Origin of the sequence: Leucobacter chromiireducens (assembly GCF_051993095.1) — a bacterium.
Lineage (GTDB): Bacteria > Actinomycetota > Actinomycetes > Actinomycetales > Microbacteriaceae > Leucobacter > Leucobacter chromiireducens.
Genome location: NZ_CP197024.1, coordinates 2,910,258 through 3,137,799, shown reverse-complemented (window position 1 = coordinate 3,137,799; position 227,542 = coordinate 2,910,258). Strand labels below are relative to the sequence as shown.

The window sequence follows — 227,542 nt, the reverse complement described above, 5'->3', positions numbered from 1 at the left end:
CCTCGTAGTGCTCGACGAGGCCTACCGTGAGTTCGTTACCGACCCGGAGGCCGTCCGCGGCGAGGACGTGCTCGCGCAGCACCCCAACCTCGTGGTGTTGCGCACGTTCTCGAAGGCCTACGGGCTTGCGGGGCTGCGCATCGGCTACGGCGTGGGCGATCCCGCCATCTTCCGTGCGGCAGCGAGCGTTGCGATCCCGCTCTCCGTGACCGGAATTGCGGAGAGCGCCGCACGCGCCTCCCTTACTCCCGAGGCCCGCGCTGAGCTCGCCGAGCGCGTCGCCGTGCTCGTGGAGCGTCGCGACCGGCTCGCGGCCGCGCTGCGCGAACTCGGCATCGCCGTGCCCGATGCGCAGGGCAACTACATCTGGATCCCGGAGACGAGTGCCGGCGGGGGAGTTCCCGACGCGCTCGCGCTCGCCGCAGACTTTGCGGAGGCCGGCACTCTCGTGCGCCCATTCGCGGGCCGCGGTGTGCGGATCTCCGTCGGCGAGGAGGAGAGCCTTCCCGTCGTTATCGACCTGGTGCGAGCACACCTCGCACGGCAAGGAGGAGACGCGTGACTGACACCGTACTCACCATGAATCACCAGGACCCGGAGCCCATTCGCTTCCTCGACGATGCGGGGAACTATGCCCCGTCGGCGACGGCCGCCGAGTACGCGGCGGAGCTCGAGGGTGTGGGCGTCGCAGAATTCCAGCAGTGGTACCGCGACATGGTCTCCACGCGCGCCTTCGATATCGAGTGCACGCACCTCCAGCGGCAGGGCCAGCTCGCACTGTGGGTGCCGAGCATTGGCCAGGAGGGCTGCCAGGCCGGGATCGGCCGCGCCGCCGAGCCGCAGGACCACATTTTCCCCGCATACCGCGAGCACACGATCGCGCACATCCGCGGGGTCTCTCGCGTGGATCTCGCCGCGCAGTTCCGCGGCCTCACGCACGGCGGCTGGGACGTGACCGACCCCGCGCACGGCAACTTCCACCTGTACAGCCTCGTGCTGGGCACCCAGACGCAGCACGCCACGGGCTACGCGCTCGGCCAGGTGCTCGACGCAAAGCGGGCCGCCGGCAACACCGCGCTCGACGCGGGCGAGGCGGGCACCGCGACCGGCGAAGCGACGCTCGTGTTCTACGGCGATGGCACCACGAGCCAGGGCGACGCGAACGAGTCGATGATCTTCGCCGCGAGCTACCAGACACCCGAGGTGTTTGTCGTGCAGAACAACCGCTGGGCCATTTCGGTGCCCGTGGCACGGCAGTCGCGCACGCCGCTCTACCGCCGCGCGCTCGGCTTCGGCATCCGCGCCGTGCAGATCGACGGCAACGACCCGCTCGCCGCGTATGCGGTGGCACGCCGCTTCCTGCGTCTGGCGCGCTCGGGCGAGGGCCCCGGCTACATCGAGGCACTGACCTACCGGATCGGCGCGCACACGACGAGCGACGATCCCACGCGCTACCGCGAGGAGGAAGAGCTCGCCCGGTGGGAGGAACGCGATCCCGTTGCGCGCCTCGAGACGCACCTGCGCGCGCTCGGCGTGGGAGACGACTTCTTCGCGGAGGTGCGCGAGACCGCGGACCGCGAGGCGAAGATCGCGCGCGACGCGATTCTGCAGCTGCCCACGCCGACCGCTGATTCGATGTTTGCGCACGTCTACTCGGAGGAGCACCCGCGCATCGAGGAGCAGCGGGCATGGCTTGCCCGCTACGAGGCCTCGTTCGAGAACCAGGAGGGGGTGGGCGCATGAGCACCGACACCACGAACACCGCGGCTGAGAGCCCCGTGCAGACGCTGAGCGAGCGGAGCACGCTGCCCATCGCCCGTGCCATCAACGAGGGCCTGCGCGCCGCGATGGCCGCAGACGAGAGCGTCATCCTGATGGGCGAGGATATCGGCCCGCTCGGCGGCGTCTTCCGCGTCACGGACAAGCTGCAGGCTGATTTCGGCTCCGCCCGCGTGCTCGACACCCCGCTCGCGGAGGCCGGCATCGTCGGCAGCGCGATCGGCCTCGCGATGCGTGGCTACCGCCCCGTCGTCGAGATCCAGTTTGACGGCTTCATCTTCCCCGCGTTCAACCAGATTGTCACGCAGCTCGCGAAGCTCACCAACCGCCACGACGGCGCGATCTCGATGCCCGTGGTGATCCGCGTGCCCTATGGCGGGCACATCGGCGCAGTCGAGCACCACCAGGAGAGCCCCGAGGCGTACTTCGCCCACACCCCCGGTCTTCGCGTGGTGGCGCCGTCCACCGCGAACGACGCGTACTGGATGATCCAGCAGGCGATCCAGTCTCCCGACCCTGTGCTCTTCTTCGAGCCGAAGGCGAAGTACTGGCAGAAGGGCGAGGTTGATCCCGTCGCGCCGGCCGCCGCACTGCACCAGAGCCGGGTGGCTCGCGCGGGCACCGACTGCACCGTTGTCGGGCACGGCGCGATGGTCACGACGCTGCTGCAGGCCGCCGAGATCGCCGATGCTGAGGGCACGAGCCTCGAGGTGATCGACCTGCGCAGCATCTCGCCCATCGACTACGCCCCGCTGGTCGCGTCCGTGCGCAAGACGGGTCGCCTTGTCGTCGCCCAGGAGGCGCAGGGCGGCGCGAGCGTGGGCAGCGAGATCGCCGCACACGTCTCAGAGCACGCGTTCACGGCGCTGCAGGCACCCGTTCTGCGTGTGTCTGGGTACGATGTTCCCTTCCCCCCGGCCCACCTTGAAGGCCTCTACCTCCCGGACGCGGATCGCGTGCTCGAGGCGGTCGACCGGGCCATGCACTACTAACCCCTCGGAGGATTCGCTATGAGTGAGATGTCCTTTCCCCTGCCGGACGTTGGCGAGGGGCTGACCGAGGCCGAGATCGTCACCTGGAAGGTGGCGCCCGGCGACTCGGTTGAGCTCAACCAGGTGATCTGCGAGATCGAGACCGCGAAGTCGATCGTCGAGCTGCCCTCGCCGTTCGTCGGCACGGTCACCGAGCTGCTCGCACAGCCGGGGCAGACGGTGCCGGTGGGCGACCCAATCATGCGCGTTTCGACCGGTGGCGACGCCGTAGATGACGCGGGATCGGGATCCGCGAACGCTGGCGCCACTTCGGCGAGCGCCGACGAGGCACGTGACATCGTCGCCGACGCCGCGGCAAGCGTGGAGCACGAGGACGCCGGCGGCGCGGTACTCGTCGGCTACGGCACCGCCGGGGCCGCGAAGTCCCGTCGTCGTCGTGGCGGTGAGCCGCTGCTCCCCACGCCCGGTGCCGTGCCCGCCGCGGTCGCCGCTGCTGGCACGGCGCCGGGCGCGGTGCTCGCGAAGCCGCCGATCAGGAAGCTCGCGAAGGATCTGGGTGTCACGCTCGCCGAGGTGAGCGGCACCGGCCCCGCCGGCGAGGTGCTGCGCTCGGACGTCGAGCGGCACGCGGGGCAGGCGCGCCTCTTCCGCAACCTCGAGACCCCCGAGCCGGCGGAGGAGCGCGAGGAGCGCATCCCGCTGAAGGGCATGCGCAAGCAGATCGCGAAGGCGATGGTGACGAGCGCGTTCGAGGCGCCGCACGTGAGCGTGTTCACCGACGTCGATGCAACGCGCACGATGGAGTTCGTGAAGCGCCTGAAGACCTCGTCTGGCTTCGCGGGCGTGAAGGTGTCGCCGCTGCTGATCTTCGCAAAGGCGATGCTGTGGGCGATCCGCCGGAACCCGGAGATCAACTCGACCTTCACGGAGACCGAGATCATCCGTCGCAACTTCGTGAACCTGGGCATTGCTGCAGCCACGCCGCGCGGCCTCGTCGTGCCGAACATCAAGGATGCGCAGGATCTCAGTCTGCTCGACCTCGCGAAGGCGATCGAGCAGCTGACTCTCACCGCGCGTGAGGGTCGCACGACACCCGCCGACATGGCCGAGGGCACGATTACCATCACGAACATTGGCGTGTTCGGCATGGACTTCGGCACCCCGATCCTGAACCCGGGTGAGTGCGCCATCCTCGCGATGGGCACGATCCGTGAGAAGCCGTGGGTGGTTGACGGCGAGGTGCGGCCCCGCATGGTCACCACCGTGGGCGGCTCGTTCGATCACCGCATCGTCGATGGCGATGTGATCTCGCGCTTTGTTGCCGATGTTGCGTCGGTGCTCGAGGAGCCCGCGCTGCTGCTCGACTAACGCAGGACGGCGACCCGCTCTCCGCGCAAGGCGACGACGGGGCGAGTGCGACCGAGTTCCACGAGGAACCTGATTGCACTCGCCCCGTCGCTGTCTGCGGGTGTCGCGCCGCTACGGGTGCTGGTCGTCCTCGCCGTGGGAGACCGGCTCGAGCTGCAGTGTGACGTGCTCCGTGTCGAAGTGCTCGTGGAGGCACGCCCGCAGCTCATCGAGGATGGCGTGGTAGCCGCGCTCGCTCCAGGCGGAGTCGGAGACGGTCACGTGCGCGGAGAACGCGGGCACGCCCGAGGTGATGGTCCACGCATGCACATCGTGTACCTCGGAGACGCCGGGCACGGCGAGCATGTGTTCGCGGGCCTCATCGACGTCGATGTTCTTCGGGGAAGCCTCGAGCAGCACGTTGACCACCTCGCGCAGCAGGCTGATCGCGCGCGGAATGATGAGCACTGCGATGAGAATCGAGGCGATCGGGTCGATCATCTCCCAACCGGTCAGCATGATCACAATCGCCGCGATCACCACGGCCACAGAGCCGAGCAGATCACCGAGCACCTCGAGGTACGCCCCGCGCACGTTGAGGCTCTCCTTCTGGCCCGACTGCAACACGAGCAGGGAGACGAGGTTGGCGACGCCACCGATCACGGCGGCGATCAGCATCGGGGTCGACTGAATCTCAACCTCGGAGCCGAAGCGGGAGATCGCCTGCACAAAGATGACCACCGCGATGACGCCGAGCACGATGCCGTTCACGAGGGCCGCGAGGACCTCGACGCGCAGATACCCGAAGGTGCGCTTTGAGGTGGCGGGGAGCGTGGCAATCAGGCTGGCAATCAGCGCGATCGCCACGCCGGTCGCATCGGTGAGCATGTGCCCGGCATCCGCGAGCAGCGCGAGCGAGTTCGAGATGAACGCGCCGATGAGCTGGATGAAGAACACGCTCAGCGTGATCGAGAGGGCGATGATGAGTCGCTTGCGGTGCTTTCCGGTGGCGGTTGTCGCGCCCTGCAGCCCGTGGTCGTGGCTGTGGCCGCCGCCCCCGCCCCCGTCTGCCTGTTCGGGGCGATCGGGATGCCCCGCGCTGAAGTCGGCGTCGCAGTCGGGAACGCGTGCCTGCTCATCGCTCATGGTGGTGACCATATCAATCTCTCCTCGCTCGTGCCCCTGCGGAGGGGCCTCTGTCCGGGTCTTGGGTGGTGCTGGGGGCGGGGCCGCGCGCGGGCGAGCCACCCCCAGCGCCGGGTCGGGCTCCTAGCGGGCCACGCTGCGGAAGCGGCGCAGGCGGAGGCTGTTGCCCACCACGAACACGCTCGAGAACGCCATCGCGGCGCCCGCAATCATCGGGTTCAGCAAGCCGAGGGCGGCGAGCGGGATCGCTGCCACGTTGTACGCGAACGCCCAGAACAGATTGCCCTTGATGGTGCTGAGCGTGCGACGCGAGAGCCGGATCGCGTCGGCCGCGCTGCGGAGGTCGCCGCGCACCAGGGTGATATCGGCAGCCTCAATCGCCGCATCGGTGCCGGTTCCCATGGCGAGGCCGAGATCGGCCTGCGCGAGTGCCGCCGCGTCGTTCACGCCGTCGCCCACCATGGCCACCACGCGGCCCGCTGCCTGGAGTCGCTGCACCACCTCGACCTTGTCGCCGGGCAGCACCTCGGCGTGCACTTCGGTGATGCCCACGCTCGCTGCCACCTGTTCGGCGACGGTGCGGTTGTCTCCGGTCAGGAGGATCGGCGTGAGGCCCAGCTTCGTGAGCTCGCGAATCGCCTCGGCGCTCGTGGGCTTCACGGTGTCGGCCACGGCGACCACGCCGCGTGCCGCGCCGTCCCAGGCGGCAAACACGACCGTGTGGCCGGTGCCCTCGAGGCGGTCGCGCTCGGCAAGCAGCTCGGGCCCGGGAGCTACGCCCCAGTCGGCGAGCAGGGCCGCACGGCCCACGATCACCGGGGTGTCGTCGACGGCGCCGGTGACGCCGTGGCCGGCGGTGTTGCGGAAGTCGCTCACCTCGGGAAGTTCACCCAGCTCGGCGGCTGCGCCCCGCGCAATGGCCTGCGCGATGGGGTGCTCGGAGGCCGCTTCGACGGCGCCCACTCGGCGCAGCAGATCGGCGCGCTCGGTGCCGGGGGCGGCCACGACCTCGGCGAGCGACATGCGCCCGCTCGTCACGGTGCCGGTCTTGTCGAGCAGGATCGTGTCGACGCGGCGGGTCGATTCGAGGATCTCCGGTCCCTTGATCAGGATCCCGAGCTGCGCGCCGCGGCCGGTCCCCACGAGCAGCGCGGTGGGGGTTGCGAGCCCGAGGGCGCAGGGGCAGGCGATGATGAGTACGGCGACGGCGGCGGTGAATGCGCTCGCCGCCCCGTGTCCGAGGGCCAGCCAGGTGATGAGTGTCGCGATCGCGATGACAATGACGATCGGCACGAAGATGCCGGAGACCCGGTCGGCGAGGCGCTGCACTTCTGCCTTGCCCGACTGCGCGTCCTCCACCATCTGCGCCATCTGTGCGAGCTGGGTATCGGCGCCCACGCGGGTGGCGCGCACCACGATGCGGCCGCTCGTGGAGACCGTGCCGCCGGTCACCGGGTCGCCCGAGGTGGCCTCCACGGGGACCGACTCGCCGGTGAGGAGGGAGGCGTCAATGGCGGTCGCGCCCTCGACGATCACGCCGTCGGTTGCGAGCTTCTCGCCCGGGCGCACAACGAAGTGGTCGCCCACGCGCAGTTCCTCGACTGGGATCCGGGTTTCGGCGCCATCGCGCAGCACGGCGACGTCCTTCGCGCCGAGCTCGAGCAGCGCACGCAGCGCTGATCCCGCCTGGCGCTTGGAGCGCTTCTCGAAGTACCGGCCCGCGAGCAGGAACATGGTGACGCCGGCGGCAACTTCGAGGTAGATGTTGTTCGCCCCATCGTGGGGGCTGATGGTCAGCTCGAAGGCGTGCGTCATCCCCTTCTCGCCCGCGGTGCCGAAGAAGAGCGCGTAGAGCGACCAGAAGAAGGCAGCGAGCGTGCCGACGGACACGAGCGTGTCCATGGTGGCGGCGCCGTGCTTCAGGTTGATCCAGGCCGCGCGGTGGAAGGGCCAGGCGGCCCACACGATCACGGGTGCGGTGAGGGTCAGCACGGCCCACTGCCAGTAGTCGAACTGGAGTGCCGGGATCATCGAGATGAGAATCACGGGGACCGAAAGCCAGATCGAGCCGATGAGGCGCTGGCGCAGGCTTGTCAGCTCGGGATCCTGGCTGTCTGCTCCCGCAGCGTTGTCCGGCTGTGCCGCGCCGGGGGCTGCGGGCGGCGGCGGAATCTCAGCGGCGTAGCCGGTCTTTTCGACCTCAGCGATGAGCAGCTGCGGGTCATACCCCTCGGGGGCATGCACGCGCGCTTTCTCGGTGGCGTAGTTGACCGTCGCCTCGATGCCGTCGAGGCGGTTGAGTTTGCGTTCGATACGGTTTGCGCATGAGGCGCAGGTCATGCCGCCGATTTCGAGTTCGTAGCTGGTCGTGCTCACTGCCGACAGCTCCTTCCGTGCTGTGTTGCTGATCCTGCTGCCCGCTGGTGCCCGTCCCGCGCCCCCTCCCGGATTCGGGTCACTTTGTGCGGGTGTTGCCCGGAACCCCACTGCGACACCCGCACCAAGTGACCCGAATCCGGGGAACGGTGGGGCTTGGGGGCGGGCTGTGGGGCGGTGGGCCGTGCGAGGGAGTGTGGTGGGCGGGAGGGCTAGGCGCGCGTAGCGGCGTAGCCGGCCTCGGTGACGGCGGCGGTGATCGCGTCGTCGCTCACGGTGCCGTCGGTCTCAACACTCAGTGCGCCAGTCTTCGAGCTGACCTCGACGCCGGTGACGCCGGAGATTGCTTCGACCTCTTCGCGCACGGACATCTCGCAGTGGCCGCAGGTCATGCCCGTGACGGTGAACTCGGCGGTGGTGCTGGTGCTCATGGGGAACTCCTTTTCGTTGGGGACACCCCGAGACTATACCCCCCTAGGGTATCCCGCAAGCGAGATTGTGGGCGAGTTCTCGCGCGGCGATCGCGCCGCTACCCGTGAGTCGCGGGCGCAGCTGGCGAGGCGGCGGTGAGCTGGGCGGCAAGCTGCAGCAGTACTTCCTCAGAGCCGGCGCGGCCGATCAGCTGCACGCCGAACGAGTGCCCCGCGGGTGTGGTGAGGATGGGGACCGCGATTGCCGGCAGCCCCGCCACATTGACCATCGAGGTGAAGGGGGCCCACTCGCACTGCAGGCGGTAGTCGTCGTCGGGGTGCAGCGCGGTGAACGCGCCGATCCTCGGGGGTGCCATGGCAAGCCCCGGCGTGAGCACAATGTCGTACGTCCCCCACTGCGCACGCGCATCGGCGGCGAACGCGCGGAGCCGGCTGCCTGCCGCGAGGTGATCCTCGCGCGGGCGGGCGAGTGCGCGTTCGCGGAAGAGTTTTGTGAGGGGCATCAGCCGCTCGTCGGCGCCGGGCGCGAGTTCAAGGAGCGAGAGGCCGGCCGTCCACCCCGCGCTGAACGCGTGCGGGTAGCGGGGGTCGTAGCGGATGTCTGCGTCCTCGACCCGATGGCCGAGCCCTACGAGCAGCCCCGCCGCGCGGGCGTGCGCTGCGCGCGCCTCCGGGGCAAGGGGCACGGCGTGCGCAGACTCGAACGGAGAATCACCCGAGAAGCCGATCCGCAGCCCGCGCAGCTCCTCCGACCGCGCGACTGCGGCGACCGCCGGTTCGCCGGGGGCGCCCCGCATGGCGTCGAACAGGAGGGCCGCGTCGCTCACGGTGCGGGCGAGTGGCCCGCTCACCGTTAGGCGTGGCGCGCCGAACTCGTCGAGCGGGCCCCGCAGGAGGTCGGTGGGGACGGCGCCCAGTCCGGGCTTCAGGCCGATGATCCCGCAGGCGAGCGCCGGGATCCGAATTGAGCCGCCGCCGTCGCTTCCTGGAGCTACAGGAAGGAGGCCTGCCGCGACCGCCGCCGCGCTGCCGCCTGACGAGCCGCCCGCGGTTCGCTCGCGGTCAAGCGGATTCCGGGCGGGAGGCGCGATCTGGTTCTCGGAGTAGCCCGTGAGGCCAAACTCGGGCACCTGCGTCTTTCCGAGCGCGAGGGCGCCCGCGCGGCGTAGCACCCCGACCCCGGGGCTATCTGCAGCCGCCTGCGCGTGCGGCACGGCCGCGCTGCCGTGTGTGGTGGGAAGGCCCGCCACATCGGTGAGGTCCTTGTGGGCGAGCGGGAGTCCGTGCAGGGCGGGAAGCGCGTGCCGCTCGTCTTGCGGGGTGTGCGCCCAGCGCTCGTCGGCGGCCGCGGCATCGTTGAGCGCGTGCTCCGCGGCGAGTGACACGAATGCGCCGAGCGCTGTGGCGCCCTCGATCCGTGCGAGTGCGGCGCTCGTGGCCTCGCGCGCTGAGATCTCTCCCGAGCGCACTGCCGCACGAAGCTCGAGTGCGGTGGCTGGCAGATCGGGTGCGGGGGTGCTCACTCCTCCACCCTACGCTCAGGGCTATTCCGTGGGCCCGGGCGCCTCGGTGTCGTCTTGAGGGAACATGGCCTCCCAGTAGGCATCGAATTCAGCTTCGGTTGCAAAGTAGCGAAGCTTGTGGCGGTAGCCGCCCGCGTCGGACGGGGAGCGCTGCGCCCAGAGAATGTAGTACCAGTCTTCGTCGGCGGCGTGGGTGCCGCAGCTGAAGCCTTCCTGGCGGTTTGGTTCGACGCCAGGCTCGGAGCCCGAGGTGCACATGACGCCCCCGCCGTCGATGTCGATGATGCCCGTCTGCAGCTCGCCCGCCTCTGTGTCGGCCGCGTAGAAGAAGCCGTCATCGGGAGTGCGCTCGAGCAGCATGAGTGACTCGGGTACCGCCGGGTCAGCATCGCCGAACTGGCGCTCGATGAGGTTCGTGCGCGCGGTCTCCCATTCGTCGGGCTGCACCGACCAGCTGCCGCTCGCGTTCAGCGGGAAGAGTGTGGCAAGTGTCACCGCGCCGGCGATCGCGGCGACCATAGCCAGGGTGGGGGCGACGCGGCGTTGGGTGCTCATGCACTCAGCCTAGGGGTTCGCGGGAGCGCGCTTCTTCCCTCGCGCGAGTGGCGCCGCTACGCCCCGGGAAGCGGCGCGATCACTGGCCTGGGGAGCCCGGGATGGCTGCCCAGGTAGGCGTCGAGCGCCTCCTCGCTGGGAAACGTGAGGAGCTCGTGCCGGAAGCCGTTCGCCGAGGTGGGGTCGGCGGCGGCCCACGTGTACAGGTGCGGCGCGGTGGGGCCGGCCCACGTGGCGCAGCCCACGCCGTGCGCGCTGGGCGTGGCGTCTGGTGCGGTGCACTGCACGCCCGTACCGTCGGCTGCCGTGATGCCGATCACCGTGCGGCCGGCCTGCGTCACCGCGGCGAAGAAGAAACCGTCCCCAGGGGTGCGCTCAAGCAGCGTGATCGACTCGGGGGTGACAGGATCGAACTCGGGCAGCGCGGCCCAGCCGGCCACGAGGGCACTCCGCGCAGGCTCCCACTCCGCGGCCGCGCGCGCAGAGGCTGAGAGGTTCGCCGGGAGGATGGTCGCGACAGCGACCACCGCCGCAATGCCCACGGTCGTGGCGAACGCGGTGGCGACGCGGCGTGGGGAGTAGGACGAAGCGGACATGTGCCCAGCTTAGGTGCGCCGTGGGTGGGTCGCCAGGCGCTGTTGCGAATGATTCTCATGAGGGGTTATAGTGATAGTCGTTCTCATTTAGAAAGATGCTCATGACGCTTCACTCCCGCGGCGCTCGCCGCGCACCCCAGCACCTCCTGCGCGCCGGCGCCGCGCTCGCCGCAGTCGCCGCGCTGACGCTTGCCGGTTGCTCCGCCGACCACGGTGGCGACGCGAGTGCGAACCCGGACGCGCTGCGTGTGGTGGCCACCACCACCCAGCTCACCGACTTTGCGCACGAGATCGGCGGGGAAGACATCGCGCTCACGGGTCTGCTCGCACCCGGCGGATCCGCGCATCACTTCGACCCGACGCCCGCAGACCTGCTCGCGCTCGGCCAGGCTGATGTGCTGATCGTCAACGGGGCCGGCCTCGAGACGTTCATCGACGACGCGATCGACGCCTCCGGCTTCTCAGGCGAGGTCGTCACCGCGAGCGACGGGATCGACATCGCGGAGGCCACGGCGATCACAGCGGAGGGCGAGGCCGAGGCCGCGGGCGCAGAGCCGACGGACCACGCTGACCACGACCATGCGACCGAAGATGCTGCCGCACACGACGAGCACGACGATCATGATCACGCCGATCACGATCACGCTGACGAGGCGCACGGCGATGATGAACATGACCACGATCACGGCGCCACGAACCCGCACCTGTGGACCTCGCCGCGCTACGCCGCACAGATGGCCGCGCACATCGGCACAGAGCTCGCGCGGATCGATCCCGAGCATGCAGCTGACTATCAGACCCGCAGCGCTGCGTATGGCGAACAGCTGAGCGCACTCGACGTGTGGGCCGCCGCCCAGTTCGCCGCCGTGCCCGCGCAGGATCGCGTGCTCGTCACCGGGCACGATTCGCTCCGCTACTACCTCCACGACTACAGCATCGCTTTCGCGGGCTCGATCCTGCCGAGCTTCGAGGACAATGCCGAGCCGAGCGCCGCTGATATCGACGCGCTTGTCGCTCGAATCACCGAACGCCACGTGCCGGCCATCTTCGTTGAGTCGTCAATGAGCCCGAAGCTGGCGCGCACGATTGCGAAGGAGGCGGGTGTCACCGTGGTCGACGCGGACTCCCTCTACGCCGACTCGCTCGGCGCGCCGGGGAGCGGCGCCGACACGTACGTCACCGCGACCATCCATAACACGCGCCTCATCCTGGAAGCGTGGGGAGCGAAGGTCGCCCCGCTTCCGAGTACGCTGCAGTGATGACCGCCGCGCTCACACTCGACCAGGCCGCGTTTGGGTACGCGGGCACCACCCGGGTAGAGGGACTCACGCTCGCGCTTCCCGAGGGCGCAGCCCTCGCGCTGATCGGGCCGAACGGCTCGGGGAAGTCGACGCTGCTCCGCGGCATTCTCGGGCTCGCTGAGCGCACCGCGGGCACCGTCCAGGTGCTCGGCACCGCGCCGGATCGCGCCCGCGCCCGCGTGGGTTCGCTGCCGCAGGCGGACACGCGAGACACCACGCTCCCCGTCACGCTTCGCCAGGTCGTCACGATGGGGCTGTACCGCTCGCGCGGGGCACTGCGCCCGATCGGCGCGACCGGCCGTGCGGCAGTGACCGCCGCGCTCACCCGCGTGGGGCTTGCAGAATTTGCCCACCGCCGCTTCGGTGAACTCTCCGGCGGACAGCAGCAGCGCGGCATCCTCGCGCGGGCGCTTGTCTCCGATCCGCAGCTCTTGCTGCTCGATGAGCCCTTCAACGGTCTCGACCGCGAAAACCGCGAGGTGTTGCTTGCGCTCGTGGCCGAGTTGCGCGCGGAGGGCCGCACCATCATCGTCTCGACGCATGACCTCGAGATCGCGCGCGAGGCCTGCTCGCACGTGTTGCTCCTCGCGAGCGGGCACGAGCCGAACCAGCCGGGTCACCCCGCGGGGTACGGGCCGCTCGCCGAGGCGCTCACGCTCGACGCGGTGCAGCACGCCTTCCACGACGCCACCGTTGAGCTCGATCACCACACGGTCACCACGACGCGGGAAACCGGGGAGTGATGGACGCTGTCCTGACCCAGGCCTTCCTCGCCCACAACCCCGTCGAGGTGTTCGCGCTGCCGTTCATGTGGCGCGCGCTCGTCACCGTGGTGATCCTCGCGGTCGCCGCGGGCATCGTGGGGCTCTTCATTAGCTTTCGCGAACTTGAGTTCGTGAGCGATGGGCTGGTGCACGCGGTCTTCCCGGGCCTCGTGATTGGCGCTGCGCTCGGCGGTACGGCGGGCGTGCTCCCGGGCGCCGTGGTGGCCGCGGTGCTCGCCGCTGTGCTGTTCACCGTGCTCGAGCACCGGGGCGGGGTGACCGCCGACGCTGCGATCGCAGTCGTGCTCACCGGCCTCTTCAGCCTCGGCATTGTGCTCGTCTCCCGGCAGGAGGGCTACGTCTCGCAGCTCCAGGAGCTGCTCTTTGGCCGACTCCTCACGGTGACCGAATCGCAGCTCTGGCAGATCCTGCTGGTCGCGCTCGCCGCGATCCTGGTGGTGCTGCTGACGTGGCGCGCACAGCTCTTCCGAGCGTTCGACGCAGCGGGCGCCGAGGCAGCTGGCTTCCGCCCGCTCGCCGCCGACATCGCGCTCGGCGTTGCCGTCGCACTGCTCGTGGTGGCGGGCGTGCAGGCGCTCGGCGTGCTCATGGTGCTCGCCCTCCTCATGATCCCAATGGCCACCGCCCGCCTCATCACACGCGGCTTCGCGCTGCTCATCCCGCTCGCGATCATCGTGCCGCTCGTCGCGGGCGTGGCTGGCCTGTGGCTGTCGTTCGAGTGGTCGGTCGGCGCGGGCGCGACGGTGTCGCCCGGCGCGCTCGTCGTGCTGCTGCTGGTCGCGGCCTACGGCGTCGCAGCGCTCGTGCGCTGGGCGCGGAGCCGGGCCGCAGCGGGCCGGATCCCGCTCGAGAAACAACAACCAGCAGATCGGGATCAGGGGGTGCGCGCATGAGCTACTTCGCCCTCGCCGCCCTTGAACTCACGCTCCTCGGCCTCCTCGCCGGCCTCGCCGGGTCGCTCATCGTGCTGCGCCGGCGCTCGTTCTTCGCGGTTGCGCTGAGCCACGCCACGTTCCCAGGCGGCGTCGTGTTCGCGATCGCGGGCTGGAACCTGCTGCTCGGGCAGGCGCTCTTCGCGCTCGTGCTCGTGCTGCTCATGACGCTGCTCGGCCGGCTGCCCGGACAGGGACGGCAGGTGACGAGCGGCGTGGTGCTGTCGTTCGGGTTCGCGCTCGGCACGCTGCTCACCAGCCTGAACCCCGGACTCGGCATTCCGGTTGAGGCGCTGCTGGTCGGCTCGCCGCTCAGTGTGTCGGTGGGCGACGTGATCGCCACCGCGGCCGTGCTCGTCGCGGTGGCCGCCGTGCTCGCGCTCACGGGCCGCCGGATTCTGTTCCACACCTTCGACCCCGTTGGCTTCACCGCGGCCGGGTTCCGCGCGTGGCCGATCGAGCTCGCCGTGACAGGCATCATCGCTGCGGCGGTTGTGGTGGCGATGCCCGCGGTGGGCGCCATTCTCGGTGTCGCCGTGCTCATCGGACCCGCCGCGGCAGCACGGGCGCTCACGGACCGGATTGGCTGGATCCCACCCCTCGCCGCACTCATCGGGGTTGCGGGCGGCTTGGCCGGCCTGTGGGTGTCCCGCGAGCTCGGCATTGCAGCGGGCGGTGCCGTGGGGCTCGCCATTACCGCGCTCTTCCTTGTCGCGGTGCTGGTGCGGAGCGTGCGCGCTGCGGCGGCCTCACGACGCGAGCGGGCCAAGCGAACCGACCACGCGGGCGAGAAGTTCGCTACGGTGGGGGCGTGACCGGAACGGAGGTGCGCGACATGCAGCCCAAGCGCAACACCTGGCAGCGCGAGGCGGTGCGGGCAACGCTCGCCGAAGCGCACGGTTTCGTGAGCGCGCAGCAGCTGCACCAGTCGCTGCGCGATTCGGGCTCGACGATCGGGCTCGCCACCGTCTACCGCAACCTCGCTGGGCTCGTGGAGACGGGCGAGGCCGACTCGCTGCAGTCGCCCGAGGGCGAGAACCTGTTCCGCTCCTGCGCCACGCAGGGGCACCACCACCACCTCATCTGCCGCAGCTGCGGTGACACCCGCGAGCTCTCGGCCACGGTGGTCGAGGAGTGGACGAAGCGGGTGGGCGCCGAGCACGGCTTCACCGAGATTGAGCACGTCGTCGACCTCTTTGGCCTCTGCGAGCGCTGCCGCGCCGCTGGGAAGTAGCGCGGAGACACCGCGGGGCGGGCAGGGAATCCCTGCCCGCCCCGCGGTCGTTCCCCCGGCGAGCGCCGGGGGCTGAGCCCTATTCGGTGGGTCCGGTGGGCTCGGTGAACTCCGTCGGCTCCTCCGGAGTGCGGCCTCGCTTCGCGGCGCGTTCGGCTCGGCGCGCGCTCTTCGCGTCACGCTTCGCCGCCTTTGCCTGGGCCCGCGCCTCGCGCTTGTCTGCGGCGAAGCTCTCCTGCGCCTCGCGCGCCTCGTCTGCCTCGCTCGCGATCGTTGCGGGGTCGATGCCCGCGAGCTTCGCCTCACGGCGGTCACGACGCACCTCACGCTTCGCGAGCTTCTTCTCGCGGCGGCGCTCCACCAGCGTGTAGAGGATCGGCACCAGGATCAGTGTGAGCAGCGTCGAGGAGACCAGTCCGCCGATCACCACAATGGCGAGCGGCTTCGAGATGAACACGCCGCCGCCCGTGAGGCCGAGCGACATCGGGATCAGCGCAAAGATCGTCGCCGCGGCCGTCATGAGGATCGGGCGCAGGCGGAGGCGCGTCCCGTGCTCCACGGCCTCGTCGAGGCTCGCGCCGGCCTCACGGAGTCGGTTCACGAGGTCCATGAGCACGATTGCGTTCGTCACCACGATGCCGATCAGCATCAGCAGACCGATGAGCGCGGGGAGGCCGAGCGGAGTGCCCGTGATGAGCAGCCCGAGGATCGCGCCGGTCGCCGCGAACGGGATCGACACGAGCAGCACGAACGGTCCGCGGAAGCTGCGGAACGTGGCCACCATGACGAGCAGCACGAGCATGATCGCGCCGAGCATCGCGGCACCCAGCTGCGTGAAGGCCTCATCCTGCTCGGCGCTCACGCCACCGAGTTCGAAGCTCACGCCCGCGGGCAGCTCAGTCTTCGCAATCGCGCGGTCGATCGCCGCGGTGGCCGCGTCGAGCTGCCCCTTCTTCGGGTCGACCGTCAGGGTGACCTGGCGCTCGCCGTCGGCACGGGTGATCACGGGTGCCGTGAGCTCCTCGGTCACCGTTGCGATCGCGCTGAGCGGCAGCGACGTGCCGGTGACCTCGGTCGCGGCCTTCTGTTCGGCCTCGGCGGCCTGCTGCTCGGCGAGCTGCGTGGCCGCCTGCTCGCGGGCCTCGCGAAGGCTGACGAGCTGCTGGTCCATGCCCTCGATGCCGCTCTGTGCACCGGCGATCGCGCCCTGGATGGCGGCCAGCTGCTCCGCGCGCTCCTGCTGGGCGCGCACGGCGGCGTCCTCTCCCGGGGTGCGGGGCTTCTCGGGCACGATGGGCGCGGCGGAGAGCTGCGCGAGCTGCGTGTTCAGCTCACCCAGCTGCGCAACGAGCTCGCCGCGCTGGGCTGCAGCCTCATTGATCTGGGTGGTGAGCTCGGCATCCGCCTTGAGTCGCGCATCCTCGGCCTCGGCCTCGGCCTTCTCCTGCAGCGCATCAGCCGCGGCCTTCTGCGCCTGCGCGGTCTGCTGGGGCGTGACGGGCAGCTTGATCTCGCCGACCTTCTCTGCAGTGCGCTCAGCCCCCGGGGTGCGCACGACGATGTCGCGCTCGCGCCCCTCGAGCATGATCTGGCCAACGCGCTGGCCCTCCAGCGCCTCCTGCACGGCACGTGCCACCGATGCGGGATCGAAGCCCAGCTGTGCGGCCTTCGCCTCGTCGAGCGCGACGCGCACGATTGGCTGCTCGCCCGCGAGCTCGCTGCGCACGGACTGCACGCCGCGCTCGCCCGAAAGCTGCTTCTCCAGCAGATCGCTGGCCGCGCGGAGCGCCGCCGGGTCGTTGCCGCGGATCTGCAGGGCAATGCCGGAGCCGCCGGAGCCACCCACGAACGCGTCCTGGGTGAGCACCTGCACCTCGCCCACGTCCGCGAGCTTCTCCATGGCCGCCTGCGCGGCGTCGCTCACCGCCTGTGCGTCTGCACCGTCCGCGAGCTGCACGTCGTAGGAGATCGTTGCGGGGCCATTCGCCTGGCCCACCGGGATCGACGTCATGACATCGCGCACACCGTCGAGCTTGCCGAGGGCCTGCTCGACGGGCTCGGCTGCGGCGACGAGATCGCCATCCTCCGAGGTTGGCGGGGTCTGGACGAGCTGGAGGCTCTCGTTGCCCGAGGAACCGAGGAAGTCGGTGGGGATCATCGTGCTCATCGCGAGCGTGCCCACCAGGATGAGGCTCGAGGCAACGAGCGTGATCGCCGGGTGGCGGCGGGTGGCGCCGAGCGCGGGCATGATCGCGCGCTGCAGCCGATCCGGCGCGGTGTGAATCTCGTCAAGATCGGAGGCGTGCCCGTCGACCGCGTCAGCGCGCACACCGGTCTGCCCCTGCGCCGCGTGCACGGTTGCGGGAAGCGCGGTGGTCGGGGCCTCGCTTGCCGGCAGCTCCGGGAGCTCTGGCAGCACGGCGGTGTCGTCGGCAGGCGTTCCAGCCACAGACTCGACCGACGCTGCTGCCTTCGCGGCCCGCCGCTCCTTGCCACGCATGAACCAGAAGGCGAGCACGGGCACGATGGTGAGCGCTACGAAGAGCGACGCGAGCAGTGCAATTGTCACCGTGATGGCGAAGGGGCGGAACAGCTGGCCCGCCATGCCCGAGACGAACGCGATGGGCAGGAAGACCGCCACTGTGGTGAGCGTCGACGCCGTGATGGCGCCCGCAACCTGCTTCACCGAGGCCACTACGCCCTCGATGGTCAGCTGGCCCGAGCCGCGCCGACGCGAAATGTTCTCGATCACCACGATCGAGTCGTCGACCACACGCCCGATCGCAATGGTGAGCGCACCCAGGGTGAGGATGTTCAGGGTGTTGCCGCTCCACCACAGCCCAATGAGGGTGATGAGCAGCGAGAGCGGGATCGAGACCGCGGCGATCAGCGTCGAGCGCCACGAGCCGAGGAACGCGAGGATGACGAGCACGGCGAAGAGCAGGCCGAGCCCACCCTCAACCGAAAGGTCGTGGATCGACTGCTCGATGAAGGGAGCCTGGTCGAAGATGGTCACGAACTCGGCGTGCAGGCCCGGGGCCAGCCGCTCGAGCTCAGCGTTCACGCCGTGCGAGATCTCCACAACGTTCGCGCCCTGACCCGGGGAGACCTGCAGGGTGAGCGCTGGCTTGCCGTTGACGCGCGAGATCGTATCTGCGGGCAGCGTCTCGGTCTTCACATCGGCGAAGTCGGAGATCTTCACCACGCGGTCCTCGGCCTGGATGGGGAGGGCTGCGATCTCGTCCACCGTCGTGAGCGCGGAGCCCACCGTCACCGAGAGCGGGCCCTCGGGGGACTCAGCCTGGCCGGCGGGCAGCGCGGCGCCGTGCGCCTCGAGCGTGGGGGCGATCGAGGCGGGGTCCACCTTCAGGCGCGCAACGTCGGCGGCGCGCAGATCGATCATGATCCGCTGCTCCTCGCGGCCGGAGAGCGTCACCTTCTGCACCCCGTCGACGCCCTGCAGCGCCGGCACCACGGTCTGCGCGAGCGCGTCGCCGAACTTCGCGGGATCCTGATCCGATCCTGCGCTCAGCATCATGGCCGGCATGTCATCGGCGCCCCCGGAGAACACGGTGACCTCGGTTCCCTGCGGGAACGCCGGCTTCATTGCGTCCGCTGCGGCGCGGATCTTCGCGAGAGTCTCGTCATCACTGCCAAACGGCCACTCGACCATGATGTCTGCGGAACCGCTCGACGTGGTTGAGGACACCTTCGTCACCCCGGGCACCGCACTCAGCGCCTGCTCGGTCGGTTCAGTGACCGTTCGCGACAGCTCCTCTGGCGCGAGGCCGGGGGACTGCACGGAGACGAACGCCATCGGCACCTGCATCGAGGGCATGAGCTCTTGTTTGAGCGCGCCCATCGAGAAGATGCCGAGCACCGCAACCGCGAGGGTCGCGAGGCCGACGATCAGCCGGTTTCTGAGGCTGGTGCGGGTGAGGAAGGACATGTGGCCTTTCGGGGTGCGGCCTCAGCGCGGCGGATACCGCACGCTTCGGCCGCACGTGGGGCCGAGCTCGGCCGCACGAGGCAGGACAGAACGGTCGAGAATTCCACTCTTTCGGAAGTGGTGTCCACCGCGCATCGTCCCCTGGTACGACACAGGTCATCCCTGGGGATGAGTTCGCGCCCGTCCCGGTGCTCCCATCGCGCCCGCTGGCGCGATCCCTACGCGGCGCGTGAGGTGTCGCTGCGCGGGTGCACCCACACCCAGTCGCCGTACTTCGCGAAGCGGCCATCGCCGCTCGAGCGCCCCGTGAGTCGGCGCTGAATCCAGGGCACCACGTGTTCACGGGTGTAGCGCAGCTGATCCCGCGTTGAGGGTGCGCCCACTGGGGCGGCGTCGATCACCCAGTCGGCCGGTGGCTGCGTGTCGAGCGCGCGCAGCACGTTGGCCGCGACCCGGTGGTGGCCCACCGGCGCGAGGTGCAGCCGGTCGTGCGACCAGTACTGGCGTCCCGTGAGTTCGGCGTCGTTCCAGTTGTCCGCAAAGCGGATCCCGAGCTGCTTCGCGATCGCGCCGGCGGCCGCGGTGAGTTCGTTCCCCTTCGTGCGGACGCGCCCGCCGCCGGGCAGGCCTCCCGTTGGGTTCGCCCCGGCCAGCAGGAGTGGCTCGATGCCCGCGTCTTGGATGCGGCGCAGCGCGGTCTCCGTCTCCTGCGCAATCCACGCGAGGTCCGTGCCGGGGCGCAGCATATCGTTGCCGCCGCCGTTGAAGCTCACGAGCGTGGGGCGCAGCGCGATCGCGGGATCGAGTTGCTCGGCGATGATGGGGCCGAGCAGGCGGCCGCGGATCGCAAGGTTCGCGTACTGCACCGGCTGCCCACTCGCGTCGGCGAGCCCCTGTGCCACGAGATCGGCCCAGCCTCGCACCGAACCGTCGGGCTGTTCGTCGCCGACGCCCTCGGTGAAGCTGTCGCCGATCGCGACGTAGCGGATCGCTGCCTGCTGCTCGTGCTCGTTCACGCTGTCAGCCTACGCCCGCGCGGAACCGGGTGGGGCCCTGTCGGGGCAGAACTGGTGGTGACGTGCAGCGGAAGCAGTGGTGCACACACCGGAACCCGGGGGAGGCGTGCGAGGATGGGGCGATGGAGTGGTCGGGGCAACGTGTGTTTGGGGCGGGCGCGGGAGCGCTGCTCGGCGTCATGCTGGGTCTCATCCTGCTCTCCGCCTCCCGCGGCACACCGCTCGCGATCATTATTGCGGGGCTCGTCCTCGTGGTGCTCGTGGTGAACCTGATCGTGTCCGAGCGCATGGTCAGCCGGGTCATCACGCTCGCAGCGCAGCGCACGCAGCTCATCGCAACGGGGTACGCCCCCGGCGAGCCCGCACCGGCACGCGTGCACCGCGTGTTTGGCCGCGCCGCGGGCGAGGTCGCAACGATGGTGTGGCCGGGTGCGCAAGAGCCCGCGCGTCTCGCGATTCTGCACGTGCTGCCACAGAACGCGCCGCCGCGGAGCGTGTACGCGCTCCTGCCGATGCGCTACGGCATCGAAAAGGGTGCCGCTGCCGCGGTGGTGCTTGATCCCGCGTACCCGGACATCGCGATCCTTGACGACCGCGTGCCCCTCGACACGCTGCGCGCGATCGCGGCTGATGGGCGCTGGGCGACCGTGCGGGTGCCGTCGATGTTCGTGCGCCAGGGCGGCCCGGCAACGGTAGTCGCGTGCGTTGCCGGCCTCCTCGGTGTGCTGCTGTTCGGCCTCGTCTTCGGTTAGCCCCACGCGCTCGCGGTGGCGGCGTGCCCAATCGTGCCGACACGCCCGGCTTGCGTCGGGTCGCTCGGTCGCGTAAGCTTTCCCCTTGGCTGTGCGCCGTCCCAGTGCATAGACCGCGCGGGTGTCCTCGCCCGTGCTCGACTCAGGTTGAGCGCGAGAGGCGGCCCGTGCAGACAAGAAATCTTGGGTGAGGCCGTCCGGTCTCACGGTATGAGAGGAAACATCATGGCAGCAGTGTGCCAGGTGACCGGAGCCGTTCCCGGCTTTGGACACAACATTTCGCACTCGCACCGTCGCACCAAGCGTCGGTTCGATCCGAACATCCAGAAGAAGACCTACTTCGTGCCCTCACTCGGCCGCAAGGTGACGCTCACCCTGTCGGTCAAGGGCATCAAGGTGATCGATGCTCGTGGCATCGAGTCCGTCGTTGCTGATCTGCAGAAGCGTGGGGTGAAGCTCTAATGGCTAAGGATAAGGACGTACGTCCGATCATCAAGCTCCGTTCGACGGCAGGCACCGGGTTCACGTACGTGACGAAGAAGAACCGCCGCAACACCCCCGACCGCCTCGTGCTCAAGAAGTACGACCCGGTGGTTCGCAAGCACGTTGATTTCCGAGAGGAGCGCTAAGCATGGCTAAGAAGAGCATGATCGCCAAGAACAAGCAGCGTCAGGCCATCGTCGCGCGCTACGCCGAGAAGCGTCTCGAGCTGAAGAAGGCCCTCGTGGACCCGAACGGCACCGACGAGAGCCGCGAGGCCGCTCGCGTGGGCCTGCAGAAGCTTCCCCGCAACGCTTCGCCCGTTCGCGTGCGCAGCCGCGACGTCATCGACGGCCGTCCCCGTGGCGTCCTCACGAAGTACGGTGTTTCCCGTGTTCGCTTCCGCGACATGGCGCACCGTGGCGAGCTGCCCGGCATCACCAAGTCGAGCTGGTAAGCCAGTACCGCAACACTGAAGCGGGCGTGGATCCTCAGGGATCTACGCCCGCTTTTGTATGTGAATCGACACGCCAGACTGAAAAAACCCTGCCCAGATCCGCGGAAACCCGCCGATCTGGGGTAGATTCGTAGCGATCAACCGATCGGACCCTCCAAATCGGTGGGACACCTGAACCAGATCAGGGGCTCGGCCACTTGGTGTCGTCGCCCTGGAAGGACACAACATGGCACTCAACAAGACCGAGCTTGTCGCAAAGATCGCCGCTGAGACCGGCCAGAGCCAGGCCGCCGTTTCCAGCGTGATCGACGGGCTGTTCGCCGCTGTCTCCGAGACCGTTGCCGGTGGCGACAAGGTTTCGATCCCCGGCTGGATCTCGTTCGAGACCGCGACCACCGCTGCACGCACCGGCCGCAACCCCCGCACGGGCGAGACCATCGACATCCCCGCTGGCAAGCGCGTCAAGGTGTCGGTCGGCTCGAAGCTGAAGGCTGCCGTGAAGTAACTCAGGCTTCCTGGAAAACGCCCCCGCCGAAATTCGGCGGGGGCGTTTTCGTGTATGCCGCCGGAAAACGAGGAGGGTGCGGACGCTTCCGGATCCCACGCTGCCCGCCACTGACCCGGCTCACATCAGCGAGCACGTAGGCTAGAAGCGTGCCTCGGTATATGCGTGTCCTCGCCCCTGCCATCCTGCTCGCGGCGACCCTCGCGGCCCTGCTGGTGGGTCTCGCGATCGGTGGGGCCGCTGCAGAGCGGACGCTCGCCGACCCGGGTACCTTCATCCGCTTCGCAGTGCCGACGGCGCGCACCATCGTCAACGTCGCAATGGCGGGGCTCATCGGTTCGGTGGTGATGGCCGTGTGGGCGCTCGCGAGCGAAAAGCCTGAGACGCGCGTCGCGCTTGATCTCGCTGCGGGCTCCGCGGCCGTGCTGACGGTCGCGAGCGCGGCGACCCTCATCTTCACGTACGTCGACCTCTCGGGGCTGCCCTTCTCCGGCGACTCGACCTTTGGCGCGGGCCTCGCGCAGTTTGTCACCGAGATTGAGCTTGGCCAGCTGTGGCTCATTGAGCTCCTCCTCGCCGCGGCGACCACCGTGCTGGCCTTCGCGATCCGCGGGCGCCGGCTCACGCTGCTCGTGCTCGTCGCGGCCCTCGTCACCGCGCTGCCACTCGCGCAGCAGGGGCACGCTGCAGGCGCGTCCGGCCACGCGCAGGCCGTCAACTCGCTCCTCGTGCACCTCGTCGGCGCGGCGGTCTGGCTGGGCGGTTTGCTCACGCTCATCTTCGTGGCGTTCGTGGTCGACCGGAAGCGGCTCGCGCTGCTCACCTCGCGCTACTCCACGCTTGCGCTGTTCGCCTTCATCGGGGTGTCTGCCTCCGGCGTCGTGAGCGCGTGGCTGCGCGTCGGCACGCTCGATGCGCTCTTCGGCACGGGCTACGGCAAGCTCGTCATCCTGAAGACGGTGTCGCTCGTTGGCCTCGGCATCTTCGGTGCGATCCATCGCAGCTGGCTGATCCCGCGCATCGCGAGTTCGGATCGTGGCCGTGGCGTGTTCGCCTGGTTCGTGATCGCGGAGCTCGCCGTGATGGGCGTGGCGAGCGGTGTGGCGGGTGCGCTCGGCCGTACCGCGACCCCCGTGTCGTTCGAGCCGGCCCGCGACGGCGGCAGCAAGGTGAGCCCGGCCGAGTGGCTCACGGGCGATCCGCTGCCCCCGGAGCTCACGCCCGTGAGCTACCTCACCGAGTGGAAGTTCGATCTTGCGTGGGCGCTCGTGTGCGTCTTCGGGCTCGCGCTGTACTTGGCCGGCGTGATCCGGCTGGCTCGCCGTGGTGACCGCTGGCCCATCGGCCGCACGATCCCGTGGATTCTCGGCATCGCGTTCCTCTTCTACACGACGAACGGCGCGCTCAACGCCTACGAGCAGTACCTGTTCTCCACGCACATGCTGGGCCACATGGCGCTCACCATGCTGATCCCGCTGCTGCTTGTGCTCGGTGCGCCGGTGACGCTTGCGCTGCGGGCCACGGAGAAGCGCCACGACGGCTCATGGGGCGGCCGTGAGTGGATCATGTGGGCCGTGCAGACGCCCTACTCGAAGTTCATCACGCACCCGGCGGTTGCCGCAGTCGTCTTTGCTGGTTCGCTGTGGGTGTTCTACTTCACACCGATCGCGCGCTGGGCGGCGTCCGAGCACTTGGGTCACCAGTGGATGATCATTCACTTCCTGATCTCGGGCTACCTCTTCAGCCTGTCCATGATCGGGATCGACCCCGTGCCGTACCGCTTCCCGTACCCGTTGCGCCTCGTCACGCTCTTTGCCACCATGGCGTCGCACGCGTTCTTCGGCGTGACGATCATGACGGGCGACGCGCTCATGCTCGCCGACTGGTACGGCGCCATGGGCCGCACGTGGGGTGCGACCCCGCTCGAGGATCAATCAACGGGCGGCGGCATCGCCTGGGGCATCGGTGAGCTGCCGACGCTCGCGCTCGCCCTCGTGGTGGCGGTGCAGTGGTCGCGCAGCGACGACAAGGAGCAGAAGCGCAAGGACCGTGCGGCGGATCGCTCGGGCGACGCCGAGCTCGTGGCGTACAACGAGATGCTCGCGGCCCAGGCGAAGCGCGACGGCAAGATCGCCCAGCGCTAGAGCCGACGCGGCGTTCGGCCGTGGCACGGTCTGTGCTGCGGCCGAACGCGTCCAGCGGCTACGCGCCGGGGGCGCCCGCCTCGGTGCCGGTCACGTCCGCGCGGTGGAAGTTCATGTGCGAGCGCGATGCCGTCGGTCCGCGCTGCCCGAGGTAGCGCGAGTAGGTCGCGCCAGCGCCGTACGGGCGATCTGAGGGCGAGGTCAGCCGGAAGAAGCAGAGCTGTCCGATCTTCATGCCTGGCCAGAGGCGGATCGGCAGCGTCGCGACGTTCGACAGCTCGAGCGTCACGTGCCCTTCGAAGCCGGGGTCGATGAAGCCGGCAGTCGAGTGCGTGAGCAGGCCGAGGCGACCGAGCGAGCTCTTCCCCTCGAGGCGCGCAGCGACGTCATCGGGGAGGCCCACCTGCTCATACGTCGAACCGAGCACGAACTCGCCGGGGTGAAGAATGAAGCCCTCTTCGGGATCCACCTCGATGAGGCGGGTCAGCTCGGGCTGCTCCTCGGCGGGGTCGATTACCGCGTACTTGTGGTTATCGAACAGGCGGAAGTAGCGGTCGAGGCGCACATCCACACTCGACGGCTGCACCATCGAGGCTTCGCTGGGGGACAGCTGGATCCGGCCAGATGCGAGTTCGGCATTGATGTCGTGGTCAGAGAGCAGCACGCCCTCTATCCTAGGCGAGCTCGGCGCCCTCGGGAATCTCTTCGGTCAGGGCGAAGAGCAGCTCGGCCAGCCGATCGCCCAGTTCGTCGAGCGCACTCGATTGGGTGTGGGCCGTTCCGGCGAGGGCCGCCGCGCGGAGCGCCTGCTCGTACACGCCGCTCAGCACCGGCATCGCCCGCTCAACCGGGATCACGAAGCGCCTGCCCGCAGCGGCGAGCACGCGCTCGACCACGCCGGAGATGTTCGCGTAGAAGCCGTCCATGAAATCGTGATGCCCGGGGGCGAGTGAGGGATCCCGCATTGCGAGGAGCAGGAACTCGGCCTCCAGCACGAACCACGCCGTCGCGTCCTCTGACGGGGAGAAGAACTGCACGATGTAGCCCGCAGCCTCCGTCGGGGATACGCAGCCGCTGCGCTCCCGAAGCGTGGGGGCAAGTTCGTGCGCCTTCTCCGCGAGGTCTTCGGCGCGGCGATCGAACTCGCGGGCGAGGAGCTCGAGAAACAACTGCTCCTTGCTCTCGAAGTTTGAGTAGAACGCGCCGCGCGTGAAGCCGGCGCGCGCGCAGATCGACTCGACCGCGGCGCCCTGCAGGCCCTCCTCGGCGAACACTTCGATGGCGGCATCGAGCAGGCGAGTGCGCGTCTCTTGCCGCCGGGCGCTCGGCGGCGCATCGGCGTGAACCGCGGCGAGGGCGCCGGTGGGCATACCCGGTTCACGGACGGTGGCGTCCGCAGCGCGCTCGGGTGAAGGAATCATGGCCCCATTTTCTCACGTTCAGCCTGCTCGGAGCAGGCCTCGATACATTAGTGTATCGAAACGGATGCACTCGTGTATCGAACCCGTTAGCGACCGGAAGGCCCTTTCCCTCTCATGTCGACCCTCCTGTACGCGATCGGCCGCTGGGCCATTCGCGCACGCAAGCTTGTGCTCATCCTGTGGATCGCTGTTCTCGCGCTGCTCGGCGCGGGCGCCGTGGTCTTCGGTCAGGGCGCCAATGCACCGATTACGATCCCGGGCACCGAATCGCAGGAGGCGATCACCTCGCTGGGGCGCACGTTCCCCGAGGTGAGCGGCACAAGCGCAACGATCATCGTGGTCGCGGCCGATGGCGAAAGCGTCGAGGACGCACCGTACCGCGACATCATCACGGACGCCGCAGCGCAGCTGGAGGACGTGCCCGACGTGATCACGGTGCAGACGCCGTTCAGCGAGCAGGCGAGCGGAGGCCTTGCGGACGATGGCAGCGCCGCGCTGCTCACCATCCAGCTCGACGCCACGTCCGGAAGCATCCCGGACGCGACGGTGACGGGCATCGAGGATGCAACCGCCGACATTCGCGCGGCGCTCCCCGCGGGCGGCGAGACCTCGTACGGTGGCGACGCCTTCTCCGCCGCGATCCCGGGCATCTCGCCCACGGAAGCGGTCGGCGTGGTGATCGCGTTCGTCGTGCTGATCCTCACGCTCGGCTCGCTCATCGCCGCCGGCATGCCGCTGCTCATCGCGATCATCGGCGTGGGCGTCTCGATCGCTGGCCTCTTCTTCGTGACGGCGTTTGTTGACCTCACCTCGACGACACCGATGCTGGCGCTGATGCTCGGCCTTGCCGTCGGCATTGACTACACGCTCTTCATTGTCAGTCGGCACCAGGAGCAGCTGCGCGCTGGTGTGCCTGTCGAGGAGTCGATCGCGCGCGCCACGGCGACCTCAGGCTCCGCGGTGGTGTTCGCCGGCCTCACCGTGATCATCGCGCTCGTCGGCCTTTCGGTCGCGGGCATCCCGTTCCTCACCGCGCTCGGCGTTGCCGCTGCCGCGGCGGTCGCGGTCGCGGTGCTCATCGCGGTGACCCTCACCCCGGCAATCATGGCCATGGCCGGCATGAAGATCCTGCCGAAGCGCCACCGCCGCGCACTTGAGGCCAGCGGAGACTTGGATGCCGCTGGCGATTCCGTGGACACCAGCGTGGGATCCGCGAGCGCGCCGAACGGCACGCAGCCGTCCCGCGCCGACCGCTTCTTTGCGGGCTGGGTGCGCACGGTCACGCGCAAGCCGATCGTCACGATCCTCGGTGTGCTCGTGCTCCTCGGCCTCGCCGCGGTGCCCGCCCTGCAGCTGCGTCTTGCGCTGCCGAACGCGACCTCGCTCGCCGTGGACGACCCCGCGCGCGTCACGTACGAGCTCACCGGCGAGCACTTCGGCGAGGGCGCGAACGGCCCGCTGTTGCTCACCGGTTCCATCATCTCGAGCACCGATCCGCTCGGGCTCATGGAGGACCTCGCCGATGAGGTGCGGGCGGTGCCCGGGGTTGCCGAGGTTCCCCTGTCGACGCCGAACCGCGGGGCCGACACCGGCATCATCCAGGTGGTGCCCGAGGAGGGGCCGCACGCTGCGAGCACCGCAGACCTCGTGCACGAACTCCGTGAGCACCACGATGAGTGGCAAGAGAAGTACGGCGTGAGCCTCGCAGTCACCGGCTTTACCGCGGTGGGGATCGACGTGTCCGAAATGCTGATGCACGCGCTCGTGCCCTTCGGCATCCTGGTCGTCGGCCTCTCGCTGATCCTGCTCGCCATGGTGTTCCGCTCCGTCTGGGTGCCCATCAAAGCGACGCTCGGGTACCTCCTCTCCGTCGGCGTGGCCTTCGGAGCGGTGGTCGCGGTGTTCCAGCTCGGTTGGTTCGCAGACCTGCTGCACGTGCCATCGACCGGGCCCGTGCTCAGCTTCATGCCGATCATCCTCATGGGCGTGCTCTTCGGCTTGGCCATGGACTACGAAGTGTTCCTCGTGGCCCGCATCCGCGAGGAGTACGTGCACGGCGCCGATGCCCAGACCGCGATTCAGCGCGGCTTCGTCGGCAGCGCGAAGGTGGTCACGGCCGCCGCGCTCATCATGTTCGCGGTGTTCGCCGCGTTCGTGCCAGAGGGCGATCCGAGCATCAAGGTCATTGCGCTCGGCCTCGCCGTCGGCGTCTTCGTTGACGCGTTCGTCGTGCGGATGACCCTCGTGCCCGCCGTACTCGCGCTGCTCGGCGATCGGGCCTGGCAGATGCCGCGCTGGCTCGCGAAGGTGCTTCCGTCGTTCGACGTGGAGGGCGAGGGCCTCGCCCGCGAGCTCGCGCACGCGGAGTGGCCCGCCGACCGACCCGACGCGGTGATCGCGACTGAGCGCGCGCACATTGGTTCGGGGCCGGCGATCCCGGATCTGCGGATCGGCGCGGGCGATGTGCTGCTGCTCGACCCGCGTGACCCGGTGAGCCTGCCGCTTGCCACGGCGCTCGTCGGCCGCGCGCCCGTCGTGCACGGCACCGCCAAGGTCACCGGACTCCTGCTGCCCGAGCGGGCGAGCTCCCTGCGTGCCCGCTCGGGCTGGGCGACGCCCGAGACTCTCCGGGAGGCGCTGCGCGACCGCCCGGCACTGCTGCTGCTGGACCTGCGCGGTGCAGCGGAGGGCCCGATCCCACTCGAGACAGTTGATGCGATGCGCTCCGGCCTCGCAGCCCGCGCCGCTGAGGCGAGCCGCGACCAGATTGGTGAGCTTGCGCTCGTGGTGCTCGGTGAGCGCGACATTGCGGAGCGGGTGCTTCCGCAGGGGATCCGCCTGCTGCGGCCCGCCGATGCGGGGCCCGCGCCCACACCACCCGCTGGGGCTGAGCCGGCCCTCACCCCCACCACCCCGATCTTCGAAGGAGGCGCACGATGAGCGCCGCACTCGCTCGGCTCTCCGGGCGCAAGCCCGTTCGCTGGACCACCCTGCTCGGGCTGATCCTCGTGCCGCTCACCGTGGCCGGCGTGCTGCTGTGGGGGCTCTGGAACCCCACCGAGCGGCTCGACTCGGTGACCGCCGCGGTGGTCAACCAAGATGAGCCCGTTGAGGTTGATGGGCAGCTCGTGCCGCTTGGGCGGCTTCTCGCGGGCGAGCTCATCGACGCGGGTGGCGGGGCCGGGGCTGCCGAGCAGACGGACGCCGCGAAGGACGACACCGTCGACCCGGCGAAGAACTTCACCTGGGTGCTCACCGACGAGGAGGACGCCGACGCAGGCTTGAAGGAGGGCCGCTACACGACCGTTGTGACGATCCCGAAGAACTTCTCCGCCGCCGCAACCTCGATGTCGGGGGACCCGGACGATGCAGAGACCGCGACGATCGACATTCGCGAGAGTGAGCGGGGCCGACTCATCGACACGGCGCTCTCGCAGGCGGTCACGCAGACCGCGACGGGGCTGCTCAACCGGCAGCTCGGCGAGCAGTTCGTTGGCGGCGTGTTCGTGGGCATGAACGAGCTGCACAGCGGCATTGGGGGCGCGGCCGACGGGGCGACGAAGCTCGCCGACGGCGGCAAGCAGCTCTCCAGCGGGGCGAAGGAGCTGGCCGACGGTACGCAGCAGCTCTCGGACGGGACGCAGCAGCTCTCGAGCGGTGCACAGCAGCTCGCGGGTGGCGCTGGCGAGCTCGCCGGCGGTGCGGGCCAGCTCGCGGGCGGCGTCTCTGAGCTGGCATCCGGCGCGGGCGCTCTCGCGGGCGGTGCGAACGATCTGGCCGGTGGCAGCGGGCAGCTTGCTGCAGGGCTTCGGGCGTTTGCGAGCGGCTCTGGGCCTGACAACCCGGGCCTGGCGGGCTACGCCGCCGGGGTGCAGGACTACGCGGCGGGCGCCGACAAGCTCTCGGCCGGGGTCGCCGGGTACACGGGCGGGATCAACGAGATCTTGGGCGAGGTGGTCGCTGGCGGTGGTCAGGTGCAGGCAATGCTCACGCAGTTGCAGGCAGACATTGAAAACGGCGTGATCCCGATCCCGGATCCCGCTCTAAAGCAGCAGGCGCTTGATGCGATCGCGCAGGTCTCTGGGCAGATGAGTGCTGCGGGCGAGAAGATCGGTGCGCTCCAGAGCGCCGGACAAGACCTCGCGGCTGGCGCGCAGGCCTCCGCCGCAGGAGCTGCCGAACTCGCAAGCGGGGCAAACGACCTCTCCGCGGGAGCGAATGACCTGGCGAGCGGCGCAGAGTCGCTCGCGGGAGGCGCCGCGCAGCTGTCTGCGGGCGTGAACGGGGTGGCCTCGGGTGCGAACGCGCTCTCCGACGGCGCGTCTGCGTTGGCCGGCGGCGCTTCGGAGCTCGCCGGTGGGGCGAGCGGCCTTGCCTCGGGCACCGCCGAGCTTGCGGCGGGCACCCCCGCGCTTGCCGACGGCGCTGAGAAGCTGGCCGACGGTGCTGGTCAGTCAGCCAAGGGCACCGCGGACCTCGCGAAGGGGCTCGGGCAGGCCGCGAGCGGAATCCCGAACTACACGGAGTCGCAGCGCGACAAGCTCGCCGAGACCGCGCTCGCGCCCGTGAAGGCGGAGGGTGGCAGCGATGAGCTGTTCAACGCGTCCGGTGTGCCGCTCTTCGCGGGCATCGCCCTTTGGGCCGGCGCACTCGCCTCGTTCCTCGTGCTCGCGCCGCTGTGGCGCCGCACGCGTGAGGCTGCCCGCGGCGTCGGATTCATCACGCTGCGGAGTGCGCTGCCCGCGCTCGGCCTGGGGGCCGCGCAGGGCGCAATCGCCGGTGTGATCCTGCCTATTGCGCTGGGCTACGGTTTCGCGCAGGGAGTCGGGTTCTTCGGGCTCGCGCTGCTCGCCGGGATCGCGTTCGCGCTCCTCGTGCAGGGCCTCTCGGCGCTTCTCGGCGGCTTCGGGCGTTTCATTGCCTTCGTGCTGCTCGTCGTGGCATTCGCGGTGGGGATCGTCTCGACTGTGCCCGCGCCGCTCGCCGCGGTGGGGGATCTCGGTCCGATTGGTGCGGCGCTGGGCGGCTTCCAGGCAATTGCGACGGGCGCCTCGGGTGCGGGCGGCGCAGCCGCGATCCTGATCCTCTGGGCCCTCGCGGGCCTCGCGCTCACCGCATTTGCAGTGGGGAAGCAGCGCAAGGCGTAGGCTCAGGGCATGATGCGTGCAATCGTTGCCCAGGCCCCCGGCGGATCCGATGTGCTCGAGGTTCGCGAGGTTGCGGAGCCGCAGGCGGGTCCCGGCGAGCTGCTCGTCGGGACCGCTGCGGTCGGCGTGAACTTCATCGAGACATATCAGCGCACGGGGCTGTACTCAGTGCCGTTCCCGTTCACGCCGGGAGCCGAGGCAGCCGGTCGGGTGATCGCGCTGGGTGACGGTGTCACCGGGTTTGCGGTGGGCGATCTCGTCACCACCGCGGAAGCGCGCGCGAGCTACGCGGAGCAGTTCGTTGTCGCCGCGGAGCGTGCGGTGCGCGTGCCCGAGGGGATCACGGCGGAAACTGCTGCCGCGCTGCCGCTCCAAGGGCTCACTGCCCACTACCTCGCAACCTCCGCGGCTACGCCGCAGCAGGGTGACACGGTGCTTGTGCACGCGGGCGCGGGTGGCGTGGGGCTGCTCTTGACGCAGCTCCTCACCGCTCGCGGCGTGCGCGTACTCACGACAGCCTCGACCCCTGAGAAGCAGGCGCTCAGTCGAGAGGCGGGCGCCGCCGAGGTGCTCGACTATGCCGGCTTCGCCGAGCGTGCGCGCGAGTTGACCGATGGCGCCGGCGTTGCGGTGGTGTATGACGGAGTCGGAAAGGACACCTTCGACCAGTCGATGCGTGCGCTGCGTGTGCGCGGGGAGCTCGTGCTCTTTGGCGCCGCGAGCGGGCCCGTGCCGCCCTTCGACCTGCAGCGCCTCAACGCCGGGGGATCCCTGTCGGTCACGCGGCCGTCGCTCGGACACTTCCTGCTCAGCGCCGAGGAGCGCGCGTGGCGGTATGGCGAGCTCTTCGACGCGATCGCCGCGGGTCAGCTGAGCGTGCGCGTCGGGGCCACTTTCCCGCTCGCCGAAGCTGGTGCGGCGCACGCGGCGCTGGAGGGGCGCGCCACGACGGGGAAGGTCATCCTGGTTCCCTAGCGAACCACCGTGAGGGGGCCCTCATCGAGAGTGGGCGGCTCGAAGCGTTCGAAGTACTCCGTCGCCGTCTGCTCGGTGAGCGGCCAATCGTCCGCGTGCCGACCGTGGCGATTGCCTACCCGACTCAGGATGACGGGAAGGCTCGTCGCAATGTAGACGGTCTCCGGCACGACACCTCGCGGGGCGAGCAGCGCGCGGTACTCGTCACGCTGCCGCCGGAACCAGAACCCGAAATCGAGCACAACATCGTGCCCCTGTTCGTTCAGGTGCAGCAGGCGCTCCTTGAGCGCCGAGGCCACGTCGGCGACAACCTCCGTGGAGGGCATCGTGGTGATGCCGCGTGCCCAGAACTCCACCTCAAATGAGAGGCGGGTGAACCCCGCGGCCTCCAGACGCTGAGCGTGGTGGGTCTTGCCGGCGCCAGCCGGACCACACATCATGACAACGCGAGGCCGCTGTGGCTCGCTCATGTGCGCTGGCTCACGCCCGCCCCAACCGGAGCCGCTCACGCGGCCGGTTAGGGGACGCGGCGCAGCCACTCCTCGGTCTCAAACTTCTGCTCGACGAGACGCTCCGCAGCATCCCACTCGCCCTCGGTGACGGAACTCTCGGTGCCGCCGTGCCGCCGCTTGAACACGTCGATCATCTTCGCGATGATCTCCTCGCGGGGAAGGCCGGTCTGGCTGCGCAGCGGGTCGACGCGCTTCTGCGCGCTCGTGGTGCCCTTGTCGGAGAGCTTCTCGCGGCCGATGCGCAGCACCTCGGTCATCGCCTCGCCGTCCATGTCGTACGCCATGGTCACGTGGTGCAGCACGGCGCCCGAACCGAGGCGCTTCTGCGCGGCTCCGCCGATCTTGCCCTGCGGGCTCGTGATGTCGTTCAGCGGCTTGTATTGCGCATCGATGCCGAGCGACTGCAGCGCCTCGAGCACCCACTCGTCGAGGTACGCGTAGGAGTCCGCGAAGCTCATGCCCCGCACGAGTTCGCCGGGAACGTAGAGCGCGTACGTGATGCTCGCGGAGGGCTCCATGAACATCGCCCCGCCGCCGGAAATGCGACGCACGATCTGAGCGCCGTGCGCGGCAGCCTGCGCCTCATCAACCTCGTTCTGAACCGACTGGAAGCTGCCGATGATCACGGCGGGCTCGTTCCACTCCCAGATGCGCAGGGTTGGGCCGCGTAGGCCCTCGCCCACGGCGGTCGTCAGCACCTCATCGAGTGCCGCATTCAACACAGGCGTGATCGGTCGCTCGTGGATGATCTGCCAGTCGTAGTCGCGCCAGTGCGCCGCCCCCGTGATCGCACGGCGGATCGCTACCCCCACGGACGCGGGCGTGAAGCCGAGCAGGTGGACCTCGCTCGGAAGCGCGTCGTGAATGGCCTCGCCGAACTGCTCGATTGTGCCGTTCGGACTCATCCCCTCGACGGCGTCGTTGATGCACGCGAGTGCGTCGTCGGGCTCGAGGAAGAAGTCACCGGACAGGCGGAAGTTGCTGATCCGGCCGTCTTCCACCTCGAAGTCAACGACAACGAGTTTGCCGCCGGGAACCTTGTACTCGCCGTGCATGCTCATGCTCTCAGGGTACGCCTCCGGCGGGGTTCCGGCGAGTGGTTTTCCCCGCTGGCGCGCCCGCTCAGTCTGCCGCGACGCGCTCCAGCATCCACGTGGTGATGTCGGCGATGATCGTGTCGCGGTTTGTTTCGTTCAGGATCTCGTGCCGGGCATCGGGGTACAGCTTGAGCGTCACGTCCCGCAGGCCGCGCGCGCGGTATGCGGCGGCGAGGCGCTGCAGCCCGTCGCGCCGACTGAGCGGGTCGGCCGCACCCGCGGTGATGAGGAGTGGCAGATCGGGATCGAGTCCGGCCCCGGGGGTGCCGAACAATCGGAGCCCATCAGCGATCCCGAAGAGCTTCAGAATGTCGGCCTCGAAGCAGAGGGGATCGGCGATGAACGCGTGGGCGATCGCCGGGTCGCGGCTGAGCCATTCGAAGCCGCTCGCCTCGCCGCTCGCCCACGCCGCGTTCAAGTCACCGCTCTCCATGAAGCGGGGCGTTCGGTACGCAGACCCAGAGAGCACGAGGGCATCCCACGCGTTCGGGTGTGCGTTCAGAATGCGCTGTGCCATGAGCGAGCCCCACGAGTGCGCAAACATGACCAGCGGCACGCCGGGGGTGCGCTCGCGCGCAATGTCGGTGAGCTGGAGGATCTCCGCTTCCGTCGCGCGGAGGCCACCCGGGCCGAGCTTGCCGAGGAGGCTGAGCTCACTACCGTGCTGGCGGCGGCCGGTCTCGCCGTGCCCGCGATGATCATCCGCGATCACGGTAAACCCAGCCTGGGTGAGTTGGCGCGCGAATGCGTCGTAGCGCAGCGCGTGCTCGCCAATGCCGTGTGCGATCTGCACGATTGCGATCGGTTCAGCGGCGGCCCACTCGTAGGCCGAGATCTCGACGCCGTGCGCGTCGACATAGCTGAACTCCGTGCGTGCCTCGGGTGCGGTGCTCATGCCCCCATTCTCCCCGCTGCCCACCCGATCGGGGTCACTTTGGCAGGGTGTCGCCTGGGGAGAGCGTGCGACACCCTGCCAAAGTGACCCCGATTCGCAGAGCCAGGGCGGGAGGGGAAGCCGGGCAGGCTAGCGGCGGTGCGCCACCGCGCCGTCCACCAGTGTGAGCGCGGCGCCGGTGCCGAGCAGCTCGGCGGGCGCGCCCGCCAGCGGGTCGGCGGTCCACACCGCAACGTTTGCGCGGTACCCGGAGGCGATGCGTCCGAGCTCCTCGCCACGGCCGGTCGCGGTGGCCGCGCCGAGGGTGAGCGCCTCGAGCGCCTGCGCCGGCGTGAACACGCGCTCGGGCTGGTAGGGCGCGCGGCTGCGATCGAGCGCCGACTCTGCGGTGAGCGCGATGAACAGGTTGTCGGGCGCGACGTGCGGCGCGGTGGGCGCATCGGTGCCGAGCGCGAGCGCGACGCCCGACTCCCGGAACTTGTGCCACGGGAAGCCGGTTGTGGCGCGCTCGTCGCCGAGCACCGCCTGCCAGTTGTCGAGCACCGCGGGGTCGCAGTGCACGGGCTGCATCGAGGCCGTGACGCCGAGCGCCGCCATACGGGCAATCGTGTCGTCGGCAACGTACTCGAGGTGCTCAACGCGCGCCCGACGGTCGGCGCGCGGGCCGTTCACCCGGATGCACTCCTGCACCATGTCGAGCGCGATGGTGCTCGCCTCATCGCCGATCGCGTGCAACGCGAGCTGCAGCCCGGCAGCGTCGGCCGCGACGGCCACGGGAAGGGCAAACTCGCGCTCCCAGATGGGGCCGGGCAGCGCGCCGTTCGCGTAGGGCGCGCGCATGCTCGCGGTGCACGCATCGATGACGCCGTCGAGAATGAACTTCACGCCGACGATCTTCAGCCAGGCGTCGCCATACTCGGCGGCAAGCTCGTCGCGCACCCGCGCGATCTGTGCGATCTGCGCGACGTCGGTCGCAACATCGCCGGAGGCGGTGAGCAGCCAGTGCGCATTCACGGGGAAGGGGAGACGCCCGTCGCGGTCGAGCAGGCGCCGGTAGGTCGCCACCTCGGCCTCGCCGAACGACATTTCCGTCGCGCCGGTCACCCCGGTCTCGAGGTACGCGTCGAACGCGGCGGCGAGGTAACGATCCCGATCATCCTGACTGCGCACCGCATCGAGGTAGCCCCACGCGTGCGTCATCGCCGCGGTCTCGAGCAGGAACCCGGTGGCGTCACCGTTCTCGTCGCGCACGATCTCGCCGCCCACGGGGTTCGGGGTGTCGCGTGTGATGCCCATCGCCTCAAGCGCCGCGGTGTTCACCCACACCGAGTGCAGATCGTTCGCGTCGAGAATGACGGGAACGTCGGCGACGACCTCGTCGATCATGGCCGCGGACGGCTGCACGCCAGCGGGGAAGATGTCAAAGAGCCAGCTCGTGCCGAGGAGGCGGGGCGCGTCGGGGGCCGCCGCGCGGGCTGCGGCGAGGCGCTGCTGCACCTCAGCGAGGGTCTTCGCGTCGCGCAGCTGTACCTTCGAGAGCGACTCGCCGAGCATGAGCATGTGGGCGTGGCCCTCGACGATGCCAGGCGTGGCCACGGCGCCGCCGAGATCGACCTCGGTCGCGTCGGGGCCCGCGGCGAGCCGCACCGAGTCCAGATCGCCCGCGGCGAGCACCAGCCCGTCGCGCACGACGAAGCTCTCGCGCGGAGCAACCGCTGCGTCGCCGGTGAAGACGGTTGCGTTGCGGTAAATGGTGGTCTCGGAGCTCATGGGACTCGCTTTCTTTCGATTGGGATCGGGACCTCGCCGTCACGGCGCGTGTCCCCGGGGAAATCGGAGGGCCTGCTGCGATCGTACGGGGTACGGCCGGGTGCTGGGTGTGCGGCGCGTTCGCGAGCGGGGCGCCGCCGCCGGGCGCCTCTGGGCGCGGCGGCTAGCTCGCGCGCTCGCTTGCGCGGGCCAGGGCGCGCTCCGCGCCGACCGAGACGCGGGCGATCATCACGGTGGGCATGATCACGAGGAAGCTCACGAGCCCGGTGATGAGGGTGAAGCCCGGGATCCCGATCCCCTCAATGAGTGCACCGCCGATGAGCGGGGCGAAGCTCGAGCCGACGAGGTACGCGCCGAGCAGGGGGCCCGACCAGCGGCCGCGCGCGTCGAGCCCGGCGGCGGTGGCGATGAACAGCGCAAAGGCGAACGCGTAGATCGTGTTGACCGCGATGATCAGGGCCGCGAGCAGGATGGGATCCGTCGCGAAGCCGATGGCGATCTTGAACGCGCCGCCCAGGGCGAGAGCGATGGCGAGGGGGACGGCGCGGCCGATGCGTGCCCCGAAGATTGAGACGATGAGCATGCCGAGAATGCCGCCGGCGGCGGCGAGGCTGAGGGCGAAACCGAGCGGCTGCTCCCCGAGGCCGACGGCGTCGCCGAGCACGGGCGCCATGGTCCAGATCGCGTCCTCGCTCGTGCCCCACAGCGGGAACACGATGAGGATCGCGATGCCCGCGATCGTGATGCGACGCGGCTCCGCGATCTGCAGGCTTGTTGTCACGTCAACGGGAGCGGCGTGCTCCGGGGTGTCGGGCAGCCAGGCGGCAAGCGCGAGGCCCGCGAGCGAGATCAGCGCGAGGGTGCCGAAGACGCTGCCCTGGGTGATGCCAAGCACGGGCACGATAGCCAGGATGATCGTGATGAGCACCCGGTTGACGAGGCCGCTCGTAGCGGAGACCCGGTTTGGGTTGCGCAGGGCCGCGATCGCCGCACCGGAGGTGGAAATCGCGGCGCCCACGCCCGCACCGCCGACGATGAGGCCGGTGACGGCAGCGCCCGGGGCAGGCACGAGGGCGGCGACGCCGAAGGCCAGCACCGCGACCGCGAGGCCGGCGACCGCGAGGGGGCGTCGCGCGCGTCCCGCCGCGAGGCGCGAGGTACCGAGGCCGACGACGGCGGACGCGAGCAGCGCCCAGGTGAGGATGTTGCCGCTCGCGATGACGTCGAAGCCGAGGCCCGCGAGGGCGGTCATGACGAACGGCGCGAGGTTGGCCATCATGAGGCTCGCGAGCGCGATGATGAACGTCGCGCTGCCGTTTCGAACGGTGAGCGGGTGGCGCGGGTCTGTCGCGGTGGGGGTGATGGTCACGGGAATCTTCTCCGGCTGCACTGGCGGTGAGACGCTTCGAGCGAATTAATCGAAACGGTTTCGGTTTTAGTGTGTATCGTGCCCCGTGTGGGAGGATCTGTCAAGCAGCACCAACGAAGGGACCCCCGTGGCGAGACCCCGCACCGCCCGGCTCAGCCGAGAGATCATCGGGAGGGCCGCGCTCGACTACGTCGACGCCGGCCACGACCTGCAACTCGTGCCCCTCGCCAAGCGCCTCGGCGTCAGTGTCTCGTCCCTCTACCACCACGTCGATGGGCGCGACGGCGTCATTCGTGCGCTGCGCGAGGTGCTCGTCACCGAGTACATCGCGGTCGCGCCGGAGCACACCGACTGGGAAAGCCGCATCCGCAGCGAGGTGGAGCTCACCTGGCGCATGTACGCCGACCACCCGCGCGCACTCGAGCTCATGCTCACGGTGGTGATCGACGAGCCTGACGTGCTGCGGTTCTACAGTGCGCTCGCCGCAGCGCTTGGCGACGCCGGCGTGCCCGACACCGAGATCCTCACCACGATCGAGGTGATCGACGCGTTCACCTTCGGTGCCGCGCTCGACGCGCTCTCACCCGACACGATCCTCGATCCCGAGCACTCGGGTCCCGTGCTCGGCCCGCTGCTGCGCCGCCACCCCTTAGGGGCCGAGCGCAACCGGCGCGTGTTCGACCGGGGTCTCGACTTCATCATCGCGGGCATCCGCGCGCGGGTCGCGGCGGGAGTGCAGGAGTGATCGGCTGGCTGCGCCGGCGGGCCGAGAAGCGCCGTCTGCACATCACGGACATCGCGGTGCCAGGTCCCGCGCGCGGCCGCGAGGTGGGTGCGCCGAATCGCGTGGGATCGGAATCGGTGCCGGTGCGCGTCTACGAGCCGGCGCGTGCCTGGGCGACGCTCGTCTGGGCGCACGGCGGATCGTTTGTGCGCGGCACACTGGACTGGCCGGAGGCCGACTGGGTGGCGCGGAGTTTCGCCGCGGCCGGCATCCGGGTGTACTCGGTGGACTACGCGCTCGCGAGCGACGGGGTCAAGGCGCCTGCCCCGGGCAACGACGTGGCTGCCGTGCTCGACTGGGTGGCGCGCGAGGATCGCGCGCGAGCAGACCGGGATCGCGGGGCGGGGCCCACGCCACTCGTCATCGGCGGAGCGAGCGCCGGCGCGCACCTCGCCGTGCTCGCCGCCTTGCACCGCGCCGAGCATGCCGCCCTGGGCGATGGTCGGCCCGCCGACGCGCTGCTGTTGGAATACCCCACCCTGCATCGCGTGCAGCGCGCCGACGCGGCGATCAGCGCGGCCACCGCGACGCTGCCCGCGCAGCGCCGCTTTGACGCGCAGCGCATCGCTGAGATGTACGCGTTCTATCTGGGGTCCGCTGCCGGTGAGCCGCTCGCGGGCGGCGCCTGCGTGGCGGGTGAGCTTCCGCCCGAGCGCCTCACGCTGCTCCCCGCCACCGTCCTCGTGCACGCCGACGCAGACGACCTGCGGGCCTCCGGCGAGCAGTTCGCCGAACAGCTGCGCGCCGCGGGCGTGGACGTTGCCGAGTCCGTGCAGCGGGGCACCGTGCACGGGTACCTGAACCGCCCCGAGGAGCACGAGCGTGCCCGCGACGACGCGCGCGCGACGATCGCACACTTTGTCGCCGAGCTGCGACGGATCACCGCGTAGCGCGAGCTCAGATCATGTACTCGAGCTCGCGGTAGGCGCCGCGGTAGAACAGCAGCGGCGCGCGATCCGGATCAGTGGAGAGCCCGCTCACCCGGACGAGGAAGATCAGGTGGTCGCCCGCCTCGATCTCGCGCTCGATCTCGCCCGCCACCCAGCCCGTGCCCCCGTCGAGCACGGGTGCGCCGTTGCTCGGCGAGGGCGACCACTCGACGCCCTGCCACTTGTCGGTGCCCGAGCGCGCGAACTGGCCGCTGAGGTGCTGCTGCTCGGCGCTCAGAAAGTTCACCACCACGCGGCCGTGCGCGCGCACCGCGCCGAGGCTGCGCGAGGTGCGCGCGATCGAGAACGAGATGAGCGGCGGCTCGATGGAGACACTGTAGAACGACTGGCAGGTGAAGCCCACCGGGCCGTCGGTGCCGTGCGTGGTGATCACGGTGATGCCGGAAGCGAAGCCGCCCATCGCGTCGCGGTAGCTCCGCTCGTCGAAGGGCAGCGGGGTGGCCGCCGCTGTGGCCTGGGCGCTCATGCGCGTGCCCCCGCCGCTGCGCCAGCTGAGGGGAGGAGATCGAGCTGGGTGCTCGCCCACTCGTCAAGAATCTCGGCGCGGCGATCGAACTTCGGTGTGGGGAAGGCGAGGCCGCGGGTGGGCACGCTCGCGCCGAGCTCCACGAGCAGGGGGCGGAGCGTGAACTCGACGGCCAGGGTGTGTTCCTCGGAGGCGATGGTGAAGATCGGGATCGCGGTGACCCCCTCGAGCCCGCGCGCCGGGAAACGGTCGAGGAACGATTTGAGGAGGCCGGTGTAGCTGGCCTTGTAGGTCGGGGTGGCGATCACCGCGAGCGTGGACTCGCGCAACTGATCGAGTGCCGGGTCGAGGGTGGCCGAGGGCCAAGCGAACAGCTCGGTGGCGTGGTCAATGAGGTCGACCGTGGGGTGAATGGCCGCGCCCGTGCGCTGCGCCACCCGCTGCGCGAGCTCCTCCGCGACCTGGCGGGTGCGGGAGTGTGGCTTCGGGTTTCCGACGATGACGGAGATGGTGGACACGAGGATCCCTTTCTGGCGTTGCGCGTCCGAAGACGCGGCGCACGCTCGTCCGTGTGTGGCGCTGGGAGCCACGGCAGATAGGTCTGATCCACGGTGTGATGTCGCGGAGTGGCCGGGGATCTCATCCCGCGGAACTGGGGCCAGTGTAGGTCGACCCGGGGTGCCCGTTCAGGGCGCGCGCAACACGACGTAACGGTCATTCTTCGTCACATTGGTGGACAGGGGTGGGCGGCATAAACATAAGCTCTCCGCATGTCTCCCATAACTCAACCCACCGCATTCACCGTCGGGGTGGCCCTCGATGGGGCCGGCCAGCATCCCGCCGCCTGGCGCGAACCCGACGCTCAGCCCGAGGCGCTCTTCACCGCCGGCTACTGGACCGAGCTGCTGCGCACAGCCGACGCTGCGGGGCTTGACTACGCCACCCTCGACGATTCGCTCAGCCTGCCGCACCCCGCAGCTGACGAAGCCGCGACCCCGCGTGCCGATCGTGTGGGCGGGCGGCTCGACGCGCTGCTCACCGCGAGCTGGGTCGCGCCGCGCACCACCGGCATTGGTCTGATTCCCACCGTCACCACGACGCACACGGAGCCGTTCCACGTCGCCACCGCGCTGCAGACCCTCGACCACGTGTCCGAGGGGCGCGGCGGATGGCAGCTGCGCATCTCCGGCGACGCGGCCTCGGCGGACGCGTTCGGCCGCCGGCCCGCCCCCGCGGTGGACCTGGGGGAGGTGGCGGCGGGGCGCCCCGATCCCGCGCTGGATGAGCTGCTGAGTGAGGCGGGAGACGTTGCCGAGGTCGCCCGGCGGCTGTGGGCGAGCTGGGACGCCGACGCCATCATCCGTGATGACGCGAGCGGCCGCTTTCTCGACCGCGACCGCGTGCACCACATCAACTTCGCGGGCGAGCGCTTCTCCGTGGCCGGCCCATCGATCGTGCCGCGTTCGCCGCAGGGCCAGCTGCCCATCACGGTACTGTCGCACTCCCCACGGGTGCACGAGCTCGCTGCCGAGGCCGCCGACGTGGTGTTCGTGACCCCCGAGAGCCCGTCGGCACGGGCGGGCGCATCGCGCGAGCTGACGATCGCCGAGGTGATCGCGCGGGTGCGCGCCGCCGAGCGACGCGTGGGCCGCGCGGGCAGTGCGCGAGAGCCGCTGCGCATCGTGATCGACCTCGTGGTGGCGCTCGACACCGCGAGCGAGGCAGCGGCCGATCGGCTTGCACGGCTCGATGCGGCAGCGGGGGAGACGTTTGAGAGCGATGCCCGCATCGTTACTGGCGGCGTCGCCCAGCTTGCCGACGAGATCGAGCGGCTGCGTGACGCCGGGGTCGATGGGGTGCGGCTGCGGCCACTCACGCTGCCGGGCGACCTGCGCGAGATCACCGCGACCCTCCTCCCGCTGCTCCGAGCGCGGGGGATCGCGAGTGCCGTGGGTGCACCGCGGTCGCTCCGCGAGCGCTTCGGCCTCGACCCCGCCCCGCAGCGCCTACGCGAACACGCCACCCCCGAGAACCAGGAGCACGCGGCATGACGATCGACCAGCCCACCCAGCACCGACCCTCGACGACTGCGCCGCGCCAGGTGCACCTCGTCGCACACTTCCCCGGAGTGAACAGCGCCACCGTGTGGAGCGACCCAGCTGCCGGAAGCCAGATCGATTTCGCGTCCTTCCGGCACTTCGCACAGACCGCCGAGCGCGGGCTCTTCGACTACGTCTTCCTCGCCGAGGGCCTGCGCCTGCGTGAACACGGCGGCAAGATCCACGACCTCGACGTCGCGGGCCGGCCTGCCACGCTCGCGGTGATCACCGCGATGGCGTCGGTCACCGAGAACATCGGGGTGGTGGGCACGCTGACGAGCACCTTCAACGAGCCGTACGAGCTCGCCCGGCAGCTCGCCACCATCGACCACCTCTCACAGGGCCGCGTGGGCTGGAACGTGGTGACCTCGCCCGACGCGTTCCACGGCGGCAACTTCCGCCGCGGCGGTTTCCTGCCCTACGGCGAGCGGTACACGCGCGCGGAGGAGTTCGTCGCGCTCGCGAAGGAGCTGTGGCACTCGTGGGACGCCGACGCGATCATCGCGGACCGCGCGAGCGGCCGCTTCCTCGACCCCGAGCGCGTGCGCCGAGTGGAGCACCGCGGCCCGCAGTTCACGGTCGCCGCCACGAGCACTGTGCCGCGGAGCCCGCAGGGCTTCCCCGTGATCGTGCAGGCGGGTGACTCGCCAGCGGGGCGTGACTTCGCTGCGGCGAATGCCGAGATCATCTTCTCCAGGCACACGAGCTTCGCTGGTGGACAAGCGTTCTACCGTGACGTGAAGGGCCGGTTGCCCGGCGTGGGGCGCACGGAAGACTCGCTCCTCATCCTCCCCGGCGCGAGCTTCGCGCTCGGCGACACCGACGCTGAGGCCCGCGAGCGATCCCGCGAGATTGCCCTGGCACAGACCAGCCCGCAGACCGCCATCGCGTGGGTCGAGGCGATCTGGGGGCACGAGCTCCCGGGACTCGACCCCGATGGTGCGCTGCCGAGCACGGAACCGAGCGACGGTGCCCAGCGGCAGGGCCAGGTGTCCACGCAGGTGGCCGACCGCACCCAGCGGGCCGCGCAGCTGCGCGACCGCGCGAAGCGGGAGGGGCTCACGCTCCGTCAACTCGTCGCCGCGGAGACCGCGCAGCACACGTTTGTCGGCTCCGCCGAGACGATCGCGGCGGACATCGACCGGGCGGTGCAGGAGCGGGTATCCGACGGCTTCGTGCTCGTGCCGCACCTCACCCCCGGCGGGCTCGACGAGTTCGTCGACCGCGTGGTGCCGCTGCTGCAGGAGCGCGGCGTGTTCCGTACGAGCTACGACACCGACCCCGAGACCGGGGCGAACCCGACCCTGCGCCACACCCTCGGGCTGCCTACTCCGCCGCACGTGCCATGGACGGACGCGGCTGAGCCTGCACGCGAGAGCGAGGCCGTCGCATGAGCGCGAGCCAGCGCGCCGACGAGCTTGTGGTGCGCGTCGTCCATCCGAGCGACCCGCTCGCCGCGCCCCTCCTCGCAGATCTTGAGCGCGAGTACGACGCGCGCTACGGGGTTGAGGTGTTCGGCGAGCCCGCCGCCGTCGAGCTGAACCGCTACCCGGAGACCGCGTTCACCGCGCCGAACGGCACGTTCCTCGTGCTGCTCGCGGGCGGGGAGGTGCTCTCCGGTGGGGCGTTCATGCGCTACGACGAGCGCACCGCGGAGTTCAAGCGCATCTGGACGCGGGCCGATGTGCGTGGGCGCGGACTCGCGAAGCGCGTGCTCGCATCCCTCGAGCGCGAAGCCGCACGGCTCGGCTACGAGCGCGTGTTCCTCACGACCGGGCCCCGCCAGCCCGAGGCCGTCGCGCTCTACCTCGGCACGGGGTACGAGCCCCAGTTCGACCCAGCACGCCCCGCAGCAGAGGTGGGCGTGCACCCCTTCACCAAGCACCTCGCGCCGCTCGCAAAGGAGAGCCGATCATGACCGCAGTGACCGAGACACCGCCCGCGGGGGTGGTCAACCGAACGACGAGCGGCACCGCCGAGCACGTGGTGCCCCTGCGCCACTGGTGGCGGTGGGCGTTCAGCGCGATCGCGGTGTTCCTCCTCGCCCAGCTCGTGTGGACGTTCTTCTCGAACCCGCAGTGGCGCTGGCCCGTGTTCGCCGAGTACTTTTTCAACGACGCCGTGCTCCGCGGCCTGTGGCTCACGCTGTGGCTCACCGCGGTCTCCGCCGTGATCGGCTTTGCGCTGGGCGGGGTGCTGGCGCTTGCGCGTCTCTCCGGTTCCGGGCTGCTGAATTCATTCGCCTGGGGGTTCATCTGGTTCTTCCGCTCGGTGCCGCTCGTTGTGCAGCTGGTGATCTGGTTCAACCTCGGGTACCTCTTCCCAACGCTCGGCATCGGCTGGCCTTTCAGCTACGACTTCTGGGTGGTCGAGTTCGACACGGTGCGGCTGCTCTCCTCGACGGTCGCCGCGATCCTCGGGCTCTCGCTCCACCAGGCCGCGTACTCCGCGGAGATCATCCGCGGTGGTCTCCTGTCCGTCGACCAGGGACAGATCGAGGCCGCGAAGGCGCTCGGGATCCCGCGCAGCCGCCGCTTCTTCCGAATCGTGCTGCCGCAGGCCGCGCGCGCGATCCTGCCGAACGCCTTCAACGAGGTGATCGGGCTGCTGAAGGGCACCTCCGTGGTGTTCATCGTTGCGCTGCCCGAGCTGTTCTACACGGTGCAGGTGATCTACAACCGCAACCAGCAGGTCGTGCCGCTGCTGCTCGTCGCGGCTGTCTGGTACACGATCTTCACGACCGTGCTGAGCATTGCGCAGTACTACATCGAGCGCCGCTTCTCCCGCGGCACCGCCCGCGAGCTGCCGCCCACCCCGATCCAGCGGCTGCGCCGCGCGCTGCGGGCTGCCTTCGTGGGCCGCAGCGCTGCGAGGTCGCCTGCTGCCGAGCCGCAGCCCGCCGCCGTGCGCACCCCTTCCGCGCACACCGTCGCCGCACTCAACACGAGCGCTCACTAGCGGCCGCACCGGCCACCACCCCGATCCCGAACCCGATCCCGAATTGAAGGAGGCCCCCATGACGAGCAACACCGCACTCGAGACCCGGGCAGATTCCGCGTTGGAAACACCAGGAGCGCCTGCCTCGCCCGTGTCGCCCGACTCAGCCGCCGCGTCGCCCACCCAGGCCGCCGCCCCCACGACACCCGACCCCGCAGCCGCGCCCGGCGAGAGCCCGCGCACCGGGCTCGTGGAGATCACCGACGTGCACAAGTCGTATGGCCCGCACGAGGTGCTCCACGGCATCACGCTGCGCATCGAGCCGGGGCAGGTGATCACGCTGCTCGGCCCCTCCGGATCGGGGAAGTCGACCCTGCTGCGTGCAATCAACCACCTCGAAACGATCGATGCGGGCTCCATCACCATCGACGGCGACTACATCGGCTACGAACGCCGCGGCGGGCAGCTTCACGAGCTCCCCGAGAAGCAGGTGCTCGAGCGGCGCACTCGCGTCGGCATGGTGTTCCAGAACTTCAACCTGTTTCCGCACCTCACCGCGCTCGAAAACATCATTGAGGCGCCCATCGGGCTGAAGCGCGCGAGCAAGGCCGAGGCAACCGCTCAGGCCCAGGTGCTGCTCGAGCGCGTGGGGCTCGCCGACCGTGCAGAGCACTATCCGCGGCAGCTCTCCGGCGGGCAGCAGCAGCGCGTCGCCATCGCGCGTGCGCTCGCCCTGGAACCCGACGTGCTGCTGTTCGACGAGCCGACGAGCGCCCTCGATCCCGAGCTGGTTGCCGAGGTGCTCAGTGTGATCCGGGATCTCGCGACCGGCGGCACCACGCTCATCATCGTCACGCACGAGATCGGCTTCGCCGCCGAGATCGCCGACCACGTGGTCTTCCTCGACGCGGGCCGCGTCGTCGAACAGGGGCCGCCCGCGCAGGTGCTCCGTGCGCCCGAGCAAGCACGCACCCAAGAGTTCCTCGACTGGGTGATCTGACGCCGACCTAAAGCGCCACCGCTCACCACCACTGCACCGCGAAACCTCGTTCACCGCTCAACCTCGTTCACTGCCCAACTTCATTCAGTACCCACACGAAAGTCAGCACATGCTCCCCACCTCACGCCGCCGCACCGGCGCCCTCCTCGCCGCACTCACCGCGCTCGCGCTTGGCGGCCTCACCGCCTGCAGCGCGGTCGTCACGACCGACGGGAAAGGCAGCGCAGGCGAGGGCGACGCGGGCGCCCCGGCCGTCGCCGCCGAGTCTCCGTTCGATCTCACGAGCGCGAACGCCGAGGATCGGCTGCGCATCGACCCCATCCCCGAGGCCGTTGCAGCGCTCAAAGCGAGCGGCTTCACCCCGATTCAGGAAGGCAAGCTCACTGTGGCGCACGCCGCCTACGAGCCGCCGCTCGGATTCCTCGCCGAAGACGACAACCGCACGCTGCTCGGCATCGAACCCGACATCGCCCAGCTGGTGGCGGATGGGCTCGGCCTCGAATACGCCCCCGAAAATGTGGCCTGGGCCGACTGGCCGCTGGGGGTCGAGTCGGGCAAGTACGACGCAGTCGTCTCGAACGTCACCGTCACCGAGGAGCGCAAGGACCTCTTCGATTTCGCGACGCACCGCAACGACGTGCTCGCGTTCTCCGTGCAGCGCGACAGCGACATCACTTCGATCAGCGAGGCGAAGGATGTCGCCGGCCTGAAGGTCGTGGTGGGAAGCGGCACGAACCAGGAGAAGATCCTGCTCGACTGGTTCGCCGAGAACGAGAAGAACGGGCTCCCCGCGGGAGAACCCGTCTACTTCGACGACAACGCGGCCGCTCAGCTCGCACTCGCATCGGGTCGGGTCGACGCGCTCTTCGGGCCGAACCCCACGGCGGCGTTCGCTGCCGCGGTGAGCGGCGAGTCGAAGGTGGTCGGCACCCTGAACGGCGGCTTCCCTGAGAACGCGCAGATCGGAGTGACCACTGCGAAGGGAAACGGCCTCATCGATCCCGTCGCCATCGTGCTGAACGCAATCATCGCGGATGGCACGTACGCGAAGGCCCTCGAACGCTGGGATCTGAGCGATGAGGCCGTCACTGAATCACTCGTTAACCCGCCCGGGCTGCCCCGCCCCTAGCTCACGTGTGCGGTGCGGGCGACCGTTCGCACCGCACCGCACCGCATCCCGAAAGGACGCCCATGCCCTCCGCACCTTCCTCCGCTCGCACGCCCCGTAGCGCCGCAGGCGCACCGCTCCTCATCGCCGCGCTCGCGGCGGCCTCCGCGCTCGCGCTTGTCGGGCTAACCGGGTGCAGCTCGGTGACCGCGCCGAGCGATCCGGCCGCTCCAGGCAACGCGGCCGGATCCGCGCCCAGCGCTTCGTTCGACCTCACTACCGGCAACCTCGATACACGGCCGCACATCGATCCGGTTCCCGAGGCCGTCGCCGCGCTCGAGGCGAGCGGCTTCACGCCCGCGCAGGCGGGCAAGCTCACGGTCGCGCTCGGCGGGGCCGGCTCCCCGCCCACCTCGTTCTTCGCCGAGGACGACGCGCAGACCATCATCGGCAGTGATGCCGACTTCGCCTCGCTGATCGCCGAGGGCCTCGGCCTCGACTACGCGCCCGAGAACGTGGCGTGGGCGGACTGGCCGCTCGGCATCGAGTCCGGCAAGTACGATCTCGCCCTCACGAACATTGGGGTGACGGAGGAGCGGAAGGAGCTCTTCGACTTCGCCACCTATCGCGACGCGGTGATGGGGTTCTCCGTCGCTGCGAATTCGGAGATCTCTGAGATTTCGGAGCCGAAGGACGTGTCCGGGCTCCGCGTCATTGTGGGGAGCGGCACGAACCAGGAGAAGTTCTTGCTCGACTGGTTCGCGCAGAATGAGGCGGCCGGGATCGATCCGGGTGAGCCCGTCTACTACGAGGACTCGGCCGCAGGCTCGCTCGCGCTTAGCTCGGGCCGCGCCGACGTGAGTATCGAGCCGCACGCGCTCGCGAAGTTCCGCGAGTCCACGCTCGGCGAAACCCGCGTGGTCGGCAGCTTCAACAGCGCCTACCCCGTGAACGGCGAGGTGGGTGCCGTCACCGCGAAGGGCAGCGGCCTCGTCGAAGCCGTGAGCATCGTCATCCAGTCGCTCATCGACTCGGGCACGTACGACGAAGTGCTCGATCGCTGGGGGCAAGACGAGGAAGCCATCACTGAATCGCTCATCAACCCGCCCGGTCTCCCGAAGCCATGACGCCCGAAACTGCAGCGTTCTCGATCGGGATCGGGGAGCCCGCGCCTGCCGAACCGGGAGCACTCACCCCCGTTGAGGTGGTGTTCGTGGGGGCCGGCCCCGCCGCCGCGATGCTGCTCGAACGCCTGGCCGCGAGCCACGCGCGCGATACGCCCGAGCTGCCGCTTCACGTGCGGCTCGTCGACCCGTACCCGCCCGGGGGCGGTCGCATCTGGCGGCGTGAGCAGTCCCCGCTGCTGAAGCTCAATTCCATGCTGCGCGACGTCGCGTTCTTCACCGACGCATCGTGCCAGCTTGCCGGGCCCGTGGCGCCTGGCCCCGCGCTCGCCGACTGGGTGCGCGGGGTGCGCGAGGGTAGACTGCCGCTCCCCGAGGGCGCCGACGAGCTCCTGCTACGCGAGATCGCGGAGATCGCCGACGACGAGTTTCCCACCCGCCGCCTGAACAACGCATACCTGGGGTGGGCGCTCGAGGAGACGCTGCGCCGCGCGGCACCGAGCTTGCGGGTGAGCTGGTGCCCAGACACCGCGGTGACCGTGGAGGAGCCGGGGGATGGCTCGGCGCGGCACGTGGTGCGGCTCGCCTCGGGCCGCGCGCTCGCCGCAGACGCGGTGGTGTACGCGCTCGGGCACACGGGCACGGACCCGTCGCCTGAAGCGGTGCGGCTCAGCACCTTCGCGCGCAAGCACGCACTGCGCTACGTCCCGCCAGCGTTCACCGCGGACGTCGATTTCTCCGGGGTGCCCGCCGGCGCCGACGTGATCGTGCGCGGCATGGGTCTCGCGGCGATCGACCTCAGCGTGCTGCTCGCGGAAGGGCGGGGCGGAACGTTCACGCGGCGCGCAGACGGCTCGCTGCACTATGCACCGAGTGGGCGCGAACCCGTGCTCCACTTTGCGTCGCGGCGCGGAGTTCCGTACCGCTCGAAGATCACCAGCCAGGTTGTGGGTGATGCGGTGCGCCTCGAGTACCTCGGCCCGGAGTTTCAGGCCGCGGTGGCGGCGCGGAGCGAACCGCTCGACTTCGAGCGCGACGCGTGGCCGCGCATCGCCGCAGAGCTGACCACCGGCTACTACCGCGAGCTCTTCACCGGGCACCCGGAGCGCGTGCGTGGCACCTGGGACGCCTTCGCACCGCGGATGCGCGCGGCCATTGCGGATGCTGGCGCGGACGGCCACACGCTCGCCGCCCTCGTCCGCGCACACGTGCGCGACCCGCGCGATCGTTTCGAGCTCGCCGCGTTCGACCACCCGCTGCGCTTCCTCCCCGAAGATCATGACGCGGCAGGTGCCGAGGGTGGTCGCGCCGTGCACGAGCGGGTGCTCGCGCACATCGCGGAGGATCTGCGCTTGCGCACGCGGCCCGAGAACAGCGCCACGCAGGCGCTTTTTCTCACGGGGCTGTACGCGTTCCTCGCGCTCGCCGAGGTCGCTCCCGAACGCTGGAACGCGTGCAGCCGCACCCGCGCGCTGCCCCGTCGCTGGGCGAGCTACTTCAGCTATCTCGCGAGCGGGCCTCCCGGGCATCGCCTGGAGGAGCTGATCGCGCTCGCAGAAGCTGGGGTTGTGCGCTTCCTCGGCGGCGACGTCACGCTCGAAGCGGATGACGCGGCGGGGGTGTTCCGGGCAGCCGGCAGCGCGGTGACCGGGCCCCACGGGGCCGCGTCCGCGAACGTGAGTGCCGGGATCCTGATCGATGCGTGGTTGCCCGAGGCGCGCGCCGCAGCGAGCGACAACCCACTGCTTCGGCACCTCGTGGTGAGCGGACGCGCGCGTGAGCTCGCGGTGGCCGACCCGCAACTGGGTACCGTCGAGACGACCGGTCAGATCGAGGCTGCCCCCGATGGGAGCCTGCCCGGCGCAGCGCGCCAGTTCGCGCTGGGGCCGTTCGTCGCGGGGCTCACGGGCGGAGCGTTCACGAGGCCCGGACTGAACTCATTGCCGTTCCGTGTGCACGACCGCTGCGCCCGCGCGGTCCTCGCCGCGGCCACGGAGGTCTGGGCCGAGCGCGGCGAGGACGCCCGCGAGCTGGTGCCGGGCGGCTACGCGGCTACGCGGCGAGCGTGACGCCCGGGCGAAGCTCGCCAGCCTCCACCCGCACCGGCAGGCGGTTCTCGGGCGGCGGGAACGGGCAGGTCGCGCTTGCGGAGTACGCGCAGGGCGGGTTCGTGGTCCGCGTGAAGTCGATGCGCACGGTGTTCGCGTCGACCACGTCGACGTCAACGAAGCGCGCCGACGGGAACGTGAGGTCGGCGCCGCTCGCGTCGGCGAAAATCGCGCGGAGGTCGTCGCCCTCAACCGAGCCGAAGAGCGTGAGTGAGAGCTCCTGCCCTGCGAGCGTGAACTCGGCGGTGCCTGGCGAGGTGAAGTCCTGCGTGCGCCCGGGACCCGCGGCCGACGACACCTCGACGGAGTCGCGTGGTGCGGGGACGAAGCGCGCGGTTACCACCCACTCTTCGCTCGGTGGGAAGGTCGCCGTGCCCGTGTAGCCCGTGCGGTCCTTCGAGCCCGGATCTCGCGGGCGCACAATGATGCCGCCGCTGCGCGCCGCGACCTCGATCTGCACGTCCCCCCAGGCGAGGGCCGTGCCCTCGGTGCCCGTGAGCGGGCCGAGCTCGACGGTGCCCGACACGGGTTCACCACCGCGCGTCACCTGATCGTTTTCGCCCAGCTCGACCGTGACGAGCCCAGCGTTGGCGGACCATACGCCGGGCAGATCGGGGAGACGCTGCGGTTCCGCGCTGAGCCAGTGCATCGCAGTGGGGCTCAGCGGACCGTATGGGGCGGTGCGCGCGGACTCGACGCTCGCGTGCCAGGCGGCGTGGGCGTCGGTGAACGGGGTCGGCTCGTGCTCGGACATCTTGCTCCCTACGACTTCGTGGACCCCCAGCACATCACGAGTGAGTGAGAATCGGGTCAATGTGACCGGAGGTTTCGCTCGGAGCGTGCCGCGCGGCACAATGGGCCCATGAGTCTTGTGCATCCCGGAACCCTGAGCGGCCGCCTTGTGACGCTCGAGCCGCTCTCACACGAGCACCATGACGGGCTTGTCGACGCGGTGCGGGATGGCGAGCTGTGGAACCTCTGGTACACGCTCGTGCCGCAGCCGGAGCAGATGTCGGCGGAGATTCGGCGCCGCCTCGAGCTGCAGGATCAGGGCAGCATGATCGCCTTCACCGCGCGCCGCACGGACACGGGACAGATCATCGGCATGACCACGTTCATGAACATCGAGGCTGAGGTGCCGCGCGTGGAGATCGGTTCCACGTGGAACCGTCTGGGTGCGCAGGGCACGGGCACGAACCCCGAGTCGAAGCTGCTGCTGCTCAGCCACGCATTCGACGTGTGGGAGTGCCCGGCCGTCGAGTTCCGCACCGACTTCCACAACCATCAGTCGCGGGCAGCGATCGCCCGCCTGGGCGCGAAGCAGGATGGCATTCTCCGCGCGCACCGCCGCGCCCCTGGCTACCTGCGCGACACCGTGGTTTTCTCGATCACGCAGCCCGAGTGGCCGGGAGTGCGCCGCGGCCTCGAGCACCGGCTGTCCCGCTACTACGCTGCGCTCGACGCGCCCGACGCCGGTCTGCAGCTCGGCTAGCCTACCGCGGGGTGTACGCCACGGGCATGCTCGAGCGCGCCGCGACGGCGCGCAGTGATTCGAGGCCAGATGAGATCCACCCGAGCGCCTGTGCTTGGACGAGCATGTTGCCCATGGCAGTTGCTTCCGTTGGGCCCGCGAGCACGGTGAGCCCGGAGTGGTCGGCCAGACGCTGACAGAGCAGCGTGTTCTGAGATCCTCCTCCGACGATGTGGATGACCGACACTGATTTGGAGGCGAGCCGGCATGCGGTCCGCACGGCCGCAGCCAAAGCGACGGCCAAGCTTTCAACGATCGAGCGCACAATCGCAGCCCGCCCGCGCGGGGCTGCTTCACCGCGCGCCTCGAACCACCGCACGATACGCTCGGGCAGATCGCCCGGAGAAAGGAACTGCGGGTCGTTCGCGTCGAAGACGGGCACGCTCCCGGAGATGCCCGCAGCCTCGGAGAGCAGCTCGCCGAGCAAGCTTGAGCGCTGGGCGTCTGTGGCCCCTGGCTCCCAATGGCGCAATGATTCCGAGAAGAGCCACGTGCCCACGACGTTGTGCAGGAACCGCGTCGTGCCGAAGACGCCACCCTCGTTGGTGAAGTTAGCGGCCCGCGCTGCTTCGGTGATGACCGGTGCGTCGAGTTCGAGGCCCACGAGGCCCCAGGTGCCGCACGAGATGTACGCGAAGTCGGTGGTTGTCGCGGGGATTGCTGCAACAGCCGAGGCTGTGTCGTGCGAGGCGACTGCGATCACATCGATGGCCCTCCCGACCACCGCAGCAACCTCAGGGGTGAACGATCCCACCAGTGTTCCAGGCTCGATGAGCGGCGGTAGAAGCCTGGCGGGGATTCCCAGTCGCTCGGCAAGGTCAACGTCCCACTCGTGACGAACCGGATCCAGAAGCGCTGTGGTTGAGGCGTTCGTGCGCTCGGCATGCTGCTCCCCGGTGAGCCAGAACGTGAGGAGGTCAGGGACGAGGAGCATGCGATCAGCGATGGCGAGCATCTCGCCCTCCGCAGCAAGTTGGAACACCGTGTTGAACGAGAGATGCTGCAGGCCGGAGCGCGCGTACAGCTCGGCGGCTGAGACCCGTTTGTGTGCGCTCGATACCGCTGCCGCGCCGCGCGTATCGCGATAGTGGAACGGGGCACCGAGGAGTCGGGCGCCGCGCAGCAGCCCATAGTCAACTGCCCACGAGTCAATCCCGACCGAAGCGATCTCGCCTGGGTGATCGCGCTCAGCGGATGCCAGGCCGGCGAGCGCTTCTCGGTAGAGCCCGAGGATGTTCCAGTGCAGACCGTCACGCGTGCGCACTGGATCGTTGGCGAATCGTGCGACGTGCCGCATCTCCAGTGTGTCATCCTCGATCCGTCCGATGATCACCCGGCCGCTGGTCGCTCCCAGATCGACCGCGGCTACGGCACCGTTCGGCCGCGCGCTGGTCATCGCAGGAACGCGGCGGCGACGCCGGAATCAACCGGGATGTGGAGTCCGGTGGTGCGCGTCAGCTCGGGGCCGGTGAGCACGTACACAGCGTCCGCGACGTTTTCTGGCACGACCTCCCGTTTCAGGATCGTGCGGTTCGCGTAGAACTGGCCAAGGTCTTCCTCGTTGACGCCGTAGGTCGCGGCGCGGTTGGCGCCCCACCCGGAAGCGAAGATGCCGGATCCGCGCACAACACCGTCGGGGTTGATCCCATTGACGCGGATGCCGTGCTCGCCAAGTTCGACAGCGAGCAGCCGAACCTGGTGAGCCTGGTCTGCCTTGGTCGCTGAGTAGGCGATGTTGTTCGGCCCGGCGAAAACACTGTTCTTCGACGAGATGTAGATTACGTCGCCACCCATTCCCTGCGCGATCATTGCGCGCGCCGCGGACTGCGAGACAAGGAATGAGCCCTTCGCCATGACATCGTGCTGCAGGTTCCAGTCTGCCTCTGTTGTGTCGAGTAGCGGCTTCGAGAGAGAAAGCCCCGCATTGTTCACCACGAGGTCGATGCCACCGAACGCGAGTACGGCCGTGTCGACCGCCGCCTGCACTGCCTGGGCGTCCGCAACGTTCGCCGCGACGCCGATGGCCACGTCGGTGGTGCCGAGCTCGGCCGCCGTGGCCTGGGCCTTTTCGAGATCGAGATCGGCAACGACAACGCAAGCGCCCTCAGCAGCGAGCCGCGTGGCGATCGCCTTGCCGATGCCGGAAGCTGCGCCTGTAACGAATGCGACCCTCCCCTGGTGTGACTTCGGTCGGGGAAGTCGTTGCAGCTTCGCCTCTTCGAGCACCCAGTACTCGATACGGAACTTCTCTGCGTCGTTGATTGGGGCGTAGCTCGAGAGTGATTCTGCGCCGCGCATCACGTTGATGGCGTTGATGTAGAACTCGCCCGCGACGCGCGCCGTCTGTTTGTTCGCGCCAAAGCTAAACATGCCCACGCCGGGTACGAGCACGATGAGCGGGTCGGCGCCGCGCATCGCCGGCGACGCGTCATCGGCGTGCGCGTCGTAGTAGGCGCGGTAGTCGGCCCGGTATGTCTGGTGCAGCTCGCGGAGGCGCGCGACCTGTTCTTCGAGCGACGCGGTGGCGGGGAGGTCGAGCACCAGCGGCTTGACCTTGGTCCGGAGGAAGTGGTCCGGGCAGCTGGTGCCGAGCGCCGCGAGAGGTGCGAGCTTCTCGCGTGCCAAGAAGTCGAGTACTTCTGCACTGTCGGTGAAGTGACCCACCATCGGTGTGTCGTGCGATGCGATGCCTCGGACTACTGGGGCGAGCTGCGCTGCGCGAGCGCGACGGTCGGCCGCGGGTAGCGCCGTGAAGCCCGCTACGGTCGCCCCGAACGGCTCCGGGCTGCCGTGCTCGGCGATGTAGTTGGCCGCCGTGTCGATGATCCAGAGCGAGTTGCGCTCGCACTCTTCGCTCGTGTCGCCCCACGCGGTGATGCCGTGTCCGCCGAGAATGCAGCCGATCGCCTGAGGGTGCTCGGCTTTGATCGCCGCGATGTCGAGTCCGAGCTGGAAGCCCGGGCGACGCCAGGGCACCCAGACCACTGCGTCACCGAAGATCGTCGCGGTGAGGGCCTCGCCGTCGGCCGCGGTGGCGATGGCGATACCTGCGTCCGGGTGGAGGTGATCGACGTGCGCGGCGTCGACGAGGCCGTGCATGGCGGTGTCGATCGACGGGGTCGCCCCGCCTTTCCCGTGCAGGCAATAGTCGAGGGCCGCGACCATCTCGTCCTCGTGTTCGATGCCGGGGTAGACCGAGGTGAGCGCTCGGAGGCGATCGATACGCAACGCGGAGAGCCCGGCAGGGGTAAGCGTGCCGAGGTCGCCGCCCGAGCCTTTCACCCACATGAGCTCGACGGTCTCGCCAGTGACGGGATCGACAGCGGGGCCCTTCGCCGAGGTGTTGCCCCCGGCGAAGTTCGTGTTCTTCGTGTCAGCACCCAGGCGGTTTGAGCGAGAGATGAGGTCGTCAACGGTGGTGGTCATGCGGTGTACTCCTTGAAACGTTGAGAATGGTCGGGGCGCGCAGCCGCGCTACGCTCCCCAGCTCGCCTGCGCGCCGCCGACGCGCTCGGCGGCGATGCGCTGCTGGTAGCCGGAAGCGGCGTATGCCGACATCGGATCGGCCGGCAGACCGCGCGATTCGCGCCACTCCGCGAGCGCCGGACGCACGTCCGTGTAGAACGCGTCCATGTACACCGCATTCGCACCGAGCACGTCGTGCGCGGCCTGCGCGGCCTCGAGCGCCGCGCGGTCGAGCAGCAGGGCACGCGCGGTCATCTCCTGCACGTTGAGCACGGAGCGGATCTGGCCGGGGATCTTATCCTCGATGTTGTGGCACTGGTCGAGCATGAACGACACATCCGGGTTGTTGAGAGCGCCGCCGCGCACTACCTCGACCAGGATCCGGAATAGTTGGAACGGGTCGGCGGCGCCAACAATGAGATCGTCGTCGGCGTAGAAGCGACTGTTGAAGTCGAAGGAACCGAGCTTGCCGAGGCGAAGCAGCTGCATCACGATGAACTCGATGTTGGTGCCTGGCGCATGGTGACCGGTGTCGAGGCAGACCAGTGCCCGCTCGCCGAGCGCGCTCACCTGTGCGTATGACGTGCCCCAGTCGGGAACATCGGTGTGGTAGAACGCTGGCTCGAAGAACTTGTACTCGAGCACGAGTCGCTGCTCGCCCGTGAGGCGGTCGTAAATACGCTGCAGCGAGTCGTGTAGCCGATCCTGCCTGGCGCGCATGTCGGCCTGGCCGGGGTAGTTCGTGCCGTCGGCTAGCCAGATCTTGAGGTCACGGGAGCCGGTTGCGTCCATGATGTCGATGCACTCGAGGTGGTGATCGATCGCCTTCTGCCTGATCGCGTCGTCCGCGTGCGTGAGCGAGCCGAACTTGTAATCGTCGTCCTGGAACGCGTTCGAGTTGACCGTGCCGAGGGTGACGCCGAGGTCTTCCGCGTGCGCGCGGAGCGCCGCGTAGTCATCGACCCGGTCCCACGGAATGTGGATGGCGACCGCGGGCGCGAGGCCGGTGTAGCGGTGCACCTGCGCGGCGTCGGCAATTTTCTCGAACGGGTTGCGGGGCGTACCCGGGGTGCCGAACACCTTGAACCGCGTGCCCGAGTTCCCGTAGGCCCAGGAGGGGACCTCAACCGCCTGTTGTGCAAGGGCGGCAAAGTGTTCGGGAGTCAGCTGCGTACTCATGATCTGCGCTTTCTTTCGTGTCTCGCGCCTATGCGCGGTCCGGGCCCGACGGGGTGCGGGCGAGTTGGTCCTCGAGGTTGAAAACTTCGGTGAGTCGGGGTGCCTCCTGATCTGGGCGGCCGATCTCGGCGACGAAGAACTCCGCCATGTCTGCCTCCCACCTGGCGGTGCGCGGGTCGGCGGCGAGGGTGCGCTGTGCCGCGGCATCGTCGTCCGTCTCATAGGTGCCAATGAGGAGACCGTCCTCGCGGAGGAACAGCGAGTAGTTGCGGCGGCCAGCGTCCCGAATCGCGTGGAGCATCTCCGGCCAGACTGCGGCGTGGCGTGCGATGTACTCGGCGATGCGTTCGGGGCGTAGCTGCATTTCGAAACAGACGCGCACGTGATCCTCCTCGGTTGGGCGGTGGTCGGGTCCCGGCGCTGCCCGGCCGGGACCCGAGGTGACTAGAAGTCGAAGTCGCCGATGTTGTCCTTGTTGAAGCGGTACGGGTCGCCAAGCAGCACGACGCCGTCCTTGCCAACGGTGTACTCGCCGAGGTCACCGGCCGTGAAGGTGTCGCCCTCCGCTCCCGTGATGTCGCCCGCGACGAGCGCGTTCGCTGCGTACGCGGTCAGGTAACCGAGCTCCTCCGGGTTCCACAGCGCGAACTCGGTGACGGTGCCGTCCTCGACGTACTCACGCATCTGGTTCGGTGTTCCGAGCCCGGTCAGTGCAACCTTCCCCTTTGCCTCGGAGGTGGAGAGGTAGCGTGCGGCAGCGGCGATGCCGACAGTAGTCGGAGACACGATGCCCTTCAGCTCCGGGTAGGTCTGCAGTAGCGCGGCGGTCTTGTCGAACGAGGTCTGGTCATCGTCGTCGCCGTACACGACCTCGACGAGCTTGATGTCCGGGTGGCTCGCGGCGAGCTCCTCCTTCATCATGTCGATCCATGCGTTCTGATTCGTCGCGTTCGCGGCGGCCGACAGCACAGCGATCTCGCCGGCGTCGCCGATTTGCTCAGCGATCATGTCGACCTGCACCTTCGCGATGCCAGCGGCGTCGGCCTGGTTCACGAAGATGTCGCGGCAATCGGTGTTCGTGTCTGAATCGAAGGTGACGACCTTGAGCCCAGCGTCGCGGGCCTCGGTCAGCGCGTCACAGATCGCCTTCGGGTCGTTCGCCGAGACGGCGAGCGCGTCGACGCCCTGTTGGGTTGCGGTGTTGATGAAGCTGACCTGCCCGTCTGGCGTTGCCTCAGCTGGGCCGACTTCGTTGAATGTCCCGCCGAACGCCTCCACTGCGGCTTTGCCGCCCTTGCTTGACGTGTCAAAGTACGGGTTGCCAAGGTTCTTGGGGATGAACGTGACGCTCGCTCCTGCGGCGTCACCGGAGCCTGAATCGGATCCGGATCCGCCTGTCGTGTCTGGGCTGCTCGAGCAACCGGCGAGGAGGAGGGCGGCGCTCGCCGCAAGCGCGACGAGTGCGCCAGCTTTCTTATTCTTTGTGAACCACATTGTTCGTTCCTTTCGGGCCCGCGACTCGGAGCCGGGATGAGATGGATGAGGGAGTGGAAGCTAGGAGGTGGCGCTCGGGGTGCCGGCGAGCGTGAGTTTCGGGCCGGCACGGCGCCTGTTCTTGATCGCAGCGAACACGCTCGACGACACGACCGCGGTAATGAGGAGCACACCCGTGATGATGTTGATCACGTCGGAAGTGACGTTTGCGAGCCGCAGTGCGCTGGCGAGCACCCCGATAAGCAAAACGCCTGCGATGACACCGTGCAGCGCGCCGCGGCCGCCGAAGATCGAGACGCCCCCGAGGAGCACGGCGGCGATGACCTGCATTTCCATGCCGGTCGCGTTGTCGCCGCGTGCGCTGCCGTAGCGGAGCGTGTAATAGATTCCGGCGAGCGCCGCGACCGCGCCGCTCAGGGTGAAGAGCAGCAGCTTGGTTCGCGCGACGTTGACGCCAGAGAACCGCGCCGCCTCGGGCGAAAGGCCGATCGCGAAGATGCCGCGACCGAAGCGGGTGAAGTGCAGCAGAACCACAAACACTGCGGCGAGTAGCACGAAGAGGATGATCACAACGGGGATTCCGGTTGAGCCGAGCTTTGCCTTCGCGAGCCCGGTCCAGAACTCAGGGAAGTCGGTGACCGCAGTCGTGCCAAGCAGCCCCACGGCGAGTCCTCGATAGAGGGCAAGCGTGCCGATCGTGACGGCGAGCGATGGCAGGCCGACCGTGGTGATCAGGAAACCGTTGAACAGCCCGCAGAGCACCCCGGCAAGCAAGGCGATGATGATAGTGGCCCCGAATGGTACGCCGGCCTGCGTGAGTACCCCGGTGAGTACGCTCGAGAAGCCGACGACGCTTGCTACTGAAAGGTCGATCTCACCGGTCACGATGATTGCTGTCATTGGCAGCGCGATGATGAGGATGGGGAACATATCAAGGAGCAGATACGTCATGGTGATCTGGCTGCCGAAGTTTGGCACGATCGTCGACGCGGCGATCACGACAACGATGAACAACGCGATGATCGCGGTTTCGCGGGTGAGGAGGAGGCGCTGCCAGAGCGGCCGATCGTGATCGGCGATGGGGCGGAACCCGGCGGTGACGGGGGTTGTCGCGGTTACCTGTGCGCTCATCGCGTTGTCTCCCGTGCTTCGATCAGCTTTCGATGTTGTCTGACGGCGATCACCCGGTCGAGCACGATCGCGCTGATAATCAGGACGCCGACGACGGCGCGCTGCCAGAAGTCGGGAACTCCGAGTACGGGCAGTGCCCGGTTGATCGTGAGCAGCAGGAGCGCGCCAATTGCGGCGCCCCATACTGAGCCAACTCCGCCGAAGATCGCGACGCCGCCGATCACGGCCGCGCCGATCGCGTCGAGCTCCCAGCCGGAACCCGCCTGCGAGTTGATCGTGCCGTAGCGCGCGGCGTAGAGCACGCCGGCGAAGCCTGAGAGCGCGCCTGAAAGTACGAACGCCGTGATAATGCGACGCGTTACCGGCAGGCCGTAGAGCTGCGCGGCGTCGGGGTCGGATCCGATCGCGTAATTCTCACGGCCAGCGCGCGTATTGCGCATCCACCAGGCGACAGCGATAAGGACGACGACAGCGATGATGGTCAGCACGGGGATCGAGAACACCTGTGCGGTCCCGAGCCCCAGGAACTCCTTGGGCATGTCGGAGGCATTGATCCGGTCCGAACCCGTCCACCAGACGTTGATGCCACGGAACGCGTACATCGTGCCCAGAGTGATCACGAGCGCAGGAACGCGGGCAAGCGCGACGAGGGCGCCGTTAATGAGACCGAGGAGACCGCCGAAGAGGACCGCCATCAGCACGACCGCGAGCACGGGGATTCCCGGCAGGTCGATGAACAGCCGGCCAGTGAGGTAGGCGCTGAGCCCGAGCACTGAGCCGACCGACAGGTCGACGTTGCGGGTGATCAGCACGACCGCCTGGCCCACCGCAACGAGCATCAGCAGTGATGGCGTGAGCCAAAGATCCCGGTAGCCGTCGACGGAGAACAGGAAGTTCGGGTTCTTCAGGGTCGCCGCGGCGATCACGAGGATCACTGCGAGCAGGATGCTTGCTTCGCGTGCGCGAGTCAGTCGGCCGAGTGCGGTGCTGAATGCGCCGCGAGCGGTCGGGGCTGTGGCCGTGGGCGTTGCGGTCATGCGGCTTGCTCCGTCTGCGTGCTGGGGGTCTGGGTGGCGGCGCGCATCACGTTCTCCGGTGTCGCTTCGGCACGGTCGATCGTGGCGGTGATCCGGCCCTCGCGCATCACGACGACACGGTCAGCCATACCGAGCACCTCGGGCAGCTCGCTTGAGATCATCAGCACGGCCATGCCCTGGCTCGCGAGGGTCGAAAGGAGGCGGTGCACCTCAGACTTCGTGCCCACATCGATGCCGCGAGTCGGCTCGTCGATGATCAGCACGCGCGGGTTCGTGGCGAGCCACTTGCCGAGCACAACCTTCTGCTGGTTCCCACCTGAGAGCGTCCCCGCGAGCGTGCTGAGCGCCGTGGTCTTCACTTCCAGCTGCTCAGCCCAGGGGCGCGCGGCGCGCTGTTCGGCGCGCGCGGTGACGAGCCCAAGCCTCGCGATCGAGTCGAGGATTACCGCAGCGGTGTTGCGCGCGACGCTCTCATCGAGCACAAGCCCTTGCTTGCGGCGGTCTTCGGGCACGAGGGCGAGGCCGGCACGCATCGCTGCGGTGGGAGCGCTCTTGCGGATGCGCGTGCCAGTGAGGCGGACCTCACCGCTCTGATAGTCGTCGACGCCAAAGATTGCGCGTGCGACTTCGCTGCGACCGGCCCCGACGAGCCCGGCGAGGCCGACGATCTCGCCGGCGCGCACGGTGAAGCTGATGTCGCTGAAGATGCCGGGGCTCGTGAGACTGGTCACCTCAAGCAGCGGATCACCGATAGTCGTTTCGAGCTTGGGGAAGAGCTCGGTGATCTCGCGCCCCACCATCTCGGCGACGACGCTGTCAGGATCCGTCTCCGTGATCGCACGCGTGGAGATGTAACTGCCGTCGCGCATCACCGTAATCGTGTCGCAGAGCGCGAACACCTCGTCGAAGCGGTGCGAAATGAAGACGAGAGCGCGGCCCTCGTCGCGGAGCGCGCGGGCAACGTCGAATAGGCGATCGACCTCGATGCCAGAGAGCGCCGCGGTCGGTTCGTCCATGATGAGGATCTGCGCATCGAGCGAGATGGCCTTCGCAATCTCGATCATTTGCTGGTCGGCGATCGACAGGCCGTCCGCCGTGCGCTCCGGATCCATGCGTAGGCCGAGCCGTGCGAAGAGCGCCTCAGTTTCGATGCGCATGCGCGTCCGGTCGATGCGTCCGAAGCGACCGCGCGGCTGTCGGCCCATGAAGATGTTTTCGGTGACGGAGAGATCCGGGAAGAGCGTGGGTTCCTGGTAGATGACCGCGATACCCGCAGCCTTCGCTTCGGCGGTGCTCGTGAAGTCGACGGGGGATCCCGCAAGACGGATATCGCCCCCATCGCGCCGGTAGAGGCCGGCGATGATCTTGACAATGGTCGACTTGCCCGCGCCGTTCTCGCCCACGAGTGCGTGGATCGAGCCTGGGTGGAGGGCGAGCGTGCCGTCACGCAGCGCGACCACGGCGCCGAATGCCTTGGTCACGCCGGAGAGCGCAAGCAATGGCTCAGTGCTAGGTGATCTCTTCATTGAATTCACGGGGCTTCCTGTCGCAGGTGCGACATCTCGGCTGTGGGGCGTGCGATTGTGTAAATGAATCGTTTCAATCGCGTTACGCAGAGTTTAAACACAGTACTTTTCTTCCGTCAAGCGGCTGCTTCCGACGGGATGGATCCGTTATTGAAGCGTTTCAATTTGTCGGCACGCTCAATTATGATGAAGCAGATCACGGCGAGAGGAGCAGTATGACCGCGAGCATCAGAGACGTTGCACGCGAGGCGGGCGTCTCCGTCGGTACCGTTTCGAATGTACTGAATCGCCCGGATCGCGTTGCTGCCGCGACTAGCGCTCGGGTCCACGCAGCGATCGAGCAGCTTGGGTTTGTGCGTAACGATGCGGCCCGGCAGCTCCGCGCCGGGCGCAGCCATAGTTTCGGCCTCGTCGTGCTCGATACGCGCAACCCGTTCTTCATGGATGTCGCGCACGGTGCACAGAGTCGAGCGCTTGATGACGGCTACACCGTGCTGATGGGTGGCAGCGACGACTCGCCCGAACGTGAGGCCGCGCTGCTGGAAATGTTCGAGGAGCATCGCGTTGCGGGGGTGCTGGTGACCCCCGTTCATGCCAATCTTCACCAGCTTCGCTCGCTTCGTGACGCTGGGATTCCCGTGGTTCTCGTTGACCGTGGATCGCACGATCGAACTTTCCCGTCGGTGTCCGTTGACGACGTTGAAGGCGGCCGGATTGCGGCCCGTCATCTCGTCGAGATCGGGCGACGGCGCATTGCCTTCGTTGGTGGCCCGCACGAGATTGAGCAGGTGAGCGACCGTCTGTCTGGGGTGCGTGCCGTTGTTGCGGAGCGTCAGGATACCGCCCTTGAGATTTTCGAAACCCAGGGACTGAGCGTCCTGGAGGGGCGGCGCGTCGGCGAGGAAATTGCGCGACTCTCCCCGGAGCAGCGCCCTGATGGTGTCTTCGCTGCAAATGACCTTCTCGCGCTGGGTATTCTGCAGGCGCTGGTGATGCGCAGTTCGCTGCGTGTGCCGGAAGAGATTGCGTTGATTGGGTACGACGACATTGACTTCGCCCACTCGGCTGTAGTGCCGATCACTTCAGTGCGGCAGCCGGCGTTTTCTATCGGAAGCACCGCGGTTGAACTGTTGTTGCGGGAGCGTGGTGCGGGGGCAGACTGTGAGCAGATCGTCTTCCAGCCCGAGCTTGTGGTGCGAGCGTCGACCATGGGCGCATAGCCAACGGTGTGAGCGTTGTTGCGCGGCTCCGCTACCGGTCGCCGCGCGTGTGAGCCCACACGACCGCCTGAATGCGGTCACGCACGCCGAGCTTCTGCAGCACGTTTGAGACGTGCGTCTTGATGGTCGCCTCGCCGAGGAAGAGCGCCGCGGCGATCTCCGCATTCGAGCGGCCCTCGGCCACGAGCGCGAGCACCTCGCGCTCGCGCTCCGTGAGCCCGGCGCGCAGCATCGCCTCTTCGGTGGGGTCGGCGGAAGCTGCCGCGTCGCCGTCAGCGATTGGGGTATTCGCGGCCGCGTCGCCCGTGCCGCTCGGGTGAGACTCCGCGGAGGACGCGACCCGGCCGAGCACCGCTCGGGTGACGTCGGGGCCGAGGAGCGCGTGCCCCGCTGCGAGCTGCCGCACAGCCTCGATCAGCTGCTCCGCGCGCGAGGTTTTCAGGAGGAAACCACTCACCCCGGCCGCGAGTGCGTCGAAGAGGTATCGCTCGTGCCCGAAGGTGGTGAGGATGAGGATCGCGGGGGCGTTGCCCTGCGCTGCGCCTGCCCCCGACAGGATCTGGCGCGACGCCTCGATGCCATCAAGCTCGGGCATCTCCACGTCCATGCAGATGACGTCGGGCGTCAGCTCGGCGGCCAGCGCAACGGCCTCCGCGCCGTCGGCGGCCTCTCCCACCACGGTGAGATCTGGCTCCGATTCGAGGATGATCTTGAACCCCGAGCGCACGAGCGCCTGGTCGTCGACGAGCAGCACGCGAATCACATGACCACCTCCGCGCTCAGGGGCACGCGTGCCCGCACCATGAATCCGCCACGCTCGCGTCGGCCGCTCGCGACGGAACCGCCGACGGCCCCAATGCGCTCACGCATGCCGCGCAGGCCAAGCCCGGAGACGGCGGGGAGCGCGCCTGGGCTCAGCGATCCCACGCTGCTGTCGAGTCGCTGTGTGACGCCGTCATCGCTGATCTCCACCTCGACGGCGTCGGCCTCGAAGCGGAGCCGCACCACCGCCTCGGCGCCGCGCCCCGCGTGTTTGCGCACATTGGTGAGCGCCTCCTGGGCCACACGGAATAGCGCAACGTCGACGAGCATGGGGAGCGGGCGGGTGTCGCCGGCAACGATGAGGGTGGTGGGCACGCCCGCGCGCTGCGCCTCGGCGACGAGTGCGCCAAGCTGGGCGATCCCCACCGCGGTGGAGCTCTCCTCCTCGTCGGGGGTGCGCAGCGTGTGAACGAGCTGCCGCAGCTCGGTGACGGCCGTGTGTGCGCTCTCCTCGACGACCGTGAGCGCGGCAGCGGCTCGATCGGGATCCTGCGTGAGCACACGCCGCGCGGCTGCCGCCTGGATTCCCATCACGGAGACGTGGTGCGCCACGACGTCGTGCAGTTCGCGCGCGATGCCGAGTCGGTCGAGGGCCACCGCCTGTGCCGCGCTCGTGCGGCGCTCACGCTCCAGCTCCTCGCCTTGCGCCTCGAGCTGTGCCTGCGTGCGTGCCGCTCGCCAGGCGCGCAGCCCAAACCAGTACGCCCCGGTGAAGTAGAGCAGGTTCGTGATGATCTGAATCACCGCGAACGTCGCATACGCGGAGAACAGGCCGGAGCGAGACATGCCGGGGAACGCGTCCTGAGTGGAGGACGCGATGATCAGCGCGACGATGAGCCAGATCAGCAGCGCCGCGCTGAGCGTCGCCAGGGTCCAGAACGCAGCGGTGCGCCGAGGCTCCCATGCCCCCACCGTGTACAGGGCGAGGAACAGGCAGATGTTGATGATCAGCACCTCAGGCACGCCGAACTGGCCGCACACGAAGAAACCGATGCTCACCACGATCGCGACCGGGATCGGGGCGATGCGACGCAGCGCGAGCGGCAGCGTGCACAGGGCGATGCCGAGCGCCCACACCCACGGGCCCGCCGGCTCGGGGATGAGCTCGATACGCGCGTACAGCAGCGAGGTCGTCGTTGCGCCGAGGGCGAGCACCAGCGCGAGGACGGCGTCGAGACGCAGCACCGCGCGCCCCGGCCGCGGGCGCGCCCACGCAGCGGGGGGCTCTGTCATGCACACCAGCGTATGCGCTCCGCCACCGTGCAGACCTCCCCCGCGCGGCGGAAGCGGTGCGCGCCGGGTGCCCACCACAATCCGCCCCGCGGCGGAGGCGGCGGGCTTGCTCGGGGCCGTAGCGTGGGGGCAGAGGGAAAGGAACGGGATGATCGAGGTTGCAGGCATCTCCCGCAGTTTTGGGGAACGCCAGGTACTGAACGACGTGAGCTTCCGCGTGGAGCGGGGCCGCATGACCGGGTTTGTTGGCGGCAACGGCGCGGGCAAGACCACCACGATGCGCATCATTCTCGGCGTGCTCGCCGCGGATGCGGGCGCGGTGACCTGGGACGGCGAGCCGCTCACGGGGCGCGACCGTGCCCGCTTCGGCTACATGCCGGAGGAGCGCGGGCTCTACCCGAAGATGCAGGTGCTCGAGCAGCTCGTCTACCTCGGCCGCCTGCACGGCATGAGTCGGCAGGACGCTGGTCGCTCGGCACAGGCGCTCATCGAGCGGCTCGGCCTGGGGGAGCGGGCGGGCGACACGCTCGAGAGCCTCTCCCTCGGCAACCAGCAACGCGCGCAGATCGCCGCGGCGCTGGTGCATGAGCCGATCGCGCTCGTGCTCGATGAGCCGTTCTCGGGGCTCGACCCGATGGCCGTCGAGGTGGTGCTCGGGGTGCTCCGCGACTACGCGGCGCAGGGCGCGCCCGTGCTGTTCTCGTCGCATCAGCTCGACATCGTTGAGCGGCTCTGCGACGACGTTGTGGTGATTGGCGATGGGCAGATCCGCGCGCACGGGTCCCGCGAGGCGCTCCGCGCTGAGCACGCCGGCCGCAGCTTCGAGATCGAGCTCGCCGGCAGCGGGGGCGACGCCGGGTGGGTGCGTGAGCGCCCCGGTGTCACGGTCACCCACTTGGATGGCGGCTTCGCTCGCTTCGACGCGGACACGGATGCCGCGGCTCAGGCGGTGCTGGCCGCAGCGATGCAGCAGCCCGATACGACGGTGCGGAGCTTCACGCCCGTCACGCCCTCGCTCGCACAGATCTTCACGGAGGTAGTTCGATGAGCACGTCACACCGACAGGTGAGCGGCCCCCAGGGCGCCTGGCTAGTCGCCGAGCGCGAGATCACCACACGGCTGCGCAGCAAGGCTTTCCTGATCTCCACCGGTTTCTTGCTGCTGTTGGTGCTCGGTGGTGTGCTGTTCTCCGGGTTCATGGCGAGCTCGGGGGGCTTCTCCGGGCCCACGAAGGTGGCCGTCGTGGGTGAGGCCGCCACGGGACTCGACTCCGAGGCATTTGAGGTCACCGCAGCGCCGGATCGCGCCGCCGCCGAAGCGCTCGTGCGCGACGGCGAGGTTGAGGCCGCGGTGGTGCCGGGCGGGGATACCCCCGTCGATCTCACGGTCCTCGCGAACGACAGCGCGCCCACGGGCCTGCTGCAGGCACTCTCGGCGGCGCCGACCGTCGAACTGCTTGACCCCCTGACGAGCAACCCCTTCCTCGCCTACATCATCGCGATCTCGTTCGGTGTCGTGTTCATGATGAGCGCGGTGACCTTCGGCACGACGATCGCGCAGAGCGTCGTGGAGGAGAAGCAGACGCGCATCGTCGAGATCTTGCTCGCCACGATTTCCGCACGCACGCTCCTCGCGGGCAAGATCCTGGGCAACAGCATCCTCGCGCTCGCGCAGGTTGTGGCGATTGTCGCGCTGGCCTCGGTGGGCATGCTCGCCACAGGTCAGGACCTGCTGCTCGGCGAGCTCGGCACCGCGCTCATCTGGTTCGGGATCCTGTTTGCGTTCGGCTTCGTGCTGCTCGCCACGCTCTACGCGGCCCTCGCGGCGCTCGTCTCCCGGCAGGAGGACATCGGGTCCGTGACGAGCCCGGTCATGATGCTCGTGATGCTCCCCTACATCGGCATCATCGTGTTCTTCGACAACCTCCCCGTGCTCACCGCGATGAGCTACATTCCGTTCTCCGCACCCGTCGCAATGCCGATGCGCCTGTACCTCGGCACTGCGGAGTGGTGGGAGCCGCTCCTGTCGCTCGGCGTGCTGGCGGTATCGATTGCGGTGGTCCTCTGGATTGGCGCGCGCATCTATGAGAACTCGATCCTGCGCACGGGCACGCGGGTGAAGCTGGGCGAGGCGATCCGCGGCTGACCCGCCTCCCCGCCGTCTCCCGAATCGGGGTCATTTGGGCACGGTGTCGCGCCATCCGGCCCGCCGACACCCTGCCCAAGTGACCCCGATCCGAGGGAGCGGCGACGCGTAGGCTGTGGGCATGACCGAACACGCGATCGACTGGGCCGGACTCCGCGCCGCCGCGCTCGCCGCAGCGGAGAACGCCTACGCCCCGTACTCCGGCCTCTCGGTGGGCTGCGCCGCGCTTGCCGACGATGGGCGTGTGGTCACCGGCTGCAACGTGGAGAACGCGAGCTACGGGCTGACCCTCTGTGCCGAGTGCACAATGATCGGCGCGCTGCACGCGAGCGGCGGCGGAACACTCGTCGCGTTCGCGTGCGTCGACGGCTCCGGCAACACGCTCACCCCGTGCGGGCGCTGCCGCCAGCTGCTCTTCGAGGCCGCGGCTCCCGGCCTGCTCGTTGACACGGCGAGTGGTGCGCGCACGATCGACGAGCTCCTGCCCGAGGCTTTCGGCCCGAGCGCGCTCCCCGCGAGGTGAGTGACGCGGGTCCGAGCACCTGGCTCGAGCGCCACCAGGTGTGGCTGAGCCTTGCCGCTCTCCTGCTCGGCGGCCTGCTGGGGATCCTCGCACCGGCTGTCGCCTACCCTGCGGAAGCGGTGATCGCCCCGGCCCTGATGCTTCTGCTCACCGCAACATTTGTCGGTGTGCCGTTTGCTCGCATCGGAGCGGCACTGCGCGACCTGCGCTTTCTCGGCGTTGTCCTCGCGGTGAACTTCGTTGCGGCCCCGGTGGTTGCCTGGGTGGTGACGCGCCTCGTAAGCCACGACACCACGCTGCTCGTGGGCGCGCTGTTCGTACTCCTGACCCCGTGCATCGACTACGTCATCGTGTTCACGGGGCTCGCGGGCGGGGCCAAGGACCGGCTGCTCGCGGTGGCGCCGGTGCTGCTCATCGCACAGATGCTGCTCTTGTCGCTGTTTCTTCGCCTCTTTGTGGGGCCGGAGGCCGCCGACACAGTCGAGCCCGCCCCGTTTCTGGACGCGCTCCTCTGGTTCATCGTCGTGCCGCTCTGCGCCGCCGCCATGATCCAGGTCCTCGCAGCACGCACGCGCGTCGGCGCTGCCGCTTCGCGCGGGCTCAGCGCGGGCATGGTGCCGTTTATGCTCGTCACGCTTGCAGCGGTAGCGGCCTCACAGTCGAGTGGGATCGAGGCTGCCTGGTCGAACCTGGCGCTACTCATTCCCGTGTATCTGGCGTTTGGCCTCGTCATGTGGGGCGTCGGCGCGCTGAGCGGACGCGCGGCCGGCCTCGACCGTCCGGGGTGGATCGCGGTCGCGTTCAGCGGCGCCACACGGAACTCGCTCGTAGTGCTGCCGCTGGTGCTCGCGCTGCCAGGCGCCGCGGGCCTCGCCGCGCTCGCGGTAGTGACGCAGACCATCGTTGAGCTGCTCATCCTTCCGCTCCTCGTGCGAATCGGCCGTGTGCTCACAGCAACTTGAGCGCCGCCCTGGCCCGCGTGTCTGAGGGCCGGAGTAGGCTGTCCGGGTGAATTCCGAGCAGCCCGCACAGCAACCCTCAATCCGCCCCTGGGCCGCACTCTGGTCCATGGTGCTCGGCTTCTTCATGATCCTGGTGGACACGACGATCGTGTCCGTCGCAAACCCGTCGATCATGCAGAGCCTCGAAACCACGATGGTGGCAACCCTGTGGGCGACGAGCGCGTATCTGCTCGCGTACGCTGTTCCGCTGCTCATCACCGGCCGCCTCGGTGACCGCTTCGGAACGCGCCGCATTTACCTTGCAGGCCTCGCCGTCTTTACGATCTCCTCACTCATGTGTGGCCTCGCCGACAGCATCGAGGTGCTGATCTTCGCCCGCGTGCTGCAGGGCCTCGGCGCGGCGCTCATGACCCCGCAGACGATGGCCGTGATCACGCGCATCTTCGCACCGCGCGAGCGCGGATCGGCGATGGCGGTCTGGGGTGTTACGGCGGGCGTTGCCACGCTCGTCGGCCCGATCCTCGGCGGCTTCCTCCTCGACGCGTGGGGCTGGGAGTGGATCTTCTTCATCAACGTGCCGGTCGGCGTCATCGCGTTCGTGCTCGCGATGCGCTTCGTGCCAAAGCTGCCCACCAACGCGCATCGCTTCGACTGGCTCGGCGTGATCCTGAGCGCACTCGGCATGTTCCTCCTGGTCTTCGGCATTCAGGAGGGGCAGAGCTACGAGTGGGGCATGATCTGGGGCCCCATCAGTGTGTGGGGACTCATCATCGCGGGCATTGTGATCCTCGCCCTCTTCGTCGTGTGGCAGCGCGTGCAGCGCGGCGAACCCCTGATCCCGCTCCAGATCTTCCGCGACCGCAACTTCTCGGTGGGCTCGGCGGCGATTGTTATGGTGGGTTTCAGCGTCACCAGTATGAACCTGCCGCTCATGTTCTTCCTGCAGCTCGTCATGGGACTGACGCCCACGCAGTCGGCGCTGCTGATGATCCCGATGGCGGTGCTCTCCATCGTTCTCGCGCGACCCGTCGGGCTGCTCATCGACCGCCGCGACCCGCGCCGCATCCCTGTGATCGGCCTGCTGCTCGTCGGGATCGGTGTGCTCGGGTACGCGCTGCTGCTCAAGCCGGACACCCCGGTGCTCATGTTCCTGATTCCGAGCGCGATCCTTGGTGTGGGCAACGCCTTCATGTGGGGTCCGCTCTCGTCGATCACCACGTTTGGGCTGGATCCCCGGCTCGCCGGCGCGGGATCTGGGGTCTACAACACGAGCCGCCAGGTGGGCGCCGTGCTCGGCTCGGCAGCGATGGCCGTGCTCATGGAGTCGCGCCTCTCTGCGCTGCTCGGCGAACAGGGCGCCGCGCACTCAATGGGCGGCGAGGGCGGGCTCACGCAGCTGCCCGAGCCCGCGCGCGAGGCGTTTAGCCAGGCCATGATGCAGTCGCTCATTCTGCCGATGTGCGTCATCCTCGTTGGGGCCTTCATCGCCGTGTTGTTTGGCCCGCGCCCCGCACGCACGGGCGAGGTGCGCGTCGTGGCGGCAGACTAGTCTCAGGGCTCGGCGCTGCCGGGCTCGCTTCCCGGGTTGAAAGGACTCCTCATGATTCTTGCATTCTCCGTCGCGCCGAGCGGCGTGGGCCCTGCCGGCCCCGCTATGAGCGAGACCGGCTCGGTTTCCGAGGCTGTTGCCGCCGCAATCCGGGTGGTGCGCGACTCTGGTCTGCCGCACCGCACCTCCTCGATGTTCACCGAGATCGAGGGCGAGTGGGACGAGGTCTTTGACGTGGTGAAGCGCGCCACTGAGGCCGTGCTGCCGTTCGGTTCACGAGTGTCGCTCGTGATGAAGGCCGACATTCGCCCGGGCTTCGAGGGCGAGCTCGACGGCAAGCTCGAGCGACTCGAGCGGGCGCTAGATGGGGTTGAGGCATGACACCCTATTTGCCAATCTCCTGGGGCTTGTCATTGGAAGCTAAATCCTCTGCTCAATAGTCAAGTGCCCAGTATCGAAGCCTGAGGCCAGTTTCGCGATCTCAAGCTCTGGTGTGAGCTGCCTGATCCGGTCTCCTGCTTCCCTCGTCTCTGCGTCTGATCTAGAGGATCTACCGAGCCCGCAACCACTATCGATCTTGTGGTGGCGAAGCTAGGAATGCAGCGTGATGTCGTGGTCGTCGGCGGCGTTGGCTGCAACGGCCGCGAAGGCGTAGCCGATACCGCCGAGGGCGATGCCGGCGCTGACCATTCGACGGACGCGCAATCACCGGATCATGTCGTTGGAACCATAGCGACGACGGCCACCTGCTCGCCGCTCGCGCCCAGGGAGCTGGCCTTTCTTGTGGTCGTAGCGGATTTTCTGATGAGTGATGCTGACATAAGAGGCGGCACCACCGACGGTGGCCCGGAGGGGCAAGCAACGAGAATGCGTGCGAAGCCTTGCTCGATGGGCGTGGTGCTCCCAGTGCTCCGCATGAGACTATGAAAGCTGCAACTCCAAGCGCCAGGTGGCGTACCGACCAGAACTCTGCGGGACATTTAACGTTCAGGGAGACCAGCGTTCTCCCGATGCGTAATCTTTGCGTTGCAGAAGTTTCGGAGACCGCTATCACAGGCTCAAGGGCCGAGGCGATCGATCAGCGGTCGAGCTCGCGGAGTCGCTCGTGTGGTCGGGTAATGAGGATCACGAGCAGCGCGATGACCGCGATCCCCCCGAATACCCAGACCACTGACCACACTTCCATGGGCCCGGCGCCGGGTGCCGCGAGTTCCGGCCTCGGCCATGCAATGTTGATCGTCTCAAACCCGAGCCACAGCAGCGCACCCCAAGCCGTGATGGAGTACCACCGCTCCTGAGTTCGCGTTCCGATGCGCCAGGACTCCCACCGGCCGGAGAGTTGAGCAAATACAACGGTGATGGCAACGAGGGTGAACACGATGTACAAGCCCCCGGTGCCGAATCGGATCATCGTGCCCATCGCGTCGTCGCTGAATCCCAGCAGCAGCCCGCACAGCGCGACGACGGTAGCGGCCGAGATCGCTCGAACCGGAATGGCGGTCCGAGAGGAGACCTCGTCAAGTCGCAGCTTCGCCGGCAGGACGTTTTCGCGGGCGACGGCGAAGTACACCCGACCCAAGTAGGTCTGCATTGACAGCACGCAGGCGAAGAAGGTGACGGCGACGAGCACGAGGAACGGCTTCTCCGCCAGCGGTCCGAGATTGCTGGTCACCGCGTCGAGCACCGGGTCAGCGACCTGCCCGGTGGCGAGCATACTCAGGTCGCGGGTAGCGAGGATGACTGCGACTGCGACCATGAGTACAATGCCGCCGACGAGTGCGGTTGCGCCCACGATGGCCTTCGCCGCACTCGTGCCGGATCCATGCGCCTCTTCGACAACCGAAGCGCTGGCGTCGAAGCCGACGAACGCCCATCCGCACACAGCCAGGGCGGTCATAGCGGCGGGGATCATCTCGAGCTGCTGCCCCACGATTTCCTGACTCGTCTCCCACGTGAAGACATCCCACGACTGATGCTGGAATCCCAGCAGCAACACGACCCCGAGGGCGATCGACGCGAGCACTTCGCACAGGATCCCGATGTTGATGATCGTCTTCGTGAACTTCAGACCCTGGCAATTGATGAGAAGGCCGAGGAGCAGGAGCCCTGCGCTCCAGAGCAGCGCAGCGGGTCCGGTGACGGTGATTCCGAAGATGAGGTGGCTGATCCATGGTGCTGCGAGGTAGGCGACAGTGGTAAGTGCCGCCGAGACGGCGATGAGGTACATCACGCCCGTGAACCACGCGTACCGTGGCCCGACGAGTCGACGGGCCCACTGGAACGGCCCGCCGGTGATAGGGATCCGGCGCGCGAGTCCCGCGTAGACGACCGCCACGAGCAACTGGCACCCGAGTGAGATGACGAGCGGCCAGATCCACCACGGCCCCGCCGTGATCATTCCGAGCGAGAAAATGGAGTAAAGGCCCACGACCGGGGCGACCGTGGCGACGCCGATCGACAGCAGGCTGACGGCACCCAGGCCGCGGCGCAGCTGCGGACTCATCGGCCCGTCAGGTATCCCCGGGGCGCTAGCTCCGACAGTCTCCTCAGTTCTCATCGTGTCCATTGTGCTGACTCCGCTCCTTTGCGTCGGGCAACCTATCAAGTGATAGCCTGATCTGAGAGGCAAGACTATCACTTGATAGGCACACTGTCGCGCCATCTCATTAGAAAGGTCCCCGCATGCACACCACCGTTGCGATCGCTCAGATCGCGCCCGTTCTTCTCGATACGCACCGCGGTGTTCGAGCCGCTGCCGACGCCGTCGTGGCGGCGGCACGCTCGGGTGCCCGGATCGTGGCCTTCGCCGAGTCTTGGCTCGGAGGGTACCCTGCGTGGGCGTTCGGCCACGCAGGGTGGGGTGACCCGGTCGGACGCAGGCTCTACGGCGAGCTGCTGCGCGAGTCCGTGGTGCTCGGTTCTGGCGCGGACGGTCACGGCGTCGACGACGTTCTCTCCCCTATCAGAGCCGCGGCACGCGCACACGAGGTTGTCGTGGTCATCGGCGCCAATGAACGCCCGTCCGCCCACTCGGGCACCGTCTACAACTCGCTCATCACGATCGGCACTGACGGGCGCACGCTCAACGTGCACCGGAAGACCACCCCCACGCTCACCGAGAAGCTCGTGCACGCGCCCGGTGACGCCGCCGGTCTGGGTGCGGTGGACACACCCCATGGGCGCCTCGGAGGCCTTATCTGCTGGGAGCACTGGAACCCTCTCGCCCGCGCCGCCGCGCACGCCACCGACGAGGAGATTCACGTCGCTGCCTGGCCGGACTTCCCTGAGGAGCACTTGCTCGCCTCGCGATCTTACGCTTTCGAGGGACGCACGTTCGTGCTCGCCGCCGCCCAGATGTTGCCGCGGGAGGCGGTTCCTGCCGAGCTCCGAGAGGCGTTCCAGCTAGGTGCGGGGGTGGTCGACGACACCGATACATACTTCGACGGCGGGTCGTGCATCATCGCCCCCGACGGATCCTGGGTGCTCGAGCCGCAGTACGACAACGAGGGAATCTTCGTGCGGGATCTCGATCTCGCGACCATCCCCGGAGCACACTACGACCTGGACGTCAGCGGGCACTACGGTCGCTCCGAGCTCTTCGACCTCCGGGTGCGAAGCGATCGCCGCAGCACGGTGACCCGCGACGCCACGGCCGAATCTCGCACGCAGATCGGGGGCGATCGTGGGGAGTGAGCTACTGGTCCTCGTTGGACTCTGCTCCGTCGCTCTGGGTGGCGTCTCGGGTTTCGCGCTGCTGGCGGCGGTCGATGCGCCCGAGACCTTGCGCCGCCTTGGAGTCGTTGACGCGAAGCGGGTACAGCAGCTGCACCTTGACTGGATCATCATGGGCTGCGTCGTCGGATTCGTGGGGCTCGCGGCGCCCACTCTCCCCGCTTGGCTGGTGGTCCTCACCGCGCTCGGCGGGATCGTCAACCCGCTCACCTTCCTTCCCATGGCATTCTCGAAGACCGTCGCGACCACTCAGTGGTTCAAGCTGGTGTCGTTTGTTTCGTTCTGCAGCCTGTGCGTCGGGTTGGTGGGGGCGTGCGCCTGGCATATCGCTACGCTAGTGGGATGACTCGCGAGGGAAGCCGACCACGTGTTCGATAGCGACGCACCACCCCCATCGACATGGGAAACCGCCGCCAGTGGAACGAAACACGAGATTCTGGTCGCGGCCTCCCAACTGTTCTGGAAGCAGGGCTACAAGGGTACGTCGACCCGTGAAATCGCCACCCAGGTCGGCATCCAGCAACCCAGCCTCTTTCACTTCTTTCCCAACAAGGCAGCGATCCTGCAGGCGCTCCTTGCGATCAGCCTCAACGACACCCTCGTCGCTTCCGATCGAGCGGTGGCTGGTACGGGATCTCCCGCCGCCAGGTTGCATGCGTACCTGGTCTGGGACCTCACCGAGCTGCACCGAATGCCCTATGTGCTGGCGGGCATCCACAGCGTCGACATCCTCACCACCCCGGGATTCGAGGTCTGGGCCGACAAGTCCCGGAAACTCTACGCGAACCTCCGCACGCTTATCGCCCAGGGCATCGAGGCGGGGGAGTTTCACGAGCAGAATCTCCGCCTCGCCCAGGAGCAGGTCGCTTGGCAGGTGCTCGCGCACATCTCGTTCCACGCCGAGGGGCTCAGTACCGACCCGATCGCAGAAGCGCGCGAGGGTGCCGACTTCATCATCCGGGGCTTGGGTGGCCTGATGAGCGAGTTCCACGCTCTGTAGCTTGCACCCCCTCGCATCGACACAGATGCGAGGGGGTGCGTTGCGGGCAGGCCTAGATCGACGGGGAGTCAGCCCAAACTGATTCGACTTCTCTCAGGTTGCTCGCAAAGGTTCCCGGGGGTCGGGTGTTGGGGTATGAGTCTGCTGCATGTCTAGCTGGCAATCTGGCACGGTCCAGTTCGATTCCTATTCGCTCCGTTTGTCGCAAGCGCCACCCGTGTCCCAGTCGATTGATGTTCACGGAAATCGAGGGCGAGTGGGACTATGCGTTCGACGCGGTGCAACGCGCCACCGAGGCCGTGCTGCCGCTTGGTTCACGAGTGTCGCTGGTGATGAAGGCTGACATTCGCCCGGGCTTTGAGGGCGAACTCGACGGCAAGCTCGAGCGGCTGGAGCGTGCGGTGAAGGCCGGTGCCGACAAGTGGGCACACACCGTGCTCGGGTGCACGATTTACACACTTAGAAAACTCACTGCAGTCTACGATGTTCAGATGCGGGCGCGGTGTCGGCGCTCGGTGGATCAGGTGCGTACGGGCTGAGGGGTGCAGAGTGGCGAGAGCAGGTTCGCGTGTGGTGTTGAGACGAACGGAGTTGCGCCGGATGCTCGCCGCTGTCGGCGCCGCAGGCTGCATTGCGCTGCTCGCCTCGTGCTCGGCCCCGGGGGAGGCCGTGCGTTCGGGCCCGCTCAGCGTGAAGGAAACGTGCGGGGAAATTGGGCGCTTGATGTCGGTGCCACTAGATGTCGCCAACCAGGTCCTCGTTGGCGAGGCGCAGGAATCTGATGTGCGTGAGGCAGGGCGCGAATTCTCCGTTGCGCTTGCCGATCTCGCTGCGGACGCCGAGTCGGGATTTGTCGCGGACCTGCTTGCGGCAGCGGCGGCTATCGAGGATGGCGATCTTGAGACCTCTCGGGAGTTTGCGGCCCCGTTCGACGCACTCTCGCAGCGCTGCGACGATGCTCGAGCGCGTATTGAGTTCAACCTTTCACACGGCGGCTAGACGGCCAACCGGCTGCTCGACAGAGTGCCTGGGCGATGCGTTCCCGCGGGAGTGGGATCCGCATCGCCCAGGTGTGTCAGCGCGCCTCGGGCGCCACTCGGACGAGCATCTTGCCCGTGTTGGCGCCCCGCATCATGTCGAGGAACGCGTCGACCGTGTGCTCGATCCCGTCGACCACGGTCTCGTCGTAGGCAATGTTGCCCTGCGCGAACCACTCGGCCATGCGCCCCTGGAACTCGGGGGCGAGATGCCAGTGTGCGCCGATCGTGAAGCCCCGCAGCGTGAGGGCGCGAGTAATGAGATTGGCCATGTTGTCGGGGCCGACGGGCTTTTCCGTGGTGTTGTAGCTCTCGATCGCCCCGCACAGCGCCGCGCGGCCGCCGTCGTTGAACGCGTCGAGCGCGGCCTCGAGGTGGCTGCCGCCCACGTTGTCGAAGAACACGTCGATGCCGTCCGGGGCTGCTTCGGCGAGGAGCTCGCGCACATTGCCGCTCTTGTAGTTCAACGCCGCGTCGTACCCGTACTTCGAGGTGAGGAGCGCCACCTTTTCGTCGGATCCGGCCGAGCCGATGACGCGCTTCGCGCCGAGCAGCTTTGCGATCTGACCCGCCGCGGTGCCGACCGCGCCCGCCGCGCCTGAGATGAACACGGTGTCCCCCTCCTGCATGTGTGCGATCTCGGTGAGCCCCACGTAGGCGGTGAGCCCGGTCATGCCGAGCACGTGCAGGTTGAGCGACAGGGGGACGCCCGGCAGTTCGGGGATCACGCGGAAGGTCTTCGCGTCACCCTGCGCCAGATCGCTCCAGCCGTGCTGGTGCAGCACGACCGCGCCGACCGGATACTCCGCGACGGTGGACGCGGTGACGCGCCCCACGGCGCCGCCCGTGATGGTCTCACCCAGCGCGTACGGGGCGACGTAGCTGCGCACGTCGTTCATGCGGCCGCGCATGTAGGGGTCGACCGAAATGTACTCATTGCGCACGCGGATCTGGCCGGGCGCGAGCTCGGGAAGATCGTCGGTGACCGTGCGGAAGTTCTCCGCGCTCGGCCAGCCGGTGGGGCGGGACACGAGTTGGATTTGGGTGCGAGACGTGGTGCTCATGGGGCGGTGGCCTTTCGGGCTGGGGTTGGCGTGGTGCTGAAGTCGGTGTGGTGCTGGGAGCGTGGGCGGCGGCGCGACGTGTGGCGCGCGGCCGTCCGCCTAGAACGCGAAGCTCAGCGCGAGCGCGGCAACGCTGAAGAGCGGCAGCGCCCCCTGCTTGAACGCGGCGGCCCGCTTGTCTGGGCTGGAAAGCGCGAGCACGAGGGCCGCGGCGAGCATGGATCCCACTCCCGTGAACACGAGCGTGAGGCCCACGGCCTGGTGTCCGAGTGCGGTGAGGAGCGCGCCGAGCAGCGCCGCCACGGCGAGAAAGAGGTTGTAGAACCCTTGATTGAAGGCGAGTTCGCGAGTGGCGTGCGCTTCCTCGGCGGTGATGCCAAAGACGGCGCGGGCGCGCGCTGAGGTCCACGCGATCGACTCGAGATAAAAAATGAACACGTGCAGCAGGGCGGCGGCCCCCGCGAGCACCAAACCGGTGATGAGCATGCGCTGTCCCTTCCGCGCCGCGAGCGGATGCTCGAACGGCTTTCCGTAACGATCGTTCCAATATATACTGGAACGACCATTCTGGAAAGGGGGAGCCGTGGCGAGAACTCCGAGCTTCGATCGTGCAACCGTGGTGCGCGCGGCGCGTGCCGTGTTCTGGCGCGACGGCTACGAGTCGGCCGCCGTCCCCCGACTGGAAGAAGCCACGGGGCTCAGCCGCTCAAGCCTCTACGGCGCGTTCGGCTCGAAGCGGGGGCTCTTCGACGAGGTGGTGCAGAACTACCTCGACGAGGTGGTGCGCCCACGTCTCGCCCCGCTGCAGGCGGACGAGGTTGCCCCCACGGCACTGCGCGAGTACCTGCTCGGGCTGCGCGAAGCGTTCGCCAGCATCGACGCGATCGCGCCCGTCCCCGGCTGCCTGCTGATCAACACCGCCGCGGGCCCGGTGGGCGCAGACCCCGAGGTAGCGCGAGTTATTGCGGACTACCGGGCTGAGCTCCACGGGGCCCTGCGCCGCGGTGTGGCTGCGCAGCCGGGGCGCGATCCCGAGCAGATTGCGCAGCTTGCCACGGTCGTGACCGGCCTCGTCGTCTCGGCGTTCGCCCTGGTGCGCGTCGACCCGGATGCGGCGGGCGCGAGCCTCGACGCCGCGCTCCACGCGATCGAGCACCGCGGCTGACGCGGTGAGCTGAGCGGCGGCGTGACAGACTGTCCCCGTGAATGACGCAGTGACCGCGACGCAGCGGGACCGTGCCCCCGGGGCAGCATCAGATCGGGATCGCTCCGTGGAGCTTCGCGCCGGCGTGGCCCGGGCGACCGTGCTTCCGGGGTGGGGTGGCCGGCTCGCGAGCCTGAACATCGACGGGCGAGAGGTGCTCGGCGCGGGAATCGTGGGCGGCGGCGCACCCGAATCGTGGTTCTCGGGCTGCTTTCCCATGGCCCCCTTTGCGGGGAGGCTGACGGGCGACCGCGTCGTGTGGGCTGAGGAGGCGGTGGCACTGCCGCGGCCGGCCCCGCAGGTCGAGGCCGCGCACGGCGTCGTGGACGCCGCGGCATGGACCGTGCGCGAGGCGACGCCTGAGCGAGCGCTCCTGCGCACCGAGCTTGCGGCACCCTGGCCGTTCGGTGGCTGGGCGGAGCAGCGCATTACGCTCCGCGACGACGCGATCGAGCTCGTGCTGCGATGTGGCAATGACGAGCGCGAGATGCCGGTGTCGCTCGGGTACCACCCGTGGTTTCGGCGTGAGGTCGGGGGCGTGGCTGCCGAGCTGCGCTTCGCGCCCGAGGCGCGCTTCGCGGAGATCGGCCCTGGGCTGTTCGCCCAGCCGGTTGCGGGGGCGGATGCCGGGCCAGGCGATGGTGCCCGGGACCACTCGTACCTGCACGCGGGAGACCCGGTGATCGCGTGGGGTGACCTCGAACTCACGCTGCGCTCCTCGCACGATGTATGGCATGTGTTTGATGGGCAGCGGCCGGCGTTCTGCGTGGAGCCGCTCACCGCGGCGCCGGATGGCCTGCAGCCCGATCGCACCTGGGCGGTGGGGCCGGGGGTGGTTGCAGAGCTGCGCTTCGAGCTGAGCTGGGCCGTGAGGCCAACTGAGGTGTGAACTGAGCTGGGCTCAGTGCCGAGCCGCGGCTCGGGACGTTGCTATAGCGATGGGGTAGGCTGGTTGCTCGGGCTGCGCGTCCTGTGACCCGCCACCCCTGGGATGGTCACTGTTGACCCACGATTGGACCTACATGTCGCTGAGCAATCTGAAGAGTTCGAGTATCTCGGACACGGTGACCACCGAGTTGCGCGAGGCGATCCTCGCCGGCGACTTCGAACCCGGTGCGCGCCTCGTCGAGCGGCACCTTGCCGAGCAATTGGGCGTCAGCCACATCCCCGTGCGTGAGGCGCTCGCCCGCCTTACGGAGGAGGGGCTCGTCGAGCGCGAGCCGCGCCGTGGTGCGCGCGTTGCCGAGCTGGGCGAGACCGAGCTCGAGGAGGTGTCGAGCCTGCGCTCGGTGCTCGAGCGTTTCGTGGTGGAGCGGGTGCAGGCGCGCTGGCAGCCGGAGCACGAGGCCGAGCTCCGGGCGATTGTGGATCGCATGGGTGAGGCAGCCGCGGCGGGTGACGTCGATCTGCTCTTCACGCAGGATCGTCGGTTCCATGAGGCGCTCTGGACGCTTGCCGAGCACTCGGTGCTGGCGGACATCGCCTCGCAGCTACGCGGCCGCATCAACAGCTTCCTGAAGGCCGCGAACGCGGCACTGGCGCGCGACGAGCTTGAGCGCCACGTACAGGCGCACGCCGACCTCATTACGGCGATCGCGAGCGGCGACCTGGCTCGCGCGCAGGAGTCGATGACGCAGCACATCGAGGACGCGGTGACGCGCGTCTCCGCCACCGGCCGAGACGACGCGAGCTAACCGTGCGCGCCGTCTGGCCCGCCGGGGCGGAGGCCACGGCGAGCGATCTGGCGGGCCCGCGCGGCCTGCAACTTCCCGAGTCGCCACGGGTGTCCGCTGACGGGCGCACGCTCTGGTTTGTGGACATCACGGCGCAGCAGCTCTGGCGCGTGCCGATTGCGCGGCTGCACGATCGCGCGGCCTACGAGTCGCGGGAGCTGCTCGGCGAGCCCGGCTTCGTCGCGCCCGACGCTCACGCCGACGGAATCGTGACCGTGGGCCTGCCGGATGGCCTGTACCGCTTCGACTGGGTGAGCGGCGAGTTGCAGCTCGCGTGCGCGTTGCCCGCGGCCGAAGTGCCGGTGCGCATCAACGATGGGGCGGTGGCGGCCGACGGTGCGGTGTGGTTCGGCACGATGAATCTGCGTGCGGGGGATCCCCCAGCCGGCGTGCTCTATCGCGCCGCGGGCGGCGAGGTGGACGCGCTCGACGCGCCGGTCGCCTGTTGGAACGGGATCGGCTGGCGCCCGGACGGTGGCGAGACGTACGTCACGGACACCCTTGGCGGCGAGATCCGTCGCTACTCCGCGCACGGTGAGCCGCTCGGCCGATTCCCCGTGCCCGGCGCGGACAGTAGCGTGCTGCCCGACGGCCTGATCGTCGACGACAGTGGTGCCCTGTGGAGCGCGATGTGGGGCGGCGGTGCGGTGCTGCGGCTCCGTGATGGGCGTGCGGTGGGCGCGATTCGCGTACCCGGTGCGCGGCCGAGCGCCCTCGCCGAGCTGCCGGACGGCGGGCTGGTGATCACTCGCGCAGCGGACGATGCGGGCGATGGCGCACTCGCCGTCGTCTCTGCCGCCGACGTGGCCCGCGTGCGCGCGGCGGAGGGTGCTCCGGCGTCACGCTGAGGGCGTAGACCGTCCGTGGAGAGGGCGGCATGCGCGGCGCGGTTCGCGGGGCGCGCTCGGGAGCGGCGGTCGGCGAGAAGCGGTGCGGCGCCCCGCGATCCCGCGCTGCTGGGGTGTTCATTCCGTGCTCACTCCGCCGCCGGCGGAGTGCCGGTGTCGTCTCCCTCGGCTCGCGGAATGTGGCCGCAGATAGACACCGGAGCGCTTATGCTAGATACTATAGCGAAGGCATGCAGTTGAGTGCCGGCCATCATCTTGGAGGAACAATGTTGTTGCGAAAGAAGCTCGCGACGGGCGCCCTGGCCCTCGCCACCCTGTTTACCCTGACCTCCTGTGCCGGCACTGGCGGCGGCACGCTCGGTTCAGGCTCGGGAGGCGGCGACGCCCCCACGAAGATCACGGTTGCTGCGGCGCAGGGTATCCCGCAGCTGAACCCCGCGATCCGCACCTTTGCGTGGGAGGAAGTGCTCTTCCCGCTGCTGTGGAACGGGCTCACCGAGACGAGCGAGAGCGGCGAAATCGAGGGCGACCTGGCCGAGGAGTGGAAGGTCAGCGACGACCAGAAGACCTGGACCTTCACGCTGCGCGACGGCGTCACCTTCTCGAACGGCAAGGCGCTCACCGCCGACGATGTCGTCGCGTCGTTTGAGTACTACCTCGCACCCGAGACCTCCACGCAGGAGAAGACGAAGATCGAGGCCATCACGAGCGTGAAGGCCGTCGACGAGCGCACCGTCGAGTTCCAGCTCGACGCCCCCACCGCAACCTTCCCCGCGGGCATCGTGTGGGTCAAGGTGATGGATATGGACTCGCTCGACCAGATCGACAAGGAGCCGATCGGCACCGGGCCGTACACGGTGAAGGCGTTCACGCCCGACAACTCCGTCACGCTCGTGCGCAACGACGATTACTTCGGTGACGCGCCCGCGCTCGAGACGATCACTATCGAGAAGGCCGCCGAGTCGACCGCGGCCGTGACCGGCCTGCGCTCCGGCGACATCGACGTGCTGTGGTCGGTGCCGCAGGGCGATGTCGCACAGTTCGAGGGGGACAGCGCGATCGAGCTCGTGCGCCCGGAGAACCCGAGCCAGTGGCCGAGCTGGGAGATGGACACCACCTCCGCGCCCTTCAACGACGTGCGCGCACGCCAGGCGCTCGCCTACGCGATCGACCGCGACGCGATCCTCGAGGCCGCGTACGCGGATCAGGGCCATCTCGCGCCCACGAACAACGCGCTGGGCGAGAACAACCCCTGGTACGGCGGCAAGCTCGCCGACTACAGCTACGACCTCGACAAGGCGAAGGAGCTCTTCGCCGCCGCGGGCGTGACCGAGGGCACGACGCTCACCTGGTGGGGCGTGGCCGGCCAGTACCCCGAGTGGAACACGAGCGCCGAGATTCTGCAGGCCAGCCTGAAGGAAATCGGCATCACGCTGAAGATCGAGAACAACGACATCGGAACGTGGGTCGAGAAGTTCTACCCCGCGGGCAAGAACTACCCCGCGACGATCGTGCCGAACTTCCAGTCGACGCCGCCGGAGCCCGCCTACTCGCTGAACTTCTACCGTGAGGGCCGCTGCGAGTGCAACTGGTCGAACGACGACTTCGAGAGCGCGTTTGACGCGGCAGTCGGCGAGCCCGACGAGGCCGCCCGCAAGACCAAGTGGGGCGAGGTGCAGAGCATCATCAACCGCGAGGTGCCGCTCATCGTTCCGATCCAGGCCACCGTGGTGACCGCGACCAACAGCTCGCTTGACGGCGTGTGGGTCGAGGGCGGCGGCCAGCTCCACCTCGAGAACGCCGGCTTCAAGGGATAACGTGACCAGATTCATCCTTCGGCGGGTGGCGATCAGCATCGTGATGCTGATCGCCACCTCGCTCCTCGTCTTCATCGTCCTCCGGCTGCTGCCGGGCGACCCGGTGATCACCCGCCTCGGCTCCACCCCCGGAGTCGACGCGGAGATGATCGAGCGGCTTCGCGCCGAAGCGGGGCTCGACGCCCCGATCTGGCAGCAGTACCTGAACTGGGTGGGCGGCATGTTCCGCGGCGACTTCGGTCAGTCCTACTTCAACCAGTTCTCCGTGAACGAGCTCATCGCGCAGCGGCTTCCCGCCACGCTCGAGCTCACCGTGAACGCGGTGCTCCTCGCGCTCGTGATCGCCGTGCCCACCGCAGTGTTTGCGTCCCTCAAGCCGCTCGGCTGGCTCGACCGCGTGCTCACCGCAATCTCAACAGCCGGAATGGCGCTGCCGCAGTTCTTGATCGGCATCGTGCTCATCGTCGTGTTCGCGGTGACGCTGCGCTGGCTGCCGGCGCGCGGCTACGTGCCCTTCTCGGAGGACCCGGCGCTCAACATCGTGGGGATGATCCTCCCCTCGGTGACGCTCGCGCTCGCCTCCGCGCCGCTGCTCATCCGCTTCCTCCGCGCCTCGATGATCGAAACGCTTGCCGCGCCCTTCATTCGCACCGCGCGCGGCAAGGGCGTGGACCGGGCGGGCGTCGTCGTGGGGCACGCGCTCCGCAACGCGCTCATCCCGGGGCTCACCATGCTCGGCCTGATCGTCGGCTACACGCTCGGCGGCGTGGTGATCATCGAGTACGTGTTCGGCATCCCCGGGCTCGGCTCGCTGGCCATCGACTCCGTGTTCAAGCGCGACTACGCCGTGCTGCAGTCGGTCGTGCTCCTCATCAGCGCAATGTTTATCTTGACCTCGCTGATCGTCGACCTCCTGTATGGGGTCCTGGATCCGCGCCTGCGAGTGGGGAAGAACCGTGGCTAATCTCACCACCCAGAAGCTCCTCCTGCCCATCATGCGCCGGGGCGGTGCGCTGCGCCGCACGCCGTGGCAGACGTGGGTGGCCGTCGGCGTGCTCGGCGTGATCGCCCTCGCGTGCATCGCCGCACCGCTCGTCGCCCCGTACGACCCGACTGCGCAGTCGTCCGACCGCTTCGCCGGCATGAGCGCGGCGCACTGGTTCGGCACCGACGAGCTGGGCCGCGACCTGCTCAGCCGTGTGTTGCACGGCGGACAGCTGACACTCTTCATCGTGCTCGGCGCCACCGCGGTGGCCATGGTCATCGGCACGATCTGGGGCATGGCCGCCGCCTTCCTGCGCGGCTGGCTCGACGAGGTGCTCATGCGCCTCGCCGACACGGTCATGGCGATCCCGCAGATGCTCTTCGCCCTCGTGTTCATTTCGGCGTTCGGCGCGACCCCGGTGAAGCTCGCCCTGATTATCGGCGTGCTGCTCACTCCCACCACGGCCCGCCTCGTGCGCTCCTCGGTGCTGGGCGAGATTCAGGCCGACTACTTCACTGCCGCCGTCTCGTATGGTGCGTCGAAGGGGCGCCTCCTCACTCGCGAGGTGCTGCCGAATGTGGCGGGACCGATCACGGTGCAGGCTGCGATCAACGCGGCCAACGCGCTCCTCCTCGAGGCGTCGATGAGCTTCGTCGGACTGGGGATCCAGCCGCCCGAGGCCACCTGGGGCACGCTCGTGCAGCAGGGGTATCAGAAGATGTACCAGTCGACCGGCTACGTGCTCTTCCCCGCCCTGTTCATCTTCATCACTATCTGGATGCTCAACCTGCTGGCGGACCAGCTGGGTGAGACCGCGCAATCGAAGGGACGGAAGTGATGACGAACGCAGCATCCCCCGACGCCCCCGTTCTCAAGGTCACTGACCTCACGGTGAGCTACGGCGAGGCGCAGCCCGTCAAGGGCATCAGCTTCCAGCTGCGCCGCGGCGAGAAGATTGGGATCGTGGGCGAGTCGGGATCCGGCAAGTCGCTCACCGCCCTCTCCATCATGCGCCTCACCGACGGCGCCCAGCTGGGCGGCAGCATCCGATTGGGTGACACCGAGCTCACGGGGCTCAGCCAGCGCCAGATGGAGAAGCTGCGCGGCGGCCGGGTCGCGATGGTCTACCAGGACCCGATGAGCTCGCTCAACCCGGTCATGACCATCGGCGCACAGCTGATCGAGGCGATCCGCTTGCACAGCCCGGTAAGCAAGCGTGCGGCGCACGCGCGCGGCATCGAGCTGCTCACCGAGGTGGGCGTGCCGTTCCCTGAGCAGCGCATGAGCCAGTACCCGCACGAGTTCTCGGGCGGCATGCGCCAGCGCGTGATGATCGCGATGGCGATGTCGGGCAACCCGGAGGTGCTCATCGCCGATGAGCCGACGACGGCGCTCGACGTGACCACGCAGGCGCGCATCATCGACCTGCTCGACAAGCTCGCCGAGGAGCACGGCACCGCCGTGATCCTCATCACGCACGACCTGGGTGTTGCCGCGGGCTTCTGCGAGCAGATCCACGTCATGCGACACGGGCGGATCATTGAGTCGGCGCCCGCGCCCGAGCTCTACGCGAACCCGCAGCACGACTACTCGCGCTCGCTGCTCGGCGCGGTCGTCGACCTCACCGTCGACGTGAACAGGCCGATTCCCACGAGCGCCGACATTCTTGCGGCGGAGGGCGTTGCGCCCCGGCAGCTCGCGGCGCAGGCTGAGGTCGCGGGCCGCGGCGAGGTGCTCGTCAGCGTGCGGAACCTGAAGAAGACGTTCCACCTGGGCGGCGGCGAGTCAGTCACCGCCATCAACGACGTCTCGTTCGATATTCGTCGCGGCGAGACCTTCGGCCTCGTCGGTGAGTCGGGGAGTGGCAAGTCGACGGTGTCGCGCGCGGTGCTCGCGCTGCAGGATGTCGACTCGGGCACCGTAACGATCGGCGGCCGCGACGTGCATGCCCTCCGCGGCAAGGAACTGCGCACGGCCCGGCGCGACATGCAGATGGTGTTCCAGGATCCGTTCTCGGCGCTCAACCGCCGCCAGACGGTGGCGCAGATCGTTGCCTCGCCGCTCGAAGCGCACGGCATCGGCTCGCCGCAGGAACGCCGCGAGAAGGTCGCCGAGACGCTTGAGCTCGTGGGCCTCGGCCAGGGGTTCAACGACCGCCTGCCCGGCACGATGTCGGGCGGCCAGTGCCAGCGCGTGGCGATTGCCCGCTCGCTGGTGCTTGACCCCGAGTTCATGGTGCTTGACGAATCGGTGTCTGCGCTTGACGTGTCGATCCAGGCGCAGGTGCTCAACCTGCTCCGGGATCTGCAGGCCCGGTTGGGGCTCACGTACCTCTTTATTAGCCACGACCTCGCCGTGATCCGCTACATGTCGAGCACGGTCGCCGTGATGCGCCGTGGCACGATTGTTGAGCAGGCGAGCCGCGATGAGCTGTTCGCGAATCCGCAGCACGCCTACACCCGCTCGCTCATGGCGGCGATCCCCGTCGCCGACCCCACGGTCGAGCGTGAACGGCGGAAGGAAGCCGCGAGGCTCGCGGCGGCACTGCAGACGGAGGCGGCAGCATGAGTGAGTCCACGCACGAGCGCCGCACCCAGCTGGGGGATCGCCTGCGGGTGCCGCGCACCAGCGCGGGCCTCGGCATCGCGACGCGCGACATCACGCCGCCCACCGGCATTCGGGCGAAGAACTGGGGCCCCGCTGACTGGGAGCGCGCCGAGGGCGCCCACCGCGAGATGACGCTCACGGCACTGGCGATCGTGCCGAGTGCGGGCGCCGCCGCGCCGCGCGTGCTCATCACCGCGGACGGCACCTGGTGGCGCCGAGTGGCCGACGAGTGGGGCGTGCGCGGACGCGTGCTCGCCGAGCTCGGCCTCCCCGCCGACGCGCTCACGCTCTCGCTCTCACACACGCACGCCGGCCCCGTGCTCTGCGCGGCAGACGCGCACCTCGACGGCGGCGAGCTGATCCCGGGCTACCTCGAGGCGCTCGCCGGTGCCGCAATCGCGGCGGCACGCGAGGCCATCGCGAATGCCGCCCCCGGCCGAATTGAGTGGGCGACGGGACGCTGCGGGCTCGCCGCGAACCGCGAGCTCGACGTCGACGGCCGCGCACTCGTCGGCTACAACCCCGAGGAGACCGCGGACGACACCGTGCTTATTGGCCGGATCACCGCGACGAGCGGCGACGTGCTCGGCACGATCGTGAACTACGCGTGCCATCCCACCACCCTCTCGTGGCAGAACCGGCTCGTCTCGCCCGACTACGTTGGCGGCATGCGCGCCCTCGTTGCGGAGGCGACCGGTGCTCCCGTGCTCTTCCTGCAGGGCGCCTCGGGTGAGCTCGCCCCCCGCGAGCAGTACACGGGCGACCTGGATGTTGCCGACCGCCACGGGCGATCGCTCGGCCACGCGGTGCTCGCCGCGCTCGACTCGCTCCCCGTTCCCGGCGCCGAGCTCGAGCTCGGCGGCATCGTCGAGTCGGGTGCACCGCTCGCCGTGTGGGCGCCCGCGCCCGCGACGGGCGGCGAGGAGATCACCGGCGTGACGGCCGCGGCCGAGCTTGAGCTCGTCGACCTGCCCAGCCTCGACGAACTCGCCGAGAGCTGGGCCGACATCGACCCCCGCAGCCGCGAAGAACGGCTCGGCCGGGCACGCAACCTGCGCGACGGATACATCACCGGCTCCACCGTGCAGCACCCCGTGTGGGCCTGGCGGCTCGGCGACGCCGTGTTCGTCGCGCACCCCGGCGAGGCATACTCGCGCCTGCAGACCACACTCCGCGCCCGCTTCCCGGACACCCCGATCCTCGTCGCGAACCTCACGAACGGCCCCGGCTTCGTCTACCTGCCCACGCAGGACGCGTACGATCGCGGCGCCTACCAGGCGTGGCAGACACCGCTGCGCGCCGGCTCCCTCGACCGGCTCGAGGAGCACGCCGCCGCGCTCGTGGCCGATCTGCTCGGCCAGCCCGGGCGCTAGCCGCCCCGCTCCACGTTCTCGCACCACCGTTGTTCGCATCACCGCACCACCACCTCGAAAGGGCATCATGACGCAGCCGTCCGCTTCCCCCGCACTCCACACCGCCCCGGCGGGCCGCGCGCCCGTTGCCATCGTCACCGGTGGCTCCGGCGGGATCGGCTGGGAGATCGGGCGCCGCCTCGTCGCCGACGGCTACACGGTGATCGCCTGCGACATGGTGCCCGGCCTCACGGCGGAGCCGCTGCCCGAGGGCGATGCTGCACCGACTGCCCCGACGCTGTGGCGCGAGCTGAACGTCACCGATCACGCCGCCGTCGCGCGCGTTTTCGGCGAGATCGCGGCCGAGTTCGGGGGCATCGATGTGCTCGTGAACAACGCGGGGATCCAGCGCCACCGCGGCATCGAGGATCTCAGCTGGGGCGAGTGGGAGGCCGTGGTGAACGTCAACCTGCACGGCGTCTTCAATGCACTGCAGGCCGCGGGACGACAGATGCTCGGCCAGGAGACCGGCGGCCGGATCGTTAACATCTCCTCCGTCTCGGCACGCGGCTCGGCTGGCCGTGCTCCCTACTCGACCACGAAGGCCGCGGTGATCGGCCTCACCTCCACGGCGGGAGCCGAGTGGGCGGCGCTCGGCGTGCGCGTGAACGCGGTGGCCCCGGGCTACGTCGACACCGGCGTCTTCCGTCAGGGAGTCGAGGCGGGCACCCTGAGCCTCGACACGATCCTCAGCCGCATTCCTGCGAAGCGCCTCGCGCAGGCGAGCGAAATCGCGAACGCCGTGAGCTTCCTCGTGTCCGAGCAGGCCTCGTACATGAACGGCCAGACGCTGTACGTCGACGGCGGCTTCATGATCGACTACGGCGTGCCCCTCGCAAAGAAGCCGACGCCGTGAGCGAGACGCCTGCACGCCACGTGACCGCGGTGCGCACCGCCAACGCGGTGCTGCCGCTCCCCGCCCCGCTCCACCTCGGGGCGATGACGGTGACGCGTCGCGAGTACGCGGGGGTGCGCCTCGAAACCGGTGATGGCCTCGTCGGCTCCGCGTACTGCCTGAGTCGCGAGGCACCCATGACTGAGATTGTGGATCGCCTCGTCGCGCCGCACGCGCTCGGTTCCGACAGCTCGGATCCCGAAGCGGTGTGGGATCGCATGCTGCGCGGCTCCGCGATCGTGGGGCGCGTGGGCCTCGTGCGCCGGGCGATCGGCCTCGTCGATGTTGCGCTCTGGGATGTCGCCGCGCAGCGCCGCGGCGTGCCCGTGTGTGAGCTGCTCGGCGCGGATGCGGCGCCCCGCGACACCATGCTCGTGGCCGCCTACCCCACCCCCGAGCGGCCTATCGCCGAGGTGGTTGAGGAGGTCGTGTCGCAGGCTGCCGAGGGCTGGCCGCTCGTGAAGATCTCGCGTGCTGCCGACCCTACCTACATGGGCGAGCTGATTCGCACGCTCAACCGTGAACTCCCCGCGAACTGCGGCCTCGTGGTCGACATTGGTTTCGGCTGGCGCGACGCGGACGCTGCGCTCGCCGAGATCCGCGCCTGGGGTGACATTGAGCTGGCCTGGCTCGAGGACCCGCTGCTGCCCGAAGACGTTGCGGGCTGCGCGCGTATTCGCCGCGAGACCGGGCTCACGGTGTCCGTGGGAGACGAGGTGACCGACCCGGAGGTGCTCCGCGCGCTCGTCACGGGCGACGCGGTTGACGTGCTGCGCATCGACGTGGTGGCTGTGGGGGGCCTCACCCCGGCGCGTGAGCTGCGCGACTGGTGTGCCGAGCGCGGCGTGCCGGTCTCCTGTCACGTGTACCCCGAGATCAGTGTGCACTTGGGCGCCGGCGTCGAGACCTTCAACCGTCGCCCGGAGGGCAACCCGTACGATCCGTCACCGCTGCTCACCACGGGCGGCCCGACGTTCGCCCAGGGGCGTGCAACACCGCCCGCGTCACCCGGGCTGGGCTTCGCGCTGCGCCCCGAGCACTTCGCCTTCGGGGCGTAGGCTCGGCCGCAGGCACCGCAGTCATCCACCCCACCCACCCGCAGACCTCACCGAGGAGCTTCGCATGACCCCCACCCTCCCCGCACCGCGCAGCACTGAGCCGCGCAGCGCCGTCGTGACCGGCAGCGGCAAGGGCATCGGCCGCGCGATCGCTGAGCGACTGACGGCCGACGGCTGGCTGGTGGTCGGTCTCGAGCGCAGCCCCGGATCCGGCACCCTCGAGGCGGGCATCTGCGCGGACGTGGTGCTCGGTGACTCGCGCGAGCGCAGTGCGCACGAGGCCGCGGCGGCGCGCGCACGCGAACTCGCGCCGTTGGGCGGCTGGGTGAACAACGCCGGGATTACGAAGACCACGCCGCTGCACCACCTCGACGAGGCCACCGTGCGCGAGGTGATCGACATCAACGGGCTCGGCTACCTGTGGGGCGCGACAGCCGCCGTCGAGGCGTTCACCGCGCAGCGTTCGGGCGGCTCGATCGTCAACATCGGCTCCGTGCACGGCCGCTCGGCGTTTGCCGACCACGCGGCCTACGAGTTCACGAAGGGCGGCATCGACGCGCTGAGCCGCAGCATCGCCGTGAGCTACGGGCCGCTCGGGATCCGGGCCAACACGGTTGCCCCGGGCGGCGTGCGCACGCCCCACCTCGAGGCACAGATCGCACGTGCCGCGGACCCCGAGGCGGAGGAGCGGGGGCTGGCCGAGGGGCCGCCCATGCGCCGCATTGCGCGCGCCGAAGAGGTCGCCGCGGTGACCGCGTTCCTGCTCGGCGATGAGGCGCCCTACCTGAGCGGCCAGTCGATCGCCGTCGACGGCGCGTGGACGGCGTCTTTTGGGCGACCGCAGACCGATGCGGCACTGCTCGAGGCGTACGGGCTCACCCCGTAGCGCGATTCCACACACGAACGCCCTCCGATCCCGCTCAGGATCGGAGGGCGTTCGCGTGTGTGAAGCGCTATGCCTTGAGCATGGAGGCGCGCGAGATCAGGCCGTCCACGACGTCGAACGTGGCGATCGTCTCGGTCGCGACACCCGCGTTGATGACGCGCTCCTGAGCCACCACCCAGCGCTCACCGAAGAGCACCGTCGTGTCGATGACGCAGCTGAGCTCGGGGTTCTCGAGGCGAGGCGCATAGAACGCGCGGATCGCGTCGCGGCCGACGATCGGCTCGGGGCCGACCCCGGTGATCACCGCGTCCTTCGCGTAGGTGCCGACGAACGTGTCGAGGTCGTGGTCGTTGAACGCGTCAACCTGGGCGGTGACCGTGGCGAGCGCGGTCTGGCTGGGAACGGGCATGAGTGCTCCTTCGCAATCGGGAAGTGGGGGAGACGGGTGGCCGGGAGTGGGCTCCCGGATCCCAATCAATCGATTCGAACGCCGCCGTTGACGTCGTAGGTGGCGCCCGTGGTGAACGCGGCCTTCGGCGAGGCGAGCGCGGCGATGATCCATGCCACGTCGTCCGGCTGCCCAAAGTCGCCGAGGGGGATTGAGGAGGTGAGTGCGTCGCGCGCTGGGCCCTGGAGGTGGTCGGTGATTGCGGAGACCACGGGGCCCGGGGTGACCGCGTTGACGCGAATACCCTCGGCGGCGAGGCCGCGCGCGAAGGATCGGGTCAGCGCAAGGATGGCGCCCTTGCTCGCGGCGTAGTGCATGCCGGTCTTGAGCGCGCCCTGCTGGCCCGCAATCGAGGAGAGGTTGACCACCGAGCGGTCAATCGGCGCCTCGGGGGTGCCCGCTGCCGCGCGCAACAGGGGAAGGGCTGCGCGAGTGAGGAGGAAGGTGCCGCGACCGTTGGTCTCCATGACGGCGTCCCACTCATCGATCGTGATGTCGTCGAAGGCGCGGTAGGGGCACACTCCGCCGTTATTGATGAGCACGTGGAGCTTGCCCCAGCGGGCCTCGACCTCGGCGACGAGGGCCTCGATCGATGCGGGATCGCGCAGGTCCAGGCGCGACACGTGGGCCTCGGGTGCGCCGGCTGCGATGCATGCGTCGGCGGCCTCACGGGCTGCCGCCTCGCCGCCCGTGTACGTGAGCCAGACGGCGTTTCCGTCGGCGGCGAGAGCGAGTGCGGCGGCGGTGCCGATGCCCGAGCTCGCCCCGGTGATGAGTGCGTATCGGAGAGTCATACTCAAGACGCTATAGCATTTCTCGCCCCTCCGCATCGGGGTGGCGGTAGTTTGCTAGATGCTATAGCATTCGATTCATGAACTCTGATCTCGTACTCCTTACGGACAGCGATCTCCCCGGCACCGCCGCCCGGGACACGCTGGCCGCGGCCGGCCTCACCGCCCAGGCCGCCCAGACCCGCGATCCCGAACAGCTCATCGCTGCGGGCAAGGATGCGACCGCGCTGGTCGTGCAGTGGGCGCCGATCACAGCCGAGGTGATGGACGGTATGCCGAACCTCCGCATCATCAGCCGACTCGGCATCGGCGTGGACATGGTCGACCTCGCCGCGGCAACGGAACGCGGCATCGCCGTCGCGAACACCCCCACGTACTGCGTGGAAGAGGTGGCGACCCACACGCTCGCGATGATCCTCGCGCAGGCGCGCGGTCTCGCCGGCTACGACGCCGCCGTCCGCGCGGGGCGCTGGGCCGCCGTCGACGCGCAGCCCATGTCGATCCGTCCCTCCGCGAGCACCGTTAGCGTGATTGGCTATGGCCGCATCGGGCGCATGGTCGCGTCCTCGCTCATCGCGATGGGTTTCCGCGTGCTCGTCTCCGATCCGTTCCTCGACGCAGACGCCGCCCGCGCGGCGGGCGTGGTCCCCGCAACGCTCGACGAGGCGCTCTCGGGCGCAGACATCGTGACGCTGCACGCGCCGCTCACCGACGAGACCCGACACATGCTCAACGCGCAGAGCATCGCGCGCATGCGCCAGGGCGCGGTGGTCGTGAACACGTGCCGCGGGCCGCTCATCGACGAAGACGCGCTTGCCGACGCGATCGAGTCGGGCCACCTCGGCGGTGCCGCGCTCGATGTGTTCGCCGCAGAGCCGCTCCCGGCCGACAGCCGCCTCCGCGCGAACGAGCGCGTGCTGCTCACGCCGCACGCGGCGTGGTACTCGCCGGAGGCCCTCGCCGACCTCCCGGTGCACGCCGCACAGAACGTTGTCGAATTCCTCGCAGGCCGCCCCGTGCCCGCGATTCTCAACCCGGAGGCGCTGACGCGCCGTGAAGAGGTAGGTGCCTGATGGAACTCATGCGACTCGGCCAGCCCGGCCACGAGGTGCCCGTACTGCGAGACGGCGAGCGCGTGTTCGACCTCCGCCCCCTCACCGAAGACATCGACGGTGCATTCTTCGAGACCGGTGGCATCGAGCGCGCTCGCGCGGCACTCGCCGCGGGCGAGCTGAGCGAACTCGCCGACTCGGCATCGCTCCGCGTGGGCGCCCCGATCGCGCGCCCGTCGGCGGTGGTGTGCATCGGCATGAACTACGCCGCGCACGCCGCCGAGTCGGGTTCGCTGCCCCCCGAGAATCCCGTGGTGTTCATGAAGACTCCGAACACCGTGGTCGGCCCGTTCGACGAGGTGTTCCTGCCGCCCACCGCACAGACCGTGGACTGGGAGGTGGAGCTTGCCATCGTGATCGGGCGCCGCGCACGCTACCTGTCGAGCCCCGCTGAGGCTCGCGCACACATCGCCGGCTTTACGATCTCGAACGATGTGTCCGAGCGCGACTTCCAGCTCGAGCACTCGGGCGGCCAGTGGTCGAAGGGAAAGTGCTCCGAGACCTTCAACCCGCTCGGGCCCGTGCTCGTGCCCGCTGATGAGCTCGACTACCAGAACCTCCGCCTCGGCTCGCGCGTCAACGGCGAGACGCGACAGGACTCCACGACCGCCGACATGATCTTCCCCGTCGACGAGATCGTGTACCACCTGAGCCAGTACCTGGTGCTTGAGCCGGGCGACATTGTGAATACGGGAACGCCGAAGGGTGTGGCCCTCTCGGGGAACTTCCCCTACCTTGCTGACGGCGACGAGATGACGATGTGGATCGAGGGGCTCGGCGAGCAGACGCAGCGCGTGCGCCCCGCCGTGCTCCCTGGCGCTTAGCCGCCTGTACGATCGACCGGCGGGTCCGCGCCACACGCTCACACCTCCTGAGTCGCGTGCGGGCCCGCCGGTTGCCTGCTGCGCGCGCGTGAGAAACTGGTCGGGTGAGAAGACCGCGCGCCAACCCGCAAGATCCCACGCGCCCCGCAGGCCGCGTGGGGCGCGATGCCATGGCGACCATGGGCATCGTCTTCGCGCTGCTCATCTTCTTCGCGACGGTGCCGCTCTCCGCCCAAGACGGGACGGCGTGGTGGCTCATTACTCTCGCGGTCGGGTCCTCGCTGCTCCTCGCGGCAGTGCTCGTGCGTATGTTCATGCGTGGCTCGAACCTCTTCAGGCTGCTCGCGCTCCTTCTCGTGGTGGCGGTCGCGTGTGCGCTCGGCATCTTCACGGTGGCGCGGGAGATGCCGGGGCAGTTCTCAGGCATCGAGACCCGTATCGATGCGCTCTACTTCACGCTCACCACGATGACGACCACCGGCTACGGTGATATTCACGCGGTTGGCCAGTTCGCCCGCGCCCTGGTGTCGCTCATCCTCGTGTTCGACCTCGTTTTTCTGGGCCTGTTTGGCGCAGAGCTCTCGCGGATCGCCCAGCGCACTCTCGGGCGTGTGCAGGGTGCGGCAGCTGACCAGGGGCACGTGAACCCGCCGGAGACAGCGCCCGAAAGGCAGAAGTCTGAGGGCCCCGAGCACGAAAGGACGCAGGCCGAGTGAACGCCGCCGACCTCCCCGGGCCCCCCTCGCGCGGCGCCCGCTTCGTCGCAAACGTCAAGCCACTCGCCACCGCGATCCTGATGGGCGGTTTCGCGGGACTTATCGCGATCCTCACCTTTCAGGCCATGCAGGCGCTGCAGCACCTCATCTGGGGTGACGTGGCGGTCGGCCCGGCACGCATTGCGCTGACGATCGCGGCGGGCGGTGCCCTACTGATCCTGCTCGCGCGCATCGCCCCGACCGAGTCGATGGACGAGCTGCTGCGCGATACCGAGCAGCCCTGGCAACGGTCGCGACGCACCATCACGGTCACGGCGCTCAGCGCAATCGTCGCGGTCGCGTTTGGCGGGGCAGTCGGGCCCGAGGCCGGGCTGCTCGCCGTCGTGGCGCAGTGCTCGGCGATCGTGTCGCGCCTCATCGCACGCGACGAGGCCGAGGCGCGCGCAATCTCCGAGGCGGGGGCCGCGGGCACACTCGGCGGCATCTACGCCTCCCCACCCGCCGCGGCTGCGATTGAGGGCGATCGCCTCACGCCGAGCCGATTCGCTTCGCTGATCGCCGCGGTATCGGGGTTCTTCGTGTTCCTCTTCGTTGCCCGCACCGTGTTCGGAGGCGAAGGGGTCACCGCCGTGCCACTGCCGGAGGCGAGCGCAGGGGTGGCCTGGTTGCTCGTGGTCCCCGCCGTCGCGGGGCTGGTGTTCGGCGTGGCCTTCCGGCTGTTGCTCCCCGCCGCGGAACGGATCGCGAAGACGGCACCCCGGCCCTGGATCGCCACCGCGGTGGGCACTGCGGTGTTTGCTGCGCTTGCGGCGGCCTTGCCGCTCGTGCGGTTCTCGGGTCACCACGAACTGGGTGAGGTGAACGCGCTGCACGCCGACGGCGAGTGGTGGCAGCTCTGGGTGCTCGCCGGGGCGAAGCTGATCGCGCTGGTGCTCTGCCTCGCTGCGGGCTGGCGCGGCGGCGAGATCTTCCCGCTCATCTTCATCGGAGCCGCCGCGGGAGCTGCGAGCGCCGCGCTGCTCCCGGCACTCGACCCGGCCGCGGCCGTCATGATCGCGATGGCGGCAACGGTGACGGTGGGCTGGCGTCGCCCGCTTGCGGCATTCCTGCTGCTCATCCTCGTGGTGGACGGCGCTGCCGCGCTGCCGCTCCTCGCCGGGATCGGGTGCGGCATCCTCGTGAATCGGCTCTGCTTCCCGGAGCAGGGCGTAGCGCCCGCCGCGGGCTAGGAGAAGCGCCGGCGAAAAGGACAGCTGTGGCCCACCCTGCACAGCGGAATGGGCCACAGCACTGCTCCTTGGAACGGTTATGCGTCGTCAATCATCATGAAGCTAACCTCGCTGTTCGAGAAGTTGTGCCCACGGTGTGCGCGGCCCGAGTTCACGATGAAGCCGTTCCCCGCGGGTACAGAGAATGAGGACCCATCATCCTCGTACTCGTAGCTCATTTCCCCGTCGAACACGAAGCCACGGTGCCCCTTGGTGCACCAGACATCGTCACGGACCGCGCCAGGCGCGTACTTCACGAGGTTCCAGACGCTGCCGTCGGGCGCGGGCACGGTGCGTAGCTGAATGCCGGGAAGCTGCTCATCCCATGTGGTGTTGCTGAGTTCGATCAGATCAACGTCCTTGCTCATCTCATACTCCTTCAGAGTGTTTGTGTGTCTCACTGACGCCAGATAGTCGGCGCAGCAATTCGTTTCGGAGCCGAGTGCCGACTCCGCTTGTGGTCTCGGACCACAAGGTTGCGTCGCTTCAGTGAGCGACTGAAATCTCTAGATTTGGGGCACCGTCACGTGATCCATATCGGCGAACGACTGGTTTTCTCCGGCCATCACCCAAAGGAACGAGTAGTTCGAGGTGCCGGCGCCAAAGTGCATCGACCACGATGGCGAAATGACAACATCGCCATCCTTCAGAACCACGTGTCGTGTATGACCGGGCTTTCCCATGAAGTGGAATAGACGTTCCGATTCAGGCAGGTCGAAGTAGACATATACCTCGGTGCGCCGATCATGCGTGTGCGGGGGCATGCTGTTCCACACGTTTCCGGGCTTCGGCGCGGTGATGCCGAGCACGAGCTGGCTACTTCGTACCCCCTCGTCGTGGATGTGCTTCCGCACGACACGTTCGTTCGCATGCTCGTGTTCGCCGGTTTCGGTAGTGAGTGCCTCTGCTGCGGGAATCAGAGTGGTCGGGTGATCGACGTGCGAGACTGCAGAGGACAGGAAGAAACGTGTACCCGCTTCGTCAGCCTCGAATGAGACTTCTCGCGCCCCGCGGCCGATGTACAACGCGTCGAGCTTCACGAGGGGGTAGGCGACACCGTCAACAACTACGCGTCCACGGCCTCCGAGCGCCGTGACAGCGAGCTCGCGACGCTCGCAGAAGTACTCAGAGCGAAGCGCTGCGTAGTTTTCAAGTGTGAGGGAGGCGCCGGGGTTCGGGGTCGCGCCGCCGAGTACCATTCGGTCTTCGTGGCTGTACACCACGTTGAGGTGTCCGGACTGGAACAGATTGTCGATCACGAAGCGGGCACGCACCTCGTCGTCGGTCATACGTGCGAGCTCATCAGGGTGGGTGGCGTGGCGAATATCCATGGAAATCTTCAGCTTCTTTCGGAACTAGTGGGTCTTGCTGCTGACGACGTTTGTCGGCGCGCCCTCAGCAAACGCGATGATGTTGCGACCAGCGATCGCGAACACTTCATCGGCCTCGTCTGTATGGAACCCAATGTGCGGGGTAACTACGAGGTTCTCGACCTCAAGTGGGAGCGCGTCGAGGGAAGGAGGTTCGCTTTCGAACACGTCGATTCCAGCGCCAAACAGGTGGCCGGACTGAAGAAGCGTGAAAAGCGCGTCGCGATCGACGATTTCATCGCGGGCGGTGTTGATGAGTACAGACTTCTTGGGCATCGAGCCAAGCAATTCAGCCGAGACAATTCCCTCTGTCTCAGGCGTGTGAGTGAGGTGCAGCGAGACCACATCGCTGCTTCGGAAGAGCTCCTCGAGGGACACACGCTGGCCAGGCAGGGATGCTTCCTGTTCAGGACGTTCCGTTCGGTTCCAGAACACAACATTCATGCCGAGGGCGGCTCCCATCGCAATCACCTCGCGTCCGATCGCGCCCGTACCCACAACTCCAAGGGTGCGGCCCTGCAGTTTCAGCCCCTGGTTCTTTTCCCAACCACCTCCGCGTACGAGCCGGTCTCCCTCTGGAACGCGACGAGCAACGCTGAACATCAGAGCGATGGCATGTTCGGCGACGCTGCGACTTGCGAAATCAGGCACATTCGTCACAGTGATGCCCAACTGCTCGGCTTCCGCAACGTCGACGAAACGGTGGGCGCCAGTCCCGACAAAGCTCACCAATTTGAGTCCAGGTACGGAGGACAGGAATCGCGCGGGGAGCGGTCCCTGATCGGCGATGATGTACACCGCGTCGTATCCTTGCGCGCGAGCGATCGTGGCTTCCTCGTCCGCGAAACGCTCCTCAAACCAATCAAGTTGGTGTCCTGCGGCGCTGAGCGGCTCGATCACGTCCCGGCGCACGATATCTGCGTACTGGCATTCTCCGTCGATGCAGACGATTTTCACGATGAGGTTTCCTTCCGATGAGAGTGCAAATCCTGGGGTGCTGGGCCAACACCCCAGGACTCACGATGTGTTACTTGGCGACCCAGCGATTGAACTGATCGGTGAGATCGTCGTTGTTGGCCTTGTAGTAGTCCGCGTCCAGCGTGATCGCGTTCTTTACGTTCTCGCCAACGGGGAGGAACGGCTGCGCCTCGGCAGCGAATTCGTTCACCTCGAGTCCCTGCGTGGCGGCAGGAATCGGGGTCGGTACCTGTGAGCCGAAGGCGATCTGCCCCTCACGGTTCTCAATCACGCTCTTCAAGAGATGCTGAGCAGCCTCAGGGTTCGGGGCGTCAGCAGGGATCGCCCAGACGCTGTTTGCGTACCCTGCCTGGTTCCAGCTCACCGACATCGGGAAGCCATTCTCCTGTTTCGCGACGAACGCGCGGTTGGCCCAGAGAATGCCGAGATCGCACGATCCATTCTCAAAGCTCTCTATGGACTGTGCCCCGCTCGACCACCAAGTGACGCTGTCCTTGATGGTGTCGAGCTTCGCGAACGCCCGCTCGGTGTCGAGCGGATACAGCTCGTCTGCCGCAACTCCGTCTGCGAGCAGGGCGGACTCGAGCGTCCAGCCGTATTGCGGGTTGTTGAAGAGGCATCGCTGGCCGGGGAATTTTTGTGTGTCGTAGAGGTCTTCCCAGGTCTGCGGATGATCGCCAGAGTCGGGCCAAGTGTCCGAGTTCCACGCAAGAACCATGCCGAACGTCCCTACTTCGATGCCGGTCTTTGAGTAGGTGCCCTCAACCAGCTTGTCGACAGGAACAATGCTCGTGTCGAGTTCTGCGAGGTAACCGTCATCGGCGGCTTGCTGAGCGTCACTCAAAGACGGCAGGAACACGAGGCTCCAGTCCACGGCACCATTCTGCGCCGCGGCGAAGAACTTGGTCGAGGCCTCGTTGTAGTCGTCAACGACGGCTACGCCTGTCTCAGCGGTGAAGTCGGCAAAGACGGTCTCGTTCAGCCCGTCCCAGACGTTTCCGCCGCTGGTGTCGTAGAAGAGAATTTCGCCGGAGAGGGCAGCGTCGCCCCCTCCAGATGAGGATCCCGAGGGCTCCCCGGAGCCACTGCAAGCAGTGAGTGCAAGTGCGCCGGCGAGTGCGAGTGCGCCGAGCGATGTGGCTCGGGTCAGTGTCGTGTTCATATGCGTTCCTTCCTTGGATGCACAGTGAGGGAGATGAGGTGTTGCGAACTGCGATGGTGCGATTTTGGAGGCTTCGAGGGTGCGGAAGCGTGCAAGCTGGATCCCTGAACGGGCTGGGCTAGCTGACGGGGAGAAGCACGCCGCTGCCGCGACGGACGCTCATCACTGTCGACGAGCCGACTGAGGGGATTGCCTCGCTGCTGTCGAGGTCGACCAGGTAGCTGCCGGAGTCATCGGCGAGGCGAACGCGGATGGTCTGACCGAAGAAGCGCGCATCAGTCACAAAGACGCGTGCAATCGGATCGAAACCAGTTGGTGCTTCGGCGGGGGTATCGCTCAAACGGATATGCTCCGGCCGTGCGCTCAGTGTGCAGGCGGTTCCCGTGCGAAGCTGCGAGGACGCGGGTTGCTGAGCAGGGATCGTGAAATCACCAATCTGCACTGTGGCGATACGAGAGTCGGCGTCCAGCACGTTGGCAGCGAAGCTGTTCGTTTCGCCGAGGAAGTTGGCAACAAACGCGCTTCCAGGGGCGCTATAGATTTCACGTGGGGCGCCGACCTGGCGAATGTACCCGGCCTCCATTACGCCCATGCGATCGGAAAGAATGTAGGCCTCTTCCTGGTCGTGGGTCACATAGATCGCCGTGGTCTCAGATTCTTGCTGGATCCTTCGAATCTCCGCGCCGAGGTCCTGGCGCAGACGACGGTCCAGCGCGCCGAGTGGCTCGTCAAGCAAGAGCACGCGTGGGCGCTGTGCGAGGGCTCGCCCGAGTGCCACGCGCTGCTGCTGGCCACCGGAGAGTTGAGCCGGCAGCCGGTCGCGCAGTGTGCCCAGCTCCGTGAGCTCAAGCATCTCGGACACTCGCTTCTCGAGCGCTGCCCCTCGAACCTTGCGGATCTTGAGGCCGAATGCGATGTTCTGGGCGACCGTGAGGTGCGGAAAGAGCGCGTAGTTCTGAAACACGAAGCCGAGGTCCCGCTGCTGGGTGGGAAGCCCGGTGACGTCATCGCCGTCGATTGAGACGCTACCTGAGGTGAAATCGATGAGGCCGGCGATGATTCGCAGCAGGGTGGTCTTTCCGGATCCGGACGGCCCGAGAAGTGTGAAGAACTCACCAGCTCGGACCTCGAGATCTGTCTCTTGGAGTACGCGGTTACCGCCGAAGTCGCAGCTCACCTGTTCGACGACGACCTCGCCGCGCTTGTTGCCCGGGGTCTGCGGAGCCAGGGTGGGGGTCATGGCTGTTCTCATTTCTTGTCTGCAGCCGCTGTGGCGCGCCGCGACTGGATAATGCGCTGAAGGATGATGACGGCAATCACGAGGATTGTGAGGAGTGCTGCGATCGCGGGGACAGTGGGCACGATGCCGCTCTCGAGGTACTGGTAGATGGTGACCGGGAGGGTCTTCACCGGGCCGGTCTGCAGGAAGAGCGCGAGGACCACCTCGTCCCAGGACGTGACGAAGGCGAGACCGAACGCGGAGAGGATCGCTGGAATCATTCCGCGCACGGTGACCTTCCAGAACGCGGAGATGCGAGAAGCTCCCATCGTCCACGCTGCGGTCTCGAGATCGAGGCCGCGGGAAGCGAGCGAGGTGTTCAGGATCGCGAAAGCCAGCGGGAAGGACACCAGCGTGTGTGCGAACACAAGGCCGGGGATAGTGCCGGCTAGCTTGAGGCGAAGCTCGACGGCATAGATGCCGATGGCGAGAAGAATTGCCGGGGTGATGATCGGAGCGAATGCGAGCCCCGAAATGAAGAGCTTGGTGCGTTCAGACTTTGCCGTTTGCACAACGCGGGCGAGATAGAGAGCGAGCGCGGTAGAGGCGAGGCCCGTGAGCGTAGCGATGAGCAGGCTCCGCATGATCGGATTGAGCCACGTGGTCGTGGTGAGAACATCGCCATACCACTGGAGAGTGAACCCGCGCGGGGGGAAGACGACTGTCTGAGTCTCACCGACTGAGAGTGGGAATACGATCAGCACGGGAACGAGGAGTACGGCAAGCGATACAAGCGTGATGGCGCCGGTGACCAAGGTTCCTGGCGACCAAGTGAAGCGCTGCTCGGCGCTCACCCCCTTTGCCTGCGCGCCCATGCCCGGAGCCTGGAAGCCGCCACCGATTCGAATCACTGCGATGTACAGCACCAAAGTGGCGAGTAGGAGTACGACTCCGAGCGCTGAGGCGACACCCCACTTGAACAGGTCGATCTGCTGCTGGATGTACACCGCAACGGTTTGCTCTTGTGGGCCGCCCAGAATTGCCGGGACGATGAAGAAGCTGAGCGCGAGGATAAAGCACAACAGTGCGCCGCTGAGAATCGAGGTGCGGACGAGTGGCAGGAACACCTTGACGAAGATCTGCACGCCGGAGGCGCCAAGCGTCCGCGCCGCGAGGATGACGTTGTGATCAATGCTCGTCATGCCTGAATAAAGAATCAGGATCATGTAGGGGAGCAGGTACATCACTGTGCCAACGAGCGTTCCTCCCTGGGTGTACAAAAGCGAGAACTTCTCTCCGCCAAATGCCTGCCCGATCTGGCTGAGGAGTCCATTGGGGCTGAGGATCGAGGTGACCGAGAACAGTCGCACCACGATGGAAACTTGAAATGGAATCAGGATCAGAAGCAGCACAATGCCTGCGGCGCGACCGGGGAGTCGAGAGATGAAGTAGGCGGTTGGGAACCCCAGGAGCAGCGCGAGGAGAGTGGAATTCACTGCCAGAACGACGGTGCGCCACTCGACAAGGTGGAGGTACTCATCCTGCAAGATTGTCGCGTAGTGCTCGAAGGTGAATTGCGGGTTGCCCCAGTCCATAACGCCGTCGACGCTGACGCTGCGAAGGACGACGTCAAGCAATGGCCAGGCGAAGAAAATGATGAAGAAGCCGGCGGCGCCGAGCGCCAACGCGATCTTGGGAATACGGGCTGGATCAACCGCTGACCGCTTTGGCGGTCTGACGGTCGGGATCCCAGTGGTGCTCAGGCTCATCGTTGATCCTTGGTGGGTGGGCGGCTTACGCCGTTGTGGTCGTGATGATGTACAGCTTGCGAGTGGTCTCACGCACGTCCCAGATCACCTCAGAACCATCGGGGAGCGATACAAATGCGCCCGGGGAGATCGCGATCGCGTCGCCGTTCTTACGGGTGATGGTGCCGGAGCCGCTCAGGAAGTACATGAACTCGGAGATCCCGTGCTTGGAGGAATGGAAGCTTCCCGGAGTGATTTCCCATACGCCGATCTCGGTGCCGTCTTCCTCTCGGAGCACGAGCTCGCTGGCTTCGGGAGTGCCCGAGATAACGCGCGCGGGGTTTGTGCTCTCGCCGAGCTGCGAGGTGGCGAGGTCTGCGAGCGCGAGCGGATCGAAGCGGAGCTCGGTCATGAGAAAATCCCTTTCGCGACGTTGCACAGAGATTCAACGTCATCGTTTGTGAATCAAATTTGAAACACTGTCCCATAAGTGGTGAAATATTGTCAATACAGAATGAGACCCGGCGGCCGCCGGTTCGTAAGATGTGAAGGTGTGCGCCGAACCGCGAGGACGCGGTGGCTTGCCACCAGAGAGCAGAGATCGAATGGCTGAACGCGTTATTTCCACCGGTGGGCTTGTGTCTTCGGAGCGAGTGACTGGCACCCAGAGCCTTGAGAAGGCCGTGGATATTTTGGAGTACATCGCCTCTGCGCCACGCCCCGGCGTGACGCTCGCGGAGTGCACGGGAATTCTGGGGTTCAGTAAGGCAACCACTCAGCGCATGCTGTTGACGTTGACGCGTCGCAATCTGCTGCACTTCGACGAAGAACTGGGGGTCTACTCGCTCGGCATGTTGACCGCCAAGCTTGGCTCTGAGTACTTGAGTCGTCTGGATACGCGCAAGGCTGCGCTCCCAGTGCTTCGTGACCTGGTTGCAGAATCAGGTGAGACGGCCCACCTCGGTGTGCTGTCGGGCGAGGATGTTGTGTATATCGAGTTGGTTGATAGTCCGCAGCCCATCCGCATCTTCAGTAAGGTGGGTGACTCCGTTCCTGCGTACGCGACTGCGATTGGCAAAGCGATTCTTGCTCAGCTGCCTGGTGATGTCCGCCAGCGGCACTTGCCGGAGGCGTTGGTGCCGCGCACGCCGCGCACGCTCACTACGTTTGAAGCGTTGCATGTGGATCTTGCTCGCACGCGCGAGCGGGGCTTTGCGATCGATGACGGTGAGAATCGTGATGGAATCCGTGGATATGCGGCCCCGATCTTCGATTTTTCGGGTGCCGTGTGCGCTGGGCTGAGCCTTGCTGGTCCGACGGCGCGCATTGAGTCCGAGGAGGACCGGTTGCAGTTCGCGGAGATGGTGATGCGCGCTGCGCGTCGCGTGTCGCAGGTGCTGGGTGCCCCAGAAGCGGTCGCTCGCTAGACGCCTCGCCTGAAATCTGCTCCGGCGGGCTGCGCTGGTACGTGCATTGCGGCCCGGAGTTCATGCTGCCTGGAATCTCATGCTGCCGCATCGCGGTGTCCCGCTTGGGTGTGAGTGCTCGAGCTTCCACGTGAACCAATCGTTTGGCTTAAGTCGTCATTTATGAAATGATGTTTCAAATTTCCCAACGATGGAGGCTTCAGTGCAGCAGCAGAATCGTCGGGTCGTGATCACCGATTGCGACCACGGCAACGTCGAGATCGAACAGAGCGTCGCCGAACGGTACGGTGTTGAGCTCGTTGTCGCCGATTGTGCGACCGAGTCGGACGTGATCGAAGCTGGGCGTGGAGCGTCCGCGCTTCTCACGCAGTACGCCCCTGTGACCGCGCGGGTATTGGAGGCGCTGCCGGAGCTTGTCGCAGTTGGGCGCTACGGGGTTGGCGTCGACACCATTGACCTTGATGCCGCCTCGGCCCTCGGCGTCGCCGTATGCAATGTTCCCGACTACGGGACCGAAGATGTCAGCGACCACGCGATTGCGCACGCGCTCGGACTTCTGCGCGGGCTCGGTGCGCTGGATCGTGGCCTCCGCCGAGGTGAGAGCTCCCTCGAGCCGGTGCGTCCGCTGCACCGCTTTTCGGCCACCACTTTCGGCGTCTATGGGCTGGGCCTCATTGGCGAGGCAACTGCGCGGAAGGCCCGCGCGCTCGGCTTCCAGGTCGTCGGCACAGATCCCCGCTGGGCACCCGGCACAACGAGCCCCGCAGGCACGACGGTGGTTTCCGCGGAGGAGCTTCTCGAAAGTGTGGAACTGCTCTCCTTGCACTTGCCGTTGACCCCCGCGACGCACCACATCATCGATGACAACGCGTTTGCTCAGATGCGTCAGGGGGTAAAACTCGTGAACACCTGTCGTGGTGGGGTGTTGGACACTGCGGCGCTGATTCGTGCGCTCGACGGAGGGAGAGTGGCGGGAGCCGGCCTTGACGTGTTTGAGGAGGAGCCGCTCCCGCAGACAAGCCGGCTTCTTGAATTCGATCAGGTTGCATTGAGCCCCCACGCAGCCTGGTACAGCGAAGAATCGTTTGCTGAACTCAAACGGCGAGCAATGGAGAACGTTTTGGAGGCCGTTGTCGGCCGCACCTCTGCCAACACGGTGAATGCTGCGGCGCTGACCGCGATGAAGAAGGAGGTGCGCAATGTTTGATCAGAGCCTTCGCGGACAGCATGCCGTCGTCACCGGAGCGTCGCGCGGGATTGGTGCGGCCGTTGCGGCTGCCCTCATCCAGAGCGGGGCGAGCGTGACTACTCTGCAGCGCAGTGAGCCGCCTCGAGAGCTTCTCGGCCTCGCAGCACGACACGAGACTCACTTGAAGCACATTGCCGTTGACCTCGGTGACGCGGTTTCCATCGCTGCCGCGATTGAGTCGGCGGGCCCGGCTGACATTCTGGTCACCAACGCGGGCGTACAGAGCCGGTATGACGCCGCCGAGTTTCCGCTTTCCGAATTTGAGCGCGTGCTTGATGTGAACACAACTGCCGTGTTCCAGTTGTGTCAGGGATTTGGGCGCGGGATGCTCGAACGCGGGTCAGGCAAGATTGTTGCTCTCGCCTCGCTGCTCTCTTTCCAGGGTGGGCTTCGTGTTCCTGCCTACGCGGCTTCGAAGGGCGCTGTCGCCCAGCTCGTGAAGGCGCTGAGCAACGAGTGGGCGGGTCGCGGTATCAACGTGAACGCTGTAGCTCCCGGGTACGTGGAGACGGACATGAACGCGGCGTTGATTGCCGACCCAGACCGTTTCCGGCAGCTCAGTGAGCGTATCCCCGCCGGGCGGTGGGCCACCCCCGAGGACATCGCGAGCGCGGTTGCATTCCTCTGTACCCCGTACGCCGGGTACATCCATGGCACTGTGTTGCCGGTCGATGGAGGGTGGCTCGGGCGATGAGTAACCGACTGCCGGTGCCGTCAGCGCTCCGAAACCAACCTGTCATTGCTGTGCTCCGTGCGCCTGCGCCGACTGAGTATGCACCAGTGATTGATGCGCTTCTCGCGGGGGGCGTGACCCACATCGAGGTGACACTGAGCACCCCAGGAACCCTCGACTACCTTGCAGGGCTCGTGGAGCGTTGCGGGTCCGATGCGGCGATTGGCGTCGGCACCGTAACGAACCCCGAAGAAGCAGAGCGCGCGCTCGCCGCGGGCGCAGCGTACCTGGTCACCCCCACCACCGAACTCTCGGTGGTCGATGTTGCGCTCGCGGCGGGAGTGCCCGTCTACCCTGGAGGGCTCACGCCAACGGAACTGCACAGCGCCTGGCGGCGTGGGGCGCCCGCTGTGAAACTGTTTCCTGCATCCCGGTTTGGATCCGGGTACCTCGCTGACCTGCGCGGCCCATTCCCAGACCTGGAAGTTATCCCCTCAGGAGGGGTCACCACGGATGAGGCGCTCGTCTGGCTCGCTGCTGGAGCGTGTGCAGTGAGTGTCGGGGGGCCGCTCCTCCGCGATGCATTCGACGGGGGCAGCCTGGACGCGCTGACTGCGCGAGCGACAGACCTGAACCGCCGCATCGTTGACGCGGGGTTCGGCAGTGCGAGGTTCGTCCAGTCGGAGCCGGAGGCCGCTCGATGATCGGCGAATTTCTGCAGAAAGAGCGGTACGCACTCACTTTTGGTGAATCGATGGGCCTCCTGCGCCAAACGACGCCGGGGAGGCTAGCCACCCAGCACACACTCGGATTTGGCTTTGGCGGCGCTGAGTCCAACGTCGCGATTGGGCTTGCTCGCCTCGGCGCATCGGTAGCCTGGTGCGGACGCCTGGGCGATGACGGCGTGGGAGAGCTGATTGAGCGCGAGTTGCGGGCCGAGGGAGTGAGAGTCCTCGCTGCGCGAGATACCGAAGCGCCGACCGGGCTCATGCTGAAGGAGCGCCCTACGAGTGGCACGTCGCGGGTCTTGTACTACCGACGAGCAGGCTCGGGATCTCGGCTCGCACCAGCTGACGTGCCACCCGGCCTCGTTGAGGACGCCGCGCTTGTACACCTGACCGGGATCACGTCCGCGCTTTCCGAGTCTGCGTCCGCAACCGTTGATTCGGTCATCGACCGCGCCAAGGCCGCGGGAGTCGCGGTGTCGATCGACCTCAACTACCGTTCAGCGCTGTGGACCTCAGCCGACGCTGCACCCCATTTTGCTCGTCTCCTCGCTCGCGCAGATATTGCGTTCGCGGGTGATGACGAAGCCGCCATTGTGCTTGGGCCTGGATCCGCGGAGGAACTCGCGCGAGGTCTTCGCGCCCTCGGGCCGACGGAAGCCATCATCAAGCTGGGAGAACGGGGCTGCTACGCCGACGTCGGCGAAGAGACCCTCGGCCGCGGAGCTGTGCCGATCACTGCGGTCGATACCGTAGGAGCTGGAGATGCGTTCGTTGCCGGGTATCTCGCGGAATGGCTTGCTAACGCACCGCTCGCGCAGCGGCTCGACACTGCAGTAGCTGCTGGTGCGTTCGCCTGTCTCACTGAGGGCGACTGGGAGGGTCTGCCTCGGCGGCGCGACTTCGCGCTTCTCGCCGCCGGTGATCCCGTGCGCCGGTGAACTCACCTCGCGTCTTGGTGTGTGCAGCCTTTCCGCGCCCACCGCAGCGCACGGAAAGCTGTGCCCAGCGCCGCATCGCCGCTATGCTCCGAACATGAGCATGGGTGGTGGCATGGGCGGCGGCGGTGGCCGTGGCTCCCGCGTTTCCGGCGGCGACATGGAGCGGCAGCGTGAGCTGAACAGTCAGGCTCCGAAGGTCGCGAATCTTGGGCGACGCATTGCGGAGCTGTTTCAGCCCTACCGCGGCCCGCTCGCGGTCATCATCGCGCTGGTGATCGTGTCGGCGGCGCTCGCGATTCTGCCGCCCCTCATCACGCAGCGCGTGTTCGACGACGGGCTGTTCCCGGTCGACGGATCCGGCCCGAACATGCCGGTGCTCACCTGGCTCGTCATCGCGATGATCGTCGTGTTTGTGATCTCCTCGGGCCTTGGCATCATCCAGACCTACTTCACCGCACGCGTGGGCAACCGCGTGATGGGCGACCTCCGGGTGAAGCTGTTCTCCCACCTGCAGCGCATGGAACTGGGGTTCTTCACACGCACGAAGACCGGCGTGATCCAGTCGCGGTTGCAGAACGATGTCGGCGGCGTCGCGAACGTGCTCACCAACACGGTGTCGAACATCATCGGCAACACCGTGACGGTCGTCGCCGCTGCGGTCGCCATGATCCTGCTCAGCTGGCAGCTCACGATCGTCGCGCTGCTCCTCATGCCCGTGCTCGTGTTCGCGCAGCGCCGCGTGGGGCAGGTGCGCGCACGCATCGCGGGCCGCACCCAGGAATCGCTTTCGGAAATGACCGCGATTACGCAGGAGGCGCTGTCGGTCTCGGGTGTGCTGCTCGCGAAGACCTACTCGCGGCAGAAGGCCGAGACCGAACGCTACGCCGACGAGAACCGCAACCAGATCGCGCTGCAGGTACAGCAGACGATGAGTGGTCAGGTCTTCTTCGCGCTCGTGCAGGTGTTCCTCTCGGCAGTGCCCGCGATTGTCTATCTCGTCTCGGGCTGGCTGATGTCTGAAGCGCAGGGCACGGGCTTCGACCCGGGCATCACGGCGGGCACGATCGTCGCGTTCACGACGGTGCAGTCGCGCCTGCTGTTCCCGATGATGGCGCTCATGCGGATCGCACTCGATCTGCAGACCTCGAGCGCGCTGTTTGCGCGCATCTTCGAGTATCTCGATTTGGATCCCGCCATCGTGGACGCGCCGAATGCCCAGGAGCCCTCCGACGAGCCCGGCCGCGCCGGCCGCATCGAGTTCTCCGACGTCACGTTCCGCTACCCGGACGCTGGCCCAGACGATCGCCCCACACTCGACCGCATCTCCTTCGAGGTGGCACCCGGCGAGTTCGTCGCCTTCGTTGGCGCATCGGGATCGGGCAAGACCACGATCGGCAATTTGATCCCGCGCCTGTATGACGCCTCTTCGGGCACCGTGCGCTACGGCGGTGACGACGTGAAGTCGCTCGCCCAGGAGTCGCTCATGGACCGCATCGGCGTCGTCACGCAGGAGCCCTACCTCTTCCACGCGTCGATCGCGGCGAATCTGAAGTACGCCAAGCCTGATGCGACCCAGGAGGAGCTTGAGCACGCCGCCGGGCTCGCGAACATTCACGAGACCATTGCGGGCTTCGCCGATGGCTACGAGACGATCGTGGGCGAGCGCGGCTACCGGCTCTCCGGTGGCGAGAAGCAGCGCATCGCGATTGCGCGTGTGCTCCTCAAGAACCCGCGCGTGCTCGTGCTCGACGAGGCGACGAGTGCGCTCGACACCGTGAACGAGCGCGTGGTGCAGCGCGCCCTTGAGGATGCCCGCAGCGGACGCACCACTATCGCGATCGCGCACCGGCTCTCCACCGTCGTCGACGCCGACCGCATCTACGTGGTGGGCGCCGGTCACATTCTTGAGGCGGGAACGCACGAGGAGTTGCTCGCCCTGGAGGGCGCGTACGCCGAGCTCTACTCGCAGCAGCAGTAGCGGCGCCGCGGCGCACCCGCGGAGAAACAACGCGAGAGTAGGATCTTCCCGTGCGCCAGATCACCCAGTCCCGCAAACTCGCCGGTGTGCGCTACGACGTGCGCGGTCCGATTCTGCAGGAGGCCGAGCGCCTCGAGCGGGCCGGCCACGCAGTGCTGAAGCTCAACATCGGCAACCCGGCGCCATTCGGGTTTGATGCGCCGCCCGAGATCGTCGAGGCCGTGCAGCGTGCGCTACCGGTGGCGCAGGGCTACACCGATTCTCGCGGCGTCCTGCCCGCGCGCGAGGCGGTTGCCGCCGCGTACACCGCGGCTGGAATTGCCGGCATCGGCCCAGACGATGTGTTCCTGGGCAACGGAGTGAGTGAGCTCATCTCGCTCGTGCTGCAGGCGCTCGTCGACACGGGCGATGAGATTCTCGTGCCCGCTCCCGACTACCCCCTGTGGACGGCGCAGGTGACCCTCGCCGGTGGGCGTGCGGTGCACTACCCGTGCGACGAGAGCAACGGGTGGATGCCCGACCTCGCCGCGATCGAGGCGCTCATCACGCCGGCGACCAAGGGGATCGTGCTGATCAATCCGAACAATCCCACCGGTGCGGTGTACTCGGCCGAGCTGGTGCGCGGCTTCGCGGCGCTCGCAGAACGGCACGGGCTCGTGCTCATGGCTGACGAGATCTACGACCGAATTCTGTTCGAGGGTGCGGTGCACGAGCACGCCGCCGCGCACGTGACCGAGACGCTCTGCCTCACTTTTAGCGGCCTGTCGAAGGTGCAGCGGGTTGCTGGGTATCGCGCGGGCTGGCTGGTGACGAGCGGTGATCGGGATCGGGCGCGCGACTTCCTGGAGGGGCTGACGCTGCTCGCCAACATGCGGATGTGCGCGAACGCGCCGGCGCAGCATGCGATCCCCGTCGCGCTGGATCCCGCGCAAAACGGGTCTGGGATCGCCGAGCTGTGCGCGCCCGGCGGGCGGCTGCGCGAGCAGCGGGACGCCGCGCACCGGCTCCTCACCGAGATCCCGGGGGTCACGTGTGTGGCGCCCGGCGGCGCAATGTACCTCTTCCCCCGGCTCGATCCCGTGCGTTACCTGATCGACGATGACCAGGCGTTTGTCATCGAGCTGCTGCGCGCGACGCGCGTGCTCGTGACGAACGGCCGCGGCTTCAACCTGCCGACGCCAGACCACCTGCGATTCGTGACGTTGCCCAGCGTGCCCGTACTCACGGAGGCGATTGGTCGCATCGGTGAGTACCTCGCCGGAGTGCGGCGTGACTGAGCGGAATGAACACGCGTGCGCGAGCGTGCGTGGCAACACCGAGCTGTCGGGAGTGAGCGACACATGAGTATCAAGATTCTGGCCGTCGGGAAGAAGCACGAGGCCTGGGTGGCCGACGGCATCAGCCGCTACGAGCAGCGCTTGCGGAAGCCGTTCGATGTGAGCTGGCAGTTGCTGCCGCACTCCGCGCGCGATGGCGAGGCTGCGCGCGCGGAGGAGTCCGAGCGAATCCTCGCGAAGCTCGACCGCGATGCTTTTCTCGTGCTGCTCGATGAGCGCGGGCGCAACGTCGATTCGCCTGAGCTTGCGCGGCGCGTGCGCGCGGAACTCGACGCCGGGCGCCAGATCGTCGTGGTGATCGGCGGCGCCTATGGCGTTACCGACGCCGTGCGGCAGCGCGCCAACTTCGTGTGGAGTCTGTCCGCGCTTGTATTCCCGCACCAGCTTGTTCGGCTCATCCTCGCGGAGCAGCTGTACCGGGCGCAGGAGATCTCGGCGGGGCGCGCGTACCACCACGTGTAGGGCGCCCCCGCACATGTCGGAGGTGCGCGGTACCCTCGCCGCATGAACCCCTTCCGGCTCTCCACACGGCTCCGGCCCACGGTGGGTCGAACGCGCGCAGAGCAGGTTCCCACGGCGGTGTCTGTGCCCTGGCAGGTGACGGAGCGTTCGGCCTCCGGGGTAATTGAGGTCGCGCATGTGGGCGAGGCGCCGCTTCTTTCGGTGCGATTCGCCCTCGCGGGCCGGGGGATGCTGGGGCTCTCGCTTCCACAGACGGTTCATCCGGGGGAGCGGCTGCGTGTCACGCTGCGCGGTGCGCACGCGGAGAGTGCCTCGCGGGCTCCTGACGGCATGCTCGTTTTGCGGTGGTTTCAGTCGGATGGGACGGAGCTGCTGTGGCCGATCGCGCTGTGATGGAGGCACAAAAGACGGGGCGATGGGCGCCGTACGCACCCGCGATGAGCGGGCTGTGCACGCCCCGCGAGCACGCGTGTGCAGCACAAGAGGCGACACGCCGAGGCTGGGGCGGTGGGGAAATTTCTTTCCACCCCCTCGACCTGTGGATAACCCCGCGAGAGGGGCGGAACTGTGCCGAAAGTTCTCCCCAAGCTGGCGAGAATTTCGGTGGAAAGTTCGTGAATAACTACATCGCTGTAACTACATCATGTTGTGGTTGGGCGAGGTGTGGTTCACTAGATGTAGTGCCTCGGGGTGAGGCTCACGGTTGTGGAAGAAGGGCGTGAAATGGCCATTACGGTATACACCAAGCCGTCGTGCGTGCAGTGCACCGCGACGTACCGGGCGCTCGACAGCAAGGGGATTGAGTACAACGTGCTCGACCTCTCGCAGGACGAAGCGGCACTCGAAGCAGTGAAGGAGCTCGGGTACCTGCAGGCGCCCGTTGTGGTGACCGACGAGGAGCACTGGTCTGGCTTCCGCCCCGACAAGATTTCGGAGCTCGCAAGCCGCCTCGCCGACTAAGGCTGAGCCCCGCGTAGCGCCCGCGGCGGACGAAGTCTTGGACTTCTCCGCCGGGGGCGTTTCAGCAGCACAATCCGCTTCGGATAGAGGTGATGACCATGGCGGATTTGGTCTATTTCTCGAGCGTTTCGGGGTACACCCACCGTTTCGTTGAGAAGCTCGGACGGCCGGCACATCGCATCCCGCTCTACGCGAAGGATGAGCCGCTCGTCGTCACGGAGCCGTTCGTGCTCCTCTTGCCCACCTACGGCGGAGGGCCCGCGACGCGGGCCGTTCCGAAGCAGGTCATCCGATTCCTCAATGACGAGCGCAATCGGAAGTTGATCCGAGGCGTCATTGCCTCGGGAAACACTAATTTCGGCGAGGCCTACGGTCTTGCGGGGGACATCGTGGCGCGGAAGTGCCACGTGCCGGTCCTCTATCGATTCGAACTCTTTGGCACCCCGGACGACGTGAGTGTTGTCCACGAAGGATTGGAACAGTTTTGGAAGCAACAGTGATGGAGCCCGGGCTCGCGTCGTCGAAGATCAGCGACATGGATTACCACTCGCTGAACGCCATGCTCAACCTGTACGACGCAGACGGCAAGATCCAGTTCGACAAGGATCGTGAAGCTGCGCGCCAGTACTTCCTGCAGCACGTCAACCAGAACACGGTGTTCTTCCACAACTTCGAGGAGCGCCTGCGCTACCTGATCGACAACGAGTACTACGAGAAGGAACTGCTCGACCAGTACGACACGAAGTTCGTCGAGCAGCTCACCGACGAGGCGTACGCGATGAAGTTCCGCTTCCCCGCGTTCCTCGGCGCATTCAAGTTCTTCACCTCGTACGCGCTCAAGACGTTTGACGGCAAGCGCTACCTCGAGCGCTTTGAGGACCGCGTGGTCATGGTCGCGCTGGGCCTCGCTCGCGGCGACCAGGAGCTCGCTCGCGGCTTCATGCGTGAAATGATCTCGGGCCGCTTCCAGCCGGCAACCCCCACCTTCCTGAACCTCGGCAAGGCACAGCGCGGCGAGCTCGTCTCCTGCTTCCTGCTGCGCGTTGAGGACAACATGGAGTCGATCTCGCGCGGCATCAACTCGTCGCTGCAGCTGTCAAAGCGCGGCGGTGGCGTGGCGCTCTCGCTCTCAAACATCCGTGAGGCCGGCGCCCCGATCAAGAAGATCGAGAACCAGTCTTCGGGCATCATCCCCGTCATGAAGCTGCTCGAAGACAGCTTCAGCTACGCGAACCAGCTCGGCGCGCGTCAGGGCGCGGGTGCGGTGTACCTGAACGCACACCACCCCGACATCATGAAGTTCCTTGACACGAAGCGTGAGAACGCGGACGAGAAGATCCGTATTAAGACGCTCTCGCTCGGTGTCGTGGTCCCCGACATCACGTTCGAACTCGCGAAGAAGAACGAGGACATGTACCTCTTCTCTCCGTACGACGTCGAGCGCGTGTACGGCGTGCCCTTCGGCGACATCTCGGTTACCGAGAAGTATGCCGAGATGGTCGCGGACGCGCGCATCAAGAAGACCAAGATCAGCGCGCGTCAGTTCTTCCAGACCGTCGCTGAGCTGCAGTTCGAGTCGGGCTACCCCTACATCGTGTTTGAGGACACGGTGAACGCGGCGAACCCGATCAAGGGTCGCATCAACATGTCGAACCTGTGCTCCGAGATCCTCCAGGTCAATACCCCGACCACGTACAACGAGGACCTCAGCTACAACGAGATCGGCAAGGACATCTCTTGCAACCTCGGTTCGATGAACATCGCGATGGCGATGGACGGCGGCGATCTCGCGGGAACTGTGGATCTTGCGATCCGCTCGCTCACCGCGGTGAGCGACATGAGCTCGATCACGTCGGTGCGCTCGATTGAGGACGGCAACGCGCAGTCGCACGCCATCGGCCTCGGCCAGATGAACCTGCACGGCTACCTGGCGCGCGAGCACGTGCACTACGGCTCCGAAGAGGGCATCGACTTCACGAACATCTACTTCTACACCGTGCTGTTCCACGCGCTCACCGCGTCGAACAAGATCGCGATCGAGCGTGGCGAGGTGTTCGGCGGCTTCGCTGACTCGAAGTACGCGTCCGGCGAGTTCTTCGACAAGTACACGGATGCTGCGTGGGAGCCCGAGACCGAGCGCGTGCGCGAGATGTTCGCAAACGCTGGCATCACGATCCCGAACCAGGCTGACTGGACCGCGCTGAAGGCCTCCGTCATGGAGCACGGTATCTACAACCAGAACCTGCAGGCTGTGCCGCCCACCGGCTCGATCTCTTACATCAACAACTCGACGTCCTCGATCCACCCGATCGCGTCGAAGGTGGAGATCCGCAAGGAAGGCAAGCTCGGCCGCGTGTACTACCCGGCGCCGTTCATGACGAACGAGAACCTCGAGTACTACACCGACGCGTACGAGATCGGTGCCGAGAAGATCATCGACACCTACGCCGCGGCAACGCAGCACGTCGATCAGGGCCTGTCGCTCACGCTGTTCTTCAAGGACACCGCGACGACGCGTGACATCAACAAGGCGCAGATTTACGCATGGCGCAAGGGCATCAAGACGATCTACTACATCCGTCTGCGCCAGCTTGCGCTCGAGGGCACCGACATGACCGAGTGCGTCTCCTGCATGCTGTAATTTGGCACCGACACGATCACTGCTGGCTGAGAAAGGCGCGAGGAACGCGATGAACTTCAAGTTGGGGCACGCCGTCCAGGCGATCAACTGGAACCGGATCGAGGACGAGAAGGACCTGGAGGTCTGGAACCGTCTCGTGAACAACTTCTGGCTGCCCGAGAAGGTGCCGCTGTCGAACGACGTGCAGTCGTGGGCGACGCTGACGGACGACGAGAAGCTGCTCACCATGCGCGTCTTCACGGGCCTCACGCTGCTCGACACGATCCAGGGCACCGTGGGTGCCGTGTCGCTCATCCCCGACGCGATCACGCCGCATGAGGAAGCCGTCTACACGAACATCGCGTTCATGGAGTCGGTGCACGCGAAGAGCTACTCGTCGATCTTCTCGACGCTGTGCTCCACGCAGGAGATCGACGACGCCTTCCGCTGGTCCACGGAGAACGTGAACCTGCAGAAGAAGGCGCAGATCATCGTCGACTACTACGAGGGTGACGATCCGCTGAAGCGGAAGATTGCCTCGACGCTGCTCGAGTCGTTCCTCTTCTACTCGGGCTTCTACCTGCCCATGTACTGGTCGGCGCACGCCAAGCTCACGAACACGGCAGACCTCATCCGTCTGATCATTCGTGACGAGGCCGTGCATGGCTACTACATCGGCTACAAGTTCCAGAAGGGCCTCGAGAACGAGACCGAGGAGCGACGCCAGGAGCTGAAGGACTACACCTTCTCGCTCATGTACGAGCTGTACGAGAACGAGGTGAAGTACACGCAGGATCTCTACGATCCCGTGGGGCTCACCGAGGACGTCAAGAAGTTCCTGCACTACAACGCCAACAAGGCGCTCATGAACCTCGGCTACGAGCCGATGTTCCCCAAGGAGATGACCGACGTCAACCCGGCGATCCTGTCGTCGCTCTCGCCGAACGCGGACGAGAACCACGACTTCTTCTCGGGCTCGGGTTCCTCCTACGTGATCGGCAAGGCTGAGGCCACCGAGGACGAGGACTGGGACTTCTAGTACCTCACCGGCAGGCCCTGAGAACGCCCCGGATCTGCGATCAGTCGCGGATCCGGGGCGTTTTCGTTCACAGCGGGGCTTGCGCCGTCACTTACGGCTCCGGATATGCTCTACCGGCATGCCAGACCCACTCGCCAGGCTCGTTTATGTTGACTACTCCGGGCATCAACAGAGCGGACTTGTTGTGTACGGGTGGATGCATTTTGATCCGAGCTCCTGGCCACGGGTGTTGAGGCGATGGCTGGAACTACGGAAGCGCTTGTACCGTGAGTATGGGATCCACGTGGAGACCGAGTTGCACTCCACGGACTACATCAATGGGCGAGGTCGGATCGCGCACCGTCCGCCTTCCCGCCATGTGCACGGAGGGGTGACCTACTGGAAGGATCTCGGGCAAGAAGTAGCACGCGAATTGCTGGCTGAAGTGGCCTCGCTTGAGGGTGTGAGTGTTGGTGCGGTGTACCGCAGATGCGCCCCAAACCCGACTGCTGCCGAGAAAGTCGAGGTGTACCGCGAACTCATTCATATGTGGGAGGACGAGCTCGCAAACCGGGCAGAGTACGCACTCGTGTTTATGGACGGGAATGGTTCTGACTTCAGCTATCGCACCGCTCACCGTGGTCTGAAGCTGGATCGCCGCCGAATCATCGAAAATCCGATCATGACTGACTCAGCGATGTCGCAACTCGTGCAGATCGCGGACCTCATCGCATGGTGCGCCTTTGTCGCTATCGAGCAACACGCAAGCCATGCTTTTGCGTGGCACTGGTACGAGGAGTTCCTCGCGATACGGGACCCGTTTCGGGGGCCGCGCGAAATGTGAGCCCGGAAACAGCGAGACCCCCGAATCCGCACTACTGCGGGGGGGTCTGCACTTCAATTCTCGCACTGGATCCGTCTGCTGACAAGTGGCGTCCGCCACTCGGACGTTCGTTTGCGGCAGGGCGGAGATGGGTGCGAAGCGCGGCCGCGATCTCGCCAGCGTGCTGCGCCTGCTCGGGGGTGAGGGCATCGACGAAGAGCTCCTTCACCGCGTGCAAGTGCCGGGCCGAGGCCGCGCGGAAGGCGGACTGGCCGGCTGCGGTGATGCCGATCTGCACACCGCGAGAGCTTGCTTCGTCTCGACTCCGTGTGATGAGCCCACGCTTCTCCATGCGGCCGAGGTGGTGCGAGAGCCTGCTGCGCTCCCACTCAATGAGATCGGCAAGCTCGGAGGAGCGCAGGGTGTGCGTCTCTGCTTCGCTCAGCGCGAGCAGCACGCGGTAGTCGCCGAGGGAGAGCGCGGATTCTGCAGCCAGGCGCCGGTCCATGCGCGAGCGGAGGATCTCGGCGGACTCGATGAAGTCACGCCAGATGTGCAGCTGCTCCGCGTCGGGTGTGTGGCGCCGCTGGGCCTGGGTCACGGCGTGCCTCCTCGCATAGTTGACATGTCAACAGTAGCAGGCGGTAGGATTGATGTATCAATCGAGCGCGGATCGCCTCGTCGATTGAGCGAAAACCCACCCGGCAACTGACCGGTAGGTGCCCGGCCCACAAGGCCAGGCGACTTCGTGTCGGTTGCGACCTTGCACTGAGAGGTTGAACAACATGAAGGCAGCGCGCTACTACGGCCGCGAAGACATTCGTATCGAGGACATCGAGCAGCAGCCCCTCGAGCCGGGCACCGTGCGCATCGATGTCGCGTGGACCGGAATCTGCGGTACGGACCTGCACGAGTACCTCGATGGCCCGATCTTCGTGCCCGCCCACGGTCACCCGCACCCGATCTCGGGCGAGGATGCGCCGGTGACCCTCGGCCACGAGTTCTCGGGCGTCGTGTCCGAGCTGGGCGAGGGCGTCACCGATCTCGCGGTTGGCGACCACGTGGTGGTTGAGCCGTACATCATTCGCGACGACGTGAACACTGGCCCCGAGTCGAACGATTACCACCTGTCGCCCGACATGAACTTCATTGGCCTGGGCGGTCGCGGCGGCGGTCTCGCGGAGAACATCGTCGTGAAGCGCCGCTGGGTGCACAAGATCGACTCGTCCGTGGCGCTCGACGAGGCCGCGCTGATCGAGCCGCTCTCCGTCGCCTACCATGCGGTGAAGCGCTCCGGCGTGGTCGCCGGGCAGACCGCGCTCGTTGGTGGCGCCGGCCCCATTGGCCTGCTCACCGCCGCGGTGCTGCACGCCATTGGCGTGAAGGTGATCGTGTCCGAGCTGTCACCGCTGCGCCGTCAGAAGGCGCTCGACGCGGGCGTCGCGGACGTTGCGCTCAACCCGGCCGAGGTCGATGTGGTCGCCGAGGTGAAGAAGCTCACCGACGGCAAGGGCGCGCACGTCGCATTCGAGGCGACCTCGGTGCAGGTCGTCTTCGACACCCTGATGGACGCCGTGCGCCCGACGGGCGTCATCGTGGTGATCTCCATCTGGGGGAAGCCGGCCACCTTCGACATGCACAAGCTCGTAATGAAGGAGATCGACGTGCGCGGCACGATCGGGTACGTGAACTCGCACCCCGACACCATCGCGCTCGTGGAGTCCGGAAAGATCGATCTGAAGCCGTTCATCACCGGCCGAATCGGCCTCGAGGGGCTCGTAGATGAGGGCTTCAACACGCTGATCAACCACAACGAGACGGCGGTCAAGATTCTCGTCTCGCCGACCGGGAAGGGCCTGTAGCCCAGACGCGGCGCTGACTGGCATCGCGAAGCGGCCGGGACGGGGGAGCACCCCGACCCGGCCGCTTCGTGTATCTCCGGAAGGCCCGAGCGGAGCGCGATCCCTCGCCTTCGCGAATGACATCGATGTAATTTCGAAGCTCACTTCGAGTTATCCACAAGACTGTGCAGAATGTTCCGCACAAAGATGCGAGTTATCCACCGAGTTGTGCACAGGGTGTGGGGAAAACTCGATGTGGATCAGGAAGTCTTCGGCCCGGTCGAACCCTCCTCGCACGCGTGTTCGAGTAACGCGAAGGCGGATTCCGATCGAGACGGGTCCGTGATCCGTGCGCCGCCGAGCGGCGAAGCATACCCCCGAGGGGGTTACCCTTGAGGCATGCAGTTGAATGAAACGCGCGCCTGGAACCGCTTCTACGCCCCCGGGACCCCGGTGGACATTGAGCCCGTCACGGGGTCGCTCGTTGACCTGCTCGACGAGCGCTGCGCGCAGTGGGCGGACCGCGACGCGATCAGTTTCTTCGGCCGCACGGTGACCTACCGCGACTTGGGCGAGCGCGTTGCCCGCGTGGCACAGGGGCTTGCCGATCTGGGCGTGCGCGCCGGCGACCGGGTGGCGCTCATCATGCCGAACGCGCCACAGCACGTGATTGCGTTCTATGCGGTGCTCCGGCTCGGCGGCGTGGTGGTGGAACACAACCCCCTCTACACGCGCGATGAGCTCGAGACTCAGTTCCGCGACCACGGCGCCACCGTCGTGATTGCCTGGGAGAAGGTCGTGGCGACCGTGCAGGCGCTGCCCGCGGAGCTCGGGATCGAGACGATTGTCGCCGTCGATGTGACGCGCGCAATGCCGTTTGCGACCCGAGCCGCGCTGCGCCTCCCGATCGCGAAGGTGCGCAATTCGCGTGCCGCCCTCACCACCGAGACGACGGGAACGGTCCCGTTCGCCCGACTCGAGCGCGCCACCCGGATCGCGGCCTCGCACCCGCGCCCAGTGCGCGACGACGTCGCGTGCCTGCAGTACACCTCGGGCACCACGGGGGCGCCGAAGGGCGCGATGATCACGCATGGCAACCTGTGGGCGAACGCGCGCATGGGCGCGGCGTGGATGCCAGACTTCACCCGCGGCGAGGGGTCCATTTACGGGCTCCTGCCCATGTTCCACTCCTTCGGTCTGCTCCTCTCGGTGATCTACTCGGTTGAAACGGGATCGCGCGCCGTGCTCTTTCCCACCTTTGACCCGGAGCTCGTGTCGCAGGCCGCGAAGCGCTTCCCGCCCACATTCATTCCCGCGGTGCCGCCGATGTTCGACCGTCTCGCGCGCGTTGCCCGCGATGGCAAGCTCGACCTCAGCCAGGTGGTCTACTCCATTTCGGGCGCGATGACCCTCACGCCCGCCATTGTGAAGCGGTGGGAGGACCTTGCGGGCAGCATGCTGAACGAGGGCTACGGGCTCACCGAGACGAGCCCCATCGCACTGGCCAACCCGTTCACTGATGAGCGGCGCATCGGCGCCATCGGCATTCCGTTCCCCTCGACCGACATTCGCGTTGTCGACCCTGAGGAACCCACCCGGCAGGTCGCACAAGGCGAGGTGGGTGAGCTGCTCATCGGCGGCCCGCAGGTGTTCCTCGGCTACTGGAATCGCCCGGAGGAGACCGCCGCGACCCTGCTCGATGGCGGCTGGCTGCGCACCGGCGACCTGGTCGTGCAAGACGAGGACGGCTTCGTCACCGTGGTCGACCGGAAGAAGGAGCTCATCATCACGGGCGGCTTCAATGTCTCGCCGAGCGAGGTGGAACGCGTGGTGAACGGCCTGCCCGGGGTCGCTGAATCAGCCGTCGTGGGGGTTCCCCGCGGCAGCGGCGCCGAGGTGGTGACGGTTGCCGTGGTGCTCGAACCCGGCGCCCAGTTCGACGAGGAGGCCGCGCGTGCCGCCGCCCGCGAGCAGCTCGCCGAGTACAAGCGGCCCAGCACCTACCTGGTGTGGGAGGAGCTGCCGAAGTCGCTCATCGGAAAGGTGCTTCGTCGCAAGGTGCGTGACACGCTCATCGCCGATCGCCACGCGGTGCGCGCCGCCGCGGACGACGACGAGGCATAGTCGGAGCGGATCCCGATCCTGAGTTTGAGACGGGAGCTTGGGATCGGGGCTACCGCCTGCGGGCGACGCGGCCCACCGCGCCGCCAATGGCCCGATCGAGCGCAACGAAGATGTACCCGATCCCCACGAGCGCGACCGTGAGCGCGAGAATCCACAGCGCCACCCCGCCGACACCGTGGGTGGCGACGTCGAGGAACGGGTAGGGGTAGTTCTGGCCGGGCAAGAACTCGCCGCCGAGCCCGCCGTAGATGAGGGCGTAGGCGAGGTACGCGTACGGGATGAGCGCCCAGAGTAGCGGGTCAACCCAGCGCAGGCGACCCTTCGGCACGAAGAGCAGCCAATCGAGGATGAGTAGCGCCGGCGTGATGATGTGGATCAGGTTGTCCGTCAGCGAGAACGGCACGTAGTCGCCCTCCTGCTGGAACGTCGCCGGAACCAGCACCACCAGGTAGACGAGCAAGGTTACGGTGATGGCCATCATCACGGCGCCGCTCCACCGCGCAGACGGCGTGGAGTGTCCACGCGGGCCGCTCGCCGCGATGTCGCGCAGCGTGCGCACGATGAGCGCGCCCAGCCACACGAGGCAGAGCAGATTGCTGAGCACCGTGTAGTAGCGGAGTGCGCCCCAACTGGGATCTGGCGTGAACACGCCCGTGATGCGCACGAGGCCCGTGAGCACGAGAGCGAGTGCCAGGATGCGGAAGCTCAGCGCGGCGAGGCGCCACGTGAGCGCGCCATCGGCGAACGGGCGGGACGGGGAGGCTGTCGTGGGTGCGGCAATGGTCACCGCACTATCTCACCACGCTGCGGGGCTGCGCGCGAGCGGCAGTTTCACCTCGTGCATGCAGCCCCCGCGGAGGTCGCGCGATCACACGCAGTAGACTGGGGGGAAGTGCGCCGGTCCCTATTCACGGCGCGAAGTGCGAACTCATGGAGGAGGCGCGGATGAAGCGAGGCCGCCTAGACCAGCGCACAATCGTTGACGCGGTGCTCGAGCTTGCGAGCAACGAACCGCAGGCCCGCATCACGTTTAAGCGACTCGGAGAAGCGCTCGGCGTCGATGCAACCGCGATGTACCGTCATTTTCGGAACAAGGATGAGCTGACGCGCGCGGCGCTCGACCGGCTCGCGGCAACTGCGACGACGGATGCGCGTGCCGCGGCTGGCGATTGGCGATCTCGGCTCGAAGCCTTCGCGACGCGGATGGCGGCGCTGAGCCTCGAGCATCCGGCGATCGGCGCGGAATGGGCCATGGTGGATCCGGTGGGCCCGGGCGATGTCGCCTCAGACGAGTTTCTACTCGAGATGCTCTCGGAGGCGGGGCTTGCGGGCACTGACTTGATCACCGCGTACGCTGCGATTTCTGGTTTCACGCTTGCTCAGAGCGCTGCGCTCGCGCAGGAGGCACTCGAGCGGACGGGGAGCAGCCGTGACGGCACCATCCCGTGGATCAGCACCTTTGGCTCCGTGGACCTCGCCGACTTCCCGCACGTGAGCGAGCACCGCGACGCCCTGCTCGCGATCGACGGGATCACCGTCTATCGCGCTGGCATCACCGCGATCCTCGACTCGATTGCGCGCTCGGCAGGAGCAGCGCAGTAGCGCACACGTCACACAAGAACGGGCCCCGCGAAATCGCGAGGCCCGAAGTAGCGGGTGGCTAGTCGAAGATGTCGCCGAGGAAGTCGAACGGGCTCTTCTTCTTGCGGTAGCGCGGGTCGCCGTAGCGCGGGTCACCGGAGCGGCCGTCGCGGCGCCGATCATCCTGGCGGTAGTCGCCGCCGCCGTACTGGCCGTGACGGGGATCCGCCGCAGGCTGCGGTGGCACGGGTGTGGTGTACTGCTGAGGCGGCGCGGAGTACTGCTGCGGGGCTGCGGCCGGCTGTGCGGGCGCGGGCGGAGCCGCTGCCTGCGGTGGCGCGGTGAACGCAGCCGCTTCGGCCTGCGCGCGGTCGAGAATCTTGTCGAGCTCACCCCGATCGAGCCAGATGCCGCGGCACTCCGGGCAGTAGTCGATCTCGATTCCCTGCCGCTCGCTCATGAGCAGGGTCGTTCCGTCGCTGGGGCAGTTCATGCCTCCCAGCGTAGGGGCGAAATCAGCGCTCTCAGCTGTGTCCGGGCGTACTGGGGGTGGCTTCCCAGGCACGGGGATCGGTGCGTGGTGTCGGGGCCACAACGCGGCACGGCCCGCCCCCGCAGAAGCGGGAACGGGCCGTGAACGGAGGCTGATCCGAACGAGATCAGCGGGCGGGAGCGGGCTTAGAAGCCTGCGCCGCTCGGGGACGGGGTATCGGGATCGATGACGAGGTGGAGCAGCGCGGGGCCATCGTGCGCGAGCAGTTCAGCGACCGTCTCGGCGATGCCCTCATTCGTGTCCAGCCGAGCACCGCGACCGCCGAAGGACTCCATCCACGCGGCGAAGTCAGGGTTCGCCATTGCCGTGCCGGACGGGCGTCCCGGGTACCAGCGTTCCTGGTGCTCCACGATCGTTGCGTACTTCCCGTTGTCGACCACAACGAAGAGGGCCCGCCCGTTCTGCGCAACGAGGGTGGCCACCTCCTGGCCGTTCATCAGGAAGTCGCCGTCGCCGCAAACGGCAACGGAGCGGCGCTCGGGGAAGACGAGAGCCGCGGCGACGGCCGCCGGAACGGCCATGCCCATCGCGCCGTTGCGCGAGCCGACGAGGCTGTTGGGCACGTTGTGCGTGAGCTGGCGGTGGCCCCAGATCGTTGCGTTGCCCGCGCCGTAGCTCACTACGCGATCATCGCCGAGCTGCTGCTCAAGCTCCGCGAACACGAGCTCGAGGTCGACGCCGCCGGTCACCGGGGCGTGCTCGGTCACCGCGGTGAAGCGCTCATGGCTGGCCCGCAGCTCTGCGACGCGCTCGCCGGTGCGGCTGCCGCGCACGTCGCCCAGGGCGCCGAGCTCGGAGACGAAGCCGGCGGGGGTCGCAGTGATGAGCTGATCCACCCGGCCCGCGTGCTGCAGCAGCTGCGCGTCCGTGGTGACGAGCACGGTCTCCGTCTCGAACCCGACGGTGTAGCCCTCACTCATCACGTCGCTGCGCACCGCGCCAACACCGATGAAGAGGTCAGCGTCGCGCAGGGCATCCACGATGCTGTCGCGACGCCCGTAGCCGGGCCAGCCCACGTACGCGGGGTGGTTGTTCGGCACGACGTCGTAGTTGCGCCAGTCACCCGCAACAGGAATGTGGTTCTCCAAAGCCCAGTCTGCGAGCTGCTTGCCGGTCTCACCCATGAAGCTGTCTCCGCCTGCAAGGAGGAAGGGCCGCTCGGCCTGAGCGATCCGCTCGCGCAGCGCCTCGAGGTCAGGGCGGCTGGGCGCGGGAGCAGCGAGTGCCCGAGGTGCGGGCGCGACCGCGCCCGTGACCTCGCGAAGCAGGTCCTCGGGCAGGCCCACCACCACGGGGCCGGGGCGGCCGGACACCGCGACGTGCATCGCCTCGGCCACAATGTCGCCCGCCTGGTCGGCGTTCTCGACGGTGAGCACGCGCTTCACCGTCGAGCCGAACCAGCTGTCGATGCTGAACTCTTGGAAGGACTCGCGGCGGCGATCGGCGATCGGCACGAGACCGATGAAGCAGACCAGCGGAGTGGCATCCTGGTACGCGCAGTGTGCGGCGATGAAGAAGTTGGCGGCGCCCGGTCCACGGGTCACCATCGCCACGCCGGGGCGGCCGGTGAGGCGGCCTTCCGCCAATGCCATGAAGCCGACGCCACCCTCCTGGCGGCAGACCACGTTGGTGATGTTCGAATCGTGGAGCCCGTCCAGCACGTCGAGGAAGCTCTCGCCGGGCACGGAGTAGACGCGTTCGACGCCGTGGCTCGCGAGCGTCTCGACAATGAGGTGGCCTGCGGAGCGCGAGTGAGTCATCGGGGGTTCCTCTCAAACATGGGTGACCGTGCGCGGGCACAGGGGTGCCCGTGGTACTCCTCCACCTTGCCAGGTACATCTGCACAGCGCGCGGGGCATACGTCACTGGATCTCGGTATCATTTTGGGTATGTGCACATTTGGCGCCGGGGCCGCGTGATGATCGCTGTGCCCGAGGACCACGATTCGCCGCTGTCGAGCCGGCCATTTGCTTCCGACCAGGAGCGCTGGTTCGCGTTGCTCGACCTGCTCGACCTCGAGCGTTTGGCGCGCGACTTTCTCGTGCGCCTCGCTGAGGTGGGGGAGTACACGGAGGCGCGGCTCTCCGACGACGAGCTCGCCATCGCCGCGCGCTCCTCTTTCGCGGGGTTGATCGAACGAATGCGTGACCCGGGAAGCACGAAGTCTCAAGCCGCGGCCTTCGCCGTAGGAACCTCACGCGCGCGTGCGGGTATCTCGCGCGCGGCGCTGATGACCGCGATCCGGCTCGATTATGTTGTGCTCTGGAACGCGCTTGTGGCCGTGGGCACTGCGGAGGACGCACAGCTGCTGCTGCGTCATGCGGACTACGTCTGGCAGGTGGTTGATGAGTACGCGCGGCACGCCCAGGACGGGTACCTGGCGGAGCGCGAGCTACTGAGCGACGAGCGGCAACTCTTGGAGCGGGCGCTCGTGTCCGAGCTTGTGGACACCGAGGAGCAGCCGGGCTCTGAGCGTGCCGTGGAAATCGCAACGGCGCTGGGGGTGCCCGCGCGGGCGCACTGGATTGTGCTTGCGGCCGAGGGGACAGAGGCTGCGGAGCTCCGGCAAACACTTGCGGGGGATCCGCGCATGCGCGAGGCGCTCCTCTCGTCGTACCGGGGCGCGACCCTGCTGCTGCTCGTCACGGCGACGGCGTGGCACACGCGGCCCGCGCTACAGGAGCTGCGTGGCAGCGCACTCGGGGCAATCGTGACGGTGGAGGGCATCGAAGAAGTCTGGTCGGGCGCGCGGCTCGCGTCAGAGCTCGCCGGGCTTCCGGCGCGCGGTGGCGTGCGGCGCAGCTTCACGGACTGGCCGCGGCTCGTGCGGAGCCAACTCACCGGCACGCACTTCGATCTGGTGCTCAACTTTGAAGCGAAGCTCGCGGAGTGCAGCGCGGCCGAGCGCGACGCGATCGAGGAGTCGATTCGCGCCTACCTCGAGACCGGAAGCGTGCAGGCCGCCGCCTCCCAGATGTTCTGCCACCGCAACACGATCACGAATCGGCTCCGGCGCTTCACGGAGCTCACCGGCATCGACGTGACGGTGCCCACGGAGGCGGCGAGCGTTGTGCTTGCGTGGGGCTGATCCCGCCCAGAACGCACAGAGCGCGGTGCAATCCGACAGCATGCCGGGTCGCACCGCGCTCCGTGCGCGGGAGGCGGACGCCTAGTTCACGAGCGTGTGCGGCTTCTCGCCGCGCAGCACGAGGGTGACGTTCTCCGCGGGCACCATGAAGTACTCGCGGAGGGTCGCGTCGCTTCGGAACGCCGAGTGAGGCGTGACCTGGACGTTGGGGTGCGCGACGAACGGATCATCTGCCGCGGCGGGCTCGACCTGCAGCACGTCGAGGAACGCTGACCGCACCTGACCGCTCGCGAGCGCGTCCAGGAGTGCATCCGAGTCGATCAGTTCACCGCGCGCGACATTGATCACGTACGCGCCGCGGGGCAGCTTCGCGATGGTCTCGCGGTTCAGGAAGTCACGCGTCTCATCGGTGAGTAGCGCGTGCAGGCTGATCACGTTCGAGCGCTCGAGCAGCTCGTCGGTGCTGTGCACCCGCTCGACACCCTCCTCCCAGGCATCCTCGGGGACGAAGGGATCGTAGGCGATGACCTTGTCGAAGAACGGCAGCGCGCGGTGTGCAACCTTGCGCGCAATGCGACCGAAGCTCAGCAGTCCGAGGGTGAGCTCGCTCGCGCGGGGAGGCAGTGGGAGTGCCGAGTAGTCCCACTCGCCACCCTCGACCTGCTCGTATGACGCGCGGAGTTCGCGCAGCAGGCTGAGCATGCCAGCGACCGCGTGCGTGGCCACCTCTTCGCTCGCCACACTGGGCATGTTGCACACGTCGATCCCGAGCTCGCGTGCAACCGCGACGTCGATCTTGTTGAATCCGACTGAGGTGGTCGCGATCACCTTGAGCTGGGGGAGCGCACGAAGCGTGTCGGCGTCGAGTTCGATGAAGCTCGCAACGATGCCCTCGCAGTTCGGCGTCTTCGCCAGCAGTTCCGCGGGATCGAGCGTGTCGAGGAGCGTGACCTCGTGCCCCTGCGCTTCGAGAAAGGCGATGGCCTCGGTGGGGTCGAGCGCGCCCCGATCGGTGATGGTGATCTGTGCCATTCCGGCTCCTCCTGCGTTGAGTGCGACGGCGGGAAAACCCGCCTCTCGAAGCTTCGCACACCCCCGGATGTGCATGTGCATACCGATCGCCCCGCGGTCCACGTCACTTGCCTAGTGACCTGAACCGGCCGGAAATGGCATTGTCATTGGAGCGAGCGCGACATGACTCACGGCCCGGTCGCTCGAAGAAGAGTGGGCCATTCACTGGAAAGAGGACGGATCTCGAGATGAGCTCGACGTCAAACATCACACAGGCGGAGCGCGAAACCGCGACCGTCAACGTCATCTCGCCGAGTGACGCCCGCCGGGCCTCCATCGGCGCACTCGTCGGCAACGTACTGGAATGGTACGACTACTTCCTGTTCAACACGGCCGCCGCGCTTGTGTTCAACGTGCAGTACTTCGTGAGCGACAATGCTGCCGCCGCGTCGATGGCTGCGTTTGCAACGCTTGCCGTTGGGTTCCTGGTGCGCCCGCTCGGCGGCCTGATCTTCGGCTGGTTGGGAGATCGCATCGGCCGCAAGGCAGTGCTCATGATCACCGTCGTGGGCATCGGTGTCGCCACGGGCCTCATCGGCATTCTGCCGAACTACGTTGCCATTGGGGTGTGGGCGCCGATCTTCCTGGTCGTGCTGCGCCTGCTGCAGGGCCTCTTCATCGGTGGCGAGTGGTCGGGCGCTATGACGCTCGCCGTGGAGAACGCGCCGCTCAGCATGCGTGCCCGCATGGCGGCGCTGCCGCAGCTTGGTTCGCCCATCGCAACGATCCTCTCCTCGGGCGGCTTCTTCCTGCTCGCACTCTTCCTCAGCGCGGACAACTTCGATGCGTGGGGCTGGCGAATCCCGTTCCTGCTCGCGATCCCACTCCTGCTGCTCGCTGTGTGGCTGCGCAACAAGATGCACGAGTCGCCGGTCTTCACCGAGATGAAGGAGAGCGGCCAGAACGAGAAGGCTCCCCTCAAGGTCGTCTTCGTGCAGGCGTGGCGCCAGCTGCTCGTCGGCATCGCCGCTGTCATCCTCGGCACCGCGGGCTTCTACATCGTCACGACCTTCGTCATGAACTACGGCACCCGCGTGCTCGGGATCGAACGCAACATGATCCTCATGGCAACGCTGATCGGCGCCGTGTTCCAGCTCCTCTCGGTGCTGCACGCCGGTCACCTCGGCCAGAAGTACGGCGCGACGCGCGTCATCATTGGCGCTGGAATCCTGACGGCAATCGTGGCCTTCCCCTGCTTCCTGCTCATCCAGACGACGCAGCCGGTGCTCGTCACGATCGGCATCGTCATCTCGGTCTCGCTGCTCACGTACTCGTTTGCCGCAGCGGGCACGGTGCTCACGGGTCTCTTCCCCGCGTCGGTGCGACTCTCGGGCGTCGCGGTGGCCTTCAACGGCGCGAACGTGCTCGCAGGCCTCACCCCGCTGATCGCGACGGCGCTTGTGACCGCATCGGGTGACTCCTGGGTGCCCGCAGCCGTGATGCTCGTGCTGTTCTCGCTGCTCAGCACCGTCGGCGCGATCCTCGCGCCCAAGCTGAGCCAGCAGTACGAGGGCTTCAAGCACTAACCCCGGTTGGTCGCGCGCTCAGCGCGGCACACCACCCTCCCCGGGTGCGGCGGAATGGGAACGTTCCCACCCGTCGCACCCGAGGCGTTTCCCCGGAAAGGACACCCCAGCATGCAGCTCGACCTCATCGTTCGCGCGCGTGAGATCCTCACGCTCGATCCCGCTCGCCCCGTCGCACAGGCGCTTGGTGTCATCGGCGAACGGATCGTCGGCTTCGACGAGGAGCTCGCTGGCCTCCACGCGAAGAGCGAGTTGGACTTCGGCGATGCCTGCATCACACCGGGGCTCATCGATGCGCACTGCCACACCGCGTGGTGGGGGCTCGGGCTCGCGGCGATCGACCTCAGTCGTGCGCGCGGCCTCGACGAGCTCTATGCGCTCGTTGCCGCTGAGGTTGCTCGTCTGGACGAGGCAGGGGATCCGGGCGCGTGGGTGCACGGCACCGGCTTCAATCAGGCGCACCACGGGGGCGAGTTTCCCGACATTGCGCGTCTGGACGAGCTGACGGGCGGGCGTCCGCTCTACCTGCGCCACACCTCCGGGCACGCGTCGATCACGAACACGGCGACGCTTCGCCTCGTTGGTGCGCTCGATTCGAGCTTTGAGAACCCCACGGGCGGCGTCGTGGTGCGGGACGCGGCGGGCGCGCCGACGGGGCTCATCGAGGAGGCGGCACAGGGACTTGTGCAGGCGCTCCTCCTCCCATACTCGACCGAGCACCTGGTGGGCGCGCTCGAGGCCGCGACCGCGCGCTACGCGGCCGAGGGCATCACGAGCTTCTCTGAGGCTGGCGTGGGCGGCGGTTGGATCGGGCACAGCACCGTCGAGGTCGCGGCCTACCAGCAGGCGGCCGAGCAGGGCCGCCTGCACGCGCGTGCCCAGCTCATGCCCGCGCTCGACGCACTCCGGCCGCTCACGGGCCACACGCACGACTTCGTTGGCACTGGCGCGGGCGCAGGGCTTGACCTCGGGATCCGGGCGGGCTTCGGCGATGACCGCGTGCGATTCGGGCACGTCAAGGTGTTCCTTGACGGCTCCCTGCTTGGCGCCACGGCGGCAGTGACCGAGGACTACTGCGGCCACGACCACAACACGGGGTACTTGCTCGACGAGCCGGAGGTGTACCGCGAGCGCGCGCTGGGCGCATACCGCGCCGGCTGGCCGCTCGCCCTGCACGCCATCGGGGACGCCGCAATTGATCTCGCCCTCGACCTCATCGCTGAAGCGCAGGAGCGCTACGGTGTGCGCGATGTGCCGTGCCGCATCGAGCACTTCGGGATCGCGCGGCCCGATCAGCTCGCGCGCGCGGGTGCGCTCGGCGTTGCGGTGACCCCGCAGGCTGGGTTCATTGGGCCGATCGGCGACCAGATGGCCGACCGCGTTGGCCCGGATCGCGCGGCCTGGCTGTACCGCGGCCGCTCGATCATCGATTCGGGGATTCTGCTTGCCGGCTCCTCGGACCTCCCGGTGGCAGACAACAACCTGCGCCGCGGCATGCAGTCCGCCGTCGACCGACGCACCGACTCCGGTGCCGTGCTCGGACCCGACGAGGCGATCACCCCCGAAGAGGCGCTCCGCACGCACACCGTCTGGGCAGCTCAGGCGACAGGCCAGGTGGCGAGCCGGGGCACCCTCGAGCGCGGCAAGCTCGCCGACCTCACCGTGTTCTCAGCGTCGCCGCTCACCGCACTGAATATCGCAGAGCTGGACATCGTTGCGACCATCCTCGGCGGCGAGCTCAGTTACGACGGCCGCTAGTTCAGACTCGGCTCCTCGGAGCCCCATCCAGTTTTCCCACGAAAGGACGCACCATGACCGAGACCCTCGGCGCCCCCAACGACCAGGCATTTCTCACGGACTGGGCCACGCACTCCGCCTTTGGTGCGGTGCCCGGTACCAACGGGGTGGATCGGCAGGCGGGAAGCGCCGCGGACGGCGAGCAGCGGGCGTGGTTCGCGCAGCTGCTCGAGTCGCGTGGGTTCACGGTGCTGCGAGACGAGATCGGTAACCAGTTCGGCCTGCTCGAGCTCGTCCCCGGCGCCCCGTACGTGCTTACGGGCTCGCACATGGACTCGCAGCCGACGGCTGGCCGCTTCGACGGCGCGTACGGCGTCATGGCTTCGGCGTACGCCTGCTTCCGCGTCGCGGACGAGCTGCGTGCGAACCCCGCGGGGGCACAGTTCAACCTCGCCGTGGTGAACTGGTTCAACGAGGAGGGGTCGCGCTTCAAACCCTCGATGATGGGCAGCTCGGTGTTCACCGGCAAGCTCGAGCTGGCCGAAGCGCTCGCGACTCCCGATCCCCGCGGCACGACCGTCGCAGAGGCGATGGGCGGGCTGGGCGAGCTGGGCGCGGGCCCGGTGTTCGGCGGCGCCTCGGGGCGCAGCGTCGCCTCCTACGCGGAGATCCATGTGCAGCAGGGGCGCAGCATGGAGGAAGACGGTGTGACGATCGGCCTCGTGAACGCGACCTGGGCGGCGCACAAGTTCGAGTTCCGCGTGACGGGGGAGCAGGCCCACTCGGGCTCCACGCTCATGCCGGAGCGACGCGACGCGCTGCTGGGTGCGGCCCGGCTGGTGGTTGCTGCGCGTGAGCTCGTGGACGAGTTCGAGCCGGGGCAGCTGCACACGGCCTGCGGCGAGCTGAACGTGTACCCGAACTCACCCGTCGTGGTGGCGAGCGAGGTGGAACTGCTGCTCGATCTGCGCTCGCCCGACGCGGAGGTGATCCGCGCCGCGCACGCCTCGCTCATGGCAACGGTGGAGCGGGTGCAGCGCGAGGACCGCGTGGGCATCGAGGTGATCGCGGAGCATGCGTGGGATCAGAACCCCTACCCGGAGGACGGTGTCGAGCTGGCGCGCGCGGTCGCGGAGCAGCTCGATCTCACCCACGATCGGGTGATGACGGTCGCGGGCCATGACTCGACGAACATGAAGGATGAGGTGCCGACGGTCATGCTGTTCGTGCCGAGCGTCAATGGCGTGTCCCACAACCTCGCGGAGTACACGCGCGATGAGGATCTGCTCGCGGGGATCGCGCACCTGACGGGCGTTGTCGAGCGTCTTGCCGCGGGTGCGCTCGTGCAGGCTGCCGCGTAACGCGTACTGCCAGCGGCTGGGTGTGGCGGGGTTCGCCCCGCTACGCCCAGCCAAACACGAGGGCAGGGTGGGTGACTCGCCACCAGAGATCCGGCTCAGCGATCCGCTCTGCCGCGACGACGGGCACCTCGCTGGTGCCCTCCGGAGTGGTCACCGCGATGCTTCCCACTCTCTGGCGGGCGGGGCCCCAGCTCGCGGCGTCGAGCGTCACCTCGCGGCTCGCGCTCTCGCCGGCGAGCAGCACCGCCGCGGCGCTGCCATCTGCGATGAGCGGAATCTCCGTGCCCTCGATGGTGGTTGCCGTGCCGACGAGCTCTTCGGGGTGCACGAGCTGCACCTGCCGCGTCGCGTCCCCCATTCCGGTGAAGAGGGTGCTCGTGTCGTGCGCGCGCTCCGGGCCGGAGTTGCGACCCAGCACGGCGGCGACCCGCACGACGTCACGGCCGTTCGCATTGGCCTCCTGGGCGGCGACGAGGTTTGATCCCGCAGCGCCGGAGGTGCCCGTCTTGAGCCCGATGACGCCGGGCAGCTTGGTAAGCAGCGGATTCGTGTTCGTGACCTCGCCGATCCCCCAGGGCAGCTCTGCGCTCGGCGTGCGAACGAGCTCCGCGATGACGGGCTCGTTGAGCGCGAGCTTCGCGATCCGTACTACATCGGCGGCCGAGGCGACGTTGCTCTCGTCCATGCCGGTCGGCTCGGCAAGCGACAGCGACCCCAGCCCGTTTCGCTTCGCCCACTCGGCCACGGCGCTCGAAAACTCCTCGCCCTCCCCAATCGTCTCGGCCGCGTACGCCGCCATGAAATCGTTCGCGGACGGAAGGAGCGAGAGCGTGAGCATCTGCCGGGTCGTGACCTCCGTGCCGATCGGGATCGGGTAGGCGATCCCCGAGAGCGCCTGATAGCCGCGCGTACGTGCGGCGTCCTCAGCGCTCCACACGTGCACTGGTCCGTCCTCGTCAGCGGCGAGTGGTGCGCGCTCGAGCCCCACGAGCACGGTGACGAGCTTTGAGATGCTCGCGATCGGGCGTGGGGTGTCGTCGTTGCTCCAGACCTCGTCGCTGCCGAGCCACCCGATCGCCGCGGGGCCCCGCTGCGCGTCGACCGTGGCCTGTGCGCGCTGCGTGAGCTCCTCGGCTGCTGCCGCGGCGGCGAGATTGGCGGGATCCTCCTCGATGCTCGTTGCGAGAGTGAGCTTGGGATCGGGGAGCGGGGTGACCGCGCAGGCCGCCGTGTAGCCGCCGAGCACCAGTCCCGTCGTGAGGAGGCCGATCGCCCAGGCACGCCCCGGGCGCCGCCGCTTCTCTGCCTGCTCCGCGGCGGGTGTGGTGCGCATTCGCCCAGCCTACTGGCCGCGCCAGGACGGTTCTGTGCGGCGTTACGCCTGCGCGGCCATGCGGTCGTGCAACAGGTCAGGCTGCACAGCCGCCGCGTGCTGGGCTGTGCCAGGATGCAGCCGGCTGCCCGGCCCGGCCCTGGCACAATGGCCGTACTCGCGGGCGCGCACGCGCACCGCCGGATCCAACGTCGCCCGAGGAGGCCCCATGTCTGCACTGATCGCGGGATACGCGCGCACCCCCTTCACCCGCTTCACCGGTCAGCTTGCCGCGCAGCCCGCGACCGTGCTCGGCGCACACGCGACGAAGGCCGCGCTCGAGCGTGCGGGGGTCTCGCCGGAGCAGGTCGACACGCTCGTCGCCGGGCAGGTGCTGCAGGCTGGCGCGGGACAGAACCCCGCGCGCCAGACCGCGGTTGCTGCGGGCATCCCGCTCAACGTCCCCGCGATCACCCTGAACGCCGTGTGCCTCTCCGGCGCTGAGGCCGTGTCGCAGGCCGTGCGCCTCATCAACGCGGGCGAGGCCGAGATCGTTGTCGCGGTCGGCCAGGAGTCCATGTCGCTCGCGCCGCACGTCATGCCGCTCCGTGCGGGCACGAAGTACGGCACCGCGCAGATGGTCGACACGGTCGAGCGCGATGGGCTCTCCGATGCGTTCGACCAGGTCGCCATGGGGGCGCTCACCGAGCAGGGCAATACGCCGCTCGCGCTGACCCGCGAGGAACAGGACGCGTTTGCGGCGGCCTCGCACCAGCGCGCAGCGGCCTCGGCGGAGTTCCTCGCAGCAGAGATCGCGCCGTTCACGGTCACCTCGCGCCGCGGCGACACGGTCGTTTCGGCGGACGACGGTGTGCGCGCTGACACCACGGCCGAGGGGCTCGCGGGCCTCCGCCCCGCGTTCGCGAAGGACGGCACGATCACTGCTGGCAACGCCTCGCAGATCACGGACGGCGCCGCCGCACTCGTCATCGTGAGCGAGGCTGCCGCGGAGCGCCTCGGCCTCACCCCCATCGCGCGCGTCGAAGCGACCGCGTTCGTTGCCGGCCCCGACACTCACCTGCACTCACAGCCGTCGCGCGCGATCGCGGCGGCGCTCGCAAAGATCGACGGAGTGGCAGCCGGAGACCTCGCGGCGGTGGAGATCAACGAGGCCTTTGCCGCGGTGGGCATCCAGTCGACCCGCGAGTTGGGCATCGATCCCGCAATCGTCAACCAGCACGGTGGCGCGATTGCGCTCGGGCACCCCATCGGGGCCTCGGGTGCGCGCATTGTTGGCACGCTCGCCCGCCAACTCGCGGCGGCGGGAGCAGGCTCGCTCGGCGCGATCGGCATCTGCGGCGGTGGCGGCCAGGGCTCCGCGGTGGTGCTCCGCGCCCTCTAGGGCTCCCTGGCCCCACCCCGTCCCCTCGCCCCCCCCCCGCGGATCGGGGTCACTTGGGCAGGGTGTCGGAGGCCTGCCCGGCGCGACACCCTGCCCAAGTGACCCCGAATCGGGGCGGGCGAGGGCGGCCGCGGCATATAGCCTCGATGGGGGCGTGTTTGCGCCCCACGGGAGTGAAGGTGGCGCGTGCACACGGTTCGGAGAGCACTACGAGCGGCAGGGGCCGCGATCCGAAGCCTCTTCGCGCTACCCCCGAACCCGGGGCCGCGGCACTGGATCGCGCTGCGCGCGGCCGCCTCGATGGGGGTGCCGCTTGCGACCCTCACCGCGCTCGGGCGACCCGACCTCGGACTGCAGGCCGGCACTGGCGCCTTCCTCGCCCTCTTCTACGCGGGACTCGGCGCGGCCGAGCGCGCACGCGTGCTCCCCGTGGTGGGCGCCGTGCTGCTGTCCTGCGCCGCGCTCGGCACCTGGCTCGCCCCGTCGCACCTGCTCACCGCTGTGGGCCTCGTCGTCGTCTCGATCGCGGTGAGCGCGTTCGCGTTCGGATGCCGGGTGGGCCCGCCCGGTCCCGTCTTCTTCGTGCTCATGTTCGGCCTCGCCGGCACCATCACGGGCGTGCACGACGGCGTACGGGTGACGGAGCCTGCGGTGTTCCTGAGCGCGCTCGCCGCCGGGCTGCTCTTCTCGTACCTGCTTGCCCTCCTGCCGCTCCTGCGGCGCACGGAACGCGCGAAGCCCGCTCGCCCCTTCCGTGAGCTGCTGCCCCGCCTCTGGCTCGGCGCGGGTGAGCAGCAACTCGTGGTGCGCATCGCTCTCGTCGCGGCACTCGGCGCGCTCATCAGCGTGCTCTGGCTCGATCCGCAGCGCGCGTACTGGACGGTCTCAACCGGGATCGCGGTGGTGGGGCTCAGTGCCGTGCGCAGCCACTCCCTCGGACGTGGGGTGCACCGCACCGCGGGCACACTGCTCGGCGCTGCGCTGTTCCTCGTGATTGCCCCGCTCGGCGAACACACGTGGATCTTCGTCGCGCTCCTCACCGCCCTGCAGTTTCTCATCGAGCTCGTGGTCGTGCGCAACTACGCGTTTGCGCTCGTATTCATCACGCCGCTTGTGCTGCTGATCACCTCGGCGGCCGCCGGTGGCGCCGACCCGTTTGCCACCGCGGGGGAGCGGGTGCTCGACACTGCCGTCGGTTCGGCCCTCGCGATCCTTTCCGCCGTGGTGCACCGCCCGCCGCGACAGGCGCAGCCGAACTAGGGGCGCGCCTCGAACACCATGCGGCCGCGGCCGAGCAAAATCCCCGCAACGAGCTGCACCGCCCCCACCGCGAGCACCAACCAGAGCGGCAGGATCCACCCCCCGCTGGACGCGGCGAGCCAGCCGAAGAGCGCGGGTCCCGCCGCGGCGATGAGATAGCCGATCGATTGGGCCATGCCCGACAGCGCGCTCGCGGCCTCCGAGCTCTGCGCGCGGATGGCCATGTAGAGCATGGACAGGCTGAGCGACGCACCCGACGCGAACCCGCCGAGCAATACCCAGTGCAGGCCGGGGCCGGGGATCAGCACCACGCACGCGAAGGTTCCCGCGATCAAGATTGGGATCACGGCCGGCAGCCAGCGCTCCTGTGTGCCGCGGAACATGAGCGGCAGGCAGAGGGAGCCGAGGATGCTGACGAGCTGGTAGAACATCACGTCGAGGCCCGCATCGACCGCCGAGCTGCCCTGCGACACCTGGATCGGCGCGAGCCACGTGGCGATCATGTAGAACAGCATCGCCTGCGAACCCTGGTACACGGCGACTGTCCAAGCGACCGGGTCGCGCCAGATTCGGCGCCCCACGCGGTCGGTCCTGGTGCCCCGCATGCTCGATGTGAGCGGGAGCGCTTCGTATCGCTGCGGTGCTGGTTCACCGCGGGTGGCCGAGAGCCAGGCGACGAGCGCGACGGGAATGAGTGCGCCGCTCGTGAGGAGCGCGATGCGCCACCCCAGCTCGCCCGTGCTGGTTTCGACGTGGGAGATGGGAACGACGAGGCCGGCCGCAAGCGCGCCAATGCCGCCGAGCAGCGCCGTGTAGATGCCCATCACCGTGGGCACGCGGGCACTGAAGTCGCGCCTGATCACGACAGGGAGGAGCACGTTGCCGATGGCGAGCGCCGCACCGATGAGGGCGGTGCCGAACCAGAGGTTGAGCTCGCTGCCGGGAAGCGAGCGCCACACGGTGCCCGCGGTGAGTGCCACGAGCGACCAGCTGATGGTGCGCGAGAGCCCGAACCTAAGGCTGAGCCCGTGCGCGAGTGGGGAGACGAGTGACCACGCGATGAGTGGCACGGAGGCCAACCCGCCGAGCGCCGCCGGGGCCACCCCGCGGTCTGCCGCGATCTGCTCGAGGAGCGGGCCGACGCCCGTGATGGTCATCCGCATATTCGCCGCGAGCAGGCATACCGCAACGAAGAGAAGGCCCCAGTTGCGGGGCCGAGCAGCGGCGTCGGTCACGAATGGACCCTATCGGACTTCGGGCCCCTCCTCGCGCGGCTGAGTGTCCGGGGCGCCCGCAGTGCCCCCGCTCCGACGCCGGGCGGGGACCCTGCGCTGCGGCTAGTGGCCGAACTCGTCGGCGTCGTGGTGCAGCGGGGCGCCGGTATCGAGTGCCGTGATTGCGGCCATTTCGCTCGGGGTAAGGGCGAAATCGAAGATGTCGAGGTTTTCCCGTTGCCGCGCGGGGTTCGCCGACTTCGGTGCGGCCGCATTGCCCTGCTGCACGTGCCAGCGAAGCGTGATCTGCGCCGGGGTTTTCCCGTGGGCGGCCGCCGCGTCGGCAATCGCCGGGGCGCTGAGGAACGCGCCGCCGCGGCCGAGCGGCGTGTACGCGGTGGTCACGATGCCGTGCGCGCGATTCGCCTCCTGCAGCTCGGGCTGCGTGTGCTCGGGATCGAGCTGAATCTGGTTCACCTCGGGCACGATGCCCGCGTCGATCACCCGCGCGAGGTGCGTCGGCTTGAAATTCGACACCCCGAGCGCGCGGATCAGCCCTTCCTGGCGGAGCTCGGCAAGTCCGCGCACGGCCTCGATGTAGCGATCCTGGTCCGGGTTGGGCCAGTGCACGAGAAAGAGATCGATGGTGTCCACGCCGAGCCGCTGGCAGCTCGCCTCGAACGCCGCGCGTACGCCGTCGACACTGTGCCAGGCGCGATTGAACTTCGTGGTGATGAACACCTCGTCGCGCGGCAGACCCGAGCGACGGATCCCCTCGGCGACCCCGCGCTCGTTGCCGTAGTTCTCTGCCGTGTCGATGTGACGGTACCCGGCGGCGAGGGCGGACTCGACGGCATTGGCGGTCTCCGCGTCATTCATCGGCCAGGTGCCCAACGCGAGGGCGGGCATCGCGGCCCCGCCGGAGAGCTGGATCGTGGGTGCAAGCGTGACCATGGGACTCCTTCTCATCGGTACCTCCACCCTACGAGGCGCCGCCGACACATTGGGTGAATGGTCGCCTCGGTAAAATACGCGAGTGCCGCAGCGTCGGTGTGTGAGCGTGAAGGAGTGGGTCGAGTGCGTGGTCTGTGGCGTTCGGGGCAGCCGCGGCTGCCGTGGCGACGGCTGGTGCTTGCGGTACTGGGGGTGGCGCTTGTGGTCGCCCTCCTCGGGCTGCTCGGGGGAGCGGTCGATTTGACGCTGCTCTTCCTCGGCTTCGCGCCGAGTTGTCTGCTCGTGTATCTGCTCCCCGAGGCCCCCGTGTCGCAGCCGAGCGCGGTGGTGGGCGGGCACTTCGTCTCGGCCCTGGTTGGCGTGGGCGCTGCGGCGCTCCTTCCGCTGAGCTGGTGGAGTGCGGCGCTCGCCGCAGGGGTGGCCACCGCGGCGATGGCGCTCCTGCGCATCATCCACCCACCCGCGGTCGCGACGGCGGTGGTGGCGCTCGCCTCTGGCGCGGGCTGGATGTTCCTGCTGCTTCCCGCGCTCGCCGCCCCCGTGCTCATCGTCGCGGTGGCGCTCGTGTACCACCGCTTCACCGGGGTGCAGTACCCCGCGCCCGGCTTGATGGGCGGCGGCCGCGTGGAGCGGCACCCGCGGGACGAGTAGCGTCCGAGGGGCGAGAGTTCATCGCAAATTCAGCAGTTTCTCTGGCGGGATCGGTTCCTTTCGGTTAAACTTGAGTCAACAACACTCAAGTTTGCGGCGAAGGTCCGGCGCAGCCGCCCGGACGCATCGCTGCGCGGCACTGCGAACGGAAGGGACTCACATGCAGGCAAACTGGCAGCCCGCCCAGGGCGAGGGCGAACAGTCCGCCCTCGAGCAGTTCGGCGTCAATCTCACCGAGGTCGCCCGCTCGGGCAAGCTCGACCCGGTGATCGGGCGTGACTCCGAGATTCGTCGGGTGAGCCAGGTGCTCACCCGACGCACCAAGAACAACCCCGTCCTCATCGGCGAGCCCGGTGTCGGCAAGACCGCCGTGGTGGAGGGCCTCGCCCAGCGCATCGTCGCGGGCGACGTCGCCGAGTCGCTGAAGGACAAGGAACTCATCTCCCTGGACATCTCCGCGCTCATCGCGGGCGCGAAGTACCGGGGAGAGTTCGAGGAGCGCATGAAGGCGGTGCTCGCCGAAATCAAGGAGTCGGACGGCAAGTTCATCACCTTCATCGACGAGTTGCACACGCTCATGGGCGCGGGCGGTGGCGAAAGCTCCGTTGCGGCTTCGCAGATGCTGAAGCCTATGCTGGCGCGCGGAGAGCTGCGCCTCATCGGTGCAACCACGCTCGACGAGTACCGCGAGTACATCGAGAAGGATGCTGCGCTCGAGCGGCGCTTCCAGCAGGTCTATGTGGGCGAGCCGTCCGTGGAGGACACGGTGGCGATCCTGCGCGGATTGAAGGAGCGCTACGAGGCGCACCACAAGGTGACGATTGCCGACTCGGCCCTCGTCGCCGCGGCCGCGCTGTCGAACCGCTACATCACTGCGCGCCAGCTGCCGGACAAGGCGATCGACCTGATCGACGAGGCCGCGAGCCGGCTGCGCATGGAGATCGATTCCGCGCCGATGGAGATCGACGAGCTGCGCCGTGCGGTCGACCGCCTGAAGCTCGAGGAGCTCGCCCTGAAGAAGGAGAAGGACGACGCGTCGAAGGAGCGTCTCGCGAAGCTTCGCGACGACCTTGGTGAGAAGCAGGCGGAGCTCGACGTGCTCGAGGCGCGCTGGGAGCGCGAGCGCGCAAGCCTGAACCGCGTGGGTGAGCTGCGCGAGAAGCTCGACCAGCTGCGCATGGCCGCCGAGGTGGCGCAGCGCGAGGGCCAGCTCGAGAAGGCGTCGAAGCTGCTCTACGGGGAGATCCCGGTGATCCAGAAGCAGCTCACCGAAGCCGAGAATGCCGAGGCCGCCGACGAGGTGAGCGGTGAGCCGCGCATGGTCAACGAGCAGGTGACCGACGAGGACATCGCGGGCGTGGTTGCCGCGTGGACTGGGATTCCGGTGGGTCGACTCCTGCAGGGCGAGACCGAGAAACTGCTCGCGCTCGAGAGTGAACTCGGCAAGCGGCTCATCGGACAGAGCGACGCGGTTGGCGCGGTCGCGGATGCCGTGCGGCGCACGCGCGCTGGCATCGCGGACCCGAACCGGCCGACGGGCTCGTTCCTGTTCCTTGGCCCGACGGGTGTCGGCAAGACGGAGCTCGCGAAGGCGCTCGCCGAGTTCCTCTTTGACGACGAGCACGCGATGGTGCGCATCGACATGAGCGAGTACGGCGAGAAGCACTCGGTCTCGCGCCTCGTCGGTGCGCCTCCCGGGTACGTCGGCTACGAGCAGGGCGGGCAGCTCACCGAAGCGGTGCGGCGTCGGCCGTACTCCGTCGTGCTGCTCGACGAGGTCGAGAAGGCGCACCCCGAGGTGTTCGATGTGCTGCTCCAGGTGCTCGACGATGGGCGGCTCACCGACGGGCAGGGCCGTACGGTCGACTTCCGCAACGTGATCCTCATCCTCACCTCGAACCTGGGCAGCCAGTACTTGGTCGATCAGGATCTCGCGTGGCCCGAGAAGGAGGCCGCCGTGCGCGAGACGGTGCGGCGGGCCTTCAAGCCTGAGTTCATCAACCGACTCGATGAGATGGTCATCTTCCACCCGCTCTCCGAGGAGAACCTGGCACAGATCGTCGAGTTGGCAATCGACCGGATGCAGGCGCGGCTCTCGGATCGCCGCCTCACCCTCGCGGTGACCCCCGAGGCGCGCGGCTGGCTCGCCTCGCGCGGCTACGACCCGAGCTACGGTGCGCGCCCGCTGCGCCGCCTCATGCAGAAAGAGATCGACGACCGTCTGGCCCGTGCGATCCTCTCCGGCGAGGTGCGCGACGGCTCAGCCGTGCGAGTGGACGTCGCCCCCGACGGGGGCTCGCTCGCTCTCGCCGTGATGCCGGAGCACTAGGCGCGAGGCTGCGGCCCGGCCGTTCCCCGAACACGAAGTTCCAGGAATGGCCGGGCCGCGGCGTGCGTTGGCCCCAGTGGGGCGCCGACTGGTCGGCCCCACCGCATTCACCGAAGGAGTCGACATGGCAGAGACCACCCGCACGCGCATTGGTACGTCCGAGCTCGAGATTGCCCCGCTTGCGCTTGGCGGCAACGTTTTCGGCTGGACCGCTGACCGAGACGCCTCCTTCGATGTGCTCGACGGCTTCCTCGCGGGCGGCGGGAACTTCGTTGATACGGCCGACGGATACTCGCACTGGGCGCCCGGCCACGGCGGCGGCGAGTCGGAGACGATCCTTGGTGAGTGGTTCGCCGCGCGCGGTACTCGCGACCGCGTGGTGCTCGCCACCAAGGTGTCGACCCACCCGCAGTTCTCCGGCCTCGCGGGTGACAACGTGCGCGCTGCCGCCGACGCGTCGCTCGCACGCCTCGGCACTGACTACATCGACCTTTACTACGCACACTTCGACGATGCCGAAACGCCGCTCGAGGAGACGGTCGCCGCATTCTCCGGGCTCGTCGACGCAGGCAAGATCCGCGCGATCGGCATCTCGAACTACACCGCAGAGCGCGCGGCCGAGTGGTTCCGCATTGCTCGGGCGGGCGGGTACCACCTGCCCGTCGCGCTGCAGCCGCACTACAACCTGGTGGAGCGTGCCTTCGAGACCAACGGGTTGCGTGCCGTGGCCGAGGCCGAGGGCCTGGGTGTGTTCCCGTACTTCTCGCTGGCGAGCGGCTTCCTCGCGGGGAAATACCGTGACGCGGGCGACGCGGAGACGCCCGGTGCGAGCGACCGCGCCTCTGCAGCGATTGCCTACCTGAACGATCGCGGCCGGGCCGTGCTCGGCGCGCTCGACACCGTTGCCGCGGCGCACGCGGCCGAGCTCTCCACGATCGCGCTCGCGTGGCTGCGCCAGCAGCCCACGGTTGCCGCTCCGATCGCGAGCGCGCGCACCCGCGACCAGCTCACGGCGCTGCTTGCGTCGCTGACCACGGAGCTCACGCCCGCCGAGCTTGAGCAGCTCGCGGTGGCGTCGGCCTAGGCTTCTCGCGCGGGATCGCCGGCACCGAGCGGCCCGGCCGGGAACGCGAGCGCGCACGCGTGGGCCGCGGTCTCTGCAAGTAGCGCGCTCGCGTCTCGCTGGAGCTCGCTCAGCGTCGCCGGGCCGGGTGCGAGCGACAGCGCTGCGGTGATCCCGGCAGCGCGGCACTCCGCCGCGCTGAGCGCGACGGACCCCGCAATGACCACCACGCGGGGCGGCCGCTCCGAGCCAGCGCTCGCGCACCCGGCAAGCACGCGGGACACGACCTTGCCGGCGAGCGATTGCGCGTCGAGCCTGCCCTCGCCCGTGAGCACGAGGTCGGCCTCGCGGAGCGCCGCATCGAGGCCGACCGCGGCGGCAACCAGTTCAGCTCCGGGCATGAGCTCCGCACCCCACAGCGCGACCGGCCCCAGAGCGAGTCCGCCCGCGGCACCGAGGCCGGGGAGCGTCGTGAGTGCTGTGCGTGCGTGCTGCGCCGCGCTGCGCGTGGCGGCGGGAGAAGTCTCCCCTGCCTCGGCGAGGAGTTCGGCGAACCGTGCGAGTCCCGCGTCGATCACGGCCACCTCCGCGGGGCTCGCTCCCTTTTGCGGTCCAAACACTGACGCAGCGCCTTGCGCGCCGAGCAGCGGGTTCGTGACGTCGACAGCGATGCGCCATCGTGCCTCCCGCGCGGCGGGCAGCAGACCCGACAGATCGATGCGCGCGAGCTCGCTGAGGCCTCTGGCGCCTCCCGCGATGGGCGCCCCATCGGCGCGGAGCAGCCGCACCCCGAGTGCGCGCAGCATGCCTGCGCCACCGTCGCTCGTTGCCGAGCCGCCGATGCACACGAGCAGCTCGCGCGCGCCCGCGTCGAGTGCGGCGCGAAGGAGCGCCCCGACGCCCGCCGAGTCGGCATCGAGCGCGCGCAGTGGCTCATCGGCGACGTGAGGGAGTCCGTTCGCCTCGGCGGCCTCGACGACCGCCCGCGTTCCGTCGGCGCTCAGTGCAATCCGTCCGTCGCGGGGCCGATCCAGCGCGTCGCTCGTGGGCACCGCCACGATCTCACCGCCCCACGCCTCGGCGAGGACCTCGAGGGTGCCCTCGCCGCCATCGGCCAGCGGCAGCTCGTGAATCTGCACGCCGGGGCCGAGCGCTGCGCGGGCGCCCTGAGCGAGTGCGCGAGCTGCGGTCGACGCCGAGCAGCTCCCCTTCAGGGAGTCGGGTGCGATCACCACGCGGAGAGGAGCTGCTGTCATGCGCTCAGCATACGGCGAGCGATGGTGCCACCGTCGCGCTCCGCCTGGGAGAATGGGTGGGTGAACCATATCGCCGACCCCGACCCCGAGCCCTCAGGCCCCGCAGCCTCGTCTCCGAATGCCGCTCCGCAGGCGGCGTCGGCGGCCCCGCACCCCGAGCGCACTACGGCGGGCGTTGGTCCGTGGCCCGGCGGGCCCGACGCGTGGCCGGAGGACGAGCGATACGATCCCGAACTGCTTGAGCACGGGGACACCCGCAACGTGATCGACCGCTATCGGTACTGGCGCATGGCCGCGATTGTGGCCGATCTCGACGAGCACCGGCACCCGTTCCACGTGGCGATCGAGAACTGGCAGCACGACATGAACATTGGTTCGATCGTGCGCAGCGCAAACGCGTTCGCCGCAGACACCGTGCACATCGTGGGGCGGCGACGCTGGAACAAACGGGGTGCGATGGTGACCGACCGCTACCAGCATGTCGAGCACCGCGAGGACATTGACGCGCTCGTGGCGTGGGCGCAAGCGGAAGGCGTACCGATCATCGCGATCGACAACGTGCCTGGCTGCGTGCCGATGGAGACGTTCGATTGGCCGGAGCGGTGCGTGATGCTGTTTGGGCAGGAGGGCCCCGGGCTCACCGCCGAGGCGATCGCCGCGTCCGAGGCGGTCGTGGAGATCACGCAGTACGGGTCAACGCGCTCCATTAACGCCTCGGCTGCGGCCGCGGTGGCGATGTTTAGCTGGGTGCAGCAGCACTCGCCGCTCGTGCCGCGCTAGACCACGTCCTTGCGCCAGCGCGTCACCCAGCCGAGCAGCACGGCCACCACGCCGTAGGCGAGGAGGACGGCGAGGCCAGACCAGATCCCCAGCGGGGCCGCGCTGTCCGGCGCGGTCGGGTCGATCGTCGACATACTGTTCATCACGCTGGCGCCCACGAACGCGTCGCTCGCGGCGCCCGGCAGGTACTTGGCGAGCTGAGCGCTCCAGTCCCAGAAACCGGCGGCCATGCGCAGCACCGGCTCAAGGAACTGCGTGAACACGAGGGTGATGACGATCGCGAAGGCCTGGTTGCCGACGAGCAGACCGACCCCGAAGCCGATCACGGCCCAGACGCCGATCGCCGCGATCACGCGCGCGAGGAGGGCCCACGTCTCTGAGGTGCCGAGCATGGGATCGCCGTCGGTCGCCGCGAGGATGCCGCCGCCCGCGCTCACCGCGCCGATGACGCCAGCGGCGCCGAGCAGCAGGCCGACGCCGAGCAGCACCTTGACCTTGCCCAGCAAGACGATGCCGCGGCGCGGTTCGAACGTGAACGCGAGGCCGAGGGTGCGGTGCCGCAGCTCGCCCGTCGCCATGAGCGCGCCAAAGATGAGTGGGATCACATAACCGAACGTGGCGACGCCCGAGTAGACGAGGCCGGCCGTCTCCTGCGCGGGGAGGGCGATCCCGCCCATGTCGCTGGGGATTGCGCCAAACATGAACGCGAACGCGCCGGCCATGAGTGCGGAGTAGCCGGCGAGCACAATGGCGAGGATCCACCAGAGCTTGGTGGAGCGCACCTTCCGCCACTCGGCGGAGACGCTGCGAAGAATCCGGTTCATGCGAAGCCTCCCTCGGTGCCGCCGTGCTCGGCGCTGCCGTTGATCAGGTCGAGGAAGCGCTGCTCGAGCTCCCCGGTTTCGGTGCTGAGGTGCGAGAGCGGCACGCCCGCCGCGAAAGCGATCTGCCCCACGGTCTCGGGCTCGAGCCCCGTCACGCGGAGGGCCGCGCCGTGCTGGCTGTGCACCTGTGCGCCGGCCTGCTCCAGCGCCTGCGCGAGTGTGACCTGGTCGGGTGCGGCAACTCGCACGGCGGCCTGCCCGGCGCCCCGCTGCAGCTCGTCGAGGGTACCGGCAAATGCCAGCTCGCCGCGCCGAATGACGATCACATCGTCGACGGTCTGCTGCACCTCGCTCAAGAGGTGGGAGGAGAGCACCACGGTCTTGCCCTGGCTGGCGAGGTGGCGCAGAAACACGCGAATCCAGCGGATGCCCTCGGGATCGAGGCCGTTGATCGGTTCGTCGAGCAGCAGCACATCGGGATCCCCGAGCAGCGCAGTGCCGAGCGCGAGCCGTTGACGCATGCCGAGCGAGTAGCCGCCCGTCTTGCGATCGGCCGCGTCGCTCAAACCGACGAGTGTGAGCACCTCGCCGACGCGCGCCTCCGGGAGGCCGATCGCGCGGCGTGCGATGTCGAGGTGCGCGCGCCCGGTGTGTGCGGGGTGGAAGTCGGCGGAGAGCGCGGAGCCCACCGTAAGCGCGGGGCGTTCGAGGCTGGCGTAAGGCGCGCCGCCGATCGTCGCGCTGCCGCTGTCGGGTCGGACGAGGCCGAGCGTCATGGCAAGCGTGGTGGTCTTGCCCGAGCCGTTCGGGCCCAGGAAGCCGGTGACGCGGCCCGGCTCAGCGGTGAAGCTGAGCGCATTGACCGCGCGCACCGACCCAAAGTTCTTGGTGAGTCCGTCGACCCTGACTGGCAGTCCCATGCGCCGTCCTCTCTCGATTGGTGCGGCGTTTCTATAAATAACCCTACAGGAAATAGAACTAATCGCGAGAGGATGGTGTGACTGGGGTGGCTAGTGGCCGCCGCCCGTGTAGGGGCCGGTGGCAGCGAGCCGCTCCATGTGGGCGGGCAGGGCGAACCGGGGGTCCACGCCCGCGGCGTCCGGCGAGTACCCGGCAGCCAGTTGCGCCGCCCACTCGCCGAGCTTCGGGGCGAACTTGAAGCCGTGCCCCGAGAGGCCGGTCACGGTGACAACCCGGCCGCTCGCGCTCTGGTCGACAACGGGCAGACGATCCGGCGTGTAGGCGCAGTGGTGCACGCTCTCGCGCACCGGCTCAGGGTTAATGCCCTCGAACAGTTCTGCGGCGCGCTGCCCGATCCTGATCAGCTCCTCCCTGGTGTGATGCGTCGGCACTTCGCTCACGTCGCGGAAGACCGGCCACTCGGGGTTCGTGCAGGCCTTGAACGCGTAGCCGTCGAAGCTCGGGGCACCGAAGAAGTGCACGGAGCCCGCGTCGCGCAGGAAAGCGGGGAAGCGCTCGGGAACAAAGAGGCTCGGGTCCTTCGGCATGAACCAGGTGAGCCCGAGCACCTGCAAACGCAGCAGCTCGTCGAGTTCGGGCGAGAGGCGTGCCGACCACGATCCCGAGGCGACGACGACCGTGCGGGCGAGCCAGGCGCCCTGGGTGGTGCGCACGACCACGCCGTTCGCCCGCTCCTCGATGTCGATCACGGGGGTGTTGAAGTGCAGTTCGGCGCCATTCGCCTCTGCGATGTCGAGCGCGCTCATCAGGGCGACCTCGGGGCGCAGGCCGCCACCGTGCGCGTCGAGCAGGCCGATATCGCCGTCTTGCACGCGGTGCTGCGGGAACTCGGCGCGCAACTCCTCCGTGCTGAGAAGCCGGTGTTCAAGTTCGAACTCGCGCACCGTGCCGAGCGCGGTCACGAGATCGGGGAACCCCTCGGGGGCGATGCTGAGCGCGCCCACCTCCGCGTAGATGTCGCGACCCGACTCGCGCTCGAGCTCGCGCCAGAGCTCGCGGGAGCGCTGAATCATGCGGACATAGGTGCCGCCCTCGTGCACCGCGGTGCGGAACACGCGCGATTCGCCCGCGTACGAGCCGTGCGAGTGCACGCGACCGAACTGCTCGATCCCGACCACCTTTAGGCCCTCGCGCTTGCTGAGCTGCCAGAGCGCCATCGCGCCGACCGCGCCCGCTCCGATCACAATGACGTCGGTCTGCTGCAGATCCATGTGTGCTTCCTTCGCTGGTGTGGAGAACTGATCGGGTGGCCGCTAGGCCATTGTGGGAGTGTTCCAGAGGTTGAGCTTCGTGCCAATGCCGTCGCGCACCGCGTTGCGGTAGACGTGCGTGGCCCACGCGACGTCCTCGACCGGCATGCCGCCCACCGAGTAGATGAACACCTCGTCATCGTCCGTGCGACCCGGGGTCTTGCCCTGGATGATCTCGCCGATGTCCTCGAACTGCTCCGGGGTCATGCGGCCGTCGCGCACACGGTCGACGAGGTGCATGCCCCAGATGCCCACGGTCTCGTGCGCGGGCGCGGGGAGCTCCTCCGCCCAGGCCTGGTAGATCTTGCGCGCGTCGGCGACGTGGCGGGAGCGCTCGGTGAGCGACTCGTCGAGTGCGAGGTGGGCGGAGCAGCAGATGAACGCGCCGGGCTTCACCCACTCGTCGCGCACGCGCGGGTAGTGCTCGGAGCCTGAGGGGCTCGGCACCGCGATGCTGACAATGTCGGATCCGCGCACGGCGGCCTCCATGTCTGCGACCTGCTCGATCGTGGTGATCTGCGGGAAGCGCTCGCGAGCCCAGGCGATGAACGCGTCAACGCCAGCCTGGCCGCGCCCCGAGACCTTCACGGTGGTGATGCCGGGGCGCACGGCCATGAACGACTCGAGTGAGGTGCGGTTCATGGGCCCCGGGCCGACGATGCCGACCGTGGTGGCGTCTTCGCGGGCGAGGTAGCGTGCGCCAACGCCGGGGATCGCGCCGGTGCGGTACGCGCTCAGCAGGTTTGCCGACATGATGGCGAGTGGTGCTCCGGTGTCCTTGTCCGACAGTGTGAACATGAGGATCGAGCGGGGGAGGCCGCGCTCCTTGTTGGCCACGTTCGAGCCGTACCACTTGCAGCCGGCCACCTGATAGTCGCCACCGAGGTAGGCGGGCATGGCCATGAAGCGGCGATCGGGGCCGTCGACCGGCATGCCGGGGAACTCTTCCGTCTCGGGGAAGTAGATCTGCGCGCCGTGCGAGTTGTTCTCGGTGCCGGCCATGCGGTAGTCGCCGGCGGCGAAGAGGCCGAGCATCTCCGTCATCGTGTCGACGCAGGCGGCCATATCCGTCACGCCCGCTCGAATCATGTCGGGCTCGCTCAGGTACAGGAAGTCGATCTGTGTGTCGGGGTTCGCGTCGCGTGTGGAATCGGTCACGTCGGTGTGTCTCTTTCGCTGGCTGACCCGGGCGGCCGTGCCCGGGCACGAGCACCGCCGGTGGCGCTCGTGAGTGTCGCCAGCCTAAAACTATCCATTTGGATAGTCAAGTGCGCGTCTCGCCCGCCGCTCCACCCCTCTCGCGCAATCCGGGTCACTTGGACAGGGTGTCGCGCAGGCGCGTGCAACGACACCCTGCCCAGGTGACCCCGATCCGAGGCAGTGGCGGGGCAGCGGCGGGGCAGCGGCGGGGCGGGGTAGGTCAGGCCGCCTGGGCGGACACCAGTTTGCGGATCAGCCGCAGGGCGGGCGCCACGTCCGCGGGCGCAACGAGCTGCTTGAACACGATCCCGTCGAGGGCAAACCAAATGAGCTCGGTCAGCTCCACGTCTGCAACGCCCAGCCGGGTGAGCTGCCGGCCGATCGCCTCGCGGTACGAGGAGTAGTGCAGCTCAGCCAGCGCGCGCAACTCTGGCCGGCGGCGCGACTCGAGCAGCAACTCGTACTGGAACGACTGAATCTCAGCCTCCCGGTCGGCGAGCGATTCGATCCCCGCCGCAAACTCATCGCTTGTCAGCTCAGCCTGCAGCATGTTCGACTCCCGGAGGCTCGCGTGAATCGCGTACTCCATGGCCTCGGCGATGAGCTGATCCCGCGTGCCGAAGTGGTGCCGCACGAGCCCGTGAGACACGCCAGCCTCGGCCGCGACCGCGCGATAGGTGAGCGCGCGCAGTCCGCCCGCCGCAACGACCACAACGGTGGCGCGGATGAGCGCGGATCGGCCGGAGGCGTCGTTCATACCCCTGAGCGTACGCGAGAAGCGGCCCCGCCCGGCGTTGCCCCGCGCTGCGCCAATCACGCGCCCCACTGCGATGTCCGATTTCCGCGTGCGTGTGCGCCGATCGCGCGGAACAATGGACGAGTGATTTCCCCGCAGCTTGCTCTCCCGCTCGACGCCGACGCGTGCTATCGCGCCGCTTCCGGGCGCGATGCTCGCTGGGACGGCCGAATCTACCTGGGCGTCACGAGCACTGGCATCTACTGCAGACCCTCGTGCCCCGCGCGAAAGCCGCGCCAGGAGAACTGCCGCTTCTTTCCGAGCGCTGCGGCGTGCGTCGCGGCGGGGTTCCGCGCCTGCAAGCGCTGCCGCCCCGAGGCGGTACCGGGCACTCGCGACTGGGATGCGCGGGGAGACCTCGTTGCCCGTGCCATGCGCCGCATTCGTGACGGCGCGATCGACGAGGCTGGCGTCGCGGGCCTCGCGGCCGAGCTTGCGGTGAGTGAGCGCCACCTCCGGCGCATGCTGCTCGACTCGATTGGCGCGACGCCCGTGCAGCTTGCACGCACACGCCGAGCCCACGCGGCTCGTGCGCTCATCGAGGAGACCGAACTGCCGCTCGCAGACATCGCGTTCGCCGCGGGCTTCGGCAGCGTGCGCCAGTTCGGCGACACGATGCGCGAACAGTTCGGCGTCGCACCGTCCGCTCTTCCGAGGCGCCAGGCACAGTCTTCGCGTGACACCAGCAGATCGGGATCCGCGGAGCGGCCGAGCATCGCGCTGCGTCTCCACACCCGTGCGCCGTTCGACCCCGCGGCCATGCGCGCCTTTCTCTCCGCCCACGCGATTCCCGGCCGCGACGAGATCGGCGCGGCGCCGAGCGCGGAGACCGCCCATGCGATTGACGTGCCGGGCGGCACCGCCATCGCCCGCATCGACTGGAGCGCGGTGCCGCAGTTGGCCGCGCAGCCCGACGCCAGCGCGGGCGGGCTCGTCGGCATTCCGGTGGTGCTCGAGCTCCCGGGCCTTGCCGACACACTTCCCGCGATCCAGACGGTGCGGCGCATGCTCGACCTCGACGCGGATCCCGCGCAGATTCACGCCGCGCTCGGTTCGGACACAACGCTGCGCCCGCTCATCGCCGCGCGACCCGGCCTCCGGCTGCCCGCGGCCCGCGACCCGCATGAGTTCGCGCTCGCCACGGTGCTGGGGCAGCAGGTCTCGCTCGCCGCGGCCCGCACGCTGCAGGGGCGCCTGGTCGCCCGCTTCGCCCGCGAGGATCTCCCCGAACGCGGCACCGCCCCCGGCTTCGTCGCGCGAATTGACGTCGCGCGCGTCGCGGCGCTGCCCGTCGCTGAGCTCCGCGAAGAGCTGCGCATCACGGGCGCGCGAGCGGCCACGCTCTCGGCGCTCGCCGCCGCTCTCGCCGAGGGGCTTGATCTCGGGCCCGGAGCAGATCGGGATCGCGCGCGCGCCGAGCTCGCCGCCATCCGTGGCATCGGCCCTTGGACGGTGGAGCTTGTCGCGATGCGAGCCCTCGGTGACCCCGATGCCTACCCTGCGGGGGATCTCATCCTGCGCCGAGCGCTCGGGGTGGAGAAGCCTCGCGACGCGGAGCGGTTGGCCGAACCGTGGCGCCCGTTCCGCGGCTACGCGACCCAATTCTTGTGGGCAGATTTCCTGGCCGCACAGTCCCGAAAGGACACCCCATGAGCCCCGACCGCCCACTGGCCACCGCGACGATCGATGTCGTGGGGCACCCGTTTCGTGTGATCTGGACGCCCGAGGACGGGTTCGTTCGCGCCGCGGGCTTCGCCACAGCGGAGGACCCGCTGGCGCACAGCCTGCTTGAACGCCTGGCTCGGCTCGATGCCGAGCTGGGGGCCCGCGGGCTCGCTGCGGAGGAGACGCTGGAGGGGCCGATCCCGGATGCGGTGCGCGCCTACGCGTCAGGCGAGCACGCCGCGCTTGACACGATTCCCGTGGCACAGCCCGAGACACCGTTCCGTGGCGAGGTGTGGCGCGCGCTTCGTGGCGTGGCCGCGGGCGAGGCCGTGACCTACACCGAGCTCGCGGCTCGCGCCGGGCGGCCGAGCGCGGTGCGTGCGGCGGCGTCGGGGTGCGCCACGAACCTCGTTGCGCTCATCGTGCCGTGCCACCGGATCGTGCGCACGGACGGCGGGCTCGGCGGCTACCTCTTCGGTGTGCCGGTGAAGGAGCGGCTGCTCGCGCACGAGGGCGCAGAGTTTTCCGAGAAAAAGATCATCCATTCGGATGAGAGGAATCCGCCCCAACTCTGGTGAAACCCCAGCTCCGGCCAGATACGGTAAGGATCATGTCACCCCGTTTGCTGTTTCGGATCTTCGCGTTCGCTGAACTTGTTACCTGGGCGGGGCTCATCACCGCGCTCATTCTCCGCGGAACGGGGGTCACCGAGAACCTCGTGGGTCCCGCCGGTGGCGCACACGGTTTCGTGTTCCTGTCCTACTGTGTCGTGACCGTGTTCGTCTGGGTGAATCAGCGCTGGCGCACTGGCGTCGGCGTGCTCGGCCTGGTCCTCGCGATTGTGCCGTTCGCGACCCTGCCCTTCGAGCTGTGGCTCGACAAGCGAGGGCAGCTCGATGGCGGCTGGCGGCTCGCGCCCGGCAAGGATGCGCCGAAGGGCTTCGTCGAGCACGTGCAGGCGTGGGTGCTGCGGCACCCGTTCCTGTCCATCGTGATCCTGCTCGCGGGCGTGACGGTGGCGTTCAGCGTGCTGCTGTGGCTCGGCCCGCCGATCCCGAAGGCGTAGCACCCCCGGACACGACAAAGGCCCCGCAGAATGCGGGGCCTTTTCAGTTGGAGGGACCGACGGGAATCGAACCCGCGTTCTCAGCTTGGGAAGCTGATGTCTTACCATTAGACGACGATCCCAGGATGACGCCGGACCAACTATAGCAGGAAGCCCGGCCCCAAATCTCACGGCCGGGCGACGCACCGCGTGGCGCGCCGCCAGCCCGTCGCTACTGGCAGATCGCGCGCTCGGCGAGCGCCGCCGCCGAGTCTTCCGCAGACCAGGCCACCTCGGGTGCGGCGCCAGCTCCCGCCGCGATGGCGGTGAGCTGCAGGGCCAGCTGCTTCGCGAACTCTGCGCCCGCGGAGGAGTTGTTGAGCGCCACGACAACCGAGTAGCCCGACTCGGGATCGTGGTACGCGGCCGTGAGCGTGCCAGTGATCGCGCCAGCGCGACCGTAGAGCGGGCCGACCTTTTCCATGCCGAACGCCCACTGGCGGCCCTCGGTGTCGGGATCCTCGGTGGGGGTGCCCTTGTCGTCGCGCTTCGGGTTCTTCGTCGGCTGCAGCTCGGTGACCACGCCCGCGGACTTGCCGCCGAACGCGCCGTCGAGGTAGCTCTCGTAGAAGGCCTTCAGATCACCAACGGTGGTGACGGTTGCGCCAGCGCCGCCGAGCATTGTGGGGGAAACCTCGGGCACCGCAACCGGCTCAGCGTCGCAGACCGGCTTTCCACCGCTCATCGGGTAGGTGAGCGAGCCCAGCGTCGAGCCTGTCACCGTTGTCGCGTCGTCCTCGGGGTAGTACGAAGAACCCATCTTTGCCGGAGAGAACACGTGCTCCTCGAGCAGCTGCGGCATTTCCTCACCCGTCTTCACCTTGAGCACGCGCTCCAGGAGCACCGCGTTCGTGTCGGACTGGTGGAAGTCGAGGCCCGGCCACGACTCGGGGGAGTGCGCGAGGCCCTGCGCGAGCAGCTCCTGCTCGGGCCAGGGGCGCGTGGGGTTGTTCGCGAAGAGATCACCAAACGGGCCCTTGAAGTCGGCCACGCCGGAGCGCATGTCGCACAGCTGGCGGTAGGTGATGCCCTCGATACCCGACTGGCGGGTGAGATCCTTCGAGATCTCGCGGTCGAGATCGAGCTTGCCGGTGCCGACGAGGTCGAGCAGCAGCGCGCACATCACGGGCTGCGTCGCCTGCGCGCCGCGGATACGGCTGTTCCCGTCAACGGTGTCCGAGCCGAACCCCTGCACGTAGCTGCCACCGTCGCCGGAGCTCCACACGCCCACCACTGCCTCGGTGGACTTGCTGAGCGCGAGCGCGGACTCAACCGCGGTGTTGATGCTGCCAGCGAGGCCCTCGTCGATCGTGTTGACGTTGCCGGCGCCGGAGCCGCTCGTGCCGCCGGAGCAGCCGGTGAGGCCGAGGGCGGCGGCGGTAACGAGACCGACGAGTGCGAGGCCGGTGCGATGCGCACGTTTCAGGATCAAGCTCGACCGCCAATCTTCGCGGGATACCGCAGGGACTACAGAACAGTAGGGAAGTCTACTGCGTCGTGGGTGCGGAGGCGCTCAGGGAAGGGAGCGCAAGTCTGAGAACCGGCCATACATGAGATGTGGACCCGTGTAGCTGCCGTGAGAAACCGCACCAGCGCGCCGAAGTGAGGCTGCCCTTACTAGACTGATGTGGTGACGATCTTTACGGATAAAGTGGTGGCGGCTGTGACTGGGCACATGAACGGTGACCACACAGACGATAATCTCCTCATCGCGCGAGCCTTCGGGTACCCCGAGGCCATGGCCAGCACGATGGTCGGCGTGACGGGCGACGCGGGCGTATGGCGCGTGGTCGACCCCGCCGGTGAGCACGAGCTCTCAGTGGCGTGGCCCGCGGGGGCCATCTCGGAGCGCCCCGAGATCCGCCGCGAGGTGGTGGCGCTCTACAACGCGGCCTGCGAGAAGCTCGGCGTGCCCGCACGCGAAGAGCACGCGCCCGCTGCGGCAGCCGATCACCACCACGGCGGTCACGAGCACGGCGGCCACGAGCACGGGGCCCACCACGGCGGCGGTCACCACGGTGCTGGTCACCACGGCGGCACCGATGAGGTCGAGGACGGCGAGAAGCCGTTCTCACGCGTGATCCGCGAGAGCTCCTGGGGGGACCACTCCGACAGCGAGGGTGCCACCTTTATGGAGGACATCATGCGTGGCACGGGCACCCGCCAGGACTACATCGATCTCGTTGCTCAGCACTTCTTCATGTACGAAGCGCTTGAGGCTGCCTCCGAGCAGCTCGCGCAGGATCCCGCGTTCGCCGGCTTCCACCCGGGCGGACTCGTGCGCATGGCCGCGCTCGAGGAAGATCTCGCCCACCTGATCGGCGCCGACTGGCGTGAGCGCATCGCCCCGGTGCCCGCCACGGCGGCGTACGCGGCGCGAATTCGCGAGATCGCCGACGAGGGCTGGGCGGCCGGCATCGTCGCGCACCACTACACGCGCTACCTTGGCGACCTTTCGGGGGGCCAGATGATCGCGAAGCGCGTGGCGAAGCAGCACGAGCTCGAACACGCGGGCATCGCCTTCTACGACTTCGCGGGCCTCGGTTCGCTTGTGGACTTCAAGAACGCCTACCGCGCCGAGCTCGACGCGCTGGGCGAGCGGCTTGACGAGGCAGAGCGGGCACGCATGCTCGACGAGGTGCGCACGGCGTACGCGTTCAACACCGCGGTGTTTGTCGACCTCGGCGCAGCGAAGGCGGCGGCCGCCTAACTCCCGCAGACGCGGATCAGCACGCGCCGCCCGGCATTCTCGCCGGGCGGCGCGTGCTGCGTTGTGGGGCGCAGCGATCCCGATCCCGAGCTGTGTGAGGCGTGCAGCGGACGCGAGTGTTAGCCGCGGACCTCGCGGTTCTGCATGAAGCGGACCACGTTCGGGTCGACGATCACGTCGCGCGGCTGCAGTGGGCGCTGGAGGAAGAGACCATCGAGTGACCGCACGCGGCTGAGCGCAACGTAGGTCTGCCCCGCGCTGAACGCTCGCGGCCCGAGGTCGATTACGGCGGCGTCATAGGTGTGCCCCTGCGACTTGTGCACGGTGACTGCCCACGCGAGGCGCAGCGGGAACTGCTCGAACTCGGCGACGACCTCTTTCTCGAGTTTCTTCGTCTCGGCGTCGTAGCGGTAGCGGTAGCGCTCCCACACGGTCGGCTCGACCTCGTACTCCTCGTCGTCGACCTCCACCCACACGGTGCCGTCGACGCGGGAGACCGTGCCGATGGTGCCGTTCACCCAGCGACCGTCGGCGTCGTTGCGGAGGAACATGACCTGCGCGCCGGGCTTGAGCTCGAGTACCTCGTCAGCGGGGTAGGTGTTCTCGCGGAACTCGCCGTTGATCTCCGCGACCGCGCGCAGGGCGCCGCCGCGGATCTCTGCGAGCCGCTCGGCGTTGATGCGGTTGACGGTCGCGTTCGTGGTCGCGAGCGTGATGACGTCGCGCGGGGCGGGGCGGGCACCCGCTGCGTTCAGCTCTTCCGCCTGGTCGGCAGTGACGACACCGTGGCGCACGGCGCCGAGGATCTGCTTGAAGCGGTCGTCGCGCTGGCGGTGCACCTCGACCAGCTCGATCGTTGCGAGCTCGGCGTCCTGCCACACATTCGCGTCAAAGAACCAGAGCGAGCGGTACGTATCGGCGAAGTAGGCCCGCTCGTGCGGGTCGCGCGGCGGCACGGGGGGCAGCTGATAGGGATCCCCGAACATGATGATCTGGGCGCCGCCGAACGGGTCGTGCCGCTTGCCCCGTGCCTGGCGGAGTGAACGGTCGATCGCGTCCATCAGGTCGGCCGACACCATGGAGATCTCGTCGATCACGAGCGTATCGATCGAGGCGAGCATCTTCTTGAGCTCGGCTGGCTGATCGAGCTCCTGGTCTGCGATCACTCCCGTGGGCAGTCGCAGCAGTGAGTGGATGGTTTGGCCGCCGACGTTGAGCGCGGCGACGCCCGTGGGAGCGCAGACCGCGATGATCTTGCTGGTGTTCCACGCGAGGTGGTTCAGAATCGTGGATTTGCCCGTTCCCGCGCGGCCTGTCACGAAAATGTGCTCACGCGTGTGCTCGATCCGCTCGTAGACGGAGAGCTGCTCGGGGGAAAGAGGGGGGCGGGCCACCGATCCAGGTTAGCGGCTTGCGGCCTGGACCGGGGCTCGGGTCATGCTGCCGTGGAGGCTGCGACTGCGTCGCGCTGGGTGCGGACCGGAAGGAGCAGGATCAACCCGACGATCAGCACGAGCGCGATGCCGAGAATGCCGAAGATTGCGGCGCCGCCGAGCGCCACCGTCAGAGTGAAGGCGCCGGGGGAGAGGAACGATACCGCGCGCCCCGTCGTGGCGTAGAGCCCGAAGATCTCGCCCTCGCGGCCAGCGGGAATGAGGCGGGTGAGGAAGGTGCGGCTCGCCGACTGCACCGGCCCCACAAAGATGCACAGCAGGAGACCGAACACCCAGAACACCCACGTGCCGAGGTCGGCAAGGATGAAGACGAGCAGCGCCGAGAGGATCATGCAGGCGAGCGACCACATCATGATCGGCTTGGCGCCGATCCGGTCTTCCGCGAAGCCCGCCACGATCGTTGCGAGTCCTGCCACCACGTTCGCGGCGATGGCGAAGATGATCACGGTGGTGGCGTCGAAGCCGAAGCTACGCGCGGCAATCACGCCGCCGAAGGTGAAGACGCCGGCGAGACCGTCACGGAACACTGCGCTCGCGACGAGGAAGAACAGGGTCTGGCGTGCGTTGCGCCAGAGGTCCCCGATTGTGCGGAACAGGGTGCCGTACGCGGTGACGACGCCACGGACACCCGGCTTACGTGCGGGGTCGGCGGCGATCTCTGGCACCGCGAAGAAGACCGGGATCGCGCTCAGGGCGAACCAGGCTGCCGACACCAGCATCGCGACGCGGATGTTCCACCCGCCCTCGTGTGTCACGCCGAACCAGCCGGGGTCGGGGAAGATGAAGCCGACGAGCAGGATCGCGAGCAGCACGATGCCGCCGAGGTAGCCCATGCCCCAACCAAAGCCGGAGACGCGGCCGACGTTCGCGTTGGTGGAGACCTGGCTCAGCATGGCGTTGTAGCTGACGGTGGCGAACTCGAATGCCACGTTGCCGATCGCGAGCAGCACGAGGCCGAGCATCAGGTAGTTCGGCTCGGGGGCCACGAGTGCGAGGAGCGCGGTGCAGCCGACGGTGATCGCGGTGGTGATGCCAAGCCACAGCTTGCGGCGGCCGGCGGCATCGGAGAGCTGGCCCGTGATGGGAGCGATGAGCGCCACGACGACACCGGCGATCAGCAGCGCGGTGCCGAGCTGCGCCGTGACCTCGTGCTCGGGCCCAAACGCCGGCTGCGTGATGTAGACGCCGAAGACAAAGGTGGTGACGACGGCTTGGAACGCCGCAGAGCCCCAATCCCACATCGACCACGCAAGGATGCGGCCTTTGCCGGCCGGGGGAGTCGCAGCGGGAGGGACGACCGGCGCGGTTTCGCTCATGCTGCTCACAGTACTGGCTCCGCGGCCTGTGCGGGAGGGAAACTCGGGGCGCAGCGGTTGCTGATCAGGGGGAATCTGGCCAGGATGTGGCTGAATCCTGAAAGTTGAGTGTGATTGGCTCAAGTTTTGGTGAATCGACTTGACTCGCTGGAGTGGCTCGGTAAACTTGAGTGCATCAGGCTCAAGGTCGGTGGATCCGATCCCGAGCGACCAGACCGCGGTGCCACACACGGCGCCGAACACACCAACACGAAGGAGCGCACATGTCACGTGCAGTCGGTATCGACCTCGGCACCACGAACTCGGTGGTTGCCGTTCTTGAGGGCGGCGAGCCCACCGTCATCGCTAACGCGGAAGGCTTCCGCACCACCCCCTCGATCGTCGCGTTCACGAAGGATGGCGAGGTGCTCGTCGGCGAGACCGCCAAGCGCCAGGCCGTCACCAACGTCGATCGTACGATCGCCTCCGTCAAGCGCCACATGGGCACCGACTGGAAGAGCGACGACATCGACGGCAAGCGCTACACCGCGCAGGAGATCAGCGCGCGTACGCTCATGAAGCTGAAGCGCGACGCTGAGACCTACCTCGGCGACAAGGTCACCGACGCCGTCATTACCGTGCCCGCGTACTTCAACGACGCCGAGCGCCAGGCGACGAAGGAAGCCGGTGAGATCGCCGGCCTCAACGTGCTTCGCATCATCAACGAGCCCACCGCTGCGGCACTCGCGTACGGCCTCGACAAGGGCAAGGAAGACGAGCTCATCCTGGTCTTCGACCTCGGTGGCGGCACCTTCGACGTGTCCCTCCTCGAGGTGGGCAAGGATGACGACTTCTCCACCATCCAGGTGCGCGCAACCTCGGGCGACAACCGCCTCGGCGGCGACGACTGGGATCAGCGCGTGGTGGATTATCTCGCTGCGCAGTTCAAGGCGTCGACCGGCGTTGACGTCTCCGGCGACAAGATCGCCCTGCAGCGCCTCAAGGAGGCCGCAGAGCAGGCCAAGAAGGAGCTCTCGAACTCGATGAGCGCCCAGGTGCAGCTGCCCTACCTCTCGCTCACCGAGAACGGGCCGGCGAACCTCGACGAGACGCTCACCCGCGCGAAGTTCGAAGAGCTCACGAAGGATCTCCTCGAGCGCACCCGCAAGCCGTTCCAGGACGTTATCGCTGAGGCGGGCGTCAAGGTCGGCGACATCGCGCACGTGGTGCTCGTCGGTGGCTCGACCCGTATGCCCGCCGTCACCGAGCTCGTGAAGCAGCTCACCGGTGGCCGCGAGCCCAACAAGGGCGTCAACCCGGATGAGGTCGTCGCTGTCGGCGCCGCACTCCAGGCCGGCGTGCTGAAGGGTGAGCGCAAGGACGTGCTGCTCATCGACGTCACCCCCCTGTCTCTCGGTATCGAGACCAAGGGTGGCATCATGACGAAGCTCATCGAGCGCAACACGGCCATCCCCACGAAGCGCTCCGAGACCTTCACCACCGCTGAGGACAGCCAGCCGTCGGTCGCCATCCAGGTGTTCCAGGGCGAGCGCGAGTTCACCCGCGACAACAAGAACCTGGGTACCTTCGAGCTGACCGGCATCGCCCCGGCTCCCCGCGGCATCCCGCAGATCGAGGTCACCTTCGATATCGACGCCAACGGCATCGTGCAGGTGTCCGCGAAGGACAAGGGCACCGGCAAGGAGCAGACGATCACCATCTCCGGTGGCTCGACGCTCTCGAAGGAAGACATCGAGCGCATGGTGCGCGAGGCCGAGGAGCACGCAGCCGAGGACAAGCAGCGCCGTGAGGCAGCGGAGCAGCGCAACAACGCTGAGCAGCTCGCCTACTCCGTGGAGAAGCTGATCTCGGAGAACGAGGACAAGCTCCCCGAGGACATCAAGACCGAGGTGCAGGGCGACCTGGACGCGCTGAAGCAGGCGCTGGCCGGCGAGGACGAGGCTGCCGTGAAGACCGCCTCCGAGAAGCTCAGCCAGAGCCAGTCGAAGCTCGGCGAGGCGATCTACGCCGCGGCACAGGCTGAGCAGCCCACAGCGGACGGTGCCGACGCATCGAACGATGACGACGTGGTGGACGCCGAGGTCGTTGAGGACGACGAGTCCGAGAACACCGGAGAGCAGAAGTAACCATGACGAACAAGGAACAGCACACCCCGGGCTCGGACGACGAGTTCACCGGGAGTGAGGTTCCTGCTGCGGGGTCGGAGGCGAATGCCTCCGGCCCCGAGCCGCAGCAGGAGGACCTCACGGTCGACGACATCCTGAACGCGGAGCAGAGCGATGCCGCTGCGGGCGCGGACGCTGAGGCGGGCGAGGCAGAGAACCCCTACCTGGAGGATCTCCGCCGGCTCACCGCAGAGTACGCGAACTACCGCAAGCGCACCGAGGCAAATGCCGTGCTCGAGAAGCAGCGAGCCATCGCAGCGGCGGTGACCCCGCTCCTGTCGGTGCTCGATGACCTTGATCGGGCCGAGCAGCACGGCGATCTGACCGAGGGCAGCGCTTTCGCGACGATCGGGCAGAAGCTGCGCAGCACGCTTGAGCGCTTCGGCCTCTCGAGCTTCGGTGAGAAGGGTGAGCCCTTCGACCCGCAGGTGCACGAGGCCATCGCGCAGGTGCCCGTGCCCGGCACCGAGCAGGACACGGTCCTGGACGTAATCGAGCGGGGGTACCGACTCGGCGATGTTGAGCTGCGCCCCGCCAAGGTAGCGGTGGCGGTGGGGGCAGATGGCTAGTCAGGATTGGCTCGATAAGGACTTCTACCAAATCCTTGGTGTCTCGAAGACGGCGAGCGATGCGGAGCTGAAGAAGACCTACCGCAAGCTCGCACGCACCTATCACCCGGACTCGAATCCGGGCGACGCGGCTGCGGAAGCGAAGTTTAAGGAGATCAGCGAGGCCTACTCGGTGCTCTCCGACGCTGAGCAGCGCGCCGAGTACGATCAGATTCGCGCCATGGGTGCGGGCGGCGCGCGCTTCACCTCCGGTGGCGGCGCGCAAGGCTTCGAGGACGTCTTCGGCGGCATGTTCGGCGGCGGCGGGCGTGGCCAGCAGTACGGCTTCCAGCAGGGCGGCGGCCAGGGCTTCGAGGACATCTTTGGGATGTTTGGCGGAGCGCAGCGCGGCCCCCAGCCGGGACGCGATGTGCAGGCCTCAACGACGCTCGACTTCGAGACTGCCGTGCACGGCAAGACGGTTACTCTCCAGGCGCCGACTGGCACCGTGAAGGTGAAGATCCCGGCTGGCGTGTCCGACGGGCAGAAGATCAAGGTGCGTGGCAAGGGCGAGCCCAGTCCGAACGGCGGGCAGCCAGGGGACATCATCCTCACGGTTGCTGTGCGTAAGCACCCCGTCTTCGAGCGCGAGGGCAACAACCTGCGTCTCAAGCTGCCGATCACCTTCTCCGAGGCGGCACTCGGCGCAACGGTCGAGGTGCCAACGCTGGGCGGCGACCCCGTCAGGCTGAAGGTGCAGCCGGGCACTCCGAGCGGGCGCGTCCTGCGCGTGAAGGGCCGCGGCGTGAAGACCGCCAAGGCGACGGGCGATCTCCTCGCGGAGGTGCAGGTCGTCGTTCCGAGCCACCTTTCCGCGGAGGCGAAGGCAGCGCTTGAAGCCTTCCGTGATGTTGAATCGGATGAAAACCCGCGCGAGGATCTCCTCGCACGTGCACGCAGCTAGCGTGCCGGGCCGGCCGCCACGTGCGGCCGGCCCACTCACACCACCCGGGACGAGAGGACAGCACATCATGGCGACACCCCAGATGGATCGCTTCACGCCCGTTTTTGCGATTGCGGCAGCAGCGGAGCTCGCCGAGATGCATCCCCAGACGCTGCGGCAGTACGACCGCATCGGACTGGTTTCCCCCCAGCGCACGCGCGGGAACACTCGCCGCTACTCGCTGCACGACGTCTCCCGGCTGCGCGAGGTGGCACGGCTGTCGGCCGAGGGCCTGAGCCTTGAGGGCATCCGCCGCGTGTTGCAGCTCGAGGACCGCGTGGAGCAGTTGCAGCACCAAGTGCGCGAACTTGAACGGGCGCTCTCTGAGGAGCGCATGCAGCGACCCGATCGGCGCGTGTTCGCTGCGGGCGGCGCGGGCGGCGAAGTGGTGACCCTCCGCCGGGGCACCCGTGTGCGCCGCAACGCGGAAGTGGTTGTGTGGAAGCCCTAACCGGGGCCGCAGACTTCTTCGCCCGGCTCTCGCGGGAGCCCGACTTTGACGCGGAGGAGCTGCAGGCGCACGACGCGACCGACGAGCTGCTACTCAGCACAGCAGCGGACGAGATCCGCGCGCTGCAGCCGGGTGAGCTCGTGGTGATCGGTGACCGCCACGGCGCGCTCACGCTCGGCGCGGCCGAGCTGCTCGGCGCCCGCGGAATTCGAGTGTTCCAGGACCCGGTGCTCGGCGAGCGCGCGCTGCACCGCAACGCAGAGCGGCTGGGGATCCCGGCCGGCGCTGATGGTGCGTTCGTCTCGCACCCGCTTGATGCGTCGTTGCTCGCTGGGGCACGGCTGGTGCTCGTGCAGTTGCCGCGCGGGCTTGACGCGCTTGACGAGATCGCGTGGTCCATCGCGGCCTGGGCTCACCCCGAGGTGCACGTGTTCGCTGGCGGCCGTGTGAAACACATGACCCTCGCAATGAACGAAGTACTCGGCCGACGCTTCGCCGAGGTGTCCGCGGGCCTCGCCCGACGGAAGTCTCGGGTGCTCACTGCGCGCGCGCCGCTCGCCCCCGACGCGCTCGGCTCGGCACCGTTCCCACGGTTCGGAGAAGACGCAGATCTTGCGTTCCCCGTCGCGGCCTTCGGCGCAACGTTCGGCGGCCCCACGCTCGACCACGGGAGCCGTCTGCTGCTCTCAGGTCTCGGCAACGTGTCACCCGGCGTGCGGCGCATCGTCGATCTCGGCTGTGGCAACGGTGTGCTCGGGGTCTCGGCCGCCCGCGCGTGGCCGGCCGCCCACGTCATCGCGACCGACCAGTCGGCCGCGGCGCAGCGCGCCACCACACTCACCGCAGATCGCGCGGGTGTGCTCGCCACGGGCTGCGCGCACGGCGCAGACACCGACCCCGCCGGCCTCTGCGTACATCGCGCGGACGCGCTCGAGGTGGTGCCCGATGGCTGGGCGGAACTGATCCTGCTCAATCCGCCGTTTCACACCGGCGCGACAGTGCACGCCGGCGTGGCACACCGGCTCATCGAGGCCTGCACGCGCGCGCTCGCGCCGGGTGGCGAGCTGCGCATCGTGTTCAACTCGCACCTGCGCTATCGCACGCTCGTTGAGCGCGCAATTGGTCCGGCCACGCAGATCGCGCGGGATCGAACGTTTACGGTTCTGTCTGCTCGTGCGCCCGCGCTTGGATCAGGTCGCGCGCGGTAAGCCGGTGCGATCGACTCCCGTAGTCGTCGGGGGTCACACCGGTGATCAGACTGCCTGGTTCAACACTCAGGGCAGTGGCGAGACGCACGAGTGTCTCAACGGTGGGGCTGGAGACCCCACGCTCGATCTTGCCGATAGTGGTCCAATTAATTTCGGAGAGTTCGCCCAAATCTTCCTGCGAAATGCCGAGCTCCAGGCGGACCGCGCGAATCTGCTTGCCGATCTTGGCGGCTGCGGGCGAGTGGATCCTGGACACCTTTCCAGCGTGGACTCATCAGGCATTCATCACCAGAGCGTCAACGCATAGTGAAAAAAGGCCGCATCGCGGTGATGTGGTGCATGCCTGCTTTTCGGGCGTCACGCTGGGCACAATGTGCATCGCGCCTCGGGCACACAGAGCAATAGTCTGGACCCCCTATGACGAATCCGACGCGCACCCTGCTCACGCGGATGGCACCGAGCATCTACGGTCCCACCATCCTCTTCACGCTGGGCCAGAACGCGCTCATGCCGCTCATCCCCGTAATCGCGGTGGGGATGGGCGCGAGCCTCGCGCTGTCCGGGGTCATCGCGTCGGCGCTCGTTGTCGGCCAGCTGCTCGGCAACCTCCCGGCCGGGTGGGTGGTGTCGCGCGCGGGAGAGCGCATCGCGATGCTTCTTGCGAGTGGGGTGGCGCTGCTTGGGGCCCTGGGGGTGGCGCTCGCACCCACTCCTGGGCTGCTCGGCATCGCCGTGCTGGTGATCGGCTTCGCCGCGGCCACATTCGGGCTCGCGCGGCACTCCTTTATGACGACGCGCGTGCCGGTGACCTTCCGCGCCCGGGCACTCTCGCTTATTGGTGGGTCGCATCGGCTCGGTCGCTTCGCCGGGCCATTCCTCGCGGCGGCGCTCCTCAGCCTCACCGGTTCCGCTACCGCGCCGGTGTGGGCGTTCGTCGTGTGCCTTGCGCTCGTTGCCGCGCTCGTGTGGTTCGCGCCCGATCCCGAGCGGGTGCTCCCGGCCGCACCCGCTCCTTCCCCCGCGGCTGGGGTCGCCGCCGCGCCCACCAGCGTCCGCGCCGCGATTCGCGGGCACAGTGCGCCGCTCCTGCGCGTCGGCGGCTCTGCGGCAGTGCTCTCAGGCCTTCGCACAGTGAAGGATGTGCTGCTGCCGCTCTGGGGTGTCTCGATTGGCCTCGACGCCTCGGCGGTGGCCCTAGTCATGGGAATCTGCGGCACGGTCGACTTCGCACTCTTCTACCTGAGCGGCCAGGTGATGGACCGCTTCGGGCGGCTCTGGGCCGCGCTCCCCGCCACGATTGGCATGGCCGTTGCGTTCGTCACCCTCTCATTTACGCACGAACTGCCGAACGCCGCGGCGTGGCTGATCGGCTGCGCCGTGGTGATTGGCCTCGGCAACGGCCTCTCGAGCGGGATCGTGCTGACGCTTGGCGCGGACCTCGCGCCGCAGGCACACCCCGCCCCATTCCTCTCTGCCTGGCGCACGCTCGTCGATCTCGGCGGCGCGGCCGCCCCGCTCGCCATCTCTGCGCTGGCAGCCACCTCGCTTCCGCTCGCGGCCGGAGCAGTGGGCGCACTCGCGGTGCTCGGCGCCGCCGGCTTTGCGCGCTGGGTGCCCCGGTACATTCCCCGCGCGCGGCCCGGCACCGAGCCGAAACGGCCGCACTGATTCGGCGCATCGATCCCGCGCCGCGTAGCTCCCAGGGGTGAGCTACGGCGCCGAATGCGCGCACTGACGTAGCACCTGGGTACCGACTTCACTCACTTCAGTGCCAGAGAAGCGCCAGAACGGCCGTTCCGGGGCGACTTCGCCCAGCGGGTTGCCTAAACTTGAGCGTGTTCGCCCACCGGCGTTCATCCTCTCCCCGACCGAAGGACTCCCGCACACCGTGAGCACCACTGAGCGTCCGGCCCCGCTTCGCATCCTGATCGGCTGCGACACCTTCCTCCCCGACGTGAACGGCGCAGCCCGTTTCGCTGAGCGCCTTGCCGCTGGCCTCGTCCGCCGGGGCGATGATGTGCACGTGGTCGCGCCGTCCGTGGGCCACAGCAACACGGGGAGCTTCCTGGAGACCATCGAGGGCGAGCAGATGACCGTGCACCGCTGGGCCAGCTGGCGCTGGTACCCGCACGACTGGCTGCGCTTCGTGTTGCCGTGGCGCGCCCGCGGCTACGCCCGCAAGCTGCTCGACCGCGTGCGCCCCGATGTGATCCACATCCAGTCGCACATCGTGATCGGCCGGGCCCTCGCGAAGGAGGGGGCAAAGCGCGGCATTCGCATCGTGGCGACCAACCACGTGATGCCCGAGAATGTGCTCGATTTCACTCTCTTGCCCGAGCGGGCGAAGCGCCTCTTCGTGCGCTGGGGATGGCGCGACGCCGACCGCGTGCTGCGGCATGCGGCCGAGGTGACCACGCCCACGCGCCGCGCCGCCGACTTCCTCGAGCGCAACACGCACCGCCGCGGGGTGCTACCGGTGAGCTGCGGCCTGCGCGCTACGGACTACACCGCCGACCTCTCGCCGCGCACCGAACACAAGCTCGTGTTCGTCGGCCGCGTGACCCTCGAGAAGGAGATCGACGTGATCTTGCGCGCGATCCCGCTCATGGATCCCGAACTGCGGGTGAGCTTCACGATTGTGGGCGACGGCGATCAGCGCAAGAACCTCGAGAAGCTCGCGGGCGAGCTCGGCATCCGGGATCGTGTGCACTTCACCGGCCGCGTGACGGACGCTGAACTGCGCGCCCACCTCACCGAGGCGAGCGTGTTCGTTATCGCCTCGATCGCCGAGCTGCAGTCGATCGCCACGATGGAGGCGATGGCCTCCGGGCTGCCGATCGTGGCCGCCGACGCGATGGCCCTGCCGCACCTCGTGCACGAGGGCGAGAATGGCTACCTGTTCCAGCCCGGCTACGACCGTGAGCTCGCGGAACGCGTCGAGAAGATCCTGCGCCTCTCGCCCGAGGAGTACCGGAAGATGCAGGAAGCCTCGCTCGAGGCGGTTCAGGTGCACGACATCGACCGCACGCTCGACACTTTTGAGGCGCTGTACCGCGGCGAGACCCCCGCGAGCTGATCATGCACGTGCTCGTCGTCACAGACCAGCACCCCGACTCGCTGGGCGGGGTGCAGGTGGCGATCCGGTTGCAGCGCCAGGCTCTGGAGCGCCTGGGGCACCGGGTGACCATCGTGGCCCCCGAGCTGCACCGTGCCGGATACGAGATGGCAGAAGCGGATCGCGAGGCGTACCTCGACCTCCCCTCGCGCCCCATTACGCGAGATCGTGAGTACGGCATCACCTGGCCCGGCGCACGCACGGACCGGGCGCTTGCCGCGCGGCTCGCACAGCTGCCGCCGGTGGATCTCGTGCACGTGCAGGGCGACTTCTGGGGTGCGATGATCGGGATCCGGGCTGCCCGTGGGCTCCGCGTGCCCATTGTGCACACCATGCACAACCACGTGGACGCGGGCACGCGCGCGGTGACACCGTTCGCCCCCGTCGCGTTCCAGGCGCTGCGTGCGTGGCGCTTCCTCGCGCTCGGGAAGCCGCGTGGCGGCGTATCGCGCAGCTCACGTGGTGCGTGGCGCTTCCTCGCGGAACTCGCCGCGGACGCCGCGGTGGTCACCGCGCCGTCCGCGCACTTTGCCGCGGAGTTGCGCGCGCATTCGGTGACCGCCAACGTGCGAGTTACTCCGGGCGGAGTCGACGACCGGGCAATCGCCGCGGCCCGAGCCGTGCCGCGCGCACCGCGGACGCGCCCGCGCCTCGTGTGGCTCGGGCGAATGAGCCAGGAGAAGCGCATTCTCGAGTTCATCGACGCGATCGCGGAGGCCGACATCGACGCCGACATCGCGCTACACGGCGCCGGGCTGCTGCTGCCGCGCGTGCGCGAGCGGATCGTGGCGCACGGCCTGGGCGATCGCGTGACGATCCCGGGGCCGGTTCCCTACGCGCAGGCGCTCGCCGCGATGCGGGATGCTGATGCCCTGGTGCAGACCTCGATGGGCTTCGAAACCCAGGGGCTCACGCCGTTCGAGGCCGCCGCGCTGGGCACCCCGACGATCTTCTGCGACCCGAACATCGCTGACGATGTCGCGGTGCAGCCGGAGTGGCGCGTACCTGCGGGGAACGTGAGTGCGCTCGCGGACACCCTGCGTGGCGCCGTGGCAGAGCTGCGTGCGGGGCTCAGCGATCCCGATCTGAGGGAAGCCGAGGCCGCTGCGGGCGGATCGTCCGAACGTGCGTCAGCGGGCCCCCTGCGCGTTGCTGAGGCCGATGGGGATCGATTCCTGCAGTCGGCGCAGAGCCGCGTGATGCTCGAGGCGTACGCCGCGGCGCTCGCCGAGCGCGCGTAACCGCCTCGCGGCGAACGAAGTTTAGAAGCGCCAGACGGCGGCCTGGAAGCCGGCGGGGGGCTGTGGCGTCCAGTTCTTCTCCTCGGTCACGAGGCCAGAGCCGCCGGGGCTGTTCGACTGCACGATGGTGAAGGTGCCGTCGTCGTTCACGTCGGTGATGAGGACGGTGTGGACGCCCGTCACCCAGGACGTGGGGGAGCTCGCGTATTCGTACTGAATGATGTCGCCGGGGGCCGCGGTCTCGAGCGTCATGCGGCTCGCGCCCGTGTAGTTGGCCACGGGGTCGCCGCCGCCGGTCCACGCACCGCCACCGGCCTTGATCCAGCGCTGGGCGGACATGATGCACTCACCCGGCTGGCTCCAGCCGGTAGGGCGGCTCGTGCCGATTTCGCTCTCCGCAAGCGCGATCGTCGCGGCAACGTCGAAGCCGTGGGGCACCTGGGCGACCTCTTCGATGTGCAGCACCGAGTCGATGCTCTCACCGGCAAGGCCAGCGCCCGTTGTGTCGAGAGTCTGCGAGACCGTCGTTGCGGGAAGAACCGCCGCGGGAGAAAAATCCTCGACCGGGGGTGCTGCCACCGCGGGAGCGGCCCCCAGCGCGAAGGTGACTGAAGCAACCAAGCTCACAATAAAAGCTTTGGCAGAAACATTCACGCGTTACACTCCGGGGGTTGTCCAACAAAAAGCGCCGGGACTGGGCCCGAGCGCCTCACCCAGTATGCGTTACCGTTCCGTTACGTTCAAGTCTTCCTCCCTCGTTTGAGGGAGTCTGGGCGCGAATCGTGGGGTGCGATCCCAATGCTCGTAACGATGTTCGCTGCTCAAGAAATTCGCAGGAAAATCCATCGCGGAGGGGGATTTGCGGAGCGAAATCCGGGTGCAAGTAACGAAAAGCGTTGCGTTCCGGGGGCCCATTCGGGGTCTCGGCGCGTGTCTCGCGCCTCGCCGGGGGTGCGCCCGGTTCGGTGGAGCCGCGTGAACACGCTAGACTGGTACGCGCTGGCTTTCGAGCCAGTGAGGAGGATTCGCCTAGCGGCCTATGGCGCACGCCTGGAACGCGTGTTGGGTTCACGCCCTCGGGGGTTCAAATCCCCCATCCTCCGCCACATGAGAAAGCCCCTGCTTCGGCAGGGGCTTTCTGCGTTTCTGCGGCCCACTGGTAAGTGCAGTTGCCGCTCCGGCCTACTCAGGCGTCACCGCTCAACTCGGTGTTCTGCGCGGGGAACTCCGTGCTAAACGACCTCAGCTTAGGTGCCCCAGGTACTCAGGTGTAGCAAAAAGCGCCTAGGGGGCGCGCAAGCCGGGTGTTTGGGCCTGAAGATCGTGTTGCCAAGAAAACTCATGCAGCACGAAGGGAGCCCCGCAGCCAATGCGCGAACGAATTTTCCGTGCGGGAAACCGCAGCCGAGCCGCCAGCTCGGTATCCGCCCGCACGACTCGTCCGCGAGGCCGCGTGCTCGTCGCACTCGCCGCCGCGTTTGCCCTGGCGCTCGCGCCGTTCATGCCCGCCGCTGGCGCGCAGGCGGTGAACTACACCTTTTACCTCAACTCCGCGGATGTCACCGCGAACGCGAAGGACGCGAATCCCGGTGATGGGGTGTGCGCAACCGCAGCCGGCACGTGCACGCTGCGTGCGGCGCTTGAAGAGTCGAACGCGCTGAACCGCGCGCCGGGCGAGATCCTCATTACGCCAGCTGCGGGTTTCACGGGCAACATCGACCCCGTCGCCACGGGCTATCAGTACATGCAGACCGGTGCCGTGTCGAACCAGGACGGCGGTGCGCATTTTCTCGTGACGGCGCCAGTCACTATCGATCTCAAGAATGAAGTGACCGTTGAAGCCACACGGGACCTTGGTGGCGCGCTCTTCCTCGTCAATGGGAAGAACATCGTCTTCCAGAACGTGACGCAGGTGCTCTCCGGTGAGTCCTCATTCGTCATGGGCCCGAACGCCGATGGCGTCACGATCGACGGCGGCTCCTCGGTCACTCAAGCCCACTACGGCCCCGAGCGCTTCATCGTCTTCCGCGAGGGATCGAAGAACATCACGGTGAAGAACTATCGCGTGCAGGGATTCTATGATGCGGGCACCGCGACGGGCCTCTTCTACTTCAACGCGCAGAACTCGACCCCGATCGAGAATGTTGTGATCGACAACGTGCGAGTGTCGTACACGACCGGTGGCTCCTGTACCACAAGCGACGGCTCGGGCTGCCGCACGAGCCTCATGCAGTTCCTGCCCCGCAACCAGAACGTGGTGCTGAACGGCTTCACATTCACGAATTCCTTTGTTTCGAACCTCACGAGCCAGGTCTCCTTCCCGTTTACCACGGGTACGGCGACGGGCTACAGCGTGAAGGCGTCGAACATCAACATCTCGAACAACGAGTTCATCAATGTGCAGGGAACCGGTGGGCTGAGTTACACGAACGCTTTCATCGCGCTGCCGTACGGCCCGATGGCCGGCACGAACGTGATCTCCGGCAACAAGTTCGTGCGTGCCACGAGCGGACACGGGTATGCGGTGAGCTGGAACGGAAACACCACGAGCGGTAGCGCCGGAGACCTCACGGTCGCGAACAACTACTTCAACGGGTACACCACGAACTCGATCTACCTGCAGAATGCGGGCGATGTGAGCGTCGAGCGCAACACCTTCGGTGCACGAAGTGCATCGCAGGGGCGCCCCGGAATCCTCGAGGAGACCCGTGACGGCTCGAGTGCGCTGCTCGACAACCAGTCAAACGCGAATGGGCGGGTGACCACGTGGTACCCGAATGCAGATGCGAAGGTACTCACCGCAGAAGCACCCGCGGGCTCCATCCAGGTGGAATCCCCGCTGCCCGAGGACGTGCCCGCCTGTGTGGCCACGCTCGACGCGGTCGCGCCAACCGACGGCCCGTTCCCCGCGGCGAAGGTCGACCTTGATCTGTACTGGACCCAGGATCGCACCGCCGAGGTGTACCTCGGTCGTGTCGAGAACGTGACAGGCTCCTCCGCGAAGCTGCTGCTCGACCTGCCGGTCGGCCCGCAGGAGTTCCCGTCCACGGTTGTGGGCAACACGGACACCGCGACGATCGTTGACGCAGACACCGGCGTCGCCGGCGGCTACATCCGCATGCAGACGATCGGCAGCGACACGCGCCAGTCATCGCAGTACTCGCGCATGATGGGCTTCAGCGGAAGCTGCCGCCCGGAACTGACGATCAACCAGAAGACCGGGCAGAACGACCCGACGCTGGCCCGCGACCTGCACTACACCGTGAAGTCGTCGCTGCCGCTGAACCCCGATTCGGTGACCGCTGCGGTGGTCGACGTCACCGCGGCCTCGGTCCCGGAGACGATCGACGCAGGCCGACTGAACCCGCGCAGCGTGAGCGTCACCCCCGTGGCAGGCACCGCTGATCGTGAGTTCGAGGTGATCGCACGAGTCGATGACTCCGCGAAGGTCACCGCGGGCATCGCGGCAGATCGTGTGCGCAGCACGGGCGGTCTCACGAACCGTGCGGCGGCGGCAAGCACCGACCCGGACATCACGTTCCGGAACCCGATTTCGGTGAAGCCCGGCTCGTTCACCCTGGTGACGGGCGAGCCCGACGGCAAGCAGTATGGCTTCTCGCTTGCGGCGGGTGCCCCTGCCCCGAGCAAGGAGCTCAGCTTCGCAGCAACGCCTGATCAGGCCGCCACGGACAACGCCGTTGAGCTGTCCAGCCCGACCGCAACGATCGGTGTGGGCGAGACCACCTCGACCAAGATCCGTGTGACGGCGGGCGCCGGCGACGTGCAGGCGAACACGCCCGTCACGGTCGCGCACACCGTGGCGTCCGACGACACGAACTACGACGGGCTCGTCGTGAACACTCTCCTCGTGAAGCTGTTCTCGACCGATCCCTCGGTGAAGATCACCAAGCGTGCCTTCGTGGACGTCTCCGACACCAGCACGCCTGCGCAAATCATGGCGACGGGAACCGAGGCCCTGCCCGGCACGCGACTCATGGACGGCCAGCCGGTCTGCTTCATCTACGAGGTGGCAAACATCTCGGCTGATGACTGGGCGACGGTGCTGAGCGATGTCACCGTGACCGATACCGACACCCGCCTCGGCGAGGATGGCGTCATCGGCACCGTCGCGAAGCTGCCAGTCGGCGAGAGTACTCGCCTCTCCGCGTGCGGCTCACTGATCCCCGTCGACACGACTTCTGGGGCCGCCCGATGACTTCCACAGAACCCACGCGGCCCCGTGCCGCGAGACGCCGGGGCCTCAGCGCCCGCACCAAGCTGATCGCCAGCGCGAGCCTCGCGACGGTCGGTGTGCTGGCCGCAGCCAGCATGGCCACCGCGCTCTGGAACGCGGAGCACAGCGTCTCGGGTGCTCGCCTCACCGCGGGTGACCTGAACGTGAGCTACGGCTCGGGCACCTGGAAGCAGGTCACCCCCGGAGTCACCACTCCCGCGGGCGGCACGCTCGCGGGGGGCACCGACGGTTTCCATTCGATGCCCGGTGATGTCGTTGAGATGATCGTGCCGATTACCACCACCCTCCGTGGTGAGAACCTGAACGCGACGCTCTCGGTCGAGACCGGAGCTGGCGCAGCGCAGGACATTGCAAACGGAGTCGTGAAGGCAAGCTACCGCGTTGAGGACGCCTCGGGTACCCCGGTGGCACCCGCCACGGGCGAGGCTGAGCTGGGCACCCCGGTTGAGGTTCCCGGCCTGGTCAGCAGCAACGCTGGCGAGGTTGCAAACTGGACGGTCGTCGTGACGGTGACCGTGCTCGGCGACTACCGCTGGACGGAGCTCGAGCCGATGCTCGATCTCGACCGGTGGGCGATCGACGGCGTGAGCGTGACGCTCGACCAGGTGCGCTCAGGCGACGGCTATGCCGCCGCACGCGACGGCTTCGCTCATGTGAGCGCAGCCTCATGAGGACGCGTACTCGAACCCTGATCACCGGCGGCCTGGTTGTCGCGCTGCTCGGTGGCGCGCTTGCCGCAAGTGCGCTCTGGAGCGCCGGTACCGACGCGGACGTTCCCGATGTCGCCATCGGCGCGGTCCGCTTCGGCGCAGCGTCCGACGCCAAACCGGAGCGCGTGTTCTCGGACGGTGGCGCCCCCGTAGCCGTGACGATTCCCGGAAAGACGGTGATCGAGGTGCTCGAGCAGACCACCATCGACGCCGATCCTGTGATCTGGCGCTTCACCGCGAGCGGAGCTGCGCTCGGCATCGCTGGCCTGAACTACACCGTTGCGGTGAAGGAACAGGCAGGCGATGGCGGCACGCACGATCTGAGCTCGGGCTACGCCCAGCCGGGCACCGTGCTCGCGCTGTCCACGCTCAAGGTGTACCCAGCGGGTGCCGGCAGCGACTGCTCCGCGATCCCCGCCACGCCCGCGCCCGCACCGGGCGAGGACCCTCGCAACGTGCACGTGTTCGATGCCAGTGACGTGGAGCTGCAGGCCGCGGGCGCCGCGCTCACGGGTGTGGAGAGCACCCAGGAGTGGTGCGTGGCAATCGACTGGAACTCCGTGGGCGACGGGACGTACGTCAACGATGTGCGTGTCACGAGCACCGCGGAGGACGGCAGCTCGAACGGCGCGGTCGCGCGCTGGAACGCTGACGTGGGCTACCCACCCGCGCTCGAGCAGCTTGGCGTATACCGCAACCGTGCCTCGGTTGAAGCCACCGCGGAGGACACCACCCAAGCCCGCGCCACGAGTGAGTGGCAGGCGGACATCTACCCCGATCCTTCTGGCGAGCCAGGTGTCGTGATCACCCTCGATCCGATCGTGACGAACCAGAACCCCGACATCGCACCCCGCGACTAGGTCCCCAACCCCCAATACCCCCCCACCTGACCCTGACGACGAGCGCCGCCACGGTCCCCTTCCCCCAGCGCTCACCCCCAAGGAGAAACACCATGACGAACACCAACAACGACCAGATCATCGTCGTCACGGAGCAGAAGAAGCGCCGCCGCGGTCTGATGTGGGTCGCAGCGGGCGCCGCGGCGCTCCTCGCGGGCGGCACGACCTTCGCGCTGTGGTCAGCCTCGGACACGTTCTCCGGCGGCAACATCACCGCCGGCGACCTCAACATCGTGCAGCTCGAGGACACCTCGTTCTGGGACGTGTCGAACGACCGTAAGGACGCAACCGAGACCGTCGGCGCGACCGACGGCTCGCAGCTCGGCCACGAGATCGCTGATGTGAACACCTGGCGCATCGCCCCCGGCGACAAGCTCGCGGCATCGTTCGAGACCACCGCAACGCTCGACGGTGACAACCTGGTTGCTCGCGTCGGCATCGACGGCCTGCAGAACTACGATGAGGCCATCACCGGCATCAGCTACAGCTACGAGGTCTACTACGGCGACGAGCTGCTCGTCACCGAGACCGCGCTGCCCAAGACCGCTGACTCGCCGCTGCTCTACCTCTCGGCACCCGGCGCAGGCCAGGCAGCCGGCCTCGAGGACGCGACGAACGGCATTCTCGGCTCGACCGCAACCGCTGTTGACGGCGTCACCGCGCAGACCGCCGTGTTCGGCATGCCCGCAACCTCGGTCGACCTGAACGTGGTCATCTACGCCTCCTTCTACGAAGACACGAACGGCGACTTCCGTTACCAGGACACCGACGTGACCGTGACCGACCGCACCGACGTCACGCTGGTTGACGCGCTGAGCGAGCTCACCGTCTCGCTGTCGCAGGTCCGCGACACCGGCGCCCAGTTCGGCGCGTAAGTTCGCCGCAGCCGCGCTGCATCGCGGCACCGGGGGCGCCTGGTGACACACCGGGCGCCCCCACCCCAAACTTTTCTCCATCAGATCCCCCAGCGAGAGGAACTCCACCGTGAGCCGCACGCACGCCCCCAAGCCTGGCCGGAGCGTGCGCCGGGCAGCGCGTGCCGACTGGTACGAGTCTCCCTGGCGCATCGCCGGCCGCGCGATCGGCGCCGCCGCAGCCATCGTGGTGATTGCGGCGCTCGCCGCGCTCCTCGTTGTGCCGCGCCTCCTCGGGGGTGACTCGCTCACCGTGCTCTCCGGCTCGATGGAGCCCACCTTCTCGCCCGGCGATGTCGTGGTGGTGAAGGGGGTCGACGAGGGCAAGGTCTGCTCCGAGGTCGGAGTGGGCGACATCGTCACCTTCTTCCCCGAGCCGAACGACCCCGCCCTGATCACGCACCGCGTCATCGGCAAGACGGTCGGCACCTTCGAGGACGGCACGAGCTGCCGCCTCATCACGCAGGGTGACGCGAACTCCGATGTCGACGAGCCGATCTCACCCGCACAGGTGCGCGGCAAGTTCCTCTACGGTGTGCCGGGTCTCGGCTGGGTGCGCCAGTGGGCGAGCGAGAACACGGGCATCCTCATCGCCGGCGCGGCCGCGCTCATTGTGGGCGGCTGGCTGCTGAGCGGAATCCGCCGCCCGAAGAGCACAGTTGTGACCATCCCGCGCGTCGCGGAGACGTCCCCCGCACTGGTGGCTGGGCCGAGTGGCGCTCAGCTGGCCAGCCCTGCCGCGCAAGCGACGGCCGCTCCGCACGCGCGGCACGAGGCGATTGCGAGCAGCGATCCCCATCCACCAACTTCAGATCGCGAGTACCAACTGCGTCAGCGCGAACTTGAACTTCGCGAGCGTGAGCTTGAACTCCGTGAGCGCGAGCTCACCTTTGCCCAGGAGCGCCGGGACGACTGGCCCGACGCGTTCCTCCACGACGTCACCTCATCCAAGCGAAGCGAGGCCTGATCCATGCGAACCTTCGAACACGTTGCCTCGCCGGCACGGGTGCTCACGGTCGACTCCTCAGACGGACTGTCGCCTCGCGGCCGGATCATCGCCGGCTTCCTCACGGTGCTCCTGTTGCTCGGCCTGGGCGTGGGCCTCGCCTTCGCGGATGCGCTCCCCACGCTGGGCGGCCGAGCGAATACCAGTGGCGCGGCGGCGAGCCCCGATCCCGAGCGAAATGGGCTGTCGCGGGCTGACGCGTCGACGGCCGCCGGCACCGAGGTGCTCCCCGCGAGCGTGGTCACCGCGCAGTGGGACGGCCCCGCCGTGCACCTCGACTGGACCGGCGCCGAGTACGCCCGGGCCGAGACCACCTTCATTGGCGACCGCACGGCCTCTCCGGGTGACCGCGTTGAGCGCACGCTCAACGTCGTGAACGCTGGGCCTGGCGCGGGCGTTGCCGCGGTGACGCTCGACCTCGCCGAAGTGATTCCACCCGGAGCCGCGAACCCGCGGCTTGCCGAGGACGTCACCCTGTTCTGGAACATCGGCGGTGTGACGGGCAGCGACACGTTCGCAGCGCTCAACTCGGCCGACCGCGTGAGCGTCGCCGAGCTCGCGATCCCCGCGGGCGAGACCGTCCCGGTCACCGTCGGCTTCACCATGGATGCGGCCGTTGAGGGATCGCGCTCGGCTGGCGCGGACTCCACGATCCTCAGCTTCGACGTGGGCGTCAACCTCACGGGCGAGACCGCGCCGCCAGAGACCCCCAAGCTCGCCATCACGGGTGCGACCGGAATCCTCGCGCTGATCTGCATCGCCGGGGCACTCATCTTGCTGGGGATCCTGCTCGTCGTACTCCGGCGTCGCCGCGACACCCGCGAGGACGCAGAAATCTCGGAGTCATTCCCCGGCTGATGCCCAGATCGGGTCCGTAGGCTCGGCCCCATGACTGATCCCTATGCGCAAGACGCAGCGCGCGCGCAGCGACTCAGCCGTGGGGTCGGGCGTTTCATGCACCGGTGGCGAGAGCGGATTCGCCGCCGCCCGTGGCTGAACGTCCTGTACCGCGTACTCGTCACCGTGCTGGGGCTCGCCATCGTGGTGATTGGTCTCATCCTGGTGCCGCTGCCCGGGCCTGGCTGGCTCATCGTCTTCCTGGGACTCACCCTGCTCGGCACCGAGTATTCCTGGGCGCGCCGGATGCTTGGCTGGCTGCGCCGCGTGCTGGCCCGGTTCTGGGAGCGCTGGAACGCGTGGCGGGCGGAGCGCCGGGCGCGACGCGAGGAACGCGATCGTGCGGCGGGCAGCGCCGCGGTCTCCTAGACAGCGCAGATACACCACAGGGCAGGGCCCGAACCTTGGTTCGGGCCCTGCCCTGTGGTGTGCGATCTCGCGTGCGTTGTTACTTGATGAACGGCACGTTGAAGATGAAGCCGGGCTGCTCGCCGCGACGGTACCCCTCGGGGGCCTTCGCCGCCGCGATGATGTGGAAGATGAAGAGCACGAAGGAGCCGATGCCGAGGATCACGGCGAGGAAGCCGCCAATGAAGGGCAGCGCACCGAGAATCCAGGTTGCGATGCCGACGCCGACACGCAGCAGCGAGAAGTTGAGGTTCTCGCGGTGGTACGCGAACGACGCCGCGTGACCCTTGTCCTTCTCAACGAAGAAGAAGATGAGCGCGGGGATCCAGGTGAAGAACACCGACAGCCAGTAGTTCAGCGTGATGTTGCTCACCGGGTCGCCCACGGGCTGCTGGTAGCCGTAGGGCGCCTGCGGGGCGCCGGGGGGCGGCGCCTGGTACTGGCCCGCTGCGGGCGGAGCCTGGTACTGGGGGGCGCCGTACTGCGGCGCTGCCGGAGCCTGAGGGGCCTCGGGGGCCTGGTACTGAGGCGCAGCCGGGGCTGCGGGTGCCTGGTACTGCGGCGCGGCAGGTGCCTGCGGGAACTGGGGCGCCTGGGGCGCCTGGGGCACCTCGGGCGCCTCGGACTGCGGTGCCGCGGGAACCTCGGGTGCTGCGGGGACCTCAGGGACCGCGGGCGCGGCTACCTGCTCAGCAGGCGTTTCCGCGTTCGGCTGGCCGTCCTGTCCCTCGGGGGGCAGCGTGCTCATGTCGATCTCCTCTGTGCGTACGAACTGGGTACGAGATTACCGCAGGCTGGCGAACGCACGGTAGCTTCCTCGGCGAACTCTCGGTGCCGAGCCGTCACATGCAGTGGGCGCGGAAGCCTCCGTGCGGAGCGAATCCTGCCTAGAACACGTCCGGGCTCGGCGCCGCAGTGTGCAGGATCGACACGTCGGCGTGGCGGTCGAAGCGGTAGCCCGTGCCGCGCACCGTGCGCACGATGTCCTGGTACTGAGCCAGCTTCACGCGCAGGCGGCGGATGTGCACGTCGATCGTGCGCTCACTCGGGGTGTCCTCCTCAGGGGCGTCCTGCCAGAGCGACGAGATGAGCTCCTCGCGGCTGACCGTGCGGCCCTCGCGCAGCACGAGGTACTGCAGCAGCTCGAACTCGCGGAACGTGAGCGCTGCGGGAACGTTGTCGAGCAGTACGCGCTTGCGGGACAGATCGAGCGTGACGCCGCTTGCGGCGCGATCCTGCTCTGCTGCTTCGTGTTGCTTCTGGCGGGCGTGCGCTGCCGGATCGCCGAGCGCGAGGCGCACGACGTCTACGTCGCGGCCACCGGTCTGCTCGGGCGCGAGCGCCACGGCAGCGTAGGTCTCCGCGGTGGGGGCGAGCTGGGCGACGAGGCGCTTGATCTGCGTGACGATCTCGCCGAGGCGGGGATCACCGTCTGCGATCTTGTCATCCGCGAGCCCAACGTAGAGCGCGAAGCCGCGCACCTCGGTGCCCTCGGGCACGTTGCGGTCGGGCGTTGCCGGCGCGGGGAGTGCCGAGGTGAGGTCGGGGCGGGCGCTGCGGAGAGTCTGGGTGGTGCTCATGATGATGATGTCCTTGAGTGCTGTCACTCCGCGTTCGCGGAGCGGGCCTCGGCTTCGATGCGGAGGCGGTGAGTGCGGGTGAGCGTTGGGGCCGTGTGGCTCAGTGCTCAGGGGAGGCGACGGGCTCGATCTCGAGCTGGCCGCAGGTGAAGACGCGTTTCAGAAGCGGTTCACATGCACATTCGACAGCGCATGACACCCCGACCGGCCATCATCATGCCGGTCTGCCCAATGTTCACCTCGAAGGCGGACTGGGGACGAATGGTGTCATACATAAGGGACAGTTAAGCAAAGCATTGCGCCGGGTGTCAACCCGTGACGAAATATGACGCCCCGTGACGTTCCGGCGGGGCCGGTCGTCACGGGGCGTCAGGAGAGTGGTGGGGCTGCGCGCTATGCGGTGCCGTAGAGCCGGTCGCCCGCGTCGCCGAGGCCGGGAACGATGTACGCGTGTTCGTCAAGGCCCTCGTCGAGTGCGCCGAGCACGAGCGTCACCTTGCGGTCGCCAGCGGCCTCGCGGATCGCCTCAACACCCTCAGGGGTGCCGAGCACGCAGATCGCGGTGACGTCGTCCGCACCGCGATCGAACAGGAACTTGATGGCGCCTGCGAGCGAACCGCCCGTCGCGAGCATCGGGTCGAGCACGAAGCACTGGCGGCCCGCGAGCGACTCGGGGAGGCGCTCGGCGTACGTGGTGGGGAGCAGCGTCTCCTCGTCGCGCACCATGCCGAGGAAGCCGACCTCAGCGGTGGGGACGAGCTTCACCATGCCCTCGAGCATGCCGAGGCCCGCGCGCAGGATGGGCACGATGAGCGGCAGCGGCTCGCTCAGGCGCACACCCGTGGTGGGCGACACTGGGGTCTGGATCTCGTGGGGCTCGACGCGCACCTCGCGCGTGGCCTCGTAGGCAAGGAGCGTCATGAGCTCCTCGATGAGGAGGCGGAAGGTGGGCTGCGGCGTTTTCGCGTCGCGGAGCACCGTCAGCTTGTGGGTGATCAGGGGATGGTCCGCAACGAAAACTCGCATGCGCCTATTCTAATGTCGTGCCCACCATCCCTCCATCACCCGCGGAGATCTCCGCGATGGAACTCGCGCTCGCTGAGGCCCGCGCGGCAGCTGCCGACGGCGAAATTCCGGTCGGCGCGGTCGTGCTGGGGCCGGATGGTGCGGTGCTCGGCACGGGACGCAACGCGCGTGAATCAGATCCGGATCCTACGGGGCACGCCGAGATCATCGCCATTCGGGCGGCGGCGCGCGCGCTGGGAGACCGGGTGCTGTCGGGCTGCACGCTGGTGGTCACACTGGAGCCCTGCACGATGTGCGCGGGCGTGATCCTTGCGGCGCGCCTGCCGCGCGTGGTGTTTGGTGCGTGGGACGAGAAGGCGGGCGCGGTCGGCAGCCAGTACGATCTGCTGCGCGACGGCCGGCTGCCCCACCCGGTACCCGAGGTCGTCGCAGGCGTACGGGAGGCCGAGTCGGTGGAGCTGCTGCGCGCATTCTTCGCGGCCCGCCGCTAGCCCGCCGCCTCCCCGCCTACTCACCCGGCGGGGGGAATCAGGGCGGGGCGGGGCGGCTGGTTAGGCGCGCGGGGCGACCGTGACCGGCTCGGGGGCAAACGCCACCTGCACCGGGTCCCCAGCGCGGAATTCGGCGTCGGCGCCATGCTGCGAGGCGGCTGTCGTACCATCCGCAAACTGCACCACCGTGCGCCGGATCGCGCCGAGGAATCCGCTCGATACGACGGTTGCCGTGCGCGCATCCTCAGCGTTCACCGCAGAGCTCAGCGTCGGCGTGAGGCGCACGTGCTCGGGCCGCACAAACGCGGTGACCCGCGCCCCGGCAACCCCGGTCGATTCAGCGGGCGCCGCAACGAGCGGCAGCGTCTCGCCGCGCACCACCACGCGATCCCCGGCGAGCTCACCGTCGAGGCGGTTCGACAGCCCAACGAAGTCTGCAACGAACGCCGACGCCGGGCGCCGGTACAGCTCCTCGGGCGTGCCGAGCTGCGCGATTCGCCCCGCCTCCATCACGGCCACCCGGTCGGAGATTGCGAGGGCCTCCTCCTGATCGTGCGTCACGAATACCGTGGTCATGCCGAGTTCGGTCTGGATGGCGCGGATCTCATCGCGCAGGCGCACACGCACCTTCGCGTCGAGTGCGGAGAGCGGCTCATCGAGGAGCAGAGCGCGCGGCCGTGTGACGAGGGCGCGCGCAAGCGCCACACGCTGCTGCTGGCCGCCCGAGAGTTCGTGCGGGAAGCGGCTTGCGAGGTGGGACAGCCCCACGACCTCGAGCATCTCGCCGACCCGCGTGCGGCGGTCGGGGCGGGGGAGACGGCGCATGTCGAGGCCGAACTGCACGTTCTGCGCCACGGTGAGATGCGGGAAGAGCGAGTACTGCTGAAACACCATGCCGATGTCGCGTCGGTTGACCGGCAACTCGGTGACGTCCTCCTCGCCGATCGAAACGCTGCCCGATGTGACCTGCTCGAGTCCGGCGAGGCAGCGCAGCGCAGTTGTCTTGCCGCAGCCGGACGGGCCGAGCAAACACACAAGCTCGCCCGGCTCAAGCGCAAGATCGACGCCGTGCAGCACGGTGGTGCTGCCATAGGTTTTCGTCACGTCCGTGAGCCGCACGGCCTCACCGGTCATCTGTGTGCGGGACTTAGCGGGCATGAGCGGACTCCTCGGCGGATAGCGGAACGAAGGGGGAGCTGAGGGACGCGGCCGAGCTGGCGGATCCCGATGGAGTGATGGGGCCTGGTGCGCCGTGGGCGCCAGCAACCGCGGGCGCGTGCGGATTGGGGCGCGCACCCCGAGCGCGGGAGCCCGAGCGGGTCCGCGGTGGCCCGCCCACGCCGCTCACTGCGAGCAGCACGAGGAACACCACGATGAGCGAGAGCAGTGACACGGCAACGGCGACGAACGGATCGGACTTCGACAGCTGGAGGAGCGCCGTCTGCAGCGTGATGCGGTTGAGCAGCGAGGAAACCGTGAACTCGCCAAGCACGATCGCGGTGGTGAGCAGCGCTGCTGCGAGCAGCCCGCGCCGCGTGCCGGGAGCAATGACGCGCACAAGGACGGTGCCCCACCCAGCGCCCAGCGACCGGGCCGCTTCGGCGCGCACTCGCGCGTCCATGCTCGTGAGGTCGGCCACGATCGCCCGGTACGCGAAGGGGAGCACGAGCACCCCGTACGCGAGACTCAGCGTCCACACTCCCGAGCCGAAGGCCTGGCCGAGCACGCGATAGATCGGCGCGAAGCCGACCACGAGCACGATTGCGGGGATGGCGATCGGCAGGATGGTGAGCAGATCGAGCGCTCGCTGCAGGCGCGGAAAACGCAGATGCACGAGCACGATGGTCGGGAAGAACAGCAGCAGCACGAGCGCGAGCGTCAGCACGGCGAGGAGCAGCGAGTTTCCGAGCCCCTCGAAGAGCACGCGATACACGCGTTCCTTGGCGGGGTCGAAGAGCGCGAGCCAGTGCTCGGTGCCGTACCCGCCCGCGGTGCGGCGTAGCGTGAACTCGAGCATGGCAACGAGTGGGATCAGGAAGACCGCGCCGATCACCGCGATTACCGTGCGTGCGAGGGCGGGACTCGGCCGCCCGGGCGTGCGCGCGCTCATCGCTGCCACCGCGCAGCACGGGCCATCAGTCGGCCGTAGCCGAGCATCACGAGCGCCATCACGAGGATCATGCCAAGTGCGAGCACCCCGGCCGACGCCTGCTGGCTCGCCCCGGTCTCGCCAATGAGAGCGGCGCGGATCTGCAGGGGCACGATCTGCGATCCCTGGCTGATGAGAGCAGCCGCGGTCGCATACGAGGAGAACGCGTTCGCGAAGAGGAGCAGGAGCGAACCGAGGAACGCGGGGGCCAATACAGGGAGCCCGACTCGACGCCAGTAGGCGCCGCTGCCGCCACCGAGCGAGGCGACTGCCTCAGACCAGTCGGGGCGCAGCGCGAGCACGGCTGGCAGGAATGTGATCACCATGAGCGGCACCTGGAAGTAGAGGTAGGGCAGGAACAGGCCGGGCAGCTCGTAGAGCCAGACGCCCGAGGCGAAGATGTCGACGCCGAACTGCTCGCGCAGCGTCACGGTGATGAGGCCCTGGATGCCGATCGTCGCGATGAACGCGAACGCGAGCATGACACCGCCGAACTGGGCGAGCACCGAGCTTGCGGCATCGATGACGCGGCGGAGTGGCCCGTTCTCGGGCAGCGCGGCGAGCGCCCAGCAGAGCACGGCGCCGACGATGGCGCCGACGACTGCGGTGAGCGCGCTCACCCAGACGCTCGCACCGAACGCGGAAAGCGTTGCGGGTTCGGTGAGCACTGCGAGGTTCGAGAACGAGAAGCCGTTCGGCCCGAAGAAGCCGCTCGCGATTGCGAGCAGGGCGGGCACGGCGAGAAAGAGCAGGATGTACAGGACGAACGGCGTGAGGCCGAGCGCCGGCAGGATGCGTCGCATGGGAGAGCGCGGGGGTGGGGCGCCGAACGGGTCGGCGCCCCACCTGATCCGGCTTACTTGACGGTCGTCGCCCAGCGCTCGGTGAGGAGCGCGTTTGCGGCGTCGGTTTCCTTCTGCGTGGGGGAGACCCAGTTCGCAGAGTCGGTGCCGAAGGTTGCGGCCTCGATGGCCTTCTCGTCGGCGGTGCCGGCCTCGGTCAGGGCGTCAACGCGCACGGGAACCGCGTTGCCGCCGAGGAAGAGCGCCTGGCCCTCGTCCGAGAAGATCCACTCCTGCCACAGACGGGCAGCGGCAGGGTTCGGAGCATCCTTGTTGATTGCCTCGTTGTAGAACGAGACGTAGGTCGGGCCGTCGAGCACGGTCGTCTTCCAGCTCGGCTTGTCGGCTGCGGCCGCAACGTTGTTGAACGACCAGTCGAACACGACCGGGGTCTCACCGGAGGCGATCGTTGCGGGCGTGGGGTCGAGGGTGAGGAAGTTCCCCGCCTCGCGCAGCTTGCCCATGAAATCGATGCCGGGGCCGAAGTCGTCGACGCCGCCACCGTTCAGTGCAGCGATCGAGCCGACCGCGGCGAAGGCAGCGCCCGCCTGCGTCGGATCGCCGTTGATCGCCACAGCGCCCTTGTAGTCGGCCCCGAGAAGGTCATCGAGCTTCTTCGGCTCGGAGAACTTGTCGGAGTCGTAGCCGACCGACATGATGCCCGAGTAGTTGTTGACCCAGAGGCCCTCGGGATCCTTGTTCTCGTCCGGGATCGAATCCCACGTCTCAACCTTGTAGGGGGCGAAGTAATCGGTGCTGGTCTGCGCGACTGCGGCGCCGAGGTCGAATACGTCGGGCGCGGTGTCCTGGCCCTTGAGGTTGTCCGCAGCCTGGATCTCCTCGGCGCTCGATGCGTCGGGGGAGGCCGAATTGACCGTGATGTCGTACTTCTTCTCGAAGCCGGCGATGATCTCACCGTAGTTCGCCCAGGTCTCGGGCAGCGCAACAACGTTGAGCTCGCCCTCCTCCTGTGCGGCCTTGATGAGACCGTCGAGGCCGCCGAAGTCTGCAGCGCTCGTAGCGGTTGCTGCGTCGACGGTGCCCGAGCCGGTGTCGCCCGAGCCGGCCTCTGGCGCGCCCGCGGAGGAGCAGGCTGCGAGGCTTCCGACGAGGAGCGTGGCGGTGACGAGCGTCGCCGAGCGCAGGAGTGCGCGAGAGGTCACGAGGGTTCCTTCCGGAGGTGGGAGCGGATCGCCAGGTGAGGCATGCGGGCACCGGAGATGGTGCCCGTCGATCCGGATCCCACGCTAAGGAAGTGTGGTTGCCCGCCTGCGTCGCGCGGGTAGCGGGCTGTTGAACGGTGTGTGTCTCAGGGGTGCACGTGGCACGCGCCGAGCCGCGATCCGCACCCCGCATCCTTCTCTCCCGTAGGAAAAATCGGCGATCTCGGAGGAAGTTCCGCGGAACCCTCCGAGATCGCCGATTTCTCCGCGCGGATGCGGGTGAGGACTAGTCGCTCGAGAGCATCACAATCGAGCTCGTTGTCGGCTGCGCCACGGACGGATCCAAGTACACGTCGGGCTCAATGTAGATGATGCGCGCGGCGGGCACTGCCTCGCGTACGCGCCGCTCGGCGAGGTTGATGATCATCGACACTTCGTTCATGGTGCGTGCCGCATCGAGGCTGATCTTCGCGCCGATCATGAACTCGTCGGGGCCAAGGTACAGCGTCTTCATGTGGATGATGCGATCGATGTCCTTCGACTTCAGCAGCGCGGCCTCGATCTTCTCAACATCCTCATCGCTCGCGCCCTCGCCGACCAGCAGGCTCTTCACCTCGGTGCCGATGATCACGGCGACCGCGATGAGCAGCACACCGATCGCGATCGTCGCGATCCCGTCGAACAGGCCGTCGCCCGTGAGCACGGTGAGCCCGACACCAAAGAACGCGATAACGAGGCCGAGGAGCGCGGCGACGTCCTCGAGCAGCACCACGGGCAGCTCGGGCGCCTTCGACCGGCGGATGAACTGGAACCAGCTCGCATCGCCCTTCAGTGGACGGCTCTCGCGCACCGCGGTGCGCAGCGAGAAGCTCTCGAGCACGATCGCGATGGCGAGTACGAGGAGCGGCAGCCACCACATCTCGAGCGGGTGCGGCTCGCGAATCTTCGAGATGCCCTCATACACCGAGAACACGCCACCGATGGAGAACAACACAATCGCCACGACGAAGGCGTACACGTAGCGCACGCGACCGTAGCCAAACGGGTGCTCCTTGTCGGCACGCTGCTTCGCGCGTTTCCCGCCCAGGAGCAGGAGCAGCTGATTCCCGGAATCGGCGAGCGAGTGCACGCCCTCCGCAAGCATGGAGGACGAGCCGGAGAAGGCCCACGCGATGAACTTCGTGATCGCAATGCCCATGTTGGCGAGGAACGCCGCGATGATTGCCTTACTGCCGCCTGACGCACTCATGTCAGATGCCCTCCAGTCGAGAGTTCGAGCTCTTCTGGGTCATTCTATGGGGCGACTCGACGAGCGCCGCCATATGCTGCTGCGCGCCGCACTCCCTAGACTGTTCGCGTGAGCGAAGCGACGACGACCCAGCAGCAAGCACTCCCGACAACGGCAATGATCGGAGTGGGATCCATGGGCGGCGCGATCCTCGCCGGCCTGCGGAACCCTGAGGTGTCCATTGTTCGGCCCATCCGGGTGACCACGAATTCCGCCGCAAGCGCTACCCAGTTTGCTGGCGCGGACGACGTCGTCGCGCAGGCCGTGGCGGAACACCCCGAGGCAAACCGTGCGGCGGTGGCCGGTGCCGGGCTCGTCATTCTCGCGGTGAAGCCGTGGATTGTCGTTGACGCTGCGCGCGACATCGCGGAGGCGCTCGAGCCGGGCACCGTGGTCGTGAGCGTTGCCGCCGGCGTGCCGAGCGCCGCGATCGAGGCGGTGCTTCCCGCGGGCACTCCGGTGGTGCGCGCGATGCCCAACACGCCCTCGCACATTGGCCGTGGCGTGACCGGCATCGCTGGCGGTGCACATGCCAGTGAGGCCGACGTTGCACTCGTGCGCGCGCTGTTTGAGACCGTGGGCTCGGTGCTTGTGGTGCGCGAGGACCAGATCAACGACGTTGCCGCGGTCTCAGGCTCTGGCCCCGCGTACGTCTTCCTCTACGTGGAGGAGATGATTGCAGCGGCCGAGCGTCGTGGCTTCAGTGCGGAGCAGGCGCGCGAGCTTGTGCAACAGACCCTCGTGGGGGCCGCGCTGCTGCTCGATTCGAGCGGCGAGGATCCTGCGCAATTGCGCCGCAACGTGACGAGCCCAAAGGGCACCACCGAGCAGGCCGTGTGTGTGCTGCAGGACGCGGGGTGGCCCGACCTCTTCGATCGCGCGCTCGCCGCAAACGTGCGCCGGTCGGAGGAGCTGGAGGCCCAGTAGCCGGGCTGCCGCCTAACCGATCGTGGCGAAGCGCTCCACATCGGACGCGGTGCCGCTCACGATAATGAGGTCGTGCGGCGAGATGAGCGTGTCCTGCGTTGCGTGTGTGAACGGCTGGCCGGGAGTCTTCACACCGACGACTGTGACCCGGTAGCGGGTGCGCACGCCGCTCTCGGTGAGCGTGCGGCCGCGGATCGAGCGGGGCGGGTACATCTTCGCGATGACGTAGTTGTTGTCGAACTGAATGAAGTCGAGCATCGCGCCGCTGAGGAGGTGCGCGACGCGCTCGCCGGCCTCGCGCTCCGGGTAGATCACGTGGTTCACACCGATGCGCTCAAGGATCTTGCCGTGCGAGGCAGAGATGGCCTTGGCCCAGATCTGCGGGATCTCGAGGTCAACCAGGTTGGCGGCGATGAGCACACTCGCCTCGATCGACGAGCCGGTTGCAACTACCGCGATCTGAAACTCGTCGGCGCCGATCTGGCGCAGTGCCTCCATCGAGCGTGCGTCGGCCTGCACCGCGTGCGTGACGCGATCGGCCCACTTCTGCACGAGCGTGGGGTCAGTATCGACGACCAGCACCTCACGGTCCTGCCGGTCGAGCTGGCCGGCGGTCGCGGCGCCGAAGCGCCCGAGGCCGATCACCAGTACGGGGGCATCACTGCGAATATCAACCAACGATCGGCCTTTCTTCGGGGAGACGGAACAAGCGAGAGCGGCTGGTCGCGGCGACGGCGGCCGCGAGCGTGACCGTGCCGACGCGGCCCGCCCACATGGTGGCAATCAGTACGTACTTGCCCGCGTCCGGGAGCTGCGCGGAGAGATCAGAGGAGAGCCCGCACGTGCCGAAGGCGGAGATCACCTCAAAGAGCACAATGTCGAGGGACTCACCCGTCATGTGCATGATCGCCACCGTCGAGGCGAGCACGATCGTGGCGCCCCAAATCATGATCGAGATCGAGACGCGCAGCACCTCGTTCGGGATCGAACGGCCGAACGCTTGGATGTCCTTGTAACCTCGCGCCTCTGCCCATGCCGCGAGGAATAGTACGGCGATGGTGGTCACCTTGATACCACCCGCGGTCGATGCAGAGCCGCCGCCCACGAACATGAGCATGTCCATCACGAGCAGGGTGGAGCCGTTCATGTCGAGCGGATCGATGATGCCAAGCCCGCCCGAGCGGGTCATGATTGACATGTACACCGAGCTGAACATGGTTTGCCAGAAGTTTTGCTCGCCGAGCGTCGCCTGGTTGTTCCATTCAAGCGCTGCGATCGCGAGCCAGCCAAAGATCACGAAGATGATCGTGGTCGTGAGTGTGAGCTTCGCGTGGAGGCCGAGTCTCTTGTGTGCGCGCCAGCCGCCACCCACCACGTAGCGGTACAGAGCGAAGATGACGGGGAATCCGATCGCGCCGAGGAAGACGCCGATCGCGAGGACGCTGAGTAGGTAGACGTCGGTGGCGAAGGGCTCGAGGCCGCCCTGCAGAGGCACGAAGCCGGTGTTCGTGAAGGCGGACGCCGAGAGGTAGAAGCCGTTCCACAGCGCGTGCGGAAAGTCGTAGCCAGCGCCCATGAGTCGCGGTGTGATGAGCACGGTGAGTACTGCCTCGATGATGACCACGCTGAGCGCCACCGAGCCGAGCAGCCCACCGATCTCGCCGAGGCCAACGGCCTGACTCTCGGACACGTCGCGCCCCATACGCATGGGGTTCGTATCGCCCGCTGCGAGGAGACGCTGACGCAGGCCGAGGCGGCGAGTCACGGTGAGGCCGAGGATGCTCGCCAGGGTGAGCACACCAATGCCGCCGATCTGCAGGCCCGCGAGCACCAGTAGTTCGCCGAAGAGCGACCAGTGCGTCGACATATCGACGGTGGAGAGGCCGGTCACGCAGATCGCGGAGACGGCGGTGAATAGTGCGTCAGCGAGGGGGGTGACCTTGCCGTCGGCAGAAGCAAGGGGGAGAGAAAGGAGCGCGGTCCACACCAAGATCAGGGCGGAGAACACCAGGAGCGCAAACCGGGCGGGCGATGAGTGAATCATCGCTCCGAGCCAGGACCGCCGCGAGAATGTGGCGGCGCGGCGATGGTTCACGGCGGGTGCCCCCACGGTTGGCCTTCTTTCGGGTGACGGCGCGAGTCGCGTGGATCTCACGGTCTCGCCTCGATTTAGACATCGTACACACGCGGCGCACCCGGGTGAAGCGCGCCCCGCTGGGCGCATGCGGGACAGATGGAGCCCGTGCGACTACCCTGGGAGGCATGCCAGATATCTTCGGGGTCATTGCCGACGCGACCCGGCGCGACATCCTGCAGGTGCTGCTCGAGCGGTTCCAGCGCGATTCTGAGATCAGCGTGTCTGAGATTGTCGCCCAGTTGGAGATCAGCCAGCCCACCGTGTCAAAGCACCTGAAGGTGCTGCGCGAGGCCGAGCTGGTCACCGTGCGCGAGGAGGGACAGCACCGTTTTTATTCGCTGAACCCTGAGCCGCTCGAGATGATTGAGGACTTCGTGATCCCGTTCCTCTCCGCGGGCTTCGACACGGAGGTGACGGTCGAGTACCTCTCCGAAGACGGTGAGCGCGTGCCCGGACCTGCCTCGGATGACGCGTTCATCGAGGCTGGCGAGGAGGTACTGCCTGAGGAGGCCGCCGCCGCCGCCGAGCGAATGGGACGTGCCGCTGCACGTGCGGAAAACCGTGTGAAGGAGCTGGTCGCGCGCTTCCGGCTGCGTGATTAGGCGGCGTTTCTCGCTCTCAGTTCGCGCTCCAGCGTTTCGCCGAGTAGAATAACTGTTTTGTGGGCCACGAATCCGGCGGCCCGAGAGACGTTGTGAGGTGACCGTGGGTTCAGTTATTAAGAAGCGCCGTAAGCGCATGTCCAAGAAGAAGCACCGCAAGCTGCTTCGAAAGACGCGTCACCAGCGTCGCAACAAGAAGTAGTCGAGGCGCCCCGAGCGCAATCGATGCTGGCGTCGGGCCCCTGGTCCGGCGCCTTTTGTTTTCTTCACACCCGTTCGGGGTGTGAGGTTCCCTTCGAGAGGAGCGGTCACCATGCGCACCGTGCAGCTCACGCTGATCGGCAAGCCGGGGTGCCACCTGTGCGACGACGCACGCGAGGTGATCGCGGGCGTGCGCGCTGAGCTTGGCGCGCGCGGCATTGAAACTTCGCTCGAAGAGCTCGACATCCAGCAGGATCCCGCGCTCGCCCGAAAGCACTCGGAGCACATCCCCGTTGTGCAGATTGGCGGGAAGCGACACGCCATCTGGCGCGTGGACCCCGCGCGGCTCACCGCAGCGGTGGAGAAGGCTGCGCGCGGCCCGCTGGGCGGTTTGCTGCGCTGATCGGGATCACCCGCTGTTCTCGCGGCGCACACGCCGCTTCACTGTTCGGGCTGAGTCCCGAGAAAGAGTATGCACTCATGACGCTTCGTCACATCGTCTCCTGGAAGCTGAGCGGCGAGACGCTCGCCGATCGCGATGCGCAGGCCGCAGAGATCGCTGCAGCGCTCACCCCGCTCACGGAGCTCGTGCCGACCGTGCGCGCGCTTGCGGTGCACCGCAACGAGCTGTTCGACGGCGACAACTACGACCTCACGCTCGTGGCCGACTTCGATGACGCCGAGGGGCTCGCCGTCTACGCGACGCACCCGGACCACCTCGCCGCAGGCGCGATCGTGAAGCAGCACGCGGTGGCCCGCGTCGCAACGGACTTCACGCTCTAACCAGCCCCCCGAGCCCCGGCCCTCTCGTCTCCCCGAATCGGGGTCACTCCGGCACGGTGTCGCGTGTGCCGCTCGGACAACACCCTGCCTGGGTGACCCCGGTTCAGGGGGAGCTGGAGAAGTGCGCGCGGTACTCGCTCGGGGTGAGCCCCAGCACGGCCTTGAAGTCGGTCGAGAAATGGGCGTGGTCGGTGTAGCCGAGCTCGTGGGCGAGCTCGGCGATCCTGGTCCCTGCGTGTCCGTGAGAAGCCGCGTCGCCCCGCAGCACCGCCGCAGCCTCCTGAATGCGCCGCCGTCGAATCATGCTGTGCAGCGAGAGGCCGAAGTACTTCGTTGCGATGCGCTGCAGGGTGCGCGTGGACGAGTGCAGCCGCGCGGCGAGTTGATCCACCCGTGTCACCGCGGGATCCGCAAGGAGTTCGGCGAGGTCATTGGCGAGTTCGGCTTCCGCGTCCAGCGGCGGTACTCGCGCGAGCAGCCAGGCGGAAAGCAGCTCAGTCGCGCGCGCCCGGCGCTCAGTGGGTGCGCGACGCTCCGTCATCGCAGCGACGACCTCGGCGTGCAGCAGTGGTGCCTCGACCGGACTGCTGAGATCCCGAATCGACGCGGGATCCGAGCACAGTGCGGGCAGTGCGGCGGGCCTGAGGAGTGCGCCGACCGCCCAGCCGGTGCCGCGCAGCTCGCGTTCAGAGCGCCGGGTGGGTGGCCCAACAAGCGTCACTCCGTCCGGTTCCACAACGAGGTTGCAGGCGGGAAAGGGAAGCACCTCCTGGCGCGAGACAGCCCCGGGCAGCAGCGACCACTCCGGGATCCATATCCACCGGACGAGTGGCTCGAGTGGTTCCGGTGGTGAGAGGCGGTGGAACTCTGGCAGCCGCTCCGGGTAGAGCACCCCGCGGCTTGCCCCGTCCGTGCCCGTCATCCCGGCTCCCCTCGCGTGTGCGGAGCGCGGCGTGCTTCGCCGATGTGGAAGCTGGCACAAATGTGCAAGCGCGCCCCGTCGGCATGATTTTACGATGAACGCATGAACACTGCAGCGACGACCCCGGCCACCGGGGAACACACCACCAACGGGCGCCCGAACGGCTCCTCGAGCCTGACGCCGTTCCTCGTGATTCCCGATGCGCGCGGCGCAATCGAGTTCTACCGGGACGTGTTCGGTGCACGAGTTATCGACGTCACGGAGATGGGCGGCCGGGTGGTGCACGCGGAGATCGGTCTTGAGTCGGGACACTTGCAGCTCGGGGAGCCGCTGCCCGACTACCACCTGGTTGCGGCGCCTGCGGGCGACGACGACTGCTATTCGCTGGGCATCTATGTGCCCGACGCGGATGCCGCGGTCGCGCGGGCGCTCGCGGCGGGGGCAACACTTCGTGAGCCGCTCAGTAACTTCGTTTCAGGAGACCGGTTCGCGAGTATCCGCGATCCGTTCGGTGTGCGCTGGTCGGTGATGACGCGCGTGGAGGATCTCTCCGAGGAGGAGAGCGCGTCGCGCGTCCGAGCGTGGGCTGCAGCGGCATCCGCCACAGACGCCTAGCAGCCCAGCGCACACGCACTCGTCCCCTGCGTCCCCCGCGATCGGGGTCAGTTGAGCAGGGTGTTGGGCGCACATCGCCCGCGACACCCTGCTCAACTGACCCCGATTCGTGCGGGGCGGGGGCTAAGCGGGGACGAGCGCCGCGCTTCCCGTGTAGGCCCGGTAGCCCTGCTGAATGGCGATCTGGTCGGCGAGGAACTTCGCGTCGTGCCAGATCCCCCAGATGAACGTTGATCCGCGCCGCGACTGCCAGGGCAAACCAAGGAAGTAGACGCCGGGCACGCCGGAGATGCCGCGCTGCTGCACTGGCCGCCCCTGCGGGTCGAACGCGTCGACCTCGAGCCAGCTGTAGTCGGAGCGGAAGCCCGTGGCCCAGACGATCGAGGTGATGCCGGCTGCGGCAAGATCGAGGTGCTGGATCGGGTGCGTCACACTGTCGGGATCGGGCCCGAGCGCCCGCGCCTCAGGCTCTTCTGGCAGATCGAGTCCGTTGCGCTCGATGTACGCGTCGGCCGCATCGAGGATGGCGAGGTAGGTCGCATCACCCACCGCGATGTTGCGGCCGAGATCGGGCGCAAAGGCGAGCGTGCCAGCTTCGTACGAGAGCGCCTTGCCGACGAGCGTGATCCCCGACGCTGCGAGCTCGCGGAAGTCGACGGTGTGGCCGCCGTGGGCGCCACTCACCGCAATGGTCACGTGCTCTGCGCCCGCGGACGGATTCGGCGCGTCCCACATGCCGAGCACCCCGAGCCACCACACGAAGTCACGGTCGCGGTAACGACGGGGCGGGCGCTCGTGCGGGCTCACCGCGAGGTGCACCTCGCGGCCGGCCTCCCGCAGCTCCGCGGCAATCTGCACGCCGGAGGAGCCCGATCCCACGACGAGCACGCCGCCGGCCGGCAGCTGGCCCGGGTTCTTGTACTGCGCCGAGTGGATCTGAGTGATCGGCTCTGACGCGGGAACGATGGGCGGGATCGACGGCTGCTGGAACGCGCCGGTCGCCGCCACGACGTAGCGCGCCGCGATGGCTCCCGCGCTTGTGTCGGCGAGATACCCGGGCGCATCGTCGTTGTGGCGTACGGCGTGCACGGTAACCCCCGTGCGCACGGGGAGCTCGAACTTCGCCACGTACTCCTCGAAGTACTCGGCAACCCGCTCCTTTGTGGCGAAGCCGTCGTCGTCGACGTTCGTGAACGGAAGATTGGGGAAGCGATCGTGCCAGGCCGGGCCGTTGGCGACCAGCGAGTCCCAGCGCTCGGTGCGCCAGCGCTCGGCAACACGATCGCGTTCGAGGACAATGTGGGCGATGCCCTGGATGGTGAGGTGCTCGCTCATCGCGATTCCGGCTTGGCCGCCGCCAATGACGAGGACGTCGGTGACCTCGGGTGCTGGGCTCGACATGGTGACTCTCCGCTCGAGATAGTGGATCGACGCGGATCAACGCTGCCGTGCTGCAGCGGGACTGGGTCCTGGATCCACGACCGGGGTGCTCAGGTGTGCGTGCCCGGATGATCCCCAGCAAAGCGCAGGGGCCGCGAGTGAAGCCAATACACATTCGCGGTGCACTTCATCGCCTATGCAGATTGACTCACAGGCTGCGATCGGAAAAACACATTCAGAGGGTTGAGTGGTCTCCCACGGCCTGTCGTGCCGACTCCTCGGCCACGAGCTCGCGCACCGCCTGGGTTACCGCGCGGGCGCGGGCGGAGAGCTCGACCTGAGCGAGTGACGCGACGGTGATGCCGAGGCTGCGCACTGGATCCGCGATCTCCACGACCGCGGTACGGTTCCCGGCGTATGTCTCCGCGACTCGGGGACGCTGGTTCAGGATCGCGAAGCCGAGCCCCATCGCGACGAACGAGCGCACCGCCTCGTAGTTCTTCGTGCGGTATTTGATGTGCGGCTGCACGCCGGCCTCGCGCAGCAGCCCGAGAAAGTACTGGCTGCTATCGGGGAGATCGAGGAGCACCAGGGGGTCCGCTGCGAGCTCTGCAAGGCTGGCGGTGCCCCGCGCGGCGAGCGGGTGGTCAGTTGCGACAATCGCGTGCGGGCGGGCCTCGCCGACGACCTCCTGCTCAATGCCATCAGCGTCAGTGAGGTCGTAGCTCACTGCGAGCTCGGCGCGGCCGCCACGCAGATCGGCGAGATTCTGCTCGTAGTCGCCCTCCCGCACATCGACGGTGAGCGCGGGGTGCGCGTGCTGGAGTCGCGCGAGCAGTTGCGGCAGCAGGAACGGGGTGAGCGTGTGGAAGCACGCGACGGTAATGGAGCCGCGCACCTCACCGCGCTCGGACTGGATCGTGTCGATTGATTCGGTGAGGAGACCGAACATGCGATGTGTGTCGCGCAGCAGTGACTCGCCAGCGGCGGTGAGGATGAGCCCCTTTGCGTGCTGGCGGATGAAGAGCGCGGCGCCGAGTGCGCGCTCGAGCTGCGAGATCGCGGTGGACACGGCGGACTGGGCGACGTGCAGGTTCTCGCTCGCAACCGTCATGTTGAGCGTCTTGGCGCACTCGGCGAAGTAGCTGAGCTGGGTGAGGGTGAGGGGAAATCGCTGTGCCACGGCGCACGTGCCTTCCTTGGGGATCATGCGGAATCTTGAATCTAGACAATTGATCCCCCGTTTATCTTTTCCCTATTTTACAGATGATGTCGACGTTCCGACAATGGAGATGGACGGGGCAGCCGCGCCCACGCACTCAACGAGGAGGACCAGTGACGGAGAGCACGCACCTGCGCCTGCGGAAGTTCAACACGAAAGAGACCTACCCCGAGCAGAACCTCGACAACGACCTGTGTCAGGCGGTCGTGGCCGGTGGCGTGGTCTACCTGCGCGGACAGATCGGGCAAGACCTCGAGACGCGCGAATCGATCGGGATCGGGGACGTGGTAGCGCAGACCGAGCAGGCCATGCGCAACATCGACCTCCTACTCGCCGAGGCCGGGAGCAGCCTGCGCGACATCGTCAAGGTGACCGTCTACATCGTCGACCCGCGCTACCGCGAAGACGTGTACCGCACCATGGGGCGCTGGTTGCGGGGTGTGTACCCCGTCTCGACCGGGATCGTGGTGCAGGCGCTCGCCCGCCCCGAATGGCTCGTCGAAATCGATGCGACAGCCGTGCTGAGCGATGGGAACGCAGCATGACGTTCTCACTGCTCGTTCGAGACCCGCACACCGGCGAATTTGGATCGATCATTTCTTCCTCGTCCCCCGCGGTCGCGGCGCGCTGTGTGGCGCTCGCCGATGGGGTCGGCGGGGCGCACACCCAAAACGTCACCGATCCCCGTCTCGGGCCAGCGCTCATTGCGAGGCTCCGCGCCGGCGACTACGCGCAGCAGGCCGTGGATGCCGTCATCGCAGAGGCCGATCCCGCATTGATTCCGTACCGCCAGCTCCTCGTGCTCGACGCGGCGGGCACGACCGCCGCGTATTCGGGTAACCGTGCGCTCGGCGTGTTCGGGGCCGTGACCCGCGAGAACGCGGTGGCCGGCGGCAACATGCTCGCGAGCCTCGGGGTGCTCGACGCGCTCATCGACACCGCGCTCACCGCACCCGGGCAGCTCGAGGAGCGGCTCTTCGCAGCGTTCCGTGCTGCGCTCGATGCGGGCGGAGAGGAGGGGCCCGTGCACTCGGTCGGTCTCGCCGTCGTGCGCGACGCCGGCTGGCGGATCACCGACCTGCGTGTCGACTGGTCGGACGACCCCGTCGGCGAGCTGCGCGCGGCGCTGACCGAGTGGCTGCCGCAGCGCGACGACTACGTGAGTCGTGGGCTGAACCCCGCGGCCGCCCCGTCCTACGGGGTGCCCGGTGACGAGTGACGTGCGAAAGCAGCGCATCGCCGAGCGTCTGACCGCGGCCTTCCCTGAGCTTGTCGCGCTCTCGGACGATCTGCACGCGCACCCCGAACTTGGGTGGGAGGAACATCGTTCCTCCGCGGCCGTCGCGGCAGCGCTCCGCGCGCACGGGTTTGCGGTAGAGCACCCGTACCTGGGGTTCGACACCGCGCTGTGCGCGCGCGTCGAACCGAGCGGCCCGACGCGGTTCACCGTGGGCTTCCTGGCCGAGTACGACGCGCTCCCCGGCCTCGGGCACGCCTGCGGACACAATCTCATCTCGGCGATGGCGGTCGGCGCTGCCATCGCGCTCGCCGCGGTCGCGGACGAGACGGGTATCGCCGTCGAGGTGATCGGCACCCCCGCGGAGGAAGGCGGCGGGGGCAAGATCGTGCTGCTTGAGCGTGGCGCGTTCGCGAACCTTGATCTCGCCCTCATGGCGCACCCCGCGCCCGTCGACGTCGCGGAAGCGCGACCTTTCGCGGTGACGCACTGGCACGTGCAGTACGACGGCCGCGCCGCGCACGCCGCCGCCTACCCCGAGCGCGGAGTGAACGCGAACGACGCGCTCCTCATCGCGCAGGTGGCGCTCGGACTGCTGCGCCAGCAGCTTCCCGCTGGGGTGCGCGTGCACGGCGTGCAGACCCGCGGGGGCGAGGCGCCGAACGCGATCCCCGAGCGCACGGAGGCACGCTGGTACGTGCGCGCGGAGACCACCGAGCAACTCATCGATCTGGAGGCGCGGGTGCGTGCCTGCTTTGCAGCCGGCGCGCTGGCGACGGGCGCTGAACTTACGATCACCCCGGAGAGCGAGCGGTACGCGGAGATGCGCACGGACGAGGAGACGCTTGACCGCTACCGGGCGAACCTGCGGGCGCTCGGTCGTAGCTTCGACGTCGATCCGGCCGCCGCAACCATGAATCGGGCGTCGACCGATATGGGCAACGTGTCCCAGATTGTGCCCGCGATTCACCCCTACATCGGGGTCGGGGGCGACGCGAGCAACCATCAGCCCGCCTTCGCTGCGGCGTGCGTGGGTGAGCTCGCGGAGCGTGCGCTTCGTGATGGGGCCACCGCGCTCGCTTGGACCGCGCTCGACACGGCAATCGCGCGCACCGCCCAGGGGATGTCCATCCGCCCCGCCTGACCACCGACCACCAGCCAGAAACGGAGATGTCAATGTCGACGTCGAAGCCGCAGCGCGAGCTCAGCGATCTCGTCAGCAAGAAGAGCCTCAGGAAAAGCGTCGTCGCCGGGTCCATCGGCGTCTTCGTTCACTGGTTCGACTGGGCGGTCTACGCCTACCTCGCTGGCACCATCGCGACGGTGTTCTTCCCCGATTCCGATGGCACCGCGGGGCTCCTCTCCGCGTTCGCTGTGTTTGCTATCTCGTTCCTTGTGCGCCCCATCGGCGCGATCATCTTTGGCCGACTGGGCGACCGGCTCGGGCGGAAGCAGACGCTTTCGATCGTCATCCTTGCGATGGCGCTCGCCACGCTCGTGCTCGGCCTCTTGCCTGGATATCACTCGATCGGGATCCTGGCGCCCATCCTCCTCATCGTGACCCGGGTGGTGCAGGGGCTTGCCGCGGGCGGCGAGTTCGGCAGTGCCGCGGCGTTCCTCGGTGAGTTCTCGCCGACCCGGCATCGCGGCTTTGGGGTGAGCTGGCTCGAGGTAGGCAGCCTGCTCGGTTTCCTCATGGCCTCCTTCACTGTCGTGCTGCTGAACCTCGTGTTCACCACGCAGGAAATTACCGACTGGGCCTGGCGCATCCCCTTCCTGATCACCGTGCCACTCGGCTTTGTCGGGCTGTACATTCGTCGCAAGATCGAGGACACCCCGGACTTCCAGCAACTGCAGCAGCTCGAAACGGTGTCGCACGCGCCCGTGAAGGAAGTGTTCCAGCGCAACTGGCGCGAATTCTTGCAGACCTCCGGCATGGAAATCTTCATGAACGTTACCTTCTACGTGGTGCTCGTGTACTTGCTCACCTACCAGGAGGTGTACATCGGGTTCGACGCGGGTCGCGCGGCGCTGCTGTCCACACTTGCCTCGGCGCTGGGCCTCATCATCGTGCCACTTGCCGGTGCGCTGTCGGATCGCGTGGGCCGAAAGCCCGTGCTGATGACCGCGGCAATCGCGCAGACGGCGCTCTCGATCCCACTCTTTATGCTCATGCAGTCCGGGGAGGAGTGGGCGGCGTTCGTGTCGACGCTCGGCCTCGCGCTGATTCTCGCCATCATTCTCGGCACACACGCGGTAACGGTTGTCGAGTTATTCCCCACCCGAACCAGGCAGACGGGCCTCTCGATTGCCTACGCGGTGACCGCAGCGCTCTTCGCTGGCACGGCACCGTACGTGCTCACCTGGCTGCTCGGGGAGACCGGCAACCTGCTGGTGCCCGGATTCTTCCTTGCCGCAGTGGGGGTGGTCGGAATTATCACGGTGCTCTCCATCCCCGAGACCCGCGGTACCTCGCTCATCAAGCCGCAGGATCTCGAAACCGCGACGGTCGACCTTCCCGCCGAACTTCTCGAACCCTAGCTCTCGGGCTCGCCGCGCTCGAATTCTCACCCAGCACCACAGAAAGAAGACGAAATGACTCGCAGTTTTGCTGAGTGGCAGCAGGCCGCTGCCGCACTGACGTTTGATGGTCGCCCCGTGATTGGGGGTGCGCGAGTAGACGCCGCCTCGGGCGAGCGGATCGCGAAGACGAACCCGGCAACGGGTGCCGTGATCTCCGAACTGCACGCGGGCGGGATCGCCGATGTTGACGCCGCGGTCGCCGCAGCGCGCACCGCCTTCGAAAGCGGGGCCTGGTCACGCGCCGGCGCCGGCTTCCGCCGCGAACGGCTGCTGGAGCTTGCCCGCCTGATCGAGGCACGCGCCGATGAGTTTGCTCTCTACGACACCCTCGACATGGGGAAGCCGATCCGAGAGTCGTCGACGATCGATGCGCCTGGATCCGCCGCGCTGTATCGCTTCTACGGGGAAGCGATTGAGAAGCAAGAGAACCTCATTCCCGTGACTCCACCCGGCTCGACTGCGCTCGTCACCCGTGAGCCGCTCGGCGTGGTCGCAGTGATTGTTGCGTGGAACTACCCCCTTGAGATTGCGACGTGGAAGCTCGCGCCTGCGCTCGCCGCAGGGAACACCGTCGTGGTGAAGCCTCCGGTCGAGGCGTCGCACTCGACGCTGCTGCTTGCTGAACTGGCGATCGAGGCGGGGATTCCTCCCGGGGTGCTCAACGTGGTGCCCGGGCGCGGGTCTCTGGTCGGCCGGGCGCTCGCCCTGCACGAAGACGTCGACATGCTCGCGTTTACCGGCTCGACTGAGGTGGCGAAGCAGCTGCAGCAGTATGCGGGGCAGTCGAATATGAAGCGGCTCGCGCTCGAGGCTGGTGGAAAGAGCTCGAACCTCATCTTTGCGGACTGCGAGGACCTCGGGCTCGCGGCGGAGAAGGCCGCGTTCGGCAGCTTCTACAACCAAGGCGAAGTGTGCTCGGCAAACTCCCGCATCTTCGTCGAGCGAGAGGTGTACGACGAGTTCCTCCGCCTCTACCGGGAAGCGGCGGGCGCGTATGCGCCGGGCGACCCGCTCGACCCGGCAAGTGGCATCGGCTCGCTCGTGTCCGAAGCGCACGCAGATACGGTCTGGGCCACGATTGAGAACGCGCGCCGCGATGGCACGATCGTTGCTGGGGGAACCCGGCCGGAAATCGCGGGATCGCGGGCGTTCATCGAGCCGACCATTGTCACCGACGTACCCGCCGACCATGAAGTGCACACGCGTGAGATCTTCGGTCCGGTCGCGGTGGTCACACCATTCGATACCGAGGCGGAGGCCATTGCGCGCGCCAACGAGACGCCGTTCGGGCTCGCGGCCTCCCTCTGGACGGGAAGCCTGGCGCGGGCGCATCGGGTGTCCGAGCAGCTCGTCGCCGGCACCGTGTCCGTGAACACCGTCGACGCGCTCGGGTTCACCACGCCCTTCGGTGGGTTTAAGCAGTCGGGCTTTGGGCGGGATCTGTCCGTCCACGCGCTCGAGAACTACACCGACTACAAGACGACATGGATGCAGTGGGGCTAGTCCCGCGCCCGAATCGGGGCTGCATCTGATCGCGAGATGCAGCCCCGCGAAAACCGCTATTTCACACCACTGTGTGCGACTGGAACGATGAACACCAACGGCGTCGCCGTCCGGTCAACGCCGACTGAGAGGAAAATCCACATGCCCCTGCAGCAGGAAGCCAGCACCACCGCTGAACAGCCCTCGAACATTCCGAGCGGCATCGCGGAGATCGCGAAGCGACACCTGGTCATGAATTTCACCCCCGCCAGTAAGTACCGGGACGACGAGCTTCCGGTGTTCGTGCGCGGTGAGCACTGCTCCGTATTTGACGAGAACGGCCGTCGCTTCTTCGACGGCCTCGCCGGACTTTTCTGCGTGCAGCTGGGCTACACGCACGGCGCTGAGGTGGGTGAAGCGGTGCGCGATCAGCTCGCCGCCCTGCCGTACCAGACCACCTGGAGCGTGGCGCACCCGCCGGCGGCGCTGCTCGCGCAGAAGATCGCCGAGCTCGCGCCGGGCGACCTGAACCGCGTGTTCTTCGCATCGGGCGGTGGCGAGTCGAACGAGGCGGCGATCAAGCTCGCGCGGCAATACCACATCACCCGCGGCGACCACGCGCGCTACAAGTTCATTGCGCGGCGCGTGGCCTACCACGGCACCAGCTTCGGTGCGATGTCGCTCAACGGCATGACCGATGTTCGGAAGATGTTCGAGCCCCTCATGAACGGCGTGCGGCACACGCACAACACCAAGCGATACCGTCGCCCCGAGGGGGAAACGGCCAAGCAGACCACGGCTTTCCTGCTCGCTGAGCTCGAGTCCCTCATCGTGCAGGAAGGCGCCGACACGGTCGCCGCGATCATCATGGAGCCGCTGCAGAATGCGGGTGGGAGTTTGATGCCGCCGACTCCCGAGTACTTCGCGGGCGTGCGTGCACTGTGCGACAAGCACGGCATCCTGCTGATCGCTGATGAGGTCATTACTGGCTTCGGTCGATTGGGATCCTGGTTCGGCTCGATCCACTACGCCTTCCAGCCCGACATGATCACGTTCGCGAAGGGCATCGCCTCGGCGTACATGCCCCTCGGCGGGGTGATCGCGAGCGATCAGATCATCGAGACCGTGCTTGACGGCCCGCTCGGCATGTTCAACCACGCGCTCACGTACGGCGGCCACCCGGTTGCGTGCGCGGCCGCGCTGAAGAACCTCGAGATCATGGAGCGCGAGTCCGTGGTGAGCAACGTGAAAGAGCTCAGCCCCTACCTGGCGGAGAAGCTCGGCGAGGTTGCCGCGAAGCACGCGGGCATCGTTGGCGACCTGCGCGGCGACGGCTTCCACCGCACCTTCGAATTGGTCACTGACCAGACTGCGAAGCGCTGGGCCGACACCCCGCTGAGCGCGGGCGACTTCGTGGGCGCACATCTGAACCCCGCACTCGCGGAGGCTGGGCTGCTGTGCCGCGTCGCGATTGACGCCGAGGGCAACCCGCTCGTGCAGCTGTCGCCGCCGCTCGTTGCGACCAAGGCTGACATCGACGAGATGGCAGGCCTCCTCGAGCGCGCGTTCACCGCGGCGACGGCGAGCGCGGGCCTCTAGGCACTCGCTCCCACCTCGGGCGGGCGGGCCGGCACCGGCTGCGCCCGCCCGTCAAGAGTGTCTCGCGCGCATCATCCCTTCTGCAAGTCCAGCCCGAATCAATGAAGATCGAGGGAAACAATGTCCGACTATCCCCGGCTGAATACCGCGACAACGAAGATCATCACATTTGAGCGGAGACATATCCGCCCTATTCCTGAAGATGAGCGGCAGGGAACCTCCCGCGGTCTCTTCTTCATCTGGCTTGGCATGAACATGCTGCCGCTCACGGTGGTGACCGGCGCGCTCGGCCCGTCGATGTTTGGGTTGACACTGGGCTGGACGCTGACGGCAGTGGTGCTTGGCAACTTGATTGGTGGCTTTGGCGCGGCGCTTCATGCCTCTCAAGGACCAAAGCTCGGGATCCCGCAGATGCTCCAGTCTCGGGGCCAGTTCGGCTACTTCGGCGGGAGTTTGCTCGCGCTCATCGCGCTGGTCATGTTCCTTGGCTTCTTTGCTTCGAATCTCGTCGTCGCAGCGCAGAGCCTCGCAGTGGTGTTCAACAGTGACAACATCAACCTCGGCATCATTGTCTGTGCTGCTGTCGCTCTTGTCGCCGCAATATTTGGTTACGACGCGGTGCGCAAAGCGCTGGGATTCTTCTCAGTTTTCATCGGTGTGCTTGTGGTTACGTCGATTCTCATCGCAGTGAGTAACCCCGCTACGTTCCAGACCGAGCTTGAACTCGGCTACAACACTGCTGGGTTCTTTGGGATGGTTGCGATTGGAGTGACATGGCAGCTCGCATATGCGCCATACGTGTCCGACTACTCGCGCTACATGCCGAAGGAAACGGGGGCTCGGCCAGCATTCTGGGCAACCTACCTCGGCCTGGTCATTGGCACTGTGCTGGTCATGACGCTTGGCGCTCTGATCGGGCTGACCACCGCAGACGGGGATGCCATGGCCGCGCTCGGTCGACTGCTGGGGGGCTTTGGGCCAATTGTGCTGCTGGGGTTCGGGGTGTCGTCCGCGGTACTGAACGCTGGCAACATCTATTCGGGCGTGATGTCCTCCTTGACCGTGTTCGAAACAATCTCTCCCAAGATTCGGATCAGTACAGGCACTCGGGTGAGTATGACGGTGGTGTACGCGGTCCTTGCAATGACTGCGGCGCTGGCGGGTAAGGACAGCTTCCTCGTGTTCTTCAGCGACTTTGTCGCGATCTTGCTCTACGTTCTGATTCCGTGGTCGGCCATTAATCTCATCGACTACTTCGTCTTGGAAAAGGGCGAGTACGAGATTGACGACATGTTCCGTCGAGACGGAGGTCGCTACGGCAGGTGGAACACCGTGGGGCTCACCTGTTACCTGGTTGGCATTCTCGTGCAGATTCCGTTCATGGTGACGACGCTCTACACAGGGCCGCTTGCCGCGCCGCTTGGCTTCGTTGACGTTGCGTGGATCGTAGGGTTTGTGGTGCCTGGAGTGATCTACTATCTCTGGCGTCGAGCTCAGCGCTCATCCCGCGGCGCGCGCAGTTCTGCCCCCATGACTGAGTCTGCTGGCATTGCGGCGGAGCAAGGGGCCGCGAAGTGAATACGTACGATCTTGTCGTTACCGGAGCGCAGCTCTGGCTCCCGGAACAGTCACCATTCACTGCGCTCGCGGTGGGCGGTGGGCGAATTCTCGCGCTCGGTACGGACGCCGAGATCTTGAGCGAGGCAGGGCCGGATACGCAGCGCATCGACGCTGCGGGCCGAGCGGTGCTCCCCGGCTTTACGGATGCCCACGTCCACCCTCTCGCCGGTGGTCGCGCGCTCCTCGGGTGTGACCTCGAAACAGAACACTCCCGAGATGGCTACGCCCGTCTCATACGCGCCTCGGCGCAGACGGCCGGCGAGTGGGTGGTGGGTTCCGGGTGGTTTGGTGATGTGTTCCCTGGCGGACTACCGACCGCGGAGGAGCTGGATGCGTTGGTCCCAGATAGGCCAGCTGTGATGACAAGCCACGACTCGCACGGAGTCTGGGTGAACAGCCGAGCAATGCAACTTGCAGGCATCTCGCGCGATAGTCACGACCCTCCCGCCGGTCGAATTGTGCGGGACGGACGAGGGGAGCCGACTGGCGTGCTGTTTGACACCGCCGGTGAGCTCGTCACGCGGCTGATCCCGCCGGCTTCCAAAGCGGACATGCGCGCTGCGTTGCTGTGCGCTCAACAGCACCTGTTTTCACTAGGTATCACCGGGTGGCACGACGCAATCCTGGGGGCCTATCTCACGCTGCAGGACAGCGTGCCGACCTACATCGATCTGCTCGCTTCACGGGAGCTCCGGGGGCGGGTGAGCGGTTCGCTCTGGTGGTCACCTGGTGATGGACCAGACCGTCTGCCGGAAATGCTGCGCCGCATTCGCGCGGTGCGAGACGCTGGCTTCGCTGTTTCGAGCATCAAGATCATGCAGGACGGAATCTGCGAGAACTGCACGGCCGCATTGCTTGAGCCGTACGACGGCGTGCACCCCGAGGTCCGAGGCGACTCAGTTATTGCGCCAGATGACCTTGCGGAGATCACGGCCGGTCTCGACGCTCAGGGGTTGCGGGTGCATTTCCATGGCGTCGGTGATCGTGCAGTGCGGGAGTGCTTGGACGCTGTCGAGCACGCGCGGCAGATGAACGGAGCGGGCCAACCTCACCAGATTGCCCACCTCGATGTGGTCGATCCGGCTGACTTTCCTCGGTTTAAGGCACTCGGCGTCACCGCGAATCTGCAGCCGCTTTGGGCCCGCGACGACCAGGAGATTCTTGAACGGAAGTACCCGCTCCTCGGTAAGGATCGCGTTCGCTATCACTTCCCCTTCGGATCGCTGCATCGCGCTGGCGCTCACCTCGCCATGGGAAGCGATTGGCCAGTTACCAGCCCTGACCCACTTTGGGGTCTCTACACCGCCTGCACTCGTACGGCACCACCTGATGACCCGCACGCATTGAATCCTGAGGCGAGGAAGACTGCGCAGCCCGAAGAACGATTGAGCCTTGAGACCGCTCTGCGCGCCTATACCTTGGGCAGCGCAGAGGCTTCGGGTTTCAGTGCGGAGGCGGGAAGTATCGAGAAGGGGAAGCTCGCGGATCTCGTCGTGCTCACCGGACCGCTCTCCGCAGCGGAGGATCTTGGAGCGCTTCGAGTAGAGCGAACCGTACTGGGCGGGGAAACCGTATTCTTGCGGGCGCCGTAGCGGGAGCAAAGAACACCATGAAGTCTCCCCGCCCGTTCTGATTTGCAGATTCCGCAGATAGGAAACGACTGTTCGCTATTCGCGGGTGCCTGCAATTGGCTAGGTCCTGTCAGCACTCACGCACTCCGGTCCAGCCGCGCGGGGTCCTGCGTCACTCGCGCACTTGCGCACCTCAGGCAATGACGCCATCAAGGAGAGAACATGTCACACGAACCGCCGGTCGTTACCAAGAGCTTCGTGCGTTTTGAACAGCAACACATCCTGCCGATCCCCGAGGATCAGCGTACGGGAACCCATTGGTCGACCTTTGCCATCTGGCTCGGGCTGAACATGATGCCGCTCACCGTAGTGACCGGCGCTGTGGCGAGCGGCTCGTATGGTCTGCCGATCGGGTGGAGCATCGCCGCGGTTCTCATCGGCAATGTGATCGGCGCCTTCGGCTCCGCGCTGCATGCGTCCCAGGGTCCGAATCTGGGTGTGCCGCAGATGCTCCAAGCGCGTGCTCAGTTCGGCTACCTCGGTGGCAGCCTGTTCGCCGTGATCGCGTTTATCATGTTCATGGGGTTCTTCGCGAGTATCCTGATCGTTGCGAAGGACGCGCTGGTGTCGGTGTTCCCGGACTTCAACGGCTCGCTCGCGATCATCCTGTTTGCCGCGGTGGGCATTCTGCTGTGCGCCTTCGGCTACGACCTGCTTCGTAAAACCATGGTGTACATCTCCTGGATCATCGGAATCGCGGTTGCCGTGTCAATGGTGCTGCTGTGGCTCCAACCCGAGATCACGAGCGCACGCGCCGACGCGCAGTTCACGATGGAGGGCTTCTTCGCGATGCTCGCAATCGGCGTGGTGTGGCAGCTCGCCTATGCCCCCTACGTCTCTGACTACACGCGCTACCTCCCCAAGGATTCCGGGCCGAAGGTTGCCTTCTGGAGCACGTACCTCGGCCTGGTGGTGAGTTCCGTGTTTGTGATGACGCTCGGCGTGCTGCTCGGCATCGCGAACCCAGACAACCCGCTGGCCGCGCTCGGCACGTACCTCGGCCCCATCGGGTTGCTCGTGTTGCTCGTGTTCGCGCTCACCTCCGCGCTCATCAACGGGGTTGAGCTCTACTCGGCGGTGATGAACGCGCTCACCGCGATCCAGTCGAGCTTCCGGGGCGTGGTCATCACCTCCCGGACGCGAGTCTGGACCACGGTCATCGCCGGCCTCGTGGCGACACTGATTGCGCTCCTCGGGCAGGGGAACTTCATGACGAACTTCGAGAGCTTCCTCACGCTGCTGCTGTACGTGCTGATCCCGTGGTCGGCGATCAACCTTGCCGACTACTTCATCGTGCAGAAGGGCGAGTATGTGATCGAGGATCTCTTCTCGCGCGACGGCGGCCGCTATGGGAAATGGAACGCGGTGGGCCTGTGGAGCTACCTCATCGGGCTTCTCGCTCAGGTCCCGTTCATGATCACGCCGCTGTTCACCGGACCCATGGCTGAGCCCATGCAGGGCATCGACATTGCCTGGCTCGTGGGCTTTGCCGTCACGATAATCGTGTACCTGAATCTGGTGCGGTCGAGTCGTGCCCGTGCGGTGTCCCGCGCGACGGAACGCGACGCGGCGCGCACCCAGGATGAGGCCGCCCGCTGACCCCGATTCGTGCGTGGGGGTTAGAGGCGGGACAGCTCTCGACGCGGCCGAACCGCCACGTCGGTGATCTGCACGTCAGCGGGCGCGTCCACGACAAACCGGACCGCCGCAGCCACCGACTCGGGCCGGATGTAGCGCTCTGCATCGTACGCCTCGCTCGGGATCAGCCCGCGCAGCATCGGCGTATTGGTCTGGCCAGGCGCGATCGTTGCAACCCGCACCCCGTGCGGTTCCTCGTCGATGCGCAGCACGTCTGCGAGGCCCCGAAGCGCGTGCTTGCTAGCGGTGTAGACCGCGCTCCCCGGTGCGGGCCGCGTGCTCGCGCCGGAGCCCAGGAAGATCACGGTGCCGGAACTCTCGCGCAAGAGCGGGAGCGTCAGCCGGGTGAGCTCCGCCGGCGCAGTCACGTTCACCGCGAAGTGGTCTGCCCAATCGCTGACCGCCGCATTCTCGACGCTCAACCCACGAGCAACCGCCGCCGCGTGCACGAGCACATCGAGCCGCTCGAGTGTGGCAACGCGCGCGGCGACCGCTGCTGCGTCACGAAGCTCGAGCGCCCAGGTCTCCGCGCCGGTCTCGGCTGACACCGCGGCAAGCCGCTCGGGATCTCTGCCCACCGCAATTACCCGGTGCGTGCCCGCGAGCTCACGAACGATCTCACGGCCCATGCCGCCGCTGGCGCCCGTGACGAGTGCGGTTGGTCGGTTATTTGCCATTAAAACTCCTGTTCGAACCCGCGACGTGGGTGCTGCGCCGTCTCCCTCCAGTGTCTCTTACTTGAGCTGCGGCTCGGCGCTGTCGTCGATTTCGAGCGGGGTGTGCAGATGTAGCCGCTCGCCGATCGTGTTGAAGATGCTGATGACCTCCGCCTTTCGGCCGCCCGCGGCGCGGATACGGTGCGGAGTCATCGTGTCGAACTCCGCGGCTTCCCCCGGCCCGAGTTCAAGCGTCTGCTCGCCGAGTTCGAGCGTCAGCCGCCCGGAGAGGACATAGAGCCACTCGGAGCCCTCGTGGACCTGCGCGGGGCGCACGGGGGCACCGGGGCGGTACGTGATCTTGAAAGCGCGCACGGCAGATGCCTCGCGAGTGAGTGGAGCAATCGTCATGCCACCGCGAGACACCGTCCCCCGGCGCACGCGCGGGTCGCGGTCGCGGTGGGGGAGGAGATCGTCAACGCGGATCCCTAGCTCGCGTGTCAGTGGGAGCAGGAGCTCGAGGCTGGCCTGGCGCTTGCCCGACTCGAGTCGCGAGAGCGTGCTTGCCGAGAGCCCGGCACGGGCCGCGAGATCTGCGAGAGTGAGCCCACGTTCTTGCCGTGCGGAGCGCAGGCGGGGACCCAGCTGTGCGAGTTCGTCCATCATTCACCTCTTTGCTAATAATGCAAACCTGATTGCCAGTATTGCAGACTGCAGGCAAGCTGGCCGCATGACTGAGCAGAACACTGACCTGGACTTCAGCTACGACGCGGTGATCATCGGCGGGGGAGCCGCGGGGCTCAGCGCCGCCCAGGCGCTGGGGCGATCGCTGCGCCGCACACTGGTAATTGACGGTGGTGCGCCACGCAACCGCTTCGCCTCGCACATGCACAACGTGCTCGGCCTCGACGGTACGCCACCGCACGAGTTGCTCGCGCGAGGTAGGGCTGAGGCCGCGGCCTACGGGGTGGAGTTCGTCACGGGGGAGGTGGGCTCCGTGCGCGAGGACGCCGGGGGCGTGCTGCTCGACGCCACGATTAACGGGGTGCCCCGCACCGTCGCCGCCCGCGCACTGCTGCTCGCCACCGGCGCGGTGGATGAGTTGCCTTCGGTGCCGGGGCTTGCCGAATACTGGGGTGGCTCCGTGCTGCACTGCCCGTACTGCCACGGTTGGGAGGTGCGCGGCAGTCGGCTCGGCGTGCTCGCGACCTCACCGGGCTCGATTCACCAAGTGCTGCTCGCGCGCCAGTGGAGCGATCGGGTGACCGTGTTCGCGGCGGGGCTTGGCGTACTCGACCCGGAGACCGAGCGCCGCATGCGAGCCCGCGGCATGGAGATTGTGGGGGAGCCGGTGGAGGAGCTGCTCGGAAATGGGGCGAGCCTCACGGCTGCGCGCACGACGGACGGGAGCCTGCACGAGCTCGATGCCGTGCTCACGATGAGCGCGGTGCGGCCGCGCGATGCGGTGGTCTCGGCGCTCGGCCTGGCGCGCGCGGACACCCCGGTCGGGAGTTTCATCGCGGTGGATCCGGCAGGGCGCACGAGTCACCCCCGCGTGTGGGCCGCAGGCAACGTCGTGTCTCCCATGGCCACCGTGCCGATCGCGATGGGCGGCGGCGCGCAGGCGGGCGGGGCGATGAACTGGGCGCTCGTGGAGGAGGACTTCGCCCGCGCGGTGGCGTAGGCGGTCACGTCGGCCGGCGGTGGTGCGGAGCTGTTGCGTGGATGAACGCTGCGAAAAAATTCACAGAAAAGCCTGTTGAAGTACCTTTTGTTGTCGTAGCATGTGCCCAAAGCATCACCAAGGTGGGCTTGGTGAGTCTGTACAAAGGGGTATGGCTTATGCGTGACGAACAAATTCGTACGGGGAGCAAGGCTGAGCGCCGAGGGTGGACGCGCGCGCGTGCACTGCTGGCGGGCGGGCTCGTGCTCGGGGTCGGGACGGCGGTCACTCTTGCCGCGTGGACCGACACTGAGTGGGTGCGCGGTGTATTCGGGAGTGGAACCTTCGGTATCGAGGGTTCGCCGAGCGGCACAAACTTCTCTGACCACCCAGTAACGGGTGCGCCAGCTGCGCTGACGTTCCAGATGAATGCAAACGCACTCGCGCCGGGAGACTCCGTGTACGCGGGGTACGCGGTGCAGCTCATTGCGGGCGCGACGAACCAGGCGAATGTGACACTCGCTACCGACTCGACGGACGCCATTACAGGAACGACGTCGAGCTTCGTGTACACCACCTCGGCGACGTGCTCGGCGAGCGCGTTCACCGCGGGGACCGACGCGAACGTGACGAGCTTCACACTCGCGGCTCCGGAAACTCCGAAGTTTGTGTGCTTCAAGGTGACCGCAGACAGCTCGTTGCCACAGGGGGCGACCGGTGAGATCGTGTGGACCTTCACCGCAGAGTCCGGCGCGGCCGTGTAGGTGACACGTGCGCCACGGTCAAACTGGCACATCGCGTCGAACTTGGGACGTCGGCCAGCGGGGGCGGTTCACACGCGTGCGGGCCGTCCTCGCGGGTGCGCTCGTACTCGGAGTGGGCGGGTCGCTCACGCTCGCTGCGTGGACTGACACGGAGACTGCGCAGGCGAACTTTGCCGCCAGCGTGTTCGCGATTCAAGGGTCAATCGACGGCACGACGTTTGCGGACCACCCTGCGGGAAGCCCCGCGGTGCTGAACTTTACCGTCGCCCCAACGGCGATGTCCCCGGACACGACGAGCTATGCGCGCTACACGGTGCGCACAACGCCAGCGTCAACGGTGGCCGGTGCGCTCTCGCTGAGCGCGGCGAGCGTGGGCGGCACCGGCCTCGGACCGTATCTCAGGTACGGGGTGGTGGCGATCGCCGGGAACGTGACCTGCAACGCGGCGGCCTTTGCTCCCGGAACGGGCACGGTAATCGTTCCTGCAGGGAGCCCGCTGACAACGGCTGGAACGGTAAATCAGCCGCTGGCGGCTGGGGGTGCAACTCCCGTGAGCTACTGCTTCGCGGTCACGCTTCCCGCGGGCACAGCGAACGCGGCCCAGGGTCTGAACGCTTCAGCAACGTGGACGTTCACCGGGACCTCAAACTCCTAGCAGCAGACGACGAAGGGAGATGCGTGACGCGAGAACGTGGGGTCCGTGCTGGCGCGGTGATCGGGAACGTGCTGCTCAACATCGCGGCTGTGGGCGGCATTGTCTGCATTGTGCTCGTCGCGCTCTCCGGGTTCTTCGGCATCTCGATCATCATGTTCAAAACGGGGTCGATGTCGCCGTCGATTCCTGCCGGGTCGCTGGCCATCGTGCGGCAGATTCCTGCGGATGCGATTCACGTAGGCGATGTGGTGACCGTTGATCGGGCCGGAATGCTGCCCGTCACGCATCGGGTGACATCGGTGTCCGGGGAGGGGCCGAGTCGCACCATCACCATGCGCGGGGACGCGAACGATGTCGATGACCCTTCTCCGTATGACGTCACCCAGGTGCGCGTCGTGATGGGTGCCGTGCCGGGACTTGCCCGCGTGGTCGTGTGGTTCTCGCACCCCGCTGTGCTCGGTGCGCTCACGATTGCGGCTGCGACCCTCGTCACGTGGGCGTTCTGGCCGAGAGCTCCGCGCGGGCCCGGGGGCTCGGAGCCTCATCCTGAACGTCGAGCCGGTCTGGCGGCGCGACGAGGGCGACACACTGCGGGAGCCGCGGCGCTCGCCGCAGTGTGTCTGGGAGCTGGATGGGGGATCGCGCAGCCCGCCGAACGGGCTGCGGCCGCGACGCCCCAGCATGCCGAGGCTCGCGGTGCTGATGGCGAACGGGTGGAAACGGTCACGGGGAAGCGCCTCAGGCTGACCGCGGTGGGGAACCCCGCAGCAATGCGCGCCATGCGCCCGGGCGTTCCCGTTGACTGGCAGGTCGGGGTTGCTTTTGACTCCGCCAGCGCCGGGGACATTGATGTTGCGCTGATCGCCACGGGCGACCCCGAGCTCGGGCTTGCCGTCGCGGTGCGCTCATGCGCGGTGCCCTGGGAGGGGCGTGTTTGCGCCGACGCGGAGCGTGTGGTTCTTGCCCCTGGCGCGCTCGATGTGTCAGGCGAACCGATCGAGCTGGGAGTGCTCACTGGCGTCGAGGAACGCTGGTATCTCGTCACGGGTGAAATCCCGGCCGGGGGATTGGGGCAGGTGGGCGTCACCTTTCGGGCGGTAGGGCACGGAGAGCGCGCGGAGATCGGACCGGGGGAAGGCGGCGCCTGGGCAACACCGACGCCCCCGGTGCTGCCCGTGACGGGTATGCCGGCCGCGTGGGGGCTCGCTGTGGTCGCCGTCGCGGGCGGGCTCGGTTGCGCGGGCATTGCCTCAGTAGTGCGCGGGCGGTGGTCGAGATGATGCAGGCGAGAAAAGCTCGTGGTGCACGGCGCGCTCAGCTGGTGGTGGCGTGTGTGCTCGGCGCGGCGGTCGTGTCCGCGTGCGGAGCCCCGCCGTCGATCACCGATGCGAGCTGGGCGGATGCGGAAAACGCCACCGCGTCCTTCTCCGCGATGACCGTGCCCACCCCGCAGCAGCTCACCCCCAAGTGTTCCTTCAACCCTGGCTTGCTGGGAGCGACGCCAAAGATCACGGTCGAGTGGCGGGTTCCCGCCGGAGCGACGGGGTACACGATGGCAAGTGCAGAGTACGGCTATCTCGCACAGGGGGGACTCACTCCGTTGACCTCGGCGCTGCTGGGAAGCGTGACCGTCTCGGGGACCACTTCAGCGGCGAAGACCGAGTTCAATCTCGGGCTGCTGGGTGGTTTGCTCGGTGGCGGCGCATCAGTCGCAGTGAGGCTGACGGGGCCCGGCGGCTGGAAGTCTGCGTGGCTGGTCGCGACGGGAACGAGTGGTATCGCGGGGACAAACGCTGACTGTAACTGGAGCACCGTGCCTCCGAGCCCGTAAACGCACGTGTGCCCCGCAACCCGAGTGGGCGGCGGGGCACACGTGCGTGAGGCCTGAACTTAGGGGAGCAGACGGTTCGGGCCGCGGAACAGGTAGGTGACCTCGCGGATCGATGACTGCTCAAGCATCAGCATAAGCACGCGGTTGAGGCCCATGCCGAAGCCGCCGTGCGGGGGCACGCCGTAGCGGAAGAAATCGAGGTAGAACTCGAGCTCCTTCGGGTCCATGCCCTTCTCGATCGCCTGCGCTTCGAGTACCTCGATGCGGTGCTCGCGCTGCGCGCCCGTCGAAATCTCGGTGCCGCGGTAGATGAGGTCGTAGCTCTTCGTGAGGTTCGAGTCATCCTCGTGCCGCATGTGGTAGAACGGGCGAATCGATGCGTCGTAGTCCGTGAGGAAAACGAAGTCGCTGCCGTGCTCCTCCTTGGCCCACGCGGCGATCTGGCGCTCGCCCTCGGGGTCCATGTCGGCGTCGGTGCGGGGCACCTCGTAGCCGCGAGCCTTGACGATCTCCTTCGCCTCGGCGAGGGGCACGCGCGGGAACGGGCGCGCCGGCACGGTGAGGTCGATGCCGAAGAGCTTCTGGATCTCCTCGCCGTGCTTCTCCTTGACCGCGGTGAGGCCAGCGACGATGAGCTCCTCGTGCAGCTCCATCACGTCGACGTGCGAGTCGATCCAGCTGAGCTCGGTGTCGATCGAGGTGAACTCAGTCGCGTGGCGCGACGTGAACGAGGGATCAGCGCGGAACGCAGGGCCGACCTCGAAGATGCCGCCGAAGCCCGCGGCCTGCGCCATCTGCTTGAAGAACTGGGGGCTCTGCGCGAGGAACGCCTTGCCCTCGAAGTACTCGACCTCGAACAGCTCAGCACGCGATTCCGAGGCCGAGGCCATGAGCTTCGGCGTCTGGATCTCGATGAAGCCGCGATCCACCCACACGTTCCGCAGCGCGTGCAGGAAGGTGGTCTGGATGCGGAACACGAGGTTCTGCTCGGGGCGGCGGAGGTCGAGGAAGCGCCAGTCGAGGCGGACGTCGATGCCCGAGTCGCCGGCGACGGGGTTGTCGGGCAGCGCCTTCGTGAGAACCTCGATCGTTTCGATCTGGATCTCCACGCCGCCGAGCTTCACGCGCTCGTTGTGCTGCAGCTCACCCTCAACGGTCACGAAGGTGCCGTGGGTCAGCTCAGAAATGGTGGTGGTGCGGGGCACCAGGATGTCCGAGCGAGGGTTCTCGGGATCCGGCTCGCGCAGTACGCCGCCGTTCACGAGCTGCACTGCGCCCGACTCGTCGCGCAGCACCACGAACTGGACGTAGCGCTGATCGCGCACCTTTTCCACCCAGCCGGATACGCGCACGGTGCCGCCCTCAAGGGCGGGCAGGTCCTTAATCAATACACGCTCAGTCACCCCCACAGTCTACTCGCGTGTGGGGGCTTGCACTGCGCGTGGAGGACGACGAGTAATCAATAAGTTGAAACAATGTGTCACATCACTTTGATGAATGGGTGGATCGTTCCTACGCTGTCCCTCGTCCCCCGGATCTTTGCACGGGGCCTTCGAAAGGACACGCCCATGACCCGCTTTGCTCGCACCACACTTCTCGCCGCCGCGCTCGCCACTGTGGCGCTGGGCGCGAGCGGCTGCGCTCCCGCGGCTTCCGCGGGCGGCTCGGGGTCAGGGGCCGACGCGGAGGCGGGGCCGCAGAAGCTGCTCGTTGCCACGGGCGGCTCGCCGCGGCCGTTCACCTTTCTGGACGAGAACGACGAGCTGACGGGATACGACATCGAGATCCTCAAGCTCGTCGACGAGAAGCTGCCCGATCTCGAGTTCGAGTTCCAGGTTGCCGAGTTCCCCGCACTCTTCGCCGGCCTCGACTCCGGCCGCTTCAACATCGTGGCCAACAACCTCTCCGCCACGGAGGAGCGCCGCGAGAAGTACGACTTCTCGGATCCGTACATTGAGGCGCAGTTCGGTGTCGCTTTCGCGAAGGGGTCTCCGCTCGCGGGGGCGACGACCCTCGACGAGCTCGCAGGCAAGCGCACCTTCGGGGAACCCGGCCTCAATTTCACGAAGATTCTGGAGGCCTACAACGAAGCGCACCCCGACAAGAAGATCGAGATCGAGTACACCGAGCTCGATCTGCAGTCCCAGTACAAGAAGGTCGCGACGGGCGGCGCGGACTTCGTGTTCAGCGACAAGGTCGTGTACGACGGGTACGCGAAGGGCGTGGACGTCGACTTCTCGCAGCTCGACGGCGAGAAGCTCGTTGAGGAGTATGGCACCAACCTCTTCTCCGCCTACGCGATCTCGAAGCAGACCCCCAACGTGGATCACGTGGTGGAAGAGCTGAACGGCGCGCTGCGCGAGCTCGCTGCAGACGGCACACTGACGAAGCTCAGCACCGAGTTCTTCGACGGCCTCGACGTGTCGCCGAAGACCGCGCTCGCCGAGAGCGAGTAGGGCGGAAACCGTTACCACCGTGGACACCATCATCGATTTCCCCGCGATCGGGAAGTACGTGCTCGATCTGCTGCCGTACATCCCGGTGACCCTCGCGCTCAGCGTGGTCGCGACGGTGATCGGTACGCTGCTGGGGCTCGGCCTTGCACTCATTAAATTGGCGCGCGTGCCCGTGCTGAGCCAGATCTGTGCCGTGCTGGTCTCATACCTGCGCGGTACCCCGCCGCTTGTGCAATTGCTGCTGAACGTCAACGCAGTGCCGATCGCAATCCTCTACATCAACCACGCGTTCGGGACGAACTGGGACGCGATGGCGCTCTCGCCCTTTGTCGTTGCCGCGTTCACGTTTGCTCTGACCGAAGCGGCGTACAGCTCGGAAACGATTCGCGCGGCTCTGCTGTCGGTGGACAAGCGCGAGATCGAGGCCGCGCACGCGCTGGGGATGACGTCGTGGCAGACCCTCACGCGGGTGACCGTGCCCAACGCCGCGGTTGTCGCGTTTCCCACCCTCGTGAACCACTTCATCGGCATGCTCAAGCAATCGTCCCTCGCGTTCGTCGTGTCGATCGTTGAGATCACCGCCTACGCGAAGATTCTCGGCGGACGCGACTACCGGTTCTTCGAGGCCTACCTTGCTACCGCGATCATCTACTGGGCGCTCACGGTGCTGATCGAGCAGGGCGCGCGCTGGATCGAGCGCTGGATGGAACGCCCGTGTCCCGTTCGCGGGCGGTCACGTGGAGCAGCCGTCGGGTCGACGCCGACTGGCGCGACCGCGCCGGGCGCCCATACCGCGGCCGGGGTGCTCGCATGATCGGCGTGCACGGCATCCGCAAGGCGTATGGCGAACGCGTGATTCTCGATGGCCTCGATCTCGAGCTCGCCGAGGGTGGGGTGACCGCCATCGTGGGGCCGTCTGGCGCGGGAAAGTCGACTCTGCTCCGCTGCTTCGACCTGCTCGAACGGCCCGATGCCGGAACGGTGACGGTCGATGAGGTGACCGTGAACGCGGCATCAGCGGGCCGCGCCGAGGTGCTGCGACTCCGTCGCAATACCGCGATGGTCTTTCAGCAGTTCCAGCTGTTCGCCCGCAAAACGGCGCTCGAGAACGTGGCCGAGGGGCTCCGTGTCGTCCGCGGCCTGCCGCGCCGCGAGGCCGAAGCCGCCGCCGCCGCGCACCTCGATCGCGTCGGCCTCGCCGCACACGCCGGGCACTACCCCGCCCAACTCTCGGGCGGCCAGCAGCAGCGCGTCGGCATCGCGCGGGCGCTGGCCATGGAGCCGCGCGTGCTGCTGCTCGACGAGCCCACGAGCGCGCTCGATCCCGAGCTGGTGGGCGAAGTGCTGCAGACGATCCGCGAGATCGCGGCCGCCGGGCAAACCATGGCGCTCGTGTCGCACGAGATGCACTTTGTGAGACAGATCGCCGATCGCGTCGTGTTCTTAGAGGGTGGCCGCATCGTCGATGACGCCACCCCGGACGCGTTCTTCGGCCCGGACGCGAGCACGCGCGCCCGCGCCTTCCTCCGCGAGTACCACCTGGCCCGCGGCGGCCCCGAATACCAGATTTGATCATCCAGGAGATACCTCATGACCACCACTCCCGCGCCGCGGCCCCTCAAGAGCCTCGGCTTCATCCACCTCGTTCCCTTCGACAGCGCCGACCCGGGCCGCGGGCTGCGCGATGGCGTCGAGCTGTTCCGCTACGCGGAGGAGCTCGGTCTCGACAGCGGCTGGGTGCGCACGCGGCACCTGCAGCACGGGCTGCCCTCGCCCGCAGTGTTCTTCGGTGCGGTCGCGCAGCAGACGGAGCGCATCGGGCTCGGCACGGCGGTGATCCCGGTCGGCCATGAGAACCCGTTCCGCCTGGCCGAGGACCTTGGCACCGCGGACGCGCTGTCGGGAGGCCGGGTGCTCACCGGTGTGAGCGTGCACCCGCCGGGGTACGCCGACGACGTGAACGACCTCGTGCACGACGCGGGCTGGCGCGACGAAGATTACTCCTACGAGCGGATTGAGCGGTTGCGTCGATTCCTTGCGGGGGATCGGGTGCGCGAGGTGCCGCCCTACAACGGTATTGGCGGGGACTTCGACTCGGAGCGGGTCGAGCCGCACAGTGCGGGGCTCTCCGAGCGGCTCTGGTACGGCGGCGGCTCGCTGCGCTCAGCGGAGTGGACCGGCCGCGCCGGGCTGAACTGGCTGGTGAGTAACATCAGCACCACGGCGGATGGCGACACGAACTTTGGGCGAGTGCAGCGCGCGCAGATCGACGCGTTCCGTGCCGCGCACCCTGCCGGCGAGGCCGCGCGCGCGACGGTGGCGCGCGTGATCGTGCCGACGGATGGGGCTACGCCGGAGCAGGCGGCGAAGTACCGTGCCTACGCGGAGGCCCGCACCCCGCGCACCGCGCAGGTGCACGGCGGGAAGACGATCATTGCCCGCGACGTGCTCGGCTCGCGTGACGAAATTGTCGAGTTTATTCGCACCGACCCCGCGTTCCAGGCCGCGGACGACTACCTCTTCGAGCTGCCGTTCGAATTTGAGCTGGCGGACTGGAAGCACATCCTCCATGAGCTCGCCACGAGCATTGGGCCATCGCTCGGGTGGCAGCCCGCGACCGAACGGGAGACAGCGTGAGCATCGCGGTGCGCCAGGCGCGGCGCGAGGAGTTCGCCGCGGTTGACGCGCTGATCGGAGCGGCGTACGCGCACGACTACGGCGAGACAAGTGGCGGGAGCGATCCCTTCCGCGCCGCGGCCGTGCGCGCTCGCGACTACGACGTGTGGGTGGCCGAGGACAGCGATGGGCAGCTGCTCGGCAGCGTGACGACCCGCCGCCCGGGCGGGCCCTCCCTGCACGAGGACATCGCCGCCGACGAGCTCGACCTCCGCCTCCTCGGGGTGTCGCCCGCCGCGCGTCGGCGGGGTGTTGGTGCCGCCCTCATGCGCGACGTCGCCGCGCGTGCCGCGGGGGAGGGATTCAGCGCGGTGGTGCTGAAGACCGGCCCCGCGATGCGCGGTGCGCACCGCCTCTACGAAACGCTCGGCTACGAGCGTCGGCCTGAGCGGGACGGGCTGTGGATCGGGGGCGAGCACCAGCTCGATCTGTTCACTTACGCCTACCCCCTCGTGCCACTCGTCGAGGCGCCGCTCGCGGATGAGTCCGCGGCGCGCGGGGTGCTTGGCGCGTTCCCCACGGGCGTGGTGGCGCTCGCCGCGCGCGGGGCGGCGGGGGAGCCCGCCGCGGCACTCACCGTGCAGTCGTTTGTCTCGCTGTCGGTCGCGCCGCCGCGTGTGCTGCTCACCGTCGGCACCGGATCGAGTAGTTGGCCGCGAATCGCCGCGACAGGTTCGTTCGCCGCGACGGTGCTCGGCGCGGGCCAGGGGCCGATTGCGCGCCGGCTGGCACGCCCCGGGGTGCACGACAAGCTCGGCGGCACCCCCACTGTCCGCACGCCCACGCGCGGACATCCGGTGATTGCTGGCGGGTCGGCCTGGCTTGAGTGCGCGATTCGCGAGGAGTTCGACGGCGGCGACCACCGCATTGTGCTCGCGGATGTCCTCTCCTACGGGCTGCTCGGCGGAGTAGACCGGCCGCTCATCTATGCGCGCTCGCGTTTTGGCGGCTTCGCGGGTGTGGCGTAGCGCGATCCCGATCGAAAAGCGGCGAATCGAACCCGGATCCCGAGAGCACACCCGGAGGGGGTATGCTCCCGGGATTCTCAGGTGAGCCGAACGTACAATGGTCTGCGTGAGCGACAAACTGCTGCATTTGGTGCGCCATGGCGAGGTCCATAACCCCGATCTGGTGCTGTACGGGCGTATCCCCGGATTCCGCCTCTCAGAGCGCGGACACCGTATGGCGGAGGCCGCCGCGCTCGAACTCGCGGGCAGCGACCGCGCGATCGCGAAACTCTACGCGTCGCCGCTCGAGCGCGCACAGCAGTCGGCGCGACCTATCGCGAGCACCTTCGGTCTCGAGATTGTCACCGAAGAGGGCATCATCGAGCCCACCAACTTCTTCGAGGGCAAGGTGAACTCCGGCCCCGACGCCGCGTTCAAGCAGCCGCGCTACTGGCACAAGTTCTGGAATCCCTTCCGGCCGAGCTGGGGCGAGCCCTACCGCCAGGTGGCCGCGCGCGTGCGGCAGGCGATGGACGATGCCTGGGCCAGCACCCGCGGGGGCGACATCGTGATGGTGTCGCACCAGTCACCCATTTGGATGGCGCACCTCGATATTGCAGGCAAGCCCCTCTTCCACAACCCGGCCTCGCGACGCTGCGAGCTGTCGAGCATCACGAGTTTTGAGAAGCGTGGTGAGCGCTGGTTCGAGGTTGACTACCGCACCCCCGCCGCTGGGCTGCTGGACGACGCCGTAGATGTGGGGGCCGTATGATCCGCCGAAAGACCTGGGCCGTCGCGGCCCTCGCCCTGAGCGCCGCGCTCGCGCTGTCCGCGTGCAGCAGCGGGGGAGGCAGCGACCTCTCGAAGCAGTGGCAGGAAGGCAGCGACAAAGGCTACGTCTCCGGCGACGGCACCTCCGCGAGCTTCGCGCCGAGTGAGCGCACCGATCCAGTTGAGTTCTCGGGCGAGACGGAGCACGGCGAGGAGCTGAGCTCAGCCGACATCGCGGGCCAGGTCACCGTGGTGAACTTCTGGTACGCGGGGTGCCCCCCGTGCCGTGCCGAGGCGCCGGACCTGGTCGCCGCATACGACGAGTTCTCGCCGAAGGGCGTCGAGTTCATCGGTGTCAACACGCGCGATCAGGCCGCACAGGCCCAGCAGTTCGCCAAGGAATTCGGTGTCGAGTACCCCTCGATTATGGACATGCCGGGCGGTCGTTCCGTGCAGCGCGCGTTCGCCGGTCAGGTGCCGCTGAACGCCGTGCCGACCACGCTGATCCTCGACCGCGAGGGGCGCGTGGCGCACCGCGTGCTCGGCATGCTTGCGGGGGAGTCGCAGCTGCGTACCCTCATCGAGGAGACCCTCGCCGAGGGTGAGCAGGACGCCACAGATGCGCCCGCTTCTGCCGAGTCGGGGGACCGCACGAGCGCCCCGAGCAGCAAGCAGTAGCCGCGCGTGGGCATCTTTGAGATCGTGGCGGACGGGCAGTTGCTCGTCGCATCGCTGATTGCGATCGCCGCGGGGCTCGTCTCCTTCCTGTCGCCGTGCATTCTGCCGCTCGTGCCCGGCTACCTCGCGTACGCGAGCGCGAGCGCGGGTGCTGCTCCCGGGGAAGCACCGAACCGCCGCCGCCTGGTGCTCGGCTCGGTGCTTTTCGTCGCAGGCTTTACGGCAGTGCTCGTCACCTTCCTTGCGGCCGCCGGCTCCGTGGGCATCTGGCTGATGGAGTGGGAACCCGTGATCACGCGCGTTATGGGCGTGTTCGTGATCGTCATGGGCCTCGTGTTTATGGGCTTGTTCTCGCGCGCGCAGAACACGCGCAAGCTCAAGCTCAAGCCCAAGCTCGGCCTGGCAGGGGCGCCGGTGCTGGGCGCGGTTTTCGCGATCGGTTGGACGCCCTGCATGGGCCCGACGCTCACCGTCATCATGGGGCTCAGCCTCCAGCAGGGATCCGTGGCGCGCTCTGTGGTGCTGGCGCTCATGTACTGCCTCGGCCTCGGCCTGCCGTTCGTGCTCGCCGCGTTTGGCTTCGGCTGGATGACTCAAACGATGACCTTTTTCAAGCGGCACATTCGTACCGTGAACCTGATCGGCGGCGGTTTGCTGATCCTCATCGGTCTCCTCATGGTGACCGGGCTCTGGAGCAAGATGATGTTTGCACTGCAGGCGGTGATTGACGGGTATGTCACGCCCCTCTGATTACGATGACGGCACCGGCGCTGGCGGCTCGCTGCGCGCGGAATCCCCCGAGCTCGGCCTCAAAGGCTGGGGTCGCTGGTTCTGGCGCCAGCTCACCAGCATGCGGGTGGCCCTGATCCTGCTCCTGCTGCTCGCGGTTGCAGCGATCCCCGGATCGCTCGTGCCGCAGCGCTCTGCCGACCCCAACGGCGTGGTGCAGTACCAGCAGGATCACCCGACGCTATTCAAGATCCTCGACGCCTTCCCGATTCAGGCGTTCGACGTGTACAGCTCGGTTTGGTTCTCTGCGATCTACTTGCTGCTGTTCATCTCGCTGATCGGGTGTGTGCTGCCCCGCCTCGCGCACCACTGGAAGGCCTGGCGCGGCACGCCGCCCAAGACCCCCGCGCGGCTGAACCGCATGGCCGGCTTCTCGGAGGTGCGTGTCTCGAACCCCGACGCGAGCCCCGAGGAGCGTGCCGAGTTTGGTGAGCGTGCCGTCGAGGTGGCCGCTGGCATGCTCAAGAAGCAGGGCTACCGCGTGGAGACGCAGGAGGTGACGCGTCGTGGCGTTACCGAGGTGTCGGTGTCCGCCGAGCGCGGCTACCTGCGCGAGACCGGAAACCTCCTGTTCCACGTCGCGATGCTCGGCGTGCTCATCAGCGTCGGCGTCGGCGCGGCACTCACGTTCAACGGCCAGAAGGTGCTCATCGAGGGTGAGACGATGGTCAACCAGCTCATCGACTACGACACAGTGAACTCGGGACAGGCATTCGATACGGGCAGCCTGGAGCCGTTCAGCCTGCGACTGAACTCGCTCGACGTGAGCTACATGACCCCCGAGGACGGCAACATCGATGCCTTGGGTCAGGTCAAGGACTACATCGCTGACATGACGTTGATCAGCGCCGACGGAAAGTCGGAGGAGGAGCACACGATTCGTGTGAACCACCCGCTCCGTGTGCATGGCTCGCCCATCTACCTGATCTCGAACGGCTACGCGCCGCTCATCACGATCAAGAACGCGGAAGGCGAGGTGGTGTACCGCGAGTCGATGCCGTTCATTCCGCAGGACACGAACATGACCTCGCTCGGCGTGGTGAAGGTGCCCTTCGGTATCTCGACGGAGGATGGCGAGGCGACGCAGCTCGGCCTTCGCGGCTTCTTCTACCCGACGCAGGCGGAGCTCGACACGGGCGCGTTCACCTCGAACTACCCGGACCTTGAGAACCCCGTGCTCACGCTCGATGTGTTCACTGGCAATCTCGGCATTGACGGAGCCGTGCCGCAGTCGGTCTACGTGCTCGACACGAGCGACATGGAGCAGCTCACGGGCCGCGCGGTTGACAAGAAGTCGCTGTCGCTCACGCCGGGTGAGACGGTCGACCTGCCGAACGGCATGGGAACGATCAGCTTTGAGAAGGCGCCTCGATACGCGGCGTTTGACGTCATGCAGAACCCCGCACAGATTTGGATCCTGATCTTCGCGCTTGCCGGCCTGGGCGGTCTCATGTGGTCGCTCTTCGTGCCTCGCCGCCGGATGTGGGTGAAAGCCCTGCAGGATGAGGACGGTGTCGTGCTGCAGTACGCCGGCTTGGCTCGCGGTGACGATCCCGCGCTTGACCGTGCCGTCGAAGAGCTGCGCGAGCGGCACCGCGAACAGCTCTAGCTTGCGCCGCATACAGTACTGCCCCGGGGCCTCACGCCTCGGGGCAGTACTGTTTTCTGGGCCGTGATGATGCGGGAGCGCGCCGCCTAGCGGAAGATGATCGTGCGGGCGCCGTCCGCGAGGATGCGGTTCTCGGCGAACCAGCCCACGGCGCGGCGAAGCACGCGTGCCTCCTCGTCCTGGCCGAGCTGCACGAGTTCGCGCGGTGAGTACGAGTGATCGACGCGCACGACATCCTGTTCGATGATTGGGCCCTCGTCGAGATCCGTCGTCACGAAGTGAGCCGTCGCGCCGATGAGCTTCACCCCGCGCTGGTGGGCCTGCTTGTAGGGGTTGGCACCCTTGAACCCGGGCAGGAACGAGTGGTGAATGTTGATCGCGCGGCCCTCGAGCGCTTCGCACAGGCTCGGCGACAGAATCTGCATGTAGCGCGCAAGCACTACCAGCTCAATGTCGTGCTCCTCGACCGCGGCGAGGACGCGTGCCTCGAATGCGTCGCGATCCTCCGGCGAGGCGATTGCGCGGTGCTCGAACGGCACGTCATAGAACTCGGCGATGTCGCGCACGGTCTCGTGGTTCGACAGGATCAGCGGCACCTCAATGGGCAGCTGGCCGCCACGCTGGCGGTACAGGAGGTCGTTGACGCAGTGCGTCGCGGTGGAGGCCAGAATGAGCGTGCGCACGGGGCGGCCCACGCGGTCGAGCCGCCAGGTCATGTGGTAGCGCTCGGTCACGGGTGCGAGGGCGTTCGCGAAGCGATCCTCGAATGTGTCGGGCTGCGCCACGGCCTCAACCTGCAGCCGCATGAAGAAGCGGCCCGTATCGGCCGACGCAAACTGCTGGCTCTCGGCGATGTTGCCACCGGCCGCCACGATCGCACCGCTGATGGCATGGACGATTCCGGGTCCGTCAATGCAAGAGAGGGTGAGCACCCACTGGGTGTCGAGCGTGTCAGCAGCGATCGTGTTCATCCGGCCAATTCTAGCCAGTCTTCCCGAGTGGCCGCGCTTCATGGCGATCGGCTGACGGCTGCGTAACCAGGCGGAACTTCCCGGTTGGGGAATGTGCCCCGCTGGTATGCTGATCGGGTCGTGACTGGCGTACAGATGGTCCACCATCGGGGAACGACACCTCTTCACGGAATGGCCGCTCGCCTGGGTCTTGATTCCGATACCGATTCCGCCTGCGCGGAGCGAACACACTGAGGAGCGCACTATGTCCACCCAGTCAGCTTTCTTCAACGAGCCGCTCGAGGTCGTCGACCCCGAGATCGCTGAGGTCCTGAAGAACGAGCTCGGCCGCCAGCGCGGCACGCTTGAGATGATCGCCAGCGAGAACTTCGTTCCGCGCGCGGTGCTCGAGGCGCAGGGCTCGGTGCTCACCAACAAGTACGCCGAGGGCTACCCGGGCCGCCGCTACTACGGTGGCTGCGAGTTCGTTGACGTCGCCGAGGATCTCGCTCGGGATCGTGCCAAGAGCCTGTTCGGCGCGCAGTATGCCAACGTGCAGCCCCACTCCGGCGCCTCGGCAAACGCCGCCGTGCTCTCGGCAATCGCTGAGCCCGGCGATACGATTCTCGGCCTTGAGCTGGCGCACGGCGGCCACCTCACGCACGGCATGAAGCTCAACTTCTCCGGCAAGCTCTACAACGTTGCCTCCTACGGCGTCGACCCCGAGACGTTCCTGATCGACATGGACGTCGTCCGCGCGAAGGCGCTCGAGGTCAAGCCGAAGGTCATCATCGCGGGCTGGTCGGCGTACCCCCGCACGCTCGACTTCGCGGCGTTCCGTGCGATCGCCGACGAGGTGGGCGCGACGCTCTGGGTCGACATGGCGCACTTCGCGGGCCTCGTGGCCGCTGGCCTGTACCCCAACCCGGTGCCGCACGCGCACGTCGTTTCGTCGACCGTGCACAAGACGATCGGTGGCCCCCGCTCGGGCTTCATCCTCACGAACGACCTGGATCTCTACAAGAAGATCAACTCGAACGTGTTCCCCGGCCACCAGGGCGGCCCCCTCATGCACGTGATTGCGGCGAAGGCCACCGCCTTCAAGCTCGCCGCCACCGAGGAGTTCGCTGACCGTCAGGTCCGCACGCTCTCCGGTGCAAAGCTTCTCGCTTCCGCACTCACCACCGAGGCCTCGAAGGCTGCTGGTGTTGACGTGCTGACGGGTGGCACCGACGTGCACCTCGTGCTCGCAGATCTCCGCAACTCGAAGCTCGATGGCCAGCAGGCGGAGGATGCACTCCACGAGGTGGGCATCACGGTGAACCGCAACTCGGTGCCGTTCGACCCCCGCCCGCCGATGGTCACGAGCGGCCTGCGCATCGGCACGCCCGCGCTCGCCACTCGCGGCTTTGGTGATGTCGAGTTCGCTGAGGTGTCGGACATCATCGCGCTGACCCTGCAGCAGGCCGGCGACATCGAGGCGCTGAAGGCGCGCGTCACGACGCTGGCTGAGGCCTTCCCGCTGTACCCCGGCCTCGAGGAGTGGTGAGCCCGGTGGCAGAGTCCACCGGCGCACAGCGCCTGAACGGCACGCAGGCCGCAGCCGACATTAAGGCTGAGCTCACTGAGCGGGTCGCGGCGCTCGCCGCGCGCGGCGTGGTGCCCGGCCTCGCGACGGTGCTCGTGGGCGAGGATCCCGGTTCGCAGTGGTACGTCGCGGGGAAGCACCGTGACTGCGCTGAGGTGGGCATCGCGTCGATCAAGCGCGAGCTGCCCGAGTCGGTCACGCAGGACGAGCTTGAAGCGGTGCTTGCCGAACTCAACGCGGATCCCGCGTGCACGGGGTACATCGTGCAGCTCCCGCTGCCGAAGCACATCGACACGGATCGCATCCTCGAGTGCATCGACCCCGCGAAGGACGCTGACGGCCTCCACCCGATGAACCTGGGCCGGCTCGTGCTGAACGCCAACACGGAGATCACCTCGCCACTGCCTTGCACGCCGCGCGGTGTCATCGAGCTTGTGGAGCGCAACGGCCTGTCGTGGGCTGGCAAGCACGTGGTCGTGGTTGGTCGCGGCGTGACGGTGGGGCGCCCGATTGGGCCGCTGCTGACGCGTCGTGAGTTCAATGCGACGGTGACGCTCACCCACACCGGCACGCAGGACCTGTCTGCTGAGCTGCGCCGCGCCGACGTGATCGTGGCCGCGGCAGGCGTGGAGGGCATCGTCCGCGCCGAGGACGTGAAGCCGGGCGCCATCGTGCTCGACGTGGGCGTCTCCCGCAAGGTCGATCCCGAGACCGGCAAGAGCCGCGTGGTCGGCGACGTTGATCCCGCCGTCGCCGAGGTTGCTGGCTGGGTATCGCCGAACCCCGGTGGGGTGGGGCCGATGACCCGGGCGCTGCTCCTCAAGAACGTTGTCGAGATGGCGGAGCGCGCAGGCGACGCCGCGTAGCTCCTGGCACAGACGCTCCGGCCCGGGCCGACTCCGCGCGAGTCGACCCGGGCCGGAGTGTTTCACGGGAAACTAGTCGGCCTCGCGGGAGCGGATCTCACCCGTGGTCGCGTCAATCGCGAGCTCTGTTTCGGCCAGCGTCTCGGAATCGAGCAGTGTCGCCTCCCACACGAGCGAGCCGCGATCCCGCTCGAGAGAGAGCGAAATGAGTCGGGGGCTCGGGTAGGTGTCACCGGAGATCCGAGCGGCCTCGGCGATGCCGATCTTGGGGTGCTCCTGCTCCTCAGAATCAAGGGTGACCTCGCGCGAGCGCAGCTCCGTGAGTGAGTCTGCTGCGAGCTCAGCCTCGTAGCCCCGCTCTGGCGTGGTGTTCGTGGGGCCGCCGCTCGGGAAGCGACTTGTCACCTCCCAGATCCACTCGTCGTTCTCGAAGTCGAGATCGATTGCCACGATCTCGCCGCGCACCCCGTTTCCTTCGGACGCAAAGCCTTCGAGCCAGTCGGTGGCCCAGCGGACTTCGGTCGGAATCCCGGTCGCGGGGAAATCGTTGTCCCCATGGGGACCGCTCGCGCTCGGAGAGGTGGCGCCTGAGCCGCTCTCGCGGGGCGGCACGTTGACGGTCACGCACCCCGAAAAGGTGAGGGCGAGCGCTGAGAACGCGGCTGCGGCGGCGATGCGTCGCCGGCGTGACTGCTGAGCGAGTGTGAGATTCATCCGGTGCTCCCTCCGGGCAAGCCAATGAGTGCCACTCACACTACCCCGCCGCAGTGGGCACCCACCGGGGGATCGACAGCCGCTCCCCAGCGGGCCGGGGCATAATTAGTTCGGTTGCGCGCCGCGCACCCCGCGCATCCCACACGAGAGCAGAGCCGACACACGTGACCTCGACCCTAGCCGCACTGACCGCTGCCACCGTTCCGGCGCTTCTTGGGATCGACTGGCTCGATCCCGAAACGCTGCTGAAGGCGGGCGGCTGGGCGGCCCTCATCCTGGCCTGCGCCTTCGTGTTCCTGGAAACCGGCGTGCTTGTGCTCGCGTTCCTGCCGGGCGACTCGCTGCTCTTCACCGTCGGTCTGTTCTCGGCGACCGGCGTGATCGACGTGCCGATTTGGATCACTTGCATCCTGCTCTTCGTGTTTGCCTTTGCCGGCGATCAGATGGGCTTCATGATCGGGCGAAAGCTCGGGCCAGCGATCTTCAGCAAGGAGAAGAGTCGCTTCTTCAACCCCGAGAATGTGGCACGCACGCACACCTTCTTCGAGAAGCACGGCCCCAAAGCCATCATCATCGCGCGCTTCCTGCCGGTCTTCCGCGCCTTCGTTCCGGCGGCGGCTGGCGTGGGCAACATGCGCTACCGTCAGTTTGTGGTGTACAACGCGGTGGGCGCGCTGCTCTGGGGTGTCGGCGTGACGCTCCTCGGGTACTTCCTCGGACAGATTCCCTTCGTGCGCGAATACAGCGAGGTGTTCATCATCGTGCTCGTGCTGATCCCGGGCATCCCGATCCTCATCGAAGCAATCAAGGCATTCAAGGCGTGGCGCGCAAACCGCCGCGCAGCCCAGAACTAGCGCTTGCGGGGCGCGGTTCTCGCTACATCACGGTCACGAAGCGGGCGAGCGCGTCAACCAGAACATCTGACACTCCGGTCTCGCCCTGCATCTCTGCGCGTGCGGCGAGCGCCTGATCGGGGTGGTCGGTGATGATCCCGTCGGTGCCGCGGCGCAGGTGCTCGCGCATCCCCGGAACATCGTTCACGGTCCACACCATGAAGCCGAGCCCGGCATCCCACGCGGCGCGCTGCATCGCGTCGCTCGCCGTCCACTGCTCAACCACGATGAAATCGGCAATTGTGTCGGGGAGTCCGCCGCCGGCAAACGCCATGGTGTAGCCGACGGTGAGGTCGGGGCGGAGCGTCTTCAGCCGCTCGACGCTCCCCGCATCGAGCGAGTGGTAGATGTTGTTGTCGAGCGCGTCGAGCGATTCAAGCTCTGCCACGAGACGATCCACGTGATCGGCGGTGTCGGCCCCGCCGAGCTTGATCTCGATGAGCAGGGGCATTCCGATTTGCTCCGCGTGCGTGACGTACTCTGCGAAGCTTGGGATCCGATCCTCGTGCCCGGCCCGGTCATGCACCGAAATCGCCGTGATCTCGGCCAGCGTGAGATCTTTCACCGCGACGTCACGCCCTGCCAGGCGGCTCAGCTGCGCGTCGTGCATGGCGACGAACTGACCGTCGGCGGTCTGCATGACGTCCATCTCGACGAGGTCTGCGCCGGCAGTTGCTGCTGCGTCGAGCCCGCTCAGCGTGTTTTCGACCCCGCCATCTGAGAACCCGCGGTGGGCGAGAACGAGCGTGGTCGGCGCCTCGGCCAGCCGGTGGAGGGTGTCCCAGCCGGCGACACTGAGGGCGGCGGCCAGGCCGAGCGAGGTGAGGAGTACGGCGAGGCGTGGGCCACGACGGGTGCGCGGCGCTGATGCGAGTGGGGCCGAGAGGAGTGTGATCCGGTCGGGGTGGGCCTGGGCCGCCCGACGCACACGGGTGATGAGCACACCGGCAACCGCGGCGGTCGCGAAACCGCTGAGGAGCAGCCCGACGACCTGGGCGGCCCCGAGCGAGATCGCCGCGACTGCGGGTGCCGCAGTGGGAAGGGCTGCGTCAGCGAGCGCGGTGGGCACAACCGCGGTGACCAAGAGACCGACACCCAGTGCACCGGCAACCAACGTGACGACCGTGATCGCGAGCGCGATGGGAAGCCAGGCGCGCGGTCCTCGCGTGAGGCGCCAGCTCGTGCGCAGTGGCCTGCGCGATGAGGTGAGCACGAACACCGGCACGGTGAGCGCGAGGCGGATGTTGACCCACGCGAGCACGAGGAGCACCGCAGCAAACACGGCCTCACTCGTGGGCGACTTTGCGAGCTCCCCCGAGACGAACGAGGGGATCGCAATGCCCCGGGTCAGTACAGACGTGAAGCCGAATCCAGTGAGCGGAACGAGCACGAAGAGATAGCCGATGAGTGGGATCGATCCCGGGCGAAAAAGTCGTCGGGCGACTCTGCCGATCTCACGGAGAAACTGTCGCGCGCCGAGGCCGGGCCAGCGCAGCAGCACCACGAGTGCGGTGAATTGCAGTGCAATCACCCAGAACGCCACCGCCACGATGATCGCGATCATCGTCATCGTGAGGGGGAAGCCTTGGCCGAGTGACAGCTTGCCAAGATCGAGCCCCACCATGCCATTCGCGCGGAGGGCCTCTCGGAACACCCAGCTGATGAGGGGGAGCGCGATGAGCAGGAGCACGAGCTGTGTGAGCAGGATCAGGCCTGCGAGGCGAGCGCCGCCCTGTCGCACGAGGCGCCAGGCCTCCGCGCAGAGAACGCGTGTCTCTGCAAACACTCCGGGAGCGCTGCGCGCCATTGTGCCTCCTTCGCGACGGGACATCGGTCGTTCCGCCCGCTGATCGGGGCCCCGAGATCAGCCTAGGCCCGCACACATCATTGACTCTGGCGGCGCACGGAGACCACTTATAGACTCAGCACATGAGGGACGACGCGGTCCACATCGACCGTGACGGGGGAACGGGAATGAAACGTATTGCACCGGTGCTGGGGGTCGCAGTGCTCGCCGCGTTGGCCTGGTTCGCGCCAGCCGCAGCAGTCGCGACTGCACCGCCCGCATTTGCTGGGGCGTACGTGTTGGACGGTACCTCGAAGGGCGTACTCGGTTCGCAGGTTGATGAGCTGGAGGACGAGGTGCGGGCGTTCGCTGCCGAGCATGGCGTGCAGCTCTTCGTGGTCTACGTCGATGAGTTCGAATCGCCAGAGGACCCGGTGGCCTGGGGTTCCGCAACTGCGCAGAAGAACTTCTTGGGCGATGATGGCGTGCTGCTCAGCGTTGCCGTGGAGGATCGCCTGTTCGATCTCAACGCCGCGAAAGACCTGATCTCGGACGCGCAGTACGACAAGCTGACCGAGGACTATGTGCGCCCCGCGCTCAAGAAGAGCGACTGGGCGGGTGTCGTCGGCGACACACTCACCGGAATCGACAAGACCGTGCTGAACCCCAGCTCGAACGGGACTGGCGTGGCGATCGCCGTGATCGGTGGCGTTGTTGTTGTGGGTGGCGTCGCGGCAGGTGTCGCGGTGTCGCGGAAGCGCAAGCGTGAGCGGGAGGCGGAGGGGCAAGAGCCTCAAGCGACCCTGGGGGAGCTCGAGGCGCAGGCGAGCGCGCTCTTGGTGCGGGTCGATGACGACCTGCGCGGAAGCGAGCAGGAGCTCGGCTTTGCGCAGGCGCAGTTC

General features: G+C 67.8%; 214 protein-coding genes, 2 tRNA genes, 1 pseudogene and 1 riboswitch (2 of these 218 only partly in view). Of the genes and pseudogenes, 138 read left to right on the top strand and 79 right to left on the bottom strand.

Features of this window, described 5'->3' with window-relative positions; all coding sequences use genetic code 11:
* The 4 genes in view from ACR81A_RS14215 to ACR81A_RS14200 are tightly spaced (at most 18 nt apart) and all read left to right on the top strand, a layout consistent with a single transcriptional unit that may run on beyond the window.
* Nucleotides 1-562, top strand: partial view of a histidinol-phosphate transaminase gene (locus ACR81A_RS14215; protein ID WP_440312175.1) — the 3' portion only. 551 nt of this gene lie to the left of the window's left edge; only the last 562 of its 1,113 coding nucleotides appear in the window; its start codon lies off the left edge, out of view; the stop codon is at nt 560-562.
* A gap of 17 nt (nt 563-579) precedes the next feature.
* The gene (locus ACR81A_RS14210) at nt 580-1,743 is read left to right on the top strand and encodes a thiamine pyrophosphate-dependent enzyme (RefSeq protein WP_202381466.1); all 1,164 of its coding nucleotides are present in this window, start codon (nt 580-582) and stop codon (nt 1,741-1,743) included.
* Nucleotides 1,740-2,771 (top strand): alpha-ketoacid dehydrogenase subunit beta, encoded by a 1,032-nt coding sequence (locus ACR81A_RS14205; RefSeq protein ID WP_440312174.1) that lies wholly within the window; start codon nt 1,740-1,742, stop codon nt 2,769-2,771. Before ACR81A_RS14210 ends, ACR81A_RS14205 begins: the two co-directional genes overlap by 4 nt.
* Before the next feature lie 18 nt (nt 2,772-2,789).
* A complete protein-coding gene (locus ACR81A_RS14200; protein ID WP_202380535.1) occupies nt 2,790-4,139 on the top strand; it encodes a dihydrolipoamide acetyltransferase family protein in 1,350 nt (449 codons plus the stop codon).
* Nucleotides 4,140-4,250: 111 nt separating this feature from the next.
* Here the strand turns inward: ACR81A_RS14200 and ACR81A_RS14195 are convergent, their stop codons facing one another.
* The 6 genes from ACR81A_RS14195 to ACR81A_RS14170 form a co-directional block, all read right to left on the bottom strand.
* Nucleotides 4,251-5,276: a cation diffusion facilitator family transporter gene (locus ACR81A_RS14195; RefSeq protein WP_440312173.1), complete on the bottom strand. Its 1,026-nt coding sequence runs from the start codon at nt 5,274-5,276 to the stop codon at nt 4,251-4,253.
* 111 nt (nt 5,277-5,387) lie between these two features.
* Nucleotides 5,388-7,604 carry a heavy metal translocating P-type ATPase gene (locus ACR81A_RS14190; protein WP_440313159.1) on the bottom strand — a complete coding sequence of 739 codons (2,217 nt, stop codon included), beginning with the start codon at nt 7,602-7,604 and terminating at the stop codon, nt 5,388-5,390.
* 248 nt (nt 7,605-7,852) lie between these two features.
* A complete protein-coding gene (locus tag ACR81A_RS14185) occupies nt 7,853-8,071 on the bottom strand; it encodes a heavy-metal-associated domain-containing protein (protein WP_202380536.1) in 219 nt (72 codons plus the stop codon).
* Nucleotides 8,072-8,169: 98 nt separating this feature from the next.
* Complete coding sequence (locus ACR81A_RS14180; protein WP_440312172.1) at nt 8,170-9,594, bottom strand: amidase; 1,425 nt, start codon at nt 9,592-9,594, stop codon at nt 8,170-8,172.
* 21 nt (nt 9,595-9,615) lie between these two features.
* A complete protein-coding gene (locus ACR81A_RS14175; protein ID WP_440312171.1) occupies nt 9,616-10,149 on the bottom strand; it encodes a hypothetical protein in 534 nt (177 codons plus the stop codon).
* A gap of 56 nt (nt 10,150-10,205) precedes the next feature.
* Nucleotides 10,206-10,745, bottom strand: coding sequence for a hypothetical protein (locus ACR81A_RS14170; RefSeq protein ID WP_440312170.1), 540 nt, complete (start codon nt 10,743-10,745; stop codon nt 10,206-10,208).
* Between the two features lie 101 nt (nt 10,746-10,846).
* On the opposite strand from ACR81A_RS14170, the gene ACR81A_RS14165 reads away from it, so the two are divergent.
* From ACR81A_RS14165 to ACR81A_RS14145, 5 genes are read left to right on the top strand one after another with little or no spacing between them, the layout of a single operon-like run.
* Nucleotides 10,847-12,004 carry a metal ABC transporter substrate-binding protein gene (locus ACR81A_RS14165; RefSeq protein ID WP_440312169.1) on the top strand — a complete coding sequence of 386 codons (1,158 nt, stop codon included), beginning with the start codon at nt 10,847-10,849 and terminating at the stop codon, nt 12,002-12,004.
* Nucleotides 12,004-12,789, top strand: coding sequence for a metal ABC transporter ATP-binding protein (locus tag ACR81A_RS14160; protein WP_202380541.1), 786 nt, complete (start codon nt 12,004-12,006; stop codon nt 12,787-12,789). Before ACR81A_RS14165 ends, ACR81A_RS14160 begins: the two co-directional genes overlap by 1 nt.
* Nucleotides 12,789-13,724 (top strand): metal ABC transporter permease, encoded by a 936-nt coding sequence (locus tag ACR81A_RS14155; RefSeq protein WP_202380542.1) that lies wholly within the window; start codon nt 12,789-12,791, stop codon nt 13,722-13,724. Before ACR81A_RS14160 ends, ACR81A_RS14155 begins: the two co-directional genes overlap by 1 nt.
* On the top strand, nt 13,721-14,578 hold the full coding sequence (locus ACR81A_RS14150) for a metal ABC transporter permease (protein WP_440312168.1): 858 nt from the start codon (nt 13,721-13,723) through the stop codon (nt 14,576-14,578). Before ACR81A_RS14155 ends, ACR81A_RS14150 begins: the two co-directional genes overlap by 4 nt.
* 20 nt (nt 14,579-14,598) lie before the next feature.
* Nucleotides 14,599-14,997: a Fur family transcriptional regulator gene (locus ACR81A_RS14145; protein ID WP_202381469.1), complete on the top strand. Its 399-nt coding sequence runs from the start codon at nt 14,599-14,601 to the stop codon at nt 14,995-14,997.
* Between the two features lie 79 nt (nt 14,998-15,076).
* Here the strand turns inward: ACR81A_RS14145 and ACR81A_RS14140 are convergent, their stop codons facing one another.
* Entirely contained in the window at nt 15,077-18,946 is a 3,870-nt protein-coding gene (locus ACR81A_RS14140; RefSeq protein ID WP_440312167.1) for an efflux RND transporter permease subunit, read from the bottom strand.
* Between the two features lie 218 nt (nt 18,947-19,164).
* Complete coding sequence (locus ACR81A_RS14135) at nt 19,165-19,962, bottom strand: GDSL-type esterase/lipase family protein (protein ID WP_202380545.1); 798 nt, start codon at nt 19,960-19,962, stop codon at nt 19,165-19,167.
* A 122-nt stretch (nt 19,963-20,084) separates the two neighbouring features.
* Here ACR81A_RS14135 and ACR81A_RS14130 point away from each other — a divergent pair, with 122 nt between their 5' ends.
* The 6 genes from ACR81A_RS14130 to ACR81A_RS14105 all read left to right on the top strand — a co-directional run bounded on the left by ACR81A_RS14130 (nt 20,085) and on the right by ACR81A_RS14105 (nt 24,300).
* Entirely contained in the window at nt 20,085-20,714 is a 630-nt protein-coding gene (locus tag ACR81A_RS14130; RefSeq protein WP_202380546.1) for a hypothetical protein, read from the top strand.
* A 225-nt stretch (nt 20,715-20,939) separates the two neighbouring features.
* Entirely contained in the window at nt 20,940-21,176 is a 237-nt protein-coding gene (gene rpmB / locus ACR81A_RS14125) for a 50S ribosomal protein L28 (RefSeq protein WP_202380547.1), read from the top strand.
* Nucleotides 21,176-21,343 carry a 50S ribosomal protein L33 gene (gene rpmG, locus ACR81A_RS14120; RefSeq protein ID WP_025134216.1) on the top strand — a complete coding sequence of 56 codons (168 nt, stop codon included), beginning with the start codon at nt 21,176-21,178 and terminating at the stop codon, nt 21,341-21,343. Before rpmB ends, rpmG begins: the two co-directional genes overlap by 1 nt.
* A gap of 2 nt (nt 21,344-21,345) precedes the next feature.
* A complete protein-coding gene (gene rpsN, locus ACR81A_RS14115) occupies nt 21,346-21,651 on the top strand; it encodes a 30S ribosomal protein S14 (RefSeq protein ID WP_025134217.1) in 306 nt (101 codons plus the stop codon).
* Between the two features lie 226 nt (nt 21,652-21,877).
* On the top strand, nt 21,878-22,156 hold the full coding sequence (locus ACR81A_RS14110) for an HU family DNA-binding protein (RefSeq protein WP_105805591.1): 279 nt from the start codon (nt 21,878-21,880) through the stop codon (nt 22,154-22,156).
* 149 nt (nt 22,157-22,305) lie between these two features.
* Nucleotides 22,306-24,300 (top strand): cytochrome c oxidase assembly protein, encoded by a 1,995-nt coding sequence (locus ACR81A_RS14105; protein ID WP_440312166.1) that lies wholly within the window; start codon nt 22,306-22,308, stop codon nt 24,298-24,300.
* Between the two features lie 58 nt (nt 24,301-24,358).
* On the opposite strand, the gene dcd is transcribed toward ACR81A_RS14105, so the two are convergent.
* Entirely contained in the window at nt 24,359-24,964 is a 606-nt protein-coding gene (gene dcd, locus ACR81A_RS14100) for a dCTP deaminase (RefSeq protein ID WP_202380549.1), read from the bottom strand.
* Between the two features lie 10 nt (nt 24,965-24,974).
* A complete protein-coding gene (locus ACR81A_RS14095) occupies nt 24,975-25,670 on the bottom strand; it encodes a TetR/AcrR family transcriptional regulator (RefSeq protein WP_202381470.1) in 696 nt (231 codons plus the stop codon).
* Between the two features lie 165 nt (nt 25,671-25,835).
* Between ACR81A_RS14095 and ACR81A_RS14090 the strand changes: the two genes are divergently transcribed.
* The 3 genes from ACR81A_RS14090 to ACR81A_RS14080 are packed head-to-tail and all read left to right on the top strand — an operon-like array spanning nt 25,836 to nt 31,843.
* Nucleotides 25,836-28,661 (top strand): MMPL family transporter, encoded by a 2,826-nt coding sequence (locus ACR81A_RS14090; RefSeq protein ID WP_440312165.1) that lies wholly within the window; start codon nt 25,836-25,838, stop codon nt 28,659-28,661.
* Entirely contained in the window at nt 28,658-30,868 is a 2,211-nt protein-coding gene (locus ACR81A_RS14085; protein ID WP_440312164.1) for a YhgE/Pip domain-containing protein, read from the top strand. The genes ACR81A_RS14090 and ACR81A_RS14085 overlap by 4 nt, the downstream gene beginning before the upstream one ends.
* Nucleotides 30,869-30,877: 9 nt before the next feature.
* Nucleotides 30,878-31,843 carry a quinone oxidoreductase family protein gene (locus ACR81A_RS14080; protein WP_440312163.1) on the top strand — a complete coding sequence of 322 codons (966 nt, stop codon included), beginning with the start codon at nt 30,878-30,880 and terminating at the stop codon, nt 31,841-31,843.
* On the opposite strand, the gene ACR81A_RS14075 is transcribed toward ACR81A_RS14080, so the two are convergent.
* From ACR81A_RS14075 to ACR81A_RS14055, 5 genes are all read right to left on the bottom strand, one after another.
* Complete coding sequence (locus ACR81A_RS14075; protein ID WP_440312162.1) at nt 31,840-32,313, bottom strand: AAA family ATPase; 474 nt, start codon at nt 32,311-32,313, stop codon at nt 31,840-31,842. The genes ACR81A_RS14080 and ACR81A_RS14075 overlap by 4 nt on opposite strands.
* Before the next feature lie 47 nt (nt 32,314-32,360).
* Nucleotides 32,361-33,410 carry a lipoyl protein ligase domain-containing protein gene (locus tag ACR81A_RS14070; RefSeq protein ID WP_202381471.1) on the bottom strand — a complete coding sequence of 350 codons (1,050 nt, stop codon included), beginning with the start codon at nt 33,408-33,410 and terminating at the stop codon, nt 32,361-32,363.
* Nucleotides 33,411-33,477: 67 nt separating this feature from the next.
* On the bottom strand, nt 33,478-34,347 hold the full coding sequence (locus ACR81A_RS14065; RefSeq protein WP_440312161.1) for an alpha/beta fold hydrolase: 870 nt from the start codon (nt 34,345-34,347) through the stop codon (nt 33,478-33,480).
* A 129-nt stretch (nt 34,348-34,476) separates the two neighbouring features.
* Nucleotides 34,477-36,117 carry an amidohydrolase gene (locus tag ACR81A_RS14060; protein ID WP_440312160.1) on the bottom strand — a complete coding sequence of 547 codons (1,641 nt, stop codon included), beginning with the start codon at nt 36,115-36,117 and terminating at the stop codon, nt 34,477-34,479.
* Between the two features lie 163 nt (nt 36,118-36,280).
* Entirely contained in the window at nt 36,281-37,486 is a 1,206-nt protein-coding gene (locus ACR81A_RS14055) for an MFS transporter (protein ID WP_440312159.1), read from the bottom strand.
* Nucleotides 37,487-37,613: 127 nt separating this feature from the next.
* Between ACR81A_RS14055 and ACR81A_RS14050 the strand changes: the two genes are divergently transcribed.
* On the top strand, nt 37,614-38,231 hold the full coding sequence (locus ACR81A_RS14050) for a TetR/AcrR family transcriptional regulator C-terminal domain-containing protein (protein WP_202380557.1): 618 nt from the start codon (nt 37,614-37,616) through the stop codon (nt 38,229-38,231).
* Complete coding sequence (locus ACR81A_RS14045) at nt 38,228-39,160, top strand: alpha/beta hydrolase (RefSeq protein WP_440312158.1); 933 nt, start codon at nt 38,228-38,230, stop codon at nt 39,158-39,160. The genes ACR81A_RS14050 and ACR81A_RS14045 overlap by 4 nt, the downstream gene beginning before the upstream one ends.
* Nucleotides 39,161-39,167: 7 nt before the next feature.
* Here the strand turns inward: ACR81A_RS14045 and ACR81A_RS14040 are convergent, their stop codons facing one another.
* Together ACR81A_RS14040 and ACR81A_RS14035 are read right to left on the bottom strand one after the other, a co-directional pair.
* The gene (locus tag ACR81A_RS14040) at nt 39,168-39,686 is read right to left on the bottom strand and encodes a flavin reductase family protein (protein ID WP_440312157.1); all 519 of its coding nucleotides are present in this window, start codon (nt 39,684-39,686) and stop codon (nt 39,168-39,170) included.
* Nucleotides 39,683-40,204, bottom strand: a complete 522-nt coding sequence (locus ACR81A_RS14035; RefSeq protein ID WP_202380560.1) for an NAD(P)H-dependent oxidoreductase — start codon at nt 40,202-40,204, stop codon at nt 39,683-39,685. Before ACR81A_RS14035 ends, ACR81A_RS14040 begins: the two co-directional genes overlap by 4 nt.
* A 252-nt stretch (nt 40,205-40,456) precedes the next feature.
* On the opposite strand from ACR81A_RS14035, the gene ACR81A_RS14030 reads away from it, so the two are divergent.
* The 8 genes from ACR81A_RS14030 to ACR81A_RS13995 all read left to right on the top strand — a co-directional run bounded on the left by ACR81A_RS14030 (nt 40,457) and on the right by ACR81A_RS13995 (nt 50,023).
* The gene (locus ACR81A_RS14030) at nt 40,457-41,737 is read left to right on the top strand and encodes an LLM class flavin-dependent oxidoreductase (protein WP_440312156.1); all 1,281 of its coding nucleotides are present in this window, start codon (nt 40,457-40,459) and stop codon (nt 41,735-41,737) included.
* Nucleotides 41,734-43,179, top strand: a complete 1,446-nt coding sequence (locus ACR81A_RS14025; protein WP_202380562.1) for an NtaA/DmoA family FMN-dependent monooxygenase — start codon at nt 41,734-41,736, stop codon at nt 43,177-43,179. Before ACR81A_RS14030 ends, ACR81A_RS14025 begins: the two co-directional genes overlap by 4 nt.
* Nucleotides 43,176-43,703 carry a GNAT family N-acetyltransferase gene (locus ACR81A_RS14020; RefSeq protein WP_440312155.1) on the top strand — a complete coding sequence of 176 codons (528 nt, stop codon included), beginning with the start codon at nt 43,176-43,178 and terminating at the stop codon, nt 43,701-43,703. The genes ACR81A_RS14025 and ACR81A_RS14020 overlap by 4 nt, the downstream gene beginning before the upstream one ends.
* The gene (locus ACR81A_RS14015) at nt 43,700-44,743 is read left to right on the top strand and encodes an amino acid ABC transporter permease (RefSeq protein WP_237462167.1); all 1,044 of its coding nucleotides are present in this window, start codon (nt 43,700-43,702) and stop codon (nt 44,741-44,743) included. The genes ACR81A_RS14020 and ACR81A_RS14015 overlap by 4 nt, the downstream gene beginning before the upstream one ends.
* 58 nt (nt 44,744-44,801) lie before the next feature.
* Nucleotides 44,802-45,722 carry an amino acid ABC transporter ATP-binding protein gene (locus ACR81A_RS14010; RefSeq protein WP_440312154.1) on the top strand — a complete coding sequence of 307 codons (921 nt, stop codon included), beginning with the start codon at nt 44,802-44,804 and terminating at the stop codon, nt 45,720-45,722.
* A gap of 109 nt (nt 45,723-45,831) precedes the next feature.
* Nucleotides 45,832-46,851, top strand: coding sequence for an ABC transporter substrate-binding protein (locus tag ACR81A_RS14005; RefSeq protein ID WP_202380565.1), 1,020 nt, complete (start codon nt 45,832-45,834; stop codon nt 46,849-46,851).
* A 62-nt stretch (nt 46,852-46,913) separates the two neighbouring features.
* A complete protein-coding gene (locus ACR81A_RS14000) occupies nt 46,914-47,957 on the top strand; it encodes a transporter substrate-binding domain-containing protein (RefSeq protein WP_202380566.1) in 1,044 nt (347 codons plus the stop codon).
* Nucleotides 47,954-50,023 carry an FAD/NAD(P)-binding protein gene (locus ACR81A_RS13995; RefSeq protein ID WP_440312153.1) on the top strand — a complete coding sequence of 690 codons (2,070 nt, stop codon included), beginning with the start codon at nt 47,954-47,956 and terminating at the stop codon, nt 50,021-50,023. Before ACR81A_RS14000 ends, ACR81A_RS13995 begins: the two co-directional genes overlap by 4 nt.
* Here ACR81A_RS13995 and ACR81A_RS13990 read toward each other — a convergent pair.
* Entirely contained in the window at nt 50,007-50,816 is an 810-nt protein-coding gene (locus ACR81A_RS13990) for a DUF1684 domain-containing protein (protein ID WP_440312152.1), read from the bottom strand. The two genes, ACR81A_RS13995 and ACR81A_RS13990, sit on opposite strands and share 17 nt — an antisense overlap.
* Nucleotides 50,817-50,924: 108 nt before the next feature.
* Between ACR81A_RS13990 and ACR81A_RS13985 the strand changes: the two genes are divergently transcribed.
* Nucleotides 50,925-51,554 carry a GNAT family N-acetyltransferase gene (locus ACR81A_RS13985; RefSeq protein ID WP_202380569.1) on the top strand — a complete coding sequence of 210 codons (630 nt, stop codon included), beginning with the start codon at nt 50,925-50,927 and terminating at the stop codon, nt 51,552-51,554.
* Nucleotide 51,555: 1 nt separating this feature from the next.
* Here ACR81A_RS13985 and ACR81A_RS13980 read toward each other — a convergent pair whose 3' ends face one another.
* The 8 genes from ACR81A_RS13980 to ACR81A_RS13945 all read right to left on the bottom strand — a co-directional run bounded on the left by ACR81A_RS13980 (nt 51,556) and on the right by ACR81A_RS13945 (nt 61,425).
* Nucleotides 51,556-52,989 carry a rhamnulokinase gene (locus ACR81A_RS13980; protein ID WP_202380570.1) on the bottom strand — a complete coding sequence of 478 codons (1,434 nt, stop codon included), beginning with the start codon at nt 52,987-52,989 and terminating at the stop codon, nt 51,556-51,558.
* Nucleotides 52,986-55,019 (bottom strand): bifunctional aldolase/short-chain dehydrogenase, encoded by a 2,034-nt coding sequence (locus ACR81A_RS13975; protein ID WP_202380571.1) that lies wholly within the window; start codon nt 55,017-55,019, stop codon nt 52,986-52,988. Before ACR81A_RS13975 ends, ACR81A_RS13980 begins: the two co-directional genes overlap by 4 nt.
* Before the next feature lie 48 nt (nt 55,020-55,067).
* A complete protein-coding gene (rhaI, locus tag ACR81A_RS13970) occupies nt 55,068-56,237 on the bottom strand; it encodes an L-rhamnose isomerase (protein ID WP_202380572.1) in 1,170 nt (389 codons plus the stop codon).
* A 28-nt stretch (nt 56,238-56,265) separates the two neighbouring features.
* Complete coding sequence (locus ACR81A_RS13965) at nt 56,266-56,619, bottom strand: L-rhamnose mutarotase (protein ID WP_337248857.1); 354 nt, start codon at nt 56,617-56,619, stop codon at nt 56,266-56,268.
* Between the two features lie 62 nt (nt 56,620-56,681).
* On the bottom strand, nt 56,682-57,731 hold the full coding sequence (rhaS, locus tag ACR81A_RS13960) for a rhamnose ABC transporter substrate-binding protein (protein WP_202380574.1): 1,050 nt from the start codon (nt 57,729-57,731) through the stop codon (nt 56,682-56,684).
* 60 nt (nt 57,732-57,791) lie between these two features.
* Entirely contained in the window at nt 57,792-58,862 is a 1,071-nt protein-coding gene (locus tag ACR81A_RS13955; RefSeq protein WP_202380575.1) for an ABC transporter permease, read from the bottom strand.
* Nucleotides 58,859-59,899, bottom strand: a complete 1,041-nt coding sequence (locus ACR81A_RS13950) for an ABC transporter permease (protein ID WP_440312151.1) — start codon at nt 59,897-59,899, stop codon at nt 58,859-58,861. Before ACR81A_RS13950 ends, ACR81A_RS13955 begins: the two co-directional genes overlap by 4 nt.
* Nucleotides 59,896-61,425 carry a sugar ABC transporter ATP-binding protein gene (locus tag ACR81A_RS13945; RefSeq protein ID WP_202380577.1) on the bottom strand — a complete coding sequence of 510 codons (1,530 nt, stop codon included), beginning with the start codon at nt 61,423-61,425 and terminating at the stop codon, nt 59,896-59,898. The genes ACR81A_RS13950 and ACR81A_RS13945 overlap by 4 nt, the downstream gene beginning before the upstream one ends.
* A gap of 215 nt (nt 61,426-61,640) precedes the next feature.
* Here ACR81A_RS13945 and ACR81A_RS13940 point away from each other — a divergent pair, with 215 nt between their 5' ends.
* Nucleotides 61,641-62,645 (top strand): LacI family DNA-binding transcriptional regulator, encoded by a 1,005-nt coding sequence (locus ACR81A_RS13940; protein WP_202380578.1) that lies wholly within the window; start codon nt 61,641-61,643, stop codon nt 62,643-62,645.
* A gap of 31 nt (nt 62,646-62,676) precedes the next feature.
* On the opposite strand, the gene ACR81A_RS13935 is transcribed toward ACR81A_RS13940, so the two are convergent.
* Both ACR81A_RS13935 and ACR81A_RS13930 read right to left on the bottom strand, forming a co-directional pair.
* Nucleotides 62,677-63,408: a response regulator gene (locus ACR81A_RS13935; protein WP_440312150.1), complete on the bottom strand. Its 732-nt coding sequence runs from the start codon at nt 63,406-63,408 to the stop codon at nt 62,677-62,679.
* Complete coding sequence (locus ACR81A_RS13930; protein WP_202380580.1) at nt 63,405-64,700, bottom strand: sensor histidine kinase; 1,296 nt, start codon at nt 64,698-64,700, stop codon at nt 63,405-63,407. Before ACR81A_RS13930 ends, ACR81A_RS13935 begins: the two co-directional genes overlap by 4 nt.
* Nucleotides 64,701-64,848: 148 nt before the next feature.
* Here ACR81A_RS13930 and ACR81A_RS13925 point away from each other — a divergent pair, with 148 nt between their 5' ends.
* The 6 genes from ACR81A_RS13925 to ACR81A_RS13900 all read left to right on the top strand — a co-directional run bounded on the left by ACR81A_RS13925 (nt 64,849) and on the right by ACR81A_RS13900 (nt 70,260).
* Entirely contained in the window at nt 64,849-65,748 is a 900-nt protein-coding gene (locus ACR81A_RS13925) for an ABC transporter ATP-binding protein (protein ID WP_440312149.1), read from the top strand.
* Entirely contained in the window at nt 65,745-66,845 is a 1,101-nt protein-coding gene (locus tag ACR81A_RS13920; RefSeq protein ID WP_440312148.1) for an ABC transporter permease, read from the top strand. Before ACR81A_RS13925 ends, ACR81A_RS13920 begins: the two co-directional genes overlap by 4 nt.
* Nucleotides 66,846-66,966: 121 nt before the next feature.
* Nucleotides 66,967-67,368 carry a cytidine deaminase gene (locus ACR81A_RS13915; protein WP_440312147.1) on the top strand — a complete coding sequence of 134 codons (402 nt, stop codon included), beginning with the start codon at nt 66,967-66,969 and terminating at the stop codon, nt 67,366-67,368.
* Nucleotides 67,365-68,330, top strand: coding sequence for an arsenic resistance protein (locus tag ACR81A_RS13910; protein ID WP_440312146.1), 966 nt, complete (start codon nt 67,365-67,367; stop codon nt 68,328-68,330). The genes ACR81A_RS13915 and ACR81A_RS13910 overlap by 4 nt, the downstream gene beginning before the upstream one ends.
* A 106-nt stretch (nt 68,331-68,436) precedes the next feature.
* Entirely contained in the window at nt 68,437-69,879 is a 1,443-nt protein-coding gene (locus ACR81A_RS13905) for a DHA2 family efflux MFS transporter permease subunit (protein WP_440313158.1), read from the top strand.
* Nucleotides 69,880-69,930: 51 nt separating this feature from the next.
* Entirely contained in the window at nt 69,931-70,260 is a 330-nt protein-coding gene (locus tag ACR81A_RS13900) for a thiamine-binding protein (RefSeq protein ID WP_440312145.1), read from the top strand.
* A 697-nt stretch (nt 70,261-70,957) separates the two neighbouring features.
* Here the strand turns inward: ACR81A_RS13900 and ACR81A_RS13895 are convergent.
* Nucleotides 70,958-72,382, bottom strand: coding sequence for an APC family permease (locus tag ACR81A_RS13895; RefSeq protein WP_440312144.1), 1,425 nt, complete (start codon nt 72,380-72,382; stop codon nt 70,958-70,960).
* A 179-nt stretch (nt 72,383-72,561) separates the two neighbouring features.
* Between ACR81A_RS13895 and ACR81A_RS13890 the strand changes: the two genes are divergently transcribed.
* The 5 genes and pseudogenes from ACR81A_RS13890 to ACR81A_RS13870 all read left to right on the top strand — a co-directional run bounded on the left by ACR81A_RS13890 (nt 72,562) and on the right by ACR81A_RS13870 (nt 75,610).
* Nucleotides 72,562-73,572 (top strand): carbon-nitrogen hydrolase family protein, encoded by a 1,011-nt coding sequence (locus ACR81A_RS13890; protein WP_440312143.1) that lies wholly within the window; start codon nt 72,562-72,564, stop codon nt 73,570-73,572.
* Nucleotides 73,562-73,957: a hypothetical protein gene (locus ACR81A_RS13885; RefSeq protein ID WP_440312142.1), complete on the top strand. Its 396-nt coding sequence runs from the start codon at nt 73,562-73,564 to the stop codon at nt 73,955-73,957. The genes ACR81A_RS13890 and ACR81A_RS13885 overlap by 11 nt, the downstream gene beginning before the upstream one ends.
* A 21-nt stretch (nt 73,958-73,978) precedes the next feature.
* Complete coding sequence (locus tag ACR81A_RS13880) at nt 73,979-74,611, top strand: TetR/AcrR family transcriptional regulator (protein ID WP_440312141.1); 633 nt, start codon at nt 73,979-73,981, stop codon at nt 74,609-74,611.
* 98 nt (nt 74,612-74,709) lie between these two features.
* Nucleotides 74,710-75,021 (top strand): annotated as a pseudogene (locus ACR81A_RS13875) (thiamine-binding protein); the annotation flags it as partial.
* A 163-nt stretch (nt 75,022-75,184) separates the two neighbouring features.
* Nucleotides 75,185-75,610 carry a hypothetical protein gene (locus ACR81A_RS13870; RefSeq protein WP_440312140.1) on the top strand — a complete coding sequence of 142 codons (426 nt, stop codon included), beginning with the start codon at nt 75,185-75,187 and terminating at the stop codon, nt 75,608-75,610.
* Between the two features lie 76 nt (nt 75,611-75,686).
* Here the strand turns inward: ACR81A_RS13870 and ACR81A_RS13865 are convergent, their stop codons facing one another.
* Both ACR81A_RS13865 and ACR81A_RS13860 read right to left on the bottom strand, forming a co-directional pair.
* On the bottom strand, nt 75,687-76,712 hold the full coding sequence (locus tag ACR81A_RS13865; RefSeq protein WP_440312139.1) for an NADP-dependent oxidoreductase: 1,026 nt from the start codon (nt 76,710-76,712) through the stop codon (nt 75,687-75,689).
* A gap of 99 nt (nt 76,713-76,811) precedes the next feature.
* Complete coding sequence (locus ACR81A_RS13860) at nt 76,812-77,198, bottom strand: DUF1304 domain-containing protein (protein ID WP_202380586.1); 387 nt, start codon at nt 77,196-77,198, stop codon at nt 76,812-76,814.
* 97 nt (nt 77,199-77,295) lie between these two features.
* Between ACR81A_RS13860 and ACR81A_RS13855 the strand changes: the two genes are divergently transcribed.
* The 12 genes from ACR81A_RS13855 (at nt 77,296) to ACR81A_RS13800 (ending at nt 90,157) form a co-directional block, all read left to right on the top strand.
* Complete coding sequence (locus ACR81A_RS13855) at nt 77,296-77,877, top strand: TetR/AcrR family transcriptional regulator (RefSeq protein WP_440312138.1); 582 nt, start codon at nt 77,296-77,298, stop codon at nt 77,875-77,877.
* 37 nt (nt 77,878-77,914) lie between these two features.
* A complete protein-coding gene (locus tag ACR81A_RS13850) occupies nt 77,915-78,805 on the top strand; it encodes an aldose epimerase family protein (protein ID WP_440312137.1) in 891 nt (296 codons plus the stop codon).
* 133 nt (nt 78,806-78,938) lie between these two features.
* Complete coding sequence (locus ACR81A_RS13845; RefSeq protein ID WP_202380589.1) at nt 78,939-79,610, top strand: GntR family transcriptional regulator; 672 nt, start codon at nt 78,939-78,941, stop codon at nt 79,608-79,610.
* A gap of 2 nt (nt 79,611-79,612) precedes the next feature.
* Nucleotides 79,613-80,497 carry an SMP-30/gluconolactonase/LRE family protein gene (locus ACR81A_RS13840; RefSeq protein WP_440312136.1) on the top strand — a complete coding sequence of 295 codons (885 nt, stop codon included), beginning with the start codon at nt 79,613-79,615 and terminating at the stop codon, nt 80,495-80,497.
* A 266-nt stretch (nt 80,498-80,763) separates the two neighbouring features.
* Nucleotides 80,764-82,314 (top strand): ABC transporter substrate-binding protein, encoded by a 1,551-nt coding sequence (locus ACR81A_RS13835; protein WP_202380591.1) that lies wholly within the window; start codon nt 80,764-80,766, stop codon nt 82,312-82,314.
* A 1-nt stretch (nt 82,315) separates the two neighbouring features.
* Entirely contained in the window at nt 82,316-83,278 is a 963-nt protein-coding gene (locus ACR81A_RS13830) for an ABC transporter permease (RefSeq protein WP_440312135.1), read from the top strand.
* On the top strand, nt 83,271-84,137 hold the full coding sequence (locus ACR81A_RS13825; protein WP_440312134.1) for an ABC transporter permease: 867 nt from the start codon (nt 83,271-83,273) through the stop codon (nt 84,135-84,137). The genes ACR81A_RS13830 and ACR81A_RS13825 overlap by 8 nt, the downstream gene beginning before the upstream one ends.
* Nucleotides 84,137-85,867: an ABC transporter ATP-binding protein gene (locus ACR81A_RS13820; RefSeq protein ID WP_440312133.1), complete on the top strand. Its 1,731-nt coding sequence runs from the start codon at nt 84,137-84,139 to the stop codon at nt 85,865-85,867. Before ACR81A_RS13825 ends, ACR81A_RS13820 begins: the two co-directional genes overlap by 1 nt.
* Nucleotides 85,864-87,279, top strand: coding sequence for a hypothetical protein (locus ACR81A_RS13815; protein WP_440312132.1), 1,416 nt, complete (start codon nt 85,864-85,866; stop codon nt 87,277-87,279). The genes ACR81A_RS13820 and ACR81A_RS13815 overlap by 4 nt, the downstream gene beginning before the upstream one ends.
* Nucleotides 87,280-87,346: 67 nt before the next feature.
* Nucleotides 87,347-88,174 (top strand): SDR family NAD(P)-dependent oxidoreductase, encoded by an 828-nt coding sequence (locus ACR81A_RS13810; RefSeq protein WP_440312131.1) that lies wholly within the window; start codon nt 87,347-87,349, stop codon nt 88,172-88,174.
* Entirely contained in the window at nt 88,171-89,271 is a 1,101-nt protein-coding gene (locus ACR81A_RS13805; RefSeq protein ID WP_440312130.1) for a mandelate racemase/muconate lactonizing enzyme family protein, read from the top strand. The genes ACR81A_RS13810 and ACR81A_RS13805 overlap by 4 nt, the downstream gene beginning before the upstream one ends.
* Nucleotides 89,272-89,335: 64 nt before the next feature.
* Nucleotides 89,336-90,157, top strand: coding sequence for an SDR family NAD(P)-dependent oxidoreductase (locus ACR81A_RS13800; RefSeq protein ID WP_440312129.1), 822 nt, complete (start codon nt 89,336-89,338; stop codon nt 90,155-90,157).
* Nucleotides 90,158-90,224: 67 nt separating this feature from the next.
* Here the strand turns inward: ACR81A_RS13800 and ACR81A_RS13795 are convergent, their stop codons facing one another.
* Nucleotides 90,225-90,566, bottom strand: a complete 342-nt coding sequence (locus ACR81A_RS13795; protein WP_202380598.1) for a nuclear transport factor 2 family protein — start codon at nt 90,564-90,566, stop codon at nt 90,225-90,227.
* A gap of 65 nt (nt 90,567-90,631) precedes the next feature.
* The gene (locus ACR81A_RS13790) at nt 90,632-91,399 is read right to left on the bottom strand and encodes an SDR family NAD(P)-dependent oxidoreductase (RefSeq protein ID WP_440312128.1); all 768 of its coding nucleotides are present in this window, start codon (nt 91,397-91,399) and stop codon (nt 90,632-90,634) included.
* Nucleotides 91,400-91,476: 77 nt separating this feature from the next.
* Between ACR81A_RS13790 and ACR81A_RS13785 the strand changes: the two genes are divergently transcribed.
* The 4 genes from ACR81A_RS13785 (at nt 91,477) to ACR81A_RS13770 (ending at nt 95,277) form a co-directional block, all read left to right on the top strand.
* Entirely contained in the window at nt 91,477-92,469 is a 993-nt protein-coding gene (locus ACR81A_RS13785; RefSeq protein WP_440312127.1) for a C-terminal binding protein, read from the top strand.
* The gene (locus ACR81A_RS13780) at nt 92,469-93,332 is read left to right on the top strand and encodes a fumarylacetoacetate hydrolase family protein (RefSeq protein WP_440312126.1); all 864 of its coding nucleotides are present in this window, start codon (nt 92,469-92,471) and stop codon (nt 93,330-93,332) included. Before ACR81A_RS13785 ends, ACR81A_RS13780 begins: the two co-directional genes overlap by 1 nt.
* A 104-nt stretch (nt 93,333-93,436) precedes the next feature.
* Nucleotides 93,437-94,048 (top strand): ion channel, encoded by a 612-nt coding sequence (locus tag ACR81A_RS13775; protein WP_440312125.1) that lies wholly within the window; start codon nt 93,437-93,439, stop codon nt 94,046-94,048.
* Nucleotides 94,045-95,277 (top strand): chloride channel protein, encoded by a 1,233-nt coding sequence (locus ACR81A_RS13770; RefSeq protein ID WP_440312124.1) that lies wholly within the window; start codon nt 94,045-94,047, stop codon nt 95,275-95,277. The genes ACR81A_RS13775 and ACR81A_RS13770 overlap by 4 nt, the downstream gene beginning before the upstream one ends.
* A 77-nt stretch (nt 95,278-95,354) precedes the next feature.
* Here the strand turns inward: ACR81A_RS13770 and ACR81A_RS13765 are convergent, their stop codons facing one another.
* The 7 genes from ACR81A_RS13765 to ACR81A_RS13735 all read right to left on the bottom strand — a co-directional run bounded on the left by ACR81A_RS13765 (nt 95,355) and on the right by ACR81A_RS13735 (nt 102,205).
* Nucleotides 95,355-95,684 carry a hypothetical protein gene (locus ACR81A_RS13765; protein WP_440312123.1) on the bottom strand — a complete coding sequence of 110 codons (330 nt, stop codon included), beginning with the start codon at nt 95,682-95,684 and terminating at the stop codon, nt 95,355-95,357.
* A gap of 138 nt (nt 95,685-95,822) precedes the next feature.
* On the bottom strand, nt 95,823-96,647 hold the full coding sequence (gene kduI / locus ACR81A_RS13760) for a 5-dehydro-4-deoxy-D-glucuronate isomerase (RefSeq protein ID WP_440312122.1): 825 nt from the start codon (nt 96,645-96,647) through the stop codon (nt 95,823-95,825).
* A 24-nt stretch (nt 96,648-96,671) separates the two neighbouring features.
* The gene (locus ACR81A_RS13755) at nt 96,672-97,643 is read right to left on the bottom strand and encodes a 2-hydroxyacid dehydrogenase (protein ID WP_440312121.1); all 972 of its coding nucleotides are present in this window, start codon (nt 97,641-97,643) and stop codon (nt 96,672-96,674) included.
* A 70-nt stretch (nt 97,644-97,713) separates the two neighbouring features.
* Nucleotides 97,714-98,826, bottom strand: a complete 1,113-nt coding sequence (locus ACR81A_RS13750; protein ID WP_440312120.1) for an extracellular solute-binding protein — start codon at nt 98,824-98,826, stop codon at nt 97,714-97,716.
* A gap of 118 nt (nt 98,827-98,944) precedes the next feature.
* Nucleotides 98,945-100,066, bottom strand: a complete 1,122-nt coding sequence (locus ACR81A_RS13745; protein WP_440312119.1) for an ABC transporter ATP-binding protein — start codon at nt 100,064-100,066, stop codon at nt 98,945-98,947.
* A gap of 8 nt (nt 100,067-100,074) precedes the next feature.
* The gene (locus tag ACR81A_RS13740; RefSeq protein ID WP_440312118.1) at nt 100,075-101,814 is read right to left on the bottom strand and encodes an ABC transporter permease; all 1,740 of its coding nucleotides are present in this window, start codon (nt 101,812-101,814) and stop codon (nt 100,075-100,077) included.
* A gap of 25 nt (nt 101,815-101,839) precedes the next feature.
* Nucleotides 101,840-102,205, bottom strand: coding sequence for a cupin domain-containing protein (locus ACR81A_RS13735; RefSeq protein WP_440312117.1), 366 nt, complete (start codon nt 102,203-102,205; stop codon nt 101,840-101,842).
* A gap of 193 nt (nt 102,206-102,398) precedes the next feature.
* Between ACR81A_RS13735 and ACR81A_RS13730 the strand changes: the two genes are divergently transcribed.
* From ACR81A_RS13730 to ACR81A_RS13665, 14 genes are all read left to right on the top strand, one after another.
* A complete protein-coding gene (locus ACR81A_RS13730; protein ID WP_440312116.1) occupies nt 102,399-103,220 on the top strand; it encodes an IclR family transcriptional regulator in 822 nt (273 codons plus the stop codon).
* 202 nt (nt 103,221-103,422) lie between these two features.
* A complete protein-coding gene (locus ACR81A_RS13725) occupies nt 103,423-104,427 on the top strand; it encodes a C-terminal binding protein (RefSeq protein ID WP_440312115.1) in 1,005 nt (334 codons plus the stop codon).
* Nucleotides 104,420-105,163 carry an SDR family oxidoreductase gene (locus ACR81A_RS13720; protein WP_440312114.1) on the top strand — a complete coding sequence of 248 codons (744 nt, stop codon included), beginning with the start codon at nt 104,420-104,422 and terminating at the stop codon, nt 105,161-105,163. The genes ACR81A_RS13725 and ACR81A_RS13720 overlap by 8 nt, the downstream gene beginning before the upstream one ends.
* Nucleotides 105,160-105,846, top strand: coding sequence for a bifunctional 4-hydroxy-2-oxoglutarate aldolase/2-dehydro-3-deoxy-phosphogluconate aldolase (locus tag ACR81A_RS13715; RefSeq protein ID WP_440312113.1), 687 nt, complete (start codon nt 105,160-105,162; stop codon nt 105,844-105,846). Before ACR81A_RS13720 ends, ACR81A_RS13715 begins: the two co-directional genes overlap by 4 nt.
* Nucleotides 105,843-106,808, top strand: coding sequence for a sugar kinase (locus ACR81A_RS13710; RefSeq protein ID WP_440312112.1), 966 nt, complete (start codon nt 105,843-105,845; stop codon nt 106,806-106,808). The genes ACR81A_RS13715 and ACR81A_RS13710 overlap by 4 nt, the downstream gene beginning before the upstream one ends.
* Before the next feature lie 100 nt (nt 106,809-106,908).
* Nucleotides 106,909-108,786 carry an ABC transporter ATP-binding protein gene (locus tag ACR81A_RS13705; protein WP_237462303.1) on the top strand — a complete coding sequence of 626 codons (1,878 nt, stop codon included), beginning with the start codon at nt 106,909-106,911 and terminating at the stop codon, nt 108,784-108,786.
* Nucleotides 108,787-108,836: 50 nt separating this feature from the next.
* On the top strand, nt 108,837-110,063 hold the full coding sequence (locus ACR81A_RS13700) for a pyridoxal phosphate-dependent aminotransferase (protein WP_440312111.1): 1,227 nt from the start codon (nt 108,837-108,839) through the stop codon (nt 110,061-110,063).
* Between the two features lie 63 nt (nt 110,064-110,126).
* Nucleotides 110,127-110,585: a 23S rRNA (pseudouridine(1915)-N(3))-methyltransferase RlmH gene (locus ACR81A_RS13695; protein WP_202380605.1), complete on the top strand. Its 459-nt coding sequence runs from the start codon at nt 110,127-110,129 to the stop codon at nt 110,583-110,585.
* Between the two features lie 42 nt (nt 110,586-110,627).
* Nucleotides 110,628-110,978, top strand: a complete 351-nt coding sequence (locus ACR81A_RS13690; protein WP_202380606.1) for a hypothetical protein — start codon at nt 110,628-110,630, stop codon at nt 110,976-110,978.
* Between the two features lie 330 nt (nt 110,979-111,308).
* Entirely contained in the window at nt 111,309-111,545 is a 237-nt protein-coding gene (gene nrdH / locus ACR81A_RS13685) for a glutaredoxin-like protein NrdH (protein ID WP_125099374.1), read from the top strand.
* A gap of 98 nt (nt 111,546-111,643) precedes the next feature.
* On the top strand, nt 111,644-112,045 hold the full coding sequence (gene nrdI / locus ACR81A_RS13680) for a class Ib ribonucleoside-diphosphate reductase assembly flavoprotein NrdI (RefSeq protein ID WP_202381475.1): 402 nt from the start codon (nt 111,644-111,646) through the stop codon (nt 112,043-112,045).
* Nucleotides 112,045-114,186, top strand: coding sequence for a class 1b ribonucleoside-diphosphate reductase subunit alpha (nrdE, locus tag ACR81A_RS13675; RefSeq protein ID WP_202381474.1), 2,142 nt, complete (start codon nt 112,045-112,047; stop codon nt 114,184-114,186). Before nrdI ends, nrdE begins: the two co-directional genes overlap by 1 nt.
* 49 nt (nt 114,187-114,235) lie before the next feature.
* Nucleotides 114,236-115,204, top strand: a complete 969-nt coding sequence (gene nrdF / locus ACR81A_RS13670; protein WP_202380607.1) for a class 1b ribonucleoside-diphosphate reductase subunit beta — start codon at nt 114,236-114,238, stop codon at nt 115,202-115,204.
* A 118-nt stretch (nt 115,205-115,322) separates the two neighbouring features.
* Nucleotides 115,323-116,027, top strand: a complete 705-nt coding sequence (locus ACR81A_RS13665; RefSeq protein ID WP_440312110.1) for a DUF3800 domain-containing protein — start codon at nt 115,323-115,325, stop codon at nt 116,025-116,027.
* A 31-nt stretch (nt 116,028-116,058) separates the two neighbouring features.
* Here the strand turns inward: ACR81A_RS13665 and ACR81A_RS13660 are convergent, their stop codons facing one another.
* Nucleotides 116,059-116,607, bottom strand: a complete 549-nt coding sequence (locus tag ACR81A_RS13660) for a MarR family winged helix-turn-helix transcriptional regulator (protein WP_440312109.1) — start codon at nt 116,605-116,607, stop codon at nt 116,059-116,061.
* Nucleotides 116,608-116,791: 184 nt separating this feature from the next.
* On the opposite strand from ACR81A_RS13660, the gene ACR81A_RS13655 reads away from it, so the two are divergent.
* Complete coding sequence (locus tag ACR81A_RS13655) at nt 116,792-117,868, top strand: 2,3-butanediol dehydrogenase (RefSeq protein WP_440312108.1); 1,077 nt, start codon at nt 116,792-116,794, stop codon at nt 117,866-117,868.
* Nucleotides 117,869-118,246: 378 nt separating this feature from the next.
* Nucleotides 118,247-119,971, top strand: coding sequence for a long-chain-fatty-acid--CoA ligase (locus ACR81A_RS13650; protein ID WP_440312107.1), 1,725 nt, complete (start codon nt 118,247-118,249; stop codon nt 119,969-119,971).
* 49 nt (nt 119,972-120,020) lie between these two features.
* Here the strand turns inward: ACR81A_RS13650 and ACR81A_RS13645 are convergent, their stop codons facing one another.
* Entirely contained in the window at nt 120,021-120,758 is a 738-nt protein-coding gene (locus ACR81A_RS13645; protein WP_202380611.1) for a Pr6Pr family membrane protein, read from the bottom strand.
* A gap of 158 nt (nt 120,759-120,916) precedes the next feature.
* Between ACR81A_RS13645 and ACR81A_RS13640 the strand changes: the two genes are divergently transcribed.
* Nucleotides 120,917-121,573 carry a TetR/AcrR family transcriptional regulator gene (locus ACR81A_RS13640; RefSeq protein WP_202380612.1) on the top strand — a complete coding sequence of 219 codons (657 nt, stop codon included), beginning with the start codon at nt 120,917-120,919 and terminating at the stop codon, nt 121,571-121,573.
* A gap of 58 nt (nt 121,574-121,631) precedes the next feature.
* Here ACR81A_RS13640 and ACR81A_RS13635 read toward each other — a convergent pair whose 3' ends face one another.
* On the bottom strand, nt 121,632-122,045 hold the full coding sequence (locus ACR81A_RS13635) for a zf-TFIIB domain-containing protein (RefSeq protein ID WP_202380613.1): 414 nt from the start codon (nt 122,043-122,045) through the stop codon (nt 121,632-121,634).
* Nucleotides 122,046-122,230: 185 nt separating this feature from the next.
* A complete protein-coding gene (locus tag ACR81A_RS13630) occupies nt 122,231-123,865 on the bottom strand; it encodes a thiamine pyrophosphate-dependent enzyme (protein WP_202380614.1) in 1,635 nt (544 codons plus the stop codon).
* 131 nt (nt 123,866-123,996) lie between these two features.
* Between ACR81A_RS13630 and ACR81A_RS13625 the strand changes: the two genes are divergently transcribed.
* Nucleotides 123,997-125,193, top strand: coding sequence for a helix-turn-helix domain-containing protein (locus ACR81A_RS13625; RefSeq protein ID WP_440312106.1), 1,197 nt, complete (start codon nt 123,997-123,999; stop codon nt 125,191-125,193).
* Between the two features lie 81 nt (nt 125,194-125,274).
* Here the strand turns inward: ACR81A_RS13625 and ACR81A_RS13620 are convergent, their stop codons facing one another.
* Nucleotides 125,275-126,225 carry a C-terminal binding protein gene (locus ACR81A_RS13620; RefSeq protein WP_440312105.1) on the bottom strand — a complete coding sequence of 317 codons (951 nt, stop codon included), beginning with the start codon at nt 126,223-126,225 and terminating at the stop codon, nt 125,275-125,277.
* A 227-nt stretch (nt 126,226-126,452) separates the two neighbouring features.
* On the opposite strand from ACR81A_RS13620, the gene ACR81A_RS13615 reads away from it, so the two are divergent.
* The 3 genes from ACR81A_RS13615 to ACR81A_RS13605 all read left to right on the top strand — a co-directional run bounded on the left by ACR81A_RS13615 (nt 126,453) and on the right by ACR81A_RS13605 (nt 130,888).
* Complete coding sequence (locus ACR81A_RS13615) at nt 126,453-127,790, top strand: MFS transporter (RefSeq protein ID WP_202380617.1); 1,338 nt, start codon at nt 126,453-126,455, stop codon at nt 127,788-127,790.
* Between the two features lie 111 nt (nt 127,791-127,901).
* Nucleotides 127,902-129,548: an amidohydrolase gene (locus tag ACR81A_RS13610; RefSeq protein ID WP_440312104.1), complete on the top strand. Its 1,647-nt coding sequence runs from the start codon at nt 127,902-127,904 to the stop codon at nt 129,546-129,548.
* A 53-nt stretch (nt 129,549-129,601) separates the two neighbouring features.
* Nucleotides 129,602-130,888 carry a M20 family metallo-hydrolase gene (locus tag ACR81A_RS13605; RefSeq protein ID WP_202380619.1) on the top strand — a complete coding sequence of 429 codons (1,287 nt, stop codon included), beginning with the start codon at nt 129,602-129,604 and terminating at the stop codon, nt 130,886-130,888.
* A gap of 40 nt (nt 130,889-130,928) precedes the next feature.
* Here ACR81A_RS13605 and ACR81A_RS13600 read toward each other — a convergent pair whose 3' ends face one another.
* Nucleotides 130,929-132,221, bottom strand: coding sequence for a D-alanyl-D-alanine carboxypeptidase family protein (locus ACR81A_RS13600; RefSeq protein ID WP_440312103.1), 1,293 nt, complete (start codon nt 132,219-132,221; stop codon nt 130,929-130,931).
* A 208-nt stretch (nt 132,222-132,429) separates the two neighbouring features.
* Here ACR81A_RS13600 and ACR81A_RS13595 point away from each other — a divergent pair, with 208 nt between their 5' ends.
* Nucleotides 132,430-133,602, top strand: coding sequence for an acetyl-CoA C-acyltransferase (locus ACR81A_RS13595; protein WP_202380621.1), 1,173 nt, complete (start codon nt 132,430-132,432; stop codon nt 133,600-133,602).
* Nucleotides 133,603-133,788: 186 nt separating this feature from the next.
* Nucleotides 133,789-134,862, top strand: coding sequence for an FUSC family protein (locus tag ACR81A_RS13590; RefSeq protein WP_337248860.1), 1,074 nt, complete (start codon nt 133,789-133,791; stop codon nt 134,860-134,862).
* On the opposite strand, the gene ACR81A_RS13585 is transcribed toward ACR81A_RS13590, so the two are convergent.
* On the bottom strand, nt 134,859-136,097 hold the full coding sequence (locus ACR81A_RS13585) for an MFS transporter (RefSeq protein WP_440312102.1): 1,239 nt from the start codon (nt 136,095-136,097) through the stop codon (nt 134,859-134,861). The two genes, ACR81A_RS13590 and ACR81A_RS13585, sit on opposite strands and share 4 nt — an antisense overlap.
* A 102-nt stretch (nt 136,098-136,199) precedes the next feature.
* Nucleotides 136,200-137,030, bottom strand: coding sequence for an aldo/keto reductase (locus ACR81A_RS13580; RefSeq protein ID WP_202380622.1), 831 nt, complete (start codon nt 137,028-137,030; stop codon nt 136,200-136,202).
* A gap of 57 nt (nt 137,031-137,087) precedes the next feature.
* On the opposite strand from ACR81A_RS13580, the gene ACR81A_RS13575 reads away from it, so the two are divergent.
* The 3 genes from ACR81A_RS13575 (at nt 137,088) to ACR81A_RS13565 (ending at nt 141,094) form a co-directional block, all read left to right on the top strand.
* Nucleotides 137,088-137,681 carry an HPP family protein gene (locus tag ACR81A_RS13575; protein ID WP_440312101.1) on the top strand — a complete coding sequence of 198 codons (594 nt, stop codon included), beginning with the start codon at nt 137,088-137,090 and terminating at the stop codon, nt 137,679-137,681.
* A gap of 160 nt (nt 137,682-137,841) precedes the next feature.
* Entirely contained in the window at nt 137,842-140,010 is a 2,169-nt protein-coding gene (locus ACR81A_RS13570; protein WP_202380624.1) for an ATP-dependent Clp protease ATP-binding subunit, read from the top strand.
* Between the two features lie 124 nt (nt 140,011-140,134).
* Nucleotides 140,135-141,094: an aldo/keto reductase gene (locus tag ACR81A_RS13565; RefSeq protein WP_440312100.1), complete on the top strand. Its 960-nt coding sequence runs from the start codon at nt 140,135-140,137 to the stop codon at nt 141,092-141,094.
* Here ACR81A_RS13565 and ACR81A_RS13560 read toward each other — a convergent pair.
* The gene (locus ACR81A_RS13560) at nt 141,091-142,329 is read right to left on the bottom strand and encodes a glycerate kinase (protein ID WP_440312099.1); all 1,239 of its coding nucleotides are present in this window, start codon (nt 142,327-142,329) and stop codon (nt 141,091-141,093) included. The two genes, ACR81A_RS13565 and ACR81A_RS13560, sit on opposite strands and share 4 nt — an antisense overlap.
* Nucleotides 142,330-142,398: 69 nt before the next feature.
* Here ACR81A_RS13560 and ACR81A_RS13555 point away from each other — a divergent pair, with 69 nt between their 5' ends.
* Nucleotides 142,399-143,109: a TrmH family RNA methyltransferase gene (locus tag ACR81A_RS13555; RefSeq protein WP_440313157.1), complete on the top strand. Its 711-nt coding sequence runs from the start codon at nt 142,399-142,401 to the stop codon at nt 143,107-143,109.
* On the opposite strand, the gene ACR81A_RS13550 is transcribed toward ACR81A_RS13555, so the two are convergent.
* The 5 genes from ACR81A_RS13550 to ACR81A_RS13530 form a co-directional block, all read right to left on the bottom strand.
* A complete protein-coding gene (locus ACR81A_RS13550; RefSeq protein ID WP_202380628.1) occupies nt 143,106-143,933 on the bottom strand; it encodes an ABC transporter permease in 828 nt (275 codons plus the stop codon). The two genes, ACR81A_RS13555 and ACR81A_RS13550, sit on opposite strands and share 4 nt — an antisense overlap.
* On the bottom strand, nt 143,930-144,853 hold the full coding sequence (locus tag ACR81A_RS13545) for an ABC transporter ATP-binding protein (protein WP_202380629.1): 924 nt from the start codon (nt 144,851-144,853) through the stop codon (nt 143,930-143,932). The genes ACR81A_RS13550 and ACR81A_RS13545 overlap by 4 nt, the downstream gene beginning before the upstream one ends.
* A gap of 90 nt (nt 144,854-144,943) precedes the next feature.
* Nucleotides 144,944-146,125, bottom strand: coding sequence for an N-methyl-L-tryptophan oxidase (gene solA, locus ACR81A_RS13540; protein WP_440312098.1), 1,182 nt, complete (start codon nt 146,123-146,125; stop codon nt 144,944-144,946).
* A gap of 42 nt (nt 146,126-146,167) precedes the next feature.
* Nucleotides 146,168-147,322 (bottom strand): tyramine oxidase subunit B, encoded by a 1,155-nt coding sequence (locus tag ACR81A_RS13535; protein ID WP_440312097.1) that lies wholly within the window; start codon nt 147,320-147,322, stop codon nt 146,168-146,170.
* 262 nt (nt 147,323-147,584) lie between these two features.
* Entirely contained in the window at nt 147,585-148,121 is a 537-nt protein-coding gene (locus ACR81A_RS13530) for a TetR/AcrR family transcriptional regulator (RefSeq protein WP_202380632.1), read from the bottom strand.
* A 123-nt stretch (nt 148,122-148,244) separates the two neighbouring features.
* Here ACR81A_RS13530 and ACR81A_RS13525 point away from each other — a divergent pair, with 123 nt between their 5' ends.
* The 3 genes from ACR81A_RS13525 to ACR81A_RS13515 are packed head-to-tail and all read left to right on the top strand — an operon-like array spanning nt 148,245 to nt 150,891.
* Nucleotides 148,245-149,813, top strand: coding sequence for an Ada metal-binding domain-containing protein (locus tag ACR81A_RS13525; RefSeq protein ID WP_202380633.1), 1,569 nt, complete (start codon nt 148,245-148,247; stop codon nt 149,811-149,813).
* Nucleotides 149,810-150,403 (top strand): methylated-DNA--[protein]-cysteine S-methyltransferase, encoded by a 594-nt coding sequence (locus tag ACR81A_RS13520; RefSeq protein WP_202380634.1) that lies wholly within the window; start codon nt 149,810-149,812, stop codon nt 150,401-150,403. The genes ACR81A_RS13525 and ACR81A_RS13520 overlap by 4 nt, the downstream gene beginning before the upstream one ends.
* Nucleotides 150,404-150,435: 32 nt before the next feature.
* Nucleotides 150,436-150,891 (top strand): DUF3817 domain-containing protein, encoded by a 456-nt coding sequence (locus ACR81A_RS13515; protein ID WP_202380635.1) that lies wholly within the window; start codon nt 150,436-150,438, stop codon nt 150,889-150,891.
* Nucleotides 150,892-150,939: 48 nt separating this feature from the next.
* Here ACR81A_RS13515 and ACR81A_RS13510 read toward each other — a convergent pair.
* Nucleotides 150,940-151,013, bottom strand: a tRNA-Gly gene (locus ACR81A_RS13510).
* 89 nt (nt 151,014-151,102) lie between these two features.
* Nucleotides 151,103-152,362 (bottom strand): serine hydrolase domain-containing protein, encoded by a 1,260-nt coding sequence (locus tag ACR81A_RS13505; RefSeq protein ID WP_202380636.1) that lies wholly within the window; start codon nt 152,360-152,362, stop codon nt 151,103-151,105.
* Nucleotides 152,363-152,560: 198 nt separating this feature from the next.
* Between ACR81A_RS13505 and ACR81A_RS13500 the strand changes: the two genes are divergently transcribed.
* A complete protein-coding gene (locus ACR81A_RS13500; RefSeq protein WP_440312096.1) occupies nt 152,561-153,640 on the top strand; it encodes a biliverdin-producing heme oxygenase in 1,080 nt (359 codons plus the stop codon).
* 119 nt (nt 153,641-153,759) lie between these two features.
* Here the strand turns inward: ACR81A_RS13500 and ACR81A_RS13495 are convergent, their stop codons facing one another.
* Both ACR81A_RS13495 and ACR81A_RS13490 read right to left on the bottom strand, forming a co-directional pair.
* Nucleotides 153,760-155,034, bottom strand: a complete 1,275-nt coding sequence (locus ACR81A_RS13495) for an AAA family ATPase (protein ID WP_202380637.1) — start codon at nt 155,032-155,034, stop codon at nt 153,760-153,762.
* A 41-nt stretch (nt 155,035-155,075) separates the two neighbouring features.
* Entirely contained in the window at nt 155,076-156,410 is a 1,335-nt protein-coding gene (locus ACR81A_RS13490) for an MFS transporter (RefSeq protein ID WP_440312095.1), read from the bottom strand.
* A 263-nt stretch (nt 156,411-156,673) separates the two neighbouring features.
* Here ACR81A_RS13490 and dnaK point away from each other — a divergent pair, with 263 nt between their 5' ends.
* From dnaK to ACR81A_RS13465, 5 genes are all read left to right on the top strand, one after another.
* Entirely contained in the window at nt 156,674-158,536 is a 1,863-nt protein-coding gene (gene dnaK, locus ACR81A_RS13485; protein WP_440312094.1) for a molecular chaperone DnaK, read from the top strand.
* 2 nt (nt 158,537-158,538) lie between these two features.
* The gene (locus ACR81A_RS13480; protein ID WP_202380641.1) at nt 158,539-159,144 is read left to right on the top strand and encodes a nucleotide exchange factor GrpE; all 606 of its coding nucleotides are present in this window, start codon (nt 158,539-158,541) and stop codon (nt 159,142-159,144) included.
* The gene (locus ACR81A_RS13475) at nt 159,137-160,087 is read left to right on the top strand and encodes a DnaJ C-terminal domain-containing protein (RefSeq protein WP_202380642.1); all 951 of its coding nucleotides are present in this window, start codon (nt 159,137-159,139) and stop codon (nt 160,085-160,087) included. The genes ACR81A_RS13480 and ACR81A_RS13475 overlap by 8 nt, the downstream gene beginning before the upstream one ends.
* A 67-nt stretch (nt 160,088-160,154) precedes the next feature.
* A complete protein-coding gene (locus ACR81A_RS13470) occupies nt 160,155-160,577 on the top strand; it encodes a heat shock protein transcriptional repressor HspR (protein ID WP_237462171.1) in 423 nt (140 codons plus the stop codon).
* Complete coding sequence (locus tag ACR81A_RS13465) at nt 160,565-161,785, top strand: class I SAM-dependent methyltransferase (protein ID WP_440312093.1); 1,221 nt, start codon at nt 160,565-160,567, stop codon at nt 161,783-161,785. Before ACR81A_RS13470 ends, ACR81A_RS13465 begins: the two co-directional genes overlap by 13 nt.
* Here the strand turns inward: ACR81A_RS13465 and ACR81A_RS13460 are convergent.
* On the bottom strand, nt 161,733-162,041 hold the full coding sequence (locus tag ACR81A_RS13460; protein WP_440312092.1) for a helix-turn-helix domain-containing protein: 309 nt from the start codon (nt 162,039-162,041) through the stop codon (nt 161,733-161,735). The genes ACR81A_RS13465 and ACR81A_RS13460 overlap by 53 nt on opposite strands.
* 161 nt (nt 162,042-162,202) lie before the next feature.
* On the opposite strand from ACR81A_RS13460, the gene ACR81A_RS13455 reads away from it, so the two are divergent.
* The 3 genes from ACR81A_RS13455 (at nt 162,203) to ACR81A_RS13445 (ending at nt 166,141) form a co-directional block, all read left to right on the top strand.
* Nucleotides 162,203-163,453: an MFS transporter gene (locus ACR81A_RS13455; protein ID WP_440312091.1), complete on the top strand. Its 1,251-nt coding sequence runs from the start codon at nt 162,203-162,205 to the stop codon at nt 163,451-163,453.
* 220 nt (nt 163,454-163,673) lie between these two features.
* Nucleotides 163,674-164,861 carry a glycosyltransferase gene (locus tag ACR81A_RS13450; RefSeq protein WP_440312090.1) on the top strand — a complete coding sequence of 396 codons (1,188 nt, stop codon included), beginning with the start codon at nt 163,674-163,676 and terminating at the stop codon, nt 164,859-164,861.
* A 2-nt stretch (nt 164,862-164,863) separates the two neighbouring features.
* Complete coding sequence (locus ACR81A_RS13445) at nt 164,864-166,141, top strand: glycosyltransferase (RefSeq protein WP_440312089.1); 1,278 nt, start codon at nt 164,864-164,866, stop codon at nt 166,139-166,141.
* A gap of 21 nt (nt 166,142-166,162) precedes the next feature.
* On the opposite strand, the gene ACR81A_RS13440 is transcribed toward ACR81A_RS13445, so the two are convergent.
* The gene (locus ACR81A_RS13440; protein WP_337248863.1) at nt 166,163-166,768 is read right to left on the bottom strand and encodes a CHAP domain-containing protein; all 606 of its coding nucleotides are present in this window, start codon (nt 166,766-166,768) and stop codon (nt 166,163-166,165) included.
* A 391-nt stretch (nt 166,769-167,159) separates the two neighbouring features.
* On the opposite strand from ACR81A_RS13440, the gene ACR81A_RS13435 reads away from it, so the two are divergent.
* From ACR81A_RS13435 to ACR81A_RS13400, 8 genes are all read left to right on the top strand, one after another.
* Nucleotides 167,160-167,247 (top strand) — tRNA-Ser (locus tag ACR81A_RS13435).
* Nucleotides 167,248-167,510: 263 nt separating this feature from the next.
* The gene (locus ACR81A_RS13430; RefSeq protein WP_440312088.1) at nt 167,511-170,357 is read left to right on the top strand and encodes a hypothetical protein; all 2,847 of its coding nucleotides are present in this window, start codon (nt 167,511-167,513) and stop codon (nt 170,355-170,357) included.
* Entirely contained in the window at nt 170,354-171,067 is a 714-nt protein-coding gene (locus ACR81A_RS13425) for a hypothetical protein (RefSeq protein WP_202380650.1), read from the top strand. Before ACR81A_RS13430 ends, ACR81A_RS13425 begins: the two co-directional genes overlap by 4 nt.
* Nucleotides 171,064-171,966 (top strand): hypothetical protein, encoded by a 903-nt coding sequence (locus tag ACR81A_RS13420; RefSeq protein WP_440312087.1) that lies wholly within the window; start codon nt 171,064-171,066, stop codon nt 171,964-171,966. The genes ACR81A_RS13425 and ACR81A_RS13420 overlap by 4 nt, the downstream gene beginning before the upstream one ends.
* Before the next feature lie 92 nt (nt 171,967-172,058).
* A complete protein-coding gene (locus ACR81A_RS13415) occupies nt 172,059-172,880 on the top strand; it encodes an alternate-type signal peptide domain-containing protein (RefSeq protein WP_202380652.1) in 822 nt (273 codons plus the stop codon).
* A gap of 109 nt (nt 172,881-172,989) precedes the next feature.
* On the top strand, nt 172,990-173,886 hold the full coding sequence (locus tag ACR81A_RS13410; RefSeq protein WP_440312086.1) for a signal peptidase I: 897 nt from the start codon (nt 172,990-172,992) through the stop codon (nt 173,884-173,886).
* 3 nt (nt 173,887-173,889) lie between these two features.
* A complete protein-coding gene (locus ACR81A_RS13405; RefSeq protein WP_440312085.1) occupies nt 173,890-174,783 on the top strand; it encodes a hypothetical protein in 894 nt (297 codons plus the stop codon).
* A 30-nt stretch (nt 174,784-174,813) separates the two neighbouring features.
* Entirely contained in the window at nt 174,814-175,191 is a 378-nt protein-coding gene (locus ACR81A_RS13400; RefSeq protein WP_237462172.1) for a TIGR02611 family protein, read from the top strand.
* Between the two features lie 79 nt (nt 175,192-175,270).
* Here ACR81A_RS13400 and ACR81A_RS13395 read toward each other — a convergent pair whose 3' ends face one another.
* The 3 genes from ACR81A_RS13395 to upp form a co-directional block, all read right to left on the bottom strand.
* A complete protein-coding gene (locus ACR81A_RS13395) occupies nt 175,271-175,978 on the bottom strand; it encodes a DUF4870 domain-containing protein (protein WP_440312084.1) in 708 nt (235 codons plus the stop codon).
* Between the two features lie 139 nt (nt 175,979-176,117).
* Nucleotides 176,118-176,810: a winged helix-turn-helix domain-containing protein gene (locus ACR81A_RS13390; RefSeq protein WP_202380656.1), complete on the bottom strand. Its 693-nt coding sequence runs from the start codon at nt 176,808-176,810 to the stop codon at nt 176,118-176,120.
* 393 nt (nt 176,811-177,203) lie between these two features.
* Entirely contained in the window at nt 177,204-177,836 is a 633-nt protein-coding gene (upp, locus tag ACR81A_RS13385; RefSeq protein WP_025133306.1) for a uracil phosphoribosyltransferase, read from the bottom strand.
* Between the two features lie 56 nt (nt 177,837-177,892).
* Between upp and ACR81A_RS13380 the strand changes: the two genes are divergently transcribed.
* Nucleotides 177,893-178,327 carry a nucleoside deaminase gene (locus ACR81A_RS13380; RefSeq protein ID WP_202381482.1) on the top strand — a complete coding sequence of 145 codons (435 nt, stop codon included), beginning with the start codon at nt 177,893-177,895 and terminating at the stop codon, nt 178,325-178,327.
* A gap of 60 nt (nt 178,328-178,387) precedes the next feature.
* Here ACR81A_RS13380 and ACR81A_RS13375 read toward each other — a convergent pair whose 3' ends face one another.
* The 5 genes from ACR81A_RS13375 to ACR81A_RS13355 form a co-directional block, all read right to left on the bottom strand.
* On the bottom strand, nt 178,388-179,485 hold the full coding sequence (locus ACR81A_RS13375) for an ABC transporter ATP-binding protein (RefSeq protein WP_440312083.1): 1,098 nt from the start codon (nt 179,483-179,485) through the stop codon (nt 178,388-178,390).
* Nucleotides 179,475-180,437 carry an ABC transporter permease gene (locus ACR81A_RS13370; protein ID WP_440312082.1) on the bottom strand — a complete coding sequence of 321 codons (963 nt, stop codon included), beginning with the start codon at nt 180,435-180,437 and terminating at the stop codon, nt 179,475-179,477. Before ACR81A_RS13370 ends, ACR81A_RS13375 begins: the two co-directional genes overlap by 11 nt.
* Nucleotides 180,434-181,279 carry an ABC transporter permease gene (locus tag ACR81A_RS13365; protein ID WP_202380659.1) on the bottom strand — a complete coding sequence of 282 codons (846 nt, stop codon included), beginning with the start codon at nt 181,277-181,279 and terminating at the stop codon, nt 180,434-180,436. Before ACR81A_RS13365 ends, ACR81A_RS13370 begins: the two co-directional genes overlap by 4 nt.
* A gap of 53 nt (nt 181,280-181,332) precedes the next feature.
* Nucleotides 181,333-182,481, bottom strand: coding sequence for an ABC transporter substrate-binding protein (locus ACR81A_RS13360; protein ID WP_202380660.1), 1,149 nt, complete (start codon nt 182,479-182,481; stop codon nt 181,333-181,335).
* Nucleotides 182,482-182,767: 286 nt separating this feature from the next.
* The gene (locus ACR81A_RS13355) at nt 182,768-183,730 is read right to left on the bottom strand and encodes a cation diffusion facilitator family transporter (RefSeq protein ID WP_440312081.1); all 963 of its coding nucleotides are present in this window, start codon (nt 183,728-183,730) and stop codon (nt 182,768-182,770) included.
* Between the two features lie 156 nt (nt 183,731-183,886).
* On the opposite strand from ACR81A_RS13355, the gene proC reads away from it, so the two are divergent.
* Nucleotides 183,887-184,696 (top strand): pyrroline-5-carboxylate reductase, encoded by an 810-nt coding sequence (gene proC / locus ACR81A_RS13350; RefSeq protein ID WP_440313156.1) that lies wholly within the window; start codon nt 183,887-183,889, stop codon nt 184,694-184,696.
* A 12-nt stretch (nt 184,697-184,708) separates the two neighbouring features.
* Here the strand turns inward: proC and ACR81A_RS13345 are convergent, their stop codons facing one another.
* Together ACR81A_RS13345 and ACR81A_RS13340 are read right to left on the bottom strand one after the other, a co-directional pair.
* Nucleotides 184,709-185,374, bottom strand: a complete 666-nt coding sequence (locus ACR81A_RS13345) for a potassium channel family protein (protein WP_202380662.1) — start codon at nt 185,372-185,374, stop codon at nt 184,709-184,711.
* A complete protein-coding gene (locus ACR81A_RS13340; protein WP_440312080.1) occupies nt 185,367-186,740 on the bottom strand; it encodes a TrkH family potassium uptake protein in 1,374 nt (457 codons plus the stop codon). The genes ACR81A_RS13345 and ACR81A_RS13340 overlap by 8 nt, the downstream gene beginning before the upstream one ends.
* 218 nt (nt 186,741-186,958) lie before the next feature.
* Here ACR81A_RS13340 and ACR81A_RS13335 point away from each other — a divergent pair, with 218 nt between their 5' ends.
* The 4 genes from ACR81A_RS13335 to ACR81A_RS13320 all read left to right on the top strand — a co-directional run bounded on the left by ACR81A_RS13335 (nt 186,959) and on the right by ACR81A_RS13320 (nt 188,419).
* Nucleotides 186,959-187,435, top strand: coding sequence for an ArsR/SmtB family transcription factor (locus ACR81A_RS13335; RefSeq protein WP_202380664.1), 477 nt, complete (start codon nt 186,959-186,961; stop codon nt 187,433-187,435).
* Between the two features lie 103 nt (nt 187,436-187,538).
* On the top strand, nt 187,539-187,637 hold the full coding sequence (locus ACR81A_RS13330) for a 30S ribosomal protein bS22 (RefSeq protein ID WP_005504750.1): 99 nt from the start codon (nt 187,539-187,541) through the stop codon (nt 187,635-187,637).
* Nucleotides 187,638-187,748: 111 nt separating this feature from the next.
* On the top strand, nt 187,749-188,039 hold the full coding sequence (locus ACR81A_RS13325) for a glutaredoxin family protein (RefSeq protein ID WP_202380665.1): 291 nt from the start codon (nt 187,749-187,751) through the stop codon (nt 188,037-188,039).
* A 77-nt stretch (nt 188,040-188,116) separates the two neighbouring features.
* Nucleotides 188,117-188,419 carry a Dabb family protein gene (locus ACR81A_RS13320; protein ID WP_202380666.1) on the top strand — a complete coding sequence of 101 codons (303 nt, stop codon included), beginning with the start codon at nt 188,117-188,119 and terminating at the stop codon, nt 188,417-188,419.
* A gap of 103 nt (nt 188,420-188,522) precedes the next feature.
* Here ACR81A_RS13320 and ACR81A_RS13315 read toward each other — a convergent pair whose 3' ends face one another.
* Nucleotides 188,523-189,341, bottom strand: coding sequence for a helix-turn-helix domain-containing protein (locus ACR81A_RS13315; protein WP_440312079.1), 819 nt, complete (start codon nt 189,339-189,341; stop codon nt 188,523-188,525).
* Between the two features lie 102 nt (nt 189,342-189,443).
* Between ACR81A_RS13315 and ACR81A_RS13310 the strand changes: the two genes are divergently transcribed.
* On the top strand, nt 189,444-189,956 hold the full coding sequence (locus tag ACR81A_RS13310) for a VOC family protein (protein ID WP_202380668.1): 513 nt from the start codon (nt 189,444-189,446) through the stop codon (nt 189,954-189,956).
* A gap of 123 nt (nt 189,957-190,079) precedes the next feature.
* Here the strand turns inward: ACR81A_RS13310 and ACR81A_RS13305 are convergent, their stop codons facing one another.
* Nucleotides 190,080-191,357 (bottom strand): flavin-containing monooxygenase, encoded by a 1,278-nt coding sequence (locus ACR81A_RS13305; protein WP_202380669.1) that lies wholly within the window; start codon nt 191,355-191,357, stop codon nt 190,080-190,082.
* A gap of 214 nt (nt 191,358-191,571) precedes the next feature.
* Nucleotides 191,572-192,519, bottom strand: coding sequence for a LysR substrate-binding domain-containing protein (locus ACR81A_RS13300; protein ID WP_440312078.1), 948 nt, complete (start codon nt 192,517-192,519; stop codon nt 191,572-191,574).
* A gap of 152 nt (nt 192,520-192,671) precedes the next feature.
* On the opposite strand from ACR81A_RS13300, the gene ACR81A_RS13295 reads away from it, so the two are divergent.
* The 9 genes from ACR81A_RS13295 to ACR81A_RS13255 all read left to right on the top strand — a co-directional run bounded on the left by ACR81A_RS13295 (nt 192,672) and on the right by ACR81A_RS13255 (nt 204,309).
* Nucleotides 192,672-193,103 carry a RidA family protein gene (locus ACR81A_RS13295; RefSeq protein ID WP_337248864.1) on the top strand — a complete coding sequence of 144 codons (432 nt, stop codon included), beginning with the start codon at nt 192,672-192,674 and terminating at the stop codon, nt 193,101-193,103.
* Entirely contained in the window at nt 193,100-193,777 is a 678-nt protein-coding gene (locus ACR81A_RS13290; RefSeq protein ID WP_440312077.1) for a DUF1028 domain-containing protein, read from the top strand. Before ACR81A_RS13295 ends, ACR81A_RS13290 begins: the two co-directional genes overlap by 4 nt.
* The gene (locus tag ACR81A_RS13285; protein WP_440312076.1) at nt 193,767-194,939 is read left to right on the top strand and encodes an amidohydrolase; all 1,173 of its coding nucleotides are present in this window, start codon (nt 193,767-193,769) and stop codon (nt 194,937-194,939) included. The genes ACR81A_RS13290 and ACR81A_RS13285 overlap by 11 nt, the downstream gene beginning before the upstream one ends.
* Before the next feature lie 32 nt (nt 194,940-194,971).
* Entirely contained in the window at nt 194,972-196,336 is a 1,365-nt protein-coding gene (locus ACR81A_RS13280) for an MFS transporter (protein WP_440312075.1), read from the top strand.
* Between the two features lie 54 nt (nt 196,337-196,390).
* Nucleotides 196,391-197,881 (top strand): aldehyde dehydrogenase family protein, encoded by a 1,491-nt coding sequence (locus ACR81A_RS13275; protein ID WP_440312074.1) that lies wholly within the window; start codon nt 196,391-196,393, stop codon nt 197,879-197,881.
* A 141-nt stretch (nt 197,882-198,022) separates the two neighbouring features.
* The gene (locus ACR81A_RS13270) at nt 198,023-199,459 is read left to right on the top strand and encodes an aspartate aminotransferase family protein (RefSeq protein WP_440312073.1); all 1,437 of its coding nucleotides are present in this window, start codon (nt 198,023-198,025) and stop codon (nt 199,457-199,459) included.
* A gap of 120 nt (nt 199,460-199,579) precedes the next feature.
* Nucleotides 199,580-201,037 carry a purine-cytosine permease family protein gene (locus ACR81A_RS13265; RefSeq protein ID WP_440312072.1) on the top strand — a complete coding sequence of 486 codons (1,458 nt, stop codon included), beginning with the start codon at nt 199,580-199,582 and terminating at the stop codon, nt 201,035-201,037.
* Complete coding sequence (locus ACR81A_RS13260) at nt 201,034-202,671, top strand: amidohydrolase (protein ID WP_440312071.1); 1,638 nt, start codon at nt 201,034-201,036, stop codon at nt 202,669-202,671. The genes ACR81A_RS13265 and ACR81A_RS13260 overlap by 4 nt, the downstream gene beginning before the upstream one ends.
* Nucleotides 202,672-202,872: 201 nt before the next feature.
* Nucleotides 202,873-204,309 (top strand): purine-cytosine permease family protein, encoded by a 1,437-nt coding sequence (locus ACR81A_RS13255; RefSeq protein ID WP_440312070.1) that lies wholly within the window; start codon nt 202,873-202,875, stop codon nt 204,307-204,309.
* Between the two features lie 20 nt (nt 204,310-204,329).
* Here the strand turns inward: ACR81A_RS13255 and ACR81A_RS13250 are convergent, their stop codons facing one another.
* Both ACR81A_RS13250 and ACR81A_RS13245 read right to left on the bottom strand, forming a co-directional pair.
* The gene (locus ACR81A_RS13250) at nt 204,330-205,025 is read right to left on the bottom strand and encodes an SDR family oxidoreductase (RefSeq protein ID WP_440312069.1); all 696 of its coding nucleotides are present in this window, start codon (nt 205,023-205,025) and stop codon (nt 204,330-204,332) included.
* Between the two features lie 57 nt (nt 205,026-205,082).
* On the bottom strand, nt 205,083-205,667 hold the full coding sequence (locus tag ACR81A_RS13245) for a helix-turn-helix domain-containing protein (RefSeq protein WP_440312068.1): 585 nt from the start codon (nt 205,665-205,667) through the stop codon (nt 205,083-205,085).
* A gap of 67 nt (nt 205,668-205,734) precedes the next feature.
* On the opposite strand from ACR81A_RS13245, the gene ACR81A_RS13240 reads away from it, so the two are divergent.
* The 5 genes from ACR81A_RS13240 to ACR81A_RS13220 all read left to right on the top strand — a co-directional run bounded on the left by ACR81A_RS13240 (nt 205,735) and on the right by ACR81A_RS13220 (nt 209,917).
* Nucleotides 205,735-206,688, top strand: a complete 954-nt coding sequence (locus tag ACR81A_RS13240; protein ID WP_440312067.1) for an NAD(P)/FAD-dependent oxidoreductase — start codon at nt 205,735-205,737, stop codon at nt 206,686-206,688.
* A 158-nt stretch (nt 206,689-206,846) separates the two neighbouring features.
* On the top strand, nt 206,847-207,431 hold the full coding sequence (locus ACR81A_RS13235) for a SipW-dependent-type signal peptide-containing protein (RefSeq protein ID WP_237462173.1): 585 nt from the start codon (nt 206,847-206,849) through the stop codon (nt 207,429-207,431).
* A 76-nt stretch (nt 207,432-207,507) separates the two neighbouring features.
* Entirely contained in the window at nt 207,508-208,086 is a 579-nt protein-coding gene (locus ACR81A_RS13230) for a SipW-dependent-type signal peptide-containing protein (RefSeq protein WP_337248865.1), read from the top strand.
* Nucleotides 208,087-208,109: 23 nt separating this feature from the next.
* Nucleotides 208,110-209,366, top strand: coding sequence for a signal peptidase I (locus tag ACR81A_RS13225; RefSeq protein WP_440312066.1), 1,257 nt, complete (start codon nt 208,110-208,112; stop codon nt 209,364-209,366).
* Nucleotides 209,354-209,917 carry a hypothetical protein gene (locus ACR81A_RS13220; protein WP_440312065.1) on the top strand — a complete coding sequence of 188 codons (564 nt, stop codon included), beginning with the start codon at nt 209,354-209,356 and terminating at the stop codon, nt 209,915-209,917. The genes ACR81A_RS13225 and ACR81A_RS13220 overlap by 13 nt, the downstream gene beginning before the upstream one ends.
* Nucleotides 209,918-209,976: 59 nt before the next feature.
* Here ACR81A_RS13220 and aspS read toward each other — a convergent pair whose 3' ends face one another.
* Nucleotides 209,977-211,305, bottom strand: a complete 1,329-nt coding sequence (aspS, locus tag ACR81A_RS13215; protein ID WP_202381485.1) for an aspartate--tRNA(Asn) ligase — start codon at nt 211,303-211,305, stop codon at nt 209,977-209,979.
* A 180-nt stretch (nt 211,306-211,485) separates the two neighbouring features.
* On the opposite strand from aspS, the gene ACR81A_RS13210 reads away from it, so the two are divergent.
* The 9 genes from ACR81A_RS13210 to resB all read left to right on the top strand — a co-directional run bounded on the left by ACR81A_RS13210 (nt 211,486) and on the right by resB (nt 219,843).
* Complete coding sequence (locus tag ACR81A_RS13210; protein ID WP_202380687.1) at nt 211,486-212,373, top strand: transporter substrate-binding domain-containing protein; 888 nt, start codon at nt 211,486-211,488, stop codon at nt 212,371-212,373.
* A 19-nt stretch (nt 212,374-212,392) separates the two neighbouring features.
* Nucleotides 212,393-213,187 carry an amino acid ABC transporter permease gene (locus tag ACR81A_RS13205; protein ID WP_440312064.1) on the top strand — a complete coding sequence of 265 codons (795 nt, stop codon included), beginning with the start codon at nt 212,393-212,395 and terminating at the stop codon, nt 213,185-213,187.
* Nucleotides 213,088-213,945, top strand: a complete 858-nt coding sequence (locus tag ACR81A_RS13200; RefSeq protein WP_440312063.1) for an amino acid ABC transporter ATP-binding protein — start codon at nt 213,088-213,090, stop codon at nt 213,943-213,945. Before ACR81A_RS13205 ends, ACR81A_RS13200 begins: the two co-directional genes overlap by 100 nt.
* Nucleotides 213,946-213,963: 18 nt before the next feature.
* Nucleotides 213,964-215,010 carry an LLM class flavin-dependent oxidoreductase gene (locus tag ACR81A_RS13195; protein ID WP_440312062.1) on the top strand — a complete coding sequence of 349 codons (1,047 nt, stop codon included), beginning with the start codon at nt 213,964-213,966 and terminating at the stop codon, nt 215,008-215,010.
* Nucleotides 215,007-216,017 carry a GNAT family N-acetyltransferase gene (locus ACR81A_RS13190; protein WP_440312061.1) on the top strand — a complete coding sequence of 337 codons (1,011 nt, stop codon included), beginning with the start codon at nt 215,007-215,009 and terminating at the stop codon, nt 216,015-216,017. The genes ACR81A_RS13195 and ACR81A_RS13190 overlap by 4 nt, the downstream gene beginning before the upstream one ends.
* A gap of 97 nt (nt 216,018-216,114) precedes the next feature.
* The gene (locus ACR81A_RS13185; RefSeq protein WP_202380692.1) at nt 216,115-216,768 is read left to right on the top strand and encodes a histidine phosphatase family protein; all 654 of its coding nucleotides are present in this window, start codon (nt 216,115-216,117) and stop codon (nt 216,766-216,768) included.
* On the top strand, nt 216,765-217,445 hold the full coding sequence (locus ACR81A_RS13180) for a TlpA family protein disulfide reductase (protein WP_202380693.1): 681 nt from the start codon (nt 216,765-216,767) through the stop codon (nt 217,443-217,445). Before ACR81A_RS13185 ends, ACR81A_RS13180 begins: the two co-directional genes overlap by 4 nt.
* Before the next feature lie 6 nt (nt 217,446-217,451).
* Nucleotides 217,452-218,195, top strand: a complete 744-nt coding sequence (locus ACR81A_RS13175; RefSeq protein WP_202380694.1) for a cytochrome c biogenesis protein CcdA — start codon at nt 217,452-217,454, stop codon at nt 218,193-218,195.
* Entirely contained in the window at nt 218,179-219,843 is a 1,665-nt protein-coding gene (resB, locus tag ACR81A_RS13170; protein WP_440312060.1) for a cytochrome c biogenesis protein ResB, read from the top strand. Before ACR81A_RS13175 ends, resB begins: the two co-directional genes overlap by 17 nt.
* Nucleotides 219,844-219,929: 86 nt before the next feature.
* Here resB and purU read toward each other — a convergent pair whose 3' ends face one another.
* Complete coding sequence (gene purU / locus ACR81A_RS13165) at nt 219,930-220,814, bottom strand: formyltetrahydrofolate deformylase (protein ID WP_202380696.1); 885 nt, start codon at nt 220,812-220,814, stop codon at nt 219,930-219,932.
* Between the two features lie 110 nt (nt 220,815-220,924).
* Nucleotides 220,925-221,010: riboswitch (ZMP/ZTP riboswitch) on the top strand.
* Between the two features lie 48 nt (nt 221,011-221,058).
* Here purU and glyA point away from each other — a divergent pair.
* Both glyA and ACR81A_RS13155 read left to right on the top strand, forming a co-directional pair.
* Nucleotides 221,059-222,342, top strand: coding sequence for a serine hydroxymethyltransferase (gene glyA / locus ACR81A_RS13160; protein WP_440312059.1), 1,284 nt, complete (start codon nt 221,059-221,061; stop codon nt 222,340-222,342).
* A 5-nt stretch (nt 222,343-222,347) separates the two neighbouring features.
* Nucleotides 222,348-223,247: a bifunctional methylenetetrahydrofolate dehydrogenase/methenyltetrahydrofolate cyclohydrolase gene (locus ACR81A_RS13155; RefSeq protein WP_440312058.1), complete on the top strand. Its 900-nt coding sequence runs from the start codon at nt 222,348-222,350 to the stop codon at nt 223,245-223,247.
* 72 nt (nt 223,248-223,319) lie between these two features.
* Here the strand turns inward: ACR81A_RS13155 and ACR81A_RS13150 are convergent, their stop codons facing one another.
* A complete protein-coding gene (locus ACR81A_RS13150) occupies nt 223,320-223,961 on the bottom strand; it encodes a PepSY domain-containing protein (protein ID WP_440312057.1) in 642 nt (213 codons plus the stop codon).
* Nucleotides 223,962-224,125: 164 nt separating this feature from the next.
* Between ACR81A_RS13150 and ACR81A_RS13145 the strand changes: the two genes are divergently transcribed.
* Complete coding sequence (locus ACR81A_RS13145) at nt 224,126-224,815, top strand: DedA family protein (protein ID WP_440312056.1); 690 nt, start codon at nt 224,126-224,128, stop codon at nt 224,813-224,815.
* A gap of 22 nt (nt 224,816-224,837) precedes the next feature.
* On the opposite strand, the gene ACR81A_RS13140 is transcribed toward ACR81A_RS13145, so the two are convergent.
* Entirely contained in the window at nt 224,838-226,661 is a 1,824-nt protein-coding gene (locus tag ACR81A_RS13140) for a glycerophosphoryl diester phosphodiesterase membrane domain-containing protein (protein ID WP_440312055.1), read from the bottom strand.
* Nucleotides 226,662-226,783: 122 nt separating this feature from the next.
* On the opposite strand from ACR81A_RS13140, the gene ACR81A_RS13135 reads away from it, so the two are divergent.
* A protein-coding gene (locus ACR81A_RS13135; protein ID WP_440312054.1) for a TPM domain-containing protein crosses the window boundary here: on the top strand, nt 226,784-227,542 show its 5' end (the start). The gene runs 1,260 nt beyond the window's last position; only the first 759 of its 2,019 coding nucleotides appear in the window; its start codon is at nt 226,784-226,786; the stop codon falls past the right edge of the window.

Coding starts and splice junctions, on each gene's coding strand:
- ACR81A_RS14210 (WP_202381466.1), top strand. CDS start 580: ATGAATCACCAGGACCCGGAGCCCATTCGCTTCCTCGACGATGCGGGG.
- ACR81A_RS14205 (WP_440312174.1), top strand. CDS start 1,740: ATGAGCACCGACACCACGAACACCGCGGCTGAGAGCCCCGTGCAGACG.
- ACR81A_RS14200 (WP_202380535.1), top strand. CDS start 2,790: ATGAGTGAGATGTCCTTTCCCCTGCCGGACGTTGGCGAGGGGCTGACC.
- ACR81A_RS14195 (WP_440312173.1), bottom strand. CDS start 5,276: ATGGTCACCACCATGAGCGATGAGCAGGCACGCGTTCCCGACTGCGAC.
- ACR81A_RS14190 (WP_440313159.1), bottom strand. CDS start 7,604: ATGACCTGCGCCTCATGCGCAAACCGTATCGAACGCAAACTCAACCGC.
- ACR81A_RS14185 (WP_202380536.1), bottom strand. CDS start 8,071: ATGAGCACCAGCACCACCGCCGAGTTCACCGTCACGGGCATGACCTGC.
- ACR81A_RS14175 (WP_440312171.1), bottom strand. CDS start 10,149: ATGAGCACCCAACGCCGCGTCGCCCCCACCCTGGCTATGGTCGCCGCG.
- ACR81A_RS14170 (WP_440312170.1), bottom strand. CDS start 10,745: ATGTCCGCTTCGTCCTACTCCCCACGCCGCGTCGCCACCGCGTTCGCC.
- ACR81A_RS14165 (WP_440312169.1), top strand. CDS start 10,847: ATGACGCTTCACTCCCGCGGCGCTCGCCGCGCACCCCAGCACCTCCTG.
- ACR81A_RS14160 (WP_202380541.1), top strand. CDS start 12,004: ATGACCGCCGCGCTCACACTCGACCAGGCCGCGTTTGGGTACGCGGGC.
- ACR81A_RS14155 (WP_202380542.1), top strand. CDS start 12,789: ATGGACGCTGTCCTGACCCAGGCCTTCCTCGCCCACAACCCCGTCGAG.
- ACR81A_RS14150 (WP_440312168.1), top strand. CDS start 13,721: ATGAGCTACTTCGCCCTCGCCGCCCTTGAACTCACGCTCCTCGGCCTC.
- ACR81A_RS14145 (WP_202381469.1), top strand. CDS start 14,599: ATGCAGCCCAAGCGCAACACCTGGCAGCGCGAGGCGGTGCGGGCAACG.
- ACR81A_RS14140 (WP_440312167.1), bottom strand. CDS start 18,946: ATGTCCTTCCTCACCCGCACCAGCCTCAGAAACCGGCTGATCGTCGGC.
- ACR81A_RS14130 (WP_202380546.1), top strand. CDS start 20,085: ATGGAGTGGTCGGGGCAACGTGTGTTTGGGGCGGGCGCGGGAGCGCTG.
- rpmB (WP_202380547.1), top strand. CDS start 20,940: ATGGCAGCAGTGTGCCAGGTGACCGGAGCCGTTCCCGGCTTTGGACAC.
- rpmG (WP_025134216.1), top strand. CDS start 21,176: ATGGCTAAGGATAAGGACGTACGTCCGATCATCAAGCTCCGTTCGACG.
- rpsN (WP_025134217.1), top strand. CDS start 21,346: ATGGCTAAGAAGAGCATGATCGCCAAGAACAAGCAGCGTCAGGCCATC.
- ACR81A_RS14110 (WP_105805591.1), top strand. CDS start 21,878: ATGGCACTCAACAAGACCGAGCTTGTCGCAAAGATCGCCGCTGAGACC.
- ACR81A_RS14095 (WP_202381470.1), bottom strand. CDS start 25,670: ATGCCCACCGGCGCCCTCGCCGCGGTTCACGCCGATGCGCCGCCGAGC.
- ACR81A_RS14090 (WP_440312165.1), top strand. CDS start 25,836: ATGTCGACCCTCCTGTACGCGATCGGCCGCTGGGCCATTCGCGCACGC.
- ACR81A_RS14085 (WP_440312164.1), top strand. CDS start 28,658: ATGAGCGCCGCACTCGCTCGGCTCTCCGGGCGCAAGCCCGTTCGCTGG.
- ACR81A_RS14080 (WP_440312163.1), top strand. CDS start 30,878: ATGATGCGTGCAATCGTTGCCCAGGCCCCCGGCGGATCCGATGTGCTC.
- ACR81A_RS14075 (WP_440312162.1), bottom strand. CDS start 32,313: ATGAGCGAGCCACAGCGGCCTCGCGTTGTCATGATGTGTGGTCCGGCT.
- ACR81A_RS14070 (WP_202381471.1), bottom strand. CDS start 33,410: ATGCACGGCGAGTACAAGGTTCCCGGCGGCAAACTCGTTGTCGTTGAC.
- ACR81A_RS14065 (WP_440312161.1), bottom strand. CDS start 34,347: ATGAGCACCGCACCCGAGGCACGCACGGAGTTCAGCTATGTCGACGCG.
- ACR81A_RS14060 (WP_440312160.1), bottom strand. CDS start 36,117: ATGAGCTCCGAGACCACCATTTACCGCAACGCAACCGTCTTCACCGGC.
- ACR81A_RS14040 (WP_440312157.1), bottom strand. CDS start 39,686: ATGAGCGCCCAGGCCACAGCGGCGGCCACCCCGCTGCCCTTCGACGAG.
- ACR81A_RS14030 (WP_440312156.1), top strand. CDS start 40,457: ATGTCTCCCATAACTCAACCCACCGCATTCACCGTCGGGGTGGCCCTC.
- ACR81A_RS14025 (WP_202380562.1), top strand. CDS start 41,734: ATGACGATCGACCAGCCCACCCAGCACCGACCCTCGACGACTGCGCCG.
- ACR81A_RS14020 (WP_440312155.1), top strand. CDS start 43,176: ATGAGCGCGAGCCAGCGCGCCGACGAGCTTGTGGTGCGCGTCGTCCAT.
- ACR81A_RS14015 (WP_237462167.1), top strand. CDS start 43,700: ATGACCGCAGTGACCGAGACACCGCCCGCGGGGGTGGTCAACCGAACG.
- ACR81A_RS14010 (WP_440312154.1), top strand. CDS start 44,802: ATGACGAGCAACACCGCACTCGAGACCCGGGCAGATTCCGCGTTGGAA.
- ACR81A_RS14005 (WP_202380565.1), top strand. CDS start 45,832: ATGCTCCCCACCTCACGCCGCCGCACCGGCGCCCTCCTCGCCGCACTC.
- ACR81A_RS14000 (WP_202380566.1), top strand. CDS start 46,914: ATGCCCTCCGCACCTTCCTCCGCTCGCACGCCCCGTAGCGCCGCAGGC.
- ACR81A_RS13995 (WP_440312153.1), top strand. CDS start 47,954: ATGACGCCCGAAACTGCAGCGTTCTCGATCGGGATCGGGGAGCCCGCG.
- ACR81A_RS13990 (WP_440312152.1), bottom strand. CDS start 50,816: ATGTCCGAGCACGAGCCGACCCCGTTCACCGACGCCCACGCCGCCTGG.
- ACR81A_RS13985 (WP_202380569.1), top strand. CDS start 50,925: ATGAGTCTTGTGCATCCCGGAACCCTGAGCGGCCGCCTTGTGACGCTC.
- ACR81A_RS13980 (WP_202380570.1), bottom strand. CDS start 52,989: ATGACCAGCGCGCGGCCGAACGGTGCCGTAGCCGCGGTCGATCTGGGA.
- ACR81A_RS13975 (WP_202380571.1), bottom strand. CDS start 55,019: ATGACCACCACCGTTGACGACCTCATCTCTCGCTCAAACCGCCTGGGT.
- rhaI (WP_202380572.1), bottom strand. CDS start 56,237: ATGAGTACGCAGCTGACTCCCGAACACTTTGCCGCCCTTGCACAACAG.
- rhaS (WP_202380574.1), bottom strand. CDS start 57,731: ATGTGGTTCACAAAGAATAAGAAAGCTGGCGCACTCGTCGCGCTTGCG.
- ACR81A_RS13955 (WP_202380575.1), bottom strand. CDS start 58,862: ATGAGCGCACAGGTAACCGCGACAACCCCCGTCACCGCCGGGTTCCGC.
- ACR81A_RS13950 (WP_440312151.1), bottom strand. CDS start 59,899: ATGACCGCAACGCCCACGGCCACAGCCCCGACCGCTCGCGGCGCATTC.
- ACR81A_RS13945 (WP_202380577.1), bottom strand. CDS start 61,425: ATGAAGAGATCACCTAGCACTGAGCCATTGCTTGCGCTCTCCGGCGTG.
- ACR81A_RS13940 (WP_202380578.1), top strand. CDS start 61,641: ATGACCGCGAGCATCAGAGACGTTGCACGCGAGGCGGGCGTCTCCGTC.
- ACR81A_RS13930 (WP_202380580.1), bottom strand. CDS start 64,700: ATGACAGAGCCCCCCGCTGCGTGGGCGCGCCCGCGGCCGGGGCGCGCG.
- ACR81A_RS13925 (WP_440312149.1), top strand. CDS start 64,849: ATGATCGAGGTTGCAGGCATCTCCCGCAGTTTTGGGGAACGCCAGGTA.
- ACR81A_RS13920 (WP_440312148.1), top strand. CDS start 65,745: ATGAGCACGTCACACCGACAGGTGAGCGGCCCCCAGGGCGCCTGGCTA.
- ACR81A_RS13915 (WP_440312147.1), top strand. CDS start 66,967: ATGACCGAACACGCGATCGACTGGGCCGGACTCCGCGCCGCCGCGCTC.
- ACR81A_RS13905 (WP_440313158.1), top strand. CDS start 68,437: ATGGTGCTCGGCTTCTTCATGATCCTGGTGGACACGACGATCGTGTCC.
- ACR81A_RS13900 (WP_440312145.1), top strand. CDS start 69,931: ATGATTCTTGCATTCTCCGTCGCGCCGAGCGGCGTGGGCCCTGCCGGC.
- ACR81A_RS13895 (WP_440312144.1), bottom strand. CDS start 72,382: ATGAGTCCGCAGCTGCGCCGCGGCCTGGGTGCCGTCAGCCTGCTGTCG.
- ACR81A_RS13890 (WP_440312143.1), top strand. CDS start 72,562: ATGCACACCACCGTTGCGATCGCTCAGATCGCGCCCGTTCTTCTCGAT.
- ACR81A_RS13865 (WP_440312139.1), bottom strand. CDS start 76,712: ATGAGCACCACGTCTCGCACCCAAATCCAACTCGTGTCCCGCCCCACC.
- ACR81A_RS13860 (WP_202380586.1), bottom strand. CDS start 77,198: ATGCTCATCACCGGTTTGGTGCTCGCGGGGGCCGCCGCCCTGCTGCAC.
- ACR81A_RS13845 (WP_202380589.1), top strand. CDS start 78,939: ATGTCGCTGAGCAATCTGAAGAGTTCGAGTATCTCGGACACGGTGACC.
- ACR81A_RS13835 (WP_202380591.1), top strand. CDS start 80,764: ATGTTGTTGCGAAAGAAGCTCGCGACGGGCGCCCTGGCCCTCGCCACC.
- ACR81A_RS13820 (WP_440312133.1), top strand. CDS start 84,137: ATGACGAACGCAGCATCCCCCGACGCCCCCGTTCTCAAGGTCACTGAC.
- ACR81A_RS13815 (WP_440312132.1), top strand. CDS start 85,864: ATGAGTGAGTCCACGCACGAGCGCCGCACCCAGCTGGGGGATCGCCTG.
- ACR81A_RS13810 (WP_440312131.1), top strand. CDS start 87,347: ATGACGCAGCCGTCCGCTTCCCCCGCACTCCACACCGCCCCGGCGGGC.
- ACR81A_RS13800 (WP_440312129.1), top strand. CDS start 89,336: ATGACCCCCACCCTCCCCGCACCGCGCAGCACTGAGCCGCGCAGCGCC.
- ACR81A_RS13795 (WP_202380598.1), bottom strand. CDS start 90,566: ATGCCCGTTCCCAGCCAGACCGCGCTCGCCACGGTCACCGCCCAGGTT.
- ACR81A_RS13790 (WP_440312128.1), bottom strand. CDS start 91,399: ATGACTCTCCGATACGCACTCATCACCGGGGCGAGCTCGGGCATCGGC.
- ACR81A_RS13785 (WP_440312127.1), top strand. CDS start 91,477: ATGAACTCTGATCTCGTACTCCTTACGGACAGCGATCTCCCCGGCACC.
- ACR81A_RS13780 (WP_440312126.1), top strand. CDS start 92,469: ATGGAACTCATGCGACTCGGCCAGCCCGGCCACGAGGTGCCCGTACTG.
- ACR81A_RS13765 (WP_440312123.1), bottom strand. CDS start 95,684: ATGAGCAAGGACGTTGATCTGATCGAACTCAGCAACACCACATGGGAT.
- kduI (WP_440312122.1), bottom strand. CDS start 96,647: ATGGATATTCGCCACGCCACCCACCCTGATGAGCTCGCACGTATGACC.
- ACR81A_RS13750 (WP_440312120.1), bottom strand. CDS start 98,826: ATGAACACGACACTGACCCGAGCCACATCGCTCGGCGCACTCGCACTC.
- ACR81A_RS13745 (WP_440312119.1), bottom strand. CDS start 100,066: ATGACCCCCACCCTGGCTCCGCAGACCCCGGGCAACAAGCGCGGCGAG.
- ACR81A_RS13740 (WP_440312118.1), bottom strand. CDS start 101,814: ATGAGCCTGAGCACCACTGGGATCCCGACCGTCAGACCGCCAAAGCGG.
- ACR81A_RS13735 (WP_440312117.1), bottom strand. CDS start 102,205: ATGACCGAGCTCCGCTTCGATCCGCTCGCGCTCGCAGACCTCGCCACC.
- ACR81A_RS13730 (WP_440312116.1), top strand. CDS start 102,399: ATGGCTGAACGCGTTATTTCCACCGGTGGGCTTGTGTCTTCGGAGCGA.
- ACR81A_RS13720 (WP_440312114.1), top strand. CDS start 104,420: ATGTTTGATCAGAGCCTTCGCGGACAGCATGCCGTCGTCACCGGAGCG.
- ACR81A_RS13715 (WP_440312113.1), top strand. CDS start 105,160: ATGAGTAACCGACTGCCGGTGCCGTCAGCGCTCCGAAACCAACCTGTC.
- ACR81A_RS13710 (WP_440312112.1), top strand. CDS start 105,843: ATGATCGGCGAATTTCTGCAGAAAGAGCGGTACGCACTCACTTTTGGT.
- ACR81A_RS13705 (WP_237462303.1), top strand. CDS start 106,909: ATGGGTGGTGGCATGGGCGGCGGCGGTGGCCGTGGCTCCCGCGTTTCC.
- ACR81A_RS13695 (WP_202380605.1), top strand. CDS start 110,127: ATGAGTATCAAGATTCTGGCCGTCGGGAAGAAGCACGAGGCCTGGGTG.
- ACR81A_RS13690 (WP_202380606.1), top strand. CDS start 110,628: ATGAACCCCTTCCGGCTCTCCACACGGCTCCGGCCCACGGTGGGTCGA.
- nrdH (WP_125099374.1), top strand. CDS start 111,309: ATGGCCATTACGGTATACACCAAGCCGTCGTGCGTGCAGTGCACCGCG.
- nrdI (WP_202381475.1), top strand. CDS start 111,644: ATGGCGGATTTGGTCTATTTCTCGAGCGTTTCGGGGTACACCCACCGT.
- nrdE (WP_202381474.1), top strand. CDS start 112,045: ATGGAGCCCGGGCTCGCGTCGTCGAAGATCAGCGACATGGATTACCAC.
- nrdF (WP_202380607.1), top strand. CDS start 114,236: ATGAACTTCAAGTTGGGGCACGCCGTCCAGGCGATCAACTGGAACCGG.
- ACR81A_RS13665 (WP_440312110.1), top strand. CDS start 115,323: ATGCCAGACCCACTCGCCAGGCTCGTTTATGTTGACTACTCCGGGCAT.
- ACR81A_RS13655 (WP_440312108.1), top strand. CDS start 116,792: ATGAAGGCAGCGCGCTACTACGGCCGCGAAGACATTCGTATCGAGGAC.
- ACR81A_RS13650 (WP_440312107.1), top strand. CDS start 118,247: ATGCAGTTGAATGAAACGCGCGCCTGGAACCGCTTCTACGCCCCCGGG.
- ACR81A_RS13640 (WP_202380612.1), top strand. CDS start 120,917: ATGAAGCGAGGCCGCCTAGACCAGCGCACAATCGTTGACGCGGTGCTC.
- ACR81A_RS13635 (WP_202380613.1), bottom strand. CDS start 122,045: ATGAACTGCCCCAGCGACGGAACGACCCTGCTCATGAGCGAGCGGCAG.
- ACR81A_RS13630 (WP_202380614.1), bottom strand. CDS start 123,865: ATGACTCACTCGCGCTCCGCAGGCCACCTCATTGTCGAGACGCTCGCG.
- ACR81A_RS13620 (WP_440312105.1), bottom strand. CDS start 126,225: ATGGCACAGATCACCATCACCGATCGGGGCGCGCTCGACCCCACCGAG.
- ACR81A_RS13615 (WP_202380617.1), top strand. CDS start 126,453: ATGAGCTCGACGTCAAACATCACACAGGCGGAGCGCGAAACCGCGACC.
- ACR81A_RS13610 (WP_440312104.1), top strand. CDS start 127,902: ATGCAGCTCGACCTCATCGTTCGCGCGCGTGAGATCCTCACGCTCGAT.
- ACR81A_RS13605 (WP_202380619.1), top strand. CDS start 129,602: ATGACCGAGACCCTCGGCGCCCCCAACGACCAGGCATTTCTCACGGAC.
- ACR81A_RS13600 (WP_440312103.1), bottom strand. CDS start 132,221: ATGCGCACCACACCCGCCGCGGAGCAGGCAGAGAAGCGGCGGCGCCCG.
- ACR81A_RS13595 (WP_202380621.1), top strand. CDS start 132,430: ATGTCTGCACTGATCGCGGGATACGCGCGCACCCCCTTCACCCGCTTC.
- ACR81A_RS13580 (WP_202380622.1), bottom strand. CDS start 137,030: ATGGTCACGCTTGCACCCACGATCCAGCTCTCCGGCGGGGCCGCGATG.
- ACR81A_RS13575 (WP_440312101.1), top strand. CDS start 137,088: ATGGTCGCCTCGGTAAAATACGCGAGTGCCGCAGCGTCGGTGTGTGAG.
- ACR81A_RS13570 (WP_202380624.1), top strand. CDS start 137,842: ATGCAGGCAAACTGGCAGCCCGCCCAGGGCGAGGGCGAACAGTCCGCC.
- ACR81A_RS13565 (WP_440312100.1), top strand. CDS start 140,135: ATGGCAGAGACCACCCGCACGCGCATTGGTACGTCCGAGCTCGAGATT.
- ACR81A_RS13560 (WP_440312099.1), bottom strand. CDS start 142,329: ATGACAGCAGCTCCTCTCCGCGTGGTGATCGCACCCGACTCCCTGAAG.
- ACR81A_RS13550 (WP_202380628.1), bottom strand. CDS start 143,933: ATGAACCGGATTCTTCGCAGCGTCTCCGCCGAGTGGCGGAAGGTGCGC.
- ACR81A_RS13545 (WP_202380629.1), bottom strand. CDS start 144,853: ATGGGACTGCCAGTCAGGGTCGACGGACTCACCAAGAACTTTGGGTCG.
- solA (WP_440312098.1), bottom strand. CDS start 146,125: ATGGATCTGCAGCAGACCGACGTCATTGTGATCGGAGCGGGCGCGGTC.
- ACR81A_RS13530 (WP_202380632.1), bottom strand. CDS start 148,121: ATGAACGACGCCTCCGGCCGATCCGCGCTCATCCGCGCCACCGTTGTG.
- ACR81A_RS13520 (WP_202380634.1), top strand. CDS start 149,810: ATGAGCCCCGACCGCCCACTGGCCACCGCGACGATCGATGTCGTGGGG.
- ACR81A_RS13515 (WP_202380635.1), top strand. CDS start 150,436: ATGTCACCCCGTTTGCTGTTTCGGATCTTCGCGTTCGCTGAACTTGTT.
- ACR81A_RS13490 (WP_440312095.1), bottom strand. CDS start 156,410: ATGAGCGAAACCGCGCCGGTCGTCCCTCCCGCTGCGACTCCCCCGGCC.
- dnaK (WP_440312094.1), top strand. CDS start 156,674: ATGTCACGTGCAGTCGGTATCGACCTCGGCACCACGAACTCGGTGGTT.
- ACR81A_RS13480 (WP_202380641.1), top strand. CDS start 158,539: ATGACGAACAAGGAACAGCACACCCCGGGCTCGGACGACGAGTTCACC.
- ACR81A_RS13475 (WP_202380642.1), top strand. CDS start 159,137: ATGGCTAGTCAGGATTGGCTCGATAAGGACTTCTACCAAATCCTTGGT.
- ACR81A_RS13470 (WP_237462171.1), top strand. CDS start 160,155: ATGGCGACACCCCAGATGGATCGCTTCACGCCCGTTTTTGCGATTGCG.
- ACR81A_RS13455 (WP_440312091.1), top strand. CDS start 162,203: ATGACGAATCCGACGCGCACCCTGCTCACGCGGATGGCACCGAGCATC.
- ACR81A_RS13445 (WP_440312089.1), top strand. CDS start 164,864: ATGCACGTGCTCGTCGTCACAGACCAGCACCCCGACTCGCTGGGCGGG.
- ACR81A_RS13430 (WP_440312088.1), top strand. CDS start 167,511: ATGCGCGAACGAATTTTCCGTGCGGGAAACCGCAGCCGAGCCGCCAGC.
- ACR81A_RS13425 (WP_202380650.1), top strand. CDS start 170,354: ATGACTTCCACAGAACCCACGCGGCCCCGTGCCGCGAGACGCCGGGGC.
- ACR81A_RS13420 (WP_440312087.1), top strand. CDS start 171,064: ATGAGGACGCGTACTCGAACCCTGATCACCGGCGGCCTGGTTGTCGCG.
- ACR81A_RS13415 (WP_202380652.1), top strand. CDS start 172,059: ATGACGAACACCAACAACGACCAGATCATCGTCGTCACGGAGCAGAAG.
- ACR81A_RS13405 (WP_440312085.1), top strand. CDS start 173,890: ATGCGAACCTTCGAACACGTTGCCTCGCCGGCACGGGTGCTCACGGTC.
- ACR81A_RS13400 (WP_237462172.1), top strand. CDS start 174,814: ATGACTGATCCCTATGCGCAAGACGCAGCGCGCGCGCAGCGACTCAGC.
- ACR81A_RS13395 (WP_440312084.1), bottom strand. CDS start 175,978: ATGAGCACGCTGCCCCCCGAGGGACAGGACGGCCAGCCGAACGCGGAA.
- ACR81A_RS13390 (WP_202380656.1), bottom strand. CDS start 176,810: ATGAGCACCACCCAGACTCTCCGCAGCGCCCGCCCCGACCTCACCTCG.
- upp (WP_025133306.1), bottom strand. CDS start 177,836: ATGCGAGTTTTCGTTGCGGACCATCCCCTGATCACCCACAAGCTGACG.
- ACR81A_RS13380 (WP_202381482.1), top strand. CDS start 177,893: ATGGAACTCGCGCTCGCTGAGGCCCGCGCGGCAGCTGCCGACGGCGAA.
- ACR81A_RS13375 (WP_440312083.1), bottom strand. CDS start 179,485: ATGCCCGCTAAGTCCCGCACACAGATGACCGGTGAGGCCGTGCGGCTC.
- ACR81A_RS13370 (WP_440312082.1), bottom strand. CDS start 180,437: ATGAGCGCGCGCACGCCCGGGCGGCCGAGTCCCGCCCTCGCACGCACG.
- ACR81A_RS13365 (WP_202380659.1), bottom strand. CDS start 181,279: ATGCGACGCATCCTGCCGGCGCTCGGCCTCACGCCGTTCGTCCTGTAC.
- ACR81A_RS13355 (WP_440312081.1), bottom strand. CDS start 183,730: ATGAGTGCGTCAGGCGGCAGTAAGGCAATCATCGCGGCGTTCCTCGCC.
- proC (WP_440313156.1), top strand. CDS start 183,887: ATGATCGGAGTGGGATCCATGGGCGGCGCGATCCTCGCCGGCCTGCGG.
- ACR81A_RS13340 (WP_440312080.1), bottom strand. CDS start 186,740: ATGATTCACTCATCGCCCGCCCGGTTTGCGCTCCTGGTGTTCTCCGCC.
- ACR81A_RS13335 (WP_202380664.1), top strand. CDS start 186,959: ATGCCAGATATCTTCGGGGTCATTGCCGACGCGACCCGGCGCGACATC.
- ACR81A_RS13325 (WP_202380665.1), top strand. CDS start 187,749: ATGCGCACCGTGCAGCTCACGCTGATCGGCAAGCCGGGGTGCCACCTG.
- ACR81A_RS13320 (WP_202380666.1), top strand. CDS start 188,117: ATGACGCTTCGTCACATCGTCTCCTGGAAGCTGAGCGGCGAGACGCTC.
- ACR81A_RS13315 (WP_440312079.1), bottom strand. CDS start 189,341: ATGACGGGCACGGACGGGGCAAGCCGCGGGGTGCTCTACCCGGAGCGG.
- ACR81A_RS13310 (WP_202380668.1), top strand. CDS start 189,444: ATGAACACTGCAGCGACGACCCCGGCCACCGGGGAACACACCACCAAC.
- ACR81A_RS13305 (WP_202380669.1), bottom strand. CDS start 191,357: ATGTCGAGCCCAGCACCCGAGGTCACCGACGTCCTCGTCATTGGCGGC.
- ACR81A_RS13290 (WP_440312077.1), top strand. CDS start 193,100: ATGACGTTCTCACTGCTCGTTCGAGACCCGCACACCGGCGAATTTGGA.
- ACR81A_RS13280 (WP_440312075.1), top strand. CDS start 194,972: ATGTCGACGTCGAAGCCGCAGCGCGAGCTCAGCGATCTCGTCAGCAAG.
- ACR81A_RS13275 (WP_440312074.1), top strand. CDS start 196,391: ATGACTCGCAGTTTTGCTGAGTGGCAGCAGGCCGCTGCCGCACTGACG.
- ACR81A_RS13270 (WP_440312073.1), top strand. CDS start 198,023: ATGCCCCTGCAGCAGGAAGCCAGCACCACCGCTGAACAGCCCTCGAAC.
- ACR81A_RS13265 (WP_440312072.1), top strand. CDS start 199,580: ATGTCCGACTATCCCCGGCTGAATACCGCGACAACGAAGATCATCACA.
- ACR81A_RS13255 (WP_440312070.1), top strand. CDS start 202,873: ATGTCACACGAACCGCCGGTCGTTACCAAGAGCTTCGTGCGTTTTGAA.
- ACR81A_RS13250 (WP_440312069.1), bottom strand. CDS start 205,025: ATGGCAAATAACCGACCAACCGCACTCGTCACGGGCGCCAGCGGCGGC.
- ACR81A_RS13245 (WP_440312068.1), bottom strand. CDS start 205,667: ATGGACGAACTCGCACAGCTGGGTCCCCGCCTGCGCTCCGCACGGCAA.
- ACR81A_RS13240 (WP_440312067.1), top strand. CDS start 205,735: ATGACTGAGCAGAACACTGACCTGGACTTCAGCTACGACGCGGTGATC.
- ACR81A_RS13235 (WP_237462173.1), top strand. CDS start 206,847: ATGCGTGACGAACAAATTCGTACGGGGAGCAAGGCTGAGCGCCGAGGG.
- ACR81A_RS13210 (WP_202380687.1), top strand. CDS start 211,486: ATGACCCGCTTTGCTCGCACCACACTTCTCGCCGCCGCGCTCGCCACT.
- ACR81A_RS13195 (WP_440312062.1), top strand. CDS start 213,964: ATGACCACCACTCCCGCGCCGCGGCCCCTCAAGAGCCTCGGCTTCATC.
- ACR81A_RS13185 (WP_202380692.1), top strand. CDS start 216,115: ATGGTCTGCGTGAGCGACAAACTGCTGCATTTGGTGCGCCATGGCGAG.
- ACR81A_RS13180 (WP_202380693.1), top strand. CDS start 216,765: ATGATCCGCCGAAAGACCTGGGCCGTCGCGGCCCTCGCCCTGAGCGCC.
- resB (WP_440312060.1), top strand. CDS start 218,179: ATGTCACGCCCCTCTGATTACGATGACGGCACCGGCGCTGGCGGCTCG.
- purU (WP_202380696.1), bottom strand. CDS start 220,814: ATGAACACGATCGCTGCTGACACGCTCGACACCCAGTGGGTGCTCACC.
- glyA (WP_440312059.1), top strand. CDS start 221,059: ATGTCCACCCAGTCAGCTTTCTTCAACGAGCCGCTCGAGGTCGTCGAC.
- ACR81A_RS13150 (WP_440312057.1), bottom strand. CDS start 223,961: ATGAATCTCACACTCGCTCAGCAGTCACGCCGGCGACGCATCGCCGCC.
- ACR81A_RS13140 (WP_440312055.1), bottom strand. CDS start 226,661: ATGGCGCGCAGCGCTCCCGGAGTGTTTGCAGAGACACGCGTTCTCTGC.